Raw genomic sequence first — 230686 nt, forward strand, 5'->3', positions numbered from 1 at the left:
GCTGGTGAAGGCCGGTTTCGAGACGCTGACCGAGGCCGGTTACCAGCCCGAGATCGCGTACTTCGAGTGCCTGCACGAGCTGAAGCTCATCGTCGACCTCATGTACGAGGGCGGCCTGGAGAAGATGCGCTGGTCGGTCTCCGAGACCGCCGAGTGGGGCGACTACATCACCGGTCCCCGCATCATCACCGACGCCACCAAGGCCGAGATGAAGAAGGTCCTCGCGGAGATCCAGAGCGGCGAGTTCGCCAACACCTGGATGGCCGAGTACAAGGCCGGTCTGCCGAAGTACAACGCGTACAAGAGCGCCGACGAGGCGCACCTGCTGGAGACCACCGGCAAGAAGCTGCGCAAGCTGATGAGCTGGGTCGACAACGACGAGAGCTGATCCGCTCCGCCACGGGGCCGGGACGGTGCGTCCCGGCCCCGCGGCACATCGGCTCAGGACCCGTACGACGGGCCTTGCGGAGGACCGCTTGTCCACCCTGGCCAATCTCGTGCGGGTGATCCTTCCTTACAGGCGGAATTCCCTTCCGGATCCGCCACTACACTGCTCAACACAACGCGTCAGGCCCACAGTGTCGTGCGTCTTCCACGCGGCTACCCCCTCCACCGCCTGCGGCCGTCGGGACGGCCGTCCGCACTGGACTTGTGAGGATGACCCACGTGAGCTCGAAACCTGTCGTACTCATTGCCGAAGAGCTGTCGCCCGCCACTGTCGAGGCGCTCGGCCCGGACTTCGAGATCCGCCACTGCAACGGCGCCGACCGCGCCGAGCTGCTCCCCGCGATCGTCGACGTCGACGCGATCCTGGTCCGCTCCGCGACCAAGGTCGACGCCGAGGCCATCGCCGCCGCCAAGAAGCTGAAGGTCGTCGCCCGCGCCGGCGTCGGTCTCGACAACGTCGACGTCTCGTCCGCCACCAAGGCCGGCGTGATGGTCGTGAACGCTCCGACCTCGAACATCGTCACCGCCGCCGAGCTGGCCTGTGGCCTGCTCGTCGCGACGGCCCGCAACATTCCGCAGGCCAACACCGCCCTGAAGAACGGCGAGTGGAAGCGGAACAAGTACACGGGTGTCGAGCTCAGCGAGAAGACCCTCGGTGTCGTCGGCCTCGGCCGCATCGGCGTCCTGGTCGCCCAGCGCATGTCGGCCTTCGGCATGAAGATCGTCGCGTACGACCCCTACGTGCAGCCCGCGCGCGCCGCCCAGATGGGCGTCAAGATGCTGACGCTCGACGAGCTGCTCGAAGTCGCCGACTTCATCACCGTGCACCTGCCCAAGACCCCCGAGACCCTCGGTCTCATCGGGGACGAGGCCCTGCACAAGGTCAAGCCGTCCGTCCGCATCGTCAACGCCGCCCGCGGCGGGATCGTGGACGAGGCCGCGCTGTACTCGGCCATCAAGGAAGGCCGCGTCGCCGGCGCCGGCCTCGACGTGTACGCGAAGGAGCCCTGCACGGACTCCCCGCTGTTCGAGCTCGACCAGGTCGTCTGCACCCCGCACCTCGGCGCGTCCACGGACGAGGCCCAGGAGAAGGCCGGTGTCTCGGTCGCCAAGTCGGTGCGCCTCGCGCTCGCCGGTGAGCTCGTGCCCGACGCGGTCAACGTCCAGGGCGGCGTCATCGCCGAGGACGTCCGTCCCGGCCTGCCGCTCGCCGAGAAGCTCGGCCGCATCTTCACCGCGCTCGCGGGCGAGGTCGCGGTCCGCCTCGACGTCGAGGTCTGCGGCGAGATCACCCAGCACGACGTCAAGGTGCTCGAACTCTCCGCGCTCAAGGGCGTCTTCGAGGACGTCGTCGACGAGACGGTCTCCTACGTCAACGCCCCGCTCTTCGCGCAGGAGCGCGGGGTCGAGGTCCGCCTGACCACCTCCTCGGAGTCCCCGGACCACCGCAACGTGGTGACCGTCCGCGGCACCCTGTCGGACGGCCAGGAAGTCTCGGTCTCCGGCACGCTCGTGGGCCCGAAGCACCTCCAGAAGATCGTCGGCATCGGCGAGTACGACGTGGACCTGGCGCTCGCCGACCACATGATCGTCCTGCGCTACGCCGACCGCCCGGGCGTGGTCGGCGCCGTCGGCCGCATCCTCGGCGAGGCCGGCCTCAACATCGCGGGCATGCAGGTCGCCCGCGCCGAAGAGGGCGGCGAGGCCCTCGCGGTCCTCACCGTCGACGCCGAGGCCCCGGTGAACGTCCTCGCGGACATCGCCACCGAGATCGGCGCCGTCTCGGCCCGTACGGTCAGCCTCGGCTGACGCTGCGGCAGCGGACATGCGCGAAGGGCCCGGGGGAGACCCCGGGCCCCTTCGTGTTTCCCGCCCCGCTACGTCGCTCAGTGCGCGAGCGCTTCGACGGCCGGGGCCGGCTCCGCCGGGGCCTGGGCCTGCGCTCCGCGGCCCCGGAGCAGGGCCGCGGCGAGCACCGCCGCCGCGAGGAGCAGGACCGTACCGCCCCAGGCGGCGTACTGCATCGCGTGCACGAAGGCCTCCCGGGCCGCGGCCAGGACCTGTGCGCCGGCCGCGCCGCCGAGCCCCTGGGCGGTGGCCACGGCCCCGCCGAGGGTCTCCCGCACGGCGGGCTCGGAGCCGGCCAGGTCGGAGCGGTAGACGGCCGTGCCCAGGCTGCCCAGGACGGCCATCCCGAGGGCGCCGCCGAACTCCTGGCCGGTCTCCAGCAGGGAGGCGGCGGAGCCGGCCTTCTCGGCGGGGGCGGAGCCGAGCGCCATGTCGGAGACCAGGGACATCACGGTGACGATGCCGCTCGCGAGGACCCCCGCTCCGGTCAGCAGCAGCCACAGCGAGTCGGTGCCCACCAGGCCGATCAGGACGAACCCGGCGGCGGCCAGGACGAAGCCGCCCGAGACGACGTAGGCCCGGTCGGTCTTCTGCGCGAGGGCCGCGCCGACGGGGGCGGCGGCGCCGATGACGACCGAGGGGGCGAGGCTCCAGAGGGCGGCTTCCAGGGTGCCCATGCCGAGCACCGACTGCAGGTACTGGGTGGTGAAGTAGGCCGAGCCCATCATGGCGAAGGCGGCGACGGTGTTCAGGCCGATGCCGGCGCCGAAGCCGCGCTTCCGGAAGAGGGTCCGGGAGACCATGGCATCGGTACGGGTGCGCTGGCGGCGGACGAAGAGGTACCCGAAGGCGAGGCCGGCGGCGAGGCGGCCGGCGCGGAGCGGGGTGAAGCCCTCGGCGGCGATCTCCTTGAGCCCGTAGACCACCGGCAGCACGGCGGCCATCGACAGCGGCACGCTCAGCAGGTCGAAGCGGCCGGGCGCCGGGTCCTTGAACTCGGGGACCAGCACGGGGACCAGGACCAGCAGGAGCAGCATCGCGGGCACGTTGATCAGGAAGACGGAGCCCCACCAGAAGTGGTTCAGCATCACGCCGCTCATGACCGAGCCGAGGGCGATGCCGCCGGTCATGGCGCCGGACCAGATCGCGATGGCCTTGCCGCGCTGCCGCTCGTCCTGGAAGAGGTTGCGGACCAGGGCGAGCGTGGACGGCATCAGGGTCGCGCCGCCGATTCCGAGCAGTACCCGGGCCGCGATGAGCATCTCGGCGCTGGTGGCGTAGGCGGCGGCGACGGAGGCGAGTCCGAAGGCGGCCGCGCCGGCCAGGAGCAGCTTGCGGCGGCCGATCCGGTCGCCGAGCGAGCCCATCGTGATGAGCAGGCCCGAGAGGGCGAAGGCGTAGCTGTCGAAGATCCAGAGCTGCTGCGTGGCGCTGGGGTCCAGCTCCCGGGTGATGGCCGGGATGGCGAAGTAGAGGACGGAGACGTCCATCGAGACCAGGAGCAGCGGGAGCACGAGAACGGTGAAGGCGATCCATTCCCGGCGACCGGCGGGACGTGCTGCGGGGTTCTGGGGGTTCGTCATGAGCAGCAATGTACAAGCGTCATAAACGCCTGTCTAGTACGACCGTATAGAACGGTTGTGTAGGACGTTTGTCTTGGACGGGTGTCTTGGCTACCGTGAAGCCATGGGACATCGCGAAGACTTGCTGGAAGGTGCCAAGAAGTGCCTGGTCGAGAAGGGTTTCGTGGGCACGACCGCCCGCGACGTCGTCAAGGCGTCGGGTGCGAACCTGGCCTCGATCGGCTACCACTACGGCTCCAAGGACGCCCTCATGACGGAGGCGTTCCTCGCTCTCATCCAGGAGTGGGGTGACCAGTTCACGGCGAAGGTGAAGGGTGACGGCGGCTCGCTGGAACGCTTCCGCTCGGTCTGGGACGGGGTGCACGCCGGGCACGAGGAGTCGGGCCCGATCTGGGCGGCCAGCATGGAGGTCGCACTCACCCGGGACCGGCTGCCGGAACTGCGGGCGTTGCTCGCCGCCTCGCAGGGGGAGGGGCGCAAGGGGCTGGTCTCGATGTTCACCGGCGTGCCCGAGGAGGACCTGACGGCGGAGGACCTGCGGACCGCGGGCGCCTTCTACCAGGCCCTGCTGAACGGATTCATGCTCCAGTGGCTCTTCGACCCCGCGTCGGCGGCGACTCCCGCGGAGCTGACGGAGGGCATGCGTCGGGCGGTGGCAGCGATGGCGAGGACGGCCCCGTCGGCCGGGGAGTAACCGGAGCCGGAACCGCCGCCGCGATGCCCGCGTCCCAGCCCCGAATCGGCCCGGCCGGAGGGGGAGTTGTGAGACGTACGGTGATGGTGTCGGCGGTGTTGCTCGGGGTGTTCGCGGCGGCGGGATGCGAGGGCGTGTGGACGCCCCGGAACGATGCGGCGGATCTGCGGCCCCGGATGGCGGAGGTGGCGCGGGCCTGGGAGGGCTCCGCGCAACTGAAGGAGTGGCGCGAGGGGTTCCACCTGCTGGAGGACCCCGTTCGGCTGCCGGCGGGGGCCTTCCGCGACGGGTACGACAAGACCGCCTACGAGGAGCGCAACTTCGCCCTGCGCGGCACACCGGCCGAGCTGGGCGGTCCGGGCGGGCAAGGTGCGACGGGTGGGCCGGGCGGACGGTCCGGCCGGATCAGCTGGGCCGACGGGACCTCCCTCGACGTCACCGTGCTGAGCGCGACCGAGACGTACGACGCGCTCACGGGCGGGGCGCCCACCCGCGAACGCCCCTTGACCGTCACGGGAGTCCGCTCCGGCGAGCTGACCATGAAGACCAGTCGCGGCCCCGCCCGGGTCCCGGTCTGGTTCTTCGACCTGGAGGGGTACGCGGAGCCGCTCGCCCGGGTCGCCGTCGCGAAGGCGGAGCGGGCCGAGCCGCCGATCCCGCCGATGCGGTCCCTCGACGACAGCACCTCGGAACTGTTCGGCCACGACGCCGCGGATCCCGCCGCCACCGCCTTCACCGTGGACGCCGGGCACGGGGCGTGTGACGGCGGGGTCGCCGTCGAGGTCCTGGAGGGGGCCGACACGGTGGTCCTGGGCGGCCGCATCCTGCCGGGCAAGAAGCCCGGCAAGGGCGAGGGGTGCCCCTTGATCATGCTCAAGGCGACGGTCCCCGTGACGCTGACCAGGCCGCTCGGGAACCGGGTCCTGATCGACGCGGTATCGGGTGCGGCGCTGGGCCGTTCGGGCGGCGCCGTGCGCTGACGGGGCCGGCGCGGGGGGTGCCTCCGGGGCGTGCCTCCGGGGCCGGCCGACCCGCCGTTCGGGACGGCCCGGCCCCGGCCGGTCAGCCGTGGAGCCGGGCCGCCTTGAGGGCCATGTGGAGGAGCAGGCGGTCCTCGCCCTCGTCCAGGTCGAGGCCGGTCAGCTGCTCCACCCGGGACAGGCGGTAGTACAGGGTCTGGCGGTGGATGCCCAGGGCCGCCGCCGCGCGGCCCGCCTGGCCGGCGCAGTCCAGGAACACCTCCGCCGTCCGGGCCAGTTCGGGATTGGCCGGGCCGCGCAGGGCGCGGCCCACCGGGTCGTCCAGGGCCTCCTCGGCGACGGAGGCCAGCATGCGGTAGGGCCCGATCGCGGACCACTGCGCGACCGGCCCGAGCCGCGGCCCGGCGGCGGCGGCCCGGGCGGCGGCGGTGGCCTGCTGCCAGGCGGCGGGGAGCGCGGTGAGCGCCCGCACGGGGTCGGACACCCCGGCGGTCACCCCGCCGGGGGCGGGGCTCGGGGCGGAGCCGGCGCCGCCGGGCGAGCCCGCGCCGGCGGGCGGCACGGGCCGTGCCGCACGGGGCGCGGTGCCGGAGCCGGCCGCGGTGCCGGAGCCGGCCGTGGAGCGGGAGCCGCCCGCGGTGCCGGTGCCGCCCGCGGTGGCCGCCGTGGGACGCCCCGCGCCGGCGGCCGGGCCGGAGGGTGGCGTGCCCGGGAGGAGCCGGGAGATCGCCGTCATGGCCGGGGCCAGGGGGTCCGCGCCGCGCAGCCGGACCAGGACCGCCAGGCACTGGCCCGCCGGGGCGCCGCCGCCCGGGCGGGGTTCCCGCTCGCCGGCCCCCCGCCAGGGCACCACGCACACGGCCGCCGCTCCCGGGACCGAAGCCGGGGCCTCGCCGGGCCACGGGCTCACGCAGACCGCGGCGTGCGGTCCCTCGCCGCCCGGACCGAGTGCCACCCGTAGGGCGGCCACCGCCATGTCCTGCTGCCAGCCGCGCCCGGCGGTGAGCACCGCGAGGAACTCCCGGGACAGGTCGGCCCCCGCCCGGGCCTCCTCCGCGAGCAGCAGCCCGATCCGCTGGGCCACCTCCATGGCGGCGGCCAGCGCCTGCGCGTCGGGGCGCGGCTCCTGATCGAGGAGCCATACGTAGCCCTGGACGATCCCGCGGTAGCGCACCGGCAGGCAGATCCGGCCCCGGAAGACGCCGGCGTCGGGGGCGGCCGGGATCCTGACCGGTCCGGTGGCGCGGGCGATGCCGAAGCCCTCGAACCAGGCCCGGACGGCCGCCGTCGACTGGCGGGTCAGGATCGAGCGGGTCCGTACCGGGTCCATGGCCAGGTCGTCGTCGCTGTCGTGCGCGCCGAAGGCGATGAGGCGGAAGTCCCGGTTCTCCAGCGTCGCGGGAGCGCCGAGCAGCGCCGAAATCTCGTCCACCAGGTCCTGGTAATCGCCTTTCACCCGCACATTCTCCCACCCCCGCAGCGGCTCTTCAGACAGATGTATGAGATCCGGGCCACGGATGCGTGACAGCTGTCGATGGCAGAGGATCGGGGAGATCCCTAGGTTTCACGGTGGTTTTACTTGCGTTTTCCTTATGGCCTCCGTCGTCCCGGCGCGGGCTGAATGTCTCCTTCTGTCCGCCCCCGTTGGAGGTACCCCGTGCTGGGTCCCGCGATCCTCGCCGCCTCGCGCAGCGACAAGATGCGCCGAATCGTCTCTGCCGCCCCGGTGACCAAGCCCGTGGTGAACCGGTTCATCCCCGGTGAGACGGTCGACCAGGTCATCCCGATCGTCGAGGACCTGACGGGCAAGGGCCTGGAGGTGACCCTCGACGTCGTCGGCGAGGACATCACCACCGTGGAGCAGTCCCACGCCGCGCGTGACGCCTACCTCCAGCTGATCGAGCAGCTCGCCCACCTGGACCTCGGCGAGACCGTCGAGATGTCCGTGAAGCTCTCCATGTTCGGCCAGGCGCTGGAAGGCGGCCACGAGCTCGCCCTCGCCAACGTCCGCCCGGTCGTCGAGGCCGCCGCCGCCATCGGCACCACCGTGACCCTGGACGCCGAGGACCACACCACCCTCGACTCGATGTTCGCCATCCACGAGGAGCTGCGCCGCGACTTCCCGCAGACCGGCTGCGTGATCCAGGCGTACCTCTTCCGCACCGAGGCCGACGCCCGGCGCCTGGCCGCGGCCGGCAGCCGCGTACGCATCGTGAAGGGCGCCTACAAGGAGCCCGCCGAGGTCGCGTACCAGGACAAGGCCGAGATCGACAAGGCGTACGTCCGCATCATGAAGATCCTGATGGAGGGCGAGGGCTACCCGATGATCGGGTCCCACGACCCGCGCCTGATCGCGATCGCCCAGGAGCTGGCACGGCAGGCCGGGCGCAAGCTCGACGAGTACGAGTTCCAGATGCTCTACGGCATCCGCGGCGAGGAGCACCTGCGACTGGCCGCCGAGGGCCACCGGATGCGCGTGTACACGGCCTACGGGACCGACTGGTACGGATACTTCATGCGGCGCCTCGCGGAGAAGCCGGCCAACCTGCTCTTCTTCCTCCGCTCGATGATCACCAAGAACTAGGCGGTCTCGGGGAGGTGGGGTGCGTTTCCGCGCCGCCCGGCACGGCGCCTCGCCGCACTGCCGCATCATCCGAGTACGTCCAGTACGCGGCCGATGCGGCAGCGCGCCGAGGCACCGCACCGGACGACGCGGAAACGCACCCCACCTCCCCGAGACCGCCTAGGCCCTCCCCCTAGCTCAAGGAGCACCCCGCATCATGGACGCTGTCACCCGGGTCCCCGTGCCGGTCAACGAGCCGGTCCACTCGTACGCCCCCGGCACCCCGGAGCGCGCGCGCCTCGAAACGCAGCTGAAGCAGCTGTCCGAGAACCCGATCGACCTCCCGATGACGATCAACGGCGTCAAGCGGATGGGCGGCGGCGAGCGCTTCGACGTCGTGCAGCCGCACGACCACAAGTCGGTCATCGGCACCTACGCGAACGCCACCGCGGCCGACGCCCAGGAGGCCGTCGACACCGCCCTGGCCGCCGCCCCGGCCTGGCGCGCGATGTCCTTCGACGACCGCGCCGCGATCATCCTGCGCGCCGCCGAGCTGCTGTCCGGCCCGTGGCGCGAGAAGCTGGCCGCGTCCACGATGCTGGGCCAGTCGAAGACCGCGCAGCAGGCCGAGATCGACACCCCGTGCGAGCTCGTCGACTTCTGGCGCTTCAACGTCCACTTCGCCCGCCAGATCCTGGCCGAGCAGCCCGTCGCGAACTCCGCCGGCGTGTGGAACCGCAGCGACCACCGCCCGCTCGAGGGCTTCGTCTACGCGATCACCCCCTTCAACTTCACGGCCATCGCGGGCAACCTGCCGACCGCCCCGGCCCTGATGGGCAACGTGGTCGTGTGGAAGCCGTCCCCGACGCAGACCCATTCCGCGGTCCTCCTCATGGAGCTCCTGGAGGAGGCCGGCCTGCCGAAGGGCGTCATCAACCTCGTGACGGGCGACGGCATCGCCGTCTCCGAGGTGGCGCTGACCCACCCGGAGCTCGCGGGCATCCACTTCACCGGTTCCACCAAGACCTTCCAGTACCTGTGGAAGACGGTCGGCACCAACATCGAGACGTACAAGTCCTACCCGCGCCTGGTCGGCGAGACCGGCGGCAAGGACTTCGTCGTCGCGCACCCGTCCGCGGACCGCGCGATCCTGAAGACCGCCCTGACCCGCGGCTCCTTCGAGTACCAGGGCCAGAAGTGCTCGGCGTCCTCGCGCGCCTACGTCCCGGCCTCGATCTGGAACGACGGCTTCAAGGAGGCCTTCGCGGCCGAGGTCGACGGCATCAGCATGGGTGACGTCCGCGACCTGACGAACTTCATCGGCGCGGTCATCGACGAGCGCTCCTTCGCGAAGAACAAGGCCGCGATCGACCGCGCGAAGGCCGACCCGACCTGCGAGATCGTCGCGGGCGGCACGTACGACGACTCCGAGGGCTACTTCGTCCGCCCGACGGTCATCGCGTGCACGGACCCGTCCAACGAGGTCTTCACGACGGAGTACTTCGGCCCGATCCTGGCGATCCACGTCTACGAGGACGCTGACTTCGACGCGATGCTGGCCCAGATGGAATCGGTCTCGGCGTACGCCCTGACCGGCGCCGTCATCGCGCAGGACCGCTACGCGGCGGCCGACGCGATGGAGAAGCTCCGCTTCGCCGCGGGCAACTTCTACATCAACGACAAGTCGACCGGCGCCGTCGTCGGCCAGCAGCCCTTCGGCGGCGGCCGCGCCTCGGGCACCAACGACAAGGCCGGCGCGGCGTCGAACCTGATGCGCTGGACGTCGACCCGCTCCATCAAGGAGACCCTGGTCGCCCCGACCGAGTACGGCTACCCCCACATGGGCTGACCGTCCGGGTCCCCCCGAACCCCGCCCTCGCTCCGGTACCCCCAAGTCCGGAGCGGGGGCGGTTTCCATGTCCCGCCGGGGTAAGGGGTGCTAGCCTGAACGGAGTTGTCGTGTACGGCGACACGCTCCAATACTCGGGCCCGGCTACCCGAGGGGGCTGAGGGCTCTCACGAGTTCCTGTACGGGGTGGGGCCGCAGTGTCAGGAGATACGAGACCTCTATGCGCCGTGCCGGGGCGACGCCCGGGGAGACGTATGTCCAGTCGCACTGACAACCGCCACCGCGTCGCCAGCATGTGCCGCCGAGCTACCGGACTTCCGCACCACGTCTGTAATCGCTGGGCCACCGAGGGCCTCATCACGCGAGCGCAGCCGGTGCCGGATGCGACGGACGCAGGGCAGCGGGCCTTTGAGGCGCAGGTTGTTCTCGTCCTAGCAGACCGCTTGCGTCATGAGCAGGTGGACGGAGCGCTGCTCGGGTTCACCCGGGCGGAGCCGACTCCCGGCGGCTTGGTCCTGAGCCTCCACCCGACAACGGCGGACCGTGTCGTTGCGGAGCTGCTCCCGCGCATCGGCACGATGTACGGCGGCATGCGGGGCATCGCGGGACTGAGGCTGACGGGCGGGCCGGGCAGGTGGCGGCTGTCCGGGCTCTTGGACGGCACACACATCGGGTTGGTGCATCCCCAGCCGGGATGGGTGCCGGTCCTGCCCGACGACCAGACCGACACGGCGTACTTGTGGCGCCGCAACCCGAGGCGCCTGCACGGCATCGAGGTCGATCGGGGCCACGACAGCTGGGGCGAGGCGCGCGACCGGCTGCTCAGCCGCCTGCTGCGCAGAGTCTCCCTGGTCAATGAGGCCGGCGCGGCACACGGCTGGGCGAACACCTACACCCACGGCAGTCGGGGCGTCGTCATCGAATGGTGCTGCGCGGTCAGCACGGCTCACATGGCGGACTGCCTGGTGCGCAGTGGCCTCACTGCCGTTCCGGCGGACCTGACGGGCACCGAGGAGCCCGACCGCGTGGACCTGGCACGGTTTGGCCAGCTCCATCTCGGGGACGCGCTCGCTACGGTCCGGCAAGGGAACTGCGCCGAGCAGCGGCCGGTCCTGAAGGGACGGGTGCGCTGATGCTTACCGCTGCCTGCGTCACCGCCGCCGTGCTCGGGGTCAGCAAAGTCGTTCGGGACTGGCTGATCCTGCGGCAGGTGCGGGCCGCCATGGACGCGGGGTCGCCCGAGGACCGGGTGCGGATCGGGATGCGGCTCGCCGGGGCGCTCGGCGGGCGGGACGCCGAGGAGCCCGCCGCGCCCGCCGGCAGCGGAGGTTAGACCTCCACCAGAACCTGCTCCAGGGACTTGCGGACCAGGTCCGGGACCTCGCACTCGGGGGACGGGTAGCCGACCGGGATGACCGCGAAGGCCTTCTCGTTTTCCGGGCGGTTCAGGACGTGGGAGAGGAACCGCATCGGGCTCGGCGTGTGGATCAGGGCGGCCAGGCCGGAGAGGTGGAGGGCCGACAGGAGCATGCCGACCGCGATGCCGACCGACTCGTCGACGTAGTAGTGCTTGTGCTTCGTGCCGTCCTCGCCGAGCCAGTAGCGCTGCTGGAAGACCACGATCAGGGCCGGCGCGTCCGTGAGGTGGGTCTTCACGGCGTCCGTGCCGATGGGGCGCAGGGCCGCGAGCCACTCGTCGCCGAGCCGGCCGTCGTAGGAGAGCTGCTCCTCCTGCTCGGCGGCCGCGCGGATCTGCTCCCGTACGGCCGGGTCCTTGACCAGGACGAAGGTCCACGGCTGCTGGTGCGCCCCGGAGGGCGCGGTCGCGGCGCAGGCGATGGCGTCGCGGACCACCTGCTCGGGCACCGGGTCGGGGGAGAAGTGGCGTACGGTCCTGCGCTCGTCCATCCGCGTACGGAGCTCCGCGGCGCGCGCGAGGGATTCCCCGGCCGGCATCCGCTCGGGGCGGTAGGGCGCGGGACGGTACGGCTGGCCGTGGATCGGGGTCCACTGCTGGGTATCGGGAGACATGGGGCGAGTCTGCCGAGCCAATGGTCCGGACCGCCAGGGTCGCGTCGGCCCAATCCGGCCGGTGGGCGATATTTCATGTCCGCATAGCGGATACAAGGCGTGGGGGAGCCCGCTTGGTACGGTCCCGGTATGAGCGACGAGGACACGGGAGCCGCAGGCGCGGTCTCGCTGCGGCACACCTCGCAGTTGGCTGAGGGGGAGCTGCGGCAGGTGCGGGAGCTGCTCGGCGGGGCCTTCGAGGGGGACTTCGGGGACGAGGACTTCGAGCACGCGCTGGGCGGGATGCACGTGCTGGTGCACCGGGGCGGGGAGCTCCTCGCGCACGGGAGCGTCGTGCAGCGGCGGGTGCTGCACCGGGGGCGGGCGCTGCGCACCGGCTATGTCGAGGCGGTGGCCGTACGGGCCGACCGGCGCCGGTGCGGGCTCGGCGGCGTGGTGATGGAGGCGGTCGAGGGGATCCTCGCGCGGGCCTACGTGCTCGGGGCGCTCAGCGCCTCCGACGACGGGGCCCGGCTGTACGCGGGCCGCGGCTGGCGGGTGTGGGGCGGGGAGATCGGGGTGCTCGGGCCCGGCGGGCCCGAGCGGCTGCCCGAGGAGGAGGGGTCGACGTACGTGTGGACGCCGCCCGGCGGTGGGTTGCTGCTCGACCCCACCGCCGGGCCGCTGACGTTCGACTGGCGCGACGGCGATGTGCTCTAGCTGCCGCTGATGCTCGGGGCGCCGGACTCGATGTGGCCCGTGTAGCGGCGCGACCAGGTGCCGTCGGAGTCGGCGAGGACCGTGAAGTCGTACCAGCCGTTGTTGTAGGCGACGGCGTTGAAGTAGTCCTCGCGCGAGGAGTTCGCCGGCACGGTGTACGTCCACGGGCCGTCCGTGCGGTAGGCGTTCGCGCGGATCGTGAAGGTGACCGGCGAGGCCGAGGTGTTGGTCATCTTGAGGTAGAGCGCCGTCTTGCCGGTGCCCGGCTCCACCGCGAAGCGGGACGCGACCTCGATGGACTTCCCCGCCTTCGACGCGTCGCCGATGAAGCGCCGCAGGAAGCGGTTCGGCCCGTACATCGAGATGTCGTACTTGCCGGAGCCGCTGCCCGTGCCGATGTTGAAGTAGTCCGTCGACGTGGCGCCGGCGTCCACCGTGTACTGCCAGGCGGCCGTGTCCCGGTACTGGTGCGGGTGGATCGAGAAGTGCGCCGCCTGCTTGGCCTCCGCGCCCGCGTTCGTCATCGAGAACCAGGCGAGGATCTTGCCGCCCGAGCCGAACTCGAAGCGGTCCAGATTCCCGTTGACCTGGTAGGGAAGGGCGCGCGCGGGCCGGGTCCCGGCCTCCTGCACCGGCTGCGCGTTGTCCTGCGGCACCGGGTTGGAGAGCGGGCCGCAGGTCGCCTGCCCGATGACCTTGGCGGTGGAGGGGAGGCCCGCGGGAACCCCGTAGACCGGGTGCGCGAAGTCGAAGACGCCCGTGAGGTCGCCGGTGACCTTGCGGCGCCACGCGCTGATGTTCGGACAGTTCGCCGGGGTGCCGAGCGCGGCCGTCCACTTCTCCATGAAGCGCAGCACGGAGGTGTGGTCGAAGACCTCGGAGCTCACCCAGCCGCCGCGGGTCCACGGGGACATCACGATCATCGGGACGCGGAAGCCGAGCCCGATCGGGGTGCCGTCGATGTACTCGCCCGCGGTGCCGGGCGGCGCGACCGGCGGCGGGACGTGGTCGAAGAAACCGTCGTTCTCGTCGTAGTTGAGGAAGAGGACGGTGGAGTCGAAGACCTCCGGGTCGGCCGACAGCGCCCGGTAGACCAGGTCCACGAAGTGCGCGCCGTCGCCGGGCGGGGCGTACGGGTGCTCGGAGAAGGCCTCGTTCGCCACGACCCAGGAGACCTGGGGCAGGGTGCCGGCGACCACGTCCGCGCGGATGGCGGCGGCGATGTCGTCGGGGGTGGAGCCGGTGACCTTGGGGACGGAGCCCATGCCGCGGTCCCACAGGGGGTTGCCGGGGGCGGCGTCCGTGAACTTCTTGAAGTAGGCGAGCCCGTTGTCCCCGTAGTTGTCCTGGGCGTTCTGGTAGACCTTCCAGCTCATCCCGGCGCGCTGGAGGGCCTCCGCGTACGTCTCCCAGGTCAGCCCGGACTCGTCGCCGCCGTCCTTGCTGCTCGCGTCGATCTTGCCGCTCCACAGGAAGGTGCGGTTCGGGCCGGTCGCGCTCAGGGTGGAGCAGAAGTAGGCGTCGCAGATGGTGTAGTTGTCGGCGAGGCCGTAGTGGAACGGTATGTCGCCGCGGTCGAGGTACCCGAGGGTGCGGGTGTTGCCGACGCCGGTGACGAAGTTGTCCATGCGGCCCTTGTTCCAGGCCGCGTGCTGCGAGGTCCAGCTGTGCGGGAGGTCGCCGTTGCACTGGGCGAGGGTCTCGCCGTCGACGCCGCCGACCGGCGGGGTGGAGCTGAGCTTCCACGGGTACTGGCGGCCGCCCCAGTTGGGCTGGTTGAACATCCCCCAGCCGCCCGGGATGTTGCCGGCGGCGCGGTCACCGAAACCGCGGACACCCTTCAGCTTGCCGAAGTAGTGGTCGAAGCTGCGGTTCTCCTGCATCAGGATCACCACGTGCTTCACGTCGGTGATCGTGCCCGACGCGGTGGCCGCGGCCGCCGACGTCGGCGCGATCGCGGGCAGGGTCGCCCCTGCCATCAGCCCGGCGCCGATCCCCACGAACCCTCTGCGGCTGATAGGTGTCACTGGCTGCTCGCCTCCAACTCAAGTGCCCCGCTGGCACATTGACGGCAAGAGTGGCGGCAGTCGCGCCAAAGGTCTACATCCGTGCGGTAAGAAGTCGGTGAACATCCGGGTGGCTGGATTCAGACATCGATGCGTACGAGCATTTTTCCCAGATTGTCGCCCCGGAGCATGCCCCGGAAGGCCTCCACCGTGTGATCAAACCCCTGTACAACGGTGGTGTCGGTACCGATCCGGCCACTGCGCAGGTGCGGGACGAGAAAGTCTTCCAGCTCGTCCTGCAGATTGGTGTGATTCCGAACCAATACCCCTTCCAGGCGCAGTGACTTGTGTACGACCTCGAAGAGGTTGTGGGGCGCGGCGGGGGAGCGGTCGCCGTTGTACATCGAGATCCCGCCGACCCAGGCGATCCGCCCGTACTCGCGCAGCACGTCGATGGCCCCCTCCAGGTGGTCCCCGCCGACGTTGTCCACGTAGACGTCGATGCCATCGGGTGCCGCCTTCGCGAGCTGTTCGCCGACCGGCCCGTCGTGGTAGTCGAAGGCCGCGTCGAAGCCGAGGACCCCGGTGAGGTGGCGGACCTTCGCCGCCGTGCCCGCGCTGCCGATGATCCGGCGGGCGCCGAGCAGCCGGGCGATGCGGCCGGTGGCCGTGCCGACCCCGCCCGCCGCCGCCGAGACGAAGAGGTCCTCGCCCTCGCGCAGGGCCGCGGTGCGGGTCAGGGCGGCGTACGCGGTCAGCCCGGTGCCGCCGAGGATGGAGAGGTAGGCCTCCAGCGGGACGCCCGCGTGGCCGCGCAGTTTGCGGGTACCGCCGACTCCCAGGGTGACGAGGGCGTGGGTGCGCCAGCCCTCGCGGTGGAAGACGAGGTCGCCCTCCGCGAGGCCCGGGTCGCGCGAGGCGACGACCCGGCCCACCGAGCGGCCTTCCAGCGGGGTGCCGAGCTCGAAGCCTCCCTCGCCGCCGTCCATCAGCCCGCGGTGGTACGGGTCCACGGAGAGCAGCAGGTTCTCCACGAGGGCGGTACCGGGCCGCGGCCGGGGGACGGGGGTCCGTACGTACGCGAAGTCGGAGGCGGCGGGGAAGCCGGCCGGGCGGGCGATCTGGTGGACGGCGTGAGCGGTGTTCGTGGTCATGGCGAGGACGCTAGGAGGGAATCGGCGGGCCGGGCAGGGGGTTGGGTTCATGGAAGCCGCACACCCATGAACGACGCTCATAGAACGAGGTGAGGGCCCCCGTGGCCGAGCTCCTTCCGCAGGAACTGCGGGTGCTGGTGGCCGTCGCCGAGCGCGGCGGCTTCTCCGCCGCGGCCGCCTCGCTCGGCCTCACGCAGTCGGCCGTCTCGCACTCGGTGCGCGGCAGCGAGGCCAAGCTCGGCGCGGTGCTCTTCGAGCGCGGCCGGAGCGGCGCCTCGCCCACCCCGGCGGGGGAGCGGGCCGTCGGGCACGCCCGCCGGATCCTGCGGCTCCACGAGGTCATGGCGGCGGAGGCGCGCGGCGCGGACCGGGCCGGCGGCCCGGCGGTACCGGAGGGCGTCCTGCGGATCGCCGCGTTCCGCAGCGCGGCCCTGCACCTGCTGCCGCCCGCCCTGGAGCGGCTCACCGCCCGCCACCCCGGCATCCGCCCCGAGGTCCGGGTGGTGCGCGAGCTCGGCGCCGGAACGGCCGGGGAGGTGGCCGCGGGCCGCGCGGACCTCGGCATCGCGACGCTGGGCGGTGCCCAGGGACTGCCGCCCGGCCTGCTGAGCGGGGTGCTCGTGGAGGAGGCGTACGCCCTGGTGCATCCGGCGGGACACCCCGACCCGAAGGCGCTGCCCCTGATGGACTGGGACGAGAACTGCGGCTCCTACACCCGCAGCTGGTGGCTGGCGCAGGACTGGATCCCGCGGGCGACCGTCAAGGCGGAGGACGACGCGATGGTGCTGACCATGGTCGGCCGGGGGCTCGGCATGGCGATCATGCCCGAGCTGTCCCTCCGGGAGGCGACCGGAGCCGTGGAGGTCGCCGGATTGGGTCCGCGGGGGCCGGTGAGGCGCGTGGGGTACGTCACCACACCGGAATCCGCTGCCACTCTCGCCGTACGTGCTCTGATCAGGGAACTTCGCTCCCAGAGCGGCTGAAAACGGAGCCAGGGAAAGGGTCTTCCGGGCCGTGCGGCGTCTCAGATAGTAGGAAGTCCGAGTAATTGCGGAGACATACAGCGGGAGCTGGCTTACGTTGTAGAAGCCGAACGTCTCGCCGATCCGGCGAATGGCGGTCGAGAGCGCGCGCCCCATGGCAGGCAACCCCTGCCGCGCACCGCTCCCCGCCTCATCCGGCGCCTTGAAGGAACCCCTCATCCGTGGCCCCGCCACGCCGTGATCTCAAGGAGTCGATCACCATGACGCACACCCCCTCCACCACCGCCCGCCGTGTCCGCCGCTCCGCCTCCGCCGACGCGGACCGCAAGAACGCGGCCGCCGCCCTGCAGCGCGCCCTGGACCGCCGCGACAACGGCGGCTCGACCGGCCACTGAGCAGCCACTGCCCCGGCCACTGACCCGGCGCTGAGCGTTCCCGGCCCGGGACATATTGCGTCCACATGATGGACGCAATATGTCTGAGGGATGGGACAAGGAGTACGGTTCCACCATGTCGACCAGCATCAATCTCGCAGTGATCCCCGGTGATGGCATCGGCCAGGAAGTCGTGGCTCAGGGCCTCAAGGTCCTTACCGCGGCCCTGCCCCAGGATGTGAAGCTGGAGACCAAGGAATACGACCTCGGCGCCCAGCGCTGGCACCGCACCGGTGAAACCCTCCCGGACGCGGAGCTCGAGGCCCTCAAGCACCACGACGCGATCCTGCTGGGTGCCATCGGCGACCCCTCGGTCCCGTCGGGCGTCCTGGAGCGCGGTCTGCTGCTGAAGCTCCGCTTCGCCTTCGACCACTTCATCAACCTGCGCCCGTCGAAGCTCTTCCCCAACACGGCCACCCCGCTCGCCGGCCGTCCGGAGATCGACTTCGTCGTGGTCCGCGAGGGCACCGAAGGCCCGTACACCGGCAACGGCGGCAGCCTGCGCACCGGCACCCCGGCCGAGGTGGCCACCGAGGTCAGCCTCAACACGGCCTACGGCGTCGAGCGCGTGGTCCGTGACGCGTACGAGCGTGCCAACGGCCGCCCGCGCAAGAAGCTGACGCTGGTCCACAAGAACAACGTCCTCGTCTACGCCGGTCACCTGTGGAAGAACATCTTCGACAAGGTCGGCCAGGAGTACCCCGAGGTCACCACCGACTACCTGCACGTCGACGCCGCGACGATCTTCTTCGTCACCCAGCCCGAGCGCTTCGACGTCATCGTCACGGACAACCTCTTCGGTGACATCCTCACCGACCTGGCCGCCGCCGTGACCGGCGGAATCGGCCTGGCCGCCTCGGGCAACATCAACCCGACCGGCGCCTTCCCGTCCATGTTCGAGCCCGTCCACGGCTCCGCTCCGGACATCGCCGGCACCGGCAAGGCCGACCCGACCGCGACGATCCTCTCGGTCGCGCTCCTGCTGCGCCACCTCGGCTACGAGGCCCAGGCCGCGCGCATCGAGGACGCGGTCTCCGCCGACCTCGCGGAGCGCGACGGCACCTTCCGCTCCACCGACGCCATCGGCGACGCCCTCGCCGCGCGCGTAGCCGGCTGACCCGGTAGCCCCACCTCAGGAAGCCGCCGGGTCGCGATCACCGCACCCGGCGGCTTTTCCTGTGCGGCCCCGGGTGTCACCATCTCCCCTGGGCCGCATACACCCCGTTTCACCGAAGCCTCCTCCCGCGCGATAATCGAACGCGAGGCCGCGGAATATGGGGAAGCTCGGACGTCCTAGTACGCCGTGAGCGCGGTCCGCCCTACAAACCGGTGAAGGACAAGCACTCATGACGACGACGCCCACGATCGAGCTGAAGCCCTCCTCGACCCCTCTGTCCGCCGCGGAGCGCGACGCGATCCTGGCGAGCCCCGGCTTCGGCCGCCACTTCACCGACCACATGGTGACGGTCAAGTGGACCGAGGGCCGCGGCTGGCACGACGCGGAGCTGGTCCCGTACGCGCCGCTGTCGATGGACCCCGCGAACATGACCCTGCACTACGCGCAGACGATCTTCGAGGGGCTGAAGGCCTACAAGCAGCCCGACGGCACCGTCGCCACCTTCCGCCCGCAGGCCAACGCCGAGCGCTTCCAGGCCTCCGCCCGCCGCATGGCGATGCCGGAGCTGCCGACCGAGCTGTTCATCGAGGCCTGTGACGCGCTGATCAAGCAGGACCGCGCCTGGGTGCCGGACTCCGGCGAGGCCTCGCTCTACCTGCGGCCCTTCATGTTCGCCACCGAGGTCGGCCTCGGCGTCCGCCCGGCCAACGAGTTCCTCTTCATCGTCATCGCCTCCCCGGCCGGCGCCTACTTCCCCGGGGGCGTCAAGCCCGTCTCCGTCTGGCTCTCCGAGGAGTACGTCCGCGCCGCCAAGGGCGGCACCGGCGCGGCCAAGACCGGCGGCAACTACGCGGCCTCCCTCGTCGCGCAGGCCCAGGCCGCCGAGCACGGCTGCGACCAGGTGGTCTGGCTCGACGCGGTCGAGCACCGCTGGATCGAGGAGATGGGCGGGATGAACCTGTACTTCGTGTACGGCGACCGGATCGTCACCCCCGAGCTGACCGGCTCGCTCCTCCCGGGCATCACCCGCGACTCCCTCCTCACCATCGCCCGCGACCTCGGCTACACCGCCGAGGAGGGCCGCATCACCACCGAGGACTGGAAGCGCGACAACGAGAACGGCACCCTGACCGAGGTCTTCGCCTGCGGCACGGCCGCCGTGATCACCCCGGTCGGCTCCGTGAAGTCGGAGCGCGCGAACTGGACCCAGGGCGACGGCGAGCCCGGCGAGGTCACCATGAAGCTCCGCAAGGCCCTCCTGGACCTCCAGACCGGCCACCAGGCCGACACCCACGGGTGGATGCACCCGCTGGGCTAGGGCCCGCAGTCCGTACGCACGAAGGCCCGCGCCCCTCGAAGGGGGCGCGGGCCTTCGTCCGTACGACGTACCGGGCGCTTTTACGCGGCGACCGGCTCGCCCTCGGCTTCGGCCGGCGCCGGGGCGGGGGCCGTGCGGGCGGTCAGGGCCGTGTAGACCAGGGCGCCGGTCAGGCCGGAGAGGACGAAGGAGCAGTCGACTCCGTTGGTCAGGGCCAGCAGCGGGCCCTCGTAGAACGGGGTGGTCACGGCGAGCAGGCCGACGCCCGCGCCGATGGCCCAGGAGAGGGTGGCCGCGAGGTTCCAGCCGCCGCGGAACCAGTAGACCCCGCCCTTGGCGCGGCGGTTGAAGACCTGCAGGGCCTCGGCGTCGTACCGGCCGCGGCAGCGGACGTAGCCGATGAGGGTGATCACGGCCCACGGGGTGCCGATCGCGGTGAGCAGCAGCACGAACGAGGTCATCGCGGCCTGTACGTCCCACTCGAAGGAGCCGACGAACACGAACGCGGTGGCCACGGCCGCGGCGATCACGGTGGCCGTGGTGCGGGTGGCCCGCGGGACGATGGCGTCCAGGTCGAGGCCCATGGAGTAGAGCATCAGCCCGGCGTTGCCGACCGATCCGGCCGCCGCGGCGACCAGCAGCGGCACCAGGTACCAGAACGGCGCGGCGTCGACCAGCGGCCCGGCGTACTCGGCGCCCGCCCGGGCGGCGAGCGCGGTGTAGGTGCCGAAGAGCTGCGGGATCAGCAGCCCGACGAGCAGGCCGAGCCCGGTGGACAGGAGCACCTTGCGGGAGCTGTGCCGGCGCGGGGAGATGTAGCGGGTGTAGTCGCCGAGCAGCGTGATGAAGGCGACGGGCCCGCTGAGCCCGGCCGCGACGGCGGCGAGCAGCCAGGTCGGCCAGAAGGAGCCGAGCAGGTACGCGGTGTCGGGCGGGGCCGCGGCGGTGAAGTCGGGCGCGTAGGCGAACACGCCGGCGGCCAGCAGCAGCACCATGCCGATGGAGAGCACCTTGCTCATGCGCAGCAGCAGCCGATAGCCGAAGACGGCTCCGACGACGGTGCACGCGGCGAGCACGCCGTACATCGCGGCCCGGGAGACGCCGGTGTCCGGCAGCCCGGTGAGCCGGGACAGGGCGCCGACCATCACGTCGCCGCCTATCCACAGGGTCAGCGCGGTGTAGCCGAGGGAGAGCAGCAGGCCCACCACCGAGCCGACGAGCCGGCCGCGGACGCCGAACTGGGCGCCGCTGGACGTGGAGAGGTTGGTCCCCGTGCGCAGGGAGACGAGCGCCAGCGGCGCGGTGAAGGCGATGCCGACGAGGGTGCCGGTCACGATGGCGGTGACCGACGGCCACAGACCCAGCCCGAAGGACGGGGGCAGCCAGCCGAAGACGATCACACCGAGGCAGAGGTTGGAGCCGAGGAGGATCGAGATCAGGTCACGGGGACCGCTCGTCCGTTCCTCCTCCGGGATGGTGTCGACTCCGCGCTGTTCGATGGGCATGGGGGGACTCCCTTGGCAGGGCGGGGGGTGGCAATGCAATGTTTGAGCGACACTCAATGTGACCTAAGCCTTGGTCTCAGGTCAATGCTTCATTGCAGGGAAATGAAGAGTTAGAGTGATGCTCTAACCCATCGACTCAAAGGGTGGTGGATCGGCGTGCGGCTGACCCCTACGGAGCGCGACCGGCTGCTCCTCCGCAGCGCTGCGGAACTGGCCAGATCCCGACGGGCCCGCGGATTGCAGCTCAACGTCCCGGAGGCCACCGCGCTCATCGCGGACACGGTCTGCGAGGCCGCGCGCGACGGCAAGCGGCTGGCGGAGGCCATCGAGGAGGCCCGCTCCGTGCTGGGCCCGGACGATGTCCTGCCCGGCGTCAGCGACGTAGTCACCGAGGTGCACGTGGAGGCCGTCTTCGACGACGGATCCCGTCTCGCGGTGGTCTCGGCCCCGATCCGGGGCGCCGTCGGCCTGGGCGAGGACGCCCCGGGCGCGGTCGTACCCGGCCCCGGCGCCCCCCAGCCGGAGCCCGTGGTCCACCTGCGCGTACGCAACACCGCGCCGGTGCCGGTCAGCGTCACCTCCCACTTCCACTTCTTCGAGGCCAACCCGCGCCTCGACTTCGACCGCGCGGCGGCGTACGGCATGCGGCTGTGCGTGCCCGCGGGCTCGTCGGTCCGCTTCGACCCGCACGGCGAGGGTGAGGTCGGCCTCGTCCCCATCGGCGGGGACCGCGTCGCGATCGGCTTCGCGGGGCTGGTCGACGGACCGCTGGACGCCCCGGGCGCCAAGGCCGAAGCCCTGCGCCGCGCAGCCGCCTGCGGCTACCTCGGCGCGGCCGGCGCGGTCGCCGCGAGCCCGCCGGACGCCGCCCGGGCCCCGGGCTCCGGGCCCGCCCCGCGTGGCGGAGCCGCCGCTCCCGACGCCGGCGACCGCCCGGAAGGGACGGCGACATGAGCCGGCAGACGCCCCACACGGACCACAGCGCGCACTGCGCGCCCGGCAGCCGGCACATCGACCCGCACGAGTACGCCTCCGTCTTCGGCCCCCGGGCCGGCGACCGGGTCCGGCTCGGCGACTCGGGGCTGACCGTCCGGGTGGAGTCCGATTCGCAGAAGCCCGGGGACGAGTTCCTGGCCGGGTTCGGCAAGACGGCACGCGACGGACTGCACCTGAAGGCCGCCGCCGTCCGCGACACCTGCGACGTGGTGATCAGCAACGTGCTGGTCATCGACGCCGTCCTCGGCATCCGCAAGGTCTCCATCGGCATCCGCGAGGGCCGGATCCACGCGATCGGCCGGGCCGGCAACCCCGACACCCTCGACGGGGTGGACGTGGTGGTCGGCACGGGGACGAGCATCGTCTCCGGCGAGGGCATGATCGCCACCGCCGGCGCCGTCGACACCCACGTGCACCTGCTCTCCCCGCGGATCATGGAGGCCTCGCTCGCCGCGGGCGTCACCACGATCATCGGGCAGGAGTTCGGCCCCGTCTGGGGCGTCGGGGTCAACTCGCCGTGGGCGCTGAAGCACGCCTTCAACGCCTTCGACGCCTGGCCCGTCAACATCGGCTTCCTGGCCCGCGGTTCCTCCTCGGACCCGGCCCCGCTGATCGAGGCCCTGGCCGAGGGCGGCGCGAGCGGCTTCAAGGTCCACGAGGACATGGGCGCGCACACCCGCGCCCTGGACACCGCCCTGCGGGTCGCGGAGGAGTACGACGTCCAGGTCGCCCTGCACAGCGACGGCCTCAACGAGTGCCTCTCCGTCGAGGACACCCTGCGGGTGCTGGACGGCCGGACCATCCACGCCTTCCACATCGAGGGCTGCGGCGGCGGACACGTCCCCAACGTCCTGAAGATGGCGGGCGTACCGAACGTCATCGGCTCCTCCACCAACCCGACCCTGCCCTTCGGCCGGGACGCGGTCGCCGAGCACTACGGCATGATCGTCTCCGTCCACGACCTCAAGCCGGACCTCCCCGGCGACGCCGCCATGGCCCGCGACCGGATCCGCGCGGGCACGATGGGGGCCGAGGACGTCCTGCACGACCTCGGTGCGATCGGCATCACCTCCTCCGACGCCCAGGGCATGGGCCGCGCCGGCGAGACCATCCGCCGCACCTTCGCCATGGCCGCCAAGATGAAGGGCGAACTGGGACCGCTGGCCGGCGACGGCGAGGGCGACGACAACGCCCGCGTGCTGCGCTACATGGCCAAGCTGACCATCAACCCCGCCATCGCCCACGGCCTGGCCCACGAGATCGGCTCCATCGAGGTCGGCAAGCTCGCCGACATCGTGCTGTGGCGCCCCCAGTTCTTCGGCGCCAAGCCCCAGCTGGTCCTCAAGTCCGGCTTCCCGGCCTACGGGGTCACCGGCGACCCCAACGCCGCCACCGACACCTGCGAACCGCTGGTCCTCGGACCGCAGTTCGGTTCGTACGGGGCCACCGCGGCCGATATCTCCGTCGCCTTCGTCTCGGCCGCCGCGGCGGCCCTGGGCAACGACGAGATGCCGACCCGCAGGCGCCGGGTCGCGGTGCGCGGCACCCGCGGCATCGGCCCGGGCGACCTCCCGCTGAACTCCCGGGTGGGCGCGGTCGATGTGGACGCGCGCAGCGGCCTGGTCTCCCTGGACGGGGAACTGCTGCGCTCCGAAGCGGCCGACTCGGTCTCCCTCAACCGCCTGTACTTCCTGTAAGCCCTAAGGACCCCTGCCATGAGCAACGCTGACAAGCCCGTCGACAACGGATTCCGGATGCCCGCCGAGTGGATGCCCCACGAGCGCACCTGGATGGCCTGGCCCAGCCCCAATCCCACCTTCACCAACGAGCAGGAGCTCGCCGAGGCCCGCGCGGCCTGGGGCGCCGTCGCCCGCGCGGTGCGCACGTACGAGCCCGTGACCCTGGTGGTCTCGCCCGGTGACGCCGAGAGCGCCCGCGCCGTGGTCGGCGATGACATCGAGCTGGTCGAGCGCGAGCTCGACGACGCCTGGATGCGCGACATCGGCCCGACCTTCGTCACCGACGGGGCGGGCGGGCTCGCCGCCGTCGACTGGACCTTCAACGGCTGGGGCGCCCAGGACTGGGCCCGCTGGGACCACGACGCGGAGATCGCCCGGGAGATCTCCGGCATCGCCGGGACCCGTACGTACAGCACCGCGCTGGTCAACGAGGGCGGCGCCATCCACGTCGACGGCGAGGGCACCGTGCTCCTCACCGACACCGTGCAGCTCGGCAAGGGCCGCAACCCCGACTGGACCCGCGAGCAGGTCGAGGCCGAGATCCACGCCCACCTGGGCACCACCAAGGCGATCTGGCTCCCGTACGGCCTGGCCGGCGACTACGGCACCTACGGCACCCAGGGGCACGTCGACATCGTCGCCGCCTTCGCCCGCCCCGGCGTGGTCATGGTCCACAGCCAGCCCGACCCGGCCCACCCGGACCACGAGCGCGGCAAGACCATCGCCGCCATCCTGCGCGCGTCCACCGACGCCCGGGGCCGGCAGCTCGAGGTCGTGGAGATCCCGGCGCCGACCGTGCTGGAAGAGGACGGGGAGTGGGTCGACTACTCCTACATCAACCACTACCTGTGCAACGGCGGCGTGGTCCTGTGCGCCTTCGACGACCCGCGCGACGAGGAGGCGGCGGAGATCTTCCGCGGTCTGTTCCCCGAGCGGACCGTGACGCTCGTCGACGCACGTACGATTTTCGCCGGGGGTGGCGGTATCCACTGCATCACCCAGCAGCAGCCGAAGGTCTGACCCCGAGCGGGCGGCCGGGACGAGGAGTGGGCCATGGTGGCGGGTGAGGCACGTGCCGCGCGCAAGAACGCGCCGCCGCGCGAGGACGTACTGGTCGCCGCCATGGCCACCATCGCCGAACGCGGCCTGGACGGTCTGACCATGGCCGGCCTGGGCCGTCAGGTCGGCATGAGCAGCGGCCACCTCCTCTACTACTTCCGCACCAAGGACGAGCTCCTGCTGCAGACCCTGGAGTGGAGCGAGGCGGCGCTCGGCACCCGCCGCCGCGCCCTGCTGTCCCGCCGCGGCCCGGCGCTCGAGCGCCTCCAGGCGTACGTGGACCTGTACGTGCCCGAGGGCGCCCGGGATCCGCACTGGACCCTGTGGCTGGAGGTCTGGAACCGCTCGCAGAACGCGGGACCGGGGGAGCGGGAGCGCCAGGGGGCCATCGAGGGCGCCTGGCACCGCGACCTGGTGGCCCTGCTCGCCGAGGGCATCTCGCGCGGGGAGTTCCGCCCGGTCGACCCGGACCGATTCGCGGCCCGGCTGCGGGCCCTGCTCGACGGGTTCAGCATCCAGGTCGCCGTCGGCCTTCCCGGCATAGGGCGGGGCGACATCCTGGAGCACGTCGGCGAGTTCCTCGGCGAGGCGCTGACCCCGGGGGCCGGCGCCTGATCCGGCGGCCCCCGGCCCGGCCCGCGGACGACTCCTGCGACCCTCGGACCGACGTGACCGCATGCTGAGATCCCCGTCCACCCGCGGCATGCGGTATGGCAGACTGCCGACGTGCCTGCTCAGCTCATGATTATGGACAGCAGCGCGCCGGTCCCCAGTGGCCGCTGAGCCGCGGAAGAACTTCGCGGAGGCGGCCACCGTGCCCCAGACCCGCGCGCAGACCTCTCGCACCCGCGAGAGGTTTTTTCGTTTTCCGGCCCAAACGTGCCGGGATCGGGCAGCGCGCGATGATGGGGGCAGTGGCGTCGGCCTGCCCGAGGGCGGGCATCCGGAACCACCCATCCGACAGGAGTCAGATCAGCATGACGACGACAGAGGCGACCGAGCCGACTGTGCCGGCTTCGGGCCCCGGCGATCCCGGCGGTGTGGAAGACGGGTTCCACGTCTTCGACACGACCCTGCGCGACGGTGCCCAGCGTGAGGGCATCAACCTCACGGTCGCGGACAAGCTGACGATCGCCCGGCACCTGGACGACTTCGGGGTGGGGTTCATCGAGGGCGGCTGGCCCGGCGCCAACCCGCGCGACACGGAGTTCTTCTCGCGTGCCCGCGCGGAGATCGACTTCAAGCGCGCCCAGCTCGTCGCCTTCGGCGCGACCCGCCGGGCGGGCGGCTCGGCCGCCACCGACCCGCAGGTCCGCGCCCTGCTGGAATCCGGCGCCCCGGTGATCACCCTGGTCGCCAAGTCCCACGACCGGCACGTCGAACTCGCCCTGCGCACCACCCTCGACGAGAACCTGGAGATGGTCCGCGACACCGTCGCCCACCTGGTCTCCGAGGGCCGCCGGGTCTTCGTCGACTGCGAGCACTTCTTCGACGGCTACCGGGCCAACGCCGAGTACGCGAAGTCCGTCGTACGCGCCGCCCACGAGGCCGGCGCCGACGTCGTGGTCCTCTGCGACACCAACGGCGGCATGCTGCCCGCGCAGATCGCCGCGACCGTCGCGACCGTGCTGGCCGACACTGGCGCACGCCTGGGCATCCACGCCCAGGACGACACCGGCTGCGCCGTCGCCAACACGCTGGCCGCCGTGGACGCCGGCGCCACCCACGTGCAGTGCACCGCGAACGGCTACGGCGAGCGGGTCGGCAACGCCAACCTCTTCCCGGTCGTCGCCGCACTGGAGATCAAGTACGGCCGTACGGTCCTCCCGGCGGGCGCGCTCGCCGAGATGACCCGGATCTCGCACGCCATCGCCGAGGTCGTCAACCTCACCCCCTCCACGCACCAGCCCTACGTCGGCGTCTCCGCCTTCGCGCACAAGGCGGGCCTGCACGCCTCGGCCATCAAGGTCGACCCGGACCTGTACCAGCACATCGACCCCGCGCGGGTCGGCAACACCATGCGGATGCTCGTCTCCGACATGGCTGGCCGGGCCTCCATCGAGCTCAAGGGCAAGGAGCTCGGCGTCGACCTCGGCGGGGACCGCGCGCTGGTCTCCCGGGTGGTGGAGCGGGTCAAGGAGCGCGAGCTCCAGGGCTACACGTACGAGGCCGCCGACGCCTCCTTCGAGCTGCTGCTGCGCGCCGAGGCCGAGGGCCGGGCGCGCAAGTACTTCCGCATCGAGTCCTGGCGGGCCATCGTCGAGGACCGCCCCGACGGCACGCACGCCAACGAGGCCACGGTGAAGCTGTGGGCCAAGGGCGAGCGGATCGTCGCCACGGCGGAGGGCAACGGCCCGGTCAACGCACTGGACCGCGCGCTGCGGGGCGCCCTGGAACGCTTCTACCCCCAGCTCGCGAAGTTCGAGCTGATCGACTACAAGGTCCGCATCCTGGAGGGCGCGCACGGCACGTCGTCCACGACCCGCGTCCTGGTCACCACGACGGACGGCGCCCGCGAATGGAACACGGTCGGCGTGGCCCCGAACGTCATCGCGGCCTCCTGGCAGGCCTTGGAAGACGCCTTCACCTACGGCCTCCTGCACGCGGGCGTGGAGCCGGCGGAGTAGTCCGCGGCGGCCGTCCCGCCGTGCTCCGGCCGGTGGGACGGCAGGGCGGGACGGCGGGGTGGTGGGCCGCGGTAGGTCTTATGTCCTACTCACACAGGATTGCACCCGTTCGGGTAGCGTCATGGATATGAGGACCAGGCTTATATCCGTACGTATGGGATCGCTGCTGGCCGCTCTGCTGCTGGCGCTGTGCGCGGCCGCGCTGCTGACCGCCCCGCGGGCCTCGGCCGCCGACGGGACCGGCACCGTCGCGGAGGCACTCAAGAAGGGCCCGGTCTACGTGGACCCCCGCGCCGAGGCGCAGCTGTCGCCCGCGCAGGCGGACGCGCTCGCGAAGAAGATCAAGGACGCCGGGAAGCCGGTGTTCGTGGCCGTGCTCCCGGCCACCGCCGAGTTCCCGGCCGAGAGCGTGCTGAAGACGGTCCGTACCGAGACCGGGATCACCGGGCTCTACGCGATCCGGCTCGGGGAGGGCTTCAACGCCGGTGCCGACCGGGCCGTCATGCCGAACAACGCGGTCCGGAACCTGGTCGACGCGGTCAAGGCGGGCGGGGCCGTCGACGCGAACACCGAGATCAACAACTTCGTGGACCAGGCCCTCGCCCAGGCCAAGGGCAAGGCCCCCGCCTCCTGGGGCGGCGCGGCGGCCGACAGCGGCGCCCCGGTGGGCGCCCTGATCGGGCTCGGCGTGGTGGCCGCCGTCGGTGGTGGCGGTGCGTACGCGCTGGTCAAGCGGAACCGCAAGAAGAAGGAAGAGCTCCGGCGCGAGTCCGTCGCCCGGCTGAGCGTGGTCGTCGACGAGGACATCACGGCCTTCGGCGAGGAGCTGGAGCGCCTCGACTTCCACCCCGGAGAGCCCGGCGCCGACGACGCCATGCGCGCGGACTACGAGCAGGGCCTCGACTCGTACGAGAAGGCCAAGCAGATCATGTCCTCCGTGCAGTACCCGGAGGAGGTCAAGGGGGTCACCCAGGCGCTGGAGGACGGCCGGTACGCCCTGGCCCGCCTCGACGCCCGCCGGGAGGGCCGTCCGCTGCCCGAGCGGCGCGCGCCCTGCTTCTTCGACCCGCGCCACGGCCCGAGCACCGAGGACGCCGACTGGGCCCCGGCGGGCGGGGCCGCCCGTACGGTCCCGGTCTGCGCGGCGGACGCCGTCCGGCTGCGCGACGGCCAGGACCCGGCGGTCCGCACCGTCGACACCGAGCACGGTCCGCGCCCCTACTACGACGCCGGCCCGGCGTACGGTCCCTGGGCCGGCGGCTACTTCGGCGGGGGCATGCTGCCCGGCCTGCTGATGGGCACGATGCTCGGATCGATGATGTCCAGTCCGGCCTACGCCTCCGACTTCGGCGGCGGCAACGGATTCGACGGCGGTGGCTTCGGCGGGGGCGACGTCTCCGGGGCCGACTTCAACCCGTCCGACTTCGACGGCGGCGGTTTCGGCGGCGGGGACTTCGGCGGTGGAGGAGGCTTCGACGGCGGAGGCGGGTTCGGCGGGGGCGACTTCTAGCCGCCCCCGGCCCGCGGCGTGGAACCGGCCTCAGGCCTGCTTGATCGCCGAGATGTCGAAGGTCAGCTTCACCTTGTCGCTGACCATCACGCCGCCCGTCTCCAGGGCCGCGTTCCAGGTCAGACCCCAGTCGGAGCGCAGGATCTCGGCGGAGCCCTCGAAGCCGATGCGCTCGTTGCCGTAGACGTCGGTGGCCGAGCCGCCGAACTCCAGGTCGATGGAGAGCGGGCGCGTGACGTCCTTGATGGTCAGCTCGCCGGTGATGCGGTACGTGTCGCCGCCGAGCTGCCGCGCCTCGGTGGAGCGGAAGGTCATCAGCGGGAAGGTCTCCGCGTCGAAGAAGTCCCCGCCGCGCAGGTGGCCGTCGCGGTCGGCGATGCCGGTGTCGACGGAGGCGATCTTGACGTCGATGGTGGCGGTGGACCGGGACGGGTCGGTGCCGTCCAGCCGCAGGGAGCCCTCGTGATCGGCGAAGGTGCCGCGCACGTTGGTCACCATCGCGTGGCGGACGGTGAAGCCGATGCTGCTGTGGGAGGCGTCGATGACGTAGTCGCCGGTGAGCGCGGCGAGGGCCGGGTCCACGTCGAGGGTGGCGACGGCGGTGGTGGTGTCCTGGGCGCGGCGGGTGAAGAGACCCATGGCGTTCTCCTTGGTAAGAGTGCCGCTCGATGTCCGGCACTCGGTGACTCGTTGAAATTTCAACAAGAACGACGCTAGACCCATTCCGTTCAAATTTCAACCTCCCACGCTCTTGTGGGTGGCTTGGATGTCTTGACGGCATCTTGGTGACGCCTTGGCGGCCGCTTGGGGGAGCGGATTGTGGAGACCCCACAAAGGACTAACGTCCTGCCTGGTGGGACGGGCTGCCCCCGCAGTGGTTCTGTCCGGCCCGGACAGCGGAACAGACCCGACACTGTGTGGATTCGACGGAGGGTTTTTCCGGTCCGGCTTCGTAAGGTCATTACATGACCGTTGTGGACCAGATTCCGAGCGAGCCGACGGACGCCCGCGGACGCGTGGCCGAACTGCACGACCTGCGCGAGCAGGCGCGGCGCGGCCCGAGCGACCGGGCGACCGAAGCGCAGCATGCCAAGGGCAAGCTCACCGCCCGCGAGCGGATCGCGTTGCTGCTCGACGAGGGTTCCTTCAAGGAGGTCGAGCAGCTGCGTCGCCACCGGGCGACCGGGTTCGGCCTGGAGGCCAAGAAGCCCTACACCGACGGTGTCATCACCGGTTGGGGCACGGTCGAGGGCCGTACGGTCTTCGTCTACGCGCACGACTTCCGCATCTTCGGCGGCGCCCTGGGCGAGGCCCACGCCACGAAGATCCACAAGATCATGGACATGGCCATCGCGGCCGGTGCCCCGCTGGTCTCCCTCAACGACGGCGCCGGCGCCCGTATCCAGGAGGGCGTCTCGGCGCTCGCCGGCTACGGCGGCATCTTCCAGCGCAACACCAAGGCCTCGGGCGTCATCCCGCAGATCTCGGTGATGCTGGGCCCCTGCGCCGGCGGCGCGGCCTACTCCCCGGCACTGACGGACTTCGTGTTCATGGTCCGGGAGACCTCGCAGATGTTCATCACCGGCCCGGACGTGGTCCGCGCGGTGACCGGCGAGGAGATCACCCAGAACGGCCTCGGCGGCGCGGACGTGCACGCCGAGACCTCGGGCGTCGCGCACTTCGCGTACGACGACGAGGAGACCTGCATCTCCGAGGTCCGCTACCTCATCACGATGCTGCCCTCCAACAACCGCGAGAACCCCCCGGTCCACGAGACCACCGACCCGGCCGACCGCCGCTCCGACGTGCTGCTCGACCTCGTGCCCGCCGACGGCAACCGCCCGTACGACATGCTCAAGGTCATCGAGGAGCTCGTCGACGAGGGCGACGTCCTGGAGATCCACGAGCGCTGGGCCCGCAACATCATCTGCGCGCTGGCGCGGATGGACGGCCAGGTCGTCGGCATCGTCGCCAACCAGCCCGGCCACCTCGCCGGCGTCCTGGACATCCACGCCTCCGAGAAGGCGGCGCGCTTCGTCCAGCTCTGCGACGCCTTCAACATCCCGATCATCACCCTCCTGGACGTCCCCGGCTTCCTGCCGGGCGTCGACCAGGAGCACGGCGGCATCATCCGCCACGGCGCGAAGCTGCTGTACGCGTACTGCAACGCGACCGTGCCGCGGATCTCGCTGATCCTGCGCAAGGCCTACGGCGGTGCGTACATCGTCATGGACTCCCAGTCCATCGGCGCCGACCTCACCTACGCCTGGCCGACCAACGAGATCGCCGTGATGGGCGCCGAGGGCGCCGCCAACGTCATCTTCCGCAAGCAGATCGCGGACGCCGAGGACCCCGAGGCCATGCGTGCGCGCATGGTCAAGGAGTACAAGGCAGAGCTGATGCACCCTTACTACGCGGCCGAGCGAGGCCTCGTCGACGACGTGATCGACCCCGCCGAAACGCGCGAGGTCCTCGTCGCCGCCCTCGCGATGCTCCGCAACAAGCACGCCGATCTGCCGTCGCGCAAGCACGGCAACCCGCCCCAGTAGAAGCCGAAGGAGAACCGCCACCGATGAGCACCGACACTCTTCTGCGCGTCGAGAAGGGCAACGCCGAGCCCGAGGAGCTGGCCGCGATCACCGCGATCCTGCTCGCCCGCGCCGCCGCGACCCCCGAGGCCGCCACCATCCCCCGCTCCCAGGCCGGCTGGCGCCGCCTGGAGCGCACCCCCGGCTTCCGCGGCCCGCGCAGCTGGCAGGGCTAGTACACCGAGCCCCGCGGCACCACGTGAAAGGCCCCCCGCACTCCTCGGAGTGCGGGGGGCCTTCGCGTACGACCGGGACGGCTACCGCAGGCGGGCCATGAGGGCGTGCTCGACCAGGGTGATGAGCGCGCTCTTGGCGTCCGCGCGGTGGCGGGCGTCGGTGGTGATGATGGGTGCGTCCGGGCCGATCTGCAGGGCCTCGCGGACTTCCTCCGGGGTGTACGGCTGGTGCCCGTCGAAGCCGTTGAGGGCGATGACGAACGGCAGGCCGCTGTTCTCGAAGTAGTCGACGGCGGGGAAGCAGTCGGCGAGACGGCGGGTGTCGACGAGGACGACGGCGCCGATCGCACCGCGGACCAGGTCGTCCCACATGAACCAGAAGCGGTCCTGACCGGGGGTACCGAAGAGGTACAGGATCAGGTCCTGGTCCAGGGTGATGCGGCCGAAGTCCATGGCGACCGTGGTGGTCGTCTTGTCCCCGGTGTGGGTCAGGTCGTCGATGCCGGCGGAGGCGCTCGTCATGACGGCCTCGGTGCGCAGGGGGTTGATCTCGGAGACGGCGCCGACGAACGTGGTCTTGCCCACGCCGAAGCCGCCCGCCACCACGATCTTCGCGGAGGTGGTGGAGCGAGCAGGAGCCGCTCCGCCGTTAGAGCTTGCGAAGTCCACTGAGCACCCTTTCGAGCAGTGTCACGTCTGGCTGGCCGCCGGCGGACTCGTCGCCGCCGGGCTGGTGGATGGCTACGAGGCCCGCCTCCGCCAGGTCGGCGACGAGGATCCGGGCTACGCCAAGAGGAATGGAAAGAAGTGCCGAGATCTCCGCGACGGATTTGATCTCCTGGCACAGGAGGCAGATGCGCTGGTGCTCGGGCAACTGCCCTTGCAGCCGCGCGGGATCGGCCGTGGTGCTGACCAGTGCCTCGATGGCGAGCTGATAGCGCGGACGGGTCCGGCCACCGGTCATCGCGTACGGGCGCACCAGCGGGTTGTGCGCCTGCGGAGCCTGCGGGCGCCCGCCGCGCGGAGGCTGCTGCGGGGGGCGGTAGGACTGCCCGGGCTGCTGCGGCCGGCCGTACGGCTGCTGCGGCTGCTGGTAGGGCTGCCGCTGGTACGGCTGCCCCGAGGCGGGGTCGTGCTCCGGCGCGGGCCGGTTGCTGGGAGCGGAAGGGAAGTTGAAGCGGTTCTGGTCGTGCCCACCCTGCGGCTGCTGCGCGCCGCCATAGGGATGTCCTCCGGGTGTTGTCACGTTTCCTCCTCCGACTCCAAGTACGCAGTACTCCCTGTGGAACCGCGCCACCGCACCCTATGGTGCAGTGACGCGAAACGCACTGCCTGTCTGCTAGTTGAGAAGGCTGCCCTGCAGTTCTGCGCGCAGGTCCGGGGTGAGGACCGTGCCCGCTCGATCCACGAGAAGGGCCATCTCGTAGCCCACGAGGCCGATGTCGCACTCGGGGTGCGCGAGCACCGCGAGCGAGGATCCGTCGGAGACGGACATGAGGAAGAGGAACCCTCGGTCCATCTCCACCACGGTCTGGTTGACGGCGCCGCCCTCGAAGATGCGGGAGGCTCCGGCGGTCAGCGACGTCAGCCCGGAGGCCACGGCCGCCAGCTGGTCGGCGCGGTCCCGCGGGAAGCCGTCCGACATGGCCAGAAGGAGGCCGTCGGCGGAGACCACCACCGTGTGGGACACCCCGGGGGTGTTGTCCACGAAGTTGGTGATCAACCAGTTGAGGTTCTGCGCCGCCTGGCTCATCGCGCTCACACTAACGCTCCTGGTCATAGCTGTTACTTGACTGCTCGGATCCCGCGTTGCGGCCCTGCTGGACACCGCGCCGCAGGTTGCTCAACCTGCCACGGATGTCCTCCGGGGCCCGGGAGACCTCGGGGCCTCCCTGCGGCGTCGTCTCCGCAGCGCCCTCGACCAGGTTGGCCTTGGGCACCCGCCGGGGGAGACCGGAGGGGGTGACCCCGCCGGCCTTCGGCTCGCGGAGCTTGGCGGCCTGCTGCCACCGCTCGTCGTTGTTCGAGCGCCAGTCGTCAGTGCCTGCCGTTTCCCCGGGGGCCTTCTCCGGCGCCGCGGGCTGCTGCTGACGCTGCGGCCGCTGCTCGAAGAGGGACCCGGAGGACTCCGTTTCCTGCTGTCCCGGCCGCTGCTGCGGCTGGCTGCCGCGTCGCGGCAGACCCGCCCCGGTCACCTGGTGACCGGCGTCGGCGGTGGCGCCCGGACGGTCGAAGCCTACGCGTTCCGGGGCCGGTTCGGGAGCGGCCGGTGATTCCGATTCGGTCCCGTAATCCTGCTGGTAGGAGCCCGAGTAGGTGTTCTGCTGGGGCCACTCCGCAGCCGTGGAACGGGAATCGTACCCGCCGTCGTAGGCCGGGACTTCCTGTCGCTGATCCGTGTACCCGGGTTCCGGATACGCGTAATCCTGCTGGGTGTACGCGTCGTATCCCTGCCCGGCCTGAGCGGATTCGTAACCGAGGTCGTAGCCCTGCGCGGGCTGCTGCTCGTAGCCCTGGTACGGCTGGTACGCGTGCTCCGGCTGCGGTTCCGGATACTCCGCCGCGGGCTCTTCGTACTGAGACTGCGCCTGCGGCTGGGGCTGTGCCTGCGGGTAGCCGACCTGCGCCTCCAGCGCGGCCCGGCGGTCCTCGCGGCCCAGGGACCGGCCGACTGGGTCGGCGGCGGTCTCCTCGAAGCCCGGCTGGTCGGCCCGGTGGACCTCGTAGCGGGAGTCGTCGAAGCCGAGCTCGGCGGCCGTGCGCAGCGCGGCCGGCTGCTGGACCTGCTGGCGCGGGATCATCTGGGAGACCGTGAAGTCGTCCGCCGGGATCTCCTCGCCACCGCCACCGTGGGTGATGGGGTCGGGGAGCATGACGAGCGAGGTGGTGCCGGCCGCTTCGCCCGAGGGGCGCAGCTGGACGCGGATGCCGTGCCGGTCGGCCAGCCGGCCGACCACGAACAGGCCCATGCGCTGCGAGATCGCGGCGTCCACGGTCGGCGGGTTGGCCAGCTTGTGGTTGATGTCCGCGAAGTCCTCGGCCGTCAGGCCGATTCCCTTGTCGTGGATCTCGACCATGACGCGGCCGTCGGGCAGACGCGTCGCGTTGACCCGGACCTTGGTCTGCGGGGAGGAGAAGGTGGTGGCGTTCTCCAGCAGCTCGGCGAGCAGGTGCACGAGGTCGGTCACGGCCTGGCCGTGGATCTCGGCCTCGGAGACGCCCGACAGCTCGACGCGCTCGTACTGCTCCACCTCGGAGGAGGCGGCGCGCAGGACGTCGACGAGCGGAACCGGCTGGTCCCAGCGGCGGCCCGGCTCCTCGCCCGCGAGGATGAGGAGGTTCTCGCCGTTGCGGCGCATGCGGGTGGCCAGGTGGTCCAGGCGGAAGAGGTTCTCCAGCTGGTCCGGGTCGGCCTCGTTGTTCTCCAGCTCGGTGATCAGGGTCAGCTGGCCCTCGATCAGCGACTGGTTGCGCATGGAGAGGTTCGTGAAGATCGCGTTGACGTTGCCCCGGAGGAGGGCCTGCTCGGCGGCGAGCCGGACGGCCTCGCGGTGGATCTGGTCGAAGGCGCGGGCGACCTCGCCGATCTCGTCCTGGGAGTCGATCGGGATCGGCACCACCCGGGTGTCGACCTTGCCCGGGTCGGTGCGCGAGAGCTGGTCGACGAGCATCGGCAGGCGCTGCTCGGCGACGTCGAAGGCACCGTTGCGCAGCCGGCGCATCGCGCGGCCCATCTGGCGGGCCATCATGCCGGCCAGGATGAAGGCGGCGAGCAGGGCCACGACCACGATGGCGCCGGTCAGGATGGCGTCGTTGCGGGCCTCGTCGGAGACGGTTCCGGCGTCCTTGAGGGCCTTGCCGAGGAGTTCCTTCTCGAGCTCGGCGTAGCCGTCGAACTTGGCGGTGGCCGCGGCCTGCCACGCCTGCGGGGTGGTGCCGTCCTGCGCGAGCTTGGAGGGCTTCTCGCCGCTGGCTATCGCCTCGGTCATACCGGTGAGCGCGGAGTTGTTGACCACCGGCGGGGCGTGGAAGACGGTGCCCGCCTGCTCGGCCGCCTGCTTGGCGGCGGCGAGCTTGGCGGCGCCCTCCTCGGACTTCTTGCCCATGATCTCGCGCAGACGCGCGACGTCCTCGTCGGTGCCGGCGGCGACGTACTCGCCGATGGCGATCTCTTCGAGGTACGCGTACGAGGAGAAGGCGACGAGCTGGGCCTTGCGGATGTCCTCGTTCGCGCTCGGCCGGACCAGCAGGTGCGTGCCCACCGAGCGCTGCAGCGAGTTCGCGGCCTTGGACAGCTCGAGCGCGTAGACCATGCGGCCGTACGAGGTCACGTTGCCGGTGCCGAGGCCCAGCTCGTTGGAGAACTGCATGAGGTAGTGCTGGACCAGCACGTACCCCTCTTCGGTCGGGATCGGGCCCAGAGCCTTGGGGAGGGCCTTCTTCGCCGTCTCGAGCTGCGCCACGTAGGCCGTCTTGCGGACCTGCTCCAGCTTCGGCTCCTCCTGGCGGAAGAGCTCCAGGCGGCGTTCCAGACCCTGGCCCTCGGGCAGGTCCTTCGCGACCTCGGCGAACTTCGCCTTGGCCGCGTCGGTGGCGGAGTAGGCCTTCAGGACGGGCTCGGACTCGCGCTGGCCCTTGAGTAGGGCGTCGGCCGTCAGGTCGCGCTCGTTCAGGAGCGCCTGGCCGTACTCGGCGGCGGCCTGGACGATGACCGCGGTCTTCTCGGCGTCCTTGGCCTCGTCCCAGGTGTCGATGGAGCCCTTCACCTGGAAGCCGCCCATGACCAGTCCGACGAGGACCGGGACGAGCAGGATGGCGTTCAGACGGGTCGGCACGCGCCAGTTGCGGGGCGAGAACCTGCTGGTGCTGCCACCGCTCACGGATGGTTCCACGGGTACGTCAAAGGAAGACGTGGCCGCGCGTGGCGGCGGGGTGAAGTTGCCGCGCGCGGGTTCATCCGCGGGGCTCGAGTTGCTTCGCCTCACTCGACCAACAACCTCTCGGCGGTGCTACTAGCTAGTTCGTTGAATTCCAGCACGGTTAACGGCCGTGTTCCAAACAGTTGAAATCGGCCATTCCTAGAGCCTTATGCCCCACATAAATCGGACATAAAGAGCGTCCTGCGGCAAAAACGGGGCCAGTTGTGAGCACAGCGGCACCGGGCGAACGCACCGTGTCGCCGACCAAGGCCAATTCTCTGTCGAAACGTTATGAACGAGGGGGGGGCGGGCCGTGTCGCATGACACAGCCCGCCCCCCTCAAAACCGGCCGGTGAAGCCTTCGTTGTGTGCAGTCCTACTTGAGCCGTGCCATCAGCGCGTGCTCGACGAGCGTGATGAGCGCGCTCTTGGCGTCCGCGCGGTGGCGGGCGTCGGTGGTGATGATGGGTGCGTCCGGGCCGATCTGCAGGGCCTCGCGGACTTCCTCCGGGGTGTACGGCTGGTGTCCCTCGAACCCGTTCAGGGCCACGACGAACGGCAGGCCGCTGTTCTCGAAGTAGTCGACGGCCGGGAAGCAGTCGGCCAGGCGCCGCGTGTCGACGAGGACGATCGCCCCGATCGCACCGCGCACGAGGTCGTCCCACATGAACCAGAAGCGGTCCTGCCCCGGAGTACCGAAGAGGTACAGGATCAGGTCCTGGTCCAGGGTGATGCGGCCGAAGTCCATGGCGACCGTGGTGGTCGTCTTGTCCCCGGTGTGGGTCAGGTCGTCGATGCCCGCGCTCGCGGACGTCATCACGGCCTCGGTACGCAGCGGGTTGATCTCGGAGACGGCGCCGACGAACGTGGTCTTGCCCACGCCGAAGCCGCCCGCCACCACGATCTTCGCGGAGGTGGTGGAGCGAGCGGGAGCCGCTCCACCGTTAGAGCTTGCGAAGTCCACTGAGAACCCTCTCGAGCAGCGTTACATCCGGCGTTCCGCCGGCCTCTCCATTGCCCGGCTGGTGGATTGCCACCATGCCGGCCTCCGCCAGGTCGGCGACGAGGATCCGTGCGACACCGAGCGGCATGTTCAGCAGCGCGGAGACCTCCGCGACCGACTTGACCTCACGGCAGAGGGTGCAGATGCGCTGGTGCTCCGGGAGCAGCCCGGACAGGTGCATCGGATCGGCCGTGGTGCTGACCAGGGCCTCGATGGCGAGCTGGTAGCGCGGTCGGGTCCGGCCACCGGTCATCGCGTACGGACGAACCAGCGGCTGGTCGCCTTCCGAGTACGAGTCTCCGTACTGATCGGAATAGGCGGGGGGCGGGGTCATTGATCCTCCGGGCTGGACAGCAGTGGTCAGCGTGCCGTCTGACGGGGCGGCCGGTGGGGGGACGGTATGACGGCCTGATGGCGGTACTGGGTTCCGGGGCCGCGGCCCCGGTCCCCCGGCCGGAAGTACCGTCCGGCCGGGAGAGCGGCAGTCAGATGAGCAGGCTTCCCTGCAGTTCCGCGCGCAGGTCCGGGGTGAGGACACTGCCGGCGCGGTCCACGAGGAGGGCCATCTCGTACCCCACGAGGCCGATGTCGCACTCGGGGTGCGCCAGTACGGCCAGCGAGGATCCGTCGGAAACCGACATCAGGAAGAGGAATCCGCGGTCCATCTCCACCACCGTCTGGTTGACGGCGCCGCCCTCGAAGATGCGGGACGCGCCCGCGGTGAGGGAGGTCAGCCCGGAGGCCACCGCGGCGAGCTGGTCGGCCCGGTCACGGGGGAAGCCTTCGGACATGGCCAGAAGGAGGCCGTCGGCGGAGACCACCACGGTGTGGGACACCCCGGGGGTGTTGTCCACGAAGTTGGTGATCAACCAGTTCAGGTTCTGTGCCGCCTGGCTCATCGAACTCAACTATCGCTCCTGCTGGTAAGTGGGGTCGACGTGGTAACTGCCGGTGGCCGGGCCGGTGTTGCCGGCCTGCCGTCCCTGCTGGATACCGCGGCGGAGGTTGGTGAGACGGCCGCGGACATCGTCCGGAGACCGCGAAACCTGGGGGCCGGCCTGCGCTTCGGCCTGCTGCTGCGCGGTGCCGGCCACGAGGTTCGCCCGCGGGACCCGGCGGGGCAGACCCGACGTGGTGATGCCGCCGGCGGCGGGCTGGCGCACGCGCTCGGCCTGCCGCATCAGCTCGTCGTTCGGCGAGGAGCGCCAGCTCACGGTCGGTACCGCGCCGGTGGTGCTCTGCGCGGTCTCGGCCGGAGCCTGCTCCTGCCCGCGCTGCGGCAGCTGGTGCTGCTGCGGGCGCTGGGGGGCGGCGGGAGCCGGAGCCGCCGGGGCGGACTGCTGCGCCTGCTGGGGCACGGCCGGCACCTGCGCGGGGGCCTGACCGGCCTCCTGGCGGAACCAGTTCGACTCCAGCGTGTCGAAGATCGGGCTGCGACCCTCACCGGTGCCCGGACCGGCCGGGGGCAGCGCCTCCGGACGGGGCGCCTGCGGCAGCCGCGGAGCCTCCGGGCGCGGAGGCGGTACGGGGGCGTAGCCGCTCTGGGGCTGCGGGGGCTGGCCGGGCTGGGCGAAGCCGCCGACACCGGGGCCGCCGGGCCTCTGGGCCTGGAAGTCCTGGCGGGCGAACTGGCCGGTGGAGGCCGGGTCGCCGAAGTCGGGGCGGGCGAACTGGCCCGTGGAGGCCGGGTCACCGAACTCCGGACGGGCGAACTGGCCCGTGGCGCCGTTGTCGTGGCCGCCGGTGCCGCCGGCCTGCGGGGCCGGGGCGTTGAAGTCGGGGCGGGGGAACTCGGACGTGGAACCGGGTCCCGACAGCTCGTCGTGGCCGCGCGGCACGTCGTGACCGCGCTGGCCCGAGCCCCACGTGGTGGTCTGCGGCATCGCGGCGGGTCCGCCGCCCGCGCCCGGGAGCTCCGGACGGGGCGCGCCACCGCGCGGCGGAAGCTGCGGCCGGGGCCCGCGCGCGGCCGGACCGCCGGGCTGCTGCCGACCGGGCTGGCCCTGCTGGCCCTGCTGCTGCGGAGCCTGCTGCGGGGGCTGCTGACCGGGCTGCCCCTGCTGCGGGCGCTCGAAGCCGTTGCCCTGCGGGAAGCCGCCCGGACCGGACGCCGTGGGGGCGCCGACCGGAGGACGGGCCTGCGGACCGCCGAAGCCGCCCGGGCCGCCGGGACCCGGGACCGGGCCGCGGCCCGGCAGCGGAGCACCCGAACCGAACGCGCTCTGGGTCTGGCCACCGGGTCCCTGCTGCGGCTGGGGCCGTCCGCCCTGCGGGCCGGGGCCCTGGGGCAGACCGCCGGGGCCGCCGTCGCGGCCCGGCAGGGCCGCACGCTGACCGCCCGCGGAAACCTGGCCGCGCTGCGGGCCCGCGCCCACGGGGGGACGCGCGCCGGGAGCCGGGATCGAGCCCTGCGCCTGCGCGCCGGGACCGCCCTGGCCGGGGGCGCCGGGGGCACCCTGGCCGGGCATCGGAGCGGGCTTCTTGCCGCCCTGGGCGACGTCCACCGGCAGCATGACGAGGGCCGTCGTACCGCCCGAGTCGGAGGGGCGGAGCTGGATGCGGATGCCGTGTCGCAGGGACAGGCGGCCGACCACGAACAGACCCATGCGGCGGGAGACCGAGACGTCCACGGTCGGCGGCGCGGCGAGCCGCTCGTTGATCGCGGCGAGGTCCTCGGGGGAGAGGCCGATACCGGTGTCGTGGATCTCGACGAGCACGCGGCCGTCGGGCAGCGCGTGCCCGGTGACCTTGACCTTCGTCTGCGGGGAGGAGAACGAGGTGGCGTTCTCCAGCAGCTCGGCGAGCAGGTGCACGAGGTCGTTGACGACGCGGCCGGCCACGTCGGTGCCGGGCACCGACGAGAGTTCGATGCGCTCGTACTGCTCCACCTCGGACGCGGCGGCACGGAGCACGTCGACGAGCGGGACGGGGCGGGTCCACCGGCGGCCCGGCTCCTCGCCCGCGAGGACGAGGAGGTTTTCGCCGTTACGGCGCATGCGGGTCGCGAGGTGGTCGAGCTTGAAGAGCGAGGACAGCTGGTCCGGGTCGGCCTCGCGCGACTCCAGCTCGGAGATGAGCGAGAGCTGGCGCTGGATGAGGCCCTGCGAACGGCGCGAGAGGTTGGTGAACATCGCGTTGACGTTGCCTCGCAGGAGGGCCTGCTCGGCGGCGAGGCGGACGGCCTCGCGGTGCACGTCGTCGAAGGCCGCGGCCACCTGGCCGATCTCGTCGCGGGTGTGCAGACCGACGGACTCCACCGTCGTGTCCACGTCCTGCGGGTCGGACTCGGACAGCTGCTTGACGAGCTCGGGCAGCCGGTCCTGGGCGACGCGGGTCGCGGTGTCCTGGAGGCGGCGCAGCGAGCGGATCATCGAGCGGGCCATGACGAAGGCGCCGACGAGGGAGACACCGAGGACGAGGAGGATCAGCGCACCGTTGATGAGGGCGTCGCGCTGCGACTCGTTCTTGAGCTCGCGGGCCTTCTGCTCCATGTCCTCGAGCAGCGTCAGCTCGATGACCTTCATGGCCGTGAGCTTGGTGTCGTCGGCGTCGTACCAGTCCATCCAGGACCGGTTCTTCTCCTTGGCGAACTGGTCCTTGTTCCCGAGGACGCGGCGCGCGTAGCCGTCGGCGTTGCCGATCTCCTGGTTGCCGTCACCGAGCGAGGCGAGGAGCTCCTCGGGCTTGCCCTGGTAGGCGAGCTCGAAGGTCTTCTGCGCCTGCTCCTCGCTGTTCTGCGCGGAGCGGGCGTAGAGCCGGTCGTTCTCGGTGAGGTTGCCGGGCTGCGAGGGGTCGGCGGGGAGCGCGGCGGCGATGACCGCGCGCTGGATGGAGGCGTACTCCTTGGCGGAGGAGAACGCGGCCAGCGCACGGGTGCGCTTGATCATCTCGGGGTTCGAGGTGGCCTGGGCCATGTCCTGCGAGAGCGAGAGCAGCGAGACGACCAGCGCGTTGTACTCGGTGACGGTCTGCTGGGCGCCGTTCTGGTACGCGTTCTTGCGGATCTCTTCGAGGTTGTTGAGCCCGTGCGCGATCTGCAGGATGTTGTTGCGGATCGACCGGAGCGTCTCGTCGTCGCCCTCGGCGACGTCGACCTTGTCGGTCGCGGCGGCGAAGGACTTGACGGCGGAGTCGGTCGAGTCGCGGACGCCCTGGACGAGGGTGCTCTCCTTGCCCGACTTGTCGACGGACAGCGGACCGGCGGAGTTGTCACGCTCGGCCTGGAGCATGGCGGCCAGGTTGGTGGCCTGCCGGGTCATCGTCGTCAGCAGCTGCATGTGCTCCAGCTGCGCGATGTCGTTGAGCGAGTCGTTGATGCGGAAGCCACCGAGGGTGGTGGCGGCGACGACCGGCAGGGTCAGCAGCGACACCAGTCGCGTGCTGATGCGCCAGTTCTGCATGGCCAGACGGGAACCGGACCCACGGGGGGTCTGGGGTATCGCGACGTCGCGGCCGCCCGACTCGTCGTCGGCCTTGGAGCCGCCCTTGGGCTTGGCACGGCCCTTGGGCTTGGCGGAGCCGTCGGGGCTTGCACTCTCGACAGCCGGCCCGCGGTTCTGGGCGTGCTGGGGCGAGGAGCCACGGTCGGTCCCGCCGCGCGGGTCCTGCTCCGGCGCGGCTTCCCCACGGCCCTGACGGGCCTGGGGAGACCCCTTGTCATCCCTCTTGAATCGTCCCTGCACTAGCGTCGCAACCTCTGGACCAGGCGTCCCGCCGGGCGACCGGTGGGACGGTGTCGAGTCGTGGGGCAATGCGCCCCATGGTGGTCGTCGGTGACCGGCGCGTCTCCCTCTCCGTTGCCGCCGCGCTCGGCGCTGTCTCGCGCCACCTGCGCGCCGGCTGATTCCCGCGGCGGTCCCGCGAATTCCAGCACAGAGGCGGATCTCCAACAAGGTGCGAGTCCCGGCCTGGACGGTCGGTCACTTCCGGTGACGTCCGCACTACCCGACGTGCGGGCCAATTCATATGGAATCGGACTTACGCCGCCCAAACCTCGCGTCCGACAAGCTGTCCCAGTCGCGATGATCGGGAGCGGAATGGCGCATTCAGTGGCACAATGTCCGCTTTGCGGGGTCGAGTTGACTGACCGTTATGCCCGTAATGCCTGGTCACTGGTGAGCAAACTCACATAGCCGTGGCCATTACTTCCCGGTTCGGCGGGGGATTCAGATGTTTAGCCTTGAGCTTTACAGGCTTGCCGCGAGCGACAAGCGGCACTCCGAAGGCATCCCGGCGGCACCCGCCGCCACCATCCGACCTAGTGAGCCGAGGGCTTCGCACTCCGATGAAGACGACGATGATGTTCCGCAACATAGCCAACCCGCGCCGCACCACCCTCGCGCACCTCAAGGACGCCGAGGAGCTGCAGGCCGTGCCGGTCCCGGAGCACACCGTCGAACTGCCGACCCAGACCGCGAACCCGCGCCGCACCATCCTCATGGACGCGCCGGTCGCCGCCGCGCAGTAAGGGGACGCACGGCGAAAGCCGCGCGAAGCGGCGCCCCCGACCACGTTAGCCTGGAGTCCGCAGACTCCAGCCAGCGGAAATACAGAGGGGCAGACGCAACACGTGCGCATCGCCAGGTTCTCCATCGACGGCAATGTCGCGTTCGGCGCGGTCGAGGGCAGCACTGCCCACGGCGCCGAGGGTGAGCTCGTCCTCGACATCATCAAGGGCATTCCGTTCGCGGACTTCGAGCTCTCGGGCACGAAGGTCCCGCTGAGCAAGGTCCGGCTGCTGCCGCCCGTGCTCCCGAACAAGGTCGTGGCCATCGGCCGCAACTACGCGGAGCACGCGGCGGAGCTCGGCAACGAGGTCCCGGACGCCCCCATCACCTTCTTCAAGCCCTCCACCTCGGTGGTCGGCCCGGGCGACCCGATCGCGTACCCGTCCTTCTCCCAGGACCTCCACCACGAGGCGGAGCTCGCCGTGGTCATCGGCCGCATGTGCCGCGAGGTCCCGCGCGAGCGCGTCAAGGACGTCATCCTCGGCTACACCTGCGCCAACGACGTCACCGCGCGCGACGTGCAGCAGCGCGAGAAGCAGTGGGCCCGCGCCAAGGGCTTCGACAGCTCCTGCCCCCTCGGCCCCTGGATCGAGACGGACCTCGACCCGAGCGATCTGACCATCCAGTGCACCGTCAACGGCGAACAGCGCCAGCTCGGCCGCACCAGCCAGATGGTCCGCTCCATCGAGGACCTGATCGTGCACATCACCGAGGCCATGACGCTGCTCCCGGGCGACGTCATCCTCACGGGGACCCCGGCCGGAGTCGGCCCCCTGAACGTCGGCGACGAGGTCGCCGTCACCATCGAAGGCATCGGCACTCTCACCAACAAGGTGATCAAGCGTGGCTAACGCGACCCCCCGCGTACGTTTCTGTCCGTCCCCGACCGGCAACCCCCACGTGGGTCTGGTCCGCACGGCCCTCTTCAACTGGGCGTTCGCCCGCCACCACGGCGGTACGTTCGTCTTCCGCATCGAGGACACCGACGCGGCCCGCGACTCCGAGGAGTCCTACGACCAGCTCCTCGACTCGCTGCGCTGGCTCGGCTTCACCTGGGACGAGGGCCCCGAGGTCGGCGGCCCGCACGCCCCGTACCGCCAGTCCGAGCGCATGGACATCTACAAGGACGTCGCGCAGAAGCTCCTCGACGGTGGTTACGCGTACCACTGCTACTGCACCACCGAGGAGCTCGACGCGCGCCGCGCCGCCGCCCGCGCCGCCGGCAAGCCCTCCGGCTACGACGGCCACTGCCGCGAGCTGACCACCGTGCAGGTCGAGGCGTACGAGGGCGAGCACCGCGCCTCCATCGTCCGCTTCCGGATGCCCGACGAGCCGATCACCTTCACGGACCTGGTCCGCGGAGAGCTGACCTTCACCCCGGACAACGTGCCGGACTTCGGCATCGTCCGGGCCAACGGCGCCCCGCTCTACACGCTCGTCAACCCCGTCGACGACGCGCTGATGGAGATCACCCACGTCCTGCGCGGCGAGGACCTGCTCTCCTCCACCCCCCGCCAGATCGCCCTGTACAAGGCGCTGATCGAGCTGGGCGTCGCCCAGACCACCCCGGCCTTCGGCCACCTGCCGTACGTGATGGGCGAGGGCAACAAGAAGCTCTCCAAGCGCGACCCGGAGGCCTCGCTCAACCTGTACCGCGAGCGCGGCTTCCTGCCCGAGGGCCTGCTGAACTACCTCTCGCTGCTCGGCTGGTCCTTCTCCAAGGACCAGGACATCTTCTCGATCGAGGAGATGGTGGCGAAGTTCGACATCCCGGACGTCAACGCCAACCCGGCGCGCTTCGATCTCAAGAAGGCCGAGTCGATCAACGCGGACCACATCCGCCTGCTCGACCCGAAGGCCTTCGCGGACGCCTGCGCCCCGTGGCTGCGGGCCCCGCACGCCAACTGGGCGCCCGAGGACTTCGACGCCGCCGCCTGGGAGCGCATCGCGCCGTACGCCCAGACCCGCGTCACGGTCCTGTCCGACATCACGGACAACGTGGACTTCCTGTTCCTGAAGGAGCCCGTCGAGGACCAGGCCTCGTGGGACAAGGCGATGAAGGGCGACCCGGCGGCCCTCCTCACCACGGCCCGCGAGAACCTCGCCGCCGCGGACTGGTCCGACCCCGAGTCGCTCAAGCAGGCGGTCCTCACCGCCGGCGAGACCCACGGCCTCAAGCTCGGCAAGGCCCAGGCCCCGGTCCGCGTGGCCGTCACCGGCCGCACGATCGGCCTCCCGCTCTTCGAGTCCCTCGAAATCCTGGGCAAGGACCGCTCCCTGTCCCGCATCGACGCGACCCTGGCGAAGCTCACCGCCGCGTAAGCAGCACCTGTACGTCCCTCAGGGGCGGCAGCCGACCGCTACATCAGCGAACGGCTGCCGCCCCTGAGGCGTTCCGCGTAGGGTCGGCCGTATGGCGATCCGTGCGGTGCTGTGGGACATCGACGACACGCTCTTCGACTACACCGGGGCCGACCGGGCCGGGCTCGCGGCGCACCTGGTCGCCGAGGGGGTCGCGGAGCGGTACGGGGCTCCGGCCGAGGCGCTCGCGCTGTGGCGGCGGATCACCGACCGGCACTGGGAGCGGTTCGCGGCCGGCCTGGGCACCTTCCAGGGGCAGCGCCGGGACCGGGTGCGGGAGTTCCTCGGGGAGCCCGGGTGGACCGACGCGCAGGCCGACGACTGGTTCGAGCGGTACGTGGAGCACTACAGGGCCGCCTGGGAGCTGTTCCCCGACGTGGTGCCCGTACTGGACGCCCTGGCGGGCGGCTACCGCCACGGGGTGCTCTCCAACTCCTCCGTGGCCAACCAGGACCCCAAGCTGCGCCACCTCGGCCTGCGCGACCGATTCGAGGTCCTGGTGTGCGCCGTGGAGCTGGGCGTCAGCAAGCCCGAGGCCGGCGCCTTCCTGGCCGCGTGCGCCGAGATGGGCCTGGAGCCGGGGGAGGTGGTCTACGTGGGCGACCAGCCCGAGATCGACGCGCGCGGAGCCCGTGACGCCGGGCTGACGGCCGTGTGGCTCGACCGCGACGGATCGCGCGGCCCCGGACCCGAGGGCGTGCACCGGATCGCCGGACTCGACCTGCTCCCGCAGGTGCTGGCCGGGGATACCCGTTTTGGAGCACGGTCAGCCATCCGGTAGTGTTCTTTCTGCGCCGCCCGAGCGGGCCGAAAGGCCGGGCCGGAGGCGCTAACCGAACGAAAGTCCCTCAGGGTCTTGACTTTTGGTGGGCTATAGTGTAATTGGCAACACGAGGGTTTCTGGTTCCCTTATTCTAGGTTCGAGTCCTGGTAGCCCAGCGCAGTTCAGTAGTGACGCAGTGCTTGCCCCCGTTGTGTAGCGGCCTAGCACGCCGCCCTCTCAAGGCGGTAGCGCCGGTTCGAATCCGGTCGGGGGTACAGATCCTTCCCGCGAGATTTCCAGGGTCGCACCCGGATGTTCTGATGCAGGATCGCTAGGGCCCCCGTTGTGTAGCGGCCTAGCACGCCGCCCTCTCAAGGCGGTAGCGCCGGTTCGAATCCGGTCGGGGGTACGGTGTCTAGCTGGTCTAGACCTTTGGGCTATAGTGTAATTGGCAACACGAGAGTTTCTGGTTCTCTTATTCTAGGTTCGAGTCCTGGTAGCCCAGCGCAGTACCGCAGTACAGCTAGCCCCCGTTGTGTAGCGGCCTAGCACGCCGCCCTCTCAAGGCGGTAGCGCCGGTTCGAATCCGGTCGGGGGTACGCACAGAAGAGGCCCTCCGCGTCCATCGCGGAGGGCCTCTTCTGTGTTCCCGGACGGGCGGCGGACGCAGCCGGGGCCAAGAAGTACGGGCCCGGCGGCGCGTGTGTGGACGTGTGCGGCGTCTCACGCGCCCCCGGGCCCGGGGGAGTAAAGGGTCAACAGGGGTCAGCTGGAGCGGCGCAGGGCCTCGGTCAGGCGGGCGGCCGCGTCGATGACGGCCTGGGCGTGCATGCGGCCCGGGTGGCGGGTCAGGCGCTCGATCGGCCCGGAGACTGATACGGAGGCCACCACGCGGTTCGAGGGGCCGCGCACCGGCGCCGAGACGGAGGCCACGCCGGGCTCCCGCTCACCGATCGACTGCGCCCAGCCGCGACGCCGTACGCCCGAGAGGGCCGTCGCCGTGAAGCGCGCGCCCTGCAGGCCGCGGTGGAGCCGCTCGGGCTCCTCCCAGGCCATCAGGATCTGCGCGGCCGAGCCGGCCTTCATCGGGAGCGTGGAGCCCACCGGGACGGTGTCCCGCAGGCCCGACAGCCGCTCCGCGGCCGCCACGCAGATGCGCATGTCGCCCTGACGCCGGTAGAGCTGCGCGCTCTCGCCCGTAACGTCCCGGAGGTGGGTGAGCACCGGTCCGGCCGTGGCCAGCAGGCGGTCCTCGCCGGCCGCGGCGGCGAGCTCCGCCAGCCGCGGTCCGAGGATGAACCGGCCCTGCATGTCCCTCGCCACCATCCGGTGGTGTTCCAAAGCCACGGCAAGGCGATGTGCCGTGGGTCGTGCGAGCCCTGTCGCCGCGACCAGCCCGGCGAGGGTGGCCGGACCGGACTCCAGTGCGCTCAATACCAGAGCTGCCTTGTCGAGAACGCCGACGCCGCTAGAGTTGTCCATGAAACGATATTCGCGTCTCACACTGTGAAACGCAAGTTCAATTTTTCCAAGAACCAGCGAGTCTGTATGTGCGGGTCCACGAACCACTGGGTCCGAGCCGTCGTCCGGGACGTGGGGTACGGGCGATCAGGCGCACAAGATCTCTATCAAGCGCCGGCACAACCGGCCGGCCGGAGGGAAAGCGATGGGTAGGACACTCGCGGAGAAGGTCTGGGACGACCATGTCGTCCGGCGCGCGGAAGGTGAGCCCGACCTCCTCTTCATTGATCTGCACCTGCTGCACGAGGTGACCAGCCCGCAGGCCTTCGAGGGGCTGCGCCAGGCCGGCCGCAAGGTCCGGCGCCTCGACCTCACCATCGCGACCGAGGACCACAACACCCCCACGATCGACATCGACAAGCCGATCGCGGACCCGGTCTCCCGGGCCCAGCTGGAGACGCTGCGGTCGAACTGCGCCGAGTTCGGCGTGCGCCTGCACTCGCTGGGCGACGTCGAGCAGGGTGTCGTCCACGTGGTGGGACCGCAGCTGGGTCTGACCCAGCCGGGCACCACGGTGGTCTGCGGTGACTCGCACACCTCCACGCACGGCGCCTTCGGCGCGCTGGCGTTCGGCATCGGCACCAGCCAGGTCGAGCACGTGCTGGCGACCCAGACGCTGCCGCTGGCTCGCCCCAAGACGATGGCGATCACCGTCACCGGCGCGCTGGCCGAGGGCGTCACCGCCAAGGACCTGATCCTGGCGATCATCGCCAAGATCGGCACCGGCGGCGGCCAGGGCTACATCCTGGAGTACCGCGGCGAGGCCATCGAGCAGCTCTCGATGGAAGCCCGCATGACCATCTGCAACATGTCGATCGAGGCCGGCGCCCGCGCGGGCATGATCGCCCCCGACCAGACCACCTTCGACTACCTCCAGGGCCGTGACCACGCCCCCGTGGGCGAGGACTGGGACGCCGCGGTCGGGTACTGGAAGACCCTGCGCACCGATGACGACGCGGTCTTCGACGCCGAGGTGGTCATCGACGGCACCACCCTGTCGCCGTTCGTCACCTGGGGCACCAACCCCGGTCAGGGCGCGCCCCTGTCGGCCAACGTCCCCGACCCTGCTTCGTACGAGGACGCTTCGGAGCGCAATGCCGCCGAAAAGGCCCTGGAGTACATGGGGTTGACCGCCGGACAGCCGCTGCGCGACATCAAGGTCGACACCGTCTTCGTAGGTTCCTGCACCAACGGCCGCATCGAGGACCTGCGCGCCGTCGCCGGGATCATCGAGGGCCGCAAAGTCGCCGACGGCGTGCGGATGCTGGTCGTCCCGGGCTCGGTCCGCGTCGCCCTGCAGGCCGTGGAAGAGGGCCTGGACAAGGTCTTCAAGGAGGCCGGCGCCGAATGGCGGCACGCGGGCTGCTCGATGTGTCTGGGCATGAACCCCGACCAACTGGCGCCCGGTGAGCGCTCCGCGTCCACCTCCAACCGCAACTTCGAGGGCCGGCAGGGCAAGGGCGGGCGCACCCACCTGGTGTCCCCGCAGGTGGCCGCCGCCACCGCGGTACTGGGCCACCTGGCCTCGCCCGCCGACCTGGTCGGCTCGTCCGCCGCTACCGCGCCCGCAGGAGTCTGAGAACGATGGAAGCCTTCACCACCCACACCGGCCGGGCCGTCCCGCTGCGCCGCAGCAACGTCGACACCGACCAGATCATCCCGGCCCACTGGCTGAAGAAGATCACCCGCGACGGTTTCGAGGACGGGCTCTTCGAGGCCTGGCGCAAGGACCCGGAGTTCATCACCAACCGCCCCGAGCGCGCCGGCGCGACCGTTCTGGTCGCCGGTCCCGACTTCGGTACCGGTTCCTCGCGCGAGCACGCCGTCTGGGCCCTGCAGAACTTCGGCTTCAAGACGGTCATCTCCTCCCGCTTCGCCGACATCTTCCGCGGCAACTCGCTGAAGAACGGTCTGCTGACCGTGGTCCTGCCGCAGGAGACCGTCGACCAGCTGTGGAAGCTGACCGAGGCCGACCCCACCGCCGAGATCACGGTCGACCTGGTCGACCGCCAGGTCCGAGCCGAAGGCGTCGTAGCGGAGTTCGAACTCGACGACAACGCCCGCTGGCGGCTGCTGGAGGGCCTGGACGACATCTCTCTCACCCTTCAGAACGAAGCGGACATCGCCACGTACGAAAGCGTCCGGCCGGCCTTCAAGCCGAGCACGATTCAGGCGTGATTCCAGCCTGAGCAGCGCTTATTCGCCTTTGGGTGATCACATAGGCAACACTGTGCCCCCTGCCATCCGGCAGGGGGCACAGTCGTGTGTTGAGGCCCCATGAGGCGACAACTCGCCCCAGATGGCACAATCTGTGCATGGAACGCGACAGTCAACTTGAGCTCTACGGACTTGTCGCCGACCGATTGAAAGAAGCACACACAAGGGTGCGCACACTGCAAGTCCCGGAGGGCGTAAGGATGGCGCTGTCCCGGAAGCTGTTGGTCGTCACGGCCTTGGCGAAGCATGATCTCGCCGACGCGGCAAGACGCCTGGACAGGTTGATGAAGGACCTCGACGAGGGTCGATTCCCTGAAGGCGACTGATGCGAAGGAACTCCGTAACGGCCTACAACGTTGCGGCACTAGGGTGATAAGCCCGTTTCGTGTTTGATTTGCGGTATATATCCGCCTAACGTGCGAAATAAGCTTGAACACATTCGTTCTGGCGAAGTCTCCGAAGGGGAAGACGTGAACAAGGCGCAGCTCGTAGAAGCGATTGCCGACAAGCTGGGCGGCCGTCAGCAGGCCGCGGACGCCGTCGACGCGGTACTGGACGCCATCGTCCGCGCGACCGTCGGTGGCGACCGGGTCTCGGTCACGGGCTTCGGCTCGTTCGAGAAGGTCGACCGCCCGGCCCGCTACGCCCGCAACCCCCAGACGGGTGAGCGCGTCCGGGTCAAGAAGACCTCTGTTCCCCGCTTCCGTGCGGGCCAGGGCTTCAAGGACCTGGTCAGCGGCACGAAGAAGCTGCCCAAGGGCGGCGAGGTATCGGTGAAGAAGGCGCCCAAGGGCAGCCTCACCGGTGGCGCTTCGGCGACGGTCAAGAAGGCCGCCGCGAAGAAGGCCGCACCCGCCAAGAAGGCGGCTGCCGCGGCCAAGACCACGGTCGCGAAGAAGACCACGGCCAAGAAGGTCACCGCCACCGCCAAGAAGACGGTGGCCAAGACCGCCGTGGCGAAGAAGGCCGCCCCCGCGGCCAAGAAGGCCACGGTAAAGAAGGCCGCGGCCACGGCGAAGAAGACCACCGCCACCGCGAAGAAGACCGCCCCGGCTGCCAAGAAGGCCACCGCGGCGACGAAGGCGCCCGCCAAGAAGACGGCGACGCGCAAGGCCACCGCGAAGAAGACCACCGCCCGCAAGACCAAGTAGGGCAACGAGTCACACACGCCGGGCCGGTTTCCCCACCGTGGGGAAACCGGCCCGCGGTGCGTGCACGGGGGTTCGGGGCCGGAGGGTCCGCAGAGGTCAGAAGGCCCGCGGAGGTCGGAAGGTCCGCGGAGGTCAGAAGGTCTGCAGCGTGACCAGGGTGATCTTCAGGCCCGCGCCCTCGCCGTCCGTCTCGATCCGGACCCGCTGTCCGGGACGCAGCAGCCGCAGGCCGCCCGCGTCGAACGCCGGGGCCTCGAAGGGCACCGGGGTGCCGTCGTCCAGCAGCACGCTGCCACTGCGGGTCTGGGTGTCGTACGTGTACGCGGTCGCCTGCATACGGGCACTGTATCGGGCCGTATGGCGCCCCACGCCGAGGGTCAGGGCCGTCCGCAGATCCGCCCCCGTGTCCACGTCCCGGCGGATGCTCTCGACGCCGGCGAGGACCATTTCCACCGCTCCCGAGGCGGAATGCCGGGCCCGCGAGGGGCCGCCGAACGAGGGCGCCAATTCCACGTCCGGAGCAGCGGAAAGCAAGGTCGTCCCGATTCCCGCCGCATCCGCCAGAAATGCCCTGGGAAATGCCGAAGCGGTATCGAGCACGCGTAGCAATTCGGGTGGCCGCAGCGCCGGCAGATCCGCGTTCATCGCGGCCACCGCCGCCCCCGGCCTGCCCGCCCGTATCTCCCGCGCCCCGTGGGCCAGCGCCGCGTTGAGCCCGGCCGCGGGGGAGTCCGCAACGATCCGGGCCCCCAGCCGCGCCAGTTCCGCGCCCGCCGCGGGATCGTCCGTGACGACCACCACATCCGCGACCGCGGTGCAGGCCAGCGCCCCTGCGACGGTGTCCAGCGCGAACGCCAGGGCGAGCCCCGGCCGGGACGCCCCGACCGCCGCCGCGAGGCGGCTCTTGGCCACCGCGAGCGGCTTCAGCGGGACCACCAGACTCCAGACGGCGTTCGTGACGGACCCCTTCCCTCCGGCACGCTCGCGCGCCGCTCGGACCATGTACGGGTCATGACCAGGTCATGCGGAGCCCCATTGTCACCTCATGCCGGGCGACCCGGGGTCTGGTCCGGGTGTCCGGGGCGTACGGTGTTCTCGACAGAGACCGGACTCGGGGCCACACTTGTCCGGCCCCGAGGTGCCCAAGCCGCGCACCGGTCCTAGAGGAAGGTGTCCGAGTGTCCCGCCGCAGAATCGGCTTCTGGTACCGCCTTGCGGCGGCCATCGCGAAACCGCCGCTGGTAGTGCTCTTCAGGCGGGACTGGCGGGGAATGGAACACATTCCGACCGAGGGCGGATTTATCACCGCCGTCAATCACAACTCCTATCTGGACCCGCTGTCCTACGCGCACTTCCAGTACAACACCGGCCGGGTGCCCCGATTGCTCGGCAAGGCGGCCCTCTTCGAGGTCCCCATTGTCGGAGCGATCCTGCGCGGCTCCGGCCAGATCCCCGTCTACCGGGAGTCCACCAACGCCCTGGACGCATTCCGGGCCGCCGTGGACGCGATCGAGCGCGGCGAATGCGTGGCCTTTTACCCGGAAGGCACCCTCACCCGGGACCCCGAGATGTGGCCGATGGCCGGCAAGACCGGCGCCGCCCGCGTGGCGCTGATGACCAGGGCCCCCGTCATTCCGGTGGCCCAGTGGGGCGCGAATCTCGCGATGCCGCCCTACGCCAAGGAGAACAAGGTCAGCCTGTTCCCGCGCAAGACCCTCCAGGTCCTCGCCGGGCCGCCCGTGGACCTCTCCGCGTACTACGACCGGGAACCCACCCCGGACGTGCTCAGGGAGGCCACCGAGGTCATCATGGCGGCCATCACCGGGCTGCTGGAGGAACTGCGGGGCGAGAGTGCGCCCGCGCAGCCGTACGACCATCGCAATGCCAGGGCGCAGCAGCGGCGCAAGGCCGCAGGGGAGGGCAACAAGTGACAGGTCCCGTGAAGGCAGCCGTATTCGGAACCGGCTCCTGGGGCACGGCCTTCGCCATGGTCCTCGCCGACGCCGGCTGCGAGGTGGTCCTGTGGGGCCGCCGGCAGGAGCTCGTCGACGCCATCAACAGCGGCCGGACCAACCCGGACTACTTCCCGGACATCGAACTCCCCGCGAACATCCGGGCCACCACCGACCCGGCCGAGGCGGCGGCCGGCGCCGACTTCACGGTCCTCGCCGTCCCCTCGCAGACCCTGCGCGGCAACCTCGCCGCCTGGGCGCCGCTGCTGGCCCCCGAGACCGTGCTCGTCTCCCTGATGAAGGGCGTCGAACTCGGCACGGCCAAGCGGATGAGCGAGGTCATCGAGGAGGTGGCCAAGGTCCCCGCCGACCGGGTCGCCGTCGTCACCGGCCCCAACCTGGCCCGCGAGATCGCCGCCCGCCAGCCCGCCGCCTCCGTGGTCGCCTGCATCGACGAAGCCGTCGCCCAGCGCCTCCAGGCCGCCTGCCACACCCCGTACTTCCGCCCGTACACGAGCACCGACGTCATCGGCTGCGAGCTCGGCGGCGCCGTCAAGAACGTCATCGGCCTCGCCGTCGGCATCGCGGACGGCATGGGCCTCGGGGACAACACCAAGGGCTCGCTCATCACCCGCGGGCTCGCCGAAGCCACCCGCCTGGGCCTGGCGATGGGCGCCGACCCGCTCACCTTCTCGGGCCTCGCGGGTCTCGGCGACCTCGTCGCCACCTGCTCCTCGCCGCTCTCCCGGAACCACACCTTCGGCACCAACCTCGGCCGCGGGATGACCCTGGAGGAGACCATCGCGGTCACCAAGCAGACCGCCGAGGGCGTCAAGTCCTGCCAGTCCGTGGCCGATCTGGCCCGCCGCCACGGAGTGGACATGCCGATCACCGACACGGTCGTCGACATCGTCCACCACGGCAAGCCCACCCTGGTCGCGCTCAAGGAGCTGATGGGACGCAGCGCCAAACCGGAACGGCGCTGACTGCTTTCCGCACGCTTGACCGGGTACCCTCGTGGCGATATGAGCAGCGAGAACCTCCCCCAGACCCCTGAGCAGCAGGGCCGCAAGCCCCGCGTGGCCGTCGTGTTCGGCGGCCGCAGCTCGGAACACGCCATCTCGGTCGTCACCGCGGGCGCCGTCCTGCGCTCCATCGACCGCTCCAAGTACGAGGTGCTGCCCATCGGCATCACCACGGACGGCCGGTGGGCGCTGACCGCCGACGAGCCCGCACGGATGGCCATCTCCGGCGGCGAGCTCCCCAACGTGGGGCAGCTCGCCGACTCCGAGGACGGAGCCGTCGTGCTCTCCGTCGACCCGGCCAGCCGCGAGGTCGTCTACACCGAGCCGGGCGCCGTCCCCAAGGCGCTGGGCGAGGTCGACGTGGTCTTCCCCGTCCTGCACGGCCCGTACGGCGAGGACGGCACCCTCCAGGGCCTCCTGGAGCTCTCCGGCATCCCGTACGTCGGCTCGGGCGTCCTCGCCTCGGCCGTCGGCCAGGACAAGGACTACATGAAGCGGGTCTTCACGTCCTTCGGGCTGCGCGTCGGCCCGTACGTGACCATCCGCCCCCGCGAGTGGGAGAACGACCGCGAGGGCGCTCTCGGCCGCATCGCGGAGTTCGCCGGCGAGCACGGCTGGCCGCTGTTCATCAAGCCCGCCCGCGCGGGCTCCTCGATCGGCATCACCAAGGTCGACGGGCCCTCCGGGCTGGACGCCGCGATCCGCGAGGCCCGCCGCCACGACCCGAAGATCATCGTGGAGGCGCTGCTGCGCGGCCGCGAGATCGAGGTCGGGGTCCTGGAGTTCGAGGACGGTCCGCGCGCGAGCGTGCCCGCCGAGATCCCGCCGGTCTCCAGCCACGACTTCTACGACTTCGAGGCCAAGTACATCGACTCCGCCTCCGGACTCGTGCCCGCCCCGCTCACCCCGGAGCAGACCGCCGAGGTCCAGAGGCTCGCGATCGAGGCCTTCGACGCCGCGTCCTGCGAGGGCCTGGTGCGCGCCGACTTCTTCCTCACCGAGGACGGCGAGTTCGTCATCAACGAGATCAACACGATGCCGGGCTTCACCCCGATCTCCATGTACCCGCGCATGTGGCAGGAGTCGGGCATCGAGTACCCGGAGCTGGTGGACCGCCTGATCCAGGCCGCCCTGCGCCGCTCCACCGGGCTGCGCTAGCCCCCGAGCACGAAGCCCCGTACGCGGACGAGGACCGCCCGCCGCCCCTCGCAGGAGGAGGGCGGCGGGCGGTCCTCCTCGTGCGAGGGGCGGGTCCGCGGGGTCAGTACGAGGAGATCCCCACCGGAACGGTCTTGGCGATCGCGGCCGACAGGCCCACCAGCATGCCCGCATCCGTGGCATGCTCCTTGTCGACCCGGACCTCCGTGTACGCCAGCCGACTCCCGGTGGTGAACCGGAAGCCGCCGTCGTCCAGCTTCTCCAGGAGCCAGCCGACACCGTTCACGTCGACGCCCTCCTGCTTCTCGTCCAGCATCTTCGCGGGCCGGGGGATACCGCACCGCAGTACGATCGCCGAGCCGCCCCACGCGGCGGTCAGGTCCGACTCCGGCAGCGCCGGGGTCCGGGCCAGCGAGGCCACTGCCTCGGGGAGCTCCTTGTGCAGCGCCGCACAGAGTCCCGCGACATCGGCGGGCGGAGCGGACGGCGGATCCACCCGCGCCTCGGAACCACCCGGGGAACAGCCCGCGAGGGCCGCCGAAGCGGCCAGCGCGGTCAGCGCGGCGAGCAGAAAGAAGGGCCGGCGGTGTCGTGACATCACCGGCCAAGAGTAGACGGGGGCTACAGATGGACGACCGGGCAGGTCAAGGTGCGGGTGATGCCCTCCACCTGCTGGACCTTGGCCACGACCATGCGGCCGAGCTCGTCCACGGTGTCGGCCTGGGCGCGCACGATCACGTCGTACGGGCCCGTCACGTCCTCGGCCTGGATCACCCCCGCGATCTGCGCGATGGACTCGGCGACGAACGACGCCTTGCCCACCTCGGTTTGGATGAGGATGTACGCCTGTACCACGGAACCTCCAGGGCGGCCACGAGGATCATTTCCCCTACCCTTCGGGTGGGCCCGGGGATGACGGGTGGGCCCGGGGAAGAAGGGACGCCACGGTACCGCGTCGCCGAGCGCCGCGGGGAGACCCGCGGGTCCGGCTCCACGCAGAGCGGGGCGTACGGAGAGCAGAAGTTGACGTATCTGTTGACGGTACCCAGAGCTGTGACGGCTCGCGACCGCAAGCGGACTGGGCAAGAAGGGGCACAGCGATGAAGGGCACTGTGGGCGAGCTGGGGGAGTTCGGGCTCATTCGGGAGCTCACCTCACGGCTCACCACCACCCCGGCGGTCCGGGTCGGCCCGGGCGACGACGCCGCGGTGGTGTCGGCCCCCGACCGGCGGGTCGTGGCGAGCACGGACATCCTGCTGGAAGGCCGGCACTTCCGGCGCGACTGGTCCACGGCCTACGACGTCGGCCGCAAGGCCGCCGCGCAGAACCTCGCCGACATCGCCGCCATGGGCGCGGTGCCGACCGCGCTGCTGCTCGGTCTGGTCGTCCCGGCCGAGCTGCCGGCCACCTGGCCCACCGAGCTGATGGACGGCATCCGCGACGAATGCCAGGTCGCCGGCGCGGCCGTGGTCGGCGGCGACGTGGTCCGCGGCGACGTCATCACCGTGGCCATCACCGCACTCGGCGACCTGCGCAACCACGAACCCGTGCTGCGCTCCGGCGCCCAGCCCGGCGACGTCGTGGCCGTGACCGGCTGGCTCGGCTGGTCCGCGGCCGGCTTCGCCGTCCTCTCGCGGGGCTTCCGCTCGCCGCGGGCCTTCGTCGAGGCCCACCGCCGGCCCGAGCCCCCGTACCACGCGGGCCCCGCGGCCGCCGGACTCGGCGCCACCGCCATGACCGACGTCAGCGACGGCCTGATCGCGGACCTCGGGCACATCGCAGAGGCCAGCAAGGTACGGATCGACCTGCGCTCGGCGGCCGTCGACATCCCGACGCAGATGCACGACATCGGCCAGGCCGTCGGCGTGGACCCGCTCCAGTGGGTCCTCACCGGGGGAGAGGACCACGCGATCGTCGCCACCTTCCCGCCGGACGTGAAGCTCCCGGCCCGCTGGAAGGTCATCGGCGAGGTCCAGAACCGCTCCGCGCTGCCCCAGGTGACCGTCGACGGCGCCCCCTGGGCCTCCACCGGCGGATGGGACCACTTCGGCGGCGACACGGCCGCGGAGGACACCCCGCGATGAGCGGCATACCCGGACCGCGCCCGCACCCGCCGCTGTGCCTGACCGTCGCCGGATCAGACTCCGGCGGCGGCGCGGGCATCCAGGCCGACCTCAAGACGATGCTGGCGCTCGGGGTCCACGGGATGAGCGTGGTGACCGCTGTGACCGCGCAGAACTCGCTGGGCGTCAAAGGCGTCTGGGAACTGCCCGCGGAGGCCGTGAAGGGCCAGTACAGGGCCGTGGTGGACGATATCGGCGTCCAGGCCGTGAAGACGGGGATGCTGTCCTCCTCCGCCCTCGTGGAGACCGTGGCCGAGCTCCTCGCCGAGACCGCCGCCCCGGCCGTCGTGGACCCGGTCGGCGTCTCCAAGCACGGGGACGCGCTCCTCGCCGCCACCGCGCTGGACGCCGTACGGGGAGAACTGCTGCCCCGGGCCACCGTCGCCACGCCGAACCTGGACGAGGTGACCCAGCTCACCGGAGTCGTCGTGGAGAGCGAGGACGACATGCGCCGGGCCGCCGACGCGGTCCTCGCGTACGGGCCCGCGTGGGCGCTGATCAAGGGCGGCCACCTCGCCGCCCACGGGGGCGAGGCCGTGGACCTCCTCACCGACGGCGCCGACGAACGCTGGTTGCGCGCCCCCCGCCACGACAACCGGCACACCCACGGCACCGGCTGCACGCTCGCCAGTGCCATCGCGGCGGGCCTGGCCAAGGGCCGCACCGTCCCGGAGGCCGTCACCGAGGCCAAGGAGTACGTCACCGGGGCCATCGCCGCCGGGTTCGCCCTGGGCAAGGGCATCGGACCCGTGGACCACGCGTGGCGGTGGCGCTGAACCGGCCGCTGCCGGAACGAGGGCCGAAACGCCTGTAGGGCCTGCTCCCTCCCGTGGGTTCACGGAACGGAGCAGGCCCTACAGGTTTGATCATGTTCGATCAGGCAAAGCAAGAGGCCGGTCCACCAGGTGGACCGGCCTTCTCAGCAACCGGAAAGGGCTGCGCTACGACGGAAGGCGTCAGCGCGAGACCTTGCCGGCCTTGATGCACGAGGTGCAGGCGTTGAGGCGCTTCGGCGTCCCATTGACCACGGCACGGACACGCTGGATGTTCGGGTTCCAGCGACGCGAGGTGCGGCGGTGCGAGTGGGAAATGCTGTTGCCGAAGCTCGGCCCCTTGGCGCAAACGTCGCAGTTGGCAGCCACAGGTCACTCCAAAGACTTCAGATGCACTTACAGTGAATCCCGGCGCACCGGTATCAGAGATCTGAAGTGGTTTGCCGGGGGGGAATGGCCCGACTCTCATCGGGCAACCGGAGCAGCATACAACGACTGCCTCGGTCCAAGAAAACTACCATGTCCCCGGCCGCCCCCGCCCCGGGGTCCCGCCGCCCCGGCAGTCCTTCGTTACCCTGCGGTGAACCCTGGCCCGCACAAGGAGGAACGCCCGGTGGCGCACCAGCCTCAGCCGTACCCCCTGAACGCCGAAGCGGTACGCACCTGGAGCTCGCTGGCCCTGGCCGCACTGGGCCGGGCCCGCGAGGACATCGACGCGATCAACGTCTATCCGGTCGCCGACGCGGACACCGGCACCAACCTCTACCTGACCGCCGAATCGGCGGACCGCGAGCTCACGGACCTCCTCGCCGGAGTGACCGACGGCACAGCCGGCGCCTCCCTCCCCGAGGCCGTACGGGCCTTCGCCCACGGCGCCCTGATAGGCGCCCGGGGCAACTCCGGGACGATCCTCGCGCAGCTGCTGCGCGGGGTGGCCGACGTACTGGGCGACGAGCCCGCCGGGCGCGATCCCGCGCGGCTGCTCGCGCAGGCCCTGACCCGGGCCGCCGAGGAGGCGTACCGGGCCGTCGCGCACCCGGTGGAGGGCACCATGCTCACGGTCGCCACCGCCGCCGCCCGGGCGGCGGAAGCCGCCGCCGGGACGGTCGCAGACGTGGCCGGTGCCGCCTACGACGGAGCCCGCGCGGCCCTCGCCGAGACCCCGGGCCAGCTGGCCGCGCTGGGGCGGGCCGGGGTCGTCGACGCCGGGGGCTGCGGACTGGTCGCCGTACTCGGGGCCCTGTGGCAGGCGCTGTCCGGGCGCGAGCCGGCGCCCGAACCGGTCCGCGGCCGGGCCGTGCCCGTACCGAAACCTGCCGAGCCCTGCGCCGAGGAGCACGGCGGACCCGCCTACGAGGTGATCTACCTGCTGGAGGCCCCCGAGGCGGAGGTCGACCGGCTGCGCACCCGCCTCGACTCCCTCGGGGACTCCCTCGTGGTGGTCGGCGGCGACGGGCTGTGGAACGTCCACGTCCACGTCGACGACCCCGGCGCGGCCGTGGAGGCCGCGGTGGTCGCCGGGCGGCCGTACCGCATCCGCATCACGCACTTCGGCGACGAACGCCGCCGCGCCCGCGGCGAGCGCTCCCAGCGCGCGGTCGTCGCCGTGGTCCAGGGCGAGGGCCTGGCCGGACTGTGCGGAGAGGCGGGCGCCACCACCGTGCTCGCCCGGCCCGAAGCCCCGCCGGCCGTCGCCGAACTGGCCGACGCCATCCGCGAGGCGCACGCCCGCGAGGTCGTCCTGCTCCCGAACGGCGCCGAACTGCGCGCGGTCGCGGCGGCCGCCGCCCAGCAGGCGCGGGCCGAAGGCGTACGGGTCGCCGTGATCCCCACCCGCTCCGAGGTCCAGGGCCTGGCCGCCCTCGCCGTGCACGACCCGGACGGCACCTTCGACGAGGACGTGGTCGCCATGACGGCGGCCGCCGGGGCCACCCGCTACGGCGAACTCGCCGTCGCCGAACGGCAGTCCTTCACCTCGGCCGGCATCTGCCAGGCCGGCGACGTGCTCGGTCTCATCGACGGCGACGTCGCCGTCATCGGCACGGCCCTGGCCGAGACCGCCGAGGCCGTCCTGGCCCGCATGCTCGGATCCGGCGGCGAACTGGTCACCCTGGTCCTGGGCCCCGAGGCCCCCGAGGAGCTCGCCGACCGCCTGGAGGCGTACGTCCAGCACGGTCACCTCGCCGTCGACACCGTCACCTATCAGGGCGGACGCTGGTCCGCGCCGCTGCTCATCGGGGTGGAATAGCCGGGTTGTCGGCGCCATGGTGTGCAATGGAACACGTGCCCGCGCTCGACGAAGACCTCAAGAAGACCCTCGGCCCCGCCACCGCGAAGGTGCTGGCCGAGCAGCTCGGCCTGCACACGGCCCTGGACCTGCTCCACCACTACCCCCGGCGGTACGCGGAGCGCGGCGAGCTGACCTCGCTGGCCGAACTCGCGGACCAGATCGACGAACACGTCACGGTGGTCGCGCAGGTCGCCGACGCCCGCCTGCTGACGTACCAGGGCAGCCGGGGCGGCGGAAAGCGCCTCGAAGTCACCATCACCGACGGCAGCGGACGGCTCCAGCTGGTCTTCTTCGGGTCCGGCGTCCACAAGCCGCACAAGGAACTCCTGCCCGGCAGCCGCGCCATGTTCGCGGGCAAGGTCGGCATGTTCAACCACAAGCTCCAGCTCGCCCACCCGGCCTACGAACCGCTCGGCGCCGACGCCTCCGACCGGGACGCGGCCGCCGCCTTCGCGAGCCAGCTCATCCCGATCTACCCCGCCTGCGCGAAGCTCGAGTCCTGGAAGATCGCCAAGTGCGTGGACGCGGTGCTCCCCACGGCCCAGGAGGTCGTCGACCCGCTGCCCGGCTCCCTGCGCGAGGACCGCGGACTGGTCCCGCTCACCGAGGCCCTGCTGAAGATCCACCGCCCGGTCACCAAGGCCGACATCGAGGACGCCCGCGGCCGTCTCAAGTGGGACGAGGCCTTCGTCCTCCAGGTCGCCCTGGCCCGCCGCCGGCACGCCGACTCCCAGCTCCCGGCCGTACCCCGCCGCCCCACCCCCGGCGGCCTCCTCGAATCCTTCGACGCCAAGCTCCCCTTCACCCTCACCGAAGGCCAGCGGACCGTCTCCAAGGAGATCTTCGACGACCTCGCCACCGACCACCCCATGCACCGCCTCCTCCAGGGGGAGGTCGGTTCGGGAAAGACGATGGTCGCCCTGCGGGCCATGCTCGCCGTCGTCGACTCCGGCGGGCAGGCCGCCATGCTCGCCCCCACCGAGGTGCTCGCACAGCAGCACCACCGGTCCATCACCGAGATGATGGGCGAGCTCGCCGAGGGCGGCATGCTCGGCGGCTCCGACCGGGGGACCAAGGTGGTCCTGCTCACCGGATCGATGGGGATGCCCGCGCGGCGCCAGGCGCTGCTCGACCTGATCACCGGCGAGGCCGGGCTCGTGATCGGCACGCACGCGCTCATCGAGGACAAGGTCCAGTTCCACGACCTCGGCCTGGTCGTCGTCGACGAGCAGCACCGCTTCGGCGTGGAGCAGCGCGACGCCCTGCGCTCCAAGGGCAAGCAGCCGCCGCACCTGCTCGTCATGACCGCCACCCCGATCCCGCGCACGGTCGCCATGACCGTCTTCGGCGATCTGGAGACCTCCGTACTGGACCAGCTCCCCGCCGGCCGTTCCCCGATCGCCACCCACGTGGTGCCCGCCAAGGACAAGCCGCACTTCCTGGCCCGGACCTGGGAGCGGGTCCGCGAGGAAGTCGAGAACGGCCACCAGGCGTACGTGGTCTGCCCGCGCATCGGGGACGGGGAGGACGAGAACGGCAAGGGCGCCAAGGGAGCGAAGGGAGCCGCCGCGAAGAAGAAGGCGGCGGCCGAGGAGGACGGCGACCGGCGGCCCCCGCTGGCGGTGCTGGAGATCGCCGAGCAGCTCACCCGGGGCCCCCTCGCCGGGCTCTGCGTCGAGGTGCTGCACGGGCGGATGGACCCCGCCGACAAGGACGACGTGATGCGCCGCTTCACTGCCGGCGAGGTCAAGGTGCTGGTCGCCACCACCGTCATCGAGGTCGGCGTGAACGTCCCGAACTCCACCGTCATGGTCATCATGGACGCGGACCGCTTCGGCGTCTCCCAGCTCCACCAGCTCCGCGGCCGCGTCGGCCGCGGCTCCGCCCCGGGGCTCTGCCTGCTGGTCAGCGAGATGCACGAAGCCAGCCCCGCCCGCGCCCGGCTCGCGGCCGTCGCCGCCACCCTGGACGGCTTCGAGCTCTCCCGCATCGACCTGGAGCAGCGCCGCGAGGGCGACGTGCTCGGCCAGGCCCAGTCCGGTGTCCGGTCCTCCCTGCGGATGCTCGCGGTCATCGAGGACGAGGAGGTCATCACCCAGGCCCGGGAGGAGGCCACCCGCGTGGTCGCCGCCGATCCCGAGCTCACGGAGCTGCCCGGCCTGCGGACCGCCCTGGACGCCCTGCTGGACACCGAGCGGGAGCAGTACCTGGAGAAGGGCTGACGGGTGCGGTGACGGGTACGACCTATCGTTGAACACCTGCACCACCCGTTGCCCCGCTCACCGAAGGACCCCAGATGACCCGCGTGATCGCCGGAAGCGCCGGCGGGCGACGCCTCGCCGTACCGCCCGGCACCGGCACCCGCCCGACCTCGGACCGGATGCGCGAAGGACTCTTCTCCACCTGGGAGTCGCTGCACGGAGTGGAGGGGGCCCGCGTCCTCGACCTCTACGCCGGTTCCGGCGCCGTCGGCCTCGAGGCGCTCTCCCGCGGCGCGGACCACGCGCTGCTGGTCGAGCCCGACGCCAAGGCCGCCAAGGCGATCAAGGACAACATCACGTCGGTCGGCCTGCCCGGCGCCGAATTCCGGTCCGGCAGGGCCGAGCAGATCGTGGCCGGCGCCGCGCACGGGGACCCGTACGACATGGTCTTCCTGGACCCGCCGTACGAGGTCGAGAACGCACACCTCCGCGAGATCCTCCTCACACTCCGGTCCAATGGCTGGCTCACGGACGACGCGCTCGTCACCGTGGAGCGCAGGACCCGCAGCGGGGCCTTCCCGTGGCCGGACGGCTTCGAGCCGCTGCGCTCCAGGAAGTACGGCGAGGGCACCCTTTGGTACGGTCGCGCCGCCTCCACCAGCGAAGAGTCATGAACCCCGCACCCGGGAACGAGGGAATGCAGTTGCGCCGCGCCGTCTGTCCGGGGTCGTTCGACCCCATCACCAACGGACACCTCGACATCATCGGCAGGGCCTCGCGGCTCTACGACGTGGTCCACGTAGCCGTGATGATCAACCAGTCCAAGCAGGGGCTCTTCACCGTCGAGGAGCGGATGGAGCTGATCCGCGAGGCGACCGCCGGCTACGGGAACATCGTGGTCGAGTCCTTCCACGGGCTCCTCGTCGACTTCTGCAAGCAGCGGGAGATCCCGGCCATCGTCAAGGGCCTGCGCGCCGTCAGCGACTTCGACTACGAGCTGCAGATGGCCCAGATGAACATGGGCCTGTCGGGCGTCGAGACCCTCTTCGTCCCGACCAACCCCACCTACAGCTTCCTGTCCTCCTCCCTGGTCAAGGAAGTGGCGGCCTGGGGCGGCGACGTCGCCCACCTGCTGCCCGCACACGTGCACGCCGCGCTGCTGGAGCGGCTGCCCCGGCGCTGACCCCGGCCGCCGCCGCCCCTGACCGGGAGTCAGCCGGTGTCGGCTCCCGGGCCGGTGGCCTTACAGTCGTCCCGTCCGTCTCGGGAACCGCCCGGGGCCGAGAGAGTGCGAGCACCCATGGACGTGCAGAAGAAGCTCGACGAGATCGTCGCGGCCGTCGGCAGCGCCCGGTCCATGCCCATGTCGGCCTCGTGCGTGATCAACCGCGCCGAGCTGCTCGCCCTGCTCGAAGAGGTACGGGGCGCCCTGCCGGGCTCCCTCGCACAGGCCCAGGAGCTCATCGGCGGCCGGGAGCAGATGGTCGAGGAGGCCCGCCGCGAGGCCGACCGGATCATCGAGTCGGCGCACGCCCAGCGCGGTTCGCTGATCTCCGACACCGAGGTCGCACGGCGCTCCCAGGACGAGGCGGACCGGATCCTGGCGGAGGCCCGCCGGGAGGCCGACGAGGTCAAGGCCGAGGCCGACGACTACGTCGACAGCAAGCTCGCGAACTTCGAGGTCGTCCTCACCAAGACCATCGGCTCGGTGGACCGGGGCCGCGAGAAGCTGCTGGGCCGCGGCGCCGGGCTCGACGAGCAGGGTTACCCTGACGCCGAGGCGCCCGAGCGCAGCCACGACCCCGAGACGCAGCGCCAGCAGGCGGACGCGTACGTGGACACCAAGCTGGCCACCTTCGAAGCGGTGCTCTCCAAGACCCTGGAGGCCGTCGGCCGGGGCCGCCAGAAGCTGCTGGGCCGCGTGGCCACCGACGACCTCGGCGCGCACATGGCCGCCCAGGACGCGGTCGGGCACCAGCAGTCGCGCTCCTCCAGCGACGCGGACTTCCTGGCTGGGCTGGCCGAGCCGCAGGCGCCGCTGATCCCCGCACAGGCGCAGCCGGAGCCGCAGCCCTCGTACGACGCGTACTCCTACCAGCAGCCCGTCCAGCAGGACGCCTACGCCTACCAGGACCCGTACTCCGGCTACCAGCAGCCCCAGCAGCAGCCCGACCCGTACGCGGTCTCGTACGAGCAGCAGCCCGACCCGTACCCCGGTGCAAGCACCGGCTCCACCGGAGCGGCTTACGCCGCGCACTACGATGCGCAGCAGCCGCAGCCCGTACAGGACCAGCAGGCGGCGCTCGACGAGACCAGCTTCTTCGACACGGGCATGATCAATCTGGACCAGCTGCGCCAGTACGAACAGGGCCGCTGAGCTCGCCCGGAACCTGGATTGGGCTCAGAGCGAAGCGGCGGGTATCCTGGCTCTTCGGTCGCGTATGCACCGCGATCCATGCTGCCCCCGAGTGGCGGAAATCTTGATCTTCAGCAGTCTCCAGTGATTTTGTGAAAGCGGGAACAGCCCTGAACACCCACCTCGACCACCGCAATCCTCTCGTGTTCGACACGCACGAGCTGGGTCGGCGTCCTGGTGCCATGCTGCGGCTGTCCCGTGAGATCGCGGCGCCGGCGGACCTCGGTCTCGCCGGAGTCATCGGAGTGCCCCAGGGCAACAAGCTGAACCTCAAGCTCCGCCTCGAGTCGGTCATGGAAGGGGTGCTTGTCACAGGCACCGTCCGTGGCTGGGCGACCGGGGAGTGCGTAAGGTGTCTGGAGGCCGTCGAGCGTGAGCTCAAGGCGGAGTTCCAGGAGATGTTCTCGTACCCTGACGCCGACGACCGGATCCGCTCCAAGGCGGAGCCGGCCGACGACGCCGAGGACGACGAGGACACACTCTTTCTCGAGGACGGCTTGTTCGACCTCGAATCCGTGCTGCGCGATGTGGTGGTGCTCGCACTGCCGCTGCAGCCGGTGTGCCGGGAGGATTGTCTCGGACTGTGCCCCGATTGCGGGCTCAGCCTGAACGACGACCCGGACCACCATCATGACGCCGTCGACATCCGTTGGGCGGCACTGCAGGGACTCGTCACCGATCAGGGCGTCGAGAAGGACAATATGAGCGGCACTGCCTCCGACGGAGTTCAGGGCGCCGCCGAGAAGCAGGAGAAGTAGCCGTGGCTGTTCCGAAGCGGAAGATGTCGCGCAGCAACACGCGCCACCGCCGGTCGCAGTGGAAGGCTGCGGTCCCCACCCTGGTTTCGTGTGAGCGTTGCCAGGAGCCGAAGCTCCAGCACATTGCGTGCCCGAGCTGCGGCACCTACAACAAGCGCCAGGTCCTCGAGGTCTGAGCGGCTGGTGAGAGGCGCAATGTCTGAGCTGTCCAACGCTGAGAAGCAGGCAGACAGTAAGAACGCGGCCTCGTCCCACGTGCTTCTGGAAGGGCGGCTCGGGTATCGACTCGAGTCCGCCCTTCTGGTGCGTGCGCTGACCCACCGCTCGTACGCGTACGAGAACGGCGGTCTGCCCACCAACGAACGCCTGGAGTTCCTCGGGGACTCCGTGCTGGGCTTGGTGGTCACGGACACGCTGTACACGACCCACCCCGATCTGCCGGAAGGCCAACTGGCCAAACTGCGGGCCGCGGTAGTCAACTCGCGTGCACTTGCCGAAGTCAGCCGCGGGCTCGAACTCGGCTCCTTCATCCGGCTCGGCCGGGGTGAAGAGGGCACGGGTGGCCGGGACAAGGCTTCCATCCTCGCCGACACCCTTGAAGCGGTGATCGGCGCGGTCTACCTCGACCAGGGTCTCGACGCGGCCTCGGAGCTGGTTCACCGGCTCTTCGACCCGCTCATCGACAGGTCCTCGAACCTCGGCGCCGGCCTGGACTGGAAGACCAGTCTCCAGGAACTCACGGCCGCCGAAGGTCTCGGGGTGCCCGAATACCTGGTCACCGAGACCGGCCCGGACCACGAGAAGACCTTCACCGCCGCCGCGCGCGTCGGTGGGATCTCTTACGGCACCGGTGTCGGGCGCAGCAAGAAGGAAGCGGAACAGCAGGCGGCGGAGTCCGCGTGGCGCGGTATCAGTACCGCGACGGGCGAGCAGACCTCGACGACTGCCGGGACCACGGCCGCTCCGGCCGAGGACGACGGGACGCCGACTCCCGCCGACCCGGCGCCGGACGCCTGACCCGTTCTTCCGGGAACTCCCCGCCCCGCCACCTGCTCCGGCAGGCGGCGGGGCGGACCCGTTTCCGGGGAAAGGCCCCCGCGGGGCGGGCGGGGCGGGCCCGGTAGGCTCGGCGGCAGCGTCCCGATCCGCACTCCCTCCGGAGGACCCCGTGCCCGAGCTGCCCGAAGTCGAAGTGGTGCGGCGCGGGCTGGAGCGCTGGGTGGCCGGGCGGACCGTCACGGCCGTCGAGGTCCTGCACCCGCGCGCCGTACGCCGGCACGAGGGCGGCGGCGCCGATTTCGCGGCGCGGCTCACGGGGGAGACCTTCGGGGTCCCCATGCGGCGCGGCAAGTACCTGTGGCTGCCGCTGGAGGACCGGGAGCACTCCGTGCTCGGGCACCTCGGGATGAGCGGCCAGCTCCTCGTGCAGCCCGAGGGGGCGCCCGACGAGAAGCACCTGCGCATCCGGGTGCGGTTCGGGGACGACGCCGGGACGGAGCTGCGCTTCGTGGACCAGCGGACCTTCGGCGGGCTGTCGCTGCACGCCTGCGTCCCCGGCAGCGCGGAAGGGCTGCCCGACGTCATCGCGCACATCGCGCGGGACCCCCTGGACCCGCTCTTCGACGAGACGGCCTACCACCTGGCGCTGCGCGCCAAGCGCACCACCGTGAAGCGGGCGCTGCTCGACCAGTCGCTGATCAGCGGGGTCGGCAACATCTACGCGGACGAATCGCTCTGGCGCGCCAAGCTGCACTACGAGCGCCCCACGGCCACGCTCACGCGCCCCCGGAGCGCGGAACTCCTCGGCCACGTCCGCGACGTCATGAACGAGGCGCTCGCCGTCGGCGGCACCAGCTTCGACAGCCTCTACGTCAACGTCAACGGCGAGTCCGGCTACTTCGACCGTTCGCTCGACGCCTACGGCCGGGAGGACGAGCCCTGCCGGCGCTGCGGCACTTCGATGCGGCGCAGGCCTTGGATGAACCGGTCGAGCTACTTCTGCCCGCGCTGCCAGCGGCCCTCGCGCGTGGCGTCGTAGGCGGACCTGGAAGAGAGCACCGCGGGCATGCTGCCCTCCAGCAGCCCGATGAGCGCGTCCACGCGCTCCGCGACCGATACGCCGAACGGGGTCAGCTCGTAGTCGACCCGGGGCGGGTTGGTCGGCTGGGCCTCCCGGTTGACGATGCCGTCGCGCTCCAGCGCGTGCAGGGTCTGGGAGAGCATCTTCTCGCTTATGCCGTCCACGCGGCGGCGCAGCTCGTTGAACCGGCACGGCCCCTTGGACAGGGCGCCGACCGTGAGGCTGCCCCAGCGACCCGTGACGTTCTCCAGCGTCTCGCGGGACGGGCACGCACGAGCGAACACATCGAAGGCTTCGGAGGCCTGTTCGGGCACGCCGTCACCCTCGGTTTCGCTACACCCTGGAATCTGCATGGTTTCAGCCTACTACTGAGCAGCGCCAGCCATCAGGTTGCGCTTTCGAAAAGTTAGTGGTTACCTCTGTGTTGTTGCATCACGCCGCACAGCCCGCACAACGCCGTGTACCCCACGGTGTTTTCCGAGGGAGACCGTCTTGTCCGGAACCACGTACACCCCCGTCGTCTCGATCGCCTACCACTCCGGCTACGGCCACACCGCCGTGATCGCCGAGGCCGTCAAGGCCGGCGCCGTCGATGCCGGCGCGACCGTCCACCTGATCAAGGTCGACGAGATCGACGACGCGCAGTGGGAGCTCCTGACCGCGTCCGACGCGATCGTCTTCGGCGCTCCGACCTACATGGGCACCGCCTCCGGTGCCTTCCACGTCTTCGCCGAGGCCACCTCGAAGATCTGGTTCGCGGCCGGCTGGCAGGACAAGGTCGCCGCGGGCTTCACCAACTCCGGCTCCAAGTCCGGAGACAAGGGCAACACCCTCGACTACTTCCAGACCCTGGCCTCGCAGCACGGCATGAGCTGGGTCAACCTGGGTCTGAAGCCGGGCTGGAACTCCAGCACCGGTTCCGAGAACGACATCAACCGCCTCGGCTTCTTCGACGGCGCCGCCGCCCAGTCCAACGGCGACCAGGGCCCCGAGTTCGTCCACAAGGCCGACATCGCCACCGCCGAGCACCTCGGCGCCCGCGTCACCGAGCAGGCCCGCGTGCTGCTCGCGGGCCGCGCCGTACTCGCCGGGGTCTGACGAGGGCCCGGGTGCCGGGCGCTGCCCGCCCGGCACGGGGGCGTTGCGCGGAAAACGGGCGGGGGCACGGTCGGGCGCGGCGACATCCGCCGCGCGTGACCGTGCCCCCGCCCGTTTGTGCTGCTAGAAGCCGAAGTCCTGCGTCCACCAGGGGCCGCCGGCGGCGTTGTACACGCCGACGCCCAGGGTGCGGAACTCGCAGTTGAGGATGTTGGCCTTGTGGCCCGGGCTGTTCATCCAGGCCTTCATCACGGCCGCCGCGTCACCCTGACCGCGGGCGATGTTCTCGCCGCCCATCCCCGATATGCCGGCCTTGGTGGCGCGGTCCCACGGGGTGTTGCCGTCGGGGTCGGTGTGGTCGAAGAAGCCCCGGTCGGCCATGTCCTTGCTGAAGGCCCCGGCCAGCGCCGCCAGCGGCGGGTTCGCCCGGACCGGAACGCAGCCCGCCTGCGCGCGCTCCTGGTTCACCAGGGTGAGTACGGCGCTCTCCTCGGCGGAGTGACCGGCCGAGGCGGGCGCTGCGGGCGGGGCCGCGGGGGCGGAGGGCTTCGGAGCGGCGGTCTTCGGCTTCGGCGTCACCGGCGTCGGGGTGGGGCTCGCCTTCGGGGTCTTCGCCGGCGCCGTGGAGGGGGACGGAGAAGGGGAAGGGGAGGCCGACGGGGAAGGCGGGGCCGAGGGGGTGGGGGAGGACGGAGGGGTACCCGCTCCCGAAGGGGTCCGACCGGAGAGGTTGGCGAGGCCGCCCTGTTGCTCCAGCGCGCTCCCGGTGCTCGGCGAGACCGGGGTCCGGGCCCCGGCGTTCGCGGTTTTCGCGTCGGAGCCCGCGGTCGTGACCCCTACATAGGGGAAGGAGGAGCCGACCGGGACGAAGCCCGTGGTGACGGCCGCCGTGCCGAGGGCCACCGCCACGGATACGCCGAGGAGACCGCCTCGCAGGGCGGCGCGGCGCTTGCCGCCGGGGCGCGGTGCGGCGTGGAGTCGGTGACGTCCCATCGCGGCTTCACCTTCCTGGGGTTCGGATCAATGCTTCAAGATCAACCTTTACTCACCCAAATGGGTGAGCTCATTGCTGCGCGACTGTACGCCATGGCGACAGGGGGCGAGGTGACCCGGATTTGTTTGCCCGGTTAGCGTTCAGACATGAACGAAGATGTGCGCATGACCGCCTGGGTGCGCGGCCGTGTACAGGGAGTGGGCTTCCGCTGGTTCACCAGGGCCAATGCCATGGAGATCGGCGGACTGATCGGCTTCGCGCTCAACCTGGACGACGGGCGAGTACAGGTGGTGGCCGAAGGTCAACGTGAGAATTGCCACCGGCTCCTGGAGTGGCTGCACGGCCCCGACACGCCCGGGAACGTCGACGGGGTGACAGAGATCTGGGGCACACCGCGCGGTGGTTATGACGGGTTCGCGATCCGGTGAGCGATCGACTGATCATGTACTGAACACATCGCCGGATGGTCCGCATGCGGTCGGAACTGCGCATTCATCGCCGACGCGTTGCCGACGGGGCGGATCCGTGGAAGGCTCGGAGACGAGGATGATCTCCACGCCCCTTGCGGGGGCCGGGATGCCCGCCGATACGGGGCGTGATCGTGTTGACCGTCAAACTTTTTGGTGAGACGCTGGAAGCCCCGCGCACCTGAGCTGTTTGGCAGTGCTGGCAGTACACAGTGTCAGCCAAAGATCGATGCAGTGACTGACAGTCGCTGCCGGACCTCGCGGGTGCGATTCCCTCACGACCCACACCGCTTCGGTCGGTCACTCAGTGTGGAGGACCATCCATCATGGCAAAGGCGCTTCTCGGTTACGTCGGCGGTTCCGACCCGCGACTCCTCGCCGAGATGCGACGGCTTCAGCAGCGCGTCCAGGACCTCGAGTCCGAGCTCGGACGAATCCAGTCCGAAAACGACGCTCTGAACGCGGCCGCCGCACAGCACGGAGACTCGTTGCTTGACAGCATCGACCTCGACGTACCCCAGGCGGAGCCTGCGCTCACCTGATCCGCGCTCCCTCGTCGCTCGATCAACGGAACCGCATGATCTGCAAGGGACGCTTCGGCGTCCCTTCTTTCTTTCCGTTCTTCCCTACTCCGCTTTTCCTCCGCCTTTCCCACCTCGGACAAGGCCGCCGGGCGGCGTTGCGCCAGGTGGGGGGCCCATTCCTTTAACGTCTGATGTGCCCTGCACCTTCATGGGCGAAACCGAACGTGAAAGGTAGAGTCCGGCGGCGTGCACCTCAAGTCCCTGACCCTGCGTGGCTTCAAATCCTTCGCTTCCGCGACCACCCTGCGCTTCGAGCCGGGCATCACCTGCGTCGTGGGCCCCAACGGCTCCGGCAAGTCCAATGTGGTGGACGCGCTCTCCTGGGTCATGGGCGAACAAGGGGCCAAGTCCCTGCGCGGCGGGAAGATGGAAGACGTCATCTTCGCCGGCACGACCGGCCGCCCGCCGCTCGGCCGCGCCGAGGTCTCGCTCACCATCGACAACTCCGACGGCGCGCTGCCCATCGAGTACGCCGAGGTCACCATCACGCGGATCATGTTCCGCGGCGGCAGCAGCGAGTACCAGATCAACGGCGACACCTGCCGCCTCCTCGACATCCAGGAACTGCTCTCTGACTCCGGCATCGGCCGCGAGATGCACGTCATCGTCGGACAGGGCCAGCTGGACTCCGTCCTGCACGCCGATCCGATGGGCCGGCGCGCCTTCATCGAGGAGGCGGCGGGTGTGCTCAAGCACCGCAAGCGCAAGGAGAAGGCGCTGCGGAAGCTGGACGCGATGCAGGCCAATCTCGCGCGCGTGCAGGACCTGGGCAACGAACTGCAGCGGCAGCTGAAGCCCTTGGGGCGGCAGGCGGCGGTGGCCCGGCGGGCGGCCGTGATCCAGGCGGACCTGCGGGACGCGCGGCTGCGGCTGCTCGCCGACGACCTCGTCACGCTGAAGGGCGCGCTCGACGCGGAGATCGCGGACGAGGCCGCCCTGAAGGAGCGCAAGGAGGCGGCCGAGGCGCAGCTCGCGGCCGCGGTGCGGCGGGAATCCGAACTGGAGGAGGCCGTACGGGAACTCGCGCCCCGGCTCCAGCGGGCGCAGCAGACCTGGTACGAACTGTCCCAGCTCGCCGAACGCGTGCGCGGGACGGTGTCGCTGGCGGACGCCCGGGTCACCTCGGCGTCGGCGCCGGCCGAGGAGGACCGGCGAGGGCCGGACCAGAGGGACCCTGAAAGCATGGAGAAGGAGGCCGCGCGGATCCGCGAGCAGGAGGCGGAACTGACGGCCTCGATGGAGGCGGCCGCGCGGGCGCTGGAGGACACCGTCTCCCACCGGGCCGAGCTGGAGCGCTCGCTGGCGGACGAGGAACGGCGGCTACGGGACGTGGCGCGGGCCATCGCCGACCGGCGCGAGGCGCTGGCGCGGCTGACGGGCCGGCTCGGCGTGGCCCGCTCCCGCGCGGGCGCGGCGCAGGCGGAGATCGACCGGCTGGTCGTGGCGCGGGACGGGGCGCGGGCGCGGGCGGAGGAGGCGCGCGAGGAGTACGAGGCGTTGGCGGAGGAGGTCGGGGAGGAGTCCCCGGGGGCCTCCGCTGCCTCCGGCTCCCCTTCGGGGCCGGGGGAGTACGAGGAGGCGCGGGCCGAACTGGCGGCGGCGGAGGCCGGACTCGGGGAGGCCCGGGACGCGTTGGCTGCGGCGGAGCGATCGCGGGCGGCGGTGTCGGCGCGCCGGGACGCCCTGGCGATGGGGCTGCGCCGCAAGGACGGTACGGCGGAGCTGCTCGCGGCGCGGCTGGAGGGACTGCTCGGGCCGGCGGCGCAGCGGCTGTCCGTGACCCCGGGGTACGAGGTCGCGGTGGCCGCGGCGCTGGGTGCGGCGGCGGACGCGGTGGCCGTCACCTCGGCGGCGGCGGCGGCCGGGGCGATCCGGTACCTGCGGGACGGGGATGCGGGGCGGGCCGCCTTCCTGATCGCTCCGGCGGCGGCCTCCGGCGGTCCGGCGGCGGCGCCCGGCGTGCCGGGCCAGGGACAGGGCCCGGACGCGGGCCCGGCTGCGGCTCCGGCCGTGGCTCAGGTTCCGGCTTCGGCTCCGGTTCCTGTCCCGGCCTCGGCCCAGATCCCGGTCCCGGCCTCCGCTCAGGTCCAGGTCCCGGCCCAGGTCCCGGACGCGGGCCCGGCTGCGGCTCCGGCCCAGGCCCAGGCCCCGGTCCCGGCCTCGGCCCAGGGCCCGGACGCGGGCCCGGCTGTGCTTCAGGCGCCAGCGGCGGGGCCGGCCGCCCTGCCGACGCCGGTGGGGCCGGGTGTGTCGGGCTCCGTGGTCCAGGTGTCGGCGGGGGTGGTCTCGCCGTCCCAGGTGCGCCTGATTGCGGCCGGGGGGCTTGTGCAGGGGGACGCGGAAGTGCTGCGGGCCGTGGCCTGGGTGTTGCGGGACTTCGTCGTCGTCGGGGGGCTCGACGAGGCCGAGGCGGTCGTCGCCGCGCGGCCCGAGCTGGTGGCCGTGACCGCCGAGGGGGACGTGCTCGGAGCGCACCTCGCGCACGGCGGGTCCGCCGGGGTGCCCAGCCTGATCGAGGTGCAGGCCGCGGTCGACGAGGCCGCGGCGGAGCTGGCCCGGCTGGACGGCCGGTGTCTGGCGCTGGCGGGCGAGAAGGAGGCCGCGGCCGCGCGCCGGGTGGCGGCCGGGGCCCGGGTCGAGGAGCTCGGGGAGCTCCGGCGGGCCGCCGAGCGGGCCCGGGCCGGGGTCGCGCAGCAGCTCGGGCGGCTGGCCGGGCAGGCGAAGGGGGCACTGGGCGAAGCCGAGCGCGCCGCCGCGGCCGCAGCGACCGCGCAGGACGCGCTGGAGCAGGCTCTGGCCGATGTAGAGGAGTGTGCGGAACGCCTCGCCGTAGCTGAGGAGATGCCGGCGGAAGAGGAGCCGGACACCTCCCGAAGGGACCGGCTCGCGGCCGACGGGGCGAACGCGCGGCAGACCGAGATGGAGGCCCGGCTCCAGCTCAGGACCCATGAGGAACGGGTCAAGGGGCTCGCGGGCCGGGCCGATTCCCTCGACCGCGGCGCCAGGGCCGAGCGGGAGGCCCGCGCCCGGGCCGAGCGCCGCCGGGTACGGCTGCGGTACGAGGCCCAGGTGGCCGCCGCCGTCGCCGACGGAGCCCGCCAGCTGCTGGCGCACATCGAGGTGTCGCTGACCCGCGCCGTCGGGGAGCGCACGTCCGCCGAGTACGCGAAGGGCGTGCGGGAGCGCGAGCTCGACGAGGCCCGGGGTCTGGGGCGCGGCCTGAAGGGCGAACTCGACAAGCTCACGGACTCCGTGCACCGCGGCGAGGTCCTCGGAGCCGAGAAGCGCATGCGGATCGAGCAGGTGGAGAGCCGTGCCCTGGAGGAGTTCGGGATGGCGGCGCAGGGCCTCGTCGACGAGTACGGTCCCGACCAGCCGGTGCCGCCGGGCCCGTCCGCAGACGGGGAGGACCCGGATCCGGACGCCGCGCCGGAGCCCTTCGTACGCGCCCGGCAGGAGAAACGGCTGAAGGCGGCCGAGCGGGCCTACCAGCAGCTCGGCAAGGTCAACCCGCTGGCGCTGGAGGAGTTCGCGGCGCTGGAGGAGCGGCACAAGTTCCTCAGTGAGCAGCTGGAGGACCTGCGCAAGACCAGGGCCGACCTCCTCCAGGTCGTGAAGGAGGTCGACGAGCGGGTCGAGCAGGTCTTCACGGAGGCCTACCGGGATACGGCCCGTCAGTTCGAGGGGGTGTTCTCGCGGTTGTTCCCCGGCGGCGAGGGCCGGCTGATCCTGACGGATCCGGACAACATGCTCACCACGGGCGTCGACGTCGAGGCCCGGCCGCCGGGCAAGAAGGTCAAGCGGCTGTCGCTGCTCTCGGGCGGCGAGCGCTCGCTGACCGCCGTGGCCCTGCTGGTGTCCATCTTCAAGGCGCGGCCCAGCCCGTTCTACGTGATGGACGAGGTGGAGGCCGCCCTCGACGACACCAACCTGCAGCGGCTGATCCGAATCATGGAGGAGCTGCAGGAGAGCTCGCAGCTGATCGTGATCACGCACCAGAAGCGGACCATGGAGGTCGCGGACGCGCTCTACGGGGTCTCGATGCAGGGCGACGGCGTCTCGAAGGTGATCAGCCAGCGCCTGCGGTGACGGGGCGGCCGGGTGCGGCCGGGTGCGGCCAGGTGTGACCGGGTGCGGCCGCGCCGATGCGGGGCACGTGCGCCCCGATGGCCCCTCCGGGTGGTGCCCGATGTTGACCTGTGCGCCACTGGGAGGGATCACACACCCAGCCCGTCACCGCAGCCGGCACGCAGGAGCGCACCTTGAGCAGCAGCAGTACGACGCCGCCCCAGGCCTCAGGCGGCGGCCACGTATCGCAGCCCGACCACCTCGGGCACGTCATCTTCATCACCGCGGCCGCCGCGATGGGCGGATTCCTCTTCGGGTACGACAGCTCCGTCATCAACGGCGCCGTCGTGGCCATCCGCGACCGCTTCGACGTCGGCCCCGGCACCCTCGCCCAGGTGATCGCGGCCGCGCTGATCGGCTGCGCCCTCGGCGCGGCCACCGCCGGCCGGATCGCCGACCGGATCGGCCGCATCCGCTGCATGCAGATCGCCGCCGTCCTCTTCACGGCCAGCGCCATCGGCTCCGCCCTGCCGTTCGCCCTCTGGGACCTGGCGCTCTGGCGGGTCATCGGCGGCTTCGGCATCGGCATGGCCTCGGTGATCGGCCCGGCCTACATCGCCGAGGTCTCCCCGCCCGCCTACCGCGGCCGGCTCGCCTCGTTCCAGCAGGCCGCGATCGTCACCGGCATCGCCATCTCCCAGCTCGTCAACTGGGGGATCCTGAACCTCGCCGACGGCGACCAGCGCGGAAAGATCGGCGGCCTGGAAGCCTGGCAGTGGATGCTCGGCGTGATGGTCGTCCCGGCCGTGCTCTACGGGCTGCTCTCCTTCGCCATTCCCGAGTCCCCGCGCTTCCTCGTCTCGGCCGGCCGCATGGAGAAGGCCAAGACGGTCCTGCGCGAGGTAGAGGGCGAGGGCATCGACGCCGACGCCCGCGTCCGCGAGATCGACAACGCCATCCATTCGGAGCAGAAGTCCAGCTTCAAGGACCTCCTCGGCGGCCGCTTCGGCTTCCTGCCGATCGTCTGGATCGGCATCGGCCTCTCCGTCTTCCAGCAGCTCGTCGGCATCAACGTGATCTTCTACTACAGCTCCTCGCTGTGGCAGTCGGTCGGCATCGACCCGAGTTCCTCGTTCCTGTATTCCTTCGAGACCTCCGTGGTGAACATCGTCGGTACGGTGATCGCGATGGTCTTCGTGGACCGCATCGGCCGCAAGCCCCTCGCCCTCATCGGGTCCGTGGGCATGGCGATCTCCCTCGCGCTCGCCGCGTGGGCCTTCTCCTACAAGGACACCAGCGGCGGCGACATCGCCCTCCCGCACACCCAGGGGCTCGTGGCCCTGATCGCGGCCAACTTCTTCGTGCTCTTCTTCGCCCTGTCCTGGGGCGTGGTGGTCTGGGTCCTGCTCGGCGAGATGTTCCCGGGCCGCATCCGCGCCGCGGCCCTCGGCGTGGCGGCCGCCGCCCAGTGGATCGCCAACTGGGTCATCACCGTCTCGTTCCCGACGCTCTCGGACTGGAACCTGTCCGGCGCCTACGTCATCTACGCGGTCTTCGCCGTGCTCTCGTTCCCGTTCATCCTCAAGTGGGTGCCGGAGACCAAGGGCAAGGCGCTGGAGGAGATGGGCTGACCACCCCGCCAACGCCCCCTTCGCCGGTCCGGCCCTGCCCCGTCTCAGTCCTCGAGGCGGGGCAGTACCTGTTCGCACAGGAGCTGGAGGCTCCGCCATCCCTCGTCCAGCGGCATCCCGCCGCACAGTGGGTGCAGCACCAGGTTTCCCGCCTCGCCGGCGCCGCGGGCGTACGTGACCGCCTCGTCCGGGGTGAGGATGCGGTACACGCCCTCGGCGCGCAGCTCCGCCACCGTGTGCGCGCCCGACCGTACGGCGCTGCGGATGTCCTTGGACTGCCAGGAGGCGTACATCCCGGCCTCGTGCAGGAACCGCTCGCCGTACTGGTCCCATGCCCGGTCCGGGTCCTCCGCGATGTGCAGCAGCGGGGTCTCGGCCGCCGGCATCATGCAGAAGCCCTCCGTGTCGTACTCCGCGAGCTTCGCGTTGTAGTACGCCTGCAGCGCGGGCAGGTGCGCGCTGGGGAAGAACGGCAGCCCCAGGCGCGCCGCCCGGCGGGCCGCCGCCTCCGAACTGCCGCCGACCAGGAGCAGCGGGTGCGGCTGGGTGAAGGGCCGCGGGGTGACCCGTACGGTCCGGCCGCGGTACTCGAACGGCTCGCCGGTCCACGCCTTCAGCAGGGTCTCCAGCAGCTCGTCCTGGAGCTTGCCGCGCCGGCCCCACTCCACGCCGTGCTGCTCGTACTCCTCGGGCCGGTAGCCGATGCCGGCCACCGTGACGAGACGGCCGCCGCTGAGCAGGTCCAGTACGGCGACGTCCTCGGCGACCTTCAGCGGGTCGTACAGCGGGCCGATGATCGCCGAGACGGTGACGGTGATCCGGCGGGTGGCGCCGAAGACCGCGCCCGCGAAGGCGAAGGGGGAGGGCAGCCAGTTGTTCTCGGCGCCGTGGTGCTCCTCGGTCTGGATGGTGTCGATCCCGCGGTCGTCCGCGTACTTCGCCATCTCCAGCGCGGCCTTGTAGCGGGCGGAGAGGGTTTCCGGGGTGCCGTTGGGATCGATGAGGTTGAACCGGGCCACGGTGATGGGCATGGAGAAGTCCCCCTTCGCCGGAGGTGGGTGGGCGGGCGAAGGGGGACGTTAGCTGACATGGCGTCAGTTTGACAGGGATCCGACGGGAACCCGCTCGTCCGCCGGGACCTCGGTGGCCGCCGGAGCCGGAGCCGCCGGGGTGCGCGGCAGGACCGCGTACAGCACGGCCGAGGTCACGATGCCCGCCATCCAGCCCAGGCCGTTCTGCCCGATCCAGGTGGTGGCCAGCGGGCCGCTGAACCAGTCGACCTTCGTGAACAGCAGGCCCACCACCAGGGCGAGGCCCCAGGCGGTCATGGCCTGCCAGGCGAAACCGCCCCGGTACCAGTAGGTGCTGGTGCGCGTGGTGTCCAGCAGCGCGGCCCCGTCGTAGGAGGTGCGGCGCAGCATGTCCACGCCGAAGACGCCGATCCACGCGGAGAAGGCCACGGCCAGCAGGGTCAGGAAGGAGATGAACGAACCGAAGAAGCTGGTCGCCACCACCATGAGCAGGAAGCCGAAGACCAGGCTGATGACGGCGTTGACGCTGACCGCCGCCGCGCGCGGGACCTTGATGCCGAGGGTCTGGGCGGTGAAGCCCGCCGAGTACATGGACATCGAGTTGATGAGCAGCATGCCGACGAGCGCGATCAGCAGGTACGGGACCGCGATCCAGGTCGGCAGCAGTTCGCCGATGAAGGACACCGGGTCCTGCGCGGTGGCCAGGTCGGGGGTGGCGACGGCCATCACCGCGCCCATGAGCACCATCGGGATCACCACGACGGCCGCGCCGCCGATGGTCGCGCCGACCATGCCCTTCGCCGAGGCGGTGCGGGGCAGGTAGCGGGTGAAGTCCGGGCCGGAGGGGACCCAGCTGATGCCGCCGGCCGCGATGGTGCCGATGCCCGCGACCATCATCGCGGTGGAGCCGGCGGGCTTGTCGAAGACGGCGGACCAGTCGGTCTCGGCGATCAGGTAGCCCAGCACGAGCACGCTGAAGGCACCGAAGAGGTACGTGGACCACTTGGAGCAGACGCGCAGGGCGTTGATGCCGAGACCGGAGACGAGGAAGGTGCAGCCGACGAAGAAGAGCAGGGTGACGACGATCAGCGCGGTGTTCTTCCTGATGCCGAAGACCAGGTCCAGGACGGTGAGGACGGCGTAGGCGCCGCTGACCGCGTTGATGGTCTCCCAGCCCCAGCGGGCGACCCAGATCAGGGCGCCGGGGAAGAGGTTGCCGCGCTGGCCGAAGACGGCCCGGGAGAGCGCCATGCCGGGGGAGCCGCCGCGCTTGCCCGCGATGGATATGAGTCCGACCATCCCGTAGGAGACGACCGGGGCGGCGATCGCGACGACGAGCACCTGCCAGATGTTCAGCTTGTTGAAGATGACGAGACCGGCGCCCATGGTCAGCAGCAGCACGCTGATGTTGGCGGCGACCCAGGTCGGGACGAGCTCGCGGACCCGGCCGCGACGCTCGTCGTCCGGGACGGGCTCCAGGCCGCGCGACTCGACGGCGGTCTCGGCAGACATAGGTGTACTCCGTGGGGGAGGTGGGGCGTGGGGGGCTGCTCATCATCGTAGATTTGCCGCAAAAAATACAAACAGAGGCTTACGTCCTCGTGTGAACCTCCAGGGTCCCCGGCTCGGGGCGCGCGTGGCCGATACTGGGGACGTTATGGAAATCCTCATCCTTGCCGTAGTCATCGCCCTGGTCGCGGTCGGTGCGATCAGCGGGCTCGTGGTCAGCAGCCGCAAGAAGAAGCAGCTGCCCCCCACGGCTCCGCCCAGCACGCCGACCATCACTGCCCCGCCCGCCGAACCGCAGGTGGGGGAGGACGCCGCACCGACGGCGGAAGAACCGCGCCGCACGATCGAGGAGGTCGCCCTCCCCGACGCGGAGGCCGCCCTCGAATCGCCGGTCGCGGTCGAGGACTCGGTCGTCGAGGCTCCGCCCGCCCCCGAGATCGAGGTGCCCGAGCCCACCGCCGGCCGCCTGGTCCGGCTGCGCGCCCGCCTCGCCCGCTCGCAGAACACGCTCGGCAAGGGGCTGCTCACGCTGCTCTCCCGCGAGCACCTCGACGAGGACACCTGGGAGGAGATCGAGGAGACCCTCCTCATCGCCGACGTCGGTGTCGCGCCGACCCAGGAGCTGGTGGACCGGCTCCGCGAGCGGGTCAAGGTGCTCGGCACCCGCACCCCCGCCGATCTGCGCGCCCTGCTCAAGGAGGAGCTGGTCACGCTCCTCGGTACCGACTTCGACCGCGCGGTGAAGACCGAGAGCGGCGTGGACACCCCGGCCGTGATCATGGTCGTCGGCGTGAACGGCACCGGCAAGACCACCACCACCGGCAAGCTCGCCCGCGTGCTCGTCGCCGACGGCCGCAGCGTCGTGCTCGGCGCCGCCGACACCTTCCGCGCCGCCGCCGCCGACCAGCTCCAGACCTGGGGCGACCGGGTCGGGGCGCGCACCGTGCGCGGACCCGAGGGCGGCGACCCGGCCTCGATCGCCTACGACGCGGTCAAGGAGGGCATCGCCGAGGGCGCCGACGTGGTGCTCATCGACACGGCGGGCCGGCTGCACACCAAGACCGGCCTGATGGACGAGCTCGGCAAGGTCAAGCGCGTCGTGGAGAAGCACGGCCCGCTCGACGAGATCCTGCTGGTCCTGGACGCCACCACCGGGCAGAACGGCCTGACCCAGGCCCGCGTCTTCGCGGAGGTCGTGGACATCACCGGCATCGTGCTGACCAAGCTCGACGGCACCGCCAAGGGCGGCATCGTCATCGCCGTCCAGCGCGAGCTCGGCGTCCCGGTCAAGCTCATCGGTCTCGGTGAGGGCGCGGACGACCTGGCGCCCTTCGAGCCGGAGGCCTTCGTCGACGCCCTGATCGGCGACTGAACGCCCCCGACGCTCCTCCGCCGGCCCAGTGCCCCCGAGGTCCCCAGGACCCGGGGGCACTGCCGTGCGCGCGGCCGGGAGCGGCGGTCGACGGGGCTACGCGCGGCGCAGCCGGTGGCACAGGTAGGCGAGGGTGCCCAGCAGGAGGCGGGCCTGCGGGGGGTCCCCGGCCGAGTCCAGGGCCGGCGGGCGCAGCCAGCTCATCGGCCCGAGGCCCGCGAAGTCCGAGGGCGGGGCGGTGACGTAGGAGCCCTGGCCCAGTGCGCGCAGATCGAGATCGGCGTCGTCCCAGCCCATCCGGTACAGCAGCTGCGGCAGCCCGGCCGCCGCGCCCGTGGCGACGAAGAACTGGGCCCGGCCGTCCGGGGTCGCGGTCACCGGACCGAGCGGCAGCCCCATCCGCTCCAGCCGGACCAGGGCCCGCCGCCCGGCCTCCTCGGAGACCTCGATGACGTCGAAGGAGCGCCCGACGGGGAGCAGCACCGCGGCTCCCGGGTATCCGGTCCAGGTCTCGGTGACCTCGTCGAGGGTGGCGCCGGCCGGGACTGTCGGAGCGAGGGCAAGTGGATGCGCCCCCGGCGCACCACAATTCGTATGACCGCACGAGCAGTCGCTGGCGGGCCCCGCGGCCCGGGCGCCGGGGACGACGTCCCAGCCCCACAGTCCGGTGTACTCCGCCACCGCCGTGCACTCCGACGTCCGGCCGCGGCGCCGGGCGCCGGAACGGAACTCCTTGGTACCGCGGCTGCCGCCGATCGTGAAGCCCATGCCCATGCCCCCTCCAACGGGTCGGACGTGCCGGTGGTTACGACTTCGGCTGGTTGCGTTCGCCGACCGGATGACCGGCGCACTCCGTGACGCGCACGCCCCGGCGCGCTCCTGTCCAACCGATCGGTCCTGCCTTCGTGTCAAGTGAATCGCGCCTGGCGGGTGGCGAGTTCATTCGAAGGGGTGGCGAATGGTGGCGTTTCCGGGATCGACCTCGCCGAAGGGGTGATCGTAGGATTACTTTCGGTGCATGAAGCGCGGCGAGGGAACGGGTTCGCGGGTATGCCGCAGGCATGCGTGAAGGACCTGTGAAGACCGTTTCCCGGCAGGGTTTCGTGTGAGAAGAGGCTGACGGATGGGGGGCGTTCCAGTGAGCGGCAACGGCGCAAGCGGAACGAGCACGGGACAGGACTCCGCCATGGACTCCCAGGACTCCGCCCAGGGCGCCACCGTCCGCAACGAGCAGCTGACGTCCTGGTTCGTCCGCAGCGGCTGGTCCAAGGGCGAGCTCGCCCGCCAGGTCAACCGCCGCGCCCGCCAGATGGGCGCCCACCACATCAGCACCGACACCTCACGGGTCCGCCGCTGGCTCGACGGCGAACAGCCCCGCGAGCCCGTCCCGCGCATCCTGTCCGAGCTCTTCTCCGAACGCTTCGGCTCCGTCGTCGCCATCGAGCACCTGGGCCTGCGCACCGCCCACCAGACCCCCTCCGTCTCCGGCGTCGACCTGCCCTGGGCCGGACCGCAGACCATCGAGCTGCTCGGCGAGTTCTCCCGCAGCGACCTGATGCTGGCCCGCCGCGGCTTCCTCGGGACCTCGCTCGCCCTGTCCGCCGGCCCCGCCCTCATCGAGCCCATGCAGCGCTGGCTCGTACCGGTCCCGGCCGCCGACCCGGGACCCCGGGAGGCGGGGCCGACGGGCGCCCTCAGCGGTCACCGGCCGCCCAGGCTCTCCGAGCCCGAGGTGGACCTCCTCGAAGCCACCACCGTGATGTTCCGGCAGTGGGACGCCCAGTGCGGCGGCGGACTGCGCCGCAAGGCCGTCGTGGGCCAGCTCCACGAGGTCACCGACCTGCTCCAGGAGAACCACCCGGCCCCGGTCATGAAGCGGCTCTTCAAGGTCGCCGCCGAACTCGCCGAACTCGCCGGCTGGATGAGCTACGACATCGGCCTGCACCCCACCGCGCAGAAGTACTTCGTCCTCGCGCTGCACGCAGCCAAGGAGGGCGGGGACAAGCCCCTGGGCTCGTACATCCTCTCCAGCATGAGCCGCCAGATGATCCACCTGGGCCGCCCCGAGGACGCCCTGGAGCTCATCCACCTGGCCCAGTACGGCAGCCGCGACTGCGCGGGGCCCCGTACCCAGGCCATGCTGTATGCGATGGAGGCCCGCGCCTACGCCAACATGGGCCAGCCCAGCCGCTGCAAGCGGGCCGTGCGGATGGCCGAGGACACCTTCTCCGACGTGGGCTTCGACGCCGAGCCCGAGCCCGACTGGATCCGCTTCTTCTCCGAGGCCGAGCTCAACGGCGAGAACTCCCACTCCTACCGGGACCTGGCCTACGTCGCGGGCCGCAGCCCCATGTACGCCTCCCTCGCCGAACCGGTCATGGAGCGCGCCGTCGAGCTCTTCGAGAAGGACGAGGAGCACCAGCGCTCCTACGCCCTCAACCTCATCGGCATGGCCACCGTGCACCTGCTCCAGCGCGAGCCCGAGCAGGCCACCGTCCTCGTCGGCCGAGCCCTCGACGTGGCGGGAAAGGTGCGGTCCGAACGGGTCAACACCCGGCTGCGCAAGACCGTCGACACCGCCGCGCGTGAGTACGGCGACGTCGCCGACGTGGTGCGGCTGACCGACCACCTCGCCTCCCGCCTCCCCGAGGCCGCAGAGGCCGTCTGACGGCCACCCGGCCGCCCCCAAGGCCCCCGGCCGCGGCAGTCACCCCGTGAAGCCCGATCAGGCTCCCCCAGCCAGGTTCCCCGGGTCATCGCCGCGGCCGGGTCTCCACCCGTCACCCCCATGAACCACTCGTTCATGGAGGCGTAACACGCACGACCTCTTCGTCATCGACGCGAAACACCCAGCGGCGCCGCCGGAAACCGGCCTGCGCGAATCTCAGGGCCAATAACCGGCCAGCCCCCGGGCCGGAACACCCTCAGGCCTGATTCACGAACCAGCGCCGCTCAGGTTTTCACGATCGCCCGCACGCGAACGTACCGACGACGAGGAGACGCCGATGGCATCAGCCATCACGACCCTCGCGGCAGACGCCCCCACGCTGTCTTCCGCGAACACCGGGTTCATGCTCATCTGCTCCGCCCTGGTCATGCTGATGACCCCGGGACTCGCCTTCTTCTACGGAGGCATGGTCCGCGTCAAGAGCAGCCTCAACATGCTGATGATGAGCTTCATCAGCCTCGGGATCGTCACGATCCTCTGGGTCCTCTACGGATTCAGCCTCGCCTTCGGCGCCGACTCCGGCTCGCTGATCGGCTGGACCTCCGACTACGTCGGACTCAGCGGCATCGGCATCACCGAGCTGTGGGACGGCTACACCATCCCCGTCTACGTCTTCGCCGTCTTCCAGCTGATGTTCGCGATCATCACCCCGGCGCTGATAAGCGGCGCACTGGCCGACCGCGTCAAGTTCAGCGCGTGGGCGCTCTTCATCACCCTCTGGGTCACGATCGTCTACTTCCCCGTCGCCCACTGGGTGTGGGGCGCCGGCGGCTGGCTCTTCGAGCTCGGGGTCATCGACTTCGCCGGCGGCACCGCCGTCCACATCAACGCGGGCGCCGCGGCCCTCGGCGTGATCCTCGTCATCGGCAAGCGCGTCGGGTTCAAGAAGGACCCGATGCGCCCGCACAGCCTCCCGCTCGTGATGCTCGGCGCCGGTCTGCTGTGGTTCGGCTGGTTCGGCTTCAACGCGGGCTCCTGGCTCGGCAACGACGACGGCGTCGGCGCGGTCATGTTCGTCAACACGCAGGTCGCCACCGCCGCCGCCATGCTCGCCTGGCTCGGGTACGAGAAGCTGCGCCACGGCTCCTTCACCACCCTGGGCGCCGCCTCCGGCGCGGTCGCGGGCCTCGTCGCCATCACCCCCTCCGGCGGCTCCTGCTCCCCGCTCGGCGCGATCGCCATCGGCGCCATCGCCGGTGTCGTGTGCGCCATGGCCGTCGGCCTGAAGTACAAGTTCGGCTACGACGACTCCCTCGACGTGGTCGGCGTCCACCTCGTCGGCGGTGTCATCGGCTCCCTGCTCGTCGGGTTCTTCGCCACCGGCGGGGTCCAGTCCGACGCGGCCGGCCTCTTCTACGGCGGCGGCCTGGAGCAGCTCGGCAAGCAGGCGGTCGGGGTCTTCTCCGTCCTGGCCTACTCTCTCGTGGCGTCCGCGGTACTCGCCTTCCTGCTCGACAAGACGATCGGGATGCGGGTCCCCGAGGACGACGAGGTCTCCGGCATCGACCAGGTCGAACACGCCGAGACCGCCTACGACTTCAGCGGAGCCGGCGGCGGCTCCTCCTCCCGGAGCACCGCCGTCCCCGCCCCTGTTGCCGCCGCGAGCAAGAAGGTTGACGCATGAAGCTCATCACCGCGATCGTGAAGCCGCACCGGCTCGACGAGATCAAGGAAGCCCTGCACCGCTTCGGAGTCCAGGGACTCACGGTCTCCGAGGCCAGCGGCTACGGCCGCCAGCGCGGACACACCGAGGTCTACCGGGGCGCCGAGTACACCGTGGACCTCGTGCCGAAGATCCGCATAGAGGTACTGGTCGAGGACGGCGACGCCGAGGACGTGATGCGGATCGTCGTCGACGCCGCCCAGACCGGCAAGATCGGCGACGGCAAGGTATGGAGCATCCCCGTGGACTCGGTCATCCGGGTCCGCACCGGCGAACGTGGCGCTGACGCGCTTTAGGGCCTGTCCGGCCCGACCGGCCGGACAGGCCCCAAGTGATGGGAACCTCTGGGTGACGAGTGTCGAAGAGACCACTGTCGGCGGTCACACCGCCGACCAGGGACCCAGCGGGTACGCCGCGGCCCGGCTGCGACTCCTCCAGGAGGAGTCGCGGTCCGGGCCTTCCCGGCGTTCCGCCCTGGCCGCCCTGACCGACGACTGGCTGAAGGCGCTGTTCGCGACCGCCGTGAAGGAGACGGGCGTCCGGGGCGCCGCCCTCGTCGCCGTCGGCGGATACGGCCGCGCCGAACTCTCCCCGCGCAGCGACCTCGACCTGGTCCTGCTCCACGACGGCAAGGCCGAACCGCGCGCCCTGGCCGCGCTGGCCGACCGGCTCTGGTACCCCGTCTGGGACCTGGGCGTCGCCCTCGACCACTCGGTGCGCACCCCCGGCGAAGCCCGCAAGACCGCCGCCGAAGACCTCAAGGTGCACCTCGGACTGCTCGACGCCCGGCTCGTCGCCGGCGACGCCGGGCTCCTCGCGGGACTGCGCACCTCCGTGCTGGCGGACTGGCGGAACCTCGCGGCCAAGCGGCTGCCCCAGCTGCATTCCCTGTGCCGCGAGCGGGCCGAGCGTGCCGGGGAGCTCCGCTTCCTGCTGGAACCCGACCTGAAGGAGGCCCGCGGAGGGCTGCGCGACGTCACCGCGCTGCGGGCCGTCGCCGCGTCCTGGCTGGCCGACGCCCCGCGCGAGGGGCTCGCCGAAGCCCGGCGCCGGCTGCTCGACGCCCGGGACGCGCTGCACCTGGTGACGGGCCGCGCCACCGATCGGCTCTCCCTCCAGGAGCAGACGCCGGTGGCGGCGCAGCTCGGGCTGCTCGACGCGGACGCCCTGCTCAGGGAGGTGTACGAGGCCGCGCGGGTGGTCTCGTACGCCGGTGACGTGACCTGGCGCGAGGTCGGGCGCGTGCTCCGGGCCCGGTCGGCCCGCCCCCGGCTGCGCGGATTGCTCGGCACCCGCGGCTCCGTACCCGAGCGGGCTCCGCTCGCCGAAGGCGTCGTGGAGTCCGACGGCGAGGCCGTACTGGCCCTGGCCGCGCGGCCCGACCGGGACCCGGTGCTGCCCCTGCGCTTCGGCGCGGCCGCCGCCCAGGCCGGACTGCCCGTCTCGCTGCACGCCGTACGCAGGCTCGCGGCGCAGGCGAAGCCGCTGCCCGTGCCCTGGCCGGCCGAGGCCCGGGAGCAGCTGCTGACCCTGCTGGGCGCGGGGGAGCCGACGGTGGCCGTGTGGGAGGCGCTGGAGGCCGAGGGGATCATCACGAAGCTGTTGCCCGACTGGGAGCGGGTGCGGTGCCGGCCGCAGCGCAACCCGGTGCACACCTGGACCGTGGACCGCCACCTCGTGGAGACGGCCGTCCGGGCCTCGGAGCTGACCCGCCGGGTGGGGCGCCCCGACCTCCTCCTCATGGCCGCGCTGCTGCACGACATCGGCAAGGGCTGGCCCGGCGACCACTCCGTGGCCGGCGAGACGATCGCCCGCGACATGGCGCTGCGGGTGGGCTTCGACGCGGAGGACGTCGCCGTGCTGGGCGTGCTCGTACGCCACCACCTGCTGCTGATCGACACCGCCACCCGGCGCGACCTGGACGACCCGGCGACGGTCAAGGCCGTCGCCGAGGCGGTCGGGTCGCCCGGCACGCTGGAGATCCTGCACGCGCTGACCGAGGCCGACGCGCTGGCCACCGGACCCGCGGCGTGGAGCGCGTGGCGCGGCTCGCTCGTGGCCGACCTGGTCGCCCGGGTCGCCGCCGTGCTGAGCGGGGCGGCCCCCGAGGCGACGGAGCTGGAGATCCCGACCACGGAGCAGGAGCGCCTGGCCGTGGAGGCGCTGCGCACCGGGGAGCCGGTACTGGCCCTGCACGCCCGCCAGGAGGAGGACGCGGTCGGCGTGGAACTGGTGGTGGCCGTCCCCGACCAGCCGGGCGTGCTGCCCGCGGTGGCCGGCGTACTGGCCCTGCACCGGCTCACCGTCCGCGCGGCCGACCTGCGCTCGATGGAGCTCCCGGAGCAGCTGGGCGAGGTACTGGTCCTGCGCTGGCGGGTAGCCGCCGAGTACGGCTCCCTGCCGGAGGCCGCGCGGCTGCGCACCGACCTGGTCCGGGCCCTGGACGGCTCGCTGGACGTCCCCGCGAAGCTCGCGGACCGCGAGGCGGCGTACCCGCGCCGGCGCGGGGTCGTCCCGCCGCCGCCGCGGGTCGCGGTGGTCCCGGAGGTCTCCTCCCTGGCCACGGTCCTGGAGGTCCGCGCACCCGACGCGGTCGGTCTGCTGCACCGGATCGGGCGCGTGCTGGAGTCCTCCGGGGTCAGGGTCCGCAGCGCGCACGTCTCGACGCTCGGCGCCAACGCGGTGGACACCTTGTACGTGACCACGGCGGACGCCAAGCCGCTGGACCCGGCGGACGCGGCCGCCCTGGCCGCCTCGGTCCAGACGGCCCTGGCGTAGCGGGGGCGGCCCTGCGGGGGGGTGTCTCTATGTCCTTCGTCAAGGACGTGGTGCCGGGTATGGGGCTGTTTGGGGTGGTCATGCGGCGAGGGTGATGGCGGGGGTTCTGGACTCGTAGAAGGTGCCGTCGCGGAGCATGGCGAACAGGACGCTGATGCGTTGGCGGGCGAGGCGGAGGAGGGCCTGGGTGTGGGTTTTCCCGCGGGCTCTTTGTCTGTCGTAGTAGGTGCGGGAGGCCGGGTCGGCGTTCATGCAGGCGAAGGCGGAGAGGAACATGGCGCGTTTGAGCTGCCGGTTTCCGCCTCTGGGTGCGTGTTCGCCGTGGATCGAGGTCCCGGACGACTTCGTCGTCGGCGCGAGCCCGGCGTAGGAGGCGAGGTGGGCGGCGCTGGGGAAACTGGTGCCGTCGCCGACGGTGACCAGCAGGACGGCAGCGGTCCTGACGCCGACTCCCGGCATCGAGGTCAGGACCTGGTGAAGAGGGTGAGCCTCCAGCAGGCTGTTGATCTGCGCTTCCAAGGCCCGGCGCTGGTCGTGAACCGCCGCGAGGGAAGCGGCCAGGGACGGGATCACGATGTCGAGAGTCCCGGTTCCCGGGACCACGACGGTCTGTTCGTCGAGAGCGTCGAAGACCTCGTCGATCAGCCGGACGGCCATCCGCGGGGCCTTCGGGCGGATGAGTTCGACGAGCCTGCGGCGGCCGGCTTTCCGCAGAGCGGCCGGGGATCCGTAGCGTTCGAGGAGCCAGGTGACGGCCCGGTGGTCCAGCCGGGGTCCGAGTACGCGTTCCAGCGAGGGGTGGAACTGGGTGAGCAGGCCGCGTATCCGGTTGCTGGTGCGGGTGGCTTCGGCGGCGAGGTCCTGGTCGAAGCCGGTCAGCACCGTGAGCTCGGCAGTGACCTCGTCGGTCAGCTCCAGCGAACGCAGGACATGGGGCATCGTCCTGGCCGCGTCCGCGATCACCGCCGCGTCCTTCGCGTCCGTTTTCGCCTCGCCCGGATACAGATCAGCGATCCGCCGCATCGCGAGGCCGGGCAGGTAGGCGACTTCGCAGCCCGCGTCCCGGGCGACGGTCAGCGGCAGAGCCCCGATCGATGCGGGCTGGTCCACGATCACCAGCACCGTGCCGAACTTCGCGATCAGCTTGTCGAAGACGGCCCGCAGTCTCGGTTCGCTGTTAGGCATCGGTTTGTCGAAGACCTTCTTGCCCGCCGGCGTCAGACCGTGGCCGTGGTGAGCTGTCTTGCCGACGTCCATACCCAGGAAGACGCCCACATCACCGGTGTCTAACATCGCACCCCTCCCGGGTGGTTGACCTGGCCGGCCTCGGCGTTGGCACCGTGCTCGCGCATCCACGTTATGCAGACCTGCCGCCCACGTCTCTGCCCGGCATTGCGCCGGACCGGGCGGTGGCCGGGTCTCTCATCAGCATCTCCGACGGCACCCCACGGCCCCGGCGACACCACCCCCCAGGCCATCACTTCGACAGAGGGGACACAGTCATACCGGGCCCGGAGGCCAGCGGCCCCATTGCAGGACCGCGAAAAAGATAACGGGGGGTCCCTACCCGCCCTTCCGCCGTTCCCCGGGCGCGGCCCGGACCCGTACGTGCGCTGCGCGCCCGTGCCCTCAAACGCCGGGCGGGCTGGATACATCCAGCCTCGCCGGCGTTCGAGGCGCGGGGTCCGGGGCGGAGCCCCGGGGAACGGGCGAAGGGCGGGTAGGGGCCTCCACCCCGCGCAGCGGCTCGGGTGGCGGCGGGCTCCCGGGAGGGGAAAGCCGCCCGCAGGGCCGGAGGGGTGGCGCGGCCCGATACCCTGGGGACGACCACACGCCCCCGACCCGAGGAATCGCGACCACCGTGTTCGATACGCTTTCCGACCGCCTCAGCGCGACCTTCAAGTCCCTCCGGGGCAAAGGCCGCCTCTCCGAGCAGGACATCGACGCTGCGGCGCGGGAAATCCGTATCGCCCTCCTCGAGGCCGACGTCGCCCTCCCGGTCGTCCGCTCCTTCATCGCGAACGTCAAGGAGCGCGCCCGCGGCGAAGAGGTCTCCAAGGCCCTGAACCCGGGCCAGCAGGTCCTCAAGATCGTCAACGACGAGCTGGTCTCCATCCTCGGCGGCGAGACCCGGCGGCTGCGCTTCGCCAAGACCGCGCCGACCGTGATCATGCTCGCCGGCCTCCAGGGTGCCGGTAAGACCACCCTCGCCGGAAAGCTCGGCCTGTGGCTGAAGGGGCAGGGCCACACCCCGCTCCTCGTCGCCTGCGACCTCCAGCGCCCCAACGCCGTCAACCAGCTCTCGGTCGTGGCCGAGCGGGCCGGCGTGGCCGTCTACGCGCCCTCGCCCGGCAACGGCGTCGGCGACCCGGTCCAGGTCGCCAAGGACTCCATCGAGTACGCGCGCACCAAGCAGTACGACGTCGTGATCGTCGACACCGCCGGCCGCCTCGGCATCGACCAGGAGCTGATGCAGCAGGCCGCGGACATCCGCGACGCCGTCAGCCCGGACGAGATCCTCTTCGTCGTCGACGCCATGATCGGCCAGGACGCGGTCAACACCGCCGAGGCCTTCCGCGACGGCGTCGGCTTCGACGGCGTCGTGCTCTCCAAGCTCGACGGCGACGCCCGCGGTGGTGCCGCGCTCTCCATCGCGCACGTCACCGGCAAGCAGATCATGTTCGCCTCGAACGGCGAGAAGCTCGACGAGTTCGACGCCTTCCACCCGGACCGCATGGCGGGCCGGATCCTCGACATGGGTGACATGCTCACCCTGATCGAGCAGGCCGAGAAGACCTTCAGCCAGGCCGAAGCCGAGAAGATGGCGGCCAAGCTGCAGAAGGGGCCGAAGGAGTTCACGCTCGACGACTTCCTGTCCCAGATGGAGCAGGTCCGCAAGATGGGCTCCATCTCCAAGCTGCTCGGCATGCTCCCGGGCATGGGGCAGATCAAGGACCAGATCAACAACATCGACGAGCGCGACGTGGACCGCACCGCCGCGATCATCAAGTCGATGACCCCGGCCGAGCGCCAGGACCCGCACCTCATCAACGGCTCGCGCCGTGCCCGTATCGCCAAGGGCTCCGGCACCGAGGTCAGCGCCGTCAAGTCGCTCGTCGAGCGGTTCTTCGAGGCCCGCAAGATGATGTCCCGCATGGCCCAGGGAGGCGGCATGCCGGGGATGCCCGGCATGCCCGGGATGGGCGGTGGCCCCGGCCGGCAGAAGAAGCAGGTCAAGCAGGCCAAGGGCAAGCGCAAGAGCGGCAACCCGATGAAGCGCAAGGAAGAAGAGGCCGCGGCAGCCGCGCGCCGCGAGGCGGGCCCGGAGGCCATCGAGCCCGCCGCCGGCGGCAACCCGTTCGGGCTTCCCGCCGGGGGCGCGCAGCCCGGACAGGACTTCGACCTTCCGGACGAGTTCAAGAAGTTCATGAAGTAGCACGCGTGAAGTAGCACGTGTGAAGTAGCAGTACGGAGCCACGCGAGCCCCGGCCGGATCCCTCCGGCCGGGGCTTCGCCGTGTGGCCCGCCGCCAGGGGCGATGGTCCGGTTTGTCGCTTATGGTCGGCCGGGAGGACGGCAGAAGGAGGCCTACGTGCCCAGCCCCACCCCCGTACCGCCCCGCGACCGGGCCGATACGCCCTGGCGCTCCGAAGGCGCACCCCCCGCCCCGCCACCGAAGAAGCGGATGCCCGGCGGCTGGCGCGGCCTGATCCTCACCGCCCTGATCGTCTACCTGATCACCAACCTGGTGCTGTCCTTCTTCAACGAGGGCGACGAGCCGACCATCTCGTACACCGAGTTCAGCAAGCAGGTCGCGAACGGCAACGTCTCGAAGATCTACGCCAAGGGCGACGCCATCCAGGGCGAGCTGAAGGCCGAGCAGCCCAAGCCGGACGGGGACAAGGGCACCTACAAGAAGTTCGTCTCCCAGCGGCCCGCCTTCGCCGACGACGACCTGTGGGCCAACCTCACCAAGCAGAACGTCGTCGTCACGGCTTCCCCGGTCGTCGTGCAGCGCAGCTTCCTGGCCAACCTGCTGATCTCCCTGGCCCCGATGCTGCTGCTGGTCCTGCTGTGGGTGGTCATCGCCCGCCGGATGGGATCGGCGATGGGCGGCGGCATGGGCGGGCTCGGGCGCAAGGCGCCGCCCAAGCCCGTCGAGCTGGAGGGCGCCAAGCGCACGACCTTCGAGGACGTGGCCGGCATCGACGAGGTCGAGGGCGAGCTCAACGACGTCGTGGACTTCCTGAAGAACCCGGACGAGTACCGCAAGATGGGCGCCCGCATGCCCGGTGGCGTGCTGCTCGCCGGCCCGCCCGGCACCGGCAAGACCCTGCTCGCCCGCGCGGTCGCCGGCGAGGCCGGGGTGCCCTTCTTCTCCGCCTCCGCATCCGAGTTCATCGAGATGATCGTCGGCGTCGGCGCCTCCCGGGTGCGCGAACTCTTCGCCGAGGCCCGCAAGGTGGCCCCCGCGATCATCTTCATCGACGAGATCGACACCATCGGGCGGGTGCGCGGCGGCGGCGCGGGCATGGGCGGCCACGACGAGCGCGAGCAGACCCTGAACCAGATCCTCACCGAGATGGACGGCTTCTCCGGCTCCGAGGGAGTGGTCGTCCTCGCCGCGACCAACCGGGCCGACGTCCTGGACCCGGCGCTGACCCGGCCGGGCCGCTTCGACCGCACCGTCATGGTCTCCCCGCCCGACCGGGCCGGCCGCGAAGCCATCCTGCGCATCCACACCAGGGACATCCCGCTCGCCGACGGGGTCGACCTCGCGCAGATGGCCCGTACGACCCCGGGCATGACCGGAGCCGAACTGGCCAACCTCGCCAACGAGGCCGCCCTGCTCGCCGTGAAGCGCCAGCAGAAGGAGGTCACCCAGTCGGACCTCTCCGACGCGCTGGAGAAGGTCCAGCTCGGCGCCGAACGGCCGCTGGTCATGCCGGACGAGGAGCGCCGGCGCACCGCGTACCACGAGAGCGGACACGCCCTGCTGGGCATGCTCCAGCCCGGCGCCGACCCCGTCCGCAAGATCACCATCGTCCCGCGCGGGCGGGCGCTCGGCGTCACCCTCTCCACCCCGGAGGCGGACCGGTACGCCTACACGGAGGAGTACCTGCGCGGCCGCATCATCGGGGCGCTGGGCGGCATGGCCGCCGAGCAGGTGGTCTACGAGGTCATCACCACCGGCGCGGAGAACGACCTGGAGCAGGTCACGAACATCGTCCGCGGCATGGTCGGCCGCTGGGGGATGAGCGAGCGCATCGGCCGCCTCACCGCCATCCCCTCGGACGGACAGAGCCCCTACGGCCTCTCCGCGGCCCCCGCCACCCTCGACGCGGTGGACCACGAGATGCGCCGGATCGTCGACGAGTGCTACGAGAAGGCCTGCCGCCTGCTGCGCGAGAACCGCGACAAGCTGGACGCCCTCGCGGAAGCCCTGATGGCCGCCGAAACCCTGGACGAGGCGGCGGCCTACGCGGCCGCGGGCATCCCCCGCCTCCACAAGGGAGCGGCGCACACGTGAGCGCCGTGCGGGGCCGGTCCGCGGCCCCGCACGGCGGTGGTCCCGCCGGTGCGGGCGGTCAGGCCGTACGGGCGATGACGTACCGGAAGATGTTCGGCAGCCAGACGGCCCCGTCACCCCGTTCGTACGGGTGAAGCGCCTCCGCCAGTTCCTTCTCGACCTGCACCGGGTCGGAGCACTCGTAGAGCCCGGTCGACAGCAGCCCGCGCACGGCGCTGTCCACGTCGGCGTACCCGAAGGGGCAGAACACCCGGCCCGACCCGTCCGGCACCAGCCCGGCCGCGGCCGCCATGGCGTCCAGGTCCCGCGGGGCCGGCCCGCCGCCCAGGACGGAGGGCACCGTGCACCGCTCCGCCGGACCCCAGTCGGCCAGCACCACCGCGGCCCCGGGCCGGCGCAGCGCCGGCAGGGCCGCGGCCAGGGCGCCCGGGGAGGGCGAGAAGGCCAGCAGGACGTCGTAGGGCACCGCGGGCGCCGGAGGGGCCGCGAGCACCTCCAGGAGGCGTTCCCGGGCCAGCGTGCGGCGTGCCGGATCCGCCTCCACACCCGTGGCCAGGGCTCCCCGGCCCGAGGCCAGCAGAAGGGCCAGCCCGGCCCCGCAGTCGAGGCCGAGCAGCCGGTCGCCCGGCCCGACCTCCAGCCGGTCGTAGACCGCCTCGTACAGCGGTACCAGCATCCGTTCCTGGATCTCCGCCCAGTCCCGCGCGACAAGCGTCGCCGTCGGCGTCGGTGTCATCGAAAGAGCGCTCCTGATTCCGTTTCGCCCCCATGCCCCCGCTGCCAGAGAACTCCCGATTCGCCCCCGCGTCCAGAGGAGCGCGCCACCCGATTCACACCCGATTCACGTTCGGCACTCCGGGCGCCGTACCATTCGCGCCATGGCAAAGGCACCCGTTCTCACCCCCCAGGCGGAGGATTTCCCCCGCTGGTACCAGGATCTGATCAACAAGGCCGAGCTGGCCGACAACGGTCCGGTACGCGGCACCATGGTCATCCGACCGTACGGCTACGGGCTGTGGGAGCGGATGCAGCAGGAGATGGACGCGCGCATCAAGGACGCGGGCGCCCAGAACGCGTACTTCCCGCTGTTCATCCCGCAGTCGTACCTGACGAGGGAAGCGGAGCACGTCGAGGGCTTCGCCCCCGAGCTCGCGGTCGTCACGCACGGCGGCGGCAAGGAGCTCGACGAGCCCGTCGTGGTCCGTCCCACCTCCGAGACGATCATCAACGACTACTTCTCCAAGTGGGTCCAGAGCTACCGCGACCTGCCCCTGCTGATCAACCAGTGGGCGAACGTGGTCCGCTGGGAGATGCGCCCGCGCGTGTTCCTCCGTACGAGCGAGTTCCTCTGGCAGGAGGGCCACACGGCCCACGTCACGTACGAGGACGCCCGCGACTACGCCGCCCGCATCCACACGGACGTGTACGGCGACTTCATGACCAACGTGCTCGGCATCGACGTCGTGCTCGGCCGCAAGACCGCCAAGGAGCGCTTCGCCGGCGCCATCAACACCCTCACCCTCGAGGGCATGATGGGCGACGGCAAGGCCCTGCAGCTCGGCACCAGCCACGAGCTCGGCACCAACTTCGCCAAGGCCTTCAACACGCAGTACCTGTCGAAGGAAGGCAAGCAGGAGCTCGTCTGGCAGACCTCGTGGGGCGTCTCCACCCGCATGGTCGGCGGCCTGATCATGTCGCACGGCGACGACAACGGCCTGCGGGTCCCGCCGCGCCTCGCGCACGTCCAGGTCGTCGTCATGGCGATCAAGGGCGACGAGGCCGTTACCAAGGTCCGCGAGCTGGGCGCCCAGCTCAAGGCCGCGGGCCTGCGGGTGTTCGTCGACGACCGCGTCGACACCCCCTTCGGCCGCCGCGCCGTGGACTGGGAGCTCAAGGGCGTACCGGTCCGCGTCGAGATCGGTCCCCGCGACCTGGAGGCCGGCACCGCGATGCTGGCCCGCCGGATCCCGGGCGGCAAGGAGGCCGTGCAGATCTCCGACCTCGCCGCCCTGCTGCCCAAGGTGCTCGAGGAGGACCAGGAGCAGCTGCTGCGCGAGTCCCGCGAGCGCCGCATCTCCCGCACCTCCGACGTCTCGACCATCGAGGAGGCCGCCGAGGCCGCCATCGCCGGTGGCTGGGCGCGGATCCCGTGGGCCGACCTCGGACCCGAGGGCGAGGCGAAGCTCGCCGAGCAGGCCGTCTCCGTGCGCTGCCTGATCGCCGAGGACGGGTCGGTGCCGCAGGCGGACGACGCCCCCGGTAACCTCGCGATCGTCGCGCGCTCGTACTAGCCGGTCCGGCTGAGGGCTCTCACGCCCCGGCGCGCGGCATCCGCCGCGCGCCGGGGTGTAGTCGTCCTTACGTACCGACTCATCCTGAGATATGCGCACCCGTCCTCGTCGGGACGCATGAGACTGAACTGACTGGTACGTGCAAAAAATTTGGAATGGCCCGGAATCGGAACACCGGGGCACCCCGGCTCGTTGTCACGACGTGAGCACGACACCACCTGTTCTCGCCGCAGAGCTGGCGCAGGCGTGGGCCGATATTCAGCGGTACCACCCCGAGCTGCCTGACCTTGCCGCGCCCGAGTCCCTGATCGGAGAGTCCTCGTCCGCCTGCGGCGCCGAACTCTCCTTCGAGCGACTGCTGCACGAGGCAGTCCACGGCATCGCCGCAGCCCGCGGAGTGCGTGACACTTCGCGGGCCGGCCGCTACCACAACCGCAGGTTCCTCGCGATCGCCGAGGAGATGGGGCTGGACCACACCGAGGAGCCACACGCGAGCAGCGGCTTCTCCCTGGTCTCGCTCAATCCCGAGGCGAAGAAGCGCTACCGCCCCACCATGGAACGGCTCCAGCGCGCACTGAAGGCCCATACGGTCGCCACGGCCACCGACACCAAGCGCAGCTTCCGCGGTCCGGCCGCCCGGCACGGGTCCTCCGGCGGCGGCGTTCGCGTCAAGGCGGTCTGCGACTGCGGGCGCAACGTGCGCGTAGTCCCGTCCGTGCTGGCGCAGGCCCCGATCGTGTGCGGAGGCTGCATGAAGCCCTTCCGCATCCCGGACGTGGCCATCGCGGTGGCCTCCTGACCCGACGGGTGGGCTTCGCGACCTCCCGGCCGAGCGGGCGGCGGGCGTGTGGCACAATGGACAGCTGTACTCGACAGTCGCATAGGACCCCTCTCTCCTCCGGCTGACGCGTCCATCGGGCACCCGAGTACCGCAACCCCACGTGGCATCTCATGTGCCCAACCACGTCAAGTTCAGGAGACACCACTCCAGTGGCAGTCAAGATCAAGCTCAAGCGCCTCGGCAAGATTCGCCAGCCGCACTACCGCATCGTCGTCGCCGACGCCCGTACCCGTCGGGACGGTCGCGCGATCGAAGAGATCGGTATCTACCACCCGACGTACAACCCGTCGCGCATCGAGGTCAACGCCGAGCGTGCGCAGTACTGGCTGTCGGTCGGCGCCCAGCCCACCGAGGCTGTGCTCGCCATCCTGAAGCTCACCGGTGACTGGCAGGCGCACAAGGGCCTCCCGGCCCCCGCGCCGCTGCTGCAGCCGGCGACGAAGGAGAACAAGCGTCGCTCCTTCGACGAGTTCGCCAAGGCCCTCGAGGGCATCGGCGAGGGCAAGGGCGAAGCCATCACCCAGAAGGCGAAGAAGGCCGACAAGAAGGCGGACGAGGCTGAGGCCGAGACCGCCGAGTCGACCGAGGCCTGAGCATGCTCGAGGAGGCTCTTGAGCACCTCGTGAAGGGCATCGTGGACAACCCCGACGAAGTGCAGGTCGCCTCGCGCAACCTGCGCCGCGGGCAGGTGCTGGAGGTTCGGGTCCACCCCGACGACCTCGGCAAGGTGATCGGCCGCAACGGCCGCACCGCACGTGCTCTGCGTACCGTCGTGGGCGCCATCGGCGGCCGGGGGATCCGCGTCGACCTCGTCGACGTGGACCAGGTCCGCTGAGCAGTTGAATCACCGGCACGGGCCGGGGAGGGCATACGTGCCCGCCCCGGCCCGTCGTCGTCTGAACAGGAGAAAATGCAGTGGAGCTGGTAGTCGCGCGGATCGGCCGCGCCCACGGGATCAAGGGTGAGGTCACCGTCGAGGTGCGGACCGACGAGCCGGAGCTGCGGCTCGGGCCGGGCGCCGTGCTCCGGACCGACCCGGCGTCGGCGGGACCGCTGACGGTCGAGACGGGCCGGGTGCACAGCGGCAGGCTGATGCTGCGCTTCGCCGGGGTCAAGGACCGCACCGGGGCCGAGGCACTGCGCAACACCCTGCTGATCGCCGACGTGGACCCGGCGGAGCTGCCGGCCGAGGACGACGAGTACTACGACCACCAGCTGATGGACCTTGACGTCGTCCTGGAGGACGGCACCGTGATCGGCCGGATCACCGAGATCTCCCACCTGCCCTCGCAGGACCTGTTCATCGTCGAGCGGCCGGACGGCACCGAGGTGATGATCCCCTTCGTCGAGGAGATCGTCGCCGAGATCGACCTCGAGGAGCAGCGCTGCGTCATCACCCCGCCGCCCGGGCTCATCGACGAGCGCGAGGCGATCGTCGTCTCCACCCGGGACGGGGACTCCGACGGTGACACCGACGAGGACTCCGACGGGGACGCGGCCGAGGGCGTGAACGGGGAAGACGCCTGATGCGTCTCGACGTCGTCACGATCTTCCCGGAGTACCTCGAACCGCTCAACGTCTCCCTCGTCGGCAAGGCGCGGGCGCGCGGCCAGCTCGACGTGCACGTCCACGACCTGCGGGACTGGACCTACGACCGGCACAACACGGTGGACGACACCCCGTACGGCGGCGGTCCCGGCATGGTCATGAAGACCGAGCCGTGGGGCGAGGCCCTGGACGCGGCGCTGGCCGACGGCTACGAGGCGGGCGCGCACGGCCCCGTCATCGTCGTCCCCACCCCCAGCGGCCGGCCGTTCACCCAGGAACTGGCCGTCGAGCTCTCCGAACGCCCCTGGCTGATCTTCACCCCGGCACGGTACGAGGGCATCGACCGCCGCGTCATGGACGAGTACGCCACCCGCCTCCCGGTCTACGAGGTGTCCATCGGCGACTACGTCCTGGCCGGCGGCGAGGCGGCCGTCCTGGTCGTCACCGAGGCCGTGGCCCGGCTGCTGCCCGGGGTGCTCGGCAACGCGGAATCGCACCGCGACGACTCCTTCGCACCCGGGGACATGGCCAACCTGCTGGAGGGGCCCGTCTACACCAAGCCCCCGGAGTGGCGCGGGCACGGCATCCCGGACGTGCTGGTCAGCGGCCACCACGGCAAGATCGCCCGGTGGCGCCGCGACGAGGCCTTCCGCCGCACGGCGGCCAACCGCCCGGATCTGATCGAGCGCTGCGAGGCCGCCGCCTTCGACAAGAAGGACCGCGAGCTGCTGAGCATCCTCGGCTGGAAGCCGTCCCCCGACGGCCGATTTTGGCGCAGGCCCCAGCCCGTGGAAGAATAGGCGGCTGCTGTGTGCTCGCGTACGCCCCTGCCACAGGGGGACCGTCGTCCGCCGAGTCCCGCGGCTCCCGAATTCTCTCCGGAAACCCCGCATCGGCGACCTGTGGCGTCATGCGAAGAAAGCAGACGAATCTCATGTCTCACCTGCTCGATGGCGTCAACGCCGCCACCCTGCGCTCGGACCTCCCGGCCTTCCGCCCGGGTGACACCGTCAACGTGCACGTCCGCGTGATCGAGGGCAACCGCTCCCGTATCCAGCAGTTCAAGGGTGTCGTCATCCGCCGCCAGGGCTCGGGCGTCTCCGAGACCTTCACGGTCCGCAAGGTCTCCTTCAGCGTCGGCGTGGAGCGCACCTTCCCGGTCCACTCCCCGATCTTCGAGAAGATCGAGCTCGTCACCCGCGGTGACGTGCGTCGCGCCAAGCTGTACTTCCTCCGTGAGCTCCGCGGCAAGGCCGCGAAGATCAAGGAGAAGCGCGACCGCTGATCTGCTCCCGGGGTTCAGGGGAAGGCCGGATAGGCTCGCCCCCGATGGACACCGAAGCACCTCACACGCAGCGCGGCCACTCTTCCCCCGGCGAGGGGGAGGGGCGGTCGCGTTTCGTGCTTTCCGGGACTGGTCCCGCCCCGGACGCCTATGCGGACGAGGCCCCGGACCCCGGCACGGCGGGCGGGCTGACCTGGCGGCGTGCCGGGCTGGTCGGTCTGGCCTGCACCCTCTTCCTGCTGCTGTTCAGCAATTTCGTGCTCCAGCCCTTCCTGATCCCCAGCCACTCGATGGAGCCCACGCTCGTCGTCGGGGACCGGGTCCTGGTCAACAAGCTGGCGTACCGATTCGGCGGCCGGCCGGAGCGCGGGGACGTCGTGGTCTTCGACGGCACGGGTTCCTTCGTGCAGGAGGGCCCGGGCGGGAGCCCGATCGGCGACGTCCTGCACGGGGCGGCCTCCGCGCTCGGCCTGGCCGAGCCCTCGGACACCGATTTCGTGAAGCGGGTCGTGGGCGTCGGCGGCGACGACGTGGTGTGCGACGAGCACGGCCGGATCGAGGTCAACGGGGTCCCGCTGGACGAGCCGTACCTCTTTCCCGGCGACTCCGGATCGAAAGTGCCGTTCCGTGTCGTCGTGCCCCTTGGGAGCCTGTGGGTGATGGGTGATCATCGTTCCCAATCCCGGGACTCCCGGGACCACCTCGGGGAGCCGGGCGGGGGGATGGTGCCGGTGGAGAAGGTGATCGGGCGGGCCGACTGGATCGGCTGGCCGGTGTCGCGCTGGGGTGGCACGGGTTCCTCGGGTGGTGGCCGTGGGTAGCCGCGGGCGCCCGAGAAGCGACCGGTACGAGGGCGGCGAGGACGCCGACCCGGATCCCAAGCCCGAGCCGGAGCCGGCCGCCGGACCCGCGGAGCCCGGCGGACGGGCCGAACGGCGGCGCCTCGCCCGCCGGGTCCGGCGCAGGCGGCGCACCCGGCGGGTGGGGGAGCTGCCCCTGCTCGTGGTGGTCGCGCTGTGCATCGCCCTGATCCTCAAGACCTTCCTCGTACAGGCCTTCTTCATCCCGTCGGGCTCCATGGAGCAGACGATCCGGATCGGCGACCGGGTCCTGGTGGACAAGCTCACCCCGTGGTTCGGCTCCGAGGTCGAGCGCGGGGACGTGGTCGTGTTCAAGGACCCGGGAGGCTGGCTCGGCGCCGACGGCGTCCGGCCGGCCGAGGACTCGGTGGGCATCAAGCAGATCAAGCAGGCCCTCACCTTCATCGGCCTGCTGCCCTCGGCGAACGAACAGGACCTGATCAAGCGGGTCATCGGAGTCGGCGGGGACACCGTGAAGTGCTGCGACGCCCGGGGCCGGGTCAGCGTCAACGGATCGCCGCTCGACGAGCCGTACGTGAACCCGGGCAACGCGCCCTCGGAGATCCGCTTCGAGGTGCAGGTGCCCGCCGGACGGATCTTCGTCATGGGCGACCACCGGGCGAATTCCGCCGACTCCCGCTACCACCTCGACGAGGCCTTCCACGGCACGATCGACGAGAAGGACGTGGTCGGTCAGGCCGTGGTGATCGCCTGGCCCGTGGGGCACTGGCACCGGCTGGAACAGCCCGCCACCTTCCGCATGGTTCCCGACCAGGCGCGCGGCGGCCGCCGCGCGCCCCGTAGGCGCCGGGGCGGCTCCTCGTTCGCATAGTGTGTCCTTGGTCTCCCGCGCCTTAGGGAACTCCCGCTCGTTAGGGGAGGGGAGGGCCCGTGCCTCATCAGGGCCGGGCGTCGATTTCCGAACGAGGAGTGGATGTGGGGGACGTGGCGGTTGGTGCACGGTCCGGACGCGACGAGGGCGGCGAGGAGCCGAAAGACTTCTCCAGGTCCGATGCCGTCGAGAACGACGGCGACGCGAAGGACGGCGCCGCGGCACGCCCGCACCGTTCGTTCTGGAAGGAGCTGCCGCTCCTGGTCGGAATCGCCCTGCTGCTCGCCCTCCTGATCAAGACCTTCCTGGTGCAGGCGTTCTCGATCCCCTCCGACTCGATGCAGAACACCCTGCAGCGCGGCGACCGGGTCCTCGTGGACAAGCTGACGCCGTGGTTCGGATCGGAGCCCGAGCGCGGTGAGGTCGTGGTCTTCCACGACCCGGCGAACTGGCTGAGCGGGGAGCCCACCCCGGACCCCAACATCGCTCAGAAGGCCCTGAGCTGGATCGGCCTCATGCCTTCCGCCGAGGAGAAGGACCTGATCAAGCGGACGATCGCCATCGGCGGTGACACGGTCGAGTGCAAGAAGGGCGGACCGGTCGTCGTCAACGGCAAGGAGCTCGACGAGCCGTACATCTACCCGGGCAACACCCCGTGCGACGACTTCCCCTTCGGCCCGCTCACCGTGCCCAAGGGCAAGATCTGGGTGATGGGCGACCACCGGCAGAACTCGCAGGACTCCCGCTACCACCAGCAGGACTCCACCCATGGCTTCGTGCCCGTCAGTGATGTCGTCGGACGTGCCGTGGTGGTCGCCTGGCCGGTCACCCGCTGGTCGACCCTGCCGGTTCCGGACACCTTCGACCAGCCGGGCATCGGCACGCAGACCAAGGCCACCGCGCTCGGCCTGGGCGCCGCCGGACTGGCGCCGGTCGGGCTCGGCCCGGCCGCCCTCGGGTTCGCCGGCGCGGTGCCGGTCGCTCTGTGGCGCAGGCGGAGGCTGACCGCAGGGCCTACCGGCAGGTAGGGTGCCGCCCAGGTCGACGATCTCCGAGTGTGGGGGCGCTTGCAATGGGCGGAACACGAGCAATACGAGCAGGTGACGGCGATGGCCGCGGTGCTCTCGGCAGCATCCTGTCGGGAGTCGCCGTGGCCATCGGCTTTGCGCTCTTCCTCGGAGGGTTCGTGTGGGGAGCCGTCGTGTACCAGCCGTACACGGTGCCGACCGACTCGATGGTGCCGACGGTGCGGCCCGGGGACCGGGTGCTGGCCCAGCGCATCGGCGGCGGCGAGGTGCACCGCGGGGACGTGGTGATCTTCAAGGACGAGCTGTGGAGCGATTCGCCCATGGTCAAGCGGGTCGTCGGCATCGGCGGGGACACGGTCAAGTGCTGCGGCGCCGGCGGCAGGATCACGGTGAACGGCAAGGAGCTCGACGAGCCGTACATCGAGCAGGAGAAGCTCGACCTGCCGGGCGCCCCGGATGGGTCCGCCTCCAGGACGCCCTTCGAGGTGACGGTGCCGGAGGGCAACCTCTTCCTGCTCGGTGACTGGCGCGGGGCCTCCCTGGACTCCCGGGCCCACCTGCAGGACGCCGCCCAGGGGACGGTCCCCCGCTCGGCGGTGAAGGCCCGTGTCGACGCCCTCGCGTGGCCCTCCCAGTCGATGCTGGAGCGGCCCGTGGCCTACGCCGCCCTGCCCGGAGGGACCTCGACGGCGGGGCCGCTGCTGCTCCAGGTGGCCGCGGTGGTGGCCGGAGCCGCGCTGGTGGTGCTCGGAGCGGCGTACGGGCCGGTCGTACGGGTTCTCGGGCGCGGCCGGAGGCGGGAGCGGGCCGGTGTCCGCTGACGCGACGGCGGGGCCGGGTCCGGGGGCGGGCGCCCCGCGCAAGGTGGCGCGGGTGATCCTGCTGGACCCCGAGGACCGGATCCTGCTGATGCACGGCTTCGAGCCGGGAGATCCGGCGGACGACTGGTGGTTCACGCCGGGCGGCGGCCTGGAAGGGGACGAGACCCGGGAACAGGCCGCGCTGCGCGAGCTCGCGGAGGAGACCGGGATCACCGACGTGGAGCTGGGCCCGGTGCTGTGGCACCGCTACTGCTCGTTCCCCTTCGACGGGCGCCGCTGGGAGCAGGACGAGTGGTACTTCCTGGCCCGTACCAGCCAGACGGCGACGGTGCTGGGCGGCCTCACCGCGCTGGAGCGCCGCAGCGTCTCGGGCACCAGGTGGTGGACCTCCGAGGAACTTCTTGCGGCCCATGAGACGGTGTACCCGACCAGACTCGCAGAGCTGCTCCGCACGCTGCTCGACGACGGTCCCCCGGGTGCGCCCGTGAACCTGGCCCCGGAAATCGTTTAGGGGCGCACGGGCCTGGCGCACAATAGGGGGACGCACGGCTGAAGGGGAACATGCCATGAGTGCCGAGGACCTCGAGAAGTACGAGACCGAGATGGAGCTCAAGCTCTATCGCGAGTACCGCGACGTCGTCGGGCTGTTCAAGTATGTGATCGAGACCGAACGCCGTTTCTACCTCACCAACGACTACGAGATGCAGGTGCACTCGGTGCAGGGGGAGGTCTTTTTCGAGGTCTCGATGGCCGACGCGTGGGTCTGGGACATGTACAGGCCGGCTCGCTTCGTCAAGCAGGTGAGGGTGCTGACCTTCAAGGACGTGAACATCGAGGAGCTCAACAAGAGCGACCTCGAGCTTCCGGGCAGCTGATTCCCTCTCCGGGGTGATGCGGTTGTCCACATCGCCCCGGCTGTCCACCAAGATCCACCAGGTGGGCGGGGACGCGGGATCGTCGGTGCCGGAGGTGGTGCCGGATGAACGCGAAGGGCGTGGCACAGCAGGCATTGGGGCGGTACGGCGAGGACCTCGCGACGCGGCGGCTCACCGAGGCCGGGATGACCGTGATCGCGCGGAACTGGCGGTGTCGCGGCGGGGAGATCGACATCGTCGCCCGCGACGGGGACGCCCTCGTCGTGTGCGAGGTGAAGACCCGGCGGGCGGGGGAGTTCGAGCATCCCATGGCCGCGCTGCGGCCTGCCAAGGCCGAGCGCCTGCGCAGGCTCGCCGGTCGCTGGCTGGCCGACCACGGGGGACCACCCCCGGGCGGGGTGCGCATCGACCTCGTCGGGGTCCTCCTGCCGCGGCGCGGCGGACCCGTGGTGGAGCACGTCAGGGGGGCGGCCTGATGGGGTTCGCACGAGCCTGCTCGGTGGCCCTCGTGGGCGTCGACGGCGTGGTGGTCGAGGTGCAGGCCGACCTGGAGCCCGGGGTCGCCACCTTCGCCCTGGTGGGGCTGCCCGACAAGACCCTCGTCGAGAGCCGGGACCGGGTCAGGGCGGCCGTCGTGAACTCGGGCGCCGCCTGGCCGCAGAAGAAACTCACCGTCGGCCTCAGCCCGGCGTCGGTCCCCAAAGGGGGCGCCGGCTTCGACTTGGCTGTCGCGGCCGCCGTCCTGGGCGCCGCCGAAGTGGTCGACCCGAAGGTGATCGCCGATCTCGTCCTCATCGGGGAGCTGGGGCTCGACGGCCGGGTGCGGCCCGTCCGCGGGATCCTGCCGGCGGTGCTCGCCGCCGCCGAGGCCGGATACCGGCAGGTCGTGGTCCCCCAGCAGTGTGCCGCCGAGGCCATGCTCGTCCCCGACGTCTCGGTGCTCGGGGTCCGCAGCCTGCGGCAACTGATCGCTGTGCTCACCGACGGGGAGGTCCCCGAGGAGGATCCGCCGGATCCGCCCGGGCGGCCGGACCCGATGCTCGCCGGGCTGGTCGTCCCCGGAGCCGGACTCGGCACGGGGGTGGCCCGCGACGGCGACGGGCGGGACTTCCCCGATCTCGCGGACGTCGCCGGACAGCACGCGGCACGCCGGGCCCTGGAGGTGGCGGCCGCCGGGGGCCACCACCTCTTCCTCAGCGGACCGCCGGGCGCCGGCAAGACGATGCTGGCCGAGCGGATCCCCTGGATCCTGCCCCCGCTCACCCGACAGGACTCACTGGAGGTCACGGCCGTCCACTCGGTCGCGGGAATCCTGCCCCCGGGTGAACCACTCGTCGCCCGGCCCCCTTACTGCGCCCCGCACCACTCGGCGACCATGCAGTCGCTCGTCGGCGGAGGGGCCGGTGTGGCCAGGCCCGGAGCGGTGTCCCTGGCCCATCGAGGGGTGCTCTTCCTCGACGAAGCCGCGGAGTTCAGCACCAAGGCCCTGGACGCCCTGAGGCAGCCCCTCGAAGCGGGACACGTGGTCATCGCCCGCGCCGCCGGGGTGGTACGCCTGCCGGCCCGGTTCCTGATGGTGCTGGCCGCCAACCCCTGTCCCTGCGGGCGGCACACCCTGCACGGGACCGGATGCGACTGCCCGGCCTCGGTGGTCCGGCGCTACCAGGCCCGGCTGTCGGGGCCGCTGCTGGACCGGGTGGACCTGCGCGTGGAGGTCGAGCCGGTCACCCGCTCCGATCTGCTGGGGCGCGGTGGCCGCGGCGAAGCCACGATGGTGGTCGCCGCCCGGGTACGGGAGGCCCGCGACCGGGCCGCGGCGCGGCTCGACGGCACGCCCTGGCGGCTCAACGCGGAGGTCCCGGGTCATGAGCTGCGGACGCGCTGGCCGGCCGAGGCGGGAGCACTGGCCCAGGCCGAACGGGACCTGGAGCGCGGCCTGCTGACCGCGCGGGGGCTGGACCGGGTGCTCCGGGTCGCCTGGACGGTGGCCGACCTGAGGAGCCGGGACCGCCCCGACGCCCTGGACGTGGCGGTCGCCCTCGAACTGCGCACCGGGATCGCCCGCGGAGCCTCGGCGCACCTGGACGCCGCCTCATGACCGCGGCGGAGCCGGCCCCGGTCCCCGGCCGGGAACCGGAGGCGGAGGCGGAGTTCGCGGGCGAGGTGCTCGCGCGGGCCGCGCTCACCCGGGTCCTGGAACCAGGGGAGGAGCACGGCGGGCGCTGGCTGCGGGCGTTCGGGGCCGTCGGGCTGATACGGCTGCTGACCGGGCCCGAACCGGAGCCCGGGGTGTTGGCCGGGGTCGGCGGCGACCGGCTCGCCGGATACCGCCGCCGGGCCGCGGCGGCCGATCCCCGGCGGGACCTGGCGGCCGCCGCCGACGCCGGGGGGCGGTTCGTCTGCCCGGGGTCGGCGGAGTGGCCGAGCCAGCTGGACGACCTCGGCGACGCCCGGCCCGTCGGGCTGTGGGTGCGGGGCGGGCCGAGCCTGCGGGCCTGGGCGCTGCGCTCCGTGGCGGTGGTCGGAGCCCGGGCGTGCACCCCGTATGGGGCACACATGGCCCAGAGCCTGGCCGGTGAACTGGCCGAGCACGGCTGGGTGGTCGTCTCGGGCGCCGCCTACGGGATCGACGGCGCCGCCCACCGCGGCGCCCTCGCCGCCGGCGGGGCCACGGTCGCCGTGCTGGCCTGCGGGGTGGACGTGTCCTATCCGCGCGGGCACGCCGGCCTGCTCGGCCGGATCGCCGCCCAGGGGCTGCTCCTCGGAGAGCTGCCGCCCGGCAGCCATCCCACGCCGAGCCGTTTCGTCCTGCGCAACCGCGTCATCGCGGCCCTGACCCGGGGCACCCTCGTCGTGGAGGCGGCCCACCGCAGCGGATCCCTGGTCACCGCCCGGCGGGCCCAGGCGCTCGGGAGGATCACCATGGGCATCCCCGGCCCGGCCACCAGTGGACTCTCGGCCGGTGTGCACGAACTGCTGCGCGGCGAGGCCTCGCTGGTCACGGACGCGGCGGAGGTCATCGAGCTGGTCGGCGGGATGGGGGAGCTGGCCCCCGAGCGGCGGGGCCCCGTGGTCGCCCGGGACCTGCTGGGCCCCGACGCGGTCCGGGTCCTCGAGGCCCTCCCGGCGGGTCGCCTCGCCGACCTGGAGGAAGTGGCCCTGGCGGCGGGCACCGGCACCGATGAAGTCATCGGCAGACTGTACGAACTTCACTCTCTGGGGTTCGTCGAACGGCAGGGCGACGGCTGGCAGTTGACCTCGAAGCGGCCGAGAGGAGGCGCATAAAGCGGAGTCACCCGGCGAGGCGGTCGTTGACCTGGGGCGTTCCGGTGAAAGAGTGAAGCCGATGAGAGACGCGGTCCTCCCGGTGCCACCTGCCGGGACCGTGCGCCAGGCGCCGGTCCCGGGTCGCCCGCGCGAGTCGGGGTGCCCTCGCGGGCCCGCGCGATCCCGTACTCTTCGCGCACCGCGACACTTCCGTCACGCTACGCTCCCAAGGAATCCGGCTCCGGCAAAGGCGAAGCATGCCCCAGCACACCTCAGGGTCCGACCGCGCTGCGGTGACCCCCGCTGCGCGCGGCAGCGAGCGGTCCACCGCGCCCTCGTCGCTGGAGGTGCTGTGGCGCTCGTACAAGGACTCGGGTGACGAGCGGCTGCGGGAGCAGCTGATCCTGCACTACTCGCCCCTCGTGAAGTACGTGGCCGGCCGGGTCAGCGTCGGGCTGCCGCCCAATGTGGAACAGGCCGATTTCGTCTCCTCCGGAGTCTTCGGACTGATCGACGCCATCGAGAAGTTCGACATCGAACGGTCCATCAAGTTCGAGACGTACGCGATCACCCGCATCCGCGGCGCGATGATCGACGAGCTGCGTGCCCTGGACTGGATCCCCCGCTCGGTGCGGCAGAAGGCGCGCGCCGTGGAACGGGCCTACGCCACGCTGGAGGCCCAGCTGCGGCGCACCCCGACCGAGCACGAGGTCGCCGGCGAGATGGGCATCGGGGTGGAGGATCTCCACGCCGTTTTCAGCCAGTTGTCACTGGCCAATGTGGTCGCCCTGGAAGAGCTGCTGCACGTGGGCGGGGAGGGCGACCGCCTCTCCCTGATGGACACCCTGGAGGACACCGCCGCGGACAACCCGGTGGAGGTCGCGGAGGACCGGGAGTTGCGCCGGCTGCTGGCGCGGGCCATCAACACGCTGCCCGAGCGGGAGAAGACGGTGGTGACCCTCTACTACTACGAGGGCCTCACGCTCGCCGAGATCGGCAACGTCCTCGGGGTCACCGAGAGCCGCGTCAGCCAGATCCACACCAAGTCGGTCCTGCAGCTCCGCGCGAAGCTGGCGGACGTCGGGCGCTGACCTCCCGGTACCCGGGTGCGGGCCGGGGAGAGGGCGCGGATGGCGGGCCGGGAGCGTGCGACGGCCTTGCGGTACGTCCGTACAGTGGACGCGTGCCCAGGATTCGAGCGGCCTCCGTGGCCGAGCACCGGTCGATGCAGCGCGGCGCCCTGTTGGACGCCGCCCGTTCCCTGCTGTCCGAAGGAGGGACGGAAGCGCTGACCTTCCCCGCCCTCGCCGAGAGGACCGGCCTCGCCCGGTCCTCCGTGTACGAGTACTTCCGGTCCCGCGCGGCCGTCGTCGAAGAGCTGTGCGCGGTGGACTTCCCCGTGTGGGCGGCTGAGATCGAAGCGGCGATGTCCGAGGCGCAGGCGCCGGAGGCGAAGATCGAGGCCTACGTGCGCAGCCAGCTGGGGCTGGTGGGGGACAAGCGGCACCGGGCGGTGGTGGCGATCTCCGCGAGCGAGCTGGACGCCGGTGCGCGGGAGAAGATCCGCGCGGCGCACGGGAGCCTGATCGCGATGATCGTGGAGGCGCTGGCCGCGCTGGGCCAGGCGGAGCCGCGGCTGGCCGCGATGCTGCTCCAGGGCGTGGTGGACGCCGCCGTCCGGCGGATCGAGGCGGGCACGGGGGAAGACCCCGTGGTCGTCACGGACGCCGCGGTGGCCATGGCCCTGCGAGGCGTCGGGGGCTGACCCGGTCCTCGGACGCCGGACGGCCGAAGGGGCAGCAGCCGGGGAGTCGGGCGGGGGAGCAGCGCCAGGGGGTTGAGGTAGGTCTCCGCGTGGAGGAGGCCCCAGTGGAGGCAGGAGCGGGGGCAGTGCGTGCCGTCCGTGAGGAGGGCCACCACCTGGCCCGTCCTGACCTCGGCGCCCTCCGCCACCAAGGGGCGGACCGGCTCGTACGTGGTGCGCAGGCCGTTCGGGAGGGTCAGTGAGAGCACCCCGCGGCCCGCGACCGGGCCGGCGAAGTGCACCCGGCCCGGACCGACCGCGCGGAGCTCCGCGCCCACCGGCGCCGCCAGGTCCACCCCGCGGTGCCCCGCCGCGTACGGGGTCGGGGGCGGGTCCCACCAGCGGACCACCGTGAGCGGGGCGGGGAGCGGGCGTCCGGCCGCCGGCCCCGGTGGGGTCGGCGGCGGGCCCGGGGGGAGCCCCAGGGTCAGGGCCGTGGCCAGGACCAGGGTGAGTAGCAGCTTTGTCATGGGGGTCAGGGTCCCGCCTCCGGACCCGGTCGCACCGGGGCCTGTGGACGGGCGGGGCCCTGTGGACAACCGCGTCATCCGGCATACCGCCGGGTCCCGTACACTTCTTGTGGCGATCCGGGTCACCGGGTCGACTTCGCACGCCCCAGCACCGGCCCCTCAGGGCCAGGTGACAGCGTCTCTCGGTCCCCTCCACGGGGGCAGGGCGCGACAGGGGCGTCAGGAACCAAACCGAGAAAACAAGGAGATGGCCATGGCCGTCGTAACGATGCGGGAGCTGCTGGAAAGCGGCGTCCACTTCGGTCACCAGACCCGCCGTTGGAACCCGAAGATGAAGCGCTTCATCTTCACGGAGCGCAACGGCATCTACATCATCGACCTGCTGCAGTCGCTGTCGTACATCGACCGCGCCTACGAGTTCGTGAAGGAGACCGTCGCCCACGGCGGTTCCATCATGTTCGTCGGTACCAAGAAGCAGGCCCAGGAGGCCATCGCCGAGCAGGCGACGCGCGTTGGTATGCCCTACGTCAACCAGCGGTGGCTGGGTGGCATGCTCACCAACTTCTCCACCGTCTACAAGCGCCTTCAGCGTCTGAAGGAGCTTGAGGCGATCGACTTCGAGGACGTCGCCGCCTCGGGTCTCACCAAGAAGGAGCTCCTGGTCCTCTCTCGCGAGAAGATCAAGCTGGAGAAGACCCTCGGTGGTATCCGCGAGATGTCGAAGGTCCCCAGCGCCGTCTGGATCGTCGACACCAAGAAGGAGCACATCGCCGTCGGTGAGGCGCGCAAGCTCCACATCCCGGTCGTCGCGATCCTCGACACCAACTGCGACCCCGACGAGGTCGACTACAAGATCCCGGGCAACGACGACGCGATCCGCTCCGTCACCCTGCTCACCCGCGTGATCGCCGACGCCGTCGCCGAGGGCCTCATCGCCCGTTCCGGTGCCGCCACTGGTGACTCGAAGCCGGGCGAGAAGGCCGCCGCCGAGCCGCTCGCGGAGTGGGAGCGCGACCTGCTCGAGGGTGAGAAGAAGGCTGATTCCGACGAGTCGGTCGAGGCAGTGGCCGCTCCGGCCGCCGAGGCCGTCGTCGACGCCCCCGCCGTTGAGGCCGAGGCCGCCCCGGCCGCCGAGGCTGAGGTCGTCGCCGAGGCCGTCGTCGAGGCTCCGGCCGCCGACGCCGAGCAGGCCTGACCCACTGAGGGCGCCCGGCGTTCATGCGCCGGGCACTCGCAGAACGGACGATGACGGCGGGGGAGCCGCGCCACGAGCGCGCTCCTCCGCCGTTCACCCGTAGATCTACGACTTCGAGAGAGAATCACAGACTCATGGCGAACTACACCGCCGCTGACGTCAAGAAGCTCCGCGAGCTCACCGGCGTCGGCATGCTGGACTGCAAGAACGCGCTGGTCGAGGCCGACGGTGACGTCGACAAGGCCGTCGAGGCGCTCCGTATCAAGGGTCAGAAGGGCGTCGCCAAGCGCGAAGGCCGTTCTGCCGAGAACGGTGCCGTTGTCTCCGTCATCTCCGACGACAACACCTCCGGTGTCCTCGTCGAGCTGAAGTGCGAGACGGACTTCGTCGCCAAGGGCGACAAGTTCCTGGCGGTCACCAACGAGCTGGCGAACCACATCGCCGCCACCTCCCCGGCCGACATCGAGGCGCTGCTCGCGTCCGAGATCGCCCCGGGCAAGACCGTGCAGGCGTTCGTCGACGAGGCCAACGCCAACCTCGGCGAGAAGATCGTCCTGGACCGCTTCGCGCAGTTCACCGGCGGTTACGTCTCGGCGTACATGCACCGCACGATGCCCGACCTGCCGTTCCAGATCGGTGTCCTGGTCGAGCTCGACAAGGAGAACGCCGAGGTCGCCCGCGGCGTCGCGCAGCACATCGCCGCGTTCGCGCCGAAGTGGCTGTCCGCCGAGGACGTGCCGGCCGAGGTCGTCGAGTCCGAGCGCCGTGTGGCCGAAGAGGTCACCCGCGCCGAGGGCAAGCCGGAAGCCGCGCTGCCGAAGATCGTCGAGGGTCGTGTCAACGGCTTCTTCCGCGACAACACGCTGCTCGGCCAGGCGTACGCCCTGGACGCCAAGAAGTCCGTCCAGAAGGTTCTGGACGAGGCCGGTGTCACCCTGGTGCGCTTCTCGCGCATCAAGGTCGGCATCTGAGTCCGTCCGTACGCGACGGACACCGGACCCCGGTAGGGTCTGAAGCAGTCGCCCGCGTTCGCGCAGGGCGACCGCAGATCTGACGAGGAGGCCATTGCCGTAGAGGGAACCGCGAGGACCCACCGGCAATGGCCTTCTTCGTATGTGCACGAGGAGATCTCCATGAATCAGGGCGTGGACACCCACACCGCTTCCGACGACAAGAGCGACCAGGACAAGAAGGGCCGCCGCTTCATGCTGAAGCTGTCGGGCGAGGCCTTCTCCGGCGGCGGAGGACTCGGCGTAGACCCCGACGTCGTCCACGCCATCGCCCGCGAGATCGCCGCGGTGGTCCGCGACGGCTCCGAGATCGCCGTGGTGATCGGCGGCGGCAACTTCTTCCGCGGCGCCGAGCTCCAGCAGCGCGGCATGGACCGGGCCCGGTCCGACTACATGGGCATGCTCGGCACCGTCATGAACTGCCTCGCCCTCCAGGACTTCCTGGAGAAGGAAGGCATCGACTCCCGCGTCCAGACGGCCATCACCATGGGCCAGGTCGCCGAGCCGTACATCCCGCTGCGCGCCGTGCGCCACCTGGAGAAGGGCCGCGTCGTCATCTTCGGCGCCGGCATGGGCATGCCCTACTTCTCCACCGACACCACGGCCGCCCAGCGTGCCCTGGAGATCGACGCGGAAGCCCTGCTCATGGGCAAGAACGGCGTCGACGGGGTCTACGACTCGGACCCGAAGAAGAACCCGGACGCGGTGAAGTTCGACGCGCTGGAGTACAGCGAGGTGCTGTCGCGCGACCTCAAGGTCGCCGATGCCACCGCCATCACGCTGTGCCGCGACAACAAGCTGCCGATCCTGGTCTTCGAGCTGCTCGCCGAGGGCAATATCGCCCGAGCCGTCAAGGGTGAGAAGATCGGCACGCTCGTGAGCGACCAGGGCACCCGGGCCTGAGCAGGCCCCCCGTCCGCCTGAACCATCCATTTCTGACATGCAGGAGCACGTGGTGACCGAAGAGATCCTCCTCGAGGCCGAGGAGAAGATGGAAAAGGCCGTCGTCGTCGCCAAGGAAGACTTCGCCGCGATTCGCACCGGTCGTGCGCACCCGGCGATGTTCAACAAGATCGTGGCGGAGTACTACGGCGCCATCACGCCCATCAACCAGCTCGCCTCCTTCTCGGTCCCCGAGCCGCGCATGGCGATCGTGACCCCGTTCGACAAGAGCGCCCTGCGCAACATCGAGACGGCCATCCGCGACTCCGACCTGGGCGTCAACCCCAGCAACGACGGCAGCATCATCCGGGTGACCTTCCCCGAGCTGACGCAGGACCGCCGCAAGGAGTACATCAAGGTCGCGCGCACCAAGGCCGAGGACTCCAAGGTCTCGATCCGCGCCATCCGCCGCAAGGCGAAGGACGCCCTTGACAAGCTCGTCAAGGACAAGGAGGCCGGCGAGGACGAGGTGCGCCGCGCCGAGAAGGAGCTCGACGACACCACCGCGAAGTACGTCGCGCAGGTGGACGAGCTCCTGAAGCACAAGGAAGCCGAGCTCCTCGAAGTCTGATGAACGACACTTCCTGGCAGCCGGAGCCGGTTCCGGCGGGTCCCGCCTACGATGCGCTGGTGGGCCCGCACACTCGGCCCATGCCCATCGTGCCCGATGCCGCCGGCCGTGACTTCGACGACCGGGAAGCACGCGATCGGGGGGCCGCCGCTGACGGCGGCCCCCTCTTCCGCGCCGATACGCCGCCGCAGGAGCCCATGCCCAGCCCCCCGCCGACCCCGCCTTCGCCGGCACCGCAGGACGCTTCGCCCCCGCCTCAGAAGAAGCGTGCCGGGCGGGACCTGCGTGCCGCCATAGGGGTCGGAGTGGGCCTCGGAGCGGTGATCTTCGCTTCGCTGCTCATCGTCAAGGCGGTCTTCGTCGGCGTCGTCGTCGTGGCGGTCGTCGTCGGCCTGTGGGAACTGACCTCCCGGCTCCAGGAGAAGAAGGGCATCAAGGCCCCGCTGGTCCCGCTCGCCATCGGCGGCGCGGCCATGGTGATCGCCGGATACGTCCGCGGCGCCGAGGGTGCCTGGGTGGCCATGGCGCTGACGGTGCTGGCGGTCCTCGTCTGGAGGATGACCGAGCCTCCCGAGGACTACCTCAAGGACGTCACGGCGGGCGCCTTCGCGGCGTTCTACGTGCCTTTCCTCGCCACCTTCGTCGCGATGCTGCTCACCGCCGACGACGGACCGCAGCGGGTGATCACCTTCCTGCTGCTGACCGTGGTCAGCGACACCGGGGCCTACGCGGTGGGGTGGCGCTTCGGCAAGACCAAGCTCGCCCCGCGCATCAGCCCCGGAAAGACCCGCGAGGGGCTCTTCGGAGCGGTGGCCTTCGCGATGGGCGCCGGCGCGCTGTGCATGGAGTTCCTGATCGACGGGGGCGTCTGGTGGCAGGGCCTGGTGCTCGGCTTCGCCGTCGCGGTCAGCGCCACCCTCGGTGACCTCGGGGAATCCATGATCAAGCGGGATCTCGGGATCAAGGACATGGGCACCCTGCTGCCGGGTCACGGCGGCATCATGGACCGGCTGGACTCGCTGCTCCCGACGGCCCCGGTGGTCTGGCTGCTGCTGGCGCTGTTCGTCGGTACCGGCTGACCTGCGAAAAGGCGCCCGTACAGGCGGGGCGGTTACTCTTGGAAGGCGCGCTGCTTCTGCGGCGCGCCTTTCGTCTTACAAGGAGTACCTGCCATGGCCCGCCCCGTCCCGGGAGAGCTCACTTTCGTCGCCCCTCGTGGAGCGAAGAAGCCGCCCCGGCACCTCGCCGACCTCACCCCCGAGGAGCGCCGGGAGGCCGTCGCCGCGATCGGTGAGAAGCCGTTCCGGGCCAAGCAGCTCTCCCAGCACTACTTCGCCCGGTACGCGCACGACCCGGCCGAGTGGACCGACATTCCGGCGGCGTCCCGCGAGAAGCTCCAACAGGAGCTGCTGCCGGACCTGATGAACGTCATCCGCCACATCTCCTGCGATGACGACACCACCCGCAAGACCCTGTGGAAGCTGCACGACGGCACGCTCGTCGAGTCCGTGCTGATGCGCTACCCGGACCGGGTCACCATGTGCATCTCCTCGCAGGCCGGCTGCGGCATGAACTGCCCGTTCTGCGCCACCGGCCAGGCCGGTCTCGACCGCAACCTGTCGACCGCCGAGATCGTCCACCAGATCGTCGACGGCATGCGCGCCCTGCGCGACGGCGAGGTCCCCGGCGGGCCCGCCCGGCTGTCGAACATCGTCTTCATGGGCATGGGCGAGCCGCTCGCCAACTACAACCGCGTCGTCGGTGCCATCCGCCGCCTCACCGACCCGGAGCCCGACGGCCTGGGCCTGTCCCAGCGCGGGATCACCGTCTCCACCGTGGGCCTGGTCCCGGCGATGCTCCGCTTCGCCGACGAGGGCTTCAAGTGCCGCCTCGCCGTCTCCCTGCACGCCCCAGACGACGAACTGCGCGACACCCTGGTCCCCGTGAACACCCGCTGGAACGTCCGCGAGGTGCTCGGCGCGGCCTGGGAGTACGCGGAGAAGTCCGGCCGCCGGATCTCCATCGAGTACGCCCTGATCCGTGACATCAACGACCAGGCCTGGCGCGGTGACCTGCTCGGCCGGCTGCTCAAGGGCAAGCGCGTGCACGTCAACCTGATCCCGCTGAACCCGACGCCGGGCTCGAAGTGGACCGCCTCGCGGCCCGAGGACGAGAAGGCCTTCGTCGAGGCCATCGCCCGCCACGGCGTGCCGGTGACCGTACGGGACACCCGCGGTCAGGAGATCGACGGGGCGTGCGGCCAGCTCGCGGCCTCGGAGCGCTGATTTTCGCCAGTTAAGGTTTGCTTTCGGCCGCGGGGTACCCTGTGGCCGAAACCAATTTCATATTCCGACAGGGGAGCGCCACAGCGCTGAGAGTGCGGTAACCGTCACCGCAGACCCTCTGAACCTCGCCCCGGTCATTCGGGGTAGGAAGTTCGGTCACCACTCAAGCTGTTGCGCCCTGCCCGGCGTCCGCTCCACAGAGCGCCGGGCAGGGCCGCGTCTTCTCCTGGACATCCCAGGAGGAATGCACCAATGAGCACCACCAAGAAGATGGCCGGCGTCGCGCTCGCGGCCGCGCTCGGCGTCACCACGCTCAGCGCCTGCGGCGGCGGCGACGCCAAGGACAAGTCCGCCGGGGCGAGCGACGCTCCGGCGTCCAAGTCCAGTGCCGTGAAGACCATCACCCTCGTCTCGCACGACTCCTTCAACGTGACCGACACGGTCCTCAAGGAGTTCGAGCAGCAGAGCGGCTACACCGTCAAGGTCCTGAAGTCCGGCGACGCGGGCGCGGCCCTGAACCAGGAGATCCTGACCAAGGGCTCCCCGCGCGGCGACGTCTTCTTCGGCGTGGACAACACGCTGCTCTCCCGGGCCCTCGACAACGGCATCTTCACGCCGTACGAGGCCAAGGGACTGGCCGGCGTGAAGCCCGAGTTCGTGCTCGACAAGGAGCACCGGGTCACCCCGGTCGACTCCGGCGACATCTGCGTCAACTACGACAAGGCCTACTTCGCCGACAAGAAGCTCGCCCCGCCGCAGACGCTGGACGACCTGATCAAGCCGGAGTACAAGAACCTGCTGGTCACCGAGAACGCCGCGACCTCCTCGCCCGGCCTCGGCTTCCTCCTCGCCTCCGTCGGCAAGTACGGCGACGAGGGTTGGAAGGACTACTGGAGCAAGCTGAAGGCCAACGGCGTCGAGGTCGTCGACGGCTGGGAGCAGGCCTACAACGAGCGCTTCTCCGGCTCGGCGGGCGGCAAGAAGGCCAAGGGCGACCGCCCGCTGGTCGTCTCCTACGCCTCCAGCCCGCCGGTCGAGGTCCTCTACGGCGAGCCCCAGCCGACCGAGGCCCCCACGGGCGTCTCGACGGGCACCTGCTTCCGGCAGACCGAGTTCGCCGGTCTGCTCAAGGGCGCGAAGAACGAGGAGGGCGGCAAGGCGCTCCTGGACTTCCTGATCTCCAAGAAGTTCCAGGAGGACATGCCGCTCCAGATGTTCGTGAACCCGGTGACCAAGGACGCGGCGCTGCCCGAGCTGTTCACCAAGCACGGCGTGGTCATCGAGAAGCCCGAGACGGTCGCCCCCGAGGCCATCGCCAAGAACCGCGACCAGTGGGTCAAGGCCTGGTCCGCCCTCGTCGTGAAGTAGGACGAGTGAGCGAGGTTCCGAAGGAGACCGGGCGGGCCACGGCCGTCAGGCTCGGTCTGATGGCCGTGCCGCTCGTCTTCTTCGGGCTGTTCTTCGCCTACCCCGTCGCCGCGATCGTCGGGCGCGGGCTCAAGACCGACGCCGGCTGGCAGTTCGGCCGGATCGGCGAGGTGCTGGCCCGGCCCGACATCGGCGACGTGCTCTGGTTCACCACCTGGCAGGCGCTCGCGTCCACGGCGCTCACGCTCCTGATCGCACTCCCCGGCGCGTACGTCTTCGCGCGCTTCGAGTTCCCCGGCAAACAACTGCTGAGGGCGCTCGTGACGGTGCCGTTCGTGCTGCCGACCGTCGTGGTCGGCACCGCGTTCCTGGCGCTCGTGGGGCGGAACGGTCTGCTGGACGAGGTGTGGGGGATCCGCCTCGACACGACCGTGTGGGCGATCCTGCTCGCGCACGTCTTCTTCAACTACGCCGTCGTCATCCGCACGGTCGGCGGACTGTGGGCGCAGCTCGACCCGCGCCAGGAAGAGGCAGCCCGGGTGCTGGGCGCCGGGCGGTTCGCCGCCTGGCGCCGGGTGACCCTGCCCGCGCTGGTTCCGGCCGTGGCGGCCGCCTCGCTGATGGTGTTCCTGTTCACGTTCTCCTCCTTCGGCGTCGTGCAGATCCTGGGCGGGCCCGCGTACTCCACCCTGGAGGTGGAGGTCTACCGGCAGACCGCGCAGCTCCTGGACCTGCCGACGGCCGCGGTGCTGACGATGGTGCAGTTCGCGGCCATCGGCGGGATCCTGGCCGTGCACGCCTGGACGGTGCGCAAGCGGGAGACCGCGCTGCGGCTCGTCGACCCGAGGCGGACCACGCACCGGCCGCGCGGCTGGGCCCAGCGCACCCTGCTCGGCGGGGTGCTGCTGACGGTGGCGCTGCTGATCGTGCTCCCGCTCGGGGTGCTCGTGGAACGCTCCCTGGACGCCCCGGGCGGCTACGGCTTCGGCTTCTACCGGGCTCTCCAGGAGGTGGGCGCCGGCGGCGGAACGTTCCTGGTGCCGCCGCTGGAGGCGATCTGGAACTCCCTGCAGTACGCGCTGGCCGCCACCGCCATCGCGCTGGTCGTCGGCGGGCTCGCGGCCGCGGCGCTGACCCGGCGCGGGGGCCGTTTCGTACGGGGCTTCGACGTGCTGCTGATGCTCCCGCTCGGGGTGTCGGCCGTGACCGTCGGCTTCGGCTTCCTCATCACCCTCGACGAGCCGCCGCTGGACCTGCGGACCTCGTGGATCCTGGTGCCGCTGGCGCAGGCGCTGGTGGGCGTTCCCTTCGTCGTACGGACCATGCTGCCGGTCCTGCGCGCCGTGGACGGACGGCTGCGGGAGGCCGCCGCCGTGCTCGGGGCCTCACCGCTGCGGGCCTGGCGAGAGGTGGACCTGCCGATGGTGCGGAGGGCCCTGCTGATCGCCGCCGGCTTCGCTTTCGCGGTGTCCCTCGGGGAGTTCGGGGCGACCGTCTTCATCGCGCGGCCTGACCATCCGACGCTGCCGGTCGCCGTGGCGCGGCTGCTGGGGCGGGCCGGGGAGATGAACTACGGGCAGGCGATGGCCCTGAGCACGATTCTGATGCTGGTGTGCGCGGTGTCCCTGCTGCTGCTGGAGCGCCTGCGCCCCGACAAGACCTCCGGAGAGTTCTGATGACCCTGCTTCAGCTGGAAGGGGTGTCGGTCCGCTTCGGTGAGCGTGCGGTCGCCTACGCCCTGGACGGTGTGGACATGGCGGTCGCCGAGCACGAGATCGTGTGCGTGCTGGGGCCGAGCGGGAGCGGCAAGTCCACCCTGCTCCGGGTGGTGGCCGGACTCCAGCCCGTCGCCGGCGGGAGGGTGCTGCTGGGCGGCGCCGACCAGGCCGCAGTGCCCGTACACCGGCGGGGGGTGGGCCTGATGTTCCAGGACCACCAGCTGTTCCCGCACCGGGACGTGGGCGGGAACGTGGCGTTCGGGCTGCGGATGCGGGGCGCTTCGAAGCAGTCCTCCGAGGCCCGGGTCACCGAACTCCTGGAGCTGGTCGGGCTGCCCGGGGCGCAGAACAGGGCGGTGGCTTCGCTGTCCGGCGGCGAGCAGCAACGGGTCGCGCTGGCGCGGGCGCTGGCGCCCTCGCCGCGGCTGCTGATGCTGGACGAGCCGCTCGGGCAGCTGGACCGCGGGCTGCGGGAGCGGCTGGTGGTGGAGTTGCGGGGGCTGTTCTCGCGGCTGGGCACGACCGTGCTGGCCGTCACGCACGACCAGGGCGAGGCGTTCGCGCTGGCCGACCGGGTGGTCGTCATGCGGGACGGGCGGATCGCGCAGGCGGGGACCCCGCTGGAGGTGTGGCAGCGGCCGGCGTCGGAGTTCGTGGCGCGGTTCCTGGGCTTCGAGAACGTCGTCCCGGCGGAGCTTTCCGCCGGGGTGGCGGCGACTGCGTGGGGGAAGGTCCCGGTTCCGGCCGGGTCACCGGCGGGGGAGCACCGGGTGCTGATCCGGCCCGCGGGGGTCGTGCTGTCGCCGGGGGGAGGGCTGGGGTGCGAGGTGGTGTCGCGGACCTTCCGGGGGACGCATGTCGCGCTGCTGCTTCGGCCCGAGGTGGGGCCGGTGCTGGAGGCGGAGTGTGATTTGGCCGGGGCGCCGGCGGTCGGGGACCGGGTTGCGGTGACCTTCGCCCCGAGCGAGGTGGTCGTGCTGCCGGGGGAGTAGGGCCGGGCCGTTGCCGCTGTGCGGGGCTGGATCCCCGCTGTTTGCCGCTTCGCGGGGCGAAGTCCCCTACCCGCCCTTCCACCGTTCCCCGGGCTCTGCCCGGACCCCGGTCCTCAAACGCCGGACGGGCTGAAAGCGGGGGTCCCGGGCTGCGCCCGGACCCCCTGGGGCTCCGCCCCAGACTCCGCGCCTCAAACGCCGGCGAGGCTGGATTTGTCGGACTCCGGTTCCGAAGGGGTCTCCGCGCCCTCGTGGTTGCCATACCAGGCGACCGCTACCGCGCCGGTCACCGCCAGGACGAAGCCCAGGACCGCCAGCCAGGCCATGCCGGGGCGGGACGCGTCGCCCAGCCAGAGGACGCCGATCGCTCCGGGGAGCACGGTTTCACCGACCACCAGGGCGGCGGTGGCGCCGTTCACCGAGCCGATCTGGAGGGCCACGGTGTGCAGGTACATGCCGCCGACCCCGGCCAGGACGATGGCGTACAGGGCCGGGTCCGAGAGGAGGGAGGGGAACGAGAACGGCTCGACGCCGTTCAGGATGCGGACCCCGACGCCCAGGGCGCCGAACGCCAGACCCGACAGCAGGCCCGCCAGGATCGCGGCACGGCCGCCGAGGAAACGTACCGCCACCGTGCCGCCCACGATGATCAGTACGGTCACGCCCAGGAGCCACCAGTGCGTGGACGCGGGAGCGTAGTGGCCGCCCTCGTGGCCCGCCGCCGTCGCGAGCAGGACCAGCGCCGCGCAGACGACCCCGATGGAGGTCCTTTCCTTGCGGGTCAGCCGGATGCCGAGCATCTTCACGCTCAGCACGGCCGTGATCACCAGGTTGGCGCTGATGACTGTTTGAGAGAGGAAGAGCGGCAGGAGCCGGGCGGCCAGGGCGCCTAGGCCGAAGCCCACGAAGTCCAGGATCGTGCCGACGATGAACTCCCAGGTCATCGCGGCCTTCGCCGTGGAAGTGAGGTTCGGTCCGCCGTGCTGGGTGACCCCGGCGGCGGCGGGCGACATCCGGGCCGCCCGCCGGGAGCCCACGGCTTGCAGGACGGATCCCGTGCCGTAGCAGATGGACGCCGCGATGGCGGTGAGCAGGCCTATGAGCACCCGAGGGCTCCGTTCACGTCTGGCAGGCTTTGCGTTTTTACGTAGTGCGTACCTCTTCCAGACGTGGAAAAGGGGGGAGAAGTTGCCTGCCCGGGTCAGGCGGTCGAGGTCAGCTCATCGCGGCGAGGGCCGCCGGGACCTCGGTCACCGAGTCGACCAGGGCGATCCGGGACTCCATCGCCCGGCCCCGGGCGAGCGCCTGGAGCAGTGGCCAGGCGGGCAGCCGCTCGGTCCAGTGGGCGCGGTCGACGAGGATCATCGGCGTCGGCTCGCCGCGGGACTCGTAGTAGTTGGGCGTCGCGTTGTCGAATATCTCCTGGACCGTGCCCGCCGCGCCGGGCAGGAAGACCACGCCCGCGTTGGACCGTGCGAGGAGTCCGTCCTCGCGGGTGGCGTTGGCGAAGTACTTCGCGATGTGCCCGGCGAAGGGGTTCGGCGGCTCGTGTCCGTAGGACCAGGTCGGGATGCCCACCGAGTCGCCGCCCGTGACCGCCGGCCAGCGTTCCCGTACGGCGAAGGCCGCACGCGCCCAGTCGGAGACGGACGGGGTGAAGGACGGGGCCTTGGCCAGCATCCGCAGGGCTTCGGGCAGGGCCTCGTCGGGGGCCGGGGCGAGGTACGCGCCGAGGTTGGCCGCCTCCATGGCGCCCGGGCCGCCGCCGGTGGCCACGGTCAGCCCGGAGCGGGTCAGCGTCCGGCCCAGCTCGGCCGCGCCCCGGTAGGCGTCGCCGCCGCGGGTCATGGCGTGGCCGCCCATCACCCCGACGACGCGGGCGCCCACGAGGTGTTCGTCGAGGGCGTCGGAGATGGCGTCGTCGTGGATGGAACGCAGCATCGAGGAGTAGATGTCGCCGTCCGCCTTGGTCTCCTGGAACCAGGCGTACGCCTCGGCGTCCGGAGTGGCCTCGTAGCCCGCGGACAGGCCGGTGAAGAGCTCCTCCGGCGTGTAGAGCAGGCCCCGGTAGGGGTTGAACGGCAGGTCAGGGACGGGCGGGAAGACCAGGGCGCCGTCCGCGCGCACCTTGACCGAGGCGTCCGGCTCCATCGCGCAGCCCAGGAACACGGCTGACGAGGTGTCGGCGGACAGCAGGGCGAAGGTTCGCTCCAACAGGTTGACCGCCTGGATGCGGTACCCGCTGAGCGAACCGCGGGCCACAACCCGGTCGAATTCGGCGAGCGTCTCGATCTCGGTATCGGTCTCGATGTGTGGGTTGGCCATTCGGCCCACCCTAAGGGCTGCCCGCCTCAGCGGGTCAATGCCAGCGACGTCAGCTGTGACACACCCCAGCTGAGCGGCAGGCACACCGCCACCAGCGCGGTGGCCCGTACGGTCGCGGCTGTACGCAGGACCTTGCCCGGTGCGCCGAGCCCGGTCAGGGTCTCGCGGGCGGCGGTCCTGGCCTGGCGCACCTCGACCGCCGATGTGAGAAGGGTCGCGGCCGCACACACGGCCACCAGCGCGGCGGCGGGTGCGGTCAGCGGGCCGAGCGGGACCTGGAGCCCGCCGTGGTCGCGCAGGGCCACGGCGCTGAGGGCGCCCGCCCCGACGGCGCACAGCACGCCGAGGGGTGCGCCCAGCCGGGGGGCCTCCTCCTGGAGGGCCCGCCCGGCCAGCAGCCGGAGCGCACCCGGGCGGACGGCCTGGACCAGCGCCCCGCAGGCGTAGGCCAGGCCCGGACCGGCGAGGGCCAGGCCGAGGGCGGTCAGTGCCCAGCCCGCGGGTACGCCGGCTCCGCCGGGGCGGGCATAGGCCAGCGCGGCGAGTCCGCAGGCGGTGAGGGCGATGCCCCAAGGCAGCGCGGTCTGCGGCGCGGGCCGGGGGTGCGGGCGCAGGGCCAGGGCGGTGGCGGTCGAGGCGGCCAGCGGGAGCAGGGCCAGCAGGGTGAGGGCGGCCGCCACGGGCAGGGGCTGGTCGGCGTGGAGCAGCCCGGCCCCGGCGCCGTCGAAGGGCAGCCCGGTCACCTCCCCGCGCAGGTGGAGGAAGATGGCCAGGGCCACGGCGCTGCCGAGGGTGCAGGCCACGGCGGTGGAGATCGTCGCGACCAAGGTGAGCCGTACGGGCCCCAGTCCGGCGGCGTCCATCCCCTCCAGGGGCCGGGTCGCGGGGTCGGTACGGGCCACGGCGACGGCGAACTGGACGGTGACGGCGAGGGGGACCAGGGCCCAGAGCAGCTGAGGGAACGATCCGGCGGGCCGGGCCGTGGCCTGCGCGAGCACGTACAGCAGCAGGAAGCCGCTGCCGGCCGACGCGGCGGCGACGAGCAGCCGGCGTAGCTGCACCAGCGGCCGGGAGCCGCGGGCTAGGCGGAGAGCGAGCACGCGGCCTGGTCCTCCGGGGGCTGGGGGAAGGAGCTGGGGGAGTGCCCGGCCGCGGCTGCCGCGGCGGCCGGCCGGCCGTCGAGCAGGGAGAAGTCCCGGTCGGCGACGGCCGCGGTCTCCTCGTCGTGGGTGGCCAGCAGCACGGTGATGCCGTGGGAGCGGGCGGCCGTGGTGAGCGTGCGCAGCAGCAGGGAGCGCTCGGCGCGGTGCAGCGGGGCGGTGGGCTCGTCGGCGAAGACCACGGCGGGCAGGTGCGCGAGGGCGCGGGCGAGCGCGACGCGCTGGGACTCGGCCCGGTTGAGGGCGCCGGGGTGCTTGCGGGCGAAGGCGCCGATGTCGAGGCGGTCCAGCCATTCGCAGGCGGCCCGTTTGGCGGTGCGGTGACTCGCGCCGGCGATCAGCAGCGGCAGGGCGGCGTTCTCCCAGACCCGGAGCTCGGGCAGCAGCTTCGGCTCGGGGCCGATCCAGCCGAAGCGGTCGCGGCGCAGCCGTTCGCGGGCCAGGGTGCCCATGGTGTGCACGGGGACGCTGTTGAACCAGACCTCGCCCTGCTCGGGCCGGAGCTGTCCGGACAGGCAGCGCAGCAGCGTGCTCTTGCCGCTGCCGCGGGGGCCGGTCACGGCGAGGATCTCTCCCGCGCGGACGCCGACCGAGACTCCGATGAGGCCCGGCGAGCCGCTGTGGGAGTAATGAAGGGACCGTGCCCAGAGCAGATCGTCCTGGGGCGGGACGTTGTCCGAAGGAGTTCTGTCCGACGGAGCGTTGTCCGGCGGAGCGTTGTCCCGTGGAGCCACCATGGCGTACACCTCCGTCCGGGGGAACGAAGCGGAGCCCGCTTGGTCACTGGCGCCGCAATGAGATGTAAAGAGATGAACGTCTTGGATGGTGACAGCACACGGCCCGGACCCCCTCGTTCTCACTCGAACGGAGGATCCGGGCCGTGTGGTCCGGCAGTTTGCCGCCTGCGGGACGGTGCGAGGACGCGGGCTGGTTAGAGCTTGGTCCAGGCCTCGGTGAGCACGCGGCGCAGGATGCCCTCGATCTCGTCGAAGGTGCCCTGGTCGGCGATCAGCGGCGGGGCCAGCTGGATGACCGGGTCGCCACGGTCGTCGGCGCGGCAGTACAGGCCGTTCTCGAAGAGCGCCTTGGAGAGGAAGCCGTAGAGCACGCGCTCGGTCTCCTCGTCCGTGAAGGACTCCTTGGTGACCTTGTCCTTGACGAGCTCGATGCCGTAGAAGTAGCCGTTGCCGCGGACGTCGCCGACGATCGGCAGGTCGTGCAGCTTCTCCAGCGTCGAGCGGAAGGCGTCCTCGTTGTCCAGCACGTGCTGGTTGAGGCCTTCCTTGTCGAAGATGTCGAGGTTGGCGAGCGCCACCGCGGAGGACACCGGGTGTCCGCCGAAGGTGTAGCCGTGCAGGAAGGTGTTGTCACCCTTGTAGAACGGCTCGGCGAGGCGGTCCGAGATGATGCAGGCACCGATCGGGGAGTAGCCCGAGGTCATGCCCTTGGCGCAGGTGATCATGTCCGGGATGTAGCCGAACTTGTCACAGGCGAACATCGTGCCGAGGCGGCCGAACGCGCAGATCGTCTCGTCGGAGACGAGCAGGACGTCGTACTCGTCACAGATCTCGCGGACGCGCTGGAAGTAGCCGGGCGGCGGCGGGAAGCAGCCACCGGCGTTCTGCACCGGCTCCAGGAAGACGGCGGCGACGGTGTCGGCACCCTCGAAAAGGATCTCCTGCTCGATCTGGTCGGCGCACCAGCGGCCGTAGGCCTCGGGGTCGTCGCCGTAGATCGGGGCGCGGTAGATGTTGGTGTTGACCACCTTGTGCGCGCCGGGGACCAGCGGCTCGAAGGGGGCCTTGAGGGCCGGCAGACCGGTGATGGACAGGGCGCCCTGCGGGGTGCCGTGATAGGCGACCGCACGCGAGATGACCTTGTACTTGGTGTGCTTGCCCTGCAGCTTGAAGTACTGCTTGGCGAGCTTCCAGGCGGTCTCGACGGCCTCGCCGCCACCGGTGGTGAAGAAGACCTTGTTCAGGTCGCCCGGGGCGTAGTGCGCGAGACGCTCGGCGAGCTCGACGGCCTTGGGGTGCGCGTACGACCAGATGGGGAAGAACGCGAGTTCCTGCGCCTGCTTGTAGGCGACCTCGGCCAGTTCCTTGCGGCCGTGACCGGCGTTGACCACGAACAGTCCGGCGAGACCGTCCAGGTAGCGCTTGCCCTTGTCGTCGAAGATGTAGGTGCCCTCACCCCGCACGATGGTGGGGACGGGCGAGTTCTCGTACGACGACATGCGGGTGAAGTGCATCCACAGGTGGTCGTACGCGGTCTTGGAGAGGTCCTGGCTCACGGGCTATCTCGTTCCCCACATGTAGGTCTGCTTCTTCAGCTTCAGGTAAACGAAGCTTTCGGTTGATCGCACGCCGGGGAGCGCACGGATCTTCTTGTTGATCGTTTCGAGCAGGTGGTCGTCGTCCTCGCAGACGATCTCCACCATCAGGTCGAACGAGCCCGCGGTCATCACCACGTACTCGCACTCGGCCATCGCGGTCAGCGCGTCGGCCACGGGGTCGAGGTCTCCCTCGACGTTGATGCCGACCATCGCCTGGCGCCGGAGCCCCACGGTGAGCGGGTCGGTGACGGCGACGATCTGCATGACGCCCTGGTCGAGCAGCTTCTGTACACGCTGGCGCACCGCCGCTTCGGACAGGCCGACGGCCTTGCCGATCGCCGCGTAAGGACGACGGCCGTCCTCTTGCAGTTGCTCGATGATCGCCAGGGACACAGCATCGACCGAAGGGGACGGTTGTCTGTTCCTGGAATCTGCGCTTCGACTGACCACGACCTCACTGTGCACGAGGAGTCGTCTGTTCCGCAAGGCGAGAACGATGTAATTCGTTGTTTGGGGAGTCAGATCTCACTGATTCCGTAGTTCGTGATGTGTGGGCCTGTCGAAAACGGCGTCTGAGAGGCTAGGCTAAGTAGCTGTCTCAACCATTGGACATGTGATCACAGGAGTGTGGCTGTAGTGACCACCGAACTGCGTCGTCTGCGCAACTACATCGGCGGGGAGTTCAAGGACGCCGCCGACGGGCGGACCACCGAGGTGGTCAACCCCGCCACGGGCGAGGCGTACGCGACCGCCCCCCTCTCCGGCCAGGCGGACGTCGACGCCGCCATGGCCGCGGCCGCGGCGGCCTTCCCGGCCTGGCGTGACGCGACCCCCTCCGATCGCCAGAAGGCCCTGCTGAAGATCGCGGACGCCTTCGAGGCGCGCGCGGACGAGCTGGTCGCCACCGAATCGGAGAACACCGGCAAGCCGCTCGGCCTCACGGCCAGCGAGGAGCTGCCGCCGATGGTGGACCAGATCCGCTTCTTCGCCGGCGCCGCGCGCCTGCTGGAGGGCCGTTCGGCCGGCGAGTACATGGAGGGGATGACCTCGATCGTCCGCCGTGAGCCGGTCGGCGTCTGCGCGCAGGTCGCGCCGTGGAACTACCCGATGATGATGGCCGTCTGGAAGTTCGCCCCGGCCCTGGCCGCGGGCAACACCGTGGTCCTCAAGCCCTCGGACACCACCCCGGCCTCCACCATCCTGATGGCGGAGATCATCGGCGAGATCCTGCCCAAGGGCGTCTTCAACGTCGTCTGCGGTGACCGCGACACCGGCCGGGCCATGGTCGAGCACCGCACCCCGGCGATGGCCTCCATCACCGGCTCGGTGCGCGCGGGCATGCAGGTCGCCGAGAGCGCTTCCAAGGACGTCAAGCGCGTCCACCTGGAGCTCGGTGGCAAGGCCCCCGTCGTGGTCTTCGAGGACGCCGACATCGCCAAGGCCGCCGAGGACATCGCGGTCGCGGGCTTCTTCAACGCCGGCCAGGACTGCACCGCGGCCTGCCGCGTACTGGTCCACGAGTCGATCCACGACGAGTTCGTCGCGGCGCTGGCCAAGAACGCGGCCGACACCAAGACCGGGCAGCCGGACGACGAGGACGTGCTCTACGGTCCGCTGAACAACCCGAACCAGCTGAAGCAGGTCGCGGGCTTCATCGAGCGGCTCCCCGCCCACGCCAAGGTCGAGGCGGGCGGCCACCAGGTCGGCGAGAAGGGTTACTTCTACGCCCCGACCGTGGTCTCGGGCCTCAAGCAGGACGACGAGATCATCCAGAACGAGGTCTTCGGCCCCGTCATCACCGTCCAGTCCTTCACGGACGAGGACCAGGCCCTGGCGTACGCCAACGACGTCGAGTTCGCCCTCGCCTCGTCGGTGTGGACCAAGGACCACGGCCGCGCGATGCGGATGTCCAAGAACCTCGACTTCGGCTGCGTGTGGATCAACACCCACATCCCGCTCGTCGCCGAGATGCCCCACGGCGGATACAAGAAGTCCGGCTACGGCAAGGACCTCTCCGCCTACGGCTTCGAGGACTACACGCGCATCAAGCACGTCATGACCTCGCTCGACGGCTGACCGGAAGCCGGGCGGGCGGCCGGCCGCCGCATCGGCCAGGGCACTGCCTTCAAGGGGCGGGTAGTAGACAACATGTCTATTGCCCGCCCTTCGGCGTTCACCGAGGCTTTGGCCATGCCTGAACTCGCCTTCTCCCGCCGCGCGGCGCTGCGCGGCCTCGGTGCCGCGTGCCTGCTGGCCGGCCTCACCGGCTGTGGTGTCCCGGCCGCGTACGTCCCAGAGAACCGGCGGGAGGGCCGGGACCGCTCCGGCGCCGACCGGAGCGTCTCCTTCTCCAACTGGCCCCTCTACATCGACACCGACGAAGAGGACGAGAGCCGGCGCCCGACGCTGGAGGCCTTCTCGGAGAAGACCGGCATCGAGGTCCGGTACACCGAGGAGATCAACGACAACGACGAGTTCTTCGGCAAGATCAGCCCGGCGCTGATGAACCACCAGCAGACCGGCCACGACGTGGTGGTGGTCAGCGACTGGATGGCCGCCCGCTTCGTCCACCTGGGCTGGGCCCAGAAGATGGACCGCCCGGCGCAGGCGAACGTGTCGAAGTACCTGGACCCGCAGCTGCGCTCGCCCGCCTTCGACGAGGGCCGGCTGCACACCGTGCCCTGGCAGTCGGGGATCACCGGCATCGCCTACAACCGCAAGGCGCTCGGCCGGGAGATCAAGTCCGTCAAGGACCTGTGGCACCCGGACCTGGCCGGCAAGGTCACGCTCTTCTCCGGTCTCGACGAGTCCTTCTCCCTGCTGATGCAGGGCAGTGGGGTCGACGTGACCCGGTGGACCGAAACCGACTTCCACCGGATGTGCGACCAGGTCGAGAGCATGGTGAAGAAGAAGCACATCCGCCGCTTCACCGGCAACGACTACACCTCCGATCTGAGCAAGGGCGACGTGCTGGCCTGCCAGGCCTACTCCGGGGACGCGATCCAGCTCCAGGCCGACAACCCCGACATCGAGTTCGTGGTCCCCGAGGAAGGGGGTGAACTCTGGGCGGAGAGCCTGCTCATCCCCAACCTGGCCCCGCGCAAGGCCAACGCCGAGGCACTCATCGACTTCTACTACGACCCGGAGGTGGCCGCGCTGCTCGCCGCCTCCGTCAACTACGTCTGCCCGGTTCCGGCCGCCCGTGAGGTGCTGGCCGCCTCCGAGGACGAGGAGACCGCCGCGCTCGCCGAGAACCCGCTGATCTTCCCGGACGAGGACATGCGCAAGCGCCTCGTGGTGGCCCGCGACATCTCCTCCGCGGAGCGCTCGTCCTTCGCCAAGCGCTGGAACGGCATCGTCGGTCTTTGAGGGCGGGGCCCGATCACGATCTCGCGGCGAACTGAACATGTTCAACAATTGTGCTGAACATGTTCAGAAAGCTGCGTAGGCTGTCTTCCATGAGCGAGAGAAGCGCCCTTCTGCGGCGGATCCGTGCCTGGCTTGCCCTGTTCCTCGTCTGCCTGGTGCTGAGCGGACTCACCGCCTTCCCCCTGGTGAGCGAGCTCCACTGGGCCAACGCCCTGGTGGACAACGAGTGGTTGCGCCGCGTCGGCGACGGGCTGGAGCGCGCGGACTCCGAATACCCCTTCCTCCTCTACGGCACCGACTGGCTGGCCTTCGCCCACCTGGTGATCGCCGTCTTCTTCTACGGGGTCCACCGCGACCCGGTGCGCAACATCTGGATCGTCGAGGCCGGCATGGTCGCCTGCGCCGGCATCGTCCCGCTGGCCCTGATCTGCGGGCCGATCCGGGGGATCCCCTTCTCCTGGTCGCTGGTCGACATCTCCTTCGGCGTCTTCGGGGTGATCCCCCTGCTGGTGCTGCGCCGCATGATCAAGCGCCTGGAGGCCATGCCGGCGGATCCCGGCCCCGCCACGGCCGCGGCTCCGGCCCCGACTCCGACTCCGGACCCGACCGTGAACCTGGCCGGGACCCGGGGCTGAGTCCGCGCTACTGGGCGAAGGCCGCCATGACGATGCCGAGGGCCACCGGGTTCATGTCCTGGCCCTTGGCATCGGTCGAGTTGACTGAGTACACGAGGGTGCGGGACAGGTCGCGGGTCCCGCCTATCGCCGTGTTGTAGCCGTGCCGGCCGCCCGTCTTGCCCCAGGCGACCGTGCCGTCGGGCAGCACGATCCGCGCCAACCCGGCCGTCATCGTGGCGGACTTGCCCGTGACGAAGTCCTTCACCCCGGGGACCGTGAACATCTCCTCCAACTGCGCCGCCGGGACGATGCGTCCACTGAACAGGGCGACGGTGAACCGCTCCAGATCGGCCGTGGTGGAGATGATGTCTCCCGCCGCCCACCGGTCCGAGGAGTTCCACTCCGTCACGTCCCGCAGCCCGGTGGAACCGTCCTCCCGCGCCACCGCCTGGTACCCGTGGTTGTGGCGACCCGGTATGCGGGTCTGGAGACGGCCCGGGAACGAGGTGTCCCGGAGCCCCAGCGGCTTCAGCACCCGCGCCGCGACCGCCTTCTCGTACGTCGTGCCCGTCACCTTCTCGATCAGCACGCCCAGCACCGTGTAGTTGATGTTCAGGTAGTGCTGGGCCGTGCCCGGGACGAACTCGGGGTTCTTGGCCACCGCGCCGGCGATCTGGTCGTGCGGATCGGTCACGTCGAAGCGGTGCTCCCACTGGGCCTCGAAGGAGTCGCCCGGGCCGTCGGCCGCCGGGATCCCGCTGGTGTGGTTGAGGAGCTGCCGGACGGTGACCGTGCCGTACGCCCCGGGGACGGAATCGGGCAGGTACCGGCCGACCGGCCCGTCGAGGTCCAGCCTGCCCTCGGCGGCGAGCTGGAGCACCACCGCCGACGTGAAGGCCTTGGTCACCGACCCGGCCCGGAAGCGGCCCTGCTCGATCGCCGGGCGCCCGGTGCGGATGTCCGCGACACCCGAACCGCCCTGCCAACTCCCGCTCGTGCCACCCACCCGTACCAGTGCGGCCGTGGCGTCCTCGTGTCCCACCCCGAGCCCCGCGATCGCCTGCTCCAGCGCCGTGGCGTTCGGCGGGGTCGGGACCTGCGGTACGGGGCCCTGCGCGGCCGGGGCCGCGGTGGCCGAAGCCCGCGCCGGCCCGGCCTGGGCGGCGGCGGCCGGTCCGGCCGCGATGCCCAGGACCAGGGCGGTGGCGATCAGCGTGCGGGTCGCTCGGTTCATGGTGGGATCCCCCTGTCGGCTCTCCGGGCGACTTCCGCCCCGATGACCTCAATGCTGCAGGTCACAGCGGTAGTTGCGGATCACCACAGAGAGGGGTCTTTGCCGGTACGACAACTCACTACCGAGAGCGAGGAGACCCGCCTCGTCTCACTCCCCAGAGGGAGATACCGGAGAGCCAGCCGCGATCAGACCCGTCTCGTACGCGCAGATCACCGCCTGGATCCGGTCCCGCAGCCCCAGCTTCGACAGCACGTTGCCCACATGTGATTTGACCGTGTGTTCGCTCACCATCAGCTCCGCCGCGAGCTCCGCGTTCGACAGACCCCGGCCCAGGTGCAGCAACGTCTCCCGCTCACGTGCCGTCAGCACCTCCAGCCGCTGCGCGGACAGCGCCTCCCCGGCCGTCTCCCCGGCCGTCGGCCGGGCGGTCGCCGCCGTGTACTGCGCGATCAGCCGCCGGGCCACCGAAGGCGCCAGCAGGGAATCGCCCGCCGCCACCACCCGTACGGCGTGCACCAGATCGTCCCGCCGCACGTCCTTGAGCAGGAACCCGCTGGCCCCCGCGTGCAGGGCCTCGTACACGTACTCGTCCGAGTCGAAGGTCGTCAGCATCACCGTCCGGCAGGCACTCGTCCCCGAGATCTCCCGGCACGCCTCGATCCCGTCCAGCACCGGCATCCGGACGTCCAGCAGCGCCACGTCGGGCGCGAGGGACCGTACCGCCGCGACCGCCGCCGCCCCGTCGCCGACCTCCGCCACCACCTCGATGTCCTCCTGGGCGTCCAGGATCATCGCGAAGCCGCTGCGCACCAGCTCCTGGTCGTCGGCCACCACCACACGGATCGTCACTTCCCCACCTCCGCGCCCGACGTTACAAGGACGACGCGCAGCTCGAAGCCGGTGCCGTCGGGACCGGGTCCCGTCCGGGCCGTGCCCCCGTGGGCGGCGGCCCGCTCGCGGATCCCGATCAGGCCGTGCCCGCCCGGCCGCGCCCGCGGCACGGAGCCCGCATCCGCCCCCGGATCCGCACCCGCATCCGCCCCCGCGTCCGGACCCCGCCCGTCGTCCGTCACCGTCACCGTGAGCTCCCGCTCCCCGTACTCCAGACGCACGGCCACCGCCGAGGCTCCCGCGTGCTTGACCACATTGGTCAGGGCCTCCTGCACCACCCGGTACACCGTCGCCTCCAGCGCCGCCGGCAGGGCGCGCACCGTACCCGTGCGTTCCAGACGCACCTGGGGCCCGCTGCCGCGGACCCGCTCCAGCAGCCCCGCCAGTTCCCCGGTGCCGGGCTGGGGGGAGCGCGGAGCCGCCTCGTCCGTGCGCAGCACCCCCAGCATCGTGCGCAGCTGGGCCATGGCGTCGCGGCCCGTCTCCGCGATGGCCTCGAACGCGGCCTCGGCGCGTTCGGGGGCCCTGCGTACGGCCACCGGACCGGCCTCCGCCTGCACGATCATGATGCTGACCGCGTGCGAGAGGATGTCGTGCATCTCCCGTGCGATCCGGGCCCGTTCGCGGGCGGCGGCCTGCTCCGCCTCGATCCGGTTGGCGCGCTCCAGCTGGGCCGCCCGGTCCAGGAGGGCCGCGGTGTACGCCTGCCGGGTGTGCTGCAGCCGCCCCAGCGCGTACGCGGCGCCGGAGACGAAGAAGGTGAAGAGCAGTTCGCGCGCGGTCCCGGTGTTCCAGTACACCGACAGGACGACCGTGAGGACCGTGAGTCCGCCGACCATCAGCCGCACCCGGGGCGTGCACCGCAGGGCGACCGTGTAGAAGGCGAGCAGCCCCGCGTACGGAAGCGGCTGCCCCGGGCCGTCACCCGCCAGGTTGTACACGCCGCCGGCCGCCAGGATCGCGACCAGCACCGTCACCGGAGCCCGCCGCCGCCACACCAGCGGCAGCACCCCGAGCGTGGTCATCGCGTACGAGGCCCAGTCCGCGGGCGGCAGTTCCGCCGACCGCGGCACCACGAAGGGCATCGTGACGGCCAGTTGCACCAGCAGTGTCAGCCCCAGGTCCTGCCGGAGCGGACCGGCCCGCCGGATCCGCGCCCCGATCTCCTCCCAGGCACGCTTCACCAGTCGAGCGCGGCTCACCGGCCGAGCTCGGCCCGTACGGCTCTCAGCGCGTCCACCCGGTTCGTCGTGATCGAGTCGACCCCGGCCCTGATCAGCGCGCGCATCGACCGCTTGGTGTCCGGGGTCCAGGCCGACACCAGCAGGCCGTCCCGGTGCAGGGCTTCCACCAGCTCCGGGCCGACCAGCGGGAAGCGGTAGTTGAGCCAGCCGGGTGCCACCGCGTCGGTCAGCACCCGGCGCGGGGGAGCCAGCGTGGTCCAGGTCAGCGCGATCTCGGCGCCCGGATCGGCGGCGCGCACCGCCAGCATGGTGGTCGGACCCGCGCAGTAGTACGTACGGTCGCGGGCCCCGCATTCGCGGACCTGGCCGACCACGGTCCGTACGGTCGCGGCCGTCGCACCCGGCAGGTCGATCATGACCCGGCCCGCGCCGGCGGCCATCAGGGCGTCGCGCAGCGTCGGGATCCCGCCGTCCGTCAGCTCCTTCAACTGAGGGGCCGTGACGTCTTCGAGCCGTACGTCATGGCCCCACAGCCGCTGGAGGTCCTCGTCGTGGAGCAGTACGGGGACCCCGTCCCGGGTCATCCGTACGTCGATCTCCACCGCGTCCGCCCCCCGCTCGAAGGCGGACCGGATCGAGGGCAGGGTGTTCTCGCGGACGCGGTAGGGATCCCCGCGGTGTCCTACGGCAGTCAGGGTGCGCATGCACCCATTCTGCGCAGCCGTCAGGAAGCCAGCCAGGCGGAGGTGTACGTGTCGATCTCGGCGGTGAGCTTCGCCTTGCCGGCCGGGTCGAGGAAGGAGGCCTCGACGGCGTTCTTCGCGAGCTGCGCGAGGCCCCGCTCGTCGAGGTCCAGCAGGCGGGCGGCCACCGCGTACTCGTTGTTGAGGTCGGAGCCGAACATCGGCGGGTCGTCGCTGTTGATGGTGACGAGCACGCCGGCCGCCACCATCTCCTTGACGGGGTGCTCGTCCAGGGTGGCGACGGCGCGGGTGGCGATGTTGGAGGTCGGGCAGACCTCCAGCGCGATGCGGTGCTCCGCGAGGTAGGCGAGCAGCTCCGGGTCCCGGGTCGAGCTGGTGCCGTGGCCGATGCGCTCGGCGCCCAGTTCGCGGATCGCGTCCCAGACGGTCTCCGGGCCGGTGGTCTCGCCGGCGTGCGGCACGCTGTGCAGTCCGGCGGCGCGGGCGGCGTCGAAGTACGGCTTGAACTGCGGGCGCGGCACCCCGACCTCGGGGCCGCCCAGGCCGAAGGAGACCAGGCCCTCGGGGCGCAGGTCGACGGCGAGGCGGGCGGTCTCCGCGGCGGCTTCGAGGCCGGCCTCGCCGGGGATGTCGAAGCACCAGCGCAGGATCACGCCGAGTTCGGTCTCGGCGGCCTTGCGGGCGTCCTCGATGGCCTCCATGAAGGCCTTCTCGTCGATCCCGCGGCGGGTGGAGGAGTACGGGGTGATGGTGAGCTCGGCGTACCGGACGTTCTGCCGGGCCATGTCGCGGGCGATCTCGAAGGTGAGGGTGCGCACGTCGTCGGGGGTGCGGACCAGGTCGACGACGGAGAGGTAGACCTCGATGAAGTGCGCGAAGTCGGTGAAGGTGAAGTAGTCGGCGAGGGCCTCGGGGTCCGTGGGGACCTTGGAGTCGGGGTGCCGGGAGGCGAGTTCGGCCACGATGCGGGGGGAGGCCGAGCCGACGTGGTGGACGTGAAGTTCGGCCTTGGGCAGCCCCGCGATGAAGGGGTGCAGGTCGGGCATGAGGGTGCCTCCGAAGGACGCGGTGCGGATGGAACGGGGTTCATCGTAGGCAGGATCCGCACCGGCGACGGGGCCTGTCGGAGGGAGCGCTTAGCATGGCCGTACGAGAGGGGGGCGCCGTATGACCGATCAGAGCCCCGAGTCGCGAGACCCCTGGGCGCCGCTGGAGCAGCCCGCGGTCGACCTGGGCAAACAGCAGGGCGGGCAGGGAGCACAGGCGGCACCGGGGACGCCGGGGGTGCACGACCAGCAGACCGTCACGGGGATGCCCGGCGGTGGAGGCGTCCCGCCGGCCGCGTCCGGGCCCGCACCCCAGTCAGGGCCCGCATCCCAGTCCGGGCAGATACCCGCCTACGGCTATCCGGCGCAGCCGGATCCGGCCGGGTACGGCTACCCGGCGCAGCCGGGCGCGCCGCAGGCCCCGTACGGCGGCCACCCCACCCATCAGGGCGCTCCGCAACCGTCGTACGGCGGCCAGCCGGGCTACCCCGGGTATCCGGGATACCCCGGGTACCGGCCCATGAGCAACGGCTTCGGCATCGCCGCGCTCGTCCTCGGGATCATCGCCGTGGTCAGCTGCTACCTGGGCCTGCTCTTCGGCGTCCCGGCCGTCATCTTCGGCGTACTGGCCCGAGGCAAGGCCAAGCGCGGTGAGGCCGACAACGACGGCATGGCGCTGGCCGGCATCATCACCGGCGTGGTCGGCATCGTGATCAGCTGTCTGGTCATCGCCGTCATGATCTTCGGTTTCATGATCGGGGACGGGGGATCCGACTCCGACTACGACTCGGACTACACGTCCCCGTTCGAGAACACCCAGGTCCTCCACCGGGGTTGATCCGCACGGCGGCACCAGCGGAAGGGCCGGACGGGGACACCTGCTGTCCCCGTCCGGCCCTCCGTCCCGCCGTCAGGCGACCGGGTCCGTCTGCCCGGTCTCCCAGGGCCACTTCGCGTCCCGGCCGTCCTCGATCAGGGACACCATGCGGAAGGCCGCGTCGGTGAGCCCGCCGAAGGTGTGCCGGTGCGCGGACCCGGAGGGCGCGTGGCCCACCCGGTATCCGGCGAGGTTCCAGGTGTAGACCGGGACCGTGTCCGGCACCAGGGCCGTGGGATCACCGCCGTAGGCGTACGTGGCCTGCTCGTCGGTGACGATCAGGACCCGGTCGTGTCCCGCGTAGTGCGTGCGCACCGCCTCCGCCGTGTAGGTCCCGCCGAGGTCCTCGAACCGCTCCAGCACCTTCAGCACCGATTCGCCGCGACGGAAACCGACCGCCTTGCTGGTGGAGCCGAACTGCACCAGGTCCGCGTCCTCGGCGCGCAGCGCCAGCGCCGTCCCGAAGACGGCCGCCGCGTCCGCCCGGTTGAGCTGCGAGCGGTCCGACAGCGGCGACCACATCGACCCGGACCGGTCCACCAGGACCAGCGTCCGCCCGGGCAGGGACGGTACGTGGGCCAGGGAGTGGCCCAGCGCCCGCTCCAGCGGGTACGCCCAGCGCAGCGAGGGCGCGTGCCGGTGTGCGGCCAGGTAGCGGAAGGGGAACTGCCGGGCCCGCGCGACGGTCTCCGGGTCGGAGATCTTCGCCGCGACCCGCTCGGCCACCGCGTCCGAGACCCCGGCCTCGTCGAAGTTGCGCAGGTTGCGCAGCAGCGCCATCGCGCCCATGGACGGGATGACCGCCTCCCAGGCGGCCGCGTCCATCGGCCCCTGCAGCCAGCCGGCCAGCGCCTCCCAGGTCATGCCCGCCGCGGCGAGCCGCTCGGCGCCGTCCGCCGCGGTGACCACGGCCCGGCGCTCCGCCACGGGCAGCTCCATCAGGGCCCGGTGCGCGCGCAGGGTGCGGTTGTCCGACGGCACCTCGGCGGTCTCCGGGGCGTGCCGGCGGTCGAGGGCGTACCGGAACAGCTCGCCCTGCCAGGGCTTGGCCGGGTCGGGGGCGGGGTGCACCAGGTTGAGGACGTCGCCGAAGCGGTATCCCCGGGAAGCCGTGTCGTACTTCAGCAGCGAGTTGCCGGAGTACAGGCGGCGCACCGCATCGGCGATCCCGCGCTTGACGGGCTTGGGCACGCTCCGCCCGTAGGCGGCCGTCCAGTAGGCGAGCAGCTCGCCGGGCTCGTCCGCGCGCAGCAGTACGGAGTCCACGACCTGCCGGTTCGAGGGCCCGCCGGTCGCTCCGGCGTCGAGCCGCGCCTTGACGTACTCGGCGGCTCCGACGAGCGAGGCCGTCCGCATGTTGCCGTCGCGCCGCAGCCAGCCGAGCAGGCCGGCGGTCCACTCGGGATCCTTCACGGCGAGGGTGCGCACGAGCGCGCCGTACCGGTCGTCGCGGTCCTGGCCGGACTCGTAAGCGGTCCGCTGCGTCACGAAGTTGGCGACGGCGAGCAGGAACAGCTCGGAGCGCGGATCGCGCACGAAGCCGGGGCTGCCGTGCGCGTTGGCGGCGCGGCGGCCGGTGGAGCGGACCGGCGAGGTGGGAGACGTGGGTGAGGTGGGCGCGGTGGACGGAGCCGGCGCCGCCTTGGAGCGGAGCAGGTTGAAACGAGCCATGTGAATCCCCCCGAATTCAGTGGAAACCGGGGGAGGCGGGACGTACGGGAGGCCCGAGATCGGAAGTCGACGACGGACTTGTGTCAGCTGCTCTCATCGTCTGAGCTACCGGCCGGAGCCGGGCGGGACTCGAACCCGCGACCCGCTGATCCGGAGAAGTAACCGTTGCCTGCGCACCGGGCTTCCCGTACGTGGGCCTCCCGAGATCAAGGTGGCGGCGGCCTGGGTTTCTCTGCAAAAGAAGGAGCCGCTGCCCGCGCACCGGGAGGTGCGTGAAGAGGTGTCCAGAGATCGAGGTCGGTGAAACCACGTGGTGCTCTGCCAACTGAGCTACACCGGCCCGAAGCCGGTGACGGGACTCGAACCCGCGGCCGCCCCATTAACAGTGGAAGTAGGTCTCACCTGCGCACCTGGACAAGGATCACGCTAGTCGCACACCCGCATCGGCTGCGAGCGATTAAAGGCGGCTAAAGCTCCGCCCGCAGCCGCTCGCGCGCCTCCATGAGCGCGAAGCCCAGCAGGTTCAGGCCGGGCCAGCGCGCCGGGTCCTTTGCGCGCTCGTCGTCGGCGGCCAGGCCTATGCCCCAGATCCGGTCCAGGGGGCTGGCCTCCACCAGGACCCGCTTCCCGGTCGAGAGCAGGTACGAGGTCAGCGCCGGATCGGAGCCGAACTTGTGCACGCTGCCCTCCACCACCAGCGCGAACCGCTCCCGCTCCCACACCGCGTTGTCGAAGCCGCGCACCAGCCGGCCGGCGTTCTTCGCCTCGGCCGGAGTCCTCGCCTCCAGGGCCGCGCGCTCCGCCTCGGCATCCTCGAACAGGCGCGCCTTTCCGGCCATCATCCAGTGCTCGGCGGTGGCGTACCGCACGTCACCCACGGTGAACTCGGACGGCCACCACTGACTGAGGCAGCTCGGTCCGAGCGTCCCGTCGGGCCGCGGGCGGTGTCCCCAGAACGGCAGGAACTTCAGCTGCTCACCCCGGCTGACCTGCCCGATCAGTTCCTCGATGTTCTCCATGCATGCGAGTCTCGCAGGAGCACCGGACACTTCGTACGGGATTTCGGGCGCGCCTCGACACATGGTCGACCGATTCCGTCGCGTAATCAAAAGGCAACAACGGAATCACTTGGCCGAGGGGTTTCCCTCTGCCAGGATCGGCACTCAATTCGAGCTGTAGCTCGAACTGTAGCTACGGAGAGCGTGAGAGCGTGATGGGCAACCGCTTCCAGGTCAAGGTCCAGGTCAAGGACCGATTCGCCGCAGGCGCGCAGTACATCGACGGGCAGCTGCGGCCCGGCACCTCGGGCCGGTCACACACCGTGGTCGACCCCGCCACCGGCGAGGAGGTGCTCACCTACGGGCTGGCCTCCACCGCGGACGTGGACGCCGCCGTCGCCGCCGCCAAGCGGGCCTTCCCGGGCTGGTCGGGAGCCACCCCCGGGGAGCGTTCCGACGCGCTGCACCGGCTCGCCGGCGTGCTGGCCGAGCGGTCGGAGGAGTTCGCGTTCGCGGAGTCCCTGCAGTGCGGCAAGCCGGTCAAGCTGTCGACGGAGTTCGACGTCCCGGGGACCGTCGACAACACCGCCTTCTTCGCGGGCGCCGCGCGCCACCTCCAGGGGCAGGCCGCCGGCGAGTACTCCGGGGACCACACCTCGTACGTACGCCGCGAGGCGATCGGGGTCGTGGGGTCCATCGCGCCGTGGAACTATCCGCTGCAGATGGCCGCCTGGAAGATCCTCCCGGCGATCGCCGCGGGCAACACCATCGTCCTCAAGCCCGCCGAGCTCACCCCGCTGACCTCCCTGATGTTCGCCCAGGCGGCCAAGGAGGCGGGCCTGCCGGACGGCGTGGTCAACATCGTCACCGGCGCCGGCCGGGACGCGGGCGAGCACCTGGTCGGCCACCCGGACGTGGTCATGACCTCCTTCACCGGGTCCACCGCCATCGGCAAGCGGGTCGCCGAGATCGCCACCGCCACCGTCAAGCGCCTCCACCTGGAGCTCGGTGGCAAGGCCCCGTTCCTCGTCTTCGACGACGCCGACCTGGAGGCCGCCGCCAACGGCGCCGTCGCCGCCTCCCTGATCAACACCGGCCAGGACTGCACGGCCGCCACCCGTGCCTACGTCCAGCGCCCCCTCCACGACGCCTTCGTCGCCCGGGTCGCCGAGCTGATGGAGACCGTCCGCGTCGGAGACCCCTTCGACCCCGCCACCGACCTGGGCCCGCTGGTCTCGCACGCCCAGCGCGACCGGGTCGCCGGGTTCGTCGAGCGTGCCCGCGCGTACGCCACCGTCGTCACCGGCGGCGAGATCCCCGGGGGAGACCTCGCGGAGGGCGCGTACTACCGGCCCACGCTGATCTCCGGCGCCGCCCAGGACAGCGAGGTGGTCCAGTCGGAGATCTTCGGGCCGGTCCTCGTGGTCCTGCCCTTCGACACCGACGACGAGGGCATCGCGCTGGCCAACGACACGCCGTACGGGCTCGCCGCCTCCGCCTGGAGCCGTGACGTGTACCGGGCGAACCGTGCCACCCGGGAGATCCAGGCGGGCTGCGTCTGGGTCAACGACCACATCCCGATCATCAGCGAGATGCCCCACGGCGGCTACAAGGCCAGTGGCTTCGGAAAGGACATGAGCAGCTACTCCTTCGAGGAGTACACGCAGGTCAAGCACGTGATGTACGACAACACCGCAGTGGCCGCGAAGGACTGGCACCGCACGATCTTCGGGGACAGATAACCACGTAGGGCCGCCCGACCGGCGGTTCGCACCCATCCCGAAAGGGCACCTCCCATGGAGCAGTTCGAGCCCGACCGCCTCTCGGCGGCGCAATTCGCCGCCATGCGGCGCAGCCTCACCACCGGGCGCGGCGCCCTCACCCGCCGCTCCGTGCTGCGCGCCTCCGGAGTCGGAGCGCTCACCCTCGGCGGCCTGTCCGCGCTGGCCGGCTGCGGGATCCCGCCGGCCAAGCGCGCGGAGGGCACCGCCGCGGCCTCCGACGACCACTCGGAGCAGGAGAAGGAGATCAACTTCTCCAACTGGACCGAGTACATGGACACCAGCGACGACGAGAAGTCCCGTCCCACGCTGGAGGAGTTCACCAAGCGGACCGGGATCAAGGTCAAGTACACCGAGGACATCAACGACAACGTCGAGTTCTTCGGCAAGATCAAGCCCCAGCTCGCGGCTGGCCAGGACACCGGCCGCGACCTGATCGTCGTCACCGACTGGCTGGCCTCGCGCATCATCCGCCTCGGCTGGGCCCAGAAGCTGGACCCCTCGCACCTCCCGCACGCCTACGCCAACCTGATCCCGCAGTTCCGCAGCCCCGACTGGGACCCGGGCCGGGCGTACAGCTACCCCTGGACCGGCATCGACACCGTCATCGCCTACAACACCAAGGCGACCGGCGGGAAGAAGGTCGACTCCGTCACCCAGATGCTCGACGACCCCTCCCTCAAGGGCCGCGTCGGCTTCCTCACCGAGATGCGCGACAGCGTCGGCATGACCCTGCTCGACCAGGGCAAGGACCCGGCGAACTTCACCGACGCGGACTTCGACGGGGCGATCGGCCGGCTCCAGAAGGGCGTGGACAAGAAGCAGATCCGCCGCTTCACCGGCAACGACTACACGGCGGACCTCGACAAGGGCGACCTCGCAGCCTGCCTGGCCTGGGCCGGCGACGTCATCCAGCTGCAGGCCGGCAACCCGGACATCCAGTACGCGATCCCGGCGCCCGGCTACATCAGCTCCAGCGACAACCTGCTGGTCCCCGTGAAGGCCCGGCACAAGGCCAACGCGGAGCGGCTCATCGACTACTACTACGAGCCCCCGGTGGCCGCCCAGCTGGCCGCCTACATCAGCTACGTCTGCCCCGTCGAGGGCGTCAAGGACGAGCTGGCCAAGATCGACCCGGAGCTCGCGGACAACGTCCTGATCGTCCCCGACAAGGCGATGGCCGCCAAGTCGCACGCCTTCCGCTCCCTCACCAGCGAGGAAGAGACGGCGTACGAGGAGAAGTTCGCCAAGCTCATCGGAGCCTGACGGGTCCCGCCGCCGTCCCCGCGGCACCAGCACCCGTACCGGCACCTGCCCCTTCCACGACACACCACCGAAGGCCCAGGCCCATGACTGACAAGACCGAAGGCGGCGACGTCCGCCTCGCCGGGATCAGCAAGCACTACGGATCCTTCACCGCCGTGCACCCGCTGGATCTCACCATCCCCCAGGGCTCCTTCTTCGCCCTGCTCGGCGCCTCGGGCTGCGGGAAGACCACCACCCTGCGCATGATCGCCGGCCTGGAGGAGCCCTCCACCGGCACCGTCAGCCTCGGCGACCGCGAGGTCACGCACCTGCCGCCGTACAAGCGCCCGGTCAACACCGTCTTCCAGAGCTACGCCCTCTTCCCGCACCTCGACGTCTCGGAGAACATCGCCTTCGGGCTGCGCCGCCGAGGCATCAAGTCAGTCAAGAAGCAGGTCGACGACATGCTGGAGCTGGTCCAGCTCGGCCAGTTCGCCGGGCGCAAGCCGCACCAGCTCTCCGGTGGCCAGCAGCAGCGCGTCGCGGTGGCCCGTGCGCTCATCAACCACCCGCAGGTACTGCTCCTCGACGAGCCGCTCGGCGCCCTCGACCTCAAGCTGCGCCGCCAGATGCAGCTGGAGCTCAAGCGCATCCAGACCGAGGTCGGCATCACCTTCGTGCACGTCACGCACGACCAGGAGGAGGCCATGACCATGGCCGACACGGTCGCCGTGATGAACGGCGGCCGTGTCGAGCAGCTCGGCGCCCCCGCCGAGCTCTACGAGAACCCGAAGACGACCTTCGTGGCGAACTTCCTCGGCACCTCCAACCTCATCGAGGCCGAGGTCCTGGAGGCCGGCGCCTCCGACGTCGTCGTCTCCTCCGCCGGTACGAAGCTGCGCGTCCCGGCGTCGCGATGTTCGACCACACCCCGCGCCGGCGGCAAGCTGCTGGTCGGGGTGCGCCCGGAGAAGATCTCCCTGGTCCACGCGGACGCCGAGGGCACCATCGAGACCGGCCGCAACAAGGTGGCCGGCAAGATCGCGGCCTCCTCCTTCATCGGCGTCTCCACCCAGTTCGTCATCGACAGCCCGGTCTGCCCGGAGCTGGAGGTGTACGTGCAGAACATCGAGCGCGACGCCCGCCTCGTCCCCGGCGCCGAAGTGATACTGCACTGGAACCCGGACCACACCTTCGGCCTGGACGCGGCACAGGACATCGACGCCGGCATCGAGACGGTCGAGGAGAGCGCGTGAGCGCCCCCGCGACCCTGCCCGAGGTCGCCGTCTGTGCCGAGCCCCCGGTGCACAAGCCGTCCCTGAAGAAGCGCCTGATCCCCTACTGGCTGCTGCTCCCGGGCATTCTGTGGCTGCTCGTCTTCTTCGTGCTGCCGATGGTCTACCAGGCCTCGACCTCGGTGCAGACCGGCTCCCTCGAAGAGGGCTTCAAGGTCAAGTGGCACTTCCAGACCTACTGGGACGCCTTCACCGAGTACTACCCGCAGTTCCTGCGCTCCCTGCTCTACGCCGGCACCGCGACCGCGCTGTGCCTGCTGCTGGGCTATCCGCTGGCCTACCTGATCGCCTTCAAGGCGGGCCGCTGGCGCAATCTGCTCCTGGTGCTGGTCATCGCCCCGTTCTTCACCAGCTTCCTGATCCGCACCCTCGCCTGGAAGACGATCCTGGCCGACGGCGGCCCCGTGGTCGGCGTCCTCAACACGGTCGGCTTCCTGGACGTCACCAGCTGGCTCGGCATGACCGAGGGCGACCGCGTCCTCGCCACGCCGCTCGCGGTCGTCTGCGGTCTGACGTACAACTTCCTCCCCTTCATGATCCTGCCGCTCTACACCTCGCTGGAGCGCATCGACACCCGCCTCCACGAGGCGGCCGGGGACCTGTACGCCCGCCCCGCCACGGTCTTCCGCAAGGTGACCTTCCCGCTGTCCATGCCGGGCGTGGTCTCCGGGACCCTGCTCACCTTCATCCCGGCGAGCGGCGACTACGTCAACGCCGAACTGCTCGGCTCCACGGACACCCGCATGATCGGAAACGTCATCCAGTCGCAGTACCTGCGCATCCTCGACTATCCGACGGCGGCCGCGCTGTCCTTCATCCTCATGGCCATCGTGCTGGTCATGGTCACCATCTACATCCGCCGAGCGGGGACGGAGGACCTGGTCTGATGAAGAGCGCCACCACCTGGCTGCGCCGCAATCTCGTCGTGATCGCGGGGCTCGGCACGCTCGCGTACCTGATCCTGCCGAACGTCGTCGTCACGGTCTTCTCCTTCAACAACCCCACCGGGCGGTTCAACTACGCCTGGCAGGAGTTCTCCCTCGACGCGTGGAAGGACCCCTGCGGGGTCGCCGACATGTGCGGCTCCCTGTCCCTCTCGCTCCAGATCGCCCTGTGGGCCACCATCGGCGCGACCGTGCTGGGCACCGCGATCGCCTTCGCGATGGTCCGCTACCGGTTCCGGGGTCGCGGCGCGGTCAACTCGCTGATCTTCCTGCCGATGGCCATGCCCGAGATCGTGATGGCGGCCTCGCTGCTCGCCCTCTTCCTCAACATGGGCATCCAGCTCGGCTTCTGGACGATCCTGATCGCCCACGTCATGTTCTGCCTCAGCTTCGTCGTCGCCGCCGTCAAGGCCCGGGTGCTCTCCATGGACCCCCGCCTGGAGGAAGCGGCCCGCGATCTCTACGCCGGTCCCGTGCAGACCTTCCTGCGCGTCACCCTGCCGATCGCGGCCCCCGGCATCGCGGCGGGCGCGCTGCTCTCCTTCGCGCTCTCCTTCGACGACTTCATCATCACCAACTTCAACTCGGGCAACACCGTCACCTTCCCCATGTTCGTGTGGGGATCGGCCCAGCGCGGTACGCCTGTACAGATCAACGTCATCGGCACGGCGATGTTCGTCATCGCGGTCCTGGTGGTGCTGGGCGGCCAGATGGTCGCCAACCGCCGCAAGAAAGCACAGCCCAAGTAACACCTGTAGGGAGTTGGAAGACATGGCCCCAGACGCCATGCGCACCGCTGCACGATCTCTTTCCGGAGCCAAGCCGGTCTCGTACTGGCTGGACGACCCCGGCAGGCCGGCCGCCGAGCCCGCCCTCACCGGGGACGAGCACTGCGATCTGCTCGTCATCGGCGGCGGCTACAGCGGCCTGTGGACCGCGCTGATCGCCAAGGAGCGCGACCCCGCCCGGGACGTCGTCCTCATCGAGGGTCACGAGGCGGGCTGGGCCGCCTCGGGCCGCAACGGCGGCTTCTGTGCGGCCTCCCTCACCCACGGCCTGGCGAACGGGATGGCCCGCTGGCCCGACGAGCTCGCCAAGCTGGAGGACCTCGGCGCCCGCAACCTCGACGCCATCGAGGAGGCCGTCGCCCGCTATGGCATCGACTGCGATTTCGAGCGCAGCGGTGAGATCGACGTGGCCACCGAGCCGCACCAGGTCGCGGAGCTCCGCGAGTTCCACGCGGAGGCCGAGCGGCTCGGCCTCGCCGGCCGCTCCGAATGGCTGGATGCGGACGCCCTGCGGGCCGAGGTCGACTCCCCGACCTTCCTCGGCGGGATCTGGGACCGCGACGGCGTCGCCATGCTCAACCCGGCGAAGCTCGCCTGGGGCCTGAAGCGGGCCTGCCTGGAGCTGGGCGTCCGGATCTACGAGAACACGCGCGGGCTGGACCTGGCCGGCTCGGGAGCCGGGATGGCCGTGCGGACCCCGTACGGCCGGGTCTTCGCCCGCCGGGTGGCCCTGGGCACCAACATCTTCCCGTCGCTGGTCAAGCGGGTGCGCCCGCTGACCGTCCCGGTCTACGACTACGCGCTGATGACGGAGGCGCTGACCGAGGAGCAGCTGGCCTCGATCGGCTGGAAGAACCGGCAGGGGCTCGGCGACAGCGCCAACCAGTTCCACTACTTCCGGATCACCCCCGACCGGCGGATCCTGTGGGGCGGGTACGACGCGATCTACCCGTACGGCGGCCAGCTCGACGCCGAGCGCGACCACCGGCCCGAGACCTACCTCAAGCTCGCCGAGCACTTCTTCACCTGCTTCCCGCAGCTGGAAGGGGTGAAGTTCAGCCACGCCTGGGGCGGGGCGATCGACACCTGCACGCGCTTCTCGGCCTTCTTCGGCACCGCGCACGCCGGCAAGGTGGCCTACGCGGCCGGCTACACCGGTCTGGGCGTCGGGGCCACCCGCTTCGGCGCCGACGTGATGCTGGACCTCCTGGCGGGGGAGAAGACCGAACGCACGGAGCTGGAGATGGTCCGCTCCAAGCCGATGCCCTTCCCGCCGGAGCCCTTCGCCTGGACCGGCATCACGATGACGAAGTGGTCGCTGGCCCGGGCGGACCGGACGGGCGGACACCGCAACCTGTGGCTGAAGACGCTGGACCGCTTCGGTCTCGGCTTCGACAGCTGAGGCCGCGCGGCGACGGTGTGCTGATCGGGTAAACGACCTCCGCGCGCCCCGGGCGCACATCGCCCCCGGCAGTGTGACCTGCTTCACTACCACGGAGTAACGAAACCCGCGTCATACCTGCGCCCGGCCCCGCTCTCACTGGTGAGAACGCTTCACCTCACCCACAGAGAGCGGAGGCCGGGCGATGACGATCCCGGGGGACAAGACGGCGGTGGACTGGCTGGTTTCGGTGGCGCCCGATCCGGACGCCTGCCGGTGGGAGTGGGAGCGCAACCCCCTCGGGGTCGCGCTGCTGCCCGCCGGTCACCGGTGGGACGTGCTGATCCTGCCGGGGGAGCTGGGGCACACCACCCTCGAAGTACTGGACGTGCTGCTGGACGAGCCCGGCCCGGTGCTCGCCGATTTCGGCGACTCCAGGCTGGGCTTCTTCGTGCCCCCGGGCACCGCGTCGCGCTGGATCGGGACGGGCGTACGGGGAGCCGGGCGCGGGACCTGGATCGTGGTTCCGTACCCCGGCCGGGCCACGGGCGGGGTCCGCTGGCTCGTCGTCCCGGACGGGCGGGGCACGCTCACCGATCCGGCGGTGCTGGAGACCGCGATGCACGAGGCGGCGGCGCGCGTCGTGGGCCGGACGGGCGGGAAGTCTTGACAAGAAGATTGGTCTGGACCATCTTGGGCGCCGCTGCGCCTTCCCCCACGGCTCGCCCGCGCGCGGCCCGGCTCCATCCCCCCATGCACCGGAGGCAGTTGTGCGCCCCACCCGTCCTGCTGGCCCCATCCGTCCCGCCAGACCCACCGTCATACGCTCCGCGCTGTCCCTCCTTACCGCCGCCGCCCTCGCCGCGGCCGGCCTCCTCGCCGTCGGGCAGCCGGCCGCTGCGGCCGACGCCGACCTCGTCCGCAACGGAGGCTTCGAAGCCGGCCTGGACGGCTGGAGCTGCTCGGCCGGCAGCGGAGCCGCCGTCAGCACCCCCGTGCACGGCGGCACTTCCGCCCTCAAGGGGACTCCGGCCGGGCAGGACAACGCCCGCTGCTCCCAGACCGTCACCGTCAAGCCCGACTCCGCGTACACGCTGAGCGCCTGGGTGCAGGGCGCGTACGTCTACCTCGGCGCGACCGGCACGGGGACCACGGACCCGCAGACCTGGACCCAGACCCCGGGTGCCTGGAAGCAGCTGAGCACGAGCTTCCGTACCGGCGCGAGCACCACCTCGGTGACCGTGTACACGCAGGGCTGGTACGGCCAGCCGCCGCACCTCACCGACGACGTGACCCTCGTCGGCCCCGACCCCGGCGGCTCCGGACCCGGCCCCCAGATCCCGGCCGCCCCCACCGGGCTGACCGGGTCGGCCTCCTCCTCGACCACCGTCGGCCTCTCCTGGGCGGCGGCGAGCGGGGCCACTTCGTACAAGGTCTACCGGGACGGCGCGAACCCGACCACCGTCAGCGCCACTTCGGCGACGGTCACCGGCCTCACCGCCTCCACGACGTACTCCTTCCAGGTCAGCGCCGTCAACGCGGCCGGCGAATCCCCGAAGAGCGCCACCGTCCAGGTGGCCACGCCGAGCGGCCCCGGCAACCCGGGCAACCCCGGCCTGCCCGCGCACGCCCTGGTCGGCTACCTGCACGCCAGCTTCGCCAACGGCTCCGGCTACGTCCGGATGGCCGACGTACCCGCCTCGTGGGACGTCATCAACCTGGCCTTCGGTGAGCCCACCTCGGTGACCTCGGGCGACATCCGCTTCCAGCTCTGCCCGGTCAGCGAGTGCCCGAACGTCGAATCGGCCGCGGAGTTCAAGGCCGCCATCAAGGCCAAGCAGGCCGCGGGCAAGAAGGTCCTGATCTCGATCGGCGGCCAGAACGGCCAGGTCCAGCTGGGCACCACGGCGGCCCGCGACACCTTCGTCTCCTCCGTCAGCAAGATCATCGACGAGTACGGGCTCAACGGCCTCGACATCGACTTCGAGGGCCACTCCCTCTCCCTGGCCACGGGCGACACCGACTTCCGCGCCCCCACCACCCCGGTGATCGTCAACCTGATCTCGGCCGTGAAGACCCTGAAGGCCAAGTACGGCCCGGACTTCATCCTGACGATGGCCCCCGAGACCTTCTTCGTCCAGCTCGGCTACCAGTTCTACGGATCCGGCCCCTGGGGCGGCCAGGACCCGCGCGCCGGCGCCTACCTGCCGGTCATCCACGCCCTGCGCGACGACCTCACCCTGCTCCACGTCCAGGACTACAACTCGGGCTCGATCATGGGCCTCGACAACCAGTACCACTCCATGGGCGGAGCCGACTTCCACATCGCCATGACGGACATGCTGCTCACCGGCTTCCCCGTGGCCGGCAACACCGCCCGCGTCTTCCCGCCGCTGCGCGCGGACCAGGTCGCCATCGGCCTGCCGGCCACGACCAACGCGGGCAACGGCCACACCTCACCGGCGGAGGTCAACAAGGCGCTGGACTGCCTGACGAAGAAGACCAACTGCGGGACGTACCAGACGCACGGCACCTGGCCCGCCCTGCGCGGCCTGATGACCTGGTCGATCAACTGGGACCGCTTCGGCAGCTGGGAGTTCTCGAAGAACTTCGACGCCTACTTCGGCGGCTGACCGCCGGCCGAACGGCCGTCGGACGGGGCAGGGCCGGGGCACGCACGCCCCGGCCCTGCCTCACAGCAGCCCGTCCCACATCTGCTCCAGCAGCAGGGACCACCAGCTCTCCGACCCGGCCAGCGCCGGAGGGTCGAGTCGCATCAGCTCCGACTGGAACTCCTCGGTCCAGCGGCCGGCCCGCTGCGGGGTGAGTCCGTGACGCAGCGGCCACATCCGGCCGAGGAGCGCGAGGCAGTGAGCGAAGTCCGGCAGTCCCGAGTTGACGAACTGCGTCGTCACGGTGCCCGGCGAGTCCAGCGGAACGGCCACGACGCGCAGGGATTTTCGCTCGACGCACAGCGCCCGGCCGAAGTCGTGTCCCACGACCAGCGAGATGTCCGCGCCCGAGGCCACGAGCGCGTTGCACAGCAGCGCCACGTCCGAGGACGTGGCCCAGGGCTGGTCCGGCTCGGGCAGCGCCCAGAAGAACGGGCCGAAGTCCCGGGGCAGGCCCGCCTCCACGAGAGTCTCCTGGACGACCGCGGGCGCCCCGGTGCGCAGTGCGTCCAGCCAGGTGAACCGCACGACGTTCTCCGGCGCGAAGGCGCGCGCCACGTGGTGCGCGGCGGACGCGACCCCCGACCCCTGGGGCTCGGCCGGGGCGCGGAGAAGGGGCGTGCGGACCGGCGCCTGATCGGCATCTCGACGGGTCAGCAGTTCCCACATGCCCGCTCGGCGGCTCGCGAGGTCCCCGCCGTAGGGGATGTCGCGCAGGGCCACGGCTCTGGGCCAGGTCTCCTGGATCATCCGGGCGCAGTAGCCGCCGGGCAGGTCACAGGCCTCCAGCTCGGTGCGTACGTCCAGCACCTGGTTCGGAGGTACGCCCCGGGCGCGCAGTTCGTATAGGAGCTGCCACTCGGGGTGCGGGCGTCCGGGCGCCGACGTGCGGGTGATCTGGTGGACGGTGCCGTCGCCGGTGCGGTAGCGCAGGATCGCCAGGTGTCCGGGTCCGACGGTCGGTGCGCCCCGTACGGGGGCGGGGTCGGTGGGCGCGCCCGCGGTCTGAGCTTGTGTGTACCAGGCCGGCGGCGCGTCGTAGACGCCGAAGTCGTCCTCCGACTCCTCCGCGATGTCCACCGGATCCGGCCGGACAACTCCGCGCCGACCGGCGGTTTCGTTGTCCAGTAGGGAGCTCCGGACAATCGGCGGCTGCGACTGCGGAGCGCCTTCGGCGGGCTCGTCGCCCATGCGTCCGCGCAGGTCGTCGAGTTCCTCGTCCTGTTCCTCCAACTGGGCGCGGGAGGCCCGCAGCACGGCCTCGATCTGGTCGAGCGGGGGCAGGCCCAGAGCCTCGCCGGACGCGTCGCGCCGGGCGTCCTCCGGCTCCTCCGCCGGTGCGGCACCGGCAGCCTGCCGCTCCACGGCCATGCGTTCGCGCGTGACGCGCTCGTCTGCGGTCAGCGTGAGCCGCTCCGCCGCCGACCGGGCCTGGCGGGCGTGCTCCAACTGCTCGCCGGCCTGCCGCCGGTACTCCAGCGACAGGTCCAGCTCCCGCTGGAGCCTCGCGCGGTCCTCCCGCGCACTGTCCCGTTCCTGCTCCAGCACCAGGCAGCGGTCCTGCAGGACCTTCACCGTGCTGCCCAGCAGAGTGCACTGCTTCTCGGAGTCGGCGAGTTTGCGCATCGCCTCCATCTGGAGGAGCCGGGCGTCGTCGAGCCGCAGCAGAGCCAGTGCGAGCGGCTCGCGCGGCCGCTGACGCACCATGAGCGGAGCCTGCCCGCCGCCCTCCTTGAGGGTCCGGCCCGCCGTCTCCGCCTCGGCGAGCAGCCGCAGGCCCTCGGCGCGCTGGCGCTCGCGCATCGCGGAGTCGGCAACGTAGCGGTCCACGACCTCGGTCAGCAGTTTCTCGGTGATCAGGGTGGAACCGTTGCGGTAGGCGCCCCATGAGCTCTTGCCCACGTAGAGGGCGGCTTCCAGATCGCGTACCGGAACATGGCCGATCACGGTGCGCAGCCACTGCGCCAGCGCGTTCGCCTGCGCGGTTCGCCCCCGTAACTCGCCCTGCGGACGCCCCATTTCCCCCCCGCCCTCGTCGTTGTCCAGCGGGACATCACCGCATTGTCCCCGATTCCGGCCGGCGAACTGCGGTGTTGCCGAAGCTCCGCAGCGGACAACCGAGGGGGCGGTCGATCGTGGTTCTTCCACCCGCCGAACCGACTCCGGGAGACCTGCCATGCCCACACCCGATCCGCAGGGGGAGAAGCCCCCTTCCTGGCCCTACGCGATCACGGCGATCCTGGTCCTCGCCCTCCAGCAGGGCTGGGAGCCCCGGGACATCGCGACGCTCGCCGCCGTCCTGCTGGTGCTCATCGCCCTGGTGCGGAGCGCCGGGAGCCGCGGCGAATGACGGCGTGCACCGCCAGCAGCAGCGGCGTGCACATCAGGAGGCTGGCCAGGACGTCCAGGGGCCAGTGGTAGCCGCGCAGGATCAGCCCCGTCGCCGTCAGGGCGGTGAGGCCGGCCGCGAGGGGGAGGGGCCAGCGGCCCCGGGTGTACGGGCGCACGAGCAGGGCCGCGGCCACGTACGCCACGTACGCGGTGGCCGTGTGGCCCGAGGGGTAGTAGCCGGAGGCCCAGGGCTCCAGCGGGCCCGGCCGGCCGGTCCACTCCTTCAACGGGACGACCAGGGCCGGCACCAGGACCATGGCCAGCGCCGCGGCCGCCGCGCCCCGGCGGTTGCCGCGCCGGGCGGCGTGGACCACCGCGAGGAGCAGGACGGGGACCGCGACCGGGATGTTGCCGAGATCGGAGAGGCGCTGGGTGACCGCGTCGGGGACGGTGCGCACGAGCGCCCGGCTGAGGCCGGCGTCCGGGACCAGCAGGGGCCCGGACACGAGGACCTGCCAGGTGATCAGGGCGAAGAGCGCTACGCAGAGTGCGGAGACCGCGTAGGCCGCCGAGGTCCCGGGGAACCCGGAACGGAGAGTGGCCGGCCGCCCCGGAACAGGGGGGGTGGTTCCGGGGCGGCCGCCCGGATCGGGTTGCCGGGCGCCCCGGGGGGTTTGGGGCGTGCGGCCGTCCGATCGCTGAGGAGTGTGCGCGAACGCATGCCCAGTACGGCGCTGGGGAAGCCCGGTACTGGTGTCGCCCCCGGTTTCCCGGAAGCGGGGTGTCTCACTCATCTGCAGAAACCGTACGGCAGCGGAAGGGGGACCGACAGCAGGAAAACGCTCCCGCCATCGGCCCCCCACACCTTCTTCACAGCGCCCGACCGTTACCCGCGGTAGTGAACGCGTGGTGATCGAAGATCGAGTCCCTGCGTTCTACCGCCTGTGTCAGACGTTCGATCAGAGGGTCGCGAACGCGGCCTCGATGACGTCCAGGCCCTCGTTCAGCAGGTCCTCGCCGATGACGAGCGGCGGCAGGAAGCGGAGCACGTTGCCGTAGGTGCCGCAGGTGAGGACGAGGACGCCCTCGGCGTGGCAGGCCTTGGCGAGCGCGGCGGCCGCCTCCGGGTTCGGGGTCTTGGAGGCGGGGTCCTTGACGAGCTCGATCGCGATCATGGCGCCGCGGCCGCGGATGTCGCCGACGATGTCGTACTTCTCCTGGATGGCCGTCAGGCGGGACTTCATGATCGACTCGATCTTCCTCGCCGCGGCGTTGAGGTCGAACTCCTTCATGGTCTCGATGGAGCCGAGCGCACCGGCGCAGGCCACCGGGTTGCCGCCGTAGGTACCGCCCAGGCCGCCGCCGTGCACGGAGTCCATCATCTCGGCGCGGCCGGTCACGGCGGCGAGCGGCAGGCCGCCCGCGATGCCCTTGGCGGTCGTGATCAGGTCGGGGACGATGCCCTCGTCCTCGCACGCGAACCACTGGCCGGTTCGGCAGAAGCCGGACTGGATCTCGTCGGCGACGAAGACGATGCCGTTGTCGTTGGCGAACTTCACGATGGCCGGGAGGAAGCCCTTGGCCGGCTCGATGAAGCCGCCCTCGCCGAGGACCGGCTCGATGATGATCGCGGCGACGTTCTCGGCGCCGATCTGCTTGACGATGTTGTCGATCGCCTGGGCCGCGGCCTCGGGGCCGCAGTTCTCGGCGCCGGTGGGCCAGCGGTAGCCGTAGGCGACCGGGACGCGGTAGACCTCGGGGGCGAACGGCCCGAAGCCCTGCTTGTACGGCATGTTCTTCGAGGTCAGCGCCATCGTGAGGTTCGTACGGCCGTGGTAGCCGTGGTCGAAGACGACGACGGCCTGGCGCTTGGTGTACGAACGGGCGATCTTGACGGCGTTCTCGACGGCCTCGGCGCCGGAGTTGAACAGCGCCGACTTCTTCGCGTGGTCACCCGGGGTGAGCTCGGCGAGGGCCTCGCAGACCTCCACGTAGCCCTCGTAGGGGGTCACCATGAAACAGGTGTGGGTGAAGTCGGCGAGCTGCGCGGCGGCGCGGCGCACGACGGCCTCGGCGGAGGCGCCGACCGAGGTCACGGCGATGCCGGAGCCGAAGTCGATCATGCGGTTGCCGTCGACGTCCTCGATGATGCCGCCGCCCGCGCGGGCCGTGAAGACGGGGAGCACGGAGCCCACGCCACCGGCCACCGTCGACAGACGGCGGGCCTGCAGCTCCTGCGACTTGGGGCCGGGGATCGCGGTGACGATGCGGCGCTCCTGCGGAACAGCGGTCATAGGGGGCTCCTGGGGGGTGTTTTCGGACGCACTTGTGTCTTTGTCCGCAGGCTAGGCCCGGGAGGCGGGGTCCTGCATGCTCCGTTCGGGAGTGGTCCCCGCGTGTCCTTGTCCGTGACGGCCATAGGGAGGAATCCGCGCATGTCTTGTGGATCATGCCCGGGTACGGGCCGCGGGGCGGCGACGGCCACTAGATTGAGCGCGCAGTGCAGTGCGATGCAGTACAGGCAGGGCAGCGCGGTAACGGGCAGGGGGCAGGGGTTACATGGACACCGACGGCACGCACGGCGGGGAGCGGCGGACACCGTCGGACACCGGGCACGTCCCCCGCCCGGCCGGGCCTCCGGGGATCCAGGGCCCGGCCGCCCCTCCTGGATCTGCCGGACTCCCGCCGAAGCCCGCCCACGCCCCGGGGTCGGCCCGAGTGCCGGCGGGGGGCTCCGAGGCAGGCCCCACCCTCAGCGACTGGCTGCGCGTCCCGCGCCGCGCCGCCGGCCCCGGCGTCTGGTCGTACGGGCACGTGCCCCGCGCCGCGCAGGAGCCCGAGGTCACCCCGACCCGCCAGCTGGTCAGCGGGGCTCTCATCTCCCTGCTGGCCGGGCTGCTGCTGTGGTCCCTCCTCTGGAACGGCTACCTCGGCGGCTTCTGGCTCTGGCCGCTCTACATGTTCACCCCCGACTCGTGGGCCGGGACGCTCCCCTCCGTCGTCGCCTCCTACATCTGGTACGCCATCGTCGCGGCGACCCTCGCCATCGGCTTCGGCCGCCTCGGCCGCTGGCCCGAGCTGACCCGCCGGATCCTCGGCGGCCGCTCCGTGCGGGCCGAGGTGCCGGCGCCGCGGGCGGTGGAGCCCGGTGGCCCCGACGATCCCGCGGCCTGGAGCGAGGTGCGGGCCGCCGGGTTGGTGGAGGTGGCCGATCGGCTCGGGGCCGAGGTGGTGGGCGGGCGGATGAACGACGTGGACTTCGTGCGGATCCGGCGCGCCTGGGAGACCGTACGGGCCGACCCCTCGCGGACGCGGGCCTTCGCCGAGGCCGTGCGGGACAAGGGTGCCGGGGCCTGCGTCCACCCGTCGGGGGCGCGCGAGCTGCCCGCCCGCGCGGCCCGGCACGATCTGCTCGCCCGGCAGGTGCTGCTGGGCACCGTCCAGGACGGCGAGCGCAACCCGTACGCCCGCCGCGGCAGCGGCATCGCCCTCGACCCCGGAGTCCTCGGCACCTCGCTGCTCGCCATCGGCCCCTCCGGCGCGGGCAAGACCTCCCGCCTGGTCCGCCCCGTCGTGGAGTCGCTGGCGCTGCAGGCCCTGGCCGGCCAGGCCGCCGTCGTCGTGGTCGCCTCCACCGGCACCGCCCTGGGACCCGACGAGGGCTACGACGTCGTCGTCCGCGTCGGCGATCCCGACTCCGTCTACGACCTGGATCTCTACGGGGGCACGACCGACCCCGACGAGGCCGCCACGCTGCTCGCGGAGGGCTTCGTGGGGGATCTGCCGGGGATCGACGTGCGCCGCGCCGCCACCGCCCTGGCTCAGCTCCTCGGACCCTTCCGGGCCGCGTACGGCCGTTTCCCCGCCGTGCCCGAGCTGCGGGAGCTCCTCGACCACGTGCCGGTCGCCCTCGCCGCCCTGCGCCAGGACCTGGAGAGCGCCGGACAGCACCGGATGCTCCGCGAACTCGACGCGCGCGACCGCCAGCACGGGGCCCCCGCCGACCCGGGCCCGGCCCTCGCCGACCGGGTCGCGCTGCTGGACCGGCCCGCCTTCGCGGGGTTCTTCGACACCACCGGCGCCGGGCGGCCCTTCTCCCTGCGGGCCCTGGAACATCCCCTGCGGGTCCGCGTGGACCTTCCCGAGCGCGGGCACGCCGATGCCTCCCGGATGCTGGCCCGACTGCTGCTCGCGCAGTTCAACGCCTCCGCCGCGGCCCGCGCCGACCGCACGCTCTTCGCGCTCCTCGCCTTCGATGACGCCTCCCACACGCTCACCCCGGAAGCGGTGCGCGGCATCCAGCGGCTCCGTTCCGCCAATGCGGGAGTCCTCCTCACGCTGCGCACCCTGGACGATGTACCGGAAGCCCTGCGCACCCCGCTGCTCGGGGCCGTGGGCTGCCGGATGGCCTTCTCAGGGGTCACCACCTGGGACGGCAAGCGGTTCGCCGAGACCTGGGGCACCGAATGGGTGGAGACCCGCGACGTCACCCATCGGACGGTCTTCGCCGACCAGCCGCTCACCCGGGCCATCCACGCCTTCCGGAAACTGGTCTCCGGCAAGGCGGTGACCACCGACGCCGTGACCGTGCGCCAGGTGGAGCGGGAACGCTGGTCTGCCTCCGACCTGGCGCACCTGGTGCCCCCCGGCCACGCCGTGCTGTCCCTGACCTCCGTCCGCGGCGAGCGGGTCGCCCCTCTGCTGGTGCGGCTCGGCGGGCAGGGATGAAGGGATGAAGGGATGAAGGGATGAGTCGAGGCGGCGGCCGGACGGGGCGAACCCGTACGGGATGGCAGAATCAGAGGGTGCCGTTCGTACGACACGGCGAAAACCGCGGTGGTGGTCCACGGCGAGAATCCTCCGTCGGCACCTCGCCGCCGCACCCCTCCTCCCCCTAAGGCGCCCCGGTACCCATGCCGCTCACCCTCGCCTCGCTCGTCCAGCACTCGGCGCTCAAGCTCAGCGTCCGGGCGGGGGAGGGCCGCCTGGACACTCCCGTCCGCTGGGCCCACGTCAGTGAGCTCGCCGACCCCGTGCCGTACATGGAGGGCGGGGAGCTCCTCCTCATCACCGCGATGAAGCTGGACGCGGAGGACCCCGAGGAGATGCGGCGCTACGTGCGCAGGCTCGCGGCCGCCGGGGTCGTCGGCATCGGGTTCGCCATCGGGGTGAACTACGAAGCCGTGCCCGAGGCGCTCGTGGAAGCCGCCACCGCCGAGGACCTGCCGCTGCTGGAGGTGCCCCGGCGCACCCCGTTCCTCGCCATCAGCAAGGCCGTCTCCGCCGCGCTGGCCGCCGACCAGTACCGGGCCGTGACCGCCGGCTTCGAGGCGCAGCGCGAGCTGACCCGGGCCGCGCTGTCCGCCGACGGGCCCGCCGAACTGCTGACGAAGCTGGCGGCGCACGTGCACGGCTGGGCCGCCCTGTACGACACCTCGGGCGCCGTCGTCGCGGCCGCGCCCGACTGGGCCGCACGCCGGGCCGCCCGGCTCACCCCCGACGTGGAACGGCTGCGGGAGCGGCCGGCCCCGGCCAGCGCCGTGGTCGGCGGCTCCGAGGACCGGGTGGAACTCCAGTCCCTCGGTACCGGGCGCCGGGCGCGGGGCGCGCTGGCGGTCGGCACCGCGGCCCCGCTCGGCACGGCGGAGCGGTACGCCGTCCACTCCGCGGTGGCCCTGCTGACCCTCACCACCGAACGCTCCCGCTCCCTGCACGACGCGGAGTCCCGGCTCGGCGCCGCCGTGCTGCGCATGCTCCTCGCCGGCCAGGCGGAGCACGCCCAGGCCGTGGCCGGCGACCTGTACGGGGCCCTGCTGGACGCACCGTTCCGGATCCTCGTGGCGGAACCGGCCCTCGCGGGCACCTCCCAGCCGGAGGGGCTGGCGATGCTGGCCGACGCCGTGGAGTCGGCGGCGGCGCGCACGGGGGAGACCCTGCTGGTGGTGCCGGAGCCGGGCCGGCTCGTGGTGCTGGCGGCCGACGGGGGCTCGGCGGTCCAGGCGTGCGTGGAACACGCGGAGGCACTGGAATCGCGCCGCGGCCGCGAGGCGGGTGAGCCGGAGCCGGACGAGCTGGTCCTCGGCCTGTCGGCCCCCGCGGCGGCCTCCGGCGTGGCGGCGGCCTTCAAGCAGGCCGACCAGGCCCTGGCCGTGGCCCGGCGGCGCGGCCGCCCGCTGGTGGAACACGAGGACCTGGCCGCGGGCTCGGTCCTCCCGCTGCTCGCCGACGACGCGGTACGGGCCTTCGCGGACGGCACCCTGCGGGCGTTGCGCGAGCACGACGAGAAGGGCCGGGGCGATCTGGTGGCCTCCCTCCAGGCCTGGCTCTCCCGGCACGGGCAGTGGGACGCGGCGGCGGCCGATCTGGGGGTGCACCGTCACACGCTGCGCTACCGGATGCGGCGGGTGGAGGAGATCCTGGGCCGCTCCCTCGACGACCCGGACGTCCGCATGGAGCTGTGGCTCGCCCTGAAGGCCACCGCGGCCGCCCCTTCTTGACGCACCCCGCCCCTTCTTGACGCGCCGCTCGCACCGCTGCGCGGGCTTCGCGGCGCTGCGCCGGACTCCGTCCGGCGGTGGCGGGTCGGTGTGCCCGCCACCGCCGTCCCGGCGTGGGGCCCGGTGGGCGGGTGCGGGTGGGTGGGCCATGCGGGGCTGGGGTCCCCTACCCGCCCTTCCACCGTTCCCCGGGCTGCGCCCGGACCCGCACCCGGGCGGAGCCCCAGAAGGGGTCCGGGCACAGCCCGGGGAACGGGCGAAGGGCGGGTAGGGGAACTCCCGCCTCGCACAGCCGCCCCCGCGCAGCGCCGCCGCCCCGGGGCAGGCCGGAGCCCCGTGCAGCCGGGCCCCGTACAGCCCCATGCGGGGCCCCGCATGGGCGGCGGATGCCCCGACACTGACAAAGCGGCGCGCCGCGCCACGCACGTACTCCACCCCGGACAAACGCCGAAAGCCCGGCGGAGTCCTACGGTGGAGGGGACAAGGACCCACCGCACACACTCCGAAGGGCCGGGATCAGCATGACTTCCACCCACGCCTTCTGGCTCGCCGGCCGCCAGGCCACGGGCGACGACAGCTTCGACGTCCACTCCCCGTGGGACGGCCGCCTCGTCGGCACCGTGAGCGTCCCGACCGACGCCCAGGTCGAAGAGGCCGTCGCCGCCGCGTACGCCGTGACCGCGGAGTTCTCCGCCACCCCGGCCCACGTACGCGCCGAGGCCCTGGCTCACGTCGCCCGCCGGCTCGCCGAGCGCACCGAGGAGATCGCGCTGCTGATCTCCGCCGAGAACGGCAAGCCGATCAAGTGGGCCCGCGGTGAGGTCGGCCGTGCGGTGTCCGTGTTCCGCTTCGCCTCCGAAGAGGCCCGCCGCTTCAACGGCGGCGAGGCCCAGCGCCTGGACACCGACGCCGGTGGCGTCGGCCGCCTGGCCCTGACCCGCCGCTTCGTCAAGGGTCCGGTCCTGGGCATCGCGCCCTTCAACTTCCCGCTGAACCTGTGCGCCCACAAGGTGGCCCCCGCCATCGCCGTCGGCGCGCCGATCATCCTGAAGCCGGCCCCGGCCACCCCGCTCTCCGGTCTGATCCTCGGCGAGCTGCTCGCCGAGACCGACCTGCCCGCCGGTTCCTGGTCCGTGCTCCCCGTCGCCAACGACAAGATGCCGGAGCTGGTCAAGGACGAGCGCCTGCCCGTCATCTCCTTCACCGGTTCGGACAAGGTCGGCTACGCCATCCAGCAGGCCGTGCCCCACAAGCACTGCACCCTGGAGCTCGGCGGCAACGCCGCGGCCGTGGTCCTGGAGGACTGGTCCTCGGAGGCCGACCTCGACTGGGCCGCGACCCGCATCGCGACCTTCTCGAACTACCAGGCCGGCCAGTCCTGCATCGGCGTGCAGCGCGTGATCGCCGACGCCTCCGTCTACGACCGCCTCGTCGAGAAGGTCGTCGCGAAGGTCCAGGCCCAGGTCACCGGCGACCCGAACGACTCCGCCACCGACGTCGGCCCCCTCGTCTCCGAGGACGCCGCCAAGCGGGTCGAGTCCTGGGTCGACGAGGCCGTCGCCGCCGGCGCCAAGCTGCTCACGGGCGGCAAGCGCGAGGGTGCCTCGTACGAGCCCACCGTCGTCGCCGAGGTGCCCGAGGGCGTCACCCTGGCCACCGAGGAGGTCTTCGGACCGGTCCTCACCCTGCGCCGGGTCGAGAACACCGACGAGGCCTTCGCCGCCGTCAACGACTCGAAGTTCGGTCTGCAGGCCGGCGTCTTCACGCGGAACATCCAGACCGCGTTCCGCGCCCACCGCGAGCTGGAGGTCGGCGGCGTGATCGTCGGCGACGTCCCCTCCTACCGCGCCGACCAGATGCCGTACGGCGGCGTCAAGCAGTCCGGTGTGGGCCGCGAGGGCGTGCGCTACGCGATGGACGACTACACCTACGAGCGGGTCCTGGTCCTCAGCGGCCTCGACATCTGACCCACTCGTACGGCCACTGAGCCGACGGCCGGAGCCTACTGTGCGGGGGCTCCGGCCGTCTCCTTTTCCACCCCGCTCCCGCCCCGCCCGACTTCCGCCCGTTCCACCCACGCGACCCGCGAAAACGGCGTGTGGCAGGGTCGTCAGGGCCCAGGTGCGCAGTCCCGGCACGCTGGGCGAGACGAACCCCGGCCGACGAATCGAGTCGCAATGTCCTCCTACCTGGTCCGCCACCGCCCCGTCGCAGACCCCGCCCTGCGCCTGGTGTGCTTCCCGCACGCGGGAGGCGGCGCGGGCTTCTTCCGCGACTGGCCCGGGCACCTGGATCCCTCGGTCGAGGTCGTCGCCGTGCGCTACCCGGGACGCGAGAGCCGCATCGGCGAACCGCTGATCCCGACGATGGACGCGCTGTCACCCCAGATCGCCGCGGCGCTCCTGGCCGAAACTCCCGTGCCCACGGTGCTCCTCGGGCACAGCATGGGCGCGGCCGTGGCGTACGAGAGCCTCCTGCGCCTCGAAGCCGCGGGCGCGGCCCACGTCACGCGGCTGTGCGTCTCGGGCCGCGGACTCCCCGCACCCGCCGCCGTGCGCCCTCCGCGCACCGACGAGGAGCTGATCGCGGCCGTCACCTCGCTGGGCGGTCCCCACGCGGCGCTCTGGGACGACCCGGACATGCGCGAGCTGTTCCTGCCGGTGGTCCGCAACGACTTCCGCCTGATCGACTCCTACCGGCGCCGCGAGGACGCACCGCTGCTGCGCGCGGACGTCATGACCCTCACGGGTGACCGCGATCCCCGCGTCACCCCGCTGGGCGCGCAGGCGTGGTCGACGGTCACCACGGGCGCCTTCACGTCCCACGTCCTCGAGGGCGACCACTTCTACCTCGTGCCGCACGCGGCGCGGGTCGCCCGGCTGGCCGTGGACCCTCACGGCGCCTGAGCGGGCTCCAGGCTCCGGGCTCCGGCCGTCCCTCGTTCGCCGCCGCTTCCCCGGCGCCCGAAACGGGTACGACTCACTGGTAGCACCCACCGGTAAGCACCCCCTCCATCGGCGGCGAGGTGAGCCCCCTCATGTCCGCACCACAGCCCGCACAACCCGCAGAGCCCCTTCCGACCGCAGAACCCGCAGAACCCGCGGCGCCCGCACAGTCCGCACCGCCCAAGGTGACCGAGCGCGAGGCACGACAGGTCGCGGAAGCGGCCCGGGAACAGAACTGGCAGCGGCCGAGCTTCGCCAAGGAGCTGTTCCTCGGCCGCTTCCGGCTGGACCTGATCCACCCCCACCCGCTCCCCGCCGAGGAGGACGTCCGGCGCGGGGAGGCCTTCCTGGCCCGGATGCGGGAGTTCTGCGAGACCTCCGTCGACGGAGCGCGCATCGAGCGCGAGGCGAAGATCCCCGACGAGACCGTGCGCGGGCTCAAGGAGCTCGGCGCGCTCGGCATGAAGATCGACCCGAAGTACGGGGGCCTCGGCCTCACCCAGGTCTACTACAACAAGGCGCTCGCCCTGGCCGGCTCCGTCAGCCCGGCCATCGGCGCCCTGCTCTCCGCCCACCAGTCGATCGGCGTGCCGCAGCCGCTGAAGATGTTCGGCACCCAGGAGCAGAAGGACGCCTACCTGCCGCGCTGCGCGACCACCGCCATCAGCGCCTTCCTCCTCACCGAGCCGGACGTCGGCTCCGACCCGGCGCGGCTGGCCACCACGGCGGTCCCGGACGGGGAGGACGCGTACGTCCTGGACGGCGTGAAGCTCTGGACCACCAACGGGGTCGTCGCCGACCTGCTCGTCGTCATGGCCCGGGTGCCGAAGAGCGAGAACCACCGCGGCGGGATCACCGCCTTCGTCGTCGAGGCCGACTCGCCGGGCATCACCGTCGAGCACCGCAACGCCTTCATGGGCCTGCGCGGCCTGGAGAACGGCGTCACCCGCTTCCACCGGGTCAGGGTCCCCGCGTCCCAGCGCATCGGCGCCGAGGGCGCCGGGCTGAAGATCGCGCTGACCACGCTGAACACCGGCCGGCTGTCGCTGCCCGCCATGTGCGTGGGCGCGGGGAAGTGGTGCCTGAAGATCGCCCGCGAATGGTCCGGCGTACGCGAGCAGTGGGGACGGCCGGTCGGCCTGCACGAGGCCGTCGGCTCCAAGATCTCCTTCATCGCGGCCACCACCTTCGCCCTGGAGGCCGTGGTCGACCTGGCCTCCCAGATGGCCGACGAGGACCGCAACGACATCCGCATCGAGGCCGCCCTCGCCAAGCTCTACGGCTCCGAGATGGCCTGCCTGATGGCCGACGAGCTGGTCCAGATCCGCGGCGGACGCGGCTTCGAGACCGCCGAGTCCCTCGCGGCCCGCGGCGAGCGGGCCGTGCCGGCCGAGCAGATGCTCCGCGACCTGCGGATCAACCGGATCTTCGAGGGATCCACCGAGATCATGCACCTGCTGATCGCCCGCGAGGCCGTGGACGCCCACCTGTCGGTGGCCGGCGACCTCATCGACCCGGACAAGGCACTGGGCGACAAGGCGAAGGCGGGCGCCCGCGCCGCCGGGTTCTACGCCCGCTGGCTGCCGCAGCTCGCCACCGGCGCGGGCCAGGTCCCCGGCACCTACCGGGCCTTCCACCCGAGCGGCCACCCCGACCTCGCCACCCACCTGCGCTACGTCGAACGCGGGTCGCGCAAACTCGCCCGGTCCACCTTCTACGCGATGTCCCGCTGGCAGGGCCGGATGGAGACCAAGCAGGGGTTCCTCGGCCGGATCGTCGACATCGGCGCCGAGCTCTTCGCGATGAGCGCGGCCTGCGTGCGCGCCGAACACCTGCGGGCCTCCGGCGAGCACGGCCGGGAGGCCTACCAGCTGGCCGACGCCTTCTGCCGGCAGTCCCGGCTCCGCGTGGAGGAGCTCTTCGGGCGCCTCTGGGACAACACCGACGACCTGGACCGCAAGGTCGTGGCCGGGGTCCTGTCCGGTACCTACACCTGGCTGGAGGAGGGCGTCCTGGACCCGTCGGGCGACGGTCCGTGGATCGCCGACGCCACCCCCGGCCCCTCGACCCGTGAAAATGTCCACCGGCCGCTGCGCTGAGCTGAAATCATCGCCGGACGTCGCAGCGGCGTACGAGGATGAGTACGGGTACGTGTACGAGCACAGCGCGAGGCGGACGAGAACGATGCCGACGGCCGAGGAAGACCGCGCCAGCCGACGGCTGGCCTGGTGCGTGGCGCACGTGATGCGCCACGCACCGGACCACGTCGTCACCGACATGATCGGCCGGCTCGACAAGCCCGCCTTCAAGTACCTGTGCCGGGACGAATGGCTGTCGGCCTCGACCGTCACCCTCCTGCTCCGGCACGGAGGCGAGAGCGACCGCAGCTACGTCGCCCGCAACCCCCGCGTCGTGGGCCGGCCGCTGCCCGGCCTGCCCGGCCCCGCCCGGTACGCCCGCCGCCGGACCCCCGCCGAGCTCCTGCCGGTGCTCCGCGCCGAGCTCGGCCGCGACCCCCTCGAGGAGCCGCTCACCGCGGCCGAGCTCATCGGCCTGCTGCGCCGGCACGGCCGCCGGCCACGGGTCGCGCTGGACGTCCTGGCGCTGCCCCACGACCCGGACCCGGAGCCCCTGCTCGCCGAACACCTCCGCCTGCCGCTGCCGGCCGGCTCCGTCGAAGCCCTGCTGCTCGCCCTGGACCTGCCCAGGGACGCCGTCCACGGGCTGCTCGCGAGCGCGGCCCCGCGGACGCGCTTCTGGTACCGGCCCGCCGTCCGCGCCGTGCGGATGGGCCGGGTCACGCACGAGGAGCTCGTCGCCCACGTGACCCCCGCGCACCGCACCCTGCTCCTCACCGACCTGACCGGGGCCCGCGGCCTGCGCTGGACCCTGCCCGAGCGGACCGGGATGCGCACGGCCGTCGCCCGCGCCCTGCGCCCCCTGCGCGACGACCCCCGGCTCTGGGCCGAGCTGCTGCGCCACGCCCCCTCCTTCCCGGGCACCCTGCCGGTCCTGGTGGCCCGGATCGTGCGCGGCACCCTGCCGGAGCCCGCCGACGCACCAGCGGTCCCCGGGCTCGCCGAGGCGGTGCGCTCCGTGGCGCCCGGGGGCGCCGAGCCCGTCGCGGGCGTGGACCGCGAACTGGCCCTGGCGAGCCTCGCGGTGCCCATGGAGTCCGTCCAGGAGGACATCCGGTGGGTGCGCGACTGCCTCGCCCGCGGGCTGCTCTCGGGCGAGGACGTGATCCGGCACAAGGCGCCGGCCTGCTGGGCCCTGGACGAGGACCACTGGCTGGGTGAGGTGGACCACCCCGACCGCCACGCACCGGCGGCCCCGGTGATCGCCGCGCGGTCCGAGGCCGACCGGCTGTTCGCGCTGGCCCTCGGCTCCGATCCGGACGCCTGGTGGCGGGTGGCCAGTACCCTCCCGGACTTCGCCGGAACGCTCCCGCACCTTCTCCTTCGGGTCACGGAAGGGGGCTCAGTGTCCGGGCGCCCCTGAGTTGCGGCAACAATGGGTCCATGAGCGACCGCCCATCTCCCCTCGCCGATCCGCACCTCCTCTTCGACCCCGCGGCCGGCCGTCGGGACATCGTCATCCTCGGCTCCACCGGGTCCATCGGGACCCAGGCCATCGACCTCGCCCTGCGCAACCCGGACCGGTTCCGGGTCACGGCCCTGTCCGCCGCCGGCGGCCGGGTCGCGCTGCTGGCCGAGCAGGCCAGGCTGCTGCGCGTGAACACGGTGGCCGTCGCGCGCGAAGACGTCGTACCGGCCCTCAAGGAGGCCCTGGACGCCGAGTACGGCGCCGGTGAGCCGCTGCCGGAGATCCTCGCGGGACCGGACGCCGCGACCGAGCTCGCCGCCTCCGAGTGCCACACCGTGCTCAACGGCATCACCGGTTCCATCGGCCTCGCGCCCACCCTCGCCGCACTGCGCGCCGGGCGGACCCTGGCCCTCGCGAACAAGGAGTCGCTGATCGTCGGCGGCCCCCTGGTGAAGGCCCTGGCGAAGCCGGGCCAGATCATCCCGGTCGATTCCGAGCACGCGGCGCTCTTCCAGGCCCTGGCCGCGGGCACCCGCGCCGAGGTGCGGAAGCTCGTGGTCACGGCCTCCGGCGGGCCCTTCCGGGGCCGCACCCGTGCCGAGCTGGCCTCGGTCACGGTGCAGGACGCCCTGGCCCACCCGACCTGGGCGATGGGCCCGGTGATCACCGTCAACTCGGCGACCCTGGTCAACAAGGGCCTGGAGGTCATCGAGGCCCACCTGCTCTACGACATCCCCTTCGAGCGGATCGAGGTCGTGGTCCACCCGCAGTCGTACGTGCACTCCATGGTGGAGTTCACGGACGGCTCCACGCTGGCCCAGGCCACCCCGCCGGACATGCGCGGCCCGATCGCGATCGGTCTCGGCTGGCCCCAGCGGGTCCCGGACGCGTCCACCGCCTTCGACTGGACCAAGGCGTCCACCTGGGAGTTCTTCCCCCTGGACACCGAGGCCTTCCCCGCGGTGGGCCTGGCCCGGCACGTGGGCGCGCTGGGCGGGACCGCGCCCGCCGTGTTCAATGCGGCGAACGAGGAGTGCGTAGAGGCGTTCCTGGCCGGTCGGCTCCCGTTCACAGCAATCATGGATACCGTCTCTGCGGTGGTCGATGAGCACGGAACCCCCGCCAGGGGAACTTCTCTCACCGTCGCGGACGTCCTTGAAGCGGAGACCTGGGCCAGGGCCCGGGCACAGGAGATGGCGGCTCGGGCCGCCGTGGAGGCGCGCGCATGACCGTACTGCTGACCCTGATCGGCGTGCTCGTCTTCGTCGTCGGGCTGCTCTTCTCGATCGCCTGGCACGAGCTCGGCCACCTCTCCACGGCCAAGCTCTTCGGCATCCGCGTGCCCCAGTACATGGTCGGCTTCGGCCGGACCATCTGGTCGCGCAAGAAGGGCGACACCGAGTACGGGCTCAAGGCCATCCCGATGGGCGGCTACATCCGCATGATCGGGATGTTCCCGCCGGGGGAGGACGGCAAGGTCACCGCCCGCTCCACGTCGCCGTTCCGCTCCATGATCGAGGACGCGCGCTCGGCGGCGTACGAGGAACTGCAGCCGGGCGACGAATCGCGGCTCTTCTACACGCGCAAGCCGTGGAAGCGCGTGATCGTGATGTTCGCGGGACCGTTCATGAACCTGGTCCTCGCGATGGCGATCTTCTTCGGCGTGTGGATGACCTTCGGGGTGCAGCAGACGACCACCCAGGTCCAGACCGTCACCGACTGCGTGATCAAGCAGAGCGAGAACCGCGACACCTGCAAGGCCGGCGACCCGGCGGCCCCGGCCAAGGCCGCGGGCGTGCAGGCCGGCGACAAGATCATTGCCTTCCAGGGCAAGCCGGTCGAGGACTGGGACGCGCTCCAGAAGGACATCCGCAACACCATCGGACCCGCCACCCTCACCGTCCTGCGCGACGGGCAGAAGGTCACCCTGAACGCCAGCCTCGTGGAGAACCGCGTGGGCAAGACCGACGGGCACGGCGGCTACGTCAAGGGCGAGTACGTTTCGGCCGGCTACCTCGGCGTCGGCCCGAAGTCCGTGATCGCCCCGCTCACCTTCACCCAGTCCGCGGACCGGGTCGGCGAGGTCGTCCAGAGCAGCGTGCAGGGCCTGGCCCAGCTCCCGGGCAAGATCCCGGCCCTGTGGAACTCGGTCTTCAACGGAGCCGAGCGGGAGCCCGACTCCCCGATGGGCATCGTCGGCGCGGCCCGGATCAACGGGGAGATCGCAGCCCTGGACATCCCCAGCGAGCAGCGGATGTCGATCATGCTGAACGTCCTGGGCATGTTCAACCTCTCCCTCTTCCTGTTCAACATGCTGCCCCTGCTGCCCCTGGACGGCGGGCACATCGCGGGCGCCCTGTGGGAGTCCGTGCGCAGGGCCTTCGCCCGGGTCTTCCGGCGCGCCGACCCGGGCCCGTTCGACGTGGCGAAGCTGATGCCCGCCGCGTACGTGGTGGCTGGAGTTTTCCTTTGCTTCACCCTGTTGGTGCTGGCCGCGGACGTGGTCAATCCCATTAAAATCACCTGATCGAAAGATCGGCGGGCCGCCTTGCGGGCCGCCCGGACGCGCACGGTCCGCCGGCCGTCCGTACAGCACGCGATTCGGAGCCGGGCACGCATCGTGCCCGGCTCCCTACGTTCGAGTGGTGCACGACCGGCGATGCACGGGAGCCGCGACGGTTGGCGTAATCTCGGATGTTGGAGCCCGCCGATCCCGGCACCTATATCCACACCTTGGGGTTGCACAGCAGATGACTGCCATCTCTCTCGGAATGCCGGCCGTGCCGACGAAGCTTGCCGACCGCAGGTTCAGTCGCAAGATCCAGGTCGGCTCGGTCGCCGTCGGCGGAGACGCACAGATCTCCGTGCAGTCGATGACCACCACCAGGACCTCCGACATCGGGGCCACGCTCCAGCAGATCGCGGAGCTCACCGCGTCCGGCTGTGACATCGTCCGCGTGGCCTGCCCGACGCAGGACGACGCCGACGCGCTCGCCGTGATCGCGAAGAAGTCGAACATCCCGGTCATCGCCGACATCCACTTCCAGCCGAAGTACGTGTTCGCCGCGATCGACGCCGGCTGCGCCGCCGTCCGCGTGAACCCGGGCAACATCAAGCAGTTCGACGACAAGGTCAAGGAGATCGCGCGGGCCGCCAAGGACGCCGGCACCCCGATCCGGATCGGCGTGAACGCCGGCTCGCTCGACGCGCGACTGCTGAAGAAGTACGGCAAGGCCACCCCCGAGGCGCTCGTCGAGTCCGCGCTGTGGGAGGCCTCCCTCTTCGAGGAGCACGGCTTCAGCGACATCAAGATCTCGGTCAAGCACAACGACCCGGTCGTCATGGTCAACGCCTACCGGCAGCTGGCCGCCCAGTGCACCTACCCGCTGCACCTCGGCGTCACCGAGGCCGGCCCGGCGTTCCAGGGCACGATCAAGTCCGCCGTCGCCTTCGGCGCACTGCTCTCCGAGGGCATCGGCGACACGATCCGCGTCTCGCTGTCGGCCCCGCCGGTGGAGGAGATCAAGGTCGGCATCCAGATCCTGGAGTCGCTGAACCTCAAGCCGCGCCGCCTGGAGATCGTCTCCTGCCCGTCCTGCGGGCGTGCCCAGGTGGACGTCTACAAGCTGGCCGAGGAGGTCACGGCGGGCCTGGAGGGCATGGAGGTCCCGCTGCGCGTCGCGGTCATGGGCTGCGTCGTCAACGGCCCCGGCGAGGCCCGTGAGGCCGACCTGGGCGTCGCCTCCGGCAACGGCAAGGGCCAGATCTTCGTCAAGGGCGAGGTCATCAAGACCGTCCCCGAGTCGAAGATCGTCGAGACCCTCATCGAAGAGGCGATGAAGATCGCCGAGCAGATGGAGAAGGACGGCGTGATGTCGGGCGAGCCGACCGTCGCGATCGGCGTCTAGCCGGATCGGCGACCAGCCGTCCCCGCGGAAGACACGCTGATGGACCCGACGGGCCCGGAGCCGCAGGTGCGGCCCCGGGCCCGTCGGCATGCGGGCCTCCGGGCCGGCCCGGCCCGGGAGCGCTCCGAGCGCCCGCTCCGAGGGGCCTCGAAGGCATCTCGGAGCCGGTCCGGGTAGAGTGCGGAGATCAGCAGACTTGCATGGTGAGGCCCCAGTGTTGACGCAGACCACCACCCGGGTCCTTGAGCCCAGTGATCTTGACGCCGCGCTCGACATCCTCGGCCGCGAGCCGGTCGAGAACGCCTTCGTCACCTCCCGGGTCCAGATCGCCGGGCTCGACCCGTGGCGCCTGGGCGGCGAGATGTGGGGCTGGTACGCCGACGGCGAGCTCCGCTCCCTCTGCTACGCCGGAGCCAACCTGGTGCCCGTCTGCGCCGGCCCCGACGCCGTACGGGCCTTCGCCGACCGCGCCCGGCGCACCGGCCGCCGCTGCTCCTCCATCGTCGGCCCCGCCCAGGCGACGGGACTGCTCTGGCAGCTCCTGGAGCCCAGCTGGGGCCCGGCCCGCGACGTCCGCTCCCGACAGCCGCTCATGATCATGGAGCAGCCGTCCACCACGGTGACCGCCGACCCCCGGGTGCGGCGGATCCGCAAGGACGAGATGGACCTGATCATGCCCGCGTGCGTGGCCATGTTCACCGAGGAGGTCGGCATCTCCCCGATGACCGGCGACGGCGGCCTGCTCTACCAGGCCCGGGTGGCGGAGCTGGTCGCAAGCGGCCGCTCCTTCGCCCGCGTCGAGGACGGCAAGGTGGTCTTCAAGGCCGAGATCGGCGCCGCGACCTCCCGCGCCTGCCAGATCCAGGGCGTCTGGGTGGCCCCCGAGTTCCGCGGACGCGGGCACTCCGAGACCGGGATGGCCGCCGTCGTCGCGTACGCGCTGCGGGACGTGGCCCCCGTGGTCAGCCTGTACGTCAACGACTTCAACACCGCCGCGCGCGCCTCCTACCACCGGGTCGGCTTCCGCGAGGTCGGCGCGTTCATGAGCGTGCTGTTCTGAAGCGTGCCGTGCCGTGCCGTGCTGAGCGTCGGGCACCGGGGCCTCCCGTTTCCGGGCGTGCCGTTTCCTGGCGTGCTGTTCCGATCTTCCTGTTCGAGCGCACGCCCGGCCAGTAAGGTCGCCGCATGATGCCAACCCCCGCGGGAGCAGACCCCGGCCGGCCTGCCGGACTGCGCATCGGCCCCCTCGACCTGGCCGCCCGGGTCGACGAGGCCCTGCGCGTGCAGGCCATGGCCTTCGGCCTCAGCGAGGAGGAGGTCGGCATCCGGCGCTACATCGTCCAGCGCCACATGACCTGCCGCGGCGCCCGCGCGCTCGGCGCGTTCACCGAGGACGGGGGCCTCGCCGGGTTCGTCTACGGCATGCCCAACGACCGCGCGCACTGGTGGTCCGGAGTCGTCGAGCCCTACCTGCGGACCGGCGGCCACGAAGGCTGGCTCGACGGCTCCTTCGTGATCACCGAGCTCCACGTCCACCCCGGGTTCCAGGGCAAGGGCGTCGGCCGCGCCCTCATCACCCTCATCACCGACACCGCAGCCGAGGACCGCTCGATCCTCTCCGCCATCGACACCGACAGCCCCGCCCGGGGCCTGTACCGCTCCCTCGGCTACACGGACCTGGCCCGCCAGGTCCTCTTCCCGAGCGCGAGCCTCCCGTACGCCGTCATGGGCGCCCCGCTGCCGCTGCGCAGGCCCTGACCCCGTACGGCCCGGACCCCTGAGTCGCTCTATCCGTTTCCGCGCGCCCCGGAGCCCCCGATAGCCTCGCGTCATGTCAACGCAACACGTGCAGCGCATGTCCCGCCTCATGGCCAAGACCCTCCGCGAGGACCCCGCCGACGCCGAAACCCTCAGCCACCGCCTCCTGGTCCGGGCCGGCTACGTCCGGCGCAGCTCCGCCGGGGTGTGGAGCTGGCTGCCGCTCGGCAAGCGGGTCCTGGACAATGTCTCGCGCATCGTCCGCGAGGAGATGGACGGGATCGGGGCGCAGGAAGTGCTGCTCCCGGCGCTGCTGCCGAAGGAGCCGTACGAGGTCAGCGGGCGCTGGTCGGAGTACGGGGACCTGCTCTTCCGGCTCAAGGACCGCAAGGGCGCCGACTATCTGCTCGGCCCCACCCACGAGGAGATCTTCACCCTGGTGGTCAAGGACCAGTGCACGTCCTACAAGGACCTGCCGGTCATGCTGTACCAGATCCAGACCAAGTACCGCGACGAGGCGCGGCCCCGCTCGGGCGTCCTGCGGGGCCGCGAGTTCCAGATGAAGGACTCGTACTCCTTCGACGTGTCCGACGAGGGCCTGGCGGAGTCCTACCGGCTCCACCGCGAGGCCTACGTACGCATCTTCGAGCGGCTCGGCCTCGACCACCGGGTGGTGTCCGCGGTGTCGGGCGCGATGGGCGGATCGGCGTCGGAGGAGTTCCTGGCTCCGGCCGCGGCCGGCGAGGACACCTTCGCGGACTGCCCCTCCTGCGGCTACGCGGCCAACACGGAGGCGGTGACCTTCGCCCTGACGCCGGCCGAGGGGGAGCACGGCCCCCTGGAGGAGATCCCGACGCCCGACACACCGACCATCGAGACCCTGGCGGCGCACCTGGGCGTGCCCGCGTCCGCGACGCTGAAGAACCTCCTCGTGAAGGTGGACGGCGAGATCACCGCCGTCGGCGTACCGGGCGACCGGGAGGTCGACCTGGGCAAGCTCGGCGAGCACCTGGCCCCGGCGGTCGTGGAGCTGGTGACGGCGGAGGACTTCACGGGCCGGCCCGATCTCGTACGGGGCTACGTGGGCCCGCAGGGCCTGGAGAAGGTCCGCTACCTCGCCGACCCGCGCGTCGCGCCGGGCACTTCCTGGGTGACGGGGGCCAACCGGCCCGATACGCACGCCCGGAACGTGGTCTGCGGGCGGGACTTCGAGGTGGACCGGTACCTGGACGTGGTCGTCGTCGAGGAGGGCGACCCCTGCCCCTCCTGCGGCGCCGGGCTGCGGCTCGACCGGGCCATCGAGATCGGGCACATCTTCCAGCTCGGCCGCAAGTACGCGGACGCGTTCGGGCTCGACGTCCTCGGAGCGCAGGGCAAGCCGGTCCGCGTCACCATGGGCTCCTACGGGATCGGCGTCTCCCGCGCGGTGGCCGCACTGGCCGAGCAGACGGCGGACGAACGGGGCCTGTGCTGGCCGGCGGCGGTGGCCCCGGCCGACGTGCACGTCGTGGCGGCGGGGAAGGCGGTGCCGCTCGCTCTCGCGGAGTCGGCGGCGGAGTCCCTGGCCGGGGCGGGTCTCCGGGTCCTCCTGGACGACCGGCCGGGCCTGTCGCCCGGGGTGAAGCTCACGGACGCGGAGCTCATCGGGGTCCCGTGGATCCTGGTGGCGGGCCGCCGCTCGGCGGAGTCGGTGGTCGAGCTCCAGGACCGCCGCTCCGGCACCCGCGAGGAACTCCCCCTTCCGGAAGCCCTGTCCCGCCTGACCGGCTCCGCGTAGCCCTGCGGGGCGGAGCCCCGGGGAACGGGCGAAGGGCGGGTAGGGGACAGCTCCGCGCAGCGCCTACCCGCGCACGTCCGGCTCCGCAGAGGGCGGCGGGGACCCGTCCAGACAGGGCTCCGGAACCGCCCCGGGGCCGAGCCCCGCGGTGGTGGCCGGGGGAGCCACCGCCGGAGCGGGAGCCGGGGGCGGCCCCTCCGCCGGCGGAGGGGCCGCGGCGGCAGGGGCCGCCGGAGCAGGGGCCGCGCGTTCCAGGAAGCGGAGGAGTTCCACCGGGAACGGGAGGACCAGCGTGGAGTTCTTCTCCGCGGCGACGGCCACGACCGTCTGGAGCAGGCGCAGCTGAAGCGCCGCGGGCTGCTCCGACATGACCTCCGCCGCCTCCGCCAGCTTCCTCGACGCCTGGAGCTCCGCGTCCGCGTTGATGATCCGCGCCCGCCGCTCCCGGTCGGCCTCCGCCTGCCGCGCCATCGACCGCTTCATCGTCTCCGGAAGTGACACGTCCTTGATCTCCACCCGGTCGATCTGGACGCCCCAGCCCACCGCCGGGCTGTCGATCATCAGCTCCAGGCCCTGGTTGAGCTGCTCCCGGTTGGACAGCAGGTCGTCCAGGTCGGACTTGCCGATGATCGACCGCAGCGAGGTCTGCGCCATCTGGGAGACGGCGAACCGGTAGTCCTCGACCTCGATGATCGCGTTGGCCGCGTCCACCACCTTGAAGTACACGACCGCGTCCACCCGCACGGTGACGTTGTCCCGCGGGCACTGTCACGTTGTCGGCGGCGTGATCGTTTGATTGCGCGTCAGGGTGTGCCAGGGCCTGGTAGAGGGCGTAATTCAGGCCGCGGCAAGCAGGCTCCTCGTGCTGCCGGTGATCTGGTTCCAGACGGTGAAGCGGATCATCATCTCGAAGCGGTGGCCGCCGGCGGTCATCAGGTGCCGGTGGGGCCGGAAGTGGGGTGAGATTCCGGTGAACGCGGCCAGGAACCGTTGCGCCCCACCCGGGCTGCGGAACCCTTTCATCGCGCGTTCCCGCTGCCTCGTTGGCTGGTGGGAGTTCTCGGCCCGGTTGTTCAAGCCCTTGTGGGCACGGTGCTCCACGGAGGGCATCACTTCCCGGTGCGCTGCCCCGTACGACCTCAGCTTGTCGGTCACGACCACCCGGGGTACCTGCCCGGTGGAGGTGAGGAGCCGACGGAAGAAACGCCTGGCCGCAGCCTTGTCACGCCGGCTCTGGACGAGGATGTCGAGGACGTTTCCGTCGGCATCGACGGCCCGCCACAAGTACTTCTGCTTCCCGCCGATCTTGATGAACACCTCGTCGAGATGCCACTTGTCGCCGGGCTGCGGGCGCCTGCGGCGCAGCGCGTTGGCGTAGGCCTGGCCGAACTTCAGACACCACCGGCGGATGCTCTCGTACGAGACGATCACGCCCCGCTCGAGCATCATCTCCTCCACCTCACGGAAGCTGAGGGGGAAGCGGAAGTACAGCCACACACAGTGCGAAATGATCTCCACCGGGTAACGGTGATTCGCATACGACGGCGTGCTGGACGACACGAACCCCACCCCTCACCGGACGGACAACCCGAAGATCATCTCACCCTGCCCCGACAACGTGACAAGGCCGTCCCGCGTGATGCCCTCCTGGGCGGGCACCGGCATCGTCACGATCTGCATGTTGACCTTGCGCAGCCGGTCCACGGCCGGGATCACGAAGGTGAAGCCGGGCCCCCGGACGCCGCCCCGCAGCCGGCCCAGGCGGAAGACCACGCCCCGCTCGTACTGCTTCACCACACGGGCGGCGGCGCCCAGATAGGCCACGATCCCGACGCCCGCGACGGCGCCGGCTGTCAGCAGTTCCTCGACCATGACGGCCTCCTGCTCCTGCCGGGCGGCACTCTCCCCACAGGGCTTATGCCCTACAACCAGCCCGCGAACTCCAGCAGCAGCTCCGCGTCCCGCCGCCGCCCGGCGGCCAGGGCCCGGTTGCCCGACTCGACCGCCCGGAACAGCGTCCAGCCCCGCAGCCGGTCCCGGTCCACCTCCAGCGCGTCGGCCAGCTTGTTCACCCGTCGCCGGGCGCCCGCGGCCCCCGCGGAGGAGGCCATCTGGTCCTCGATCCGGTCCCGCACCAGCCGGGCCAGGTCGTACGCCCGCTCGCCGACCATCGGGTCCGGACCGACCGCCAGCCACGGGGCGCGCTCACCGGCGAGGACCTTGCCCTGCCGGAAGTTCCCGTGCAGCAGCAGTTCCTCGGCCGGGGCCGACGTCAGCTCCTCGCGTGCCGCCAGCGCCGCCGAGGCCAGCTCCGCCGTCTCCGGGGGAGCCTTGCGGAGCACCTCGGCCTGCTCGGAGGTCCGCTCGGCGACCGTCTCCCAGCCGTGCCCCGGCGCCGGGGCCACCCACAGTCTGCGCAGCGTGCCGCAGGCCTCCAGCAGCGCCTTCGCCTCCGGCAGCGACCGCAGCGAGACCTCGGGGTGCAGCCGCTCCAGCAGCAGCGCCCCGTCCTCCTCGTGATGGCGCGTGTCGAGGACCCGTACCGCCCCGAAACCGCCCCAGTGCGCCAGCGCGGCCAGCTCCCGGTCCGGCCGGAGCGCGGGCGGGGCCAGCTTCACCGCCGCCGGGGTGCCGTCGGCGTACCGGACGAGGACGACCAGGCTGCTGCGGCCGCCGGGGGCCTGCACCCGCTGGGCCTGCACCCCGCGCCGGTCCAGCGCGCGCTGCGCCAGGCCGGGGAGCTGCCCCAGCCAGTCCGGGACGTGCGCCGATTCCGGCAGCTCGCCGAGCGCCCGTACGAGCCGCTGCGGCGGTTCGAAAGCCATGCGTGCGTGGTCCCTTTCAGCTGTGCCCGGGCTCGTCGCGCATGGTTGCGCGCTAGCTCCGCGGTGTGTCCGCGCGTTCCGTGAGCCCAGGGAAGGCTACGCCGACACCGCGCCACCGTGCCGCCCGCAGGGCCGCGGCGCTCAGCGCGTCGGCCGCTTCGCGGCGCAACCGGCCCTCGGCGGCGCGCACCAGATCGGAGTACGCGCCCGCCACCCGGTCCTCGATCCCGGCGGCCAGCCGCTCGGCGTCGGCGGGCGTGCGCACGGTGAACGGCAGCGTGTACGCGGCCTCCGAGGGGCGCGGGGAACCGCCCAGCTCACGCACCGTGCGGGCGAGCGCGTCGCGGCGCGCGAGGTGGCCGCCGTACGCCTCGCGGGCCTCGGCGGAGCGGGCGGCCGCGGCCCGGGCCCCGATCACGCCGTATCCGTACGCGGCCGCGTGCTCGGCGGCGAGCGCGGCCTGCGCCGCCTCCAGGACCTGGCCGGCGGGAGAGGGCGTGGAGGTCACGAGGAGGCTCCCGGGTTCGAGGTCAGCAGGTACGAGTGAACGTGGCCGCAGGCCGCGACCGAGGCGAGCATCCGGGCGAGCTCCCCGGGGGCGCCCGCCAGGGTGAGCGTCCGGGCCTCGGCCAGGCTCCGCTCGGCGTCCGCGAGGGCGGTCAGCGCGTCGGCGGGCGCGGCGGGCACCGGCGCGGCACCGGGAGCGGGAGGAGCGGCGGCCTCGGCACCGGACGGGACGGGGGAGGGGGACCGGGAAGCGGACGGGGCACCCTCGTCGGCGAGGGCCGCCGTGTGCGCCGCGACCGAGGCGCGCAGCGGTGCGAGGCGCTGCGCGAGGTCCGGATGGGCGGCGGCCGTGGCGTCGTAACGTTCCAGCAGTCGCTCGCTCTCACGAACGGCCGTCTCGCGCATCCGCCGTTCGAGTGGAACCTCGGGGTCCGCGGCGGGCGGCCCGTCGTCGGAGCAACCGCTGAGCAGCACGGCTCCGGCGATGCCCGCGGCACCGGCGAGCAGGCCTCTTCGCGACGGCAGGGTCGAGGGCACGGGGACGTCCTTGGGGGTGATGGCCGGCAGGGTGTGATCACGGTACCCGGGGCCCCGTCCACAGGGCGGACGGCAACACCCTCCGCGACCGGATACCCTTTGACCTGACGCACGACGGACATCACAACAGCACACGCGGCCGAGGAGTCACCCGGATGAGCACCACCCAGAGCGACAGGCTGCGCGCATTGCTGGAGCCGCTCGTCGCCGCCAAGGGCCTGGACCTCGAGGAGATCGAGACGTCCAAGGCGGGCAAGCGCCGGATGCTGCGCATCATCGTGGACTCCGACGAGGGCGTGGAGCTGGACGCGTGCGCCGAGCTGAGCCGCGAGGTCTCCGACCTGCTGGACGAGACCGACGCGATGGGCGAGGACGAGTACGTCCTCGAAGTCAGCTCGCCGGGCGCGGACCGCCCGCTGACCGAGCACCGTCACTACATCCGGGCGATCGGCCGCCTCGTGAAGTTCCAGACGTCGGACGGCGGGGAAGTGATCGCCCGCATCCTCTACGTCGACGACGAGGGCATGGACCTCGAGGTCCCGGGCGTGAAGGGCCGCAAGGCGACCGCCCGCCGCATCGTTTTCACCGACATCGCCAAGGCGCGTGTCGAGATCGAGTTCAACCGCAAGGACAAGAAGGAAGAGGAGGCGTAGTCGTGGACATCGACATGAGTGCCCTGCGGGGTCTGGTTCGGGAGAAGGAGATTTCCTTCGACCTGCTCGTCGAAGCGATCGAGTCGGCCCTCCTCATCGCGTACCACCGCACCGAGGGAAGCTTCCGGCGCGCACGCGTCGTGCTCGACCGCACCAACGGTCACGTGATCGTGTGGGCGACCGAGGACCCGAGGGACCTGGAAGAGGGCCAGGAGGCCAAGGAGTTCGACGACACCCCGTCGGACTTCGGCCGCATCGCCGCGACGACCGCCAAGCAGGTGATCCTCCAGCGTCTGCGCGACGCCGAGGACGACCTGACCTTCGGCGAGTTCCTGGGCCGCGAGGGTGATGTCATCACCGGCGTCGTGCAGCAGGGCAAGGACCCGAAGAACGTCCTGGTCGACATCGGCAAGATGGAGGCCATGCTGCCGGTGCAGGAGCAGGTCCCCGGCGAGGAGTACACGCACGGACTGCGGCTGAAGTCGTACGTCGTGCGGGTGGCGAAGGGTGTCCGCGGTCCGTCCGTGACCCTGTCGCGCACCCACCCGAACCTGGTGAAGAAGCTGTTCTCGCTCGAGGTCCCGGAGATCGCCGACGGCAGCGTCGAGATCTGCGCGATCGCCCGTGAGGCCGGCCACCGCACCAAGATCGCCGTGCGCGCCAACCGCTCCGGCCTCAACCCGAAGGGCGCCTGCATCGGCCCGATGGGCAGCCGCGTGCGCAACGTGATGGCCGAGCTGCACGGTGAGAAGATCGACATCGTCGACTGGTCGGACGACCCGGCGGAGATGGTCGCCAACGCCCTGTCACCCGCCCGGGTGAGCAAGGTCGAGGTCGTGGACTGGGACACCCGGTCCGCGCGGGTGACCGTGCCCGACTACCAGCTGTCGCTGGCCATCGGCAAGGAGGGCCAGAACGCCCGCCTCGCCGCTCGCCTGACCGGCTGGCGCATCGACATCCGTCCCGACACCGAGCAGCCCTCGGACGGCGACGACCGCGACCGGGGCGAGCGCCGCGACGACCGGGGTGACCGGGGCGACGACCGCCGGGACGACCGGCGCGACGACCGCCGCGGGGAATAAAACCGCTACCGCCCGGAGCTGTCTGGGCGGTACACAGGAACGGCAGGGGCGACAAGAGCCCTGCCCGACGTGCACGGCCGTCCGCCGCCGAGGTTTCGGCGGCGTGACCCGGCACTAGTGATCACGACAACATCCGTTCGATTTTTCGCCCGAAGGGGTGAGGTCGGTGCGGGGAGGTAGACTTAAGCGTGTCTGGCCGGACGCAAGCTCGCGCATGCCCCGAACGCACCTGTGTGGGGTGTCGGGAGCGAGCGGCCAAGAGCGATCTGCTGCGCATCGTGGCGGTCGGTGACAAATGTGTCTCCGATCCTCGCGGTACGCTGCCCGGCCGGGGTGCCTACGTGCACCCCGCCGTGGTCTGCCTCGACCAGGCTGTCCGCCGTAGGGCGTTCTCCCGGGCCTTCAAGTCCGCAGGACCGTTCGACACGGCGGAATTGCACAATGCCGTGGCCGATGAGGCCGAGGCGACACCGTAAGCACGTAGTACGGCACGGATCACCGTGCGGTCAGGTACCTCGCGAGTTGGAAGTAGGTCGAGATTGCGATGAGCACCCCTCGATGAGTACGCGATGAGTACGAGCATGAAGTAGAGACGGTCCGGCGTAACCCGGACCTAAAAGGAGCGAAGTGGCTAAGGTCCGGGTATACGAACTCGCCAAGGAGTTCGGAGTTGAGAGCAAGGTCGTCATGGCCAAGCTCCAGGAACTCGGTGAGTTCGTCCGTTCGGCGTCCTCGACGATCGAGGCGCCGGTCGTACGCAAGTTGACCGACGCATTGCAGGGTCCCGGCGGCAACGCCGGCAAGGCCCCTGCGAAGCCTGGCGCGCCCCGCAGCGCGGCGCCCGCCAAGCCCGGGGCCCCGACCCCGGGTCCCGCACGATCCGCTGCGCCGAAGCCCGGCGCACCGGCCCCCAAGCCGGTCGTCGCAGAGGCTCCGGCCCCCGCGGCGCCCGCCCCGGTGACCCCGGCCGCCACCGGCGGCCCGCGTCCCGGTCCGAAGGCTCCGGCCGCCCCGAAGCCCGCTCCGGCGGCTCCCGTGGCGACCGAGTTCTCCGCGCCTCCGGCGGCTCCGGCCGCCGCGGCTCCGGCGCGCACCGACCGTCCCGCCGGTCCCGGCGCGACCCCCGGTCCGCGTCCGGCGCAGCAGCGCCCCGAGCGTCCGGCGGCCCAGGGCCAGTCCGGCGCCCGTCCCGGCGCCCCGCGTCCGGCAGGTGCCGCTCCGGCGCGCACCGAGCGTCCCGCCGGTCCCGGTGCTTCGGCGCCGCGTCCGCAGGGCGCCCGTCCGGCCGGTCCCCGTCCGGGCAACAACCCCTTCACCTCTGGTGGCTCCACCGGCATGGCGCGCCCGCAGGCGCCCCGTCCGGCCGGCGCTCCCCGTCCCGGCGCCCCCGGCGCCGGTGACCGTCAGGGTGGCGCTCCCCGTCCGCAGGGCGGCCCCGGCGGCGCTCCGCGCCCGCAGGGTGCCGGTGCGGGTCGTCCGACCCCGGGCGGCATGCCCCGTCCGCAGGGCGGCGCCCCGCGTCCGGGTGGTGCCCCCGGTGGTAACCGTCCGAACCCGGGCATGATGCCGCAGCGTCCCGCTGCCGGTGGTCCCGGTCCCCGTCCCGGTGGCGGCCCCGGTGGCCGTGGTCCCGGTGCGGGCGGTCCCCGTCCCGGCGGCGCCGGTGGCGCCGGTCGTCCCGCGGGCGGCGGCTTCGCCGGTCGTCCGGCCGGTCCGGGCTCGCGTCCCGGCGGCGGTGGCGGCTTCGGTGGCCCCCGTCCCGGTGGTGGCGGCTTCGGCGGCGGTCCGGCTGGTGCCGGTGGCGGCGGTCGTCCCGGCTTCGGCGGGCGTCCCGGTGGTCCCAACGCCCGTGGTGGCACGCAGGGTGCCTTCGGCCGTCCCGGTGGTCCCGCGCGTCGTGGACGCAAGTCCAAGCGCCAGCGTCGCCAGGAGTACGAGGCCATGCAGGCCCCGTCGGTCGGCGGCATCATGCTGCCGCGTGGTCACGGCGAGACCGTTCGCCTGTCCCGCGGTGCCTCCCTCACCGACTTCGCGGAGAAGATCAACGCCAACCCGGCGTCGCTCGTCGCCGTGATGATGAACCTCGGCGAGATGGTCACCGCCACGCAGTCCGTCTCCGACGAGACCCTCGAAATGCTGGCCGGCGAGATGAACTACGTCGTTCAGATCGTCAGCCCGGAGGAAGAGGACCGCGAGCTCCTCGAGGGCTTCGACATCGAGTTCGGCGAGGACGAGGGCGGCGAGGAATTCCTCATGCCGCGTCCGCCGGTCGTGACCGTCATGGGTCACGTCGACCACGGTAAGACCCGCCTCCTCGACGCCATCCGCAAGACGAACGTCGTCGCGGGCGAGGCCGGTGGCATCACGCAGCACATCGGTGCGTACCAGGTCAGCGCCACGGTCAACGATGAAGAGCGCAAGATCACCTTCATCGACACCCCGGGTCACGAGGCGTTCACCGCCATGCGTGCCCGTGGTGCCAAGTCGACCGACATCGCGATCCTCGTGGTCGCGGCCAACGACGGCGTGATGCCGCAGACGATCGAGGCGCTCAACCACGCCCAGGCCGCCGGCGTTCCGATCGTCGTCGCGGTCAACAAGATCGACGTCGAGGGTGCCGACCCGGTCAAGGTGCGCGGTCAGCTCACCGAGTTCGGTCTGGTCGCCGAGGAGTACGGCGGCGACACGATGTTCGTCGACATCTCCGCCAAGCAGGGTCTGCACATCGACTCCCTGCTCGAGGCCGTCGTCCTCACCGCCGACGCCTCGCTCGACCTGCGCGCCAACCCGGAGCAGGACGCTCAGGGTATTGCGATCGAGTCCCACCTCGACCGCGGCCGCGGTGCCGTTGCCACTGTCCTCGTCCAGCGCGGTACCCTCCGCGTCGGCGACACGATGGTCGTGGGCGACGCCTACGGCCGCGTGCGCGCCATGCTCGACGACAAGGGCAACAACGTCGAGGAAGCGGGTCCCGCGACCCCCGTCCTGGTCCTGGGTCTCACCAACGTCCCCGGCGCCGGCGACAACTTCCTCGTCGTCGACGAGGACCGTACGGCCCGTCAGATCGCCGAGAAGCGTGCTGCGCGTGAGCGCAACGCCAACTTCGCCAAGCGCGTCCGCCGGGTGTCCCTGGAAGACCTCGACTCGGTCCTCAAGGCCGGTCTGGTCCAGGAACTCAACCTCATCATCAAGGGCGACGCGTCCGGTGCGGTGGAGGCTCTCGAGTCCTCGCTGCTCCAGCTCGACGTCGGCGAAGAGGTCGACATCCGCGTCCTGCACCGCGGTGTGGGTGCGGTCACCGAGTCCGACATCAACCTGGCGATGGGCTCCGACGCCATCGTCATCGGCTACAACGTCCGTGCGGCCGGCCGTGCCGCGCAGATGGCGGAGCGCGAGGGTGTCGACGTCCGTTACTACTCGGTGATCTACCAGGCCATCGAGGAGATCGAGGCGGCCCTGAAGGGTCTCCTCAAGCCGGAGTACGAAGAGGTCGAGCTCGGTACGGCGGAGGTCCGCGAGGTCTTCCGCTCGTCCAAGCTGGGCAACATCGCCGGTGTCCTCATCCGGTCCGGCGAGGTCAAGCGCAACACCAAGGCGCGGCTCCTGCGCGATGGCAAGGTCATCGCCGAGAGCCTCAACATCTCCGGTCTGCGCCGCTTCAAGGACGACGTCACCGAGATCCGCGAAGGCTTCGAGGGTGGTATCAACCTCGGTAACTTCAACGACATCAAGATCGACGACGTCATCGCGACGTACGAGATGCGCGAGAAGCCCCGCGCGTAAGCGCGAGGCGGTTCGCACCGTGTCGTAGCTAGTCGTAGCCAGTTCGTAGGCTGCTGTAACACCGGGGCCGGTCGGCGGAATATCCGTCGATCGGCCCCGGCCGTTGCGTGTACGGTTCTGATGACCCTGCCGCGCGACGGCCGGCAGGCCACCGAACCCGCACCGGCGGGATATCCGGAACTGCATGTACGTGGGGACTCTGTCCTTCGATCTGCTCCTCGGCGACGTTCACTCGCTGAAGGAGAAACGCTCCGTCGTCCGGCCCATCGTGGCCGAGCTCCAGCGCAAGTTCTCTGTGAGCGCGGCTGAAGTGGGCGACCAGGACCTGCACCGCAGGGCCCGTATAGGGGTCGCTCTGGTGAGTGGGGACACGGGGTTCCTCTCGGATGTACTGGACCGCTGCGAGCGGCTGGTCGCGGCACGTCCGGAAGTGGAGCTGCTGTCGGTACGCCGGCGGCTCCACGGTGATGAAGACTGACCGCAAGACGAAGAAGGAGACGGACCAGTGGCCGACAATGCGCGGGCGAAGAAGCTGGCGGACCTCATCCGGGAGGTGGTGGCCGAGAAGCTGCAGCGCGGCGTCAAGGACCCCCGCCTCGGTACGCACGTGACCATCACGGACACCAGGGTCACCGGCGACCTGCGGGAGGCCACGGTCTTCTACACGGTGTACGGCGACGACGAGGCGCGGGTCAGTGCGGCTGCGGGTCTGGAGAGCGCCAAGGGCGTTCTGCGCTCCGCGGTCGGCCGGGCGGCGCAGACCAAGTTCACGCCGACCCTGACGTTCGTGGCGGACGCCCTTCCGGAGACCGCCAAGAGCATCGAGGACCTCCTGGAGAAGGCGCGGACCTCCGACGCCCAGGTGCGCGAGGTCTCCTCGGGCGCGAAGTACGCCGGCGACGCCGACCCGTACAAGAAGCCCGATGAGGACGACGCCGACGACGCTGCCGCCGACGCCGCCGACGAAGACGGGGACGCATCCGCGTAATGAGCACCAACGCAGGGAAGACGCCGGACGGCCTGGTCATCGTCGACAAGCCGTCCGGCTTCACTTCGCACGACGTGGTCGCCAAGATGCGGGGGATCGCCAAGACCCGCCGCGTCGGCCACGCCGGCACGCTCGACCCGATGGCGACGGGCGTGCTGGTCCTGGGCGTCGAGAAGGCCACCAAGCTCCTCGGCCACCTCGCGCTCACGGAGAAGGAGTACCTCGGCACCATCCGGCTGGGCCAGGACACCCTGACGGACGACGCCGAGGGCGAGATCATCTCGTCCACGGACGCCACCGGGGTCACCCGACAGGGCGTGGACGCGGGCATCGCCAAGCTGTCCGGCGAGATCATGCAGGTCCCGTCCAAGGTCAGCGCCATCAAGATCAAGGGCGTGCGCTCCTACAAGCGCGCACGTGACGGCGAGGACTTCGAGATCCCGGCCCGTCCGGTGACCGTCTCCTCCTTCCAGGTGTACGACATGCGGGAGGCGGAGGCCGAGGACGGCACCAAGGTCGTCGACCTCGTCGTCTCCGTGGTCTGCTCCAGCGGTACGTACATCCGCGCGCTCGCGCGGGACCTGGGCGCCGACCTCGGCGTCGGCGGGCACCTCACGGCGCTGCGGCGCACGCGGGTGGGCCCGTACAAGATCGACCGGGCGCGCACGCTCGATCAGCTCCAGGAGGAGCTGACCGTCATGCCGATCGGCGACGCGGCGGCTGCCGCGTTCCCGCGCTGGGAGCTCGACGCCCGGCGGGCGTCGCTGCTGGCGAACGGCGTGCGGATCGACATGCCGGACGAGTACGAGCCCGGCAAGGCGGTCGCGGTCTACGGGCCGGACGGGCAGCTGCTCGGGCTCGTCGAGAGCAAGGGCGGCAAGGCGAAGTCGCTCGCCGTCTTCGCCTGACGCCGTTTCCCCGGTGCTGTTCCTCTGATGCTGTCGACCGGCCGGCCCTTCGGGCCGGCCGGTTCTCTTTTGACGTGGAGCGGCGAGCGCACAGGACTGCTGCTCGCCGCTCCACGACCCCCCTCGGGTAGGTCTCTATCCACCCGGACCCCCTTATTCACCCGTCTGAGCAGGCGCTCGGAGTGAATGGAGGGAGCGTAAGGGGGCGCTTTCGCCTCGCGTGCTGTTCCCGCTGATCTTCACCTGCCTACGGTCGTGGCTACGGGGCACGCGCGGCGGGGAGTGGTGCGGTGACGGCGGAACTGATCAGGATCTGCGATCTCGCCGGACGGCCGCGGGGGAGCGGCTTCGTCGCGGACGACCGCGGGACGGTGCTCACCAGCCACGAGGCGGTGGACGGACTGGCCCGGATGGTCCTGCACGGGCCGGCGCCGCAGGAGCGGAGCTGGCGGGCCGGGGCCTCGGACGTGACCGCCCTGCCGGAGCTGGGGCTGGCGCTCGTACGCAGCGACGGGCTCGGGGCACGGCCGCTGCCGGTCGCGCCGCGGGGGGTGATCGCACCCGGGACGTACGTACGGCTGTCCGCGCGGGGCTGGCGCCAGGCACGGGTGCTCGGCCCGGCCGAGGCCGCCTACCCGGCGGCCGACCGGCTCCACCTGCTCCCGGCCGCGCTGGAACTGGCCATCGGCACCGACGGCCGCGACGCGCTGCGGCTCGGCGGCGAGGCCTGCGGGGGCCCGGTGCTGGACGCCGGGACCGGAGCGGTGCTCGCGGTCCTGTGCACCGCTCTGCAGGCGGAGCACCGCTGCGGGGGCTTCGCCGTGCCCCTCGCCGCCGCGGCTGCCGCCGATCCGGGCGGACCCCTCGCCGCGCTGCTGGAACGCAACGCCGCCACCGTGCCGGGCCACGGCGCCGACCTGAACCTCGCCGGAGCCCTCCAGCTCACCGGGACCACCCTGGGCGTGGCCCTGCGCGCCCTCGCCGCCGGGGGACCGGAGCCGGTGGATCGCCCGGCCCTCGCGGCCGAACTGGACGCCTTCACCGCCGGGGACCGCCCGGTCCTCGCACTGGTCGGCCGTCCCGGCACCGGCCGCACCACCGCCCTGGCCGCCCTGGCGGTCCGCCGAGCCCGCGGCCCCCGCCCGGCCCCGACCCTCTGGCTGCGCGGCGCCGACCTGCGGGCCGGGGACACCTCGCTGGCCGACGCGGTGGCGCGGGCCCTGGCGGAGGCGGGACGGATCCTGGAGGTGCCGGCCGCCGGACCGGACCGCGGCCCCGACCCGGCATCGGCGTGCACTTCGGCTTCGGCTTCCGCTTCGGCTTCGGCGCTGGCCTCGCTCGTGGCCTCGGCCGGGCGGCCCCTGCTCGTCGTCCTGGACGGGCCCGAGGAGATGCCGCCGCGGCTCGCGGGGCGGGCCGGGCCGTGGACCGGCGCCACCGCCGCCTGGCTGGAGGCGACCGGGGCGCGGCTGGCCGTGGCCGCCCGTCCCGAGCACTGGGAGTCGGCGGGGCGGCTCTACCCGCCGCGGATGCTCCGCACCCCGGCCCGGCCGGCCCGGCGGCTGCCGCCCGCGGTCCCGGTCGGAGATCTCACTCCCGGGGAGGCGGAGCAGGCCCGGGCCCGGCTGGGGATCCCGGCCGACGCCGTCGCGGGCGCCGACGCCCGGCATCCGCTCACGCTGCGGCTGCTCGCGGAGATCCGCGCGGCCGGGGTCACCGACGGCTGTCCGTCCCGTGACGAGGTCTTCGCCGCGCACCTGGACCTGCTGTGCCTGCGGGTGGCCGTCCGGGTGTCCGCCGCGCACCCGCAGCCCCGTAGACCCGGCGGGGGCGCGGAGCCGGACGGGGCCGGGGTCCACGGGCCCGGTGCGGACCGGCTGGCCGCGCGGGTGGCCGGGCGCGTGCACGAAGCCGCCCGGCGGTGCCTGGGTCCGGGCCGGGGTCAGTTGGACCGGGCCTCCTTCGAGGAACTGTTCCCCTGGCGCTCGGGCTGGGCCTCGGCGGTGCTAACCGAAGGGCTGCTGGTGCCCGCCGGCGAGGGGTACCGCTTCGCCCACGAGGAGCTCGCCGACTGGGTGCAGGCCGCGCACCTGGATCTCCCGGCCGCCCTGGCCACCCTGGGCCGGGACGTCCCCCGCCACCGCATCGGTCCCGTACTGGAGGCCCTGCGCCTGCTCCCGCCCGGGGAGCGGGCAGCCGGGCTGGAGCGGCTCGTGGCCCTCCTCGACGGCGCCGAAGGCCCCGAGGCGACCTGGTGGGCCGCCCGCCTCGTGGGGGAGACCCTGCTCGTCCTCCCCGACGCCACGCCGTACCTGCCGCTCCTGCACGGCCTCGCCACCCGCCTGACGGGGCCGGAGCCCGGGCCGAGGGGGACCCCCGAAGCACACCCCTCCCCGACTGACTCCTCCTGGCCCGGCAATTCCCCGGCCGGCGCCTCCGGACCCGGCGGCTCCCCGGCAAGTCACTCCTGGGCTGGCGGCTGCCCGACTGGTGCTTCGCCGTCGGGTGCCTCCTCGGCCGACACCTCCTCGGCGGGTGCCTTCCGGGCCGACAACTCCTCGGCAAGCTCCACTCCGGCTGGCGCCTCCCCGGCCGGTGCTTCGCCGTCGGGTCCCTCCTCGTCCGACACCTCCTGGTCTGGCGGCTCCTCGGCAAGCTCCTCCCAGGCCGACACCTCCTCGGCGGGTGCCTCCGGGGCTGGCGGCTCCTCGGCTGGCGGCTCCCAGGCCGACACCTCCTCGGTGGGTGCCTTCTGGGCTGGCGGCTCCTCGGCAAGCCCTTCCTCGGCTGGTGCCTCCTCGGCGGATGGCTCCCCGGCCGGTGCCCCCTCGGCGGGTGCCTCCGGGGCCGGGGGCTCCCCGGCTGGTGCTTCGTCGTCGGGTCCCTTCCCGGCGGGCGGCTCCTCGGCCGGGGGCTCCCCGTCGGGCCGTTCACCGGCGGGCCCCGCGCCGGCCGGGTCCGTGGCCTATGCCGGGGCCCTGGGGCGTACGGGGCCGGCGGGTGCCACCGGGTGGGCGGGAGCCGGTGGCTTCGGGGGGCCGTGGATTCCCGCCCAGGGCGGAGCATCCGGGGCAGGCGGGAGGCAGCTGCGCCCCGAGGTGGCTGCCGGTGGCACCGCACGCGTCGGCGGCGCCGGGGCGCCGGCCGGGCCCGGGCAGGGCCGGGAGGACGAGGGGGAGTTCGGGGCGGGGTTCTGGAGCCGGGTACGGGTCGCCGAGGCCGAACGGTTCGAGCTGCTGCGGCGGCTGCTGCCCCATGACCACCGGCTCCTCGACGCCGCCGCCCGGCGGCTGGTCCGGGCACCGCAGCTCGTGCAGCCGCTGCTCTGCGGCTGGTTCCGCGACGAGCGGCGGCTGCACGGGCGGCCCGGGGCCACCGTCGCCACCGCCGCACAGGCGTTGCTGCACACCAACCGCAGCCTCGCCGTCGACGACCTCACCGAGGCGCTCGTCACCGCCGCGCACCCCCGCGCCGACGAGCTGCTCGCCGTACTCGCCGAGGACGAGCCCTCCGCCCTCAGCCGCGCCGTGGACCGCTGGGCCCACGACGAACGGCCCGGCCGCCGGGTCGCGGCCGCCGCGTACGGGCCGCTCACCGCCCCGCACGTGCGCACCCCCGCCGACCGCGAGCTGCTGCGCTACGCCGCGCAGGCCCTCCTCGCCCGCCCCGCGGACGCCTCCCTGCACGGCAGCGCCCTCGGGATCCTGCTCCGCGACCCCCAGGTACGGGCCCGCTACCTCCCCGAGGCCCTCGCCTGCTTCCGCGACCCCGGTCGCGGCCGGCGGCTGCCCGCCGCCGCGCTGGTCGCCGCGCTGCCCGTGCTGCCCGACCCGGACTCGGTGTTCGCCGCCCTGCGGGAGCGGGCCGACGGGGAAGTGGTGCGCGCGCTGGCCGCGCTGACCACGCCGGGCCTGGCGCGGCGCGCGGCCGACCTCGTACGGGACCACCTCGCGCGGCACCCGCAGGACGCGCCGCACGCCGCCGAGTTCCTGGAAAGGCGGCTCGAACAGGGCCTGGCCGCCGCCCCCGTGCTCCGCCCGCTCGTACGGGACCTGCTGGGCTCCGGTCCGCCCCCGGTCCGGGCGGCGCTGGCCCGCGTACTGGCCGCCCCGGGCACGGAGCCCTCGTACACGCTCCGCGGCGAGCTGGCCGAGGAGCTGCTCCGCGAGGAGCTCGACCCGTCCGTGCTCGACGCCTTCCTCGGCGCGCTGGCGGCGGGCGCGGCCACCGGCGCGCCGCCGGACCGTACCCGGGACCTGCTGCGGCGCACCGGCCGGCAACTGCTGCGGGCACCGGGCGGCCCGGCCGTCTTCGAGCGGCGCACGGTCGAGCTGGCGCGGGCCGAACCGGCCTTCGGCGCGCTCGTGGCCCGCTGGCTGGAGCGGGCGCCGCAGGAGGCGGCGGCGCTGCTGGGGCCGAGCGCGCGCCGGACCGTCGAGACCCTCGCTCGGAGCACGTGCCCCGGCACGTCTCGCAGCGCGCCCCGGAACGCTTCCCCGCCGGACGACGCCGATGATGGGCAGCGGGCACCGGCATGGCAGTCTTAGACCTGCAATCGGCAACCAGGACGTGGGCCCAAAGGGTTCGGGCGAGGAGCGGTCACAGTGCAGCGCTGGCGTGGCTTGGAGGACATCCCCCAGGACTGGGGACGCGGCGTCGTCACCATCGGCTCCTACGACGGCGTCCACCGGGGTCATCAGCTGATCATCGGCCGCGCCGTGGCCAAGGCGCGCGAGCTCGGCGTCCCCTCCGTGGTCGTCACCTTCAGCCCGCACCCGAGCGAGGTCGTCCGCCCCGGCAGCCACCCGCCGATCCTGGCCCCCTACGACCGGCGCGCCGAGCTGATGGCCGGGCTGGGCGTGGACGCGCTGCTGATCCTGCCCTTCACCGCGGAGTTCTCGCAGCTGTCCCCGGCCGACTTCATCGTGAAGGTGCTCGTCGACAAGCTGCACGCGCTGGCGGTCATCGAGGGCCCGAACTTCCGCTTCGGCCACAAGGCCGCCGGGAACGTCGAGTTCCTGCGCCAGCTCGGCGCCAGCTACGACTACGAGGTCGAGGTCGTGGACCTGGTGGAGCGCGGCGAGGCGGGCGGCGGCGTGCCGTTCTCCTCCACGCTCGCGCGCAAGCTGGTGGCGCAGGGCGACATGGACGGCGCGGCCGAGATCCTGGGGCGCCCGCACCGGCTCGAGGGCGTCGTGGTGCGCGGTGCGCAGCGCGGGCGCGAACTCGGCTACCCGACGGCGAACGTGGAGACGCAGCCGCACACCGCGATCCCGGCCGACGGGGTGTACGCGGGCTGGCTGACGGCGGACGGCGAGCGGATGCCGGCGGCGATCTCGGTCGGCACGAACGTGCAGTTCGACGCGACCGAGCGGACCGTGGAGGCGTACGCGATCGACCGGGTCGGGCTGGACCTGTACGGCATGCACGTGGCCGTCGACTTCCTCGCCTACGTGCGCGGGATGGCGAAGTTCGATTCCCTGGACGGGCTGTTGGAGGCCATCGCGGACGACGTGAAGCGCGCGCGGGTGCTGACGGACGCGTACGACGCGGAGCGCTGACGAGCGGTCGCAGCACGGGCGAGGGCCCGTACCGTCCCGGGGATTCCGGGGGCGGTACGGGCCCTCGTGCGTGCGCCGGCCGGGTGAGCCCGGCCGTCACCCGTCGGTCGTCACCCCTCAGCCGTCAGCCCAGGCGCGGGTCGCGCGGGGGCCCGCCGGGCTGGGGCGGCTGGGGCTGCGGCTGACCGGGCTGCTGGGGCCAGGGCTGGCCGGGGGTGGGGTAGGGCTGCTGGCCGTACGGGGCCTGCGGCGGCTGGGGCGGGGGCTGCTGAGGCTGCTGGTGCTGCTGCGGGTAGGCCTGCTGGGGCGGCTGCGGCTGGCCCCAGTGGTTCTGGGGCGCTTGCTGCTGGGCGCGGATGAAGTCCTCGGCGACCAGGGCGGAGAGGTTGAAGTAGGCCTCGCGCGTCTTGGGCCGGAGCATGTCGAGATCGACCTCGGCACCCGCCGCGAGGTGGTCGTCGAACGGGACCACGACGACACCGCGGCAGCGGGTCTCGAAGTGCCGCACGATGTCCTCGACCTTGATCATCTTGGCGGTCTCGCGGACCCCCGAGATCACGGTGAGGGAGCGCGAGACGAGGTCGGCGTACCCGTGCGCGGAGAGCCAGTCGAGGGTGGTGCTGGCGCTGCTCGCGCCGTCCACCGACGGGGTCGAGATGATGATCAGCTGATCGGCCAGGTCCAGGACCCCGCGCATGGCGGAGTAGAGGAGGCCGGTGCCCGAGTCGGTGAGGATGATCGGGTACTGGCGGCCGAGCGTCTCGATGACCCGGCGGTAGTCCTCGTCGTTGAAGGCCGTCGAGACGGCCGGGTCCACGTCGTTGGCGATGATCTCCAGGCCGGAGGGTGCCTGCGAGGTGAACCGGCGGATGTCCATGTACGAGTTCAGGTACGGGATCGCCTGGACCAGGTCCCGGATCGTCGCCCCGGTCTCGCGGCGCACGCGGCGGCCGAGGGTACCGGCGTCGGGGTTCGCGTCGATGGCCAGGATCTTGTCCTGGCGCTCGGTGGCGAGGGTGGCGCCGAGGGCGGTGGTGGTCGTGGTCTTGCCGACGCCGCCCTTGAGGCTGATGACGGCGATCCGGTAGCAGGACATGACCGGCGTGCGGATCAGCTCCAGCTTGCGCCGCCGCTCCGTTTCGGCCGCCTTGCCGCCGAAGCGGAACAGGCCGCCGCCGGAGGGGGCGTTGTTGCCGCTCCGCGCCTTCTGCCGACCGCGGAGCAGGCGGTCGGAGGACAGCTCGACGGCGGCGGTGTAGCCCAGGGGGGCGCCGCCGGAGGGCTGGGGGGCGCCGTAACGGGGGTCGTGCCCGTGGGGTCCCTGCGGTCCCTGGGGGCCTTGGGGGCCTTGGGGGCCCGGCGGACCCTGCTGCCACTGGGCGCCGCGAGGATCGGCGTACTGCGGCGGCTGAGGCTGCGGCTGCGGCGGCTGGGGTGCGGGCGGGGGGAACCCGTAGCCGGGGTCCTGCTGCGGGGCCTGCGGGGCCTGTTGCGGGGCCTGCTGCGCGGGCGGGAATCCGTACCCGGCGTCGGGCGTCTGGGGGCGGGCCTGGGGCTGGGGCTGCACGGGCGGTTCGATGGCGTACCCGACCTGGGGGTCCGCGGATGCCGTCAACTCGGCAGGCCACTCCGGGAGTTCAGGGCCGGATGCCGAATCGGCTCCGGTGGATCCCTCGAACGGGTTCGCCGCGCGCGGCGTGGGGATGACCGTCCCGGCGGGGGGAGTGGGCGTACGTACGACTGCGGGCGGCGCGGAGTTCGGGTACGGCGGCTGGGCGTCGTACGAAGCCGGTGCGTCCGGCCGGGCGTGCGGGGGCGTGCCGTGCTCGGCGCCGGTGGGCACGGAGGCGTACGGGTCGCTCAAGGGGCCCTGATCGGCAGGGGAGTCGACGGTCGGCGCCGGTGCGTGGGGCTCGCCGGGGGAGGCCTGCAGGCCCGCGGGATCGGTGGCACCTGCGGAACCCGGACCGGCGGGTGCGTCGGCCTGCGGCGCGGAGCTGTCCGGAGCCGCCGGAGCCGCCGGGACCGGCGGCAGGGCGGGGCTCGGTGCCGGGGCGTGCGGCGGGACGGCCGCATCCGGGGCGGACGGATACGCGGGGCCCGGGCCGCCCGCGTACGGCGGCAACCCGGTGCCCGAGGGCGGAGTGTGGGGCGGGGTGGCGCTGCTCGAGGCCGAGGGGTACGACGGCCCTGCGGAGTCCGGGGCCGGGGCCGGGGTCGGGGTCCAGGCCGGTGCGGGGTCTGCCGCGACCGAGGGGTCCGACGGCAGTCCAGTGCTCTGGGCCGACGGGTGCGGCGTGGCGGCAGTGTCCCGAGCCGACGGGTACGCCGGGGCGGAGGTGCCGGGGGCCGGGGCGTAGGGCGCGACCGGAGTGCCCGGAGCGCCCGGGGTCGGAACGTACGGTGCGGCCGCGGGGTCCGCGGGCAGTGGCGTCGGTGCCTCGGGGGTGCCCGGGTACGGTGGGGCCGAGGCCGGTGCCGGGTTCGACGCCGCGCGCGGGGCGGGCGGCGCGATGCGCATCGTCGGAGGGGTCTCCAGGTCCGAAGGAGGTCGGTGGGGCTCGAAGCCGCTGCCTTCGGGCAGGCCCGGGATCGCGGCCGCCGCCGGAGCCGCGCCCTGCGTGTACCAGGCCGGCGGGGTGTAGTCGATGGTGAACTCGCCCGTCAGCTCGGGCTCCGCGTCGGACTGATCGTCCGTCGGGACGTCCCACGTCCCGCCGCGCCTCTCGTTCCGATCGCCGCTCACTGGTCCTCCTGATCTGTCGAACACTGGTCCGGCGTCCCACCGGGCCACGCCGGCGCCCAGCCTAATCGTGCCCTGCCGCCGGTATCCGCCCCCGTCTGCCCGTACCCGGGGTGGATCACGGGCCGGGGCCGCCTCCATCCTGCCCATACGGTCGGGCCCCGGCCAATCCCGTCGCCCCGAGCCGGTCGCCGGCTGCCCGCCGACGGGGTGGGCGGGCCGGTCCCCATCCACCCGTTCCCGCCCTGCGGATCCCCAATCTGTTCGTGCACGTCCGGTGCGACCTTGTGGCGCTGGCCGTTGGGGTGCGGCCTGTTCCGGCGCCGGCCGTGGCGTGCCGTCGGCTGGGCGCCTGCCTGTCCGTGGCCCGCCGTTGCCGGGGGCTCGTTCGGCTCAGCCTGCCGGTGGCCGGGGTGGCCGGGGTGGCTGGGGTGGCCGGGGTGGCCGGGGTGGCCGGGGTGGCCGGGGTGGCCGGGGTGCGCCGTGCGCCGCTTGCGTGGTGCGGGTCGGGGGCCCTGCGGGGCGGAGTCCCCTACCCGCCCTTCCACCGTTCCCAGGGCTCCGCCCTGACCCGGTCCTCAAACGCCGGACGGGCTGGATGGGGCCCCGGGCTCGCCCGACTCACCGGGTGGCAAGGGCCCGTGGCCCGGCCCGGTCCGGCTCGGCTCTGCCCATGGCCCGGCCCGGCTGTCCTCCGCTCTGCCCGGCCCGGTCCGGCTCGGCTCTGCCCGGCTCCGCTCGGCCCGGTGCGGCTCTGCTCCGCTCGGCCCGACTCGGCTCTGCCCGGTCCGGCCAGACTCGGCCTGGCCTGGCCCGGCCTGTCGGCTCCGGTTCAGGTTTCCAGGCGCTGTCGGTTCCGGTCCTGTTGGACAGCGGCTCGCCTGCTCCTGGCCCGTCGGTCCCCGGCTCGTTCGGCTCAGCCCCGTCGGTCCCCGGCGCGTTCCGGTCAGTCCTGCCTGTTCCTGGCTTGCTGGTTCATGGGGCCGTCGGTCAATGCCACGCACCTGCATGCTCCGCCGGTTCCCGGCCCACGCCGGTTGGTGGCACGTCTGAGCACATCCCGCCCACGCACCGCTCCGTCGGACGGTTCCTGCGGTGCCGCCGCCATGGGCTGCTCTGCTCTCGATCTGCCTTGGGCGGCCCGCTCGTTCGGGCTCACCGATTCCAGCTGTCCGCCGCCGGAACGGCTCGCCGTTGCCATCCCGCCGGTTACCGGACCCACACGCTCTGCCCGCTTCCGTTCCGGCGGGCGGCCGGTCCCGTGGAAGTCCCGTAAGCCGCGCACATGCAGCCGTGCCCCACCGGCATCCCGAGCCACGATCCCCCGAACCGGCACCCCCGGGTATCCACCCCACGGCCCCGGGTCCCCCGTGAGGGTGAACCTCACCGCGCCCCGGGCTCCACGGGCAGGCGCCCGCGCCCCGGGCTTCGCCGGGCCGGTACCTGTACCCCGGGCTTCGCCGGGCCGGTACCTGTACCCCGGGCTTCGCCGGGCCGGTACCCGTACTCCGGGCTCCGCCGGGCAGGCGTCCGCGCCCCGGGCTTCGCCGGGCCGGTACCCGTACTCCGAGCCCCGCGGGCAGGCGTCCGCGCCCCGAGCTTCGCCGGCCGGTACATGTACTCAGGGCTTCGCCGGGCCGGTACCCGCACCCCAGGCTTCGCCAGCCGGTACCTGTACCCCGGGCTTCGCCGGGCCGGAACCCGCGCCCCGAGCCCCGCCGGCAGGCACCCGCACCGTAGCCCCGGGCTCCGCCCCGCCAGGGCGTCGCCCGTCCCGGTTCAGTCGATGCGCCGTGCCGGGCCCAGTAGGCCCGTCTCCCCGTCCGTCGGCTGCGTCATCACGAACTGCCGGTCCCGCTCGGTGCACCACAGCGTGACCCCGTCGCCCAGCGTCGGCAGGGACTCCACCACCGCCGCGGGCAGCCGCATCAGGCGGCCGAGTTGCTCCGCTTCGTCGGGGGAGACCCGCTGGATGCCGACCAGGGAGGCGTTGCGCACCAGTCGGGGAGCCGCCGGGCTCAGGTACGGGAGCAGGGTCAGGACCGACTGCCAGGGTCCCGCCGCCACGCGGCCCCGCGGCGGCCGCATCCCGCAGTCGCGGATCACCAGGACCGGACTGCCCGCCGAGGCGCCCTGCGGCGGCACCCGGCCCACGTCGTGCAGGGTCACGCACTGCTGGCCCCCGCCCGCGGCCTGCGCCAGACCGGACCACACCTGGCCGCGCCCGGTCTCCACCGTCACCCGCGCTCCCGTGGCAGCGGCCCGCAGGGCCAGGACCTGCGCCGTCCACAGGCCGCCGATCAGCGTGAGCTCGTACGGAGACGGCCGGTTGATGCCGAGGACCGCCGGGCGGCCCCCCGAGTCCACGCCGATGACGACCCCGTCGTCCCCGACGGGCAGCGCGAGCTCGTCCAGCTCCGCCGCCTGAACCACGTGCCGCTCCCGGCGCGGGCCGATCAGCCCGAACCCGCCGCGCGTCGATCCCGTTCCGGAGCGCGATGCCGCACCGGATCCCGAAACCGATCCGGGTCCGGGTCTGGATGCGGATGCGGATCCGGATGCGGATCCTGAAACTCCAGATCCCGGTCGAGATCCCGGTCCCGATCCCGCTCCCGAACGAGAGCCCCTCATCGCGTCCCCCCCAGCGGCAGCGAAGCCAGCAGCCCCGGCACCTGCTCCCGGTCCAGCCGCACCAGCCCCGCCTTGACCCCCCGGGCCGTCTGTTCCAGGCCGCGCCGCGCGGTGATCAGTTCCTCGTCGCTGCGCCCCGTGACGCGTACGTGCCCGGTCAGCGCGACCTCGTGCCGCGCCGCCGGGGTCATGGTCAGGCTGAAGTTCGTGGCCAGCGCCGGCAGCGAGGTCAACAGCGCGACGAACTGCGGAAGTCCCGCCCCGCTCCCGCCCAACTGGGGCCAGCGGCTGATCCAGTACGTGGTGTGCCGCCGGTCGTCGCAGCGCCAGGTCCGCGGGGTCTCCTCGGTGCGCCGCCCCGTGGCCGCCGAGCGGCCCGCCTGGGTGATCGCCATCGGGTTCGCGCACGAGGACGTGGCCAGTGCGCCCGTCAGCTCCTGCTCCGTGAGCACCGTCGCGCGGAACCCGGCCCCCGCGAGCCTGCTCGCCAACTGGTCCGCGACCCGCACCAGACACCGCTGCGCCCCCGGCAGTCCGCCCCCGCGCGCGGTGACCGCGTCGGGGCACAGCTCCGGGTCCAGCTTGAGCGCGATCCACGTGAGGCGTACGGCCGGGCTCCCGGTCAGGGCCTGGAGCGGGGCGTAGTTGCGCGCGGCCATCGACTGGGCCGGCAGGTGCGGTGCGGGCGCCGGCTGGGTGTGCTGCACGAGCTGCGCGGACTCCAGCCGGATGCCGTCCACTTCGAGGACGTCCCGTACGAGGGCCAGCGGCAGCGGCCGCGCCGCCCGGTCGGGGCGCAGCGCGGTGGCGTCCATGTCGACCTGGACCACCGCGGTCAGGAAGGTGCCGTCGCCGACCATGCCGACGGGCCGCCGGTCACGATCCCGCTCCCGCTCGCTGAACGTGAGCGTCCGCAAAGCCGGGTCGGCCTCGACGAGCGGGGCCAGCCCGGGCTCCGTACCGGCCGGCACCGCCGTGGCGGCGGCCCGGCGGCGGCGTGCGCGCAGCGCCAGGGCGCCGCCGATCCACTCGGGCAGCGAGCGCCGGTGCCTGCGTACGACCGCGAGCAGCACGAGGACCAGGGCGAGCACACCGGCCGGCGCCAGCAGCAGCGGATCCACGACCCAGGCCGCCAGCAGCGCCGCCGCGGCGACCTGGAGCAGCACGAGTTGTTGCAATCGGAACGGGCCGAAGCGCCCCGGACCGGACTTCGGATGCGGCGTCACTCCGGCGCGCGCGGGTGCGGGCGTCCCGGTCCGCGGCCTCACGGCAGTGGCCATCACTCGGACACCTCACCTTTCCGGGGTTCGTACCCCTGAGCCCGGCAGCACGCGCGACAGCCGGCCGCTCGCCCCCGGAATCTCCCCAACCCGCCCCAACACCCCTGTTTCCCCCGGCCCGGAAGGCGTGGAGCGGCTGCCTCACCCTACCCGGCCCCCAACCGGCCCCCGTCAGGAGGCATAGTAGGTGGCCGGTCGGACAACAGAGGCCCGGCGACCGTACTCACCGACCGGGCCGTGCGGGGAGAATCAGGCGGCCATGGCCTCACGACGTGACGAGCTCAACGCGTACACCTTTGCGAAGCGACGCACGGTGGCCGCGTTCCTTCAGCCTTCGGCGAGCGGGTCGGAGGAGGGCGCTCCGCGACCGCTGCGCGCCGTCCTGCCCGGTGTGATCACCGCCGCGCTCGTCCTCGCCGCCTTCGGAGCCTGGGGGATGTTCAAGCCGACGGCCCCCAAGGGCTGGGACACCCCCGGTGACCACGTCATCGTCGGCAAGGATTCGACGACCCGCTACGTCGTCCTGACCACCAAGGTCGACGGCACGGACCAGACCCGGCTGCACCCGGTCCTCAACCTCGCCTCCGCCCGGCTGCTCCTCGACCCGTCCAAGGCCAAGGTCGTCCAGGTGGAGGACAAGGTGCTGGACGCGGGCAAGCTCCCGCGCGGCCCCATCATCGGCATCCCCTACGCCCCCGACCGGCTGCCCGCCCCCGCGGAGGCGGGCAAGGCCAAGCGCTGGGCCGTCTGCCAGCAGCCCGGCGGCAACGGCAAGGGCGTGCAGACGGCCGCCTTCGTCCTCGCCGACCGCGAGGCGAACCTGATGGACGACGGGCGCCGGCTCTCCGACTCCCAGGCCCTGTACGTCCAGAGCACCGGCACGGGCAAGGGTCGCTACCTCGTCGACGCGACGGGCACGAAGTACAAGTTCCCCGAAGGCACCGCGGACGCCCGCACGATGACCAACGCCCTCGTCGGCGGCAGCGCCGTCCCACAGCAGGTCACCGAGGAGTGGCTGGCCACCCTCGGCTCCGGCGACGACCTGGCCTTCCCCGAGCTGCCGGGCGCGAAGGCCGGAACGGCCGCCGGCGTCAAGGGCCTGGCCAGCAAGGACGACAAGGTCGGCATGGTGCTGAAGGCCATGACCGGTTCCGGCGTGCAGCACTACCTGGTGCTGCCCGGCAAGGTCGTCCCCGTCTCCGACTTCGTCGCCTGGCTGATGATCTCCTCGCCCGCGACCGACCGGCTCGACATGCACGGCAAGGCCGATGAGGTGGACATGCAGTCCATCAACCCGGAGCGCACGTTCTTCAAGGGCGACGCGAAGTGGCCCCAGAAGAAGACCGCGCGGATCAACGAGGTCCGCGCCTCCTCAGCATCCTCCTCTGCCTCCGGCGCGGACGGCGCCCGCGACACCGTCTGCAGCGTGCTGCGCTCCGTCGACGCCAAGGGCCGCCAGACGCTGAGCACCTGGGCCGGCACCGGATTCCCCGTCGACATCACCGCCAGCGGTACGAGCGCGTACGTCACCCCCGGCACCGGCCTGCTCTACACCCAGGCCCAGGGCCGCCAGACCACCGCGGGCGGCGCGCTCTTCCTGGTCACCGACACCGGCCTGCGGTATGCCGTCCAGGCCAACGGCGACAGCGACGCGGCCCAGCCCTCACCCGGACCGAGCGCGAGCCCCGGCCAGGGCGGGGAGGCCACCTCCGACGGCCGCCCCGCACCGAGCCAGGCCCAGGCCCGGCTCGGATACGCGGACGTGGTCCCGGTGACGGTGCCCATCGCGTGGTCGGAGTTCCTCTCCAAGGGGCCCCGCCTCGACAGCAACGCGGCCCGACAGCCCCAGGGTTCGTGATGCGGAGCACCGTGAAGCCCGCCCTCGCCGCCCTGCTGGCGGCCGCCGCCCTCACCCTGGGGGCCGCGCCGCAGCCCTCGTACGCGAGCCTGCGCGAGCCCTCGTACACGAGCCCGCGCGAGCCCTCGTACCCCTTGCTCCTCGCGGGCGCCGGCGAGTGCACCTTTCCGATGAAGAAGCAGATAGAGGACCGGCCCTGGTCGCTCCAGCGCCTGCTGCTCGACGAGCTCTGGGCGGACACCAAGGGCCGCTCCAAGGACGGCAAGAGCGTCCGCGTGGCCGTCATCGACACCGGCGTGGACCGGGTCAACCCGCAGCTCAGCGGCGCCCTCGACATCGCGGCCGGGCGCGACTTCCTCGACGCCAAGGGCGACGGCACCGCGGACACCGTCGGGCACGGCACCAAGGTCGCCGGGCTCATCGCGGCCCGCCCGAATTCCGATACGGGCTTCGTCGGGCTCGCCCCCGAGGCCACGATCATCCCCATCCGGCAGAACGACGGACAGGGCGGCGGCAACGCCCAGACCCTGAGCGAGGCCATCACGCACGCGGTGGCCAAGGGCGCCCAGGTCATCAACATCTCGCAGGACACCGAGCAGCCGATGACCCAGGACTCCAAGCTCGGGCAGGCCGTGAAGAAGGCGGTCGAGGCCAACGTGGTCGTCGTCGCCTCGGCCGGCAACGACGGCCTCACCGGGAAGAAGCGCCCCACCTACCCGGCGGCCTTCCCCGGCGTCCTGGCCGTGGGCTCCTCGGACCGCAACAACGAGCGCGCCGCCTTCTCCCAGCCCGGCTCCTTCATCGGGATCGCGGCGCCCGGGGTCGACATGCTCTCCACCGTCCCCGGCTTCGGCCAGTGCGTGGACAACGGCACCAGCTTCTCCGCGCCCTACGTCGCCGGGGTCGCCGCCCTGCTGCGCGCCAAGCACCCGCAGTGGACCGCGCAGGAGGTGATCTGGCAGCTCCAGAACACCGCCGAGCGCTCCGTCAACGGCCACGACGACTACGTGGGCTGGGGCGTGGTCGACCCGGTCCGCGCGCTCACCCAGTCCGCCGTGGGCGCGGAACCCCCCAAGGCCCCCGTACCGGACCCCGGGCCGCCGCCCGCGGCGGCCCCGGAACCGGCCGCGATGCAGATGACCGAGACGGCGCGCGAACGCGACGAGCGGCTCGGTACGTACGCGCTGGGAATCGGCGGCGTCCTCATCGCCGTGATCGCCGGCACCGCCACGGTGGTCCGGGAGGCACGGAACCGAAGGCGCCGTTTGCAGTGAACGGTCACGGTTCCGAGACAGATCCCCAAGGGCCGTGTTGGGTCGCACCGATCAACTGACTACAGTGTTCGGAGGCTTCACGACTGTGACCGGGGATGGCGCGTGGAGCGGAGGGCATCCGGGGGCGGGTGGCTGAAAACCGCTCCCTCGACGTGCCGCTCCGCCGCGCGATCCGCCGGTTCTGTCTGGCGAATTGAGAGATGAGGAGCTTCGGATGACCAACAATTTCGGACTCGCTGATGACCCGGTAAAGCAGGCACTGAACAAGATTTCGGAGACCGCCGACAGCGTCACCCGGCAGTCCCGGGAGCTGGCGGACATCCTCGCCACCGTCAGTGCGGGCTGGACCGGCGTGGGTGCGTCGGGGTTCACCTCCGCGCAGACCGTCGTCAACGAGGACCACGACGAGATCCGCCGGCTGCTCGGCGTCCTGCACAACGCGGTCGGACAGACCAAGAACCTGAGCAACGCGCAGGACGACGACGTGGTCTCGGCGTTCCAGTCGGTCAAGGCGTCCAGCGGCGGTGGCAACACCTCCGCCCTCAACGGGATCTGACCGGCGGGATCCGACCCGCTTCCCCACCCACCTGCCCCGCCCCGTGCGAAGGAGAAGAGCATGACCGCGAACGACGGGCACACCAAGGTCCAGTACGAGAGCGTCCAGATGATGGCGGACCGCATCCGCATCGTCTCGGACAACATCAAGAAGGACCTCGACGAGATGGGCGCGGCCCTGACGGTCGTCACGGACACCTGGGACGGCGAGGCGCACATCCAGTACGTCGAGCTGCAGCGCAAGTACAACGCCAAGGCCGACCACATGCGCGCCCAGCTGCGCCTCGTCGCGGACCTCATCGAGCGCGGCAAGAACGACTACCGCGCCACCGACGTGAAGGCCTCGCGCCTGTTCACCGAGGCCTACTAGGCCCGGGCACGCAAGGACATGGGGAAGGGGCGCGCCCGCACCGGGCGCGCCCCTTCCCCATGTGTACACGCCCTAGCGCGGATCCCGGTCCAGATCGAACTCCCCGTCCCGGGCCCCGAGTACGAACGCCTCCCACTCGGCCGCGGTGTAGCGCAGCACCGTGTCCCGGTCCAGCGAGGACCGCATCGCCACCGCTCCCTCGGGCAGCCGGGCGATCTCGACCCGCTCCTCGTCGGGAGAGGTGCCGGGCGGGCCCTCCCACTCGACGCCGCTGATGTCGAGCCCGTACAGCTCGTCCTTCTCCTGCTGAGTGCCCATGCGCGGCCTCTCCTTCGGTGGTGCGTTCCCTGCCGATTATCGACGGTGACCAGCCGCGCGCGGGGGGCTTTCCGCAAGGCTCCGCGAGAGCCTCCGCCCCGCGCGCACGGCCCGGCTCCCCGCCCGGCTCCCCGCCCTACATCCCCGGCATCCGGCCGATCTGGATCAGCGAGGCCCCGCGCTTGCGCGAGACGAAGGAGGCCCGGCCCGGAGGCATGGGACGCGGCCGCACGCTGCCGACCAGATCCCCCTCGGACGGATCGCCGGACAGCACCACGCCCTGCGCGCCCAGCTCCTTGATCCGCTGCATGAACGGCTCGTACAGCGCTCGCGAGGCGCCCGCCGAGCTGCGCGCGATGATGAAGCGCACCCCCGTGTCGCGCGCGAACGGCAGGAACTCCACCAGCTGCGCCAGCGGATTGCCCTGGCTCGTGGCCACCAGGTCGAAGTCGTCGATGATGATGAACACGTCCGGCCCCGTCCACCAGCTGCGGTCGCGCAGCTGCTGCGGGGTGACGTCCTGCGGGGGCTGGCGGCGGGCGAACACCCCGGCCAGCGCCTCCATGTGCATCTGCAGGGAGCTCGCCATCGGCGCGTACTCCAGCAGGTGCTCCTCCGGCAGCGCGCCGAGCAGGCTGCGCCGGTAGTCGCCGACCACCAGCCGTGCCCGGTCCGGGCCGTAGCGCTCCGAGATCCGCTGCGCGATGAGCCGCAGCAGGTTGGTCTTGCCCGACTCGCTCTCGCCGAACACCAGGAGGAAGGGGTCGGTCTCGAAGTCGACGAACACCGGCTCCAGCTCGGTCTCGTCGATGCCGATCGCGATCCCGCGCTCCGGGTACTCCCCGCCCTTGGGGAGCTGGTCCGCGTGCAGCAGCCGCGGCAGCAGCCGCACACCGGGGGCCGCCTGGCCCGTCCAGTTCTGCTTCACGGCGTCCACGAAGGCGGCCGTGGCCTCCGACAGGTCGTCCGCCGCGTGCGAGCCGTCGACCCGCGGCAGCGCGCCCAGGAAGTGCAGCTTCTCCGCGACCTGACCGCGGCCCGGCATCCCCGCGGGGACGTTCGCCGCCACCTTGCGGTCGAACTCGGAGTCCATGACATCGCCGAGGCGCAGTTCCAGCCGGCTGAGGATCTGGTCCTTCAGCGCGGCCCGGACCTCCATGTACCGGGCGACCGTGATCACCACGTGGATGCCGTATCCCAGCCCGCGGGACGCGATGTCCGTGACGACCTGCTCCAGGGCCTCGTACTCGCCCCGGAAGCCGCCCCAGCCGTCGACGACCAGGAACACGTCGCCCCAGGCCTCCCCGGGCAGCTCGCCCGCGGCCCGTCGGCGCCGGTAGGTGCCGATCGAGTCGATGCCGTTCGCGCGGAAGAACTCCTCGCGCCGGCGCAGCACCCCGGCCACCTCCGCGACCGTGCGCCGCACCCGCTCCGGGTCCAGCCGGGAGGCGATCCCGCCCACGTGCGGCAGTTCGGCGAGCGAGGACAGACCGCCGCCGCCGAAGTCCAGCCCGTAGAACTGCACCTCGCGCGGGGTGTGCGTGAGCGCGAACGAGGAGATCAGCGTCCGCATCAGCGTGGACTTGCCCGACTGCGGGCCGCCGACCACCATCATGTGGCCCGCCGCACCCGAGAAGTCCCGGTACAGCACCTCGCGCCGCTGCTCGAAGGGCTTGTCGATGAGCCCGAGCGGTACGACCAGCCCGCCCGGCCGCGTGTACCCCTCCGCGTGCAGTCCGCGCTCCGCGCTCGGCGCCAGCGCCGGCAGCAGCTGGTCCAGCGGCGGAGCCTGGTCCAGCGGCGGCAGCCACACCTGGTGCGCCGGCACCCCCTGCCCCTCCAGCCGTCCCACGATCACGTCCAGCACCGTGTCCGCCAGCGCGTCGTCCCCGGCCCGCGCCTCCTGCTCCGCGCGCGCCGACAGGTACGCCGGGTCCGGGGCCGCGTACACCACCGGCACCGGCGCCGCCGTGAACAGCGCGGGCCGCCGCTCCACCGGGAACAGCCCGACCGACAGGTCGGGCCCGCCCGAGCGGTAGGTGCCCGAGACGTACGCCGCCTTGAAGCGCGTCATCTCGTCCGTACCGAACTTCAGGTAGCCCGAACCGGGCACCGACGGCAGGTGGTAGGCGTCCGGCACGCCGATCGCGGTCCGCGACTCCGCCGCCGAGAAGGTCCGCAGACCGATCCGGTACGACAGGTACGTGTCCAGCCCGCGCAGCTTGCCCTCCTCCAGCCGCTGCGAGGCCAGCAGCAGGTGCACGCCCAGCGACCGGCCGATGCGGCCGATCTGGATGAACATGTCGATGAAGTCCGGCTTCGCGGTCAGCAGCTCGGAGAACTCGTCGATGACCAGCACCAGCGAGGCCAGCGGCTCCAGCGGAGCACCCGCCGCGCGGGCCTTCTCGTAGTCGTGGATGTTCGCGTAGTTGCCCGCCGAGCGCAGCAGCTCCTGGCGGCGCTGCAGCTCGCCGCGGATCGAGTCGCCCATGCGGTCCACGAGCGTGAGGTCGTCCGCCAGGTTGGTGATGACGGCCGCGACGTGCGGCATCTGCCCCATCCCGGTGAAGGTCGCACCGCCCTTGAAGTCCGCGAGTACGAAGTTCAGCGTCTCCGAGGTGTGCGTGACGGCCAGTCCCAGCACCAGCGTGCGCAGCAGCTCCGACTTGCCCGAACCGGTCGCGCCCACGCACAGCCCGTGCGGACCCATGCCCTCCTGCGCGGCCTCCTTCAGGTCCAGCATCACCGGAGAGCCGTCCTCGCCGACCCCGATCGGCACGCGCAGCCGCTCGCCGGCGGAGCGCGGCCGCCAGGTCCGGGCCACGTCCACGGCGGCCGCGTCGCCCAGGTTCAGCAGGTCGGTGAAGTCCAGGTTGGCCAGCAGCGGCTCGTCCTCGTCCCCGCCGCCCGTCCGCAGCGGCGCCAGCTGCCGGGCCAGGGCCTCGGCCGCCGGCAGCGACAGGGTGTCCGGCAGACCCTCGTAGGCGAAGCCCGCACCCGACTCCAGCCGCAGCCGGCCCGGCCGCACCACGACCGACAGCCCGCCGCGCGCCTCGTCCAGCTCGCCCGCCACCACCTCGACGACGGTGACGCCCTGAAGCCCCTCGGCCGCGGCGAACACCGAGTCCGGCGGCACCAGACCCCCGCGGGAACCCGAGTCCAGTACGAGCACCACGTGCGGCTGGTCCAGCACGGGGGAGCCCTCCCGGCTGAACCGGGGCCGCCCCTCCAGCCGGGAACCGAGCAGCCCCTCCAGCTCCGCGAGGTCGTCGCCGAACAGCCGCTTCGTGCCGGCCCCGTCGATCTGACCCAGCAGCTGGGTGTGCGGCAGCCACTTCACCCAGTCCCACTCCGCCACCGAACCCGGGGCCGCCACCACGGCCACCATCAGGTCCTCGGGGGAGTGCAGCGTGGCCAGTTGCGCCACCAGCGCCCGCGCGGTGCTCCGCGCCGACTCGGGCTCCCCGGAGACCGTCACGTGGTAGAACGCCCGCAACGACACCGCCATCGGCAGCCCGTCCAGCGAGGAGTGTACCCGCAGGAACCGCTGCATGGCGCCCGCCGCCAGCGGCTCCAGCTCGTCCACCGGCGCCGTGTCCGGAGCCACCAGCGGGGTCGCCAGACGCTGCGCGCCCAGCCCCAGCCGGGCCTGCCCGAAGTCCGCGTCGCCGACCCGCCGCTCCCACAGCCGCGAACCCTCGGCCACCACCGACCACAACTGCTCCGGAGCCGGGTGCAGATACAGCTGCGCGTCACGCTGGGCCCGCGCGGTCCTGCGTACCTGACGGCGGGTCTGAGCCAGGTACTTGAGGTAGTCCCGCCGGATATCGGCCATTTGCCCCTGTGTACCGCGCCGGTGCCGCACCAACTGCGCCACCAGCATGCCCACCGTCGACACCATCATCAGCACGCCCATGATGCGCATGAACGGCGCGGCGCCCGGCATGAAGAAGAAGACGGCCGACGAGCCCATCCCGAGCATCGGGAGGAGCTGCATCAGCACGCCCTCCTGCTGCCCCCGGGGCAGTTCCGGCGGCGCCTCCAGCCGCAGTTCGTCCGAAGGCACTTCGGGCGGCAGCGACCGGGGCGGACGTTTGACGACGATCTGGCTCACCGGAGCATCAATCCCTCGAAAACAGACGGGACGTCGCAACCGGCGCCCTCAAGTCCCGGGCGCGAAGGGGGTCTCCTCCGCAGAGAGGTGATCCTACTTGCCGACAGTCACCAGCCCTCCCGGTAGGGTGGCGCGCGCGGCATGCGCATCCGCGAATCGGCCGCGCACCGGAAGGCGGACCACCGCCCCCGGCGCACCCAGCACACCACCGCACACACCCACCGGGGGGCATCAGGTGAACACCGCCGAGGCGACCGGCTTCCGCAGGGTCACCGTCGTGGCTCCCGACAGCCGCATAGACGTAGCCCTCCCCGAGGACATCGCCGTCGCCGACATCTACCCCGAGCTGCTGCGCCTCACCGGCCAGACCCAGCCCGTCGGCGCACCCACCGGCTTCCACCTCGTCCTGCGCTCCGGCACCGTCCTCGACGGCGCCCGCACCCTCGCCGCCCAGCAGGTCCTCGACGGCGAAGTGCTCAGCCTGCGCCCCTTCGCGGAATCCCTGCCGCCCGCCGTCTTCGACGACGTCTCCGACGCCGTCGCCGCCGCCGTGGTGAGCGACCGCCACCGCTGGAGCGACGACATGCTGCGCGGCGCGGGCCTGACCGGCGCCGCCGTCCTCTTCGTCCTCCTCGGCTTCGTCCTCTGGTACGCCGACCCCGTCCTGCACGACATGCACGGACTGCCCGGCATCATCGCGGGCTCCGTCGGCGTGCTCCTCACCGCCGCCGCGGGCGTCCGTGCCCGGGTCTACCGCGACCGCGGCTCCGCCGTCGCCCTCGGCCTCGCCGCCGTACCGCACCTGCTGCTCGCAGGCGCCGGCATCATCGCCCCCGCCGCGGGCCAGGGCCCCGGCCGCCTGCAGTTCCTCCTCGGCTGCGTCTGCGTGCTCGTCGCCTCCGTCGCCCTCGTCGCCCTCACCCCGGACGGCGACGCACCCTTCGTCGCGACCACCTTCCTCGCCGCCACCGGGACCCTGGCCACGTTCGTCGCGATCGCCGCCGACGCCGGCGCGACCGACGCCGCGGCGGTCTGCGCCCCCGCAGCCATCGGCCTCGTCGCCTTCCTCCCCGGCCTCTCCGCCCGCTTCGCCCGGCTCCCCATCGGCTACGCCGCCCCGCGCAGCGCCGTGGCCGAGTACGAGACCCCGGACCGCTACGAGACCGACGCGTACGGTGAGCGCTCCGCCGCCGACCAGCACGACTCCGCGGGCCCCCTCGACGCCGAGGCCATCGCCGCCCAGGCCCGCCGCGGCCACGAGATGCTCCTCGGCCTTGTCGGCGGCTGCGCGGCCGTCGCCGTCGGCTCGGCCGCCGTCCTCGGCTTCTCGGACAACACCTGGGCCCGGCTCCTGGCCCTGGCCACCGGGCTCGCCATGCTGCTGCGCGCCCGCCTCTTCCGCTACACCTCCCAGGTCGCCTGCACCCTCGTGGCCGGCTTCGCCGCCCTCGGCCTGCTCGTCCTGGGCCTCGCGATGCACCCGCCGCTCGCCCTGCTCAAGGAGCTCGCGCTGTACGGGGACCACAGCGGCCTGGAGATCCGTACGCTCTGGCTGTCCGCCGCCGTCGCCGCCGGCGCGGCCCTCTTCGCCGGAATTGCATTGGTCATTCCCCGCAAGGGTCTGTCACCCTTCTGGGGGCGGCTCCTCGACCTCACCGAGGCGGCGGTCCTGCTCAGCCTGGTCCCGCTGGCCCTGGCCGTGCTCGACGTCTACGCCCGGGCCCGCGCTCTCACCAGCTGAGACGAGGGGCTGCGGCAGCCTGGTACGCTGTGTGACGGCCGTTTGTGTACGCGCTCCCGGAACGATTCCGGAGGCTGCGCTCAACGGACCCCGCCTCCCGAGTTACGGAAGATCCCCAGAGAATTCGACCTGGGGCACTCGGTGGCTATGTAGACCTATTACAAGGAGTACGCGTGCCGCTCGACGCCGCAGTCAAGAAGCAGCTCATCGCAGAGTTTGGTGCCAAGGAGGGCGACACCGGCTCCCCCGAGGTCCAGGTCGCGATGCTGTCCCGCCGCATCTCGGACCTGACCGAGCACCTCAAGTCCCACAAGCACGACCACCACTCCCGTCGTGGTCTGCTGATCCTGGTCGGCCAGCGTCGCCGCCTGCTGCAGTACCTGGCCAAGAAGGACATCCAGCGCTTCCGTACGCTGGTCGAGCGCCTCGGCATCCGCCGCGGTGCGGCCGGCGCCAAGTAAAGACGCTGTGAAGGGAGCGGTTCCCACATTGAGGGGGCCGCTCCCTTTGCTGTACGTGCGCGACGTACCGGACGCTTTGTAGTCTGGAAGCGTCCGCGTCGCGAGACGCGCACAACTGAAGAGGAGGAGCGCCCTCCCTACGCCGCCGGTCCTCGGTAGTGGCATCCGGAAAGCCCGTACGGGGCTTCGCCCGGCTGCTTCGATCGAAGACCGGCCCGCACGCAAGGAGCGCTTCTCCGCAACCGTCCACCACCACACGGGTGGCGGACGGAGACGACGAAAATGGAGAAAACGCTAGTGGAGAACGAGACCCACTACGCCGAGGCCGTCATTGACAACGGTTCCTTCGGCACCCGCACCATCCGCTTCGAGACGGGCCGTCTGGCCCGCCAGGCCGCCGGCTCCGCCGTTGCCTACCTGGACGACGACACGATGGTGCTTTCCGCCACCACCGCGTCGAAGAAGCCCAAGGACCAGCTCGACTTCTTCCCCCTGACGGTGGACGTCGAGGAGCGCCAGTACGCGGCCGGCAAGATCCCCGGTTCGTTCTTCCGCCGCGAGGGCCGCCCCTCCGAGGACGCGATCCTCACCTGTCGCCTGATCGACCGCCCGCTGCGCCCGTCCTTCAAGAAGGGCCTGCGCAACGAGATCCAGGTCGTCGCGACGATCATGGCGCTCAACCCCGACCACCTGTACGACGTCGTGGCGATCAACGCCGCCTCCGCGTCCACCCAGCTGGCCGGTCTGCCCTTCTCCGGCCCGATCGGCGGCGTCCGCGTCGCGCTGATCCGCGGCCAGTGGGTCGCCTTCCCGACGCACACCGAGCTCGAGGACGCCGTCTTCGACATGGTCGTCGCGGGCCGTGTGCTCGAGGACGGCGACGTCGCGATCATGATGGTCGAGGCCGAGGCCACCGAGAAGACCATCGCCCTGGTCAAGGGCGGCGCCGAGGCGCCGACCGAGGAGGTCGTGGCCGCCGGCCTCGACGCCTCGAAGCCCTTCATCAAGGTCCTCTGCAAGGCCCAGGCGGACCTGGCGGCCAAGGCCGCCAAGCCCGAGGGCGAGTTCCCGGTCTTCCTGGACTACCAGGACGACGTCTACGAGGCCCTCTCGGCCGCGGTGAAGGGCGAGCTCTCCCAGGCGCTGACCATCGCGGGCAAGCAGGACCGCGAGGCCGAGCTGGACCGCGTCAAGGAGATCGCCGCAGAGAAGCTCCTCCCGGCCTTCGAAGGCCGGGAGAAGGAGATCTCCGCCGCGTACCGCAGCCTCACCAAGGCCCTGGTCCGCGAGCGCGTCATCAAGGACAAGGTCCGCATCGACGGCCGCGGGATCACGGACATCCGTACCCTCGCCGCCGAGGTCGAGGCCATCCCGCGCGTGCACGGCTCGGCGCTGTTCGAGCGTGGCGAGACCCAGATCCTGGGCGTCACCACCCTCAACATGCTCCGCATGGAGCAGCAGCTGGACACCCTCTCCCCGGTGACCCGCAAGCGCTACATGCACAACTACAACTTCCCGCCGTACTCGGTCGGCGAGACCGGCCGTGTCGGTTCGCCGAAGCGCCGCGAGATCGGCCACGGCGCGCTCGCCGAGCGCGCGATCGTGCCGGTCCTCCCGACGCGCGAGGAGTTCCCCTACGCGATCCGCCAGGTGTCCGAGGCTCTCGGCTCCAACGGCTCGACGTCCATGGGCTCGGTCTGCGCCTCCACCATGTCGCTGCTGAACGCCGGTGTGCCCCTCAAGGCCCCCGTCGCCGGTATCGCCATGGGCCTGATCTCGCAGGAGATCGACGGCAAGACCCACTACGTCGCCCTCACCGACATCCTCGGTGCGGAGGACGCCTTCGGCGACATGGACTTCAAGGTCGCCGGCACCAAGGAGTTCGTCACCGCGCTCCAGCTGGACACCAAGCTCGACGGCATCCCGGCCTCGGTTCTGGCCGCCGCCCTCAAGCAGGCCCGCGACGCCCGCCTCCACATCCTCGACGTGATGATGGAAGCGATCGACACGCCGGACGCCATGTCCCCGTTCGCCCCCCGGATCATCACCGTCAAGATCCCGGTGGACAAGATCGGTGAGGTCATCGGGCCCAAGGGCAAGATGATCAACCAGATCCAGGAGGACACCGGCGCCGAGATCACGATCGAGGACGACGGCACCATCTACATCGGTGCCGCCGACGGTCCGGCCGCCGAGGCCGCCCGCGCCACGATCAACCAGATCGCCAACCCGACCATGCCGGAGGTCGGCGAGCGTTACCTGGGTACGGTCGTCAAGACCACCACCTTCGGTGCCTTCGTCTCCCTCATGCCCGGCAAGGACGGCCTGCTGCACATCTCGCAGATCCGCAAGCTCGCCGGTGGCAAGCGCGTGGAGAACGTCGAGGACGTGCTCGCGGTCGGCACCAAGGTCCAGGTCGAGATCGCGGAGATCGACTCCCGCGGCAAGCTCTCCCTGGTCCCCGTGATCGACGGCGAAACCGCTGGTGACGCCGATGACGCTGACAAGGACGACTCCGACAAGTGATGTCGCGTAGTTCCCGTGTGACGGCCCGCCCCTCTTCGGAGGGGCGGGCCGTCGCCCGTACCCAAACACTGCTCAAGGGCGCAGGCGGCATCGGCACCGTCCGCCGCACGGTCCTCCCCGGCGGACTGCGCGTCGTCACCGAGACCCTGCCGTCCGTCCGCTCCGCCACCTTCGGGATCTGGGCGCACGTCGGATCCCGGGACGAGACGCCCTCGCTGAACGGCGCCACGCACTACCTGGAACACCTCCTCTTCAAGGGCACCGAGAAGCGCAGTGCCCTCGACATCTCCTCCGCGATCGACGCGGTCGGCGGCGAGATGAACGCCTTCACGGCGAAGGAGTACACCTGCTACTACGCGCGGGTGCTCGACACCGACCTGCCGCTGGCCATCGACGTCGTGTGCGACATGCTCACCGGCTCGCTGATCCTCGAATCCGATGTCGACGCCGAGCGCGGAGTCATCCTCGAAGAGATCGCGATGACCGAGGACGACCCGGGCGACATGGTCCACGACCTGTTCGCCCAGACCATGTACGGGGACACCCCACTCGGGCGCCCCGTCCTCGGTTCCGTCGACACGATCAACGCGCTCACCGCCGACCGGATCCGCCGCTTCTACAAGAAGCACTACGACCCCACCCACCTGGTCGTGGCGGCCGCGGGCAACGTCGACCACAACAAGGTCGTACGCCAGGTCCGCGCGGCCTTCGAGAAGGCCGGCGCCCTCACCCGCACCGACGCCGAACCGGTCGGTCCGCGCTCCGGCACCAAGCGGATCCGCACCTCCGGCCGCATCGAGCTGGTCAACCGCAAGACCGAGCAGGCCCACGTGGTCCTCGGCATGCCGGCCCTGGCCCGCACCGACGAGCGGCGCTGGGCGCTGGGCGTACTGAACACCGCGCTCGGCGGCGGCATGTCCTCCCGCCTCTTCCAGGAGGTCCGGGAGAAGCGCGGCCTCGCCTACAGCGTGTACTCGTACACCTCGGGCTTCGCCGACACCGGCCTCTTCGGCGTCTACGCGGGCTGCCGCCCCAACCAGGTCCACGACGTCCTGCGGATCTGCCGGGACGAGCTGGACAAGGTCGCCGCCGACGGGATCACCGACGAGGAGATCCGGCGGGCCGTGGGCCAGCTGTCCGGCTCCACCGTCCTCGGCCTGGAGGACACCGGCGCGATCATGAACCGCATCGGCAAGAGCGAGCTGTGCTGGGGCGACCAGATGTCGGTCGACGACCTGCTGGCCCGGATCGCGGCCGTCACCCCGGACGAGGTCCGCTCGGTCGCACAGGATGTACTGGCCCAGCGGCCCTCCCTCGCGGTGATCGGCCCGCTGAAGGAGAAGCAGGCGGCCCGTCTCGACGAGGCCGTCGCCTAGTCCCGTACGCACGTAAGGAAGCAAGCACTATGAGCAAGCTGCGCGTGGCAGTTCTCGGCGCCCATGGCCGCATCGGCTCCGCGGCCGTCAAGGCGGTCGCGGCCGCCGAGGACATGGAACTGGTGGCCGCCCTCGGCCGCGGAGACAAGCTGGAGACGCTGGTCGAGGCCGGGGCCCAGATCGCGGTCGAGCTGACCACCCCCGCCTCGGTGATGGAGAACCTGGAGTTCCTCGTCGGCCACGGCATCCACGGAGTGGTCGGCACCACCGGCTGGACCGAGGACCGCCTCGCCCGGCTGGACACCTGGCTCGCCGCTTCCCCGGCGACGGGCGTGCTCATCGCCCCGAACTTCTCCATCGGGGCCGTCCTGACGATGAAGTTCGCCGCCCAGGCCGCCCGGTACTTCGAGTCCGTCGAGGTCATCGAGCTGCACCACCCGAACAAGGTCGACGCCCCCTCCGGCACGGCGACCCGTACGGCGCAGCTCATCGCGGCCGCCCGCGCCGAGGCCGGCCTCGGCGCGCAGCCCGACGCCACCGCCACCGCCCTCGACGGCGCGCGCGGCGCGGACGTCGACGGGGTCCCGGTGCACGCGATCCGCCTCCGCGGCCTGCTGGCCCATCAGGAGGTGCTCCTCGGCGGTGAGGGCGAGACCCTGACCATCCGTCACGACTCCCTGCACCACAGCAGCTTCATGCCGGGCATCCTGCTCGGCGCGCGCCGCGTGACGCAGACCCCGGGCCTCACCTTCGGCCTGGAAAACTTCCTCGAACTCGGCTGACGAGCAGGCGGCTGCACCCATGCGCGCGAAGATCCTCTACTTCATCACGGCCGCGGTCCTGGTCGTGTACTTCGTCCTGGTCGGAAGCCGGGGCCTGATGCTGATCCGGCACGGGACCTGGCTCACCGTCACCTTCGGGGTGGCGGTGCTGATCCTGCCGGTCATCGGCGTCTGGTTCCTCTGGAAGAACACCCAGTTCGTCACCAGGGCCAACCAGCTCGGAGCCGAGCTGGAGGCCGAGGGCGGACTGCCCGTGGACGAGCTGGAGCGGGACAAGTACGGCCGGATCCTGCGGGACTCGGCCGACGAGGTCTTCGCGCGCCGCAGGGCCGAGACGGAGGACGCGCCGGGGGACTGGCGCAGCTGGTTCCGCCTGGCCGTGGCCTACCACGACGCCCGCGACACCCCGCGGGCCCGCAAGGCCATGCAGCGGGCCATCTCCCTGCACGACGGGAAGCCCGTACAGGCCTGAGCCGGTACGGGCTTCCCGTGCGCGTGACGCCCGCTCAGGGGCGCCGGGGCGGGCCGTCTCAGGCCGGTACGGCCCGGTACTCGTCGGCCCAGGCCTCGACCGAGTCGGCCGCCCGGTCGAAGGCCTCGGTGCGGGACAGGAAATCGGCGTTGTGGTCGGTCAGCAGGACCGGCAGCTCGGCGCCGCCGCGCGCGGCCACCGTCAGGGCCTGGCCCTGCACCGTCCGCGGCAACCCGAGCCAGCGCACGGGCTGCTGCACGGTGCGGACCTCGCCGACCTGGCTCCAGGGGATCGAGCGGGTGGTCAGGAACCCCGCCACGCGCAGCCCCTTGGGGCTCACCCAGACGCCCGTGCGCAGCAGCCGCAGGGCGGAGCCGACCACGGCGAGCGAGGCCAGCAGACCGCCCAGGGCGCCGGTCCAGGTGCCGGCGGCCACGATGATCACCGTGGCGAACAGCATGAACGAGCCGACCAGGAGCATCACTGAGGCGATGGCCACCCGCCAGGGCCCCGGGCGGTACGGGCGGCGCCATCGGTCGGGGTCTTCGTAGGGGAGCGTCTCCCCGGTGTCGTGCGCGTCGAATGCGCCGTCGGCCGTCAGGAAGGGCAGGGGCACGGCAGGACCTCACTCACATGCACGTTCGGTTGGGCTGTGCCCGTGAGGCTACCGCCCCTCGGAGGCCTCCGACTGCTGCGACTTCGCCGGTGCGTGACTCGGCTGCAGTGCGGGGAGGCCGAAGAGCAGGGATCCGACGAGCCCCGCGACGACGGTCAGCCCGACCAGACTACGGGCGGCGATCTGGGTCTTGCTCAGACTCTCGCGCGGCGGCGGAGTGACGTTGCTGCGGAATCGGTCGGCCTCGGCGACGAAGGCGAACGGGACGGGTTCGCGCCGGCGGAACATGGGGAACGACTCTCCTTCACGGTCAGTGGCCCCGGGGCGGTGGGGGCGGGATGGGCGGACGTTTCTACGGAGTAGGACGTACGAAAGGCCCGATCGGTGCCGTTTTTTGGGACATTGACCAAAGTTTATGGCGCTGCGTCAGTTGCACCGGTCAGGGCCCGACGCGGCCCGACCTGCCCGTTCGGCCCTGCCGGCCGGATCTTCCGCTCCGGCGGTACGACCCGGTCCGCACCCTTCCCCCGACCGGCTGTGATGCCCTTTATGCCCGGATCTAGCGGCTCCGCACGGATGTACGGAACAAGTCTGAAGTGTCCGTATTGCCACGTTTCGGAAAGTTCATCTAGGCTGATCAAACGGACCCGGCACTGCTTGAACCCCCGAGCAGGCAGTGCCGGGCTCCAACACCGTCATCACGTCCCCCGAGGGGACACCGCGAGCATGGCAGCGAGTAGCGTGTTACCCATGGCTCCGATCTCGACTCCGCAGACCCCCTTCGGGCGGGTCCTCACCGCCATGATCACGCCGTTTACGGCGGATGGCGCACTTGACCTCGAAGGCGCGCAGCAGCTCGCCGTCCACTTGGTGGACGCAGGCAACGACGGCCTGATCATCAACGGCACCACCGGCGAGTCGCCGACCACCGCTGACGCGGAGAAAAACGACCTCGTACGAGCCGTACTCGAAGCGGTCGGTGACCGGGCCCACGTGGTCGCCGGCATCGGCACCAATGACACCCGTCACACCCTCGAGCTGGCCCGCCAGGCCGAGCGCACCGGCGCCCACGGCCTGCTCGCGGTCACCCCGTACTACAGCAAGCCGCCGCAGGAGGGCCTCTTCCGGCACTTCACGGCGATCGCCGACGCCACCGAGCTCCCGGTCATGCTCTACGACATCCCGGGCCGCAGCGGTGTCCCGATCAATACGGAAACACTCGTCCGGCTGGCCGAGCACCCCCGTATCGTTGCCAACAAGGACGCCAAGGGCGACCTCGGACGCGCCAGCTGGGCCATCGCACAGAGCGGCCTGGCCTGGTACTCCGGTGACGACATGCTGAACCTGCCGCTCCTGTCGGTCGGCGCGGTCGGCTTCGTCTCCGTGGTCGGTCACGTGGTCACCCCCGAGCTCCGCGAGATGCTCGAGGCCCACCTGGGCGGCGACGTCCAGAAGGCCACCGAGATCCACCAGAAGCTCCTCCCCGTCTTCACCGGCATGTTCCGCACGCAGGGTGTGATCACCACCAAGGGCGCGCTGAACCTGCAGGGCCTGCCCGCGGGCCCGCTGCGGCTCCCGCTGGTCGAGCTGACCGCCGAAGAGACGGCGCAGCTCAAGATCGATCTTGCCGCCGGCGGGGTACAGCTCTGACATCAGACTTCACAACTGAATAAGCAGAACCACACAAGACAACAGCAAGTGCACGAATGACATGCGCGCCACGGGCCTCGACGGGTACGTGGCCGCGCGTGGTGAAGGAGAACCTTTTGAGCCATCCGCATCCTGAACTCGGTCCGCCGCCGAAGCTCCCCAAGGGCGGCCTTCGGGTCACCCCCCTGGGCGGGCTCGGTGAGATCGGCCGCAACATGACCGTCTTCGAGTTCGACGGCCGCCTGCTCATCGTCGACTGCGGTGTCCTCTTCCCCGAAGAGGAGCAGCCGGGCATCGACCTGATCCTGCCGGACTTCTCGTCCATCCGGGATCGCCTCGACGACATCGAGGGCATCGTCCTCACGCACGGCCACGAAGACCACATCGGCGCCGTCCCCTACCTCCTCCGGGAGAAGCCGGACATCCCGCTGATCGGCTCCAAGCTGACGCTGGCGCTCATCGAGGCCAAGCTCCAGGAGCACCGCATCCGCCCCTACACCCTCGAGGTGAAGGAAGGCGAGCGCGAGAACCTCGGCCCCTTCGACTGCGAGTTCATCGCGGTCAACCACTCCATCCCGGACGCCCTGGCCGTGGCCATCCGCACCGGCGCCGGCATGGTGGTGTGCACCGGTGACTTCAAGATGGACCAGCTCCCGCTGGACAACCGCCTCACCGACCTGCACGCCTTCGCGCGCCTGAGCGAGGAAGGCATCGACCTTCTCCTCTCGGACTCGACGAACGCCGAGGTCCCGGGCTTCGTCCCGCCCGAGCGCGAGATCTCGAACGTCCTGCGCACGGTGTTCGCCAACGCCAACAACCGGATCATCGTGGCGAGCTTCGCGAGCCACGTGCACCGCATCCAGCAGATCCTCGACGCCGCCCACGAGTACGGCCGCAGGGTCGCCTTCGTCGGCCGCTCGATGGTCCGCAACATGGGCATCGCCCGTGACCTGGGCTACCTGAAGGTCCCGGCCGGCCTCGTCGTGGACGTCAAGACCCTCGATGACCTGCCGCCCAACGAGGTGGTCCTGGTCTGCACCGGTTCGCAGGGCGAGCCGATGGCGGCCCTGTCCCGCATGGCGAACCGCGACCACCAGATCCGGATCGTCCCGGGCGACACGGTGATCCTGGCCTCGTCCCTCATCCCGGGCAACGAGAACGCGGTCTACCGCGTGATCAACGGCCTGACCCGATGGGGCGCCAACGTCGTGCACAAGGGCAACGCCAAGGTGCACGTCTCCGGCCACGCCTCCGCGGGCGAGCTGCTGTACTTCTACAACATCTGCAAGCCGCGGAACCTGATGCCGGTCCACGGCGAATGGCGCCACCTGCGCGCCAACGCGGAGCTCGGCGCCCTGACGGGCGTACCGAAGGACCGCATCGTCATCGCCGAGGACGGCGTCGTCGTCGACCTCATCGACGGCAAGGCCCGCATCTCGGGCAAGGTCCAGGCCGGCTACGTCTACGTGGACGGCCTCTCGGTCGGCGACGTCACCGAAGCCCACCTCAAGGACCGCAAGATCCTCGGTGACGAGGGCATCATCTCGGTCTACGTCGTGGTGGACAGCACCACGGGCAAGATCGTCAGCGGCCCGAACATCCAGGCCCGCGGCTCCGGCATCGAGGACTCGGCGTTCGCCTCCGTCCTGCCGAAGATCGAGGAAGCCATCGCCCGCGCCGCCGCGGACGGTGTGGCCGAGCCGCACCAGATCCAGCAGCTCATCCGCCGCACGATGGGCAAGTGGGTCTCGGACGGCTACCGCCGCCGCCCGATGATCCTCCCGGTCGTCGTCGAGGTCTGATCCTCGCCGTACCGACCACACCGGAGCGGGGCAACCGGATTTGCATCCGGGGGCCCCGCTCCAGTACGTTTACGTCTCCACCTCGCACGGCTCCCCGGCACACACGTGTGCCCGGCCATGCCGATGCGGGCGGGTGGGATTCCAGAGCAGGGAAACCTGATAAAGTCTGGCTCGCCCGAAAGGGAATGGCTCTCCAATGGCCGTCCAATTCAAATCCAAGTCGGAAACGACACGGAAATGATCTGGTAGAGTTGGAATCGCCGGAAAGGGAAACGCGAAAGCGAAGAACTGGAAAGCGGAAAACAAGCGAGACGGACTCTGATAGAGTCTGAAACGCAAGAATAGAACGAAAGCCCGGAGGAAAGCCCCAGTAAGTGTTACTGAGGGTGAGTACAAAGGAAGCGTCCGTTCCTTGAGAACTCAACAGCGTGCCAAAAATCAACGCCAAAAAGTTGATACCCCGTCCATTTCGGTGGATGAGGTTCCTTTGAAAAAGACCTGTGAGGTCGCGGCTTCGGCCCTGACACGTGCAGGCAATTACACAGCGAGGACGCAGTGGACGGTCGGTCTTATTCCGACATGACTGTCCCGCTCTAAGTGCGTGTGCACCCGATTACGGGTAAACATTCATGGAGAGTTTGATCCTGGCTCAGGACGAACGCTGGCGGCGTGCTTAACACATGCAAGTCGAACGATGAAGCCCTTCGGGGTGGATTAGTGGCGAACGGGTGAGTAACACGTGGGCAATCTGCCCTTCACTCTGGGACAAGCCCTGGAAACGGGGTCTAATACCGGATAACACTCCTGCCTGCATGGGCGGGGGTTAAAAGCTCCGGCGGTGAAGGATGAGCCCGCGGCCTATCAGCTTGTTGGTGGGGTAATGGCCCACCAAGGCGACGACGGGTAGCCGGCCTGAGAGGGCGACCGGCCACACTGGGACTGAGACACGGCCCAGACTCCTACGGGAGGCAGCAGTGGGGAATATTGCACAATGGGCGAAAGCCTGATGCAGCGACGCCGCGTGAGGGATGACGGCCTTCGGGTTGTAAACCTCTTTCAGCAGGGAAGAAGCGAAAGTGACGGTACCTGCAGAAGAAGCGCCGGCTAACTACGTGCCAGCAGCCGCGGTAATACGTAGGGCGCAAGCGTTGTCCGGAATTATTGGGCGTAAAGAGCTCGTAGGCGGCTTGTCACGTCGGATGTGAAAGCCCGAGGCTTAACCTCGGGTCTGCATTCGATACGGGCTAGCTAGAGTGTGGTAGGGGAGATCGGAATTCCTGGTGTAGCGGTGAAATGCGCAGATATCAGGAGGAACACCGGTGGCGAAGGCGGATCTCTGGGCCATTACTGACGCTGAGGAGCGAAAGCGTGGGGAGCGAACAGGATTAGATACCCTGGTAGTCCACGCCGTAAACGTTGGGAACTAGGTGTTGGCGACATTCCACGTCGTCGGTGCCGCAGCTAACGCATTAAGTTCCCCGCCTGGGGAGTACGGCCGCAAGGCTAAAACTCAAAGGAATTGACGGGGGCCCGCACAAGCAGCGGAGCATGTGGCTTAATTCGACGCAACGCGAAGAACCTTACCAAGGCTTGACATATACCGGAAAGCATTAGAGATAGTGCCCCCCTTGTGGTCGGTATACAGGTGGTGCATGGCTGTCGTCAGCTCGTGTCGTGAGATGTTGGGTTAAGTCCCGCAACGAGCGCAACCCTTGTCCTGTGTTGCCAGCATGCCCTTCGGGGTGATGGGGACTCACAGGAGACCGCCGGGGTCAACTCGGAGGAAGGTGGGGACGACGTCAAGTCATCATGCCCCTTATGTCTTGGGCTGCACACGTGCTACAATGGCCGGTACAATGAGCTGCGATACCGTGAGGTGGAGCGAATCTCAAAAAGCCGGTCTCAGTTCGGATTGGGGTCTGCAACTCGACCCCATGAAGTCGGAGTTGCTAGTAATCGCAGATCAGCATTGCTGCGGTGAATACGTTCCCGGGCCTTGTACACACCGCCCGTCACGTCACGAAAGTCGGTAACACCCGAAGCCGGTGGCCCAACCCGTAAGGGAGGGAGCTGTCGAAGGTGGGACTGGCGATTGGGACGAAGTCGTAACAAGGTAGCCGTACCGGAAGGTGCGGCTGGATCACCTCCTTTCTAAGGAGCACAGTACCGATTGCAGACAAACGTTCTGCACGGTCAGCTCAGGGTGGAACGTTGATTAGTTGGCACGGTTTCCTGGATGGATCACAAGTACTGCTTCGGCGTGGAAAGTGACTCACTGACGGGGGATCGTGCTTGGCACGTTGTTGGGTATCTGAGGGTACGGCCGTAAGGTCTTATCTTCGTGATGCCGGCCCCAGTGAACTTCGCCTTTTGGGTGAGGGTGATGGGTGACTGGTCGTTGCTTGAGAACTACACAGTGGACGCGAGCATCTGTAGGCCAAGTTTTTAAGGGCGCACGGTGGATGCCTTGGCACCAGGAACCGATGAAGGACGTGAGAGGCCGCGATAGGCCCCGGGGAGCTGCCAACTGAGCTTTGATCCGGGGGTGTCCGAATGGGGAAACCCGGCAGTCGTCATGGGCTGTCACCCACTGCTGAACACATAGGCAGTGTGGAGGGAACGCGGGGAAGTGAAACATCTCAGTACCCGCAGGAAGAGAAAACAACCGTGATTCCGGGAGTAGTGGCGAGCGAAACCGGATGAGGCCAAACCGTATGCGTGTGATACCCGGCAGGGGTTGCGCATGCGGGGTTGTGGGAATTCTTTTGATCGGTCTGCCGGCCGGTCGGCGAGTCAGAAACCGTTGATGTAGTCGAAGGACATGCGAAAGGTCCGGCGTAGAGGGTAAGACCCCCGTAGACGAAACATCAGCGGCTTGCTTAAGAATCTCCCAAGTAGCACGGGGCCCGAGAAATCCCGTGTGAATCTGGCGGGACCACCCGCTAAGCCTAAATATTCCCTGGTGACCGATAGCGGATAGTACCGTGAGGGAATGGTGAAAAGTACCGCGGGAGCGGAGTGAAATAGTACCTGAAACCGTGTGCCTACAAGCCGTGGGAGCGTCGCTCATTGAGTTTACTCAATGGGTCGTGACTGCGTGCCTTTTGAAGAATGAGCCTGCGAGTTAGCGGTGTGTAGCGAGGTTAACCCGTGTGGGGAAGCCGTAGCGAAAGCGAGTCCGAATAGGGCGATTGAGTTGCACGCTCTAGACCCGAAGCGGAGTGATCTAGCCATGGGCAGGTTGAAGCGGAGGTAAGACTTCGTGGAGGACCGAACCCACCAGGGTTGAAAACCTGGGGGATGACCTGTGGTTAGGGGTGAAAGGCCAATCAAACTCCGTGATAGCTGGTTCTCCCCGAAATGCATTTAGGTGCAGCGTCACGTGTTTCTTGCCGGAGGTAGAGCACTGGATAGGCGATGGGCCCTACCGGGTTACTGACCTTAGCCAAACTCCGAATGCCGGTAAGTGAGAGCGTGGCAGTGAGACTGTGGGGGATAAGCTCCATGGTCGAGAGGGAAACAGCCCAGAGCATCGACTAAGGCCCCTAAGCGTACGCTAAGTGGGAAAGGATGTGGAGTCGCAGAGACAACCAGGAGGTTGGCTTAGAAGCAGCCACCCTTGAAAGAGTGCGTAATAGCTCACTGGTCAAGTGATTCCGCGCCGACAATGTAGCGGGGCTCAAGCGTACCGCCGAAGTCGTGTCATTGCAGCAATAGGGCCAACGCCCGCTGTGATGGGTAGGGGAGCGTCGTGTGCCGGGTGAAGCAGCAGCGGAAGCTAGTTGTGGACGGTTCACGAGTGAGAATGCAGGCATGAGTAGCGATACACACGTGAGAAACGTGTGCGCCGATTGACTAAGGGTTCCTGGGTCAAGCTGATCTGCCCAGGGTAAGTCGGGACCTAAGGCGAGGCCGACAGGCGTAGTCGATGGACAACCGGTTGATATTCCGGTACCCGCTTTGAAACGCCCAATATCGAATCAGGCGATGCTAAGCCCGTGAAGCCGTTCCGGACCCTTCGGGGAAAGGAAAGTGGTGGAGCCGGCGAACCAGACTTGTAGTAGGTAAGCGATGGGGTGACGCAGGAAGGTAGTCCAGCCCGGGCGGTGGTAGTCCCGGGGTAAGGGTGTAGGCCGAGGGGTAGGCAAATCCGTCCCTCATATAAGGCTGAGACCTGATGCCGAGCCGATTGTGGTGAAGTGGATGATCCTATGCTGTCGAGAAAAGCCTCTAGCGAGTTTCATGGCGGCCCGTACCCTAAACCGACTCAGGTGGTCAGGTAGAGAATACCGAGGCGTTCGGGTGAACTATGGTTAAGGAACTCGGCAAAATGCCCCCGTAACTTCGGGAGAAGGGGGGCCAGTCCTGGTGATCGGATTTACTCCGTGAGCTGGGGGTGGCCGCAGAGACCAGCGAGAAGCGACTGTTTACTAAAAACACAGGTCCGTGCGAAGCCGTAAGGCGATGTATACGGACTGACGCCTGCCCGGTGCTGGAACGTTAAGGGGACCGGTTAGTCACATTTCGGTATGGCGAAGCTGAGAACTTAAGCGCCAGTAAACGGCGGTGGTAACTATAACCATCCTAAGGTAGCGAAATTCCTTGTCGGGTAAGTTCCGACCTGCACGAATGGCGTAACGACTTCTCGACTGTCTCAACCATAGGCCCGGTGAAATTGCACTACGAGTAAAGATGCTCGTTTCGCGCAGCAGGACGGAAAGACCCCGGGACCTTTACTATAGTTTGATATTGGTGTTCGGTTCGGCTTGTGTAGGATAGGTGGGAGACTTTGAAGCGGCCACGCCAGTGGTTGTGGAGTCGTCGTTGAAATACCACTCTGGTCGTGCTGGATGTCTAACCTCGGTCCGTGATCCGGATCAGGGACAGTGTCTGATGGGTAGTTTAACTGGGGCGGTTGCCTCCCAAAAAGTAACGGAGGCGCCCAAAGGTTCCCTCAGCCTGGTTGGCAATCAGGTGTTGAGTGTAAGTGCACAAGGGAGCTTGACTGTGAGACCGACGGGTCGAGCAGGGACGAAAGTCGGGACTAGTGATCCGGCGGTGGCTTGTGGAAGCGCCGTCGCTCAACGGATAAAAGGTACCCCGGGGATAACAGGCTGATCTTCCCCAAGAGTCCATATCGACGGGATGGTTTGGCACCTCGATGTCGGCTCGTCGCATCCTGGGGCTGGAGTCGGTCCCAAGGGTTGGGCTGTTCGCCCATTAAAGCGGTACGCGAGCTGGGTTTAGAACGTCGTGAGACAGTTCGGTCCCTATCCGCTGTGCGCGTAGGAATATTGAGAAGGGCTGTCCCTAGTACGAGAGGACCGGGACGGACGAACCTCTGGTGTGCCAGTTGTCCTGCCAAGGGCATGGCTGGTTGGCTACGTTCGGGAGGGATAACCGCTGAAAGCATCTAAGCGGGAAGCCTGCTTCAAGATGAGTATTCCCACCTCCTTGAGAGGGTAAGGCTCCCAGTAGACGACTGGGTTGATAGGCCAGATGTGGAAGCCCGGTAACGGGTGGAGCTGACTGGTACTAATAGGCCGAGGGCTTGTCCTCAGTTGCTCGCGTCCACTGTGTTAGTTCTGAAGTAACGAACTACGTTGTCAATGTGACAGCATATCCGGTTGGTTAACTTCATAGTGTTTCGGTGGTCATAGCGTTAGGGAAACGCCCGGTTACATTCCGAACCCGGAAGCTAAGCCTTTCAGCGCCGATGGTACTGCAGGGGGGACCCTGTGGGAGAGTAGGACGCCGCCGAACAACCCGCCCTTTTAGCTCAGTCGGTAGAGCGTCTCCATGGTAAGGAGAAGGTCAACGGTTCGATTCCGTTAAAGGGCTCCAAAACGAGAAGGCCCCCGCCATTGGCGGGGGCCTTTTTACGTTCCCCGGAATTCTCCTGCGCATCCTTCGGTTGATCTTGATGGATGTCGTTCATGGGAAGGAATGCATGATGTCGGATCAGACTCCGGCCGAGGCCGAGTTCGAGCAGGCCTGGGCGGACGAGAGGTACACCCGGGCGGTGCTGCCGGCCGTGGACGTGAACCGGATCCTGAGGGAGCGGTACGTCTCCGCGGAGCCCGTGGACCTGGACCGGGCGGGGATCTGGGACATGGAGGTCCGGAAGGCCGGCAATCCCGGCGCCTTCATTCCGTACGTCATCTCTGAACCATGACCGGCAGGTCGTCACCTTCCTCGGCCGGGAGACCTTCGCCGACGAGCGGGGCGCGCCGCTGCATGCGGACGACCGGCAGCCGCTGTTCCACGTACAGCACGGGGTCGCGGGTACGGACGAGCGGCCGCTCAACACCTGGCGGGTCGTCCTGCTGACCGATGAGCCGGACGACCGGCTGGTGAAGGTCTTCAACCGGATGGCCGGTGATCCCTGGCTGCCCGAGTTCCTCGAGCTGTACGTGACGGACGTGCTGGGGATCGCGCTGACGCGTCGGGACGACGTCTGAGGGATGAAGTGGGAGAGGGCCCCTGCCGTGTGGTGGGGGCCCTTTCGCGTGTGAGGGGGGTACGGGGCCTCTCGTCAAGCCCCGAATCTTCGGGCGGTGACCAGGGGCGGGGTTCGGGGCGCAATGGGAGCAGCAGGAGTTCCCAGGCCCTCGATCCACGGGAGGAACGCTCATGAGTACCGAACGGATCCGACACCTCGCCCACACGTTCATGACGGCGCTGGCCGGCGACGGCGCCTCCCCGTCCCCGTCCGTGCCGTCGTCCGTGTCGCCTTCCCGGTCCGGTACCGGCCGTGACGCGGTCGTCGAGACGGGCGATGCGCCCTGGACCGGGGAAATGGCGGCCCCGTCCTTCATGATCCTGGTGCCGGGGCCCCGCCGGTAGGGACAGCGGCACGACGGTGCTCAGTCGCCGTCGCGCTGCTGGGGGATGCGGAAGGCGAGGATGGCCATGTCGTCGGAGGCCGGTTCGGCGGCGAAGCGTTCCACCGCGCGCAGCACGCGGGAGGCGACGGCGCCGGCGGTGAGGCCCGTACAGGTGGTGAGGACCTCGGCGAGGCCGTCGTCGCCGAGCATGCGGGTGCCTTCGCGGCGTTCGGTGACCCCGTCGGTGACACAGAGCAGGACGTCGCCCGGGTCCAGGGTGAGGGTCTGCTCGTAGAGCTCGAGGTCGTCGAGAACGCCCAGGAGGGGCTGCGGATCGGCGGCGGAGGTGACCTCGCCGTTCGGGCGCAGGCGCAGCGGCAGCGGGTGGCCCGCGCAGACGACCTTCATGTGGGCGCCGCCGTCGGGCCGCGGGTGCAGCTCGCCGTACAGGAGGGTGAGGAAGCGGCTGCGGTCGCCCTCGTCGAGGATCGCCGCGTTGAGGCGTTCCAGTACGGCCGGGCCGCCGAGGCCCTCTCGGGCCAGGAGGCGCAGGGCGTGGCGGGCCAGGCCGGTGACGGCGGCCGCCTCGGGGCCCGTACCGCAGACGTCGCCGATGGCGAACCCGTAGACGCCGGGGCGGATGGGGAAGACGTCGTAGAAGTCGCCGCCCACCTCGTTGCCCTCGCCGGCCGCGCGGTAGATGACCTCCACCTCGATGCCGGGGATGGTGGGGGAGCCGGGCGGCAGCAGGCTGCGCTGGAGCGAGCGGCTGATGGCGGTGCGCTCGGAGTACAGGCGGGCGTTGTCCAGGGCGAGGGCGGCGCGGCGGGAGAGGTCCTCGGCGAGTTCGAGGATCTCCTGGCGGAAGTGCTCCTCGGAGGGCTTGCCGAGGGTCAGCATGCCGATCACGCGGTTGCGGGCGAGGAGCGGGAGGACCACGGTCTCGCCGCCGACCGCCAGGGAGGTTTCCGGCCAGGGGCGGGCGCCGGACTCGCGGACCGGTTCGGGCGGGCTGACCTGGGAGAGCAGGGCCTTGAGGCCGTCGATGCGTTCCTCGTCCTCGTGCAGGACGTAGGAGAGGAACGGGTCGGAGGCCTGGTCGGCGATGGTGTAGACGGCGCACCAGGTGGCGAGGGTGGGGACGGTCATCTGGGCCATGAGGGCCAGTGTCTGGTCCCGGTCCAGGGTGCCGGCGAGCAGATCGGAGGCCTCGACGAGGAAGGAGAGGGAGCCGCGGCGCAGTCGTTCGAGCTCGCCGAGGCGGGCCGATTCCACGGCGAGGGCGATGCGGTCCGCGGCGAACTGCAGGCGCAGGGCGTCGTCGTTGGAGTAGCGGCCGGGCATCTCGGCGGCGACTCCGAGGGAGCCGGTGAGGCGGCCCTCGACCTTGAGGGGGACGGTGATGGCGGAGCGCATGCCGGTGGCGTCGAGGAGGGGTACCGCGCCGGGGACGACGATGAGGTCCTCGTGGACGGCGGGCATGCGGGCGCTGCCGTACCGGTTGGTGCCGGCTTCGACGGGGACGCGGGCGAAGCGCTGGCGGGTGGAGGGCAGGCCGGTGGTGGCGCGGACCTCGAGCTCGGTCTCGTCGTCGGTGGCGAGGAGGAGGAAGGCGGAGTCGGCGTCGAGGAGGTCGCGGGCGCGTTCCACGGTGCGCTGGAGGAGGCCGTCGAGGTCGTCGGGGGCGGGGGAGCCGATGAAGATCTCGAAGGGGTCCGTGGGGCGGGACTCGGTCAGCTGGCCGCCGTCCATGGGGACCCGTACGGGGCTCTGCAGCAGGGCGCGCTCGTCGTCGTGCACGAGCAGGCAGACGATGGAGGGCTCGCCGTGGGCATCGCGGACCCGCAGGTGGGAGGCGTAGATCGGGATGACGCGGCCGTCGGCGCCGCGGATGCCGTAGCTGCCCTCCCAGCGGGACAGGCGCAGGGCCTCGGCGATGCCGGTGCCGGTGCCGGGGGTCTGCGGCCAGGCGGCGAGCTCGGCGAGCGGGCGGCCCACCGCCTTCGAGGCGAGGTGGCCGAAGATGATCTCGGCGTCCTCGTTCCAGGCGGAGACGGTGCCGGCGGAGTCGATCTGCAGGACGGCGACGCGGACCCGGCTGTCGGCCAGGGGCAGGAGCTGGTCGGGGACGACGGGTCCCGCGGAGCGGGTACCGACCGGCCGGTCCGGCATGTCGAGCCGGAACCAGACGTGCTTGAGCGCGGCCGTGTACTCGACGCCCCAGCGGGTGGCGAGGGCGGCGCAGAGCATGAGCCCGCGGCCGTTCTCGCGGTCGGGATCGGCGTACGGGCGGTCCCCGGGGTGCTGGAGCGGGAGCTCGCGCTCCGGGTAGCGGTCGGCGACCTCGACCCGTACGCCGTCCTCGGTGCGCAGGCACAGGACTTCGGCGCGGGTCCCGGCGTGGACCACGGCGTTGGTGACGAGCTCGCTGGTGAGGACGACCGCGTCGTCGATGATGTCCGCGAAACCCCAGCCCTGCAGGGTGTCGCGGACGAATGCGCGGGCAGCAGCGACCGAACGCCCCTGTGGATCGAAACTGGCAGCCGCCCGTGCCGTGATCACAAGTCTCCTTCGACGCGGTGGACAACGGATGCCAGGTTACTTACCTTCGCGGTCGCCATGGTGCCGTGGTCCGGGAATCCACCCGCAGGGTGCGGCCGGTGTGCGATGGTGCCGGAGTGTTATGGCCAGGTTCGGCCGGGGTGAAACACTGGGCAGGCTTGGAGTCGCGCAGTACATGGGCGCGGCGTAAATGGGCACAGCGTAGACGGGCAAGGCGTAAGTGGGCGCAGTCTGATGAACAAGATGCCCGGTGGAACAGCGGTCGACCCTTTCGGGAGGGACACGGTGGAGGCTGGCGCGGCGGTGCGGCGTACGGGAACGCGCCCGAAGGGAGGACGCTCCCGGCGGGGCACGACGACGGAAGTCGACACCGCGGCCCTGAACAGGCTGCTCACGGCCTTGGTGTCGATGCGGGACGGTAACTTCCGCAAGCGCCTGACGGTGTCCGGCGACGGGGTGATGGCGGAGATCGCCGCCGTCTACAACGAGGTCGCCGACCGCAATCTCCACCTGACCGGGGAGCTGTCCCGTGTGCGGCGGATGGTGGGCCGCGAGGGCAAGCTCAGCGAACGGCTGGAAACAGGTGCCTGCGAGGGCTCCTGGGCCGCCGCGATCGACCACTCGAACCAGCTGGTGGACGACCTGGCCCGGCCCGTGTCCGAGGTGGGCCGGGTGCTGTCGGCGGTCGCCGAGGGTGATCTCGACCAGCGCATGGACCTGCGGACCCAGGCGGCGGAGGGTGCCGGGCACCCGCTGCGCGGTGAGTTCCTGAAGGTCGGGCGGACGGTCAACAACCTGGTCGACCAGCTCTCCGCGTTCACCGACGAGGTGACGCGGGTGGCGCTGGAGGTCGGTACCGAGGGCAAGCTCGGCGGCCAGGCGCAGGTGCGCGGAATGTCCGGATCCTGGAAGGATCTGACCGACTCCGTCAACACGATGGCGTACCGGCTCACCGCCCAGGTGCGTGACATTGCTCTCGTGACCACGGCGGTGGCCAAGGGCGATCTGTCGCGCAAGGTCACGGTGCACGTGGCCGGCGAGATGCTCCAGCTGAAGAACACCGTCAACACGATGGTGGACCAGCTCTCCTCGTTCTCCTCCGAGGTGACCCGCGTGGCCCGCGAGGTGGGTACGGAGGGTGAGCTCGGCGGCCAGGCGAAGGTGCCCGGGGTCGCGGGCGTGTGGAAGGACCTGACCGACTCCGTCAACACCATGGCGGGCAACCTGACGGCCCAGGTGCGCGGGATCGCGCAGGTGACCACGGCGGTGGCCAACGGCGACCTGTCGCAGAAGGTCCGGGTCAGCGCGCGGGGCGAGGTCGCGCAGCTGGCCGAAACGATCAACCAGATGACCGAGACGCTACGGACCTTCGCGGACGAGGTCACGCGCGTGGCCAGCGAGGTCGGGGCGAAGGGCCTGCTCGGCGGGCAGGCGCAGGTGCCGGGCGCGGCCGGGACGTGGAAGGACCTCACCGACTCGGTGAACACGGTCTTCCGCAACCTCACCACGCAGGTGCGCGACATCGCGCAGGTGACGACGGCGGTGGCCAACGGCGACCTGTCGCAGAAGGTCACCGTGAACGTGGCCGGCGAGATGCTGGAGCTGAAGAACACCGTCAACACGATGGTGGACCAGCTCCAGTCCTTCGGTGCAGAAGTGACGCGGGTGGCCCGTGAGGTCGGCGTCGAAGGCGAACTGGGCGGGCAGGCGCAGGTGCCGGGCGCGGCCGGGACGTGGAAGGACCTCACCGACTCGGTGAACACGGCCTTCCGCAACCTCACCGGGCAGGTCCGCAACATCGCCCAGGTGACGACGGCGGTGGCCAACGGCGACCTGTCGCAGAAGGTCACGGTCGACGTCTCCGGCGAGATGCTCCAGCTGAAGAACACCGTGAACACGATGGTGGACCAGCTGTCCTCCTTCGCCGACCAGGTCACGCGGATGGCGCGGGACGTGGGTACGGAGGGGCGGCTCGGCGGTCAGGCGCGGGTCGAGGGGGTGTCCGGCACCTGGAAGGAGCTCACCGACTCCGTCAACTTCATGGCCGGGAACCTGACCTCCCAGGTGCGCCAGATCGCCCAGGTGACCACGGCCGTGGCGCGCGGCGACCTCTCCCAGAAGATCGACGTGGACGCGCGCGGCGAGATCCTGGAGCTGAAGAACACCATCAACACGATGGTCGACCAGCTCTCGGCCTTCGCCGAGCAGGTGACCCGGGTGGCCCGGGACGTGGGTACGGAGGGCCGGCTCGGCGGTCAGGCGCAGGTGCCCGGCGTGGCCGGCGTATGGCGTGATCTGACGGACTCCGTGAACGGCATGGCCGGGAACCTGACCTCCCAGGTGCGCAACATCGCGCAGGTCGCCACCGCGGTGGCGCGCGGTGACCTGTCGCAGAAGATCGAGGTCGACGCCCGGGGCGAGATCCTGGAGCTGAAGAACACCCTCAACACGATGGTGGACCAGCTTTCGAACTTCGCGGAGCAGGTGACCCGGGTGGCCCGGGAGGTGGGCACCGAGGGCATCCTGGGCGGTCAGGCCGAGGTGAAGGGCGTCTCCGGCACCTGGAAGGACCTCACCCAGTCCGTCAACTTCATGGCGAACAACCTGACCTCGCAGGTGCGCAACATCGCCGAGGTGACCACGGCGGTGGCCATGGGCGACCTCTCCAAGAAGATCACCGTCGACGCGAAGGGCGAGATCCTCGAGCTCGTCACCACCGTGAACACGATGGTGGACCAGCTGTCCTCCTTCGCGGAGCAGGTGACGCGGGTGGCCCGCGAGGTGGGTACCGAGGGCATCCTCGGCGGCCAGGCCCGGGTGCGCGGGGTCACCGGCATCTGGAAGGACCTCAGTGACAACGTCAACACCATGGCCGGCAATCTGACCGCTCAGGTGCGCGGGATCGCGCAGGTGTCGACGGCGGTGGCCAACGGCGACCTGACCAAGACGGTCACGGTGGAGGCGCGCGGCGAGGTCGCGCAGCTCGCCGACACCGTCAACACGATGGTCAAGACCCTGTCCTCCTTCGCCGACGAGGTCACGCGCGTGGCCCGCGAGGTGGGTACGGAGGGCCGCCTCGGCGGCCAGGCGCACGTGCCGGGGGTCTCCGGGACGTGGAAGGACCTCACCGACTCGGTGAACTTCATGGCCTCCAACCTCACCGGACAGGTGCGGCAGATCGCCATGGTCACGACCGCCATCGCCAAGGGCGACATGACCAAGAAGATCGACATCGACGCGCGCGGGGAGATCCTGGAGCTCAAGACCACGATCAACACGATGGTCGACCAGCTCTCCTCCTTCGCCGACCAGGTGACCCGCGTCGCCCGCGAGGTGGGTACCGAGGGCATCCTCGGCGGCCAGGCCCGGGTGCGGGACGTGGACGGCACCTGGCGGGACCTGACCGAGTCCGTGAACGAGATGGCCGGGAACCTCACCCGGCAGGTGCGCGCCATCGCGGCCGTGGCCACCGCGGTGACGCGGGGCGACCTCAACCTGAAGATCGACGTGGACGCCGCCGGCGAGATCCAGGTCCTCCAGGACAACCTCAACACGATGATCGCCAACCTGCGCGACACCACCTTGGCCAACAAGGAGCAGGACTGGCTCAAGGGCAACCTCGCCCGCATCTCCGCCCTGATGCAGGGCCGCCGGGAACTGGACGACGTGGCCTCGCTGATCATGAGCGAGCTGACTCCGGTGGTCTCCGCGCAGCACGGGGCGTTCTTCCTGGTGCTGCCGACCGGGGGCACCACCGAGATCGGGACCGACGGGGGCGCGGACGGCTCGTACGAGCTGCGGATGCGCGGGAGTTACGCGTACGCCGGCGGGCAGATGCCCATCTCCTTCCGGCCGGGGGAGGGGCTGATCGGGATGGTCGCCGAGGAGAAGCGGATGGTGCTCATCGAGAACACCCCGCCCGGCTACCTGAAGATCTCCTCCGGGCTCGGCGAGGCGCCGCCCGCGCACGTGATCGTGCTGCCTGTGCTCTTCGAGGGGAAGGTGCTCGGCGTCATCGAGCTGGCCTCCTTCCAGCCCTTCACGCAGATCCAGAAGGACTTCCTCAGCCAGATCGCCGAGATGATCGGTACGAGCGTCAACACCATCTCCGTCAACTCCAAGACGGAGATGCTGCTCAAGCAGTCGCAGGAGATGACCGAGCAGCTGCGCGAGCGCTCCGACGAGCTGGAGAACCGGCAGAAGGCCCTCCAGGCCGCCAACGCCGAACTGGAGGAGAAGGCCGAGCTGCTGGCCCAGCAGAACCGGGACATCGAGGTGAAGAACACCGAGATCGAGGAGGCCCGGCAGGTCCTGGAGGAGCGCGCCGAGCAGCTCGCGGTCTCGATGCGGTACAAGAGCGAGTTCCTGGCGAACATGTCGCACGAGCTGCGGACCCCGCTCAACTCCCTGCTGATCCTGGCCAAGCTGCTCGCCGACAACGCGGACGAGAACCTCTCGCCCAAGCAGGTGGAGTTCGCCGAGACCATCCACGGGGCCGGCTCGGACCTGCTCCAGCTGATCAACGACATCCTCGACCTGTCGAAGGTCGAGGCCGGGAAGATGGACGTCTCCCCGACGCGGATCGCGCTGGTCCAGCTCGTCGACTACGTGGAGGCCACCTTCCGGCCGCTGACCGCGGAGAAGGGGCTCGACTTCTCGGTACGGGTCTCCCCGGAGCTCCCGGCGACCCTCCACACCGATGAGCAGCGGCTGCTCCAGGTGCTGCGCAACCTGCTGTCCAACGCGGTGAAGTTCACCGACACCGGGGCGGTGGAGCTGGTGATCCGGCCCGCCGGGGCCGATGTGCCCCTCGCGATCCGCGAACAGCTCCTGGAGGCCGGTTCGCTGCGGGAGGCCGACGCCGACCTGATCGCCTTCTCGGTGACCGACACCGGGATCGGGATCGCCGCGAGCAAGATGCTGGTCATCTTCGAGGCGTTCAAGCAGGCCGACGGGACCACCAGCCGCAAGTACGGCGGCACCGGCCTCGGACTGTCCATCAGCCGGGAGATCGCCCGGCTGCTGGGCGGGGAGATCCACGCGGCGAGCGAGCCCGGCCGCGGGTCGACCTTCACGCTGTACCTGCCGCTGCACCCGAGCGAGCTGCCCCCGCAGGGGTACGCGCCGCCGACGCCCGGCGGGGCGCGCGGGGAGCTGTACCGCCGCCCGGCCGCCGAGGAGGCGCGGCCCGAACTGCCGGCGGCGCCGGTGGCGCAGGGCCCCGTAGCGCCCGTGGGGCCGATGGCACTGCCGCGGGCCGGGGAAGGGGCCGGGCAGGGGTCCTCGGCGCTGTTCCGGCGGCGCCGCAAGGCGATGGCGGAGCCGCCGCTGCGGGCGGAGGTGCCCGGACAGGGCGACGCGGACGCGTGGTCCGTGGAGGAGCCGCTGCCCACGGCGCCGCGGACGTACGACTTCCACGGCGAGCGGGTGCTGATCGTGGACGACGACGTGCGCAACGTCTTCGCGCTGACCAGCGTGCTGGAGCAGCACGGTCTGGCGGTGCTGTACGCGGAGAACGGCCGGGAGGGCATCGAGGTCCTGGAGCAGCACGATGACGTGGCGCTCGTGCTGATGGACATCATGATGCCGGAGATGGACGGGTACGCGACGACCTCGGCGATCCGGCGGATGCCCCAGTTCGAGGGGCTGCCGATCATCGCGCTGACGGCGAAGGCCATGAAGGGGGACCGGGAGAAGGCGATCGAGTCCGGTGCCTCGGACTACGTGACCAAGCCGGTCGAGCCCGACTACCTACTGTCGGTCATGGAAGGGCACATGCGCGGGGCCGGGGCGTGACCGGGCGGACCGAGAGGGACTCCCGAGGGAACCTTCTGCCCTTCCATCACGTTTCCTCTTCGTCCGCTGTGACATCTTGGTGACAGGGTGTGGCGATCTCGGGACTGGGGCTACGATGACCGGCACAAGGACGGACGGCGCAAGGATGCCGTCCTCTGGGGCGGGGCCCGGCGCACAGGCCGGAGCCAGGAGCCGGGGAGGCCCCATGCCGGGGCGAGGAGGACAGGGCATGGTGCAGAAGGCCAAGATCCTCCTGGTCGACGACCGGCCGGAGAATCTGCTGGCGTTGGAGGCCATCCTCTCCGCGCTCGATCAGACACTGGTCCGGGCGTCGTCGGGGGAGGAAGCGCTCAAGGCGCTGCTGACGGACGACTTCGCGGTCATCCTGCTCGACGTGCAGATGCCGGGCATGGACGGGTTCGAGACGGCCGCGCACATCAAGCGGCGTGAGCGGACCCGGGACATCCCGATCATCTTCCTCACGGCGATCAACCACGGTCCGCACCACACCTTCCGCGGGTACGCGGCGGGTGCGGTCGACTACATCTCCAAGCCCTTCGACCCGTGGGTGCTGCGGGCCAAGGTCTCGGTGTTCGTCGAGCTGTATACGAAGAACTGCCAACTGCGCGAGCAGGCGGCGCTGCTGAGGCTCCAGCTGGAGGGCGGCAGCTCCAACGGCGCGGTGGACGGCTCCAAGGAGACGGCCGGCCTGCTGGCCGAGCTCTCCGCGCGGCTCGCCGCGGTGGAGGAGCAGGCGGAGGCGCTGACCAAGCAGCTCGGCGAGGAATCGGCCGATCCCTCGGTGGTGGCCACCGCGGCCCACCTGGAGCGCAAGCTCACCGGACTGCGGCGGGCGCTCGACGCGCTGGAGCCGGGGACCGGTGGCGGGGCTCCGGTGCTGCCCGCTCAGGGCTGAGGTTCACGGAGGCCGAGGCTCGCCTGGTGGACGCTCGCGGAGCTGAGGTTCGCGTAGGTCCTTCGCGGTCCGGGAGGGCCGTGTGCGGGCCCGCTTGGCGGGCCGTCAGGTCTGGCGGAGCGTCAGGGCGGGGCGGCGGTACGGGCCGAGAGCGCGGGCGTCTCCCACCCGGGACCCGGAACGACACGAACGGGTGAAGGGGTGGGCACGCGTGTCCACCGGCGCGCGCACCGGTAACCTCGGGTGCATGGCCTCAAGTACGTCCGGTAAGGGTTCCCAGAGCACGGCGGGCACCGCGAAGGGCCGCACCGGC

Annotated in this window: 186 protein-coding genes, 6 tRNA genes, 3 rRNA genes and 5 pseudogenes (2 of these 200 only partly in view); 142 read left to right on the forward strand and 58 right to left on the reverse strand. The window is 71.2% G+C overall.

Features of this window, described 5'->3' with window-relative positions; genetic code table 11:
- Both ilvC and serA read left to right on the forward strand, forming a co-directional pair.
- On the forward strand, positions 1 to 388 hold the final stretch of the coding sequence (ilvC, locus tag OG435_RS31445; protein ID WP_266881281.1) for a ketol-acid reductoisomerase. Its footprint begins 614 nt before the window's first position; 388 of the gene's 1002 nt are visible here — the last part of the coding sequence; the start codon falls outside the window, past its left edge; it ends in the stop codon at positions 386 to 388.
- Between the two features lie 278 nt (positions 389 to 666).
- On the forward strand, positions 667 to 2256 hold the full coding sequence (serA, locus tag OG435_RS31450) for a phosphoglycerate dehydrogenase (protein WP_266881282.1): 1590 nt from the start codon (positions 667 to 669) through the stop codon (positions 2254 to 2256).
- A gap of 77 nt (positions 2257 to 2333) precedes the next feature.
- Here serA and OG435_RS31455 read toward each other — a convergent pair whose 3' ends face one another.
- Positions 2334 to 3878 (reverse strand): MFS transporter, encoded by a 1545-nt coding sequence (locus tag OG435_RS31455; RefSeq protein WP_266881283.1) that lies wholly within the window; start codon positions 3876 to 3878, stop codon positions 2334 to 2336.
- A 103-nt stretch (positions 3879 to 3981) separates the two neighbouring features.
- On the opposite strand from OG435_RS31455, the gene OG435_RS31460 reads away from it, so the two are divergent.
- Together OG435_RS31460 and OG435_RS31465 are read left to right on the forward strand one after the other, a co-directional pair.
- The gene (locus tag OG435_RS31460) at positions 3982 to 4572 is read left to right on the forward strand and encodes a TetR/AcrR family transcriptional regulator (RefSeq protein WP_266881284.1); all 591 of its coding nucleotides are present in this window, start codon (positions 3982 to 3984) and stop codon (positions 4570 to 4572) included.
- Positions 4573 to 4640: 68 nt separating this feature from the next.
- Positions 4641 to 5552, forward strand: coding sequence for a hypothetical protein (locus OG435_RS31465; RefSeq protein WP_266881285.1), 912 nt, complete (start codon positions 4641 to 4643; stop codon positions 5550 to 5552).
- A gap of 82 nt (positions 5553 to 5634) precedes the next feature.
- Here the strand turns inward: OG435_RS31465 and OG435_RS31470 are convergent, their stop codons facing one another.
- Complete coding sequence (locus tag OG435_RS31470) at positions 5635 to 7008, reverse strand: PucR family transcriptional regulator (protein ID WP_266881286.1); 1374 nt, start codon at positions 7006 to 7008, stop codon at positions 5635 to 5637.
- A 201-nt stretch (positions 7009 to 7209) separates the two neighbouring features.
- Between OG435_RS31470 and OG435_RS31475 the strand changes: the two genes are divergently transcribed.
- From OG435_RS31475 to OG435_RS31490, 4 genes are all read left to right on the forward strand, one after another.
- A complete protein-coding gene (locus OG435_RS31475; RefSeq protein WP_266881287.1) occupies positions 7210 to 8136 on the forward strand; it encodes a proline dehydrogenase family protein in 927 nt (308 codons plus the stop codon).
- A gap of 196 nt (positions 8137 to 8332) precedes the next feature.
- On the forward strand, positions 8333 to 9964 hold the full coding sequence (pruA, locus tag OG435_RS31480; protein WP_266881288.1) for an L-glutamate gamma-semialdehyde dehydrogenase: 1632 nt from the start codon (positions 8333 to 8335) through the stop codon (positions 9962 to 9964).
- A 443-nt stretch (positions 9965 to 10407) separates the two neighbouring features.
- Positions 10408 to 11097, forward strand: coding sequence for a hypothetical protein (locus tag OG435_RS31485; protein WP_266881289.1), 690 nt, complete (start codon positions 10408 to 10410; stop codon positions 11095 to 11097).
- The gene (locus OG435_RS31490) at positions 11097 to 11297 is read left to right on the forward strand and encodes a hypothetical protein (protein ID WP_266881290.1); all 201 of its coding nucleotides are present in this window, start codon (positions 11097 to 11099) and stop codon (positions 11295 to 11297) included. The genes OG435_RS31485 and OG435_RS31490 overlap by 1 nt, the downstream gene beginning before the upstream one ends.
- On the opposite strand, the gene OG435_RS31495 is transcribed toward OG435_RS31490, so the two are convergent.
- Positions 11294 to 11995, reverse strand: coding sequence for a nitroreductase family protein (locus OG435_RS31495; RefSeq protein WP_266881291.1), 702 nt, complete (start codon positions 11993 to 11995; stop codon positions 11294 to 11296). The two genes, OG435_RS31490 and OG435_RS31495, sit on opposite strands and share 4 nt — an antisense overlap.
- Positions 11996 to 12124: 129 nt before the next feature.
- Between OG435_RS31495 and OG435_RS31500 the strand changes: the two genes are divergently transcribed.
- A complete protein-coding gene (locus OG435_RS31500; RefSeq protein ID WP_266881292.1) occupies positions 12125 to 12694 on the forward strand; it encodes a GNAT family N-acetyltransferase in 570 nt (189 codons plus the stop codon).
- Here OG435_RS31500 and OG435_RS31505 read toward each other — a convergent pair.
- Together OG435_RS31505 and OG435_RS31510 are read right to left on the reverse strand one after the other, a co-directional pair.
- On the reverse strand, positions 12691 to 14721 hold the full coding sequence (locus OG435_RS31505; protein ID WP_266881293.1) for a phosphocholine-specific phospholipase C: 2031 nt from the start codon (positions 14719 to 14721) through the stop codon (positions 12691 to 12693). The two genes, OG435_RS31500 and OG435_RS31505, sit on opposite strands and share 4 nt — an antisense overlap.
- A gap of 119 nt (positions 14722 to 14840) precedes the next feature.
- On the reverse strand, positions 14841 to 15854 hold the full coding sequence (locus tag OG435_RS31510) for an NADP-dependent oxidoreductase (protein ID WP_266881294.1): 1014 nt from the start codon (positions 15852 to 15854) through the stop codon (positions 14841 to 14843).
- A 101-nt stretch (positions 15855 to 15955) separates the two neighbouring features.
- On the opposite strand from OG435_RS31510, the gene OG435_RS31515 reads away from it, so the two are divergent.
- The 4 genes from OG435_RS31515 (at position 15956) to OG435_RS31530 (ending at position 19706) form a co-directional block, all read left to right on the forward strand.
- The gene (locus OG435_RS31515) at positions 15956 to 16837 is read left to right on the forward strand and encodes a LysR family transcriptional regulator (RefSeq protein ID WP_266881295.1); all 882 of its coding nucleotides are present in this window, start codon (positions 15956 to 15958) and stop codon (positions 16835 to 16837) included.
- Positions 16838 to 17097: 260 nt separating this feature from the next.
- Positions 17098 to 17232 (forward strand): hypothetical protein, encoded by a 135-nt coding sequence (locus tag OG435_RS31520; protein WP_266881296.1) that lies wholly within the window; start codon positions 17098 to 17100, stop codon positions 17230 to 17232.
- A 115-nt stretch (positions 17233 to 17347) separates the two neighbouring features.
- A complete protein-coding gene (locus OG435_RS31525) occupies positions 17348 to 18388 on the forward strand; it encodes a 3-isopropylmalate dehydrogenase (protein WP_266881297.1) in 1041 nt (346 codons plus the stop codon).
- 229 nt (positions 18389 to 18617) lie between these two features.
- Positions 18618 to 19706 carry a branched-chain amino acid aminotransferase gene (locus OG435_RS31530; RefSeq protein ID WP_266881298.1) on the forward strand — a complete coding sequence of 363 codons (1089 nt, stop codon included), beginning with the start codon at positions 18618 to 18620 and terminating at the stop codon, positions 19704 to 19706.
- Between the two features lie 80 nt (positions 19707 to 19786).
- On the opposite strand, the gene OG435_RS31535 is transcribed toward OG435_RS31530, so the two are convergent.
- The gene (locus OG435_RS31535; protein WP_266881299.1) at positions 19787 to 21211 is read right to left on the reverse strand and encodes a cytosine permease; all 1425 of its coding nucleotides are present in this window, start codon (positions 21209 to 21211) and stop codon (positions 19787 to 19789) included.
- A 156-nt stretch (positions 21212 to 21367) separates the two neighbouring features.
- Here OG435_RS31535 and ureA point away from each other — a divergent pair, with 156 nt between their 5' ends.
- From ureA to OG435_RS31565, 6 genes are all read left to right on the forward strand, one after another.
- Positions 21368 to 22165 carry an urease subunit gamma gene (gene ureA, locus OG435_RS31540; protein ID WP_266881300.1) on the forward strand — a complete coding sequence of 266 codons (798 nt, stop codon included), beginning with the start codon at positions 21368 to 21370 and terminating at the stop codon, positions 22163 to 22165.
- The gene (locus OG435_RS31545) at positions 22162 to 23904 is read left to right on the forward strand and encodes an urease subunit alpha (RefSeq protein WP_266881301.1); all 1743 of its coding nucleotides are present in this window, start codon (positions 22162 to 22164) and stop codon (positions 23902 to 23904) included. The genes ureA and OG435_RS31545 overlap by 4 nt, the downstream gene beginning before the upstream one ends.
- Positions 23905 to 23922: 18 nt before the next feature.
- Complete coding sequence (locus OG435_RS31550; protein WP_266881302.1) at positions 23923 to 24966, forward strand: agmatine deiminase family protein; 1044 nt, start codon at positions 23923 to 23925, stop codon at positions 24964 to 24966.
- Between the two features lie 33 nt (positions 24967 to 24999).
- Entirely contained in the window at positions 25000 to 25620 is a 621-nt protein-coding gene (locus tag OG435_RS31555) for a TetR/AcrR family transcriptional regulator (protein ID WP_266881303.1), read from the forward strand.
- Between the two features lie 362 nt (positions 25621 to 25982).
- Positions 25983 to 27632, forward strand: coding sequence for a citramalate synthase (gene cimA / locus OG435_RS31560; protein ID WP_266881304.1), 1650 nt, complete (start codon positions 25983 to 25985; stop codon positions 27630 to 27632).
- A gap of 127 nt (positions 27633 to 27759) precedes the next feature.
- Positions 27760 to 29142 carry a hypothetical protein gene (locus tag OG435_RS31565; RefSeq protein ID WP_430625727.1) on the forward strand — a complete coding sequence of 461 codons (1383 nt, stop codon included), beginning with the start codon at positions 27760 to 27762 and terminating at the stop codon, positions 29140 to 29142.
- Positions 29143 to 29172: 30 nt separating this feature from the next.
- On the opposite strand, the gene OG435_RS31570 is transcribed toward OG435_RS31565, so the two are convergent.
- Complete coding sequence (locus OG435_RS31570; RefSeq protein WP_266881306.1) at positions 29173 to 29781, reverse strand: YceI family protein; 609 nt, start codon at positions 29779 to 29781, stop codon at positions 29173 to 29175.
- Between the two features lie 326 nt (positions 29782 to 30107).
- Between OG435_RS31570 and OG435_RS31575 the strand changes: the two genes are divergently transcribed.
- Both OG435_RS31575 and OG435_RS31580 read left to right on the forward strand, forming a co-directional pair.
- Entirely contained in the window at positions 30108 to 31691 is a 1584-nt protein-coding gene (locus OG435_RS31575; protein ID WP_266881307.1) for an acyl-CoA carboxylase subunit beta, read from the forward strand.
- Between the two features lie 23 nt (positions 31692 to 31714).
- Complete coding sequence (locus OG435_RS31580; RefSeq protein WP_266881308.1) at positions 31715 to 31906, forward strand: acyl-CoA carboxylase subunit epsilon; 192 nt, start codon at positions 31715 to 31717, stop codon at positions 31904 to 31906.
- Positions 31907 to 31987: 81 nt separating this feature from the next.
- On the opposite strand, the gene OG435_RS31585 is transcribed toward OG435_RS31580, so the two are convergent.
- The 8 genes from OG435_RS31585 to OG435_RS31620 form a co-directional block, all read right to left on the reverse strand.
- Entirely contained in the window at positions 31988 to 32575 is a 588-nt protein-coding gene (locus OG435_RS31585; RefSeq protein WP_073911148.1) for a GTP-binding protein, read from the reverse strand.
- Entirely contained in the window at positions 32556 to 33152 is a 597-nt protein-coding gene (locus OG435_RS31590; protein ID WP_266881309.1) for a DUF742 domain-containing protein, read from the reverse strand. The genes OG435_RS31585 and OG435_RS31590 overlap by 20 nt, the downstream gene beginning before the upstream one ends.
- A gap of 93 nt (positions 33153 to 33245) precedes the next feature.
- A complete protein-coding gene (locus OG435_RS31595; protein WP_007266772.1) occupies positions 33246 to 33659 on the reverse strand; it encodes a roadblock/LC7 domain-containing protein in 414 nt (137 codons plus the stop codon).
- A gap of 10 nt (positions 33660 to 33669) precedes the next feature.
- Positions 33670 to 36891, reverse strand: coding sequence for a sensor histidine kinase (locus OG435_RS31600; RefSeq protein WP_266881310.1), 3222 nt, complete (start codon positions 36889 to 36891; stop codon positions 33670 to 33672).
- Between the two features lie 310 nt (positions 36892 to 37201).
- Positions 37202 to 37789, reverse strand: coding sequence for a GTP-binding protein (locus OG435_RS31605; protein ID WP_254385735.1), 588 nt, complete (start codon positions 37787 to 37789; stop codon positions 37202 to 37204).
- Positions 37770 to 38162 (reverse strand): DUF742 domain-containing protein, encoded by a 393-nt coding sequence (locus OG435_RS31610; protein WP_243337752.1) that lies wholly within the window; start codon positions 38160 to 38162, stop codon positions 37770 to 37772. Before OG435_RS31610 ends, OG435_RS31605 begins: the two co-directional genes overlap by 20 nt.
- A 151-nt stretch (positions 38163 to 38313) precedes the next feature.
- On the reverse strand, positions 38314 to 38727 hold the full coding sequence (locus OG435_RS31615) for a roadblock/LC7 domain-containing protein (RefSeq protein WP_008739864.1): 414 nt from the start codon (positions 38725 to 38727) through the stop codon (positions 38314 to 38316).
- 9 nt (positions 38728 to 38736) lie between these two features.
- Complete coding sequence (locus OG435_RS31620) at positions 38737 to 42510, reverse strand: sensor histidine kinase (protein ID WP_266881311.1); 3774 nt, start codon at positions 42508 to 42510, stop codon at positions 38737 to 38739.
- Between the two features lie 602 nt (positions 42511 to 43112).
- Here OG435_RS31620 and OG435_RS31625 point away from each other — a divergent pair.
- The 9 genes from OG435_RS31625 (at position 43113) to OG435_RS31665 (ending at position 47058) form a co-directional block, all read left to right on the forward strand.
- Entirely contained in the window at positions 43113 to 43295 is a 183-nt protein-coding gene (locus tag OG435_RS31625; RefSeq protein WP_266881312.1) for a hypothetical protein, read from the forward strand.
- Positions 43296 to 43397: 102 nt separating this feature from the next.
- Positions 43398 to 44186 (forward strand): fumarylacetoacetate hydrolase family protein, encoded by a 789-nt coding sequence (locus OG435_RS31630; protein ID WP_266881313.1) that lies wholly within the window; start codon positions 43398 to 43400, stop codon positions 44184 to 44186.
- Positions 44179 to 45657, forward strand: a complete 1479-nt coding sequence (gene gltX, locus OG435_RS31635; protein WP_266881314.1) for a glutamate--tRNA ligase — start codon at positions 44179 to 44181, stop codon at positions 45655 to 45657. The genes OG435_RS31630 and gltX overlap by 8 nt, the downstream gene beginning before the upstream one ends.
- Before the next feature lie 91 nt (positions 45658 to 45748).
- The gene (locus OG435_RS31640; RefSeq protein WP_266881315.1) at positions 45749 to 46477 is read left to right on the forward strand and encodes an HAD family hydrolase; all 729 of its coding nucleotides are present in this window, start codon (positions 45749 to 45751) and stop codon (positions 46475 to 46477) included.
- 86 nt (positions 46478 to 46563) lie between these two features.
- Positions 46564 to 46635, forward strand: a tRNA-Gln gene (locus tag OG435_RS31645).
- A 26-nt stretch (positions 46636 to 46661) separates the two neighbouring features.
- Positions 46662 to 46734 (forward strand) — tRNA-Glu (locus tag OG435_RS31650).
- A gap of 61 nt (positions 46735 to 46795) precedes the next feature.
- Positions 46796 to 46868, forward strand: a tRNA-Glu gene (locus OG435_RS31655).
- A gap of 24 nt (positions 46869 to 46892) precedes the next feature.
- Positions 46893 to 46964: transfer RNA gene (locus OG435_RS31660), tRNA-Gln, on the forward strand.
- Positions 46965 to 46985: 21 nt separating this feature from the next.
- Positions 46986 to 47058 (forward strand) — tRNA-Glu (locus OG435_RS31665).
- 166 nt (positions 47059 to 47224) lie between these two features.
- Here OG435_RS31665 and ndgR read toward each other — a convergent pair.
- Positions 47225 to 47941 (reverse strand): IclR family transcriptional regulator NdgR, encoded by a 717-nt coding sequence (gene ndgR / locus OG435_RS31670; protein WP_112450208.1) that lies wholly within the window; start codon positions 47939 to 47941, stop codon positions 47225 to 47227.
- 184 nt (positions 47942 to 48125) lie between these two features.
- Here ndgR and leuC point away from each other — a divergent pair, with 184 nt between their 5' ends.
- The 4 genes from leuC (at position 48126) to OG435_RS31690 (ending at position 51348) form a co-directional block, all read left to right on the forward strand.
- Positions 48126 to 49559, forward strand: coding sequence for a 3-isopropylmalate dehydratase large subunit (leuC, locus tag OG435_RS31675; RefSeq protein WP_266881316.1), 1434 nt, complete (start codon positions 48126 to 48128; stop codon positions 49557 to 49559).
- 5 nt (positions 49560 to 49564) lie between these two features.
- The gene (gene leuD / locus OG435_RS31680; RefSeq protein WP_266881317.1) at positions 49565 to 50158 is read left to right on the forward strand and encodes a 3-isopropylmalate dehydratase small subunit; all 594 of its coding nucleotides are present in this window, start codon (positions 49565 to 49567) and stop codon (positions 50156 to 50158) included.
- Positions 50159 to 50295: 137 nt separating this feature from the next.
- Positions 50296 to 50523, forward strand: coding sequence for a hypothetical protein (locus OG435_RS31685; protein ID WP_266881318.1), 228 nt, complete (start codon positions 50296 to 50298; stop codon positions 50521 to 50523).
- A 144-nt stretch (positions 50524 to 50667) separates the two neighbouring features.
- A complete protein-coding gene (locus tag OG435_RS31690) occupies positions 50668 to 51348 on the forward strand; it encodes an HU family DNA-binding protein (RefSeq protein WP_266881319.1) in 681 nt (226 codons plus the stop codon).
- 339 nt (positions 51349 to 51687) lie between these two features.
- Here OG435_RS31690 and cofC read toward each other — a convergent pair.
- Positions 51688 to 52350 (reverse strand): annotated as a pseudogene (cofC, locus tag OG435_RS31695) (2-phospho-L-lactate guanylyltransferase); the annotation flags it as partial.
- A 176-nt stretch (positions 52351 to 52526) separates the two neighbouring features.
- On the opposite strand from cofC, the gene OG435_RS31700 reads away from it, so the two are divergent.
- From OG435_RS31700 to OG435_RS31710, 3 genes are read left to right on the forward strand one after another with little or no spacing between them, the layout of a single operon-like run.
- The gene (locus OG435_RS31700) at positions 52527 to 53279 is read left to right on the forward strand and encodes a lysophospholipid acyltransferase family protein (protein WP_266881320.1); all 753 of its coding nucleotides are present in this window, start codon (positions 52527 to 52529) and stop codon (positions 53277 to 53279) included.
- Positions 53276 to 54286: an NAD(P)H-dependent glycerol-3-phosphate dehydrogenase gene (locus tag OG435_RS31705; protein WP_266881321.1), complete on the forward strand. Its 1011-nt coding sequence runs from the start codon at positions 53276 to 53278 to the stop codon at positions 54284 to 54286. The genes OG435_RS31700 and OG435_RS31705 overlap by 4 nt, the downstream gene beginning before the upstream one ends.
- A 39-nt stretch (positions 54287 to 54325) precedes the next feature.
- The gene (locus OG435_RS31710; protein WP_266881322.1) at positions 54326 to 55483 is read left to right on the forward strand and encodes a D-alanine--D-alanine ligase family protein; all 1158 of its coding nucleotides are present in this window, start codon (positions 54326 to 54328) and stop codon (positions 55481 to 55483) included.
- A 103-nt stretch (positions 55484 to 55586) separates the two neighbouring features.
- Here OG435_RS31710 and OG435_RS31715 read toward each other — a convergent pair whose 3' ends face one another.
- Both OG435_RS31715 and OG435_RS31720 read right to left on the reverse strand, forming a co-directional pair.
- Complete coding sequence (locus OG435_RS31715; RefSeq protein WP_266882265.1) at positions 55587 to 56081, reverse strand: DUF3515 domain-containing protein; 495 nt, start codon at positions 56079 to 56081, stop codon at positions 55587 to 55589.
- A 23-nt stretch (positions 56082 to 56104) separates the two neighbouring features.
- The gene (locus tag OG435_RS31720; protein WP_214947835.1) at positions 56105 to 56338 is read right to left on the reverse strand and encodes an Lrp/AsnC ligand binding domain-containing protein; all 234 of its coding nucleotides are present in this window, start codon (positions 56336 to 56338) and stop codon (positions 56105 to 56107) included.
- Between the two features lie 245 nt (positions 56339 to 56583).
- Here OG435_RS31720 and OG435_RS31725 point away from each other — a divergent pair, with 245 nt between their 5' ends.
- Both OG435_RS31725 and thiD read left to right on the forward strand, forming a co-directional pair.
- Positions 56584 to 57567, forward strand: a complete 984-nt coding sequence (locus OG435_RS31725; RefSeq protein ID WP_243337724.1) for a thiamine-phosphate kinase — start codon at positions 56584 to 56586, stop codon at positions 57565 to 57567.
- Positions 57564 to 58382, forward strand: coding sequence for a bifunctional hydroxymethylpyrimidine kinase/phosphomethylpyrimidine kinase (thiD, locus tag OG435_RS31730; protein ID WP_266881323.1), 819 nt, complete (start codon positions 57564 to 57566; stop codon positions 58380 to 58382). Before OG435_RS31725 ends, thiD begins: the two co-directional genes overlap by 4 nt.
- A gap of 180 nt (positions 58383 to 58562) precedes the next feature.
- Here the strand turns inward: thiD and rpmB are convergent, their stop codons facing one another.
- Positions 58563 to 58748 carry a 50S ribosomal protein L28 gene (rpmB, locus tag OG435_RS31735; RefSeq protein ID WP_073911113.1) on the reverse strand — a complete coding sequence of 62 codons (186 nt, stop codon included), beginning with the start codon at positions 58746 to 58748 and terminating at the stop codon, positions 58563 to 58565.
- A gap of 244 nt (positions 58749 to 58992) precedes the next feature.
- Between rpmB and OG435_RS31740 the strand changes: the two genes are divergently transcribed.
- From OG435_RS31740 to mutM, 9 genes and pseudogenes are all read left to right on the forward strand, one after another.
- Positions 58993 to 60627, forward strand: coding sequence for a DAK2 domain-containing protein (locus OG435_RS31740; protein ID WP_266881324.1), 1635 nt, complete (start codon positions 58993 to 58995; stop codon positions 60625 to 60627).
- Positions 60628 to 60653: 26 nt separating this feature from the next.
- The gene (gene recG / locus OG435_RS31745; protein ID WP_266881325.1) at positions 60654 to 62891 is read left to right on the forward strand and encodes an ATP-dependent DNA helicase RecG; all 2238 of its coding nucleotides are present in this window, start codon (positions 60654 to 60656) and stop codon (positions 62889 to 62891) included.
- Positions 62892 to 62962: 71 nt separating this feature from the next.
- Positions 62963 to 63544 (forward strand): annotated as a pseudogene (gene rsmD, locus OG435_RS31750) (16S rRNA (guanine(966)-N(2))-methyltransferase RsmD); the annotation flags it as partial.
- Between the two features lie 29 nt (positions 63545 to 63573).
- Positions 63574 to 64053, forward strand: coding sequence for a pantetheine-phosphate adenylyltransferase (coaD, locus tag OG435_RS31755; RefSeq protein ID WP_266882267.1), 480 nt, complete (start codon positions 63574 to 63576; stop codon positions 64051 to 64053).
- Between the two features lie 117 nt (positions 64054 to 64170).
- Positions 64171 to 65247, forward strand: coding sequence for a cell division initiation protein (locus OG435_RS31760; RefSeq protein ID WP_266881326.1), 1077 nt, complete (start codon positions 64171 to 64173; stop codon positions 65245 to 65247).
- Positions 65248 to 65396: 149 nt separating this feature from the next.
- Positions 65397 to 66044 carry a YceD family protein gene (locus tag OG435_RS31765; RefSeq protein ID WP_266882269.1) on the forward strand — a complete coding sequence of 216 codons (648 nt, stop codon included), beginning with the start codon at positions 65397 to 65399 and terminating at the stop codon, positions 66042 to 66044.
- A 2-nt stretch (positions 66045 to 66046) separates the two neighbouring features.
- Complete coding sequence (rpmF, locus tag OG435_RS31770; protein WP_003965982.1) at positions 66047 to 66220, forward strand: 50S ribosomal protein L32; 174 nt, start codon at positions 66047 to 66049, stop codon at positions 66218 to 66220.
- A gap of 19 nt (positions 66221 to 66239) precedes the next feature.
- Positions 66240 to 67061 carry a ribonuclease III gene (gene rnc / locus OG435_RS31775; protein WP_266881327.1) on the forward strand — a complete coding sequence of 274 codons (822 nt, stop codon included), beginning with the start codon at positions 66240 to 66242 and terminating at the stop codon, positions 67059 to 67061.
- Positions 67062 to 67212: 151 nt separating this feature from the next.
- Positions 67213 to 68082 carry a bifunctional DNA-formamidopyrimidine glycosylase/DNA-(apurinic or apyrimidinic site) lyase gene (mutM, locus tag OG435_RS31780; RefSeq protein WP_266881328.1) on the forward strand — a complete coding sequence of 290 codons (870 nt, stop codon included), beginning with the start codon at positions 67213 to 67215 and terminating at the stop codon, positions 68080 to 68082.
- On the opposite strand, the gene OG435_RS31785 is transcribed toward mutM, so the two are convergent.
- On the reverse strand, positions 68037 to 68477 hold the full coding sequence (locus tag OG435_RS31785; protein WP_430625728.1) for a winged helix-turn-helix transcriptional regulator: 441 nt from the start codon (positions 68475 to 68477) through the stop codon (positions 68037 to 68039). The two genes, mutM and OG435_RS31785, sit on opposite strands and share 46 nt — an antisense overlap.
- 139 nt (positions 68478 to 68616) lie before the next feature.
- On the opposite strand from OG435_RS31785, the gene OG435_RS31790 reads away from it, so the two are divergent.
- Positions 68617 to 69222, forward strand: coding sequence for a flavodoxin family protein (locus tag OG435_RS31790; protein ID WP_266881330.1), 606 nt, complete (start codon positions 68617 to 68619; stop codon positions 69220 to 69222).
- A gap of 123 nt (positions 69223 to 69345) precedes the next feature.
- On the opposite strand, the gene OG435_RS31795 is transcribed toward OG435_RS31790, so the two are convergent.
- Positions 69346 to 70215: a CAP domain-containing protein gene (locus tag OG435_RS31795; protein ID WP_266881331.1), complete on the reverse strand. Its 870-nt coding sequence runs from the start codon at positions 70213 to 70215 to the stop codon at positions 69346 to 69348.
- A gap of 147 nt (positions 70216 to 70362) precedes the next feature.
- On the opposite strand from OG435_RS31795, the gene OG435_RS31800 reads away from it, so the two are divergent.
- From OG435_RS31800 to OG435_RS31815, 4 genes are all read left to right on the forward strand, one after another.
- Positions 70363 to 70644, forward strand: coding sequence for an acylphosphatase (locus tag OG435_RS31800; RefSeq protein WP_266881332.1), 282 nt, complete (start codon positions 70363 to 70365; stop codon positions 70642 to 70644).
- 365 nt (positions 70645 to 71009) lie between these two features.
- A complete protein-coding gene (locus OG435_RS31805; protein ID WP_030227372.1) occupies positions 71010 to 71225 on the forward strand; it encodes a hypothetical protein in 216 nt (71 codons plus the stop codon).
- 228 nt (positions 71226 to 71453) lie between these two features.
- A complete protein-coding gene (locus OG435_RS31810; RefSeq protein WP_266881333.1) occupies positions 71454 to 75356 on the forward strand; it encodes an AAA family ATPase in 3903 nt (1300 codons plus the stop codon).
- Positions 75357 to 75529: 173 nt separating this feature from the next.
- Positions 75530 to 76966, forward strand: a complete 1437-nt coding sequence (locus OG435_RS31815; protein ID WP_266881334.1) for a sugar porter family MFS transporter — start codon at positions 75530 to 75532, stop codon at positions 76964 to 76966.
- Between the two features lie 44 nt (positions 76967 to 77010).
- Here the strand turns inward: OG435_RS31815 and OG435_RS31820 are convergent, their stop codons facing one another.
- Entirely contained in the window at positions 77011 to 77997 is a 987-nt protein-coding gene (locus OG435_RS31820; RefSeq protein WP_266881335.1) for an LLM class flavin-dependent oxidoreductase, read from the reverse strand.
- Between the two features lie 63 nt (positions 77998 to 78060).
- On the reverse strand, positions 78061 to 79509 hold the full coding sequence (locus OG435_RS31825) for a cytosine permease (RefSeq protein ID WP_266881336.1): 1449 nt from the start codon (positions 79507 to 79509) through the stop codon (positions 78061 to 78063).
- A gap of 145 nt (positions 79510 to 79654) precedes the next feature.
- On the opposite strand from OG435_RS31825, the gene ftsY reads away from it, so the two are divergent.
- Positions 79655 to 80878, forward strand: a complete 1224-nt coding sequence (gene ftsY / locus OG435_RS31830; protein ID WP_266881337.1) for a signal recognition particle-docking protein FtsY — start codon at positions 79655 to 79657, stop codon at positions 80876 to 80878.
- Between the two features lie 96 nt (positions 80879 to 80974).
- On the opposite strand, the gene OG435_RS31835 is transcribed toward ftsY, so the two are convergent.
- Positions 80975 to 81646, reverse strand: coding sequence for a bifunctional DNA primase/polymerase (locus OG435_RS31835; protein ID WP_266881338.1), 672 nt, complete (start codon positions 81644 to 81646; stop codon positions 80975 to 80977).
- Between the two features lie 370 nt (positions 81647 to 82016).
- Between OG435_RS31835 and nsdA the strand changes: the two genes are divergently transcribed.
- From nsdA to OG435_RS31855, 4 genes are all read left to right on the forward strand, one after another.
- Positions 82017 to 83546, forward strand: a complete 1530-nt coding sequence (gene nsdA / locus OG435_RS31840; protein ID WP_430625786.1) for a transcriptional repressor NsdA — start codon at positions 82017 to 82019, stop codon at positions 83544 to 83546.
- 337 nt (positions 83547 to 83883) lie between these two features.
- Positions 83884 to 85230, forward strand: a complete 1347-nt coding sequence (locus tag OG435_RS31845) for an ammonium transporter (protein WP_266881340.1) — start codon at positions 83884 to 83886, stop codon at positions 85228 to 85230.
- Positions 85227 to 85565, forward strand: coding sequence for a P-II family nitrogen regulator (locus OG435_RS31850; protein ID WP_112451060.1), 339 nt, complete (start codon positions 85227 to 85229; stop codon positions 85563 to 85565). Before OG435_RS31845 ends, OG435_RS31850 begins: the two co-directional genes overlap by 4 nt.
- 52 nt (positions 85566 to 85617) lie before the next feature.
- Complete coding sequence (locus OG435_RS31855; RefSeq protein WP_266881341.1) at positions 85618 to 88047, forward strand: [protein-PII] uridylyltransferase; 2430 nt, start codon at positions 85618 to 85620, stop codon at positions 88045 to 88047.
- A gap of 78 nt (positions 88048 to 88125) precedes the next feature.
- Here OG435_RS31855 and OG435_RS31860 read toward each other — a convergent pair whose 3' ends face one another.
- Positions 88126 to 89340 (reverse strand): IS110 family transposase, encoded by a 1215-nt coding sequence (locus OG435_RS31860; protein WP_266881342.1) that lies wholly within the window; start codon positions 89338 to 89340, stop codon positions 88126 to 88128.
- Between the two features lie 568 nt (positions 89341 to 89908).
- Between OG435_RS31860 and ffh the strand changes: the two genes are divergently transcribed.
- Both ffh and ftsH read left to right on the forward strand, forming a co-directional pair.
- A complete protein-coding gene (gene ffh, locus OG435_RS31865) occupies positions 89909 to 91483 on the forward strand; it encodes a signal recognition particle protein (RefSeq protein WP_266881343.1) in 1575 nt (524 codons plus the stop codon).
- Between the two features lie 102 nt (positions 91484 to 91585).
- Positions 91586 to 93577 carry an ATP-dependent zinc metalloprotease FtsH gene (gene ftsH / locus OG435_RS31870; protein WP_430625729.1) on the forward strand — a complete coding sequence of 664 codons (1992 nt, stop codon included), beginning with the start codon at positions 91586 to 91588 and terminating at the stop codon, positions 93575 to 93577.
- Between the two features lie 58 nt (positions 93578 to 93635).
- Here the strand turns inward: ftsH and OG435_RS31875 are convergent, their stop codons facing one another.
- The gene (locus OG435_RS31875) at positions 93636 to 94313 is read right to left on the reverse strand and encodes a methyltransferase type 11 (protein WP_266881345.1); all 678 of its coding nucleotides are present in this window, start codon (positions 94311 to 94313) and stop codon (positions 93636 to 93638) included.
- 142 nt (positions 94314 to 94455) lie between these two features.
- Here OG435_RS31875 and proS point away from each other — a divergent pair, with 142 nt between their 5' ends.
- The 18 genes from proS to OG435_RS31965 all read left to right on the forward strand — a co-directional run bounded on the left by proS (position 94456) and on the right by OG435_RS31965 (position 108990).
- Entirely contained in the window at positions 94456 to 95868 is a 1413-nt protein-coding gene (gene proS, locus OG435_RS31880) for a proline--tRNA ligase (RefSeq protein ID WP_266881346.1), read from the forward strand.
- Between the two features lie 202 nt (positions 95869 to 96070).
- Positions 96071 to 96667 (forward strand): hypothetical protein, encoded by a 597-nt coding sequence (locus OG435_RS31885; RefSeq protein WP_266881347.1) that lies wholly within the window; start codon positions 96071 to 96073, stop codon positions 96665 to 96667.
- A gap of 191 nt (positions 96668 to 96858) precedes the next feature.
- Positions 96859 to 97302, forward strand: coding sequence for a 30S ribosomal protein S16 (gene rpsP / locus OG435_RS31890; protein WP_243337676.1), 444 nt, complete (start codon positions 96859 to 96861; stop codon positions 97300 to 97302).
- 2 nt (positions 97303 to 97304) lie between these two features.
- Positions 97305 to 97544: an RNA-binding protein gene (locus OG435_RS31895; RefSeq protein ID WP_030011889.1), complete on the forward strand. Its 240-nt coding sequence runs from the start codon at positions 97305 to 97307 to the stop codon at positions 97542 to 97544.
- 80 nt (positions 97545 to 97624) lie between these two features.
- A complete protein-coding gene (gene rimM / locus OG435_RS31900; RefSeq protein ID WP_266881348.1) occupies positions 97625 to 98236 on the forward strand; it encodes a ribosome maturation factor RimM in 612 nt (203 codons plus the stop codon).
- Entirely contained in the window at positions 98236 to 99057 is an 822-nt protein-coding gene (gene trmD, locus OG435_RS31905; protein WP_266881349.1) for a tRNA (guanosine(37)-N1)-methyltransferase TrmD, read from the forward strand. Before rimM ends, trmD begins: the two co-directional genes overlap by 1 nt.
- 134 nt (positions 99058 to 99191) lie before the next feature.
- Positions 99192 to 99542: a 50S ribosomal protein L19 gene (gene rplS, locus OG435_RS31910; protein ID WP_243337670.1), complete on the forward strand. Its 351-nt coding sequence runs from the start codon at positions 99192 to 99194 to the stop codon at positions 99540 to 99542.
- A 44-nt stretch (positions 99543 to 99586) separates the two neighbouring features.
- Positions 99587 to 100363 carry a signal peptidase I gene (lepB, locus tag OG435_RS31915; protein WP_266881350.1) on the forward strand — a complete coding sequence of 259 codons (777 nt, stop codon included), beginning with the start codon at positions 99587 to 99589 and terminating at the stop codon, positions 100361 to 100363.
- Positions 100356 to 101234, forward strand: a complete 879-nt coding sequence (lepB, locus tag OG435_RS31920) for a signal peptidase I (RefSeq protein WP_430625730.1) — start codon at positions 100356 to 100358, stop codon at positions 101232 to 101234. The genes lepB (OG435_RS31915) and lepB (OG435_RS31920) overlap by 8 nt, the downstream gene beginning before the upstream one ends.
- Before the next feature lie 104 nt (positions 101235 to 101338).
- On the forward strand, positions 101339 to 102262 hold the full coding sequence (gene lepB / locus OG435_RS31925) for a signal peptidase I (RefSeq protein ID WP_266881351.1): 924 nt from the start codon (positions 101339 to 101341) through the stop codon (positions 102260 to 102262).
- Between the two features lie 44 nt (positions 102263 to 102306).
- Positions 102307 to 103083 carry a signal peptidase I gene (lepB, locus tag OG435_RS31930; protein WP_266881352.1) on the forward strand — a complete coding sequence of 259 codons (777 nt, stop codon included), beginning with the start codon at positions 102307 to 102309 and terminating at the stop codon, positions 103081 to 103083.
- Positions 103073 to 103594 (forward strand): NUDIX hydrolase, encoded by a 522-nt coding sequence (locus OG435_RS31935; RefSeq protein ID WP_266881353.1) that lies wholly within the window; start codon positions 103073 to 103075, stop codon positions 103592 to 103594. Before lepB (OG435_RS31930) ends, OG435_RS31935 begins: the two co-directional genes overlap by 11 nt.
- A gap of 55 nt (positions 103595 to 103649) precedes the next feature.
- Positions 103650 to 103958, forward strand: coding sequence for a DUF2469 domain-containing protein (locus tag OG435_RS31940; RefSeq protein ID WP_005311352.1), 309 nt, complete (start codon positions 103650 to 103652; stop codon positions 103956 to 103958).
- 104 nt (positions 103959 to 104062) lie between these two features.
- The gene (locus OG435_RS31945) at positions 104063 to 104434 is read left to right on the forward strand and encodes a YraN family protein (RefSeq protein WP_243337661.1); all 372 of its coding nucleotides are present in this window, start codon (positions 104063 to 104065) and stop codon (positions 104432 to 104434) included.
- The gene (locus OG435_RS31950) at positions 104434 to 106056 is read left to right on the forward strand and encodes a YifB family Mg chelatase-like AAA ATPase (RefSeq protein ID WP_266881354.1); all 1623 of its coding nucleotides are present in this window, start codon (positions 104434 to 104436) and stop codon (positions 106054 to 106056) included. The genes OG435_RS31945 and OG435_RS31950 overlap by 1 nt, the downstream gene beginning before the upstream one ends.
- A complete protein-coding gene (gene dprA, locus OG435_RS31955) occupies positions 106053 to 107243 on the forward strand; it encodes a DNA-processing protein DprA (protein ID WP_266881355.1) in 1191 nt (396 codons plus the stop codon). The genes OG435_RS31950 and dprA overlap by 4 nt, the downstream gene beginning before the upstream one ends.
- Before the next feature lie 239 nt (positions 107244 to 107482).
- The gene (gene whiG / locus OG435_RS31960) at positions 107483 to 108316 is read left to right on the forward strand and encodes an RNA polymerase sigma factor WhiG (RefSeq protein WP_266881356.1); all 834 of its coding nucleotides are present in this window, start codon (positions 107483 to 107485) and stop codon (positions 108314 to 108316) included.
- A 116-nt stretch (positions 108317 to 108432) separates the two neighbouring features.
- Positions 108433 to 108990, forward strand: coding sequence for a TetR/AcrR family transcriptional regulator (locus tag OG435_RS31965; RefSeq protein ID WP_266882271.1), 558 nt, complete (start codon positions 108433 to 108435; stop codon positions 108988 to 108990).
- A 128-nt stretch (positions 108991 to 109118) separates the two neighbouring features.
- Here the strand turns inward: OG435_RS31965 and OG435_RS31970 are convergent.
- A pseudogene (locus OG435_RS31970) lies at positions 109119 to 109577 on the reverse strand (M23 family metallopeptidase); the annotation flags it as partial.
- A 175-nt stretch (positions 109578 to 109752) separates the two neighbouring features.
- Between OG435_RS31970 and rpsB the strand changes: the two are divergent.
- The 9 genes from rpsB to OG435_RS32015 all read left to right on the forward strand — a co-directional run bounded on the left by rpsB (position 109753) and on the right by OG435_RS32015 (position 119580).
- The gene (gene rpsB / locus OG435_RS31975) at positions 109753 to 110694 is read left to right on the forward strand and encodes a 30S ribosomal protein S2 (protein WP_266881357.1); all 942 of its coding nucleotides are present in this window, start codon (positions 109753 to 109755) and stop codon (positions 110692 to 110694) included.
- Positions 110695 to 110828: 134 nt separating this feature from the next.
- Positions 110829 to 111665, forward strand: a complete 837-nt coding sequence (gene tsf / locus OG435_RS31980) for a translation elongation factor Ts (RefSeq protein ID WP_266881358.1) — start codon at positions 110829 to 110831, stop codon at positions 111663 to 111665.
- A gap of 162 nt (positions 111666 to 111827) precedes the next feature.
- Positions 111828 to 112607, forward strand: coding sequence for a UMP kinase (pyrH, locus tag OG435_RS31985; RefSeq protein ID WP_266881359.1), 780 nt, complete (start codon positions 111828 to 111830; stop codon positions 112605 to 112607).
- Between the two features lie 52 nt (positions 112608 to 112659).
- On the forward strand, positions 112660 to 113217 hold the full coding sequence (gene frr, locus OG435_RS31990; protein ID WP_112453867.1) for a ribosome recycling factor: 558 nt from the start codon (positions 112660 to 112662) through the stop codon (positions 113215 to 113217).
- On the forward strand, positions 113217 to 114296 hold the full coding sequence (locus OG435_RS31995) for a phosphatidate cytidylyltransferase (protein WP_266881360.1): 1080 nt from the start codon (positions 113217 to 113219) through the stop codon (positions 114294 to 114296). The genes frr and OG435_RS31995 overlap by 1 nt, the downstream gene beginning before the upstream one ends.
- Positions 114297 to 114389: 93 nt before the next feature.
- The gene (rlmN, locus tag OG435_RS32000; RefSeq protein WP_266881361.1) at positions 114390 to 115502 is read left to right on the forward strand and encodes a 23S rRNA (adenine(2503)-C(2))-methyltransferase RlmN; all 1113 of its coding nucleotides are present in this window, start codon (positions 114390 to 114392) and stop codon (positions 115500 to 115502) included.
- A gap of 252 nt (positions 115503 to 115754) precedes the next feature.
- The gene (locus tag OG435_RS32005) at positions 115755 to 116870 is read left to right on the forward strand and encodes a thiamine ABC transporter substrate-binding protein (protein WP_266881362.1); all 1116 of its coding nucleotides are present in this window, start codon (positions 115755 to 115757) and stop codon (positions 116868 to 116870) included.
- Between the two features lie 59 nt (positions 116871 to 116929).
- On the forward strand, positions 116930 to 118546 hold the full coding sequence (locus tag OG435_RS32010; protein ID WP_266882273.1) for an ABC transporter permease: 1617 nt from the start codon (positions 116930 to 116932) through the stop codon (positions 118544 to 118546).
- Positions 118546 to 119580, forward strand: coding sequence for an ABC transporter ATP-binding protein (locus OG435_RS32015; protein WP_266881363.1), 1035 nt, complete (start codon positions 118546 to 118548; stop codon positions 119578 to 119580). Before OG435_RS32010 ends, OG435_RS32015 begins: the two co-directional genes overlap by 1 nt.
- Before the next feature lie 191 nt (positions 119581 to 119771).
- Here the strand turns inward: OG435_RS32015 and OG435_RS32020 are convergent, their stop codons facing one another.
- From OG435_RS32020 to OG435_RS32045, 6 genes are all read right to left on the reverse strand, one after another.
- Positions 119772 to 120686 (reverse strand): hypothetical protein, encoded by a 915-nt coding sequence (locus tag OG435_RS32020; RefSeq protein ID WP_266881364.1) that lies wholly within the window; start codon positions 120684 to 120686, stop codon positions 119772 to 119774.
- A gap of 109 nt (positions 120687 to 120795) precedes the next feature.
- Positions 120796 to 121905, reverse strand: a complete 1110-nt coding sequence (locus OG435_RS32025; protein WP_266881365.1) for an LOG family protein — start codon at positions 121903 to 121905, stop codon at positions 120796 to 120798.
- A gap of 26 nt (positions 121906 to 121931) precedes the next feature.
- Complete coding sequence (locus tag OG435_RS32030; RefSeq protein WP_266881366.1) at positions 121932 to 123005, reverse strand: hypothetical protein; 1074 nt, start codon at positions 123003 to 123005, stop codon at positions 121932 to 121934.
- Positions 122987 to 123802: an ABC transporter ATP-binding protein gene (locus OG435_RS32035; RefSeq protein ID WP_266881367.1), complete on the reverse strand. Its 816-nt coding sequence runs from the start codon at positions 123800 to 123802 to the stop codon at positions 122987 to 122989. The genes OG435_RS32030 and OG435_RS32035 overlap by 19 nt, the downstream gene beginning before the upstream one ends.
- A gap of 194 nt (positions 123803 to 123996) precedes the next feature.
- Positions 123997 to 125358 carry an aspartate aminotransferase family protein gene (locus OG435_RS32040; protein ID WP_266881368.1) on the reverse strand — a complete coding sequence of 454 codons (1362 nt, stop codon included), beginning with the start codon at positions 125356 to 125358 and terminating at the stop codon, positions 123997 to 123999.
- A gap of 3 nt (positions 125359 to 125361) precedes the next feature.
- Positions 125362 to 125865, reverse strand: a complete 504-nt coding sequence (locus OG435_RS32045) for an Lrp/AsnC family transcriptional regulator (RefSeq protein WP_073910973.1) — start codon at positions 125863 to 125865, stop codon at positions 125362 to 125364.
- 171 nt (positions 125866 to 126036) lie between these two features.
- Between OG435_RS32045 and OG435_RS32050 the strand changes: the two genes are divergently transcribed.
- The 3 genes from OG435_RS32050 to OG435_RS32060 all read left to right on the forward strand — a co-directional run bounded on the left by OG435_RS32050 (position 126037) and on the right by OG435_RS32060 (position 129404).
- Positions 126037 to 127476 carry a gamma-aminobutyraldehyde dehydrogenase gene (locus OG435_RS32050; protein WP_266881369.1) on the forward strand — a complete coding sequence of 480 codons (1440 nt, stop codon included), beginning with the start codon at positions 126037 to 126039 and terminating at the stop codon, positions 127474 to 127476.
- A 114-nt stretch (positions 127477 to 127590) separates the two neighbouring features.
- A complete protein-coding gene (locus OG435_RS32055) occupies positions 127591 to 128769 on the forward strand; it encodes an ABC transporter substrate-binding protein (RefSeq protein WP_266881370.1) in 1179 nt (392 codons plus the stop codon).
- Between the two features lie 89 nt (positions 128770 to 128858).
- Positions 128859 to 129404, forward strand: a complete 546-nt coding sequence (locus OG435_RS32060) for a hypothetical protein (RefSeq protein WP_266881371.1) — start codon at positions 128859 to 128861, stop codon at positions 129402 to 129404.
- Between the two features lie 7 nt (positions 129405 to 129411).
- Here OG435_RS32060 and OG435_RS32065 read toward each other — a convergent pair whose 3' ends face one another.
- The 5 genes from OG435_RS32065 to OG435_RS32085 all read right to left on the reverse strand — a co-directional run bounded on the left by OG435_RS32065 (position 129412) and on the right by OG435_RS32085 (position 134445).
- Positions 129412 to 130620 carry a serine hydrolase domain-containing protein gene (locus OG435_RS32065; RefSeq protein ID WP_266881372.1) on the reverse strand — a complete coding sequence of 403 codons (1209 nt, stop codon included), beginning with the start codon at positions 130618 to 130620 and terminating at the stop codon, positions 129412 to 129414.
- A 147-nt stretch (positions 130621 to 130767) separates the two neighbouring features.
- On the reverse strand, positions 130768 to 131469 hold the full coding sequence (locus tag OG435_RS32070) for a response regulator transcription factor (RefSeq protein ID WP_266881373.1): 702 nt from the start codon (positions 131467 to 131469) through the stop codon (positions 130768 to 130770).
- Positions 131466 to 132713, reverse strand: a complete 1248-nt coding sequence (locus tag OG435_RS32075; protein WP_430625731.1) for a sensor histidine kinase — start codon at positions 132711 to 132713, stop codon at positions 131466 to 131468. Before OG435_RS32075 ends, OG435_RS32070 begins: the two co-directional genes overlap by 4 nt.
- Complete coding sequence (locus tag OG435_RS32080) at positions 132710 to 133399, reverse strand: glycerophosphodiester phosphodiesterase (RefSeq protein ID WP_266881374.1); 690 nt, start codon at positions 133397 to 133399, stop codon at positions 132710 to 132712. Before OG435_RS32080 ends, OG435_RS32075 begins: the two co-directional genes overlap by 4 nt.
- 20 nt (positions 133400 to 133419) lie before the next feature.
- Positions 133420 to 134445, reverse strand: coding sequence for an adenosine deaminase (locus OG435_RS32085; RefSeq protein WP_266881375.1), 1026 nt, complete (start codon positions 134443 to 134445; stop codon positions 133420 to 133422).
- 121 nt (positions 134446 to 134566) lie between these two features.
- Between OG435_RS32085 and OG435_RS32090 the strand changes: the two genes are divergently transcribed.
- Complete coding sequence (locus OG435_RS32090) at positions 134567 to 135283, forward strand: DUF4190 domain-containing protein (RefSeq protein WP_266881376.1); 717 nt, start codon at positions 134567 to 134569, stop codon at positions 135281 to 135283.
- Positions 135284 to 135355: 72 nt separating this feature from the next.
- On the opposite strand, the gene OG435_RS32095 is transcribed toward OG435_RS32090, so the two are convergent.
- Positions 135356 to 136993 (reverse strand): TROVE domain-containing protein, encoded by a 1638-nt coding sequence (locus OG435_RS32095; RefSeq protein ID WP_266881377.1) that lies wholly within the window; start codon positions 136991 to 136993, stop codon positions 135356 to 135358.
- A gap of 467 nt (positions 136994 to 137460) precedes the next feature.
- Positions 137461 to 138012: an NADAR family protein gene (locus OG435_RS32100; RefSeq protein ID WP_266881378.1), complete on the reverse strand. Its 552-nt coding sequence runs from the start codon at positions 138010 to 138012 to the stop codon at positions 137461 to 137463.
- Between the two features lie 194 nt (positions 138013 to 138206).
- Here OG435_RS32100 and OG435_RS32105 point away from each other — a divergent pair, with 194 nt between their 5' ends.
- The 8 genes from OG435_RS32105 (at position 138207) to OG435_RS32140 (ending at position 148058) form a co-directional block, all read left to right on the forward strand.
- A complete protein-coding gene (locus tag OG435_RS32105) occupies positions 138207 to 139733 on the forward strand; it encodes a gamma-aminobutyraldehyde dehydrogenase (protein ID WP_266882277.1) in 1527 nt (508 codons plus the stop codon).
- Positions 139734 to 139787: 54 nt separating this feature from the next.
- On the forward strand, positions 139788 to 141038 hold the full coding sequence (locus OG435_RS32110) for a polyamine ABC transporter substrate-binding protein (RefSeq protein ID WP_266881379.1): 1251 nt from the start codon (positions 139788 to 139790) through the stop codon (positions 141036 to 141038).
- 83 nt (positions 141039 to 141121) lie between these two features.
- A complete protein-coding gene (locus OG435_RS32115) occupies positions 141122 to 142273 on the forward strand; it encodes an ABC transporter ATP-binding protein (RefSeq protein WP_266881380.1) in 1152 nt (383 codons plus the stop codon).
- Entirely contained in the window at positions 142270 to 143199 is a 930-nt protein-coding gene (locus tag OG435_RS32120; RefSeq protein WP_266881381.1) for an ABC transporter permease, read from the forward strand. The genes OG435_RS32115 and OG435_RS32120 overlap by 4 nt, the downstream gene beginning before the upstream one ends.
- Positions 143199 to 144005, forward strand: coding sequence for an ABC transporter permease (locus tag OG435_RS32125; protein ID WP_266881382.1), 807 nt, complete (start codon positions 143199 to 143201; stop codon positions 144003 to 144005). The genes OG435_RS32120 and OG435_RS32125 overlap by 1 nt, the downstream gene beginning before the upstream one ends.
- A gap of 22 nt (positions 144006 to 144027) precedes the next feature.
- Entirely contained in the window at positions 144028 to 145446 is a 1419-nt protein-coding gene (locus OG435_RS32130) for an NAD(P)/FAD-dependent oxidoreductase (protein WP_266881383.1), read from the forward strand.
- A gap of 184 nt (positions 145447 to 145630) precedes the next feature.
- Positions 145631 to 146095 (forward strand): hypothetical protein, encoded by a 465-nt coding sequence (locus tag OG435_RS32135; RefSeq protein WP_266881384.1) that lies wholly within the window; start codon positions 145631 to 145633, stop codon positions 146093 to 146095.
- Positions 146096 to 146222: 127 nt separating this feature from the next.
- On the forward strand, positions 146223 to 148058 hold the full coding sequence (locus OG435_RS32140; protein ID WP_266882279.1) for a chitinase: 1836 nt from the start codon (positions 146223 to 146225) through the stop codon (positions 148056 to 148058).
- A gap of 60 nt (positions 148059 to 148118) precedes the next feature.
- Here the strand turns inward: OG435_RS32140 and OG435_RS32145 are convergent, their stop codons facing one another.
- Positions 148119 to 150116, reverse strand: coding sequence for an SUKH-4 family immunity protein (locus tag OG435_RS32145; protein WP_266881385.1), 1998 nt, complete (start codon positions 150114 to 150116; stop codon positions 148119 to 148121).
- Between the two features lie 157 nt (positions 150117 to 150273).
- Here OG435_RS32145 and OG435_RS32150 point away from each other — a divergent pair, with 157 nt between their 5' ends.
- A complete protein-coding gene (locus OG435_RS32150) occupies positions 150274 to 150447 on the forward strand; it encodes a hypothetical protein (protein WP_266881386.1) in 174 nt (57 codons plus the stop codon).
- Here OG435_RS32150 and OG435_RS50195 read toward each other — a convergent pair.
- Complete coding sequence (locus OG435_RS50195) at positions 150407 to 150934, reverse strand: phosphatase PAP2 family protein (protein WP_323187927.1); 528 nt, start codon at positions 150932 to 150934, stop codon at positions 150407 to 150409. The two genes, OG435_RS32150 and OG435_RS50195, sit on opposite strands and share 41 nt — an antisense overlap.
- Positions 150935 to 151387: 453 nt before the next feature.
- Entirely contained in the window at positions 151388 to 152722 is a 1335-nt protein-coding gene (gene gabT / locus OG435_RS32160) for a 4-aminobutyrate--2-oxoglutarate transaminase (RefSeq protein ID WP_266881388.1), read from the reverse strand.
- Between the two features lie 265 nt (positions 152723 to 152987).
- Here gabT and OG435_RS32165 point away from each other — a divergent pair, with 265 nt between their 5' ends.
- The 12 genes from OG435_RS32165 (at position 152988) to OG435_RS32220 (ending at position 170859) form a co-directional block, all read left to right on the forward strand.
- Positions 152988 to 155156, forward strand: coding sequence for an ATP-binding protein (locus tag OG435_RS32165; RefSeq protein ID WP_266881389.1), 2169 nt, complete (start codon positions 152988 to 152990; stop codon positions 155154 to 155156).
- 185 nt (positions 155157 to 155341) lie between these two features.
- Positions 155342 to 156925, forward strand: a complete 1584-nt coding sequence (locus OG435_RS32170) for a PucR family transcriptional regulator (protein ID WP_266881390.1) — start codon at positions 155342 to 155344, stop codon at positions 156923 to 156925.
- A 521-nt stretch (positions 156926 to 157446) separates the two neighbouring features.
- Positions 157447 to 158892, forward strand: a complete 1446-nt coding sequence (locus OG435_RS32175; protein WP_266881391.1) for an aldehyde dehydrogenase family protein — start codon at positions 157447 to 157449, stop codon at positions 158890 to 158892.
- Between the two features lie 210 nt (positions 158893 to 159102).
- On the forward strand, positions 159103 to 159831 hold the full coding sequence (locus OG435_RS32180; RefSeq protein ID WP_266881392.1) for a thioesterase II family protein: 729 nt from the start codon (positions 159103 to 159105) through the stop codon (positions 159829 to 159831).
- Positions 159832 to 160055: 224 nt separating this feature from the next.
- The gene (locus OG435_RS32185; protein ID WP_266881393.1) at positions 160056 to 161969 is read left to right on the forward strand and encodes an acyl-CoA dehydrogenase family protein; all 1914 of its coding nucleotides are present in this window, start codon (positions 160056 to 160058) and stop codon (positions 161967 to 161969) included.
- 85 nt (positions 161970 to 162054) lie between these two features.
- Positions 162055 to 163371 carry a hypothetical protein gene (locus OG435_RS32190; RefSeq protein ID WP_266881394.1) on the forward strand — a complete coding sequence of 439 codons (1317 nt, stop codon included), beginning with the start codon at positions 162055 to 162057 and terminating at the stop codon, positions 163369 to 163371.
- Between the two features lie 20 nt (positions 163372 to 163391).
- The gene (gene dxr / locus OG435_RS32195; RefSeq protein WP_266881395.1) at positions 163392 to 164645 is read left to right on the forward strand and encodes a 1-deoxy-D-xylulose-5-phosphate reductoisomerase; all 1254 of its coding nucleotides are present in this window, start codon (positions 163392 to 163394) and stop codon (positions 164643 to 164645) included.
- A complete protein-coding gene (locus OG435_RS32200) occupies positions 164642 to 165943 on the forward strand; it encodes a M50 family metallopeptidase (protein ID WP_266881396.1) in 1302 nt (433 codons plus the stop codon). Before dxr ends, OG435_RS32200 begins: the two co-directional genes overlap by 4 nt.
- A gap of 223 nt (positions 165944 to 166166) precedes the next feature.
- Positions 166167 to 167324, forward strand: a complete 1158-nt coding sequence (ispG, locus tag OG435_RS32205; RefSeq protein ID WP_266881397.1) for a flavodoxin-dependent (E)-4-hydroxy-3-methylbut-2-enyl-diphosphate synthase — start codon at positions 166167 to 166169, stop codon at positions 167322 to 167324.
- Positions 167325 to 167538: 214 nt separating this feature from the next.
- On the forward strand, positions 167539 to 168384 hold the full coding sequence (locus OG435_RS32210; RefSeq protein WP_266881398.1) for a GNAT family N-acetyltransferase: 846 nt from the start codon (positions 167539 to 167541) through the stop codon (positions 168382 to 168384).
- 128 nt (positions 168385 to 168512) lie between these two features.
- A complete protein-coding gene (locus OG435_RS32215; RefSeq protein WP_266882281.1) occupies positions 168513 to 169082 on the forward strand; it encodes a GNAT family N-acetyltransferase in 570 nt (189 codons plus the stop codon).
- Between the two features lie 73 nt (positions 169083 to 169155).
- Positions 169156 to 170859 carry a proline--tRNA ligase gene (locus OG435_RS32220; protein WP_266881399.1) on the forward strand — a complete coding sequence of 568 codons (1704 nt, stop codon included), beginning with the start codon at positions 169156 to 169158 and terminating at the stop codon, positions 170857 to 170859.
- Positions 170860 to 170922: 63 nt separating this feature from the next.
- Here the strand turns inward: OG435_RS32220 and OG435_RS32225 are convergent.
- From OG435_RS32225 to OG435_RS32250, 6 genes and pseudogenes are all read right to left on the reverse strand, one after another.
- Positions 170923 to 171618 (reverse strand): annotated as a pseudogene (locus OG435_RS32225) (slipin family protein); the annotation flags it as partial.
- Between the two features lie 78 nt (positions 171619 to 171696).
- Positions 171697 to 172419 carry an IS6 family transposase gene (locus OG435_RS32230; protein WP_266881400.1) on the reverse strand — a complete coding sequence of 241 codons (723 nt, stop codon included), beginning with the start codon at positions 172417 to 172419 and terminating at the stop codon, positions 171697 to 171699.
- A gap of 63 nt (positions 172420 to 172482) precedes the next feature.
- Positions 172483 to 172731, reverse strand: a pseudogene (locus OG435_RS32235) (SPFH domain-containing protein); the annotation flags it as partial.
- 50 nt (positions 172732 to 172781) lie between these two features.
- Positions 172782 to 173684, reverse strand: coding sequence for an aminoglycoside phosphotransferase family protein (locus OG435_RS32240; protein ID WP_266881401.1), 903 nt, complete (start codon positions 173682 to 173684; stop codon positions 172782 to 172784).
- Positions 173685 to 173736: 52 nt separating this feature from the next.
- Positions 173737 to 174192 carry a ferritin-like domain-containing protein gene (locus tag OG435_RS32245; protein ID WP_266881402.1) on the reverse strand — a complete coding sequence of 152 codons (456 nt, stop codon included), beginning with the start codon at positions 174190 to 174192 and terminating at the stop codon, positions 173737 to 173739.
- Complete coding sequence (locus OG435_RS32250) at positions 174189 to 174728, reverse strand: hypothetical protein (protein ID WP_266881403.1); 540 nt, start codon at positions 174726 to 174728, stop codon at positions 174189 to 174191. The genes OG435_RS32245 and OG435_RS32250 overlap by 4 nt, the downstream gene beginning before the upstream one ends.
- A 155-nt stretch (positions 174729 to 174883) precedes the next feature.
- On the opposite strand from OG435_RS32250, the gene rimP reads away from it, so the two are divergent.
- The 9 genes from rimP (at position 174884) to OG435_RS32295 (ending at position 187703) form a co-directional block, all read left to right on the forward strand.
- Positions 174884 to 175381 carry a ribosome maturation factor RimP gene (gene rimP / locus OG435_RS32255; protein WP_266881404.1) on the forward strand — a complete coding sequence of 166 codons (498 nt, stop codon included), beginning with the start codon at positions 174884 to 174886 and terminating at the stop codon, positions 175379 to 175381.
- A gap of 2 nt (positions 175382 to 175383) precedes the next feature.
- Complete coding sequence (gene nusA / locus OG435_RS32260; RefSeq protein WP_266881405.1) at positions 175384 to 176463, forward strand: transcription termination factor NusA; 1080 nt, start codon at positions 175384 to 175386, stop codon at positions 176461 to 176463.
- 188 nt (positions 176464 to 176651) lie between these two features.
- Entirely contained in the window at positions 176652 to 176939 is a 288-nt protein-coding gene (locus tag OG435_RS32265; protein WP_266881406.1) for a YlxR family protein, read from the forward strand.
- A gap of 151 nt (positions 176940 to 177090) precedes the next feature.
- Entirely contained in the window at positions 177091 to 180246 is a 3156-nt protein-coding gene (gene infB, locus OG435_RS32270) for a translation initiation factor IF-2 (protein ID WP_266881407.1), read from the forward strand.
- Between the two features lie 184 nt (positions 180247 to 180430).
- A complete protein-coding gene (locus OG435_RS32275) occupies positions 180431 to 180724 on the forward strand; it encodes a DUF503 domain-containing protein (protein WP_030161467.1) in 294 nt (97 codons plus the stop codon).
- 27 nt (positions 180725 to 180751) lie between these two features.
- Positions 180752 to 181234 carry a 30S ribosome-binding factor RbfA gene (gene rbfA / locus OG435_RS32280; protein WP_266881408.1) on the forward strand — a complete coding sequence of 161 codons (483 nt, stop codon included), beginning with the start codon at positions 180752 to 180754 and terminating at the stop codon, positions 181232 to 181234.
- Positions 181234 to 182142 carry a tRNA pseudouridine(55) synthase TruB gene (gene truB, locus OG435_RS32285; RefSeq protein WP_266881409.1) on the forward strand — a complete coding sequence of 303 codons (909 nt, stop codon included), beginning with the start codon at positions 181234 to 181236 and terminating at the stop codon, positions 182140 to 182142. The genes rbfA and truB overlap by 1 nt, the downstream gene beginning before the upstream one ends.
- A 290-nt stretch (positions 182143 to 182432) precedes the next feature.
- A complete protein-coding gene (locus tag OG435_RS32290; protein WP_266881410.1) occupies positions 182433 to 186689 on the forward strand; it encodes a serine protease in 4257 nt (1418 codons plus the stop codon).
- A gap of 57 nt (positions 186690 to 186746) precedes the next feature.
- The gene (locus OG435_RS32295; protein WP_266881411.1) at positions 186747 to 187703 is read left to right on the forward strand and encodes a bifunctional riboflavin kinase/FAD synthetase; all 957 of its coding nucleotides are present in this window, start codon (positions 186747 to 186749) and stop codon (positions 187701 to 187703) included.
- 124 nt (positions 187704 to 187827) lie between these two features.
- Here the strand turns inward: OG435_RS32295 and OG435_RS32300 are convergent, their stop codons facing one another.
- The 3 genes from OG435_RS32300 to eccE all read right to left on the reverse strand — a co-directional run bounded on the left by OG435_RS32300 (position 187828) and on the right by eccE (position 194357).
- On the reverse strand, positions 187828 to 190449 hold the full coding sequence (locus OG435_RS32300) for an SCO5717 family growth-regulating ATPase (RefSeq protein ID WP_266881412.1): 2622 nt from the start codon (positions 190447 to 190449) through the stop codon (positions 187828 to 187830).
- Between the two features lie 1776 nt (positions 190450 to 192225).
- Entirely contained in the window at positions 192226 to 193077 is an 852-nt protein-coding gene (locus tag OG435_RS32305) for a hypothetical protein (protein WP_266881413.1), read from the reverse strand.
- A complete protein-coding gene (eccE, locus tag OG435_RS32310; RefSeq protein WP_266881414.1) occupies positions 193074 to 194357 on the reverse strand; it encodes a type VII secretion protein EccE in 1284 nt (427 codons plus the stop codon). The genes OG435_RS32305 and eccE overlap by 4 nt, the downstream gene beginning before the upstream one ends.
- A 259-nt stretch (positions 194358 to 194616) precedes the next feature.
- Between eccE and eccB the strand changes: the two genes are divergently transcribed.
- From eccB to OG435_RS32330, 4 genes are all read left to right on the forward strand, one after another.
- Entirely contained in the window at positions 194617 to 196215 is a 1599-nt protein-coding gene (eccB, locus tag OG435_RS32315; protein ID WP_266881415.1) for a type VII secretion protein EccB, read from the forward strand.
- Positions 196215 to 197489, forward strand: coding sequence for a type VII secretion-associated serine protease mycosin (gene mycP / locus OG435_RS32320; protein ID WP_266881416.1), 1275 nt, complete (start codon positions 196215 to 196217; stop codon positions 197487 to 197489). Before eccB ends, mycP begins: the two co-directional genes overlap by 1 nt.
- 214 nt (positions 197490 to 197703) lie before the next feature.
- The gene (locus OG435_RS32325) at positions 197704 to 198045 is read left to right on the forward strand and encodes a WXG100 family type VII secretion target (RefSeq protein WP_266881417.1); all 342 of its coding nucleotides are present in this window, start codon (positions 197704 to 197706) and stop codon (positions 198043 to 198045) included.
- Positions 198046 to 198105: 60 nt separating this feature from the next.
- Positions 198106 to 198414: a WXG100 family type VII secretion target gene (locus OG435_RS32330; RefSeq protein ID WP_266881418.1), complete on the forward strand. Its 309-nt coding sequence runs from the start codon at positions 198106 to 198108 to the stop codon at positions 198412 to 198414.
- 72 nt (positions 198415 to 198486) lie between these two features.
- Here OG435_RS32330 and OG435_RS32335 read toward each other — a convergent pair whose 3' ends face one another.
- Both OG435_RS32335 and eccCa read right to left on the reverse strand, forming a co-directional pair.
- Entirely contained in the window at positions 198487 to 198732 is a 246-nt protein-coding gene (locus OG435_RS32335; protein ID WP_254385841.1) for a DUF397 domain-containing protein, read from the reverse strand.
- A gap of 136 nt (positions 198733 to 198868) precedes the next feature.
- Positions 198869 to 202846 (reverse strand): type VII secretion protein EccCa, encoded by a 3978-nt coding sequence (gene eccCa / locus OG435_RS32340; RefSeq protein WP_266881419.1) that lies wholly within the window; start codon positions 202844 to 202846, stop codon positions 198869 to 198871.
- Positions 202847 to 203081: 235 nt separating this feature from the next.
- Here eccCa and eccD point away from each other — a divergent pair, with 235 nt between their 5' ends.
- From eccD to OG435_RS32370, 6 genes are all read left to right on the forward strand, one after another.
- Positions 203082 to 204587 (forward strand): type VII secretion integral membrane protein EccD, encoded by a 1506-nt coding sequence (gene eccD / locus OG435_RS32345; RefSeq protein ID WP_266881420.1) that lies wholly within the window; start codon positions 203082 to 203084, stop codon positions 204585 to 204587.
- Between the two features lie 173 nt (positions 204588 to 204760).
- Positions 204761 to 205048: a 30S ribosomal protein S15 gene (gene rpsO / locus OG435_RS32350; RefSeq protein WP_243337509.1), complete on the forward strand. Its 288-nt coding sequence runs from the start codon at positions 204761 to 204763 to the stop codon at positions 205046 to 205048.
- Between the two features lie 297 nt (positions 205049 to 205345).
- The gene (locus OG435_RS32355) at positions 205346 to 207574 is read left to right on the forward strand and encodes a polyribonucleotide nucleotidyltransferase (protein WP_266882283.1); all 2229 of its coding nucleotides are present in this window, start codon (positions 205346 to 205348) and stop codon (positions 207572 to 207574) included.
- A complete protein-coding gene (locus OG435_RS32360; protein ID WP_266881421.1) occupies positions 207571 to 208950 on the forward strand; it encodes a M16 family metallopeptidase in 1380 nt (459 codons plus the stop codon). The genes OG435_RS32355 and OG435_RS32360 overlap by 4 nt, the downstream gene beginning before the upstream one ends.
- Positions 208951 to 208979: 29 nt before the next feature.
- Positions 208980 to 209732, forward strand: coding sequence for a 4-hydroxy-tetrahydrodipicolinate reductase (gene dapB, locus OG435_RS32365; RefSeq protein ID WP_266881422.1), 753 nt, complete (start codon positions 208980 to 208982; stop codon positions 209730 to 209732).
- Positions 209733 to 209751: 19 nt separating this feature from the next.
- Positions 209752 to 210204: a hypothetical protein gene (locus tag OG435_RS32370; protein ID WP_266881423.1), complete on the forward strand. Its 453-nt coding sequence runs from the start codon at positions 209752 to 209754 to the stop codon at positions 210202 to 210204.
- A 58-nt stretch (positions 210205 to 210262) separates the two neighbouring features.
- On the opposite strand, the gene OG435_RS32375 is transcribed toward OG435_RS32370, so the two are convergent.
- Together OG435_RS32375 and OG435_RS32380 are read right to left on the reverse strand one after the other, a co-directional pair.
- Positions 210263 to 210820, reverse strand: a complete 558-nt coding sequence (locus tag OG435_RS32375) for a PH domain-containing protein (RefSeq protein ID WP_266881424.1) — start codon at positions 210818 to 210820, stop codon at positions 210263 to 210265.
- 48 nt (positions 210821 to 210868) lie between these two features.
- On the reverse strand, positions 210869 to 211108 hold the full coding sequence (locus OG435_RS32380) for a hypothetical protein (protein ID WP_266881425.1): 240 nt from the start codon (positions 211106 to 211108) through the stop codon (positions 210869 to 210871).
- Positions 211109 to 211570: 462 nt separating this feature from the next.
- On the opposite strand from OG435_RS32380, the gene dapA reads away from it, so the two are divergent.
- The 8 genes from dapA (at position 211571) to OG435_RS32420 (ending at position 221118) form a co-directional block, all read left to right on the forward strand.
- Positions 211571 to 212470, forward strand: a complete 900-nt coding sequence (gene dapA / locus OG435_RS32385) for a 4-hydroxy-tetrahydrodipicolinate synthase (RefSeq protein ID WP_266881426.1) — start codon at positions 211571 to 211573, stop codon at positions 212468 to 212470.
- Between the two features lie 116 nt (positions 212471 to 212586).
- Complete coding sequence (locus OG435_RS32390; protein ID WP_266881427.1) at positions 212587 to 214272, forward strand: ribonuclease J; 1686 nt, start codon at positions 212587 to 212589, stop codon at positions 214270 to 214272.
- A 626-nt stretch (positions 214273 to 214898) separates the two neighbouring features.
- Positions 214899 to 216423: ribosomal RNA gene (locus OG435_RS32395) — 16S ribosomal RNA — on the forward strand.
- Between the two features lie 284 nt (positions 216424 to 216707).
- Positions 216708 to 219831: ribosomal RNA gene (locus tag OG435_RS32400) — 23S ribosomal RNA — on the forward strand.
- An 87-nt stretch (positions 219832 to 219918) separates the two neighbouring features.
- Positions 219919 to 220035, forward strand: a 5S ribosomal RNA gene (rrf, locus tag OG435_RS32405).
- Together the 16S, 23S and 5S rRNA genes with 1 tRNA gene alongside form the textbook arrangement of a ribosomal RNA operon.
- 5 nt (positions 220036 to 220040) lie before the next feature.
- Positions 220041 to 220116: transfer RNA gene (locus OG435_RS32410), tRNA-Thr, on the forward strand.
- A 109-nt stretch (positions 220117 to 220225) separates the two neighbouring features.
- Complete coding sequence (locus tag OG435_RS32415; protein WP_266881428.1) at positions 220226 to 220447, forward strand: hypothetical protein; 222 nt, start codon at positions 220226 to 220228, stop codon at positions 220445 to 220447.
- Positions 220448 to 220905: 458 nt separating this feature from the next.
- Positions 220906 to 221118: a hypothetical protein gene (locus tag OG435_RS32420; protein ID WP_266881429.1), complete on the forward strand. Its 213-nt coding sequence runs from the start codon at positions 220906 to 220908 to the stop codon at positions 221116 to 221118.
- Positions 221119 to 221138: 20 nt separating this feature from the next.
- On the opposite strand, the gene OG435_RS32425 is transcribed toward OG435_RS32420, so the two are convergent.
- Positions 221139 to 223661 (reverse strand): SpoIIE family protein phosphatase, encoded by a 2523-nt coding sequence (locus OG435_RS32425; protein ID WP_266881430.1) that lies wholly within the window; start codon positions 223659 to 223661, stop codon positions 221139 to 221141.
- Between the two features lie 285 nt (positions 223662 to 223946).
- Between OG435_RS32425 and OG435_RS32430 the strand changes: the two genes are divergently transcribed.
- The 3 genes from OG435_RS32430 to OG435_RS32440 form a co-directional block, all read left to right on the forward strand.
- Positions 223947 to 229457 carry a HAMP domain-containing protein gene (locus tag OG435_RS32430; protein ID WP_266881431.1) on the forward strand — a complete coding sequence of 1837 codons (5511 nt, stop codon included), beginning with the start codon at positions 223947 to 223949 and terminating at the stop codon, positions 229455 to 229457.
- 229 nt (positions 229458 to 229686) lie between these two features.
- Positions 229687 to 230373, forward strand: coding sequence for a response regulator (locus OG435_RS32435; protein ID WP_266881432.1), 687 nt, complete (start codon positions 229687 to 229689; stop codon positions 230371 to 230373).
- A gap of 247 nt (positions 230374 to 230620) precedes the next feature.
- Positions 230621 to 230686, forward strand: partial view of an FtsK/SpoIIIE family DNA translocase gene (locus OG435_RS32440; RefSeq protein ID WP_266881433.1) — the start only. The gene runs 2757 nt beyond the window's last position; only the first 66 of its 2823 coding nucleotides appear in the window; it begins with the start codon at positions 230621 to 230623; its stop codon lies off the right edge, out of view.

Origin of the sequence: Streptomyces sp. NBC_01264, assembly GCF_026340675.1 — a bacterium.
Taxonomy (GTDB): domain Bacteria; phylum Actinomycetota; class Actinomycetes; order Streptomycetales; family Streptomycetaceae; genus Streptomyces.

Bases quoted from the DNA above. Each gene is read 5' to 3' on its own strand.
- OG435_RS32060 (WP_266881371.1), top strand. From the start codon at position 128,859: ATGAGCGAGAGAAGCGCCCTTCTGCGGCGGATCCGTGCCTGGCTTGCC.
- ftsH (WP_430625729.1), top strand. From the start codon at position 91,586: ATGGTCCGGTTTGTCGCTTATGGTCGGCCGGGAGGACGGCAGAAGGAG.
- OG435_RS32135 (WP_266881384.1), top strand. From the start codon at position 145,631: ATGACGATCCCGGGGGACAAGACGGCGGTGGACTGGCTGGTTTCGGTG.
- lepB (WP_266881352.1), top strand. From the start codon at position 102,307: ATGGGCGGAACACGAGCAATACGAGCAGGTGACGGCGATGGCCGCGGT.
- OG435_RS32035 (WP_266881367.1), bottom strand. From the start codon at position 123,802: ATGGTGGCTCCACGGGACAACGCTCCGCCGGACAACGCTCCGTCGGAC.
- OG435_RS31460 (WP_266881284.1), top strand. From the start codon at position 3,982: ATGGGACATCGCGAAGACTTGCTGGAAGGTGCCAAGAAGTGCCTGGTC.
- eccE (WP_266881414.1), bottom strand. From the start codon at position 194,357: ATGGCCACTGCCGTGAGGCCGCGGACCGGGACGCCCGCACCCGCGCGC.
- OG435_RS32305 (WP_266881413.1), bottom strand. From the start codon at position 193,077: ATGAGGGGCTCTCGTTCGGGAGCGGGATCGGGACCGGGATCTCGACCG.
- OG435_RS31945 (WP_243337661.1), top strand. From the start codon at position 104,063: ATGAACGCGAAGGGCGTGGCACAGCAGGCATTGGGGCGGTACGGCGAG.
- OG435_RS32415 (WP_266881428.1), top strand. From the start codon at position 220,226: ATGTCGGATCAGACTCCGGCCGAGGCCGAGTTCGAGCAGGCCTGGGCG.
- OG435_RS31715 (WP_266882265.1), bottom strand. From the start codon at position 56,081: ATGTCACGACACCGCCGGCCCTTCTTTCTGCTCGCCGCGCTGACCGCG.
- OG435_RS31995 (WP_266881360.1), top strand. From the start codon at position 113,217: ATGAACGACACTTCCTGGCAGCCGGAGCCGGTTCCGGCGGGTCCCGCC.
- OG435_RS31860 (WP_266881342.1), bottom strand. From the start codon at position 89,340: ATGTTAGACACCGGTGATGTGGGCGTCTTCCTGGGTATGGACGTCGGC.
- dprA (WP_266881355.1), top strand. From the start codon at position 106,053: ATGACCGCGGCGGAGCCGGCCCCGGTCCCCGGCCGGGAACCGGAGGCG.
- OG435_RS31550 (WP_266881302.1), top strand. From the start codon at position 23,923: ATGAGCAACGCTGACAAGCCCGTCGACAACGGATTCCGGATGCCCGCC.
- gabT (WP_266881388.1), bottom strand. From the start codon at position 152,722: ATGACCGCTGTTCCGCAGGAGCGCCGCATCGTCACCGCGATCCCCGGC.
- OG435_RS32090 (WP_266881376.1), top strand. From the start codon at position 134,567: ATGACCGATCAGAGCCCCGAGTCGCGAGACCCCTGGGCGCCGCTGGAG.
- ndgR (WP_112450208.1), bottom strand. From the start codon at position 47,941: ATGGACAACTCTAGCGGCGTCGGCGTTCTCGACAAGGCAGCTCTGGTA.
- OG435_RS32065 (WP_266881372.1), bottom strand. From the start codon at position 130,620: ATGAACCGAGCGACCCGCACGCTGATCGCCACCGCCCTGGTCCTGGGC.
- rpsB (WP_266881357.1), top strand. From the start codon at position 109,753: ATGGCCGTCGTAACGATGCGGGAGCTGCTGGAAAGCGGCGTCCACTTC.
- cimA (WP_266881304.1), top strand. From the start codon at position 25,983: ATGACGACGACAGAGGCGACCGAGCCGACTGTGCCGGCTTCGGGCCCC.
- OG435_RS32115 (WP_266881380.1), top strand. From the start codon at position 141,122: ATGACTGACAAGACCGAAGGCGGCGACGTCCGCCTCGCCGGGATCAGC.
- OG435_RS32380 (WP_266881425.1), bottom strand. From the start codon at position 211,108: ATGTTCCGCCGGCGCGAACCCGTCCCGTTCGCCTTCGTCGCCGAGGCC.
- OG435_RS32100 (WP_266881378.1), bottom strand. From the start codon at position 138,012: ATGGAGAACATCGAGGAACTGATCGGGCAGGTCAGCCGGGGTGAGCAG.
- mycP (WP_266881416.1), top strand. From the start codon at position 196,215: ATGCGGAGCACCGTGAAGCCCGCCCTCGCCGCCCTGCTGGCGGCCGCC.
- rplS (WP_243337670.1), top strand. From the start codon at position 99,192: ATGTCTCACCTGCTCGATGGCGTCAACGCCGCCACCCTGCGCTCGGAC.
- trmD (WP_266881349.1), top strand. From the start codon at position 98,236: ATGCGTCTCGACGTCGTCACGATCTTCCCGGAGTACCTCGAACCGCTC.
- OG435_RS31500 (WP_266881292.1), top strand. From the start codon at position 12,125: ATGAGCGACGAGGACACGGGAGCCGCAGGCGCGGTCTCGCTGCGGCAC.
- OG435_RS31520 (WP_266881296.1), top strand. From the start codon at position 17,098: ATGACGCACACCCCCTCCACCACCGCCCGCCGTGTCCGCCGCTCCGCC.
- OG435_RS31725 (WP_243337724.1), top strand. From the start codon at position 56,584: ATGAAGGGCACTGTGGGCGAGCTGGGGGAGTTCGGGCTCATTCGGGAG.
- proS (WP_266881346.1), top strand. From the start codon at position 94,456: ATGGCAAAGGCACCCGTTCTCACCCCCCAGGCGGAGGATTTCCCCCGC.
- OG435_RS32190 (WP_266881394.1), top strand. From the start codon at position 162,055: ATGCCGACGGCCGAGGAAGACCGCGCCAGCCGACGGCTGGCCTGGTGC.
- dapB (WP_266881422.1), top strand. From the start codon at position 208,980: ATGAGCAAGCTGCGCGTGGCAGTTCTCGGCGCCCATGGCCGCATCGGC.
- recG (WP_266881325.1), top strand. From the start codon at position 60,654: ATGGAACACGTGCCCGCGCTCGACGAAGACCTCAAGAAGACCCTCGGC.
- OG435_RS32145 (WP_266881385.1), bottom strand. From the start codon at position 150,116: ATGGGGCGTCCGCAGGGCGAGTTACGGGGGCGAACCGCGCAGGCGAAC.
- OG435_RS31565 (WP_430625727.1), top strand. From the start codon at position 27,760: ATGAGGACCAGGCTTATATCCGTACGTATGGGATCGCTGCTGGCCGCT.
- OG435_RS32085 (WP_266881375.1), bottom strand. From the start codon at position 134,445: ATGCCCGACCTGCACCCCTTCATCGCGGGGCTGCCCAAGGCCGAACTT.
- pruA (WP_266881288.1), top strand. From the start codon at position 8,333: ATGGACGCTGTCACCCGGGTCCCCGTGCCGGTCAACGAGCCGGTCCAC.
- OG435_RS31895 (WP_030011889.1), top strand. From the start codon at position 97,305: ATGCTCGAGGAGGCTCTTGAGCACCTCGTGAAGGGCATCGTGGACAAC.
- OG435_RS32125 (WP_266881382.1), top strand. From the start codon at position 143,199: ATGAAGAGCGCCACCACCTGGCTGCGCCGCAATCTCGTCGTGATCGCG.
- OG435_RS32175 (WP_266881391.1), top strand. From the start codon at position 157,447: ATGACTTCCACCCACGCCTTCTGGCTCGCCGGCCGCCAGGCCACGGGC.
- dapA (WP_266881426.1), top strand. From the start codon at position 211,571: ATGGCTCCGATCTCGACTCCGCAGACCCCCTTCGGGCGGGTCCTCACC.
- OG435_RS32170 (WP_266881390.1), top strand. From the start codon at position 155,342: ATGCCGCTCACCCTCGCCTCGCTCGTCCAGCACTCGGCGCTCAAGCTC.
- tsf (WP_266881358.1), top strand. From the start codon at position 110,829: ATGGCGAACTACACCGCCGCTGACGTCAAGAAGCTCCGCGAGCTCACC.
- OG435_RS32130 (WP_266881383.1), top strand. From the start codon at position 144,028: ATGGCCCCAGACGCCATGCGCACCGCTGCACGATCTCTTTCCGGAGCC.
- OG435_RS32165 (WP_266881389.1), top strand. From the start codon at position 152,988: ATGGACACCGACGGCACGCACGGCGGGGAGCGGCGGACACCGTCGGAC.
- OG435_RS32200 (WP_266881396.1), top strand. From the start codon at position 164,642: ATGACCGTACTGCTGACCCTGATCGGCGTGCTCGTCTTCGTCGTCGGG.
- OG435_RS32010 (WP_266882273.1), top strand. From the start codon at position 116,930: ATGGCCGTGCCGCTCGTCTTCTTCGGGCTGTTCTTCGCCTACCCCGTC.
- OG435_RS31835 (WP_266881338.1), bottom strand. From the start codon at position 81,646: ATGGGCTTCACGATCGGCGGCAGCCGCGGTACCAAGGAGTTCCGTTCC.
- OG435_RS32330 (WP_266881418.1), top strand. From the start codon at position 198,106: ATGACCGCGAACGACGGGCACACCAAGGTCCAGTACGAGAGCGTCCAG.
- rnc (WP_266881327.1), top strand. From the start codon at position 66,240: ATGTCTGAGCTGTCCAACGCTGAGAAGCAGGCAGACAGTAAGAACGCG.
- OG435_RS31950 (WP_266881354.1), top strand. From the start codon at position 104,434: ATGGGGTTCGCACGAGCCTGCTCGGTGGCCCTCGTGGGCGTCGACGGC.
- pyrH (WP_266881359.1), top strand. From the start codon at position 111,828: ATGAATCAGGGCGTGGACACCCACACCGCTTCCGACGACAAGAGCGAC.
- OG435_RS31785 (WP_430625728.1), bottom strand. From the start codon at position 68,477: ATGCAGATTCCAGGGTGTAGCGAAACCGAGGGTGACGGCGTGCCCGAA.
- OG435_RS32370 (WP_266881423.1), top strand. From the start codon at position 209,752: ATGCGCGCGAAGATCCTCTACTTCATCACGGCCGCGGTCCTGGTCGTG.
- OG435_RS31760 (WP_266881326.1), top strand. From the start codon at position 64,171: ATGGACGTGCAGAAGAAGCTCGACGAGATCGTCGCGGCCGTCGGCAGC.
- OG435_RS31545 (WP_266881301.1), top strand. From the start codon at position 22,162: ATGAGCCGGCAGACGCCCCACACGGACCACAGCGCGCACTGCGCGCCC.
- OG435_RS32220 (WP_266881399.1), top strand. From the start codon at position 169,156: ATGTCAACGCAACACGTGCAGCGCATGTCCCGCCTCATGGCCAAGACC.
- OG435_RS32180 (WP_266881392.1), top strand. From the start codon at position 159,103: ATGTCCTCCTACCTGGTCCGCCACCGCCCCGTCGCAGACCCCGCCCTG.
- lepB (WP_266881350.1), top strand. From the start codon at position 99,587: ATGGACACCGAAGCACCTCACACGCAGCGCGGCCACTCTTCCCCCGGC.
- OG435_RS31525 (WP_266881297.1), top strand. From the start codon at position 17,348: ATGTCGACCAGCATCAATCTCGCAGTGATCCCCGGTGATGGCATCGGC.
- OG435_RS31580 (WP_266881308.1), top strand. From the start codon at position 31,715: ATGAGCACCGACACTCTTCTGCGCGTCGAGAAGGGCAACGCCGAGCCC.
- OG435_RS31795 (WP_266881331.1), bottom strand. From the start codon at position 70,215: ATGGGACGTCACCGACTCCACGCCGCACCGCGCCCCGGCGGCAAGCGC.
- OG435_RS31875 (WP_266881345.1), bottom strand. From the start codon at position 94,313: ATGACACCGACGCCGACGGCGACGCTTGTCGCGCGGGACTGGGCGGAG.
- whiG (WP_266881356.1), top strand. From the start codon at position 107,483: ATGCCCCAGCACACCTCAGGGTCCGACCGCGCTGCGGTGACCCCCGCT.
- OG435_RS31555 (WP_266881303.1), top strand. From the start codon at position 25,000: ATGGTGGCGGGTGAGGCACGTGCCGCGCGCAAGAACGCGCCGCCGCGC.
- OG435_RS32275 (WP_030161467.1), top strand. From the start codon at position 180,431: ATGTACGTGGGGACTCTGTCCTTCGATCTGCTCCTCGGCGACGTTCAC.
- OG435_RS32110 (WP_266881379.1), top strand. From the start codon at position 139,788: ATGGAGCAGTTCGAGCCCGACCGCCTCTCGGCGGCGCAATTCGCCGCC.
- OG435_RS32015 (WP_266881363.1), top strand. From the start codon at position 118,546: ATGACCCTGCTTCAGCTGGAAGGGGTGTCGGTCCGCTTCGGTGAGCGT.
- OG435_RS31610 (WP_243337752.1), bottom strand. From the start codon at position 38,162: ATGACCCCGCCCCCCGCCTATTCCGATCAGTACGGAGACTCGTACTCG.
- leuC (WP_266881316.1), top strand. From the start codon at position 48,126: ATGGGTAGGACACTCGCGGAGAAGGTCTGGGACGACCATGTCGTCCGG.
- OG435_RS31800 (WP_266881332.1), top strand. From the start codon at position 70,363: ATGAACGAAGATGTGCGCATGACCGCCTGGGTGCGCGGCCGTGTACAG.
- OG435_RS32435 (WP_266881432.1), top strand. From the start codon at position 229,687: ATGGTGCAGAAGGCCAAGATCCTCCTGGTCGACGACCGGCCGGAGAAT.
- OG435_RS31710 (WP_266881322.1), top strand. From the start codon at position 54,326: ATGAGCAGCGAGAACCTCCCCCAGACCCCTGAGCAGCAGGGCCGCAAG.
- OG435_RS31595 (WP_007266772.1), bottom strand. From the start codon at position 33,659: ATGAGCCAGGCGGCGCAGAACCTCAACTGGTTGATCACCAACTTCGTG.
- OG435_RS32095 (WP_266881377.1), bottom strand. From the start codon at position 136,993: ATGGCTCGTTTCAACCTGCTCCGCTCCAAGGCGGCGCCGGCTCCGTCC.
- OG435_RS32080 (WP_266881374.1), bottom strand. From the start codon at position 133,399: ATGCGCACCCTGACTGCCGTAGGACACCGCGGGGATCCCTACCGCGTC.
- truB (WP_266881409.1), top strand. From the start codon at position 181,234: ATGAGCACCAACGCAGGGAAGACGCCGGACGGCCTGGTCATCGTCGAC.
- OG435_RS31805 (WP_030227372.1), top strand. From the start codon at position 71,010: ATGGCAAAGGCGCTTCTCGGTTACGTCGGCGGTTCCGACCCGCGACTC.
- ftsY (WP_266881337.1), top strand. From the start codon at position 79,655: ATGGAAATCCTCATCCTTGCCGTAGTCATCGCCCTGGTCGCGGTCGGT.
- eccB (WP_266881415.1), top strand. From the start codon at position 194,617: ATGGCCTCACGACGTGACGAGCTCAACGCGTACACCTTTGCGAAGCGA.
- OG435_RS31495 (WP_266881291.1), bottom strand. From the start codon at position 11,995: ATGTCTCCCGATACCCAGCAGTGGACCCCGATCCACGGCCAGCCGTAC.
- OG435_RS31530 (WP_266881298.1), top strand. From the start codon at position 18,618: ATGACGACGACGCCCACGATCGAGCTGAAGCCCTCCTCGACCCCTCTG.
- OG435_RS32005 (WP_266881362.1), top strand. From the start codon at position 115,755: ATGAGCACCACCAAGAAGATGGCCGGCGTCGCGCTCGCGGCCGCGCTC.
- OG435_RS31820 (WP_266881335.1), bottom strand. From the start codon at position 77,997: ATGCCCATCACCGTGGCCCGGTTCAACCTCATCGATCCCAACGGCACC.
- thiD (WP_266881323.1), top strand. From the start codon at position 57,564: ATGAGCGGCATACCCGGACCGCGCCCGCACCCGCCGCTGTGCCTGACC.
- OG435_RS31575 (WP_266881307.1), top strand. From the start codon at position 30,108: ATGACCGTTGTGGACCAGATTCCGAGCGAGCCGACGGACGCCCGCGGA.
- OG435_RS32420 (WP_266881429.1), top strand. From the start codon at position 220,906: ATGAGTACCGAACGGATCCGACACCTCGCCCACACGTTCATGACGGCG.
- OG435_RS32025 (WP_266881365.1), bottom strand. From the start codon at position 121,905: ATGGCCAACCCACACATCGAGACCGATACCGAGATCGAGACGCTCGCC.
- ispG (WP_266881397.1), top strand. From the start codon at position 166,167: ATGACTGCCATCTCTCTCGGAATGCCGGCCGTGCCGACGAAGCTTGCC.
- OG435_RS32325 (WP_266881417.1), top strand. From the start codon at position 197,704: ATGACCAACAATTTCGGACTCGCTGATGACCCGGTAAAGCAGGCACTG.
- OG435_RS31455 (WP_266881283.1), bottom strand. From the start codon at position 3,878: ATGACGAACCCCCAGAACCCCGCAGCACGTCCCGCCGGTCGCCGGGAA.
- OG435_RS31490 (WP_266881290.1), top strand. From the start codon at position 11,097: ATGCTTACCGCTGCCTGCGTCACCGCCGCCGTGCTCGGGGTCAGCAAA.
- OG435_RS31845 (WP_266881340.1), top strand. From the start codon at position 83,884: ATGGCATCAGCCATCACGACCCTCGCGGCAGACGCCCCCACGCTGTCT.
- OG435_RS31850 (WP_112451060.1), top strand. From the start codon at position 85,227: ATGAAGCTCATCACCGCGATCGTGAAGCCGCACCGGCTCGACGAGATC.
- OG435_RS31615 (WP_008739864.1), bottom strand. From the start codon at position 38,727: ATGAGCCAGGCGGCACAGAACCTGAACTGGTTGATCACCAACTTCGTG.
- dxr (WP_266881395.1), top strand. From the start codon at position 163,392: ATGAGCGACCGCCCATCTCCCCTCGCCGATCCGCACCTCCTCTTCGAC.
- OG435_RS31570 (WP_266881306.1), bottom strand. From the start codon at position 29,781: ATGGGTCTCTTCACCCGCCGCGCCCAGGACACCACCACCGCCGTCGCC.
- OG435_RS31625 (WP_266881312.1), top strand. From the start codon at position 43,113: ATGAAGACGACGATGATGTTCCGCAACATAGCCAACCCGCGCCGCACC.
- OG435_RS32240 (WP_266881401.1), bottom strand. From the start codon at position 173,684: ATGGCTTTCGAACCGCCGCAGCGGCTCGTACGGGCGCTCGGCGAGCTG.
- OG435_RS32105 (WP_266882277.1), top strand. From the start codon at position 138,207: ATGGGCAACCGCTTCCAGGTCAAGGTCCAGGTCAAGGACCGATTCGCC.
- OG435_RS32215 (WP_266882281.1), top strand. From the start codon at position 168,513: ATGCCAACCCCCGCGGGAGCAGACCCCGGCCGGCCTGCCGGACTGCGC.
- OG435_RS32335 (WP_254385841.1), bottom strand. From the start codon at position 198,732: ATGGGCACTCAGCAGGAGAAGGACGAGCTGTACGGGCTCGACATCAGC.
- OG435_RS31640 (WP_266881315.1), top strand. From the start codon at position 45,749: ATGGCGATCCGTGCGGTGCTGTGGGACATCGACGACACGCTCTTCGAC.
- rlmN (WP_266881361.1), top strand. From the start codon at position 114,390: ATGGCCCGCCCCGTCCCGGGAGAGCTCACTTTCGTCGCCCCTCGTGGA.
- OG435_RS32150 (WP_266881386.1), top strand. From the start codon at position 150,274: ATGCCCACACCCGATCCGCAGGGGGAGAAGCCCCCTTCCTGGCCCTAC.
- OG435_RS32055 (WP_266881370.1), top strand. From the start codon at position 127,591: ATGCCTGAACTCGCCTTCTCCCGCCGCGCGGCGCTGCGCGGCCTCGGT.
- OG435_RS31685 (WP_266881318.1), top strand. From the start codon at position 50,296: ATGGAACGCGACAGTCAACTTGAGCTCTACGGACTTGTCGCCGACCGA.
- OG435_RS31825 (WP_266881336.1), bottom strand. From the start codon at position 79,509: ATGTCTGCCGAGACCGCCGTCGAGTCGCGCGGCCTGGAGCCCGTCCCG.
- OG435_RS31510 (WP_266881294.1), bottom strand. From the start codon at position 15,854: ATGACCACGAACACCGCTCACGCCGTCCACCAGATCGCCCGCCCGGCC.
- OG435_RS31940 (WP_005311352.1), top strand. From the start codon at position 103,650: ATGAGTGCCGAGGACCTCGAGAAGTACGAGACCGAGATGGAGCTCAAG.
- leuD (WP_266881317.1), top strand. From the start codon at position 49,565: ATGGAAGCCTTCACCACCCACACCGGCCGGGCCGTCCCGCTGCGCCGC.
- rimP (WP_266881404.1), top strand. From the start codon at position 174,884: ATGAGCACCACCCAGAGCGACAGGCTGCGCGCATTGCTGGAGCCGCTC.
- OG435_RS31535 (WP_266881299.1), bottom strand. From the start codon at position 21,211: ATGCCCATCGAACAGCGCGGAGTCGACACCATCCCGGAGGAGGAACGG.